Source organism: Methyloparacoccus sp. NF-16, assembly GCF_056880625.1.
Window position 1 is genome coordinate 1455147 of the sequence record NZ_CP174130.1, and the last position, 228256, is coordinate 1683402.

Here is a 228256-nt window from a genome sequence, read left to right on the forward strand (position 1 = left end):
GGATGACGAGGTTGGAGCGGGTACAGCCACCGGCAGCCCAACCCATGACGCCGAGCCGGTCATTGTGGAGGAAATCGAGAACGCCACGCTTTTGCGGCTGGCCGAGTCGACCGCCACGCCGGCGGTACTGGGACAGGCCATCACGGAGCTGGTCGCGGCCAAGGACGCTCTGGAGTCGGCCTACGAGGCGGGCGACAGCGAGCTGACCTATGCCGAGCACCGCGCCAAGCTGCGCGAGATCGATGCGGCGCTGCTGGACCTGAACGCCGAGCGGGCCGAGGCCGGCCTGGTGCACAGGATGGCCGGCGAGGCGCGGCAGAAGGATTGGCGGCGGCAGATCGAGGAAACGCGGCGCGAAGCCGGGCGGCTGGGGCTTGATCTCAAGCCGGGCAGCGAGCTGGAGGCCCAGTGGGACCGGGCTGTGAAATATCTGGGGGCGGACCCAGCCAACAACCATCGCGATGCCGCGTGGTTCCTGAGAGAGGCGCTGAACATGGTGGCCGCCAGGCACGGCAAGCATCCCGCCACCCGGGACGACCATCGGCCCGGCGCGGGATCCCGGGGCGCTGCTCCGGCGGACCTGGAGGGGCTTAAGGGCCTGGCGCTGGAACAGGCGCTGGCGCGGATGAGCCCCGAGCAGGCCGACCAGTGGCTGAACAGCTGATGGCCCGGGCCATGCGGGACGAGGAGACCTACAGCGCCGCCATGGCCGCCCTGGAGCAATTGCGGCAGGCTGGCCGGGGGCAATCCAGGCAGGCGGCTTTCCTGCTCATGACGGCGGCGGAACATGCCACCCCGGAGCAGGCGCGCGCGATCCTTGCCCGGAAGCAGCCGCAGCCAAGCGCCACAACAGACGCCAATGGCCAGCGCGATTACCGCGCCCTGTGGCGGTAGCCCACACCCGGCAACCTGCCCGGAACCCCGGTCGGCGCCCGCCACCGGGGTTTTTTACTGACCTCTGCATGGATACCGCGCATGGCAACATCCTCCCTTGATCCCGTCCTGGTCGGCAACCCACGCCCCCTGCTGGCGCTCTGGACCGCCGTGCTGCACCGCGCCCTGCTGGACTACCGGGCCGGCGGGAAGGAGCGGGAGAAGGTCGCGTGGTGGCTTACCACCCGCGACTTCTTGGCGGTCTGCGAGCTGGCGGGATTCGAGCCTGATGGCGTCAGGCGGGCATTCAGCGTGGGGCGCGTACCGCAAGACTGAAAACCTCGGGGGTAAAGCTCCAGCGGGTGAGCTTGGGCGGCTTTCTCAAATCTGGCCGACATCGCGCAGGTTCACCAATTTGAACTCCCATCCCCAGACCCAGCCTGCGGCGCGGGGCCTGGTACTCGCATCGCCTTTTGCTGTCGCCATGCTTGCCGGACGAAAGGGTCCGCCACGACGTAAACGCCATAAGACGGGCGCACGATCACATCCGCCCCGATCATGCAGCGGTACGGCATTCCGGGCATCGCCTTCATCACCACCGCGCTGGTCGAGAGCGAAGGCTATCTCGGCTGGCAACAGGTCCGTGAATTGCGCGACCTCGGCCTTGTCATCGGCTCCCATGCCCATACCCATCGCTCGTTGGGGCGAATATCACCGGAGGCGGCGTGGCAGGAAGCCGTGTGCTCCAAACAGCTGCTGGAGCAGCAGCTCGGGCAGGCCATCAACAGCTTTGCCTACCCGTTCGGCATGCGTTTCGACGAGAACCCCACGACCGCCCGGCTTCTGGCCACGGCCGGTTACACCAGCGTGTTCATTGCCCAGCATGGCGTCATCCGGCCCGGCAGCGATCGATGAGCGGATGTCTGACCAGGGGGGTTACATTCACGAAACCGGGTAAAAAACCGGGTACAAATCGCGGGCCGTAATCGAGGAAAACGGAAAAGACGAGGCTTTGAAGGCCCTACTGTCGGTTTAACGTCTAACTGGTTAGTCTGGTCCTCAGCAGTCCGCAGAAGTTCAGAAACGCTCGCAAGTCATTGATTTAAAGGGATATTTTAGGTCGACGGCGTTCGCGAGTATCCGAGGGCTTTTGGTTTGTTTGGGGGCATCGTTGGGGGCATGAAGTCCATGCCCCCAGGGTGAAGCGGGGGCATGCCCCCAAATCACACGTAACACCTTGTCGCAGATGATGTTTTTGGGATGGGTGCCCAGCCCTCCCTGGACGTAGCTTCAACGACAGGGGAATGCCTCGACAACAAGTCGAAACCCTCTCTGACAGTCTGTACCCCGGTGCATCCGCGCCGATGCTGCCCCCTATATCCGAATTCGACCATTTCGAAATTTGGAGCAGCCATGCAGACCGACGTACCAGAGACGCCAGCAGCTAACTCAGCTGGCACAAAGATGAACGGCCCCGGGTTTTGAGGAGGCTCCAACACTTGAGAAGATGGAGCCATGAACAAGTCAACAAAGTTCTCACCCGAGGTGCGCGAGCGCGCTGTGCGCATGGTGCAAGAGCACCGGGGCGACTACCCGTCGCTGTGGGCAGCCGTGGAATCGATTGCGCCCAAGATTGGCTGCGTGCCGCAGACGCTGCTGGACTGGGTCAAGCGCGAGGAAGTCGATGCCGGCCAGCGTGATGGCCTGAGCAGCAGCGAGCGCGAACGCCTCAAGCAACTGGAGCGTGAGAACAAGGAGCTGCGCCGCGCCAACGACATCCTCAAGGCCGCCAGCGCGTTTTTCGCCCAGGCGGAGCTCGACCGCCGTTTGAAGAGCTGAAGCGCTTCATCGACCAGCACCGCAACATGTTCGGGGTCGAGTCCATCTGCCAGGTGTTGCAGATGGCCCCGTCGTGTTATTGGCGCCACGCGGCCCGCCGGCGCCGGCCTGAACTGCGCAGCGCCCGCGCCCAGCGTGACCAGGCCCTTGCGGCTGACATCCAGCGCGTGTGGCACGCCAACTGGCAGGTCTACGGTGCCGACAAGGTCTGGCTGCAGATGAACCGCGAAGGCATCCGGGTGGCGCGTTGCACGGTCGAGCGGCTGATGAGGCGCCTGGGGCTGCAGGGCGCGCGTCGAGGCAAGAGCGTTCGCACGACCACGCCAGATGCAGCAGCGCCGTGCCCGCTGGACCGGGTCAATCGGGTGTTCAAGGCCGAGCGTCCCAATCAACTGTGGGTGTCGGACTTCACCTACGTCAGCACGTGGCAGGGCTGGCTGTACGTGGCCTTCGTCGTCGACGTGTTTGCCCGGCGCATCGTGGGCTGGCGCGTCAGCCGCACCATGCAGACGGACTTCGTGCTTGATGCGCTGGAGCAGGCCCTGTACGAGCGTCAGCCCGCTGCCAATGCCCTGGTGCACCATTCGGACAGGGGGTCGCAATACCTGTCCATTCGGTACACGGAACGCCTGTCCGAAGCCGGCATCCGACCCTCGGTCGGGAGCAAGGGCGACTCCTACGACAACGCGCTGGCCGAGACCATCAACGGGCTGTACAAAGCCGAATGGATTCACCGCCGGGGCCCCTGGAAAACCAGGGAATCCGTGGAACTGGCCACCCTGCAATGGGTGCATTGGTTCAACCACATCCGACTGCTCAAGCCGATTGGGGGCATCCCTCCGGCAGAAGCTGAGGCAAACTACTGGCGGCAACTCGCCAGTGAGGCCGCCACATCGGCCTCAACTTAAACCAACTGGCCTCCTCGATACCCGGGGCCGTTCACACACCAGATGAGCCGGTAACCGCGCCGGAACCACTCGCCGGGCGTCATGGCGAAAGCGGGCCTGGTCGTTCTCTAAGCCTGCGGACGGGCCACCGCGACTATCTGGCCTTTCATCGTGACAGGGTGTGGCGCGGTTGACGTGCCTTGCCGGCGAACTTGTGTCCCCGGCCCGTCTCTAAGCCGCTTCTTTCCACCTTCCGGAGGCTGTGGCGTGGATGAAATCTGCAATCCTGTCATCGTGTTCTACGATGGCGGCTGTCCGCTTTGCCGGCGGGAAATCGACCACTATCGGCGCATCGCCCGTGAGTTGCCGTTTACCTGGGTGGACGTCACCCGGCCGGAGGCGGACCTGGCCCGCCATGGGCTGGAGCTTGAGGCTGCCCTGCGCCGGTTCCACGTCATCGACCGGGCAGGCACCCTGCACAGCGGGGCCCGCGCCTTTCTCGCGCTGTGGTCGGAGCTTCCCGGCTATCGCTGGCTGACCCGCCTGGTGCGCGCGTTCGGTCTCGCCCCGCTGCTGGACGGGGTTTACGCGCGGTTTGCCGGATGGCATTTCCGGCGGCGCTGCGCGGCCGGGGCATGCGGCTTGCCGGGTGCGTCCCCATGACGGCCGGCACGGCCATCGTCTGGTTCCGGCGCGACCTCCGGCTGGCCGACAATCCCGCCCTGCTGACAGCCCTGGCGTCCGCCGAGCGCGTCATTCCGGTGTTCGTCGATGCGCCGGAAGATGCCTCCGGCTGGGCAATGGGCAGCGCCAGCCGCTGGTGGTTGCACCACAGCCTGGCGGCCCTGGAGCGCTCGCTCGCCGAGCGCGGGTCGCGGCTGATCATCCGGCGCGGCGAAGCCGGTGCCGAACTGCGACGCCTGCTGGCCGAGACCGGCGCCCGTCAGGTGTTCTGGAACCGCCTCTACGAACCTGCGGCGATCGCGCGCGATGCCGCCATCAAGCGGCTGCTGCGCGAGACGGGGATCGATGTCGCCAGCTTCAACGCGGCGCTGCTATATGAGCCCTGGGAGATTGGCCGCGGCGGCGGCGAACCTTACCGCGTTTTCACGCCATTCTGGAAGGCGATGCAGGCCAGGGGCCTGGAGCCTGTGCCGGAGCCGGCACCCTTGTCCTTGCCGCCGGTACCGCCGGATCTGGTCTCGCAACCCCTCGCCGAGTTGCGGCTGCTGCCGGGGATTCCCTGGGATGCCGGCTTCCATGCGCATTGGCAGGCCGGCGAGGCGGGGGCCTGGGCGCGACTGGAGGAATTCCTGGAGGCCGATATCCGGGGCTACCGGCAACGGCGGGATCTGCCTGGCGAGCCCGGCACCTCGCGGCTGTCGCCGCATCTGCATTTCGGCGAAATCTCGCCGCGACAGATCGTCAGCGCCATGCGCGATCGGGAAGTGCCTGCCGCCGACAGCGGCGCTGGCTGCTACCTCCGGGAAATCGCCTGGCGCGAGTTTGCCCATCACCTGCTGTTCCACTTCCCGCATACGACCGATGCGCCCCTGGATGCGCGTTTCGCCCAGCTGCCCTGGCGCGAGGACGGCGCTGACGAGATCGGGCGCTGGCAGCGTGGCGAGACGGGGTATCCGGTCGTCGATGCCGGGATGCGCGAGCTGTGGCGGACCGGCTGGATGCACAACCGCGTGCGCATGATGGCGGCTTCGCTGCTGACCAAGAATCTGCTGGTTCCCTGGCAGCGGGGCGCGCGCTGGTTCTGGGACACCCTGGTGGATGCCGATCTCGCCAACAACAGTCTGGGTTGGCAATGGACCGCCGGCTGCGGGGCCGATGCCGCGCCGTATTTCCGGATCTTCAACCCGGTTCTGCAGGGCGAGCGCTTCGACCCGAAGGGGGAATACGTGCGTCGCTGGGTGCCGGAGCTGGCCCGGGTGCCGGACGAATGGCTGCACCGGCCCTGGGAAGCGGGGGCCGAGCGCCTGGCTGGCTGGGGCATCCGGCTCGGCGAGCACTATCCGCGGCCGATCGTGGATCTCAAGCTGAGCCGGGAACGGGCACTGGCCGCCTTTGGCGCGCTCAAGGCGCCTCCCGCCTCGGCGTGATGGGCAGGGGGGTTGCCGGCGCGCCGGGCGGTTCGGCAACCCGGATCGGTCAGCGGCGGTAGGGGCGGCTGGCCGAGCTGGCGCGCTGCGGCGGCTGGATGTCGATATCGATGGCCTCGATCAGCCGCGCCACCACCATGTCGCCCGCCTTGATCTCGTTGAAGCGGCGGATTTCCGGCTTGGCGGTGAACTGCATCAGCCGGCCTTGCGGGCCCTTCAGCGTGATCTTGCGGTTCTGGTAGTCGATGTCGACCACCTTGGCCGACAATTCGTAGGCGCGGACGATGGCCGCTCCGGGCTTGGCGCCCCTGACCGGCTTGATTTCCTCGACCTCCTCCCAGGCCGGCTTGCCGCCGGGGCCGACGACGAAGATTTCCACCTGGTCGCGGAATGCCGCCTTGATGGTGTCGCCGACGCCGATTTCGTTGAAGTTCCTCACCTCGGGACCGACCTTGACCTTGGCGACCTTGTCGTCCGGGAATTTCAGCGTGAGGATGCGGTTCTTGCGGCTGATGGCCTGTACCCGGGCGCTGAGGGTCATGTCGATCTGTTCGACGAGCGAGGGTTTGTCGGCCGGTCCGCTGGCTGTCTGACCGACGCTGGTGGTCTTCTTCTTCGAGGAGCAGCCCGTCAGGGGGGAGCTGGCCAGCACGGCAACGGTACTGGCGACGATCAGAGAGCGGAAGGTTGATCTCATGGGAGTCCGTGACTACGCGGGTTTCAGACGATTGAAAAAGAATCGCCGCATTGAAGCGGCCTGTCCGCAGTTTAGCAAGTCGGGAAAAACTTGCGCAACGCGCCCGGGACGGGCCTTTTCAAGGTGGATGCCTCAGCCCGGACGGGCGCTTGCCGCGCCGGTGCATGCCGGAGACGGTGCCGCCTCGCCAACCTGCGCCCGCTTCAGCCAGTCGAGGTAGGCGGCGCGATCGGGGCTGTCGTCACGGGGCGACCAGGCCGCGAAATCCGGCTCCGCGACAGGCGTGTAGGGACCGGGTTTGACTTCCAGCAGGATGGTGCCCGGGCGCAGGGCAAGCAGGGTATGCCAGCGATAGGCCGGCAGTTCGATGGCCAGGGTTCCGCCATCCGCCACCAGCTCGATGCGCTGCGTCACCCGGCCGTGGTCGTCGAAGGTCAGGGCGACGGCAGCGCCACGGACGCACATCAGGCATTCCCAGCCAGTGTCGCGGGCGTGGCGGTGAGGCCGGACATACGTGTCAGGGTCCAGGGCATTGAAGAGGCGCTGGACCGGATCGTCACTCGATGTGTGCAGGTTGAGGTTGCTGCGTCGCCGTGGGCTGGCGCTGGCCCGGCCGGCCAGGTGGTCGAGGTCGGTCGAGCGGATGCAGGTGATGGGGCGGGTGCTCATGGCGGTTGTCATCATCCTGCCGGGGCTCCCCGGGAGCCGGGGGAGATGTGGCCGATGCCGGATAGGTCATGTGAGGCCGGGTAGGCGCCCGTCACGGGCTCTGCCGGGCAACCGGGCATGCCCCCCGGATGGCGTGTCGCGCGTGGCATCTAAGCAAGGCCGTGAGCGGCTGCCCTGGAGACTCTGGACATCGGGCCTTCAGGAAATTGCATGATCTGACGATACTAGAGATGGCTCTCGGTGTCCTGGCCAAGCGGTATGGGCTGACCGGGAACCCGTCTGCGGAACACGCACCCAATAGGTAGTCCGAGCTGAATAACTCTTAGTCCTTTGATTTGCTTTATAAAAGGACCATCTTTTAAGGTCTGGAATTGCCAGAATTGAGATAATAGAGCCCTGTTTTCTTGCAAATTCTGTCGGGGTTTTTATGGGACCTAAGCCGTCGGGACTGCAAACGGGAGATCTGTTCAGACACCCGTTGGTCGAGATGATCAACCTCAAGCATCCTCTGGTGAAACTCGCGGATGTGATGGACTGGACGTTGATCGAAAACGCCTTCGGGGCCCCTTTTGCGAGTACGACCGGGCGGCCGGCGTTGTCCCCCCGGTTGGTGGCTGGCTTGCTCTATCTGCAGCACGCCTATGGCTGTTCCGATGAAGAGATCGTGAACACCTGGACGGAGAATCCTTACGTCCAGTACTTCACGGGCGAGATCTACTTCCAGACGGAAGCACCCATGGATAGCTCCAGCCTGACCTGCTGGCGTCAGCGGATCGGAGAGGCAGGCGTGGAGTCCATGTTGATGGTCACCCTGGCTGCCGCCCAGCAGATCGGTGCGGTAAAAGCCGTCAGCTTTGACCGGGTGATCGTTGACACCACGGTCATGCCGAAAGCCATCGCGCATCCCACCGATAGCCGCCTCCTGGAGCGAAGCCGCCAACATCTGGTCAAGCTGGCTGACGAACACGGCATTGCGCTGCGGCAAAACTACAACCGTGAAGCCCCACGGATAGCGGCCCAGATTGGCCGTTACGCGCATGCCAAACAGTTCAAGCGGATGCACAAGGCGGTCAAGATCTTGAAGACACGGGTCGGACGGGTGTATCGCGACGTGCAGAGAAACCTGGACCAGATTCCGGAAGCCCATCAGGCCAGAGCTCGCGATCTGCTGTCTCGCGTCAACCGGATTCTGACCCAGCAGCGGAAAGACAAGAACAAGCTGTATGCCCTGCACGCTCCGGAGGTTGAGTGCATTTCCAAGGGTAAAACCCGGACACCTTACGAATTTGGGGTGAAGGTGACGGTGGCCACCACACTCAATGAAGGACTCGTGGTCGGTATCCGATCCATGCCGGGGAATCCATGGGATGGTGACACGCTGGAGGAGACAGTTGAGCAGGCCAGCATTCTCATGGACAGAATGAACGGCCCCGGGTTTTGAGGAGGCTCCAACACTTGAGAAGATGGAGCCATGAACAAGTCAACAAAGTTCTCACCCGAGGTGCGCGAGCGCGCTGTGCGCATGGTGCAAGAGCACCGGGGCGACTACCCGTCGCTGTGGGCAGCCGTGGAATCGATTGCGCCCAAGATTGGCTGCGTGCCGCAGACGCTGCTGGACTGGGTCAAGCGCGAGGAAGTCGATGCCGGCCAGCGTGATGGCCTGAGCAGCAGCGAGCGCGAACGCCTCAAGCAACTGGAGCGTGAGAACAAGGAGCTGCGCCGCGCCAACGACATCCTCAAGGCCGCCAGCGCGTTTTTCGCCCAGGCGGAGCTCGACCGCCGTTTGAAGAGCTGAAGCGCTTCATCGACCAGCACCGCAACATGTTCGGGGTCGAGTCCATCTGCCAGGTGTTGCAGATGGCCCCGTCGTGTTATTGGCGCCACGCGGCCCGCCGGCGCCGGCCTGAACTGCGCAGCGCCCGCGCCCAGCGTGACCAGGCCCTTGCGGCTGACATCCAGCGCGTGTGGCACGCCAACTGGCAGGTCTACGGTGCCGACAAGGTCTGGCTGCAGATGAACCGCGAAGGCATCCGGGTGGCGCGTTGCACGGTCGAGCGGCTGATGAGGCGCCTGGGGCTGCAGGGCGCGCGTCGAGGCAAGAGCGTTCGCACGACCACGCCAGATGCAGCAGCGCCGTGCCCGCTGGACCGGGTCAATCGGGTGTTCAAGGCCGAGCGTCCCAATCAACTGTGGGTGTCGGACTTCACCTACGTCAGCACGTGGCAGGGCTGGCTGTACGTGGCCTTCGTCGTCGACGTGTTTGCCCGGCGCATCGTGGGCTGGCGCGTCAGCCGCACCATGCAGACGGACTTCGTGCTTGATGCGCTGGAGCAGGCCCTGTACGAGCGTCAGCCCGCTGCCAATGCCCTGGTGCACCATTCGGACAGGGGGTCGCAATACCTGTCCATTCGGTACACGGAACGCCTGTCCGAAGCCGGCATCCGACCCTCGGTCGGGAGCAAGGGCGACTCCTACGACAACGCGCTGGCCGAGACCATCAACGGGCTGTACAAAGCCGAATGGATTCACCGCCGGGGCCCCTGGAAAACCAGGGAATCCGTGGAACTGGCCACCCTGCAATGGCTGCATTGGTTCAACCACATCCGACTGCTCAAGCCGATTGGGGGCATCCCTCCGGCAGAAGCTGAGGCAAACTACTGGCGGCAACTCGCCAGTGAGGCCGCCACATCGGCCTCAACTTAAACCAACTGGCCTCCTCGATACCCGGGGCCGTTCACGGAGTTGGAGGCGGAAAACGCCCGGTTGCGCAAGGACCTGGCTGAAGCCCGACTGGAGCGCGACATTCTAAAAAAGGCGACGGCGTACTTTGCCAGGGCGTCGCTGCAAGGTACGCGTTCATGAAGCGATCGAACGGGGTGTTTCCGGTCAGCCTGATGAGCCGTGTGCTCGGGGTCTCCCGCAGCGGCTACTCCGACTGGCTACGCCGAGCGCCCTCGGCGCGCTCATGGGAAGACGAGCGGCTCAAGGTGGCGATCAAGGCGGCCCACACGCGGTCTCGCGAGACGTACGGTGCGCGTCGTCTGCAGCCTGAACTGGCGAGCGAGGGGTTTGTCGCAGGGCGCGACCGGATCGCGCGCCTGCGCCGGGAGTTGGGGCTACGCTGCCGGCAGAAGCGCCGCTTCAAGGCGACCACGAACTCCAGGCATGATCTGCCGGTCGCGGAGAATCTGTTGGGGCAGCAGTTCTCGCCGAGTCGGCCGAATCAGGTCTGGGTGACTGACATCACCTACATCCCCACGGACGAAGGGTGGCTGTACTTGGCCGGCATCAAGGACGTCTTCACCTGCGAACTGGTTGGCTACGCGCTGGGCGAGCGGATGACTCAGGTGCTCACGCGCCAGGCGCTGTTGCGGGCGATCGACCACAAGCGCCCGCCTGCGGGGTTGATCCATCACTCGGACAGTAAGAATGTCTTCGCCCGTGGTTCCTGGGCGGCCTGATTCTCACAACGATCGACCAGCCAGGGATGATAGGGCACTGCGATGTGTTCCAGGCGGCTTGCCCCCCACTCCGATCGACTGAACTCCGTGTCTTTCCCCGGACCTGTCGGCCACCTGGAAACGCTTTGCGGTGAGGCAAGACCTCGCCGGTGCCTGTGACTCGAGAAGGGCCTGACGTCCTGTCGCTTTACTGTCTTGTCCAGACATTTGGTTCAGGTAACGCCATTCCCCAGGGTCCAGAACCGGAGAGTTCTCATGTCTGAGCATCAGCATCCCATCAATCGCCGCGTGGTTGGCGGCGTCGACACGCATAAAGACCTGCACATGGCCGCCGTGGTCGATGAGCACGATCACGTATTGGGCACCGAGTGCTTTGCCAGCACTCGCCAAGGTTACCGACAGATGCTCGCCTGGATGCGATCTTTTGGCGAGGTCATCCGCGTCGGCGTGGAGTGCACGGGGACCTATGGCGCCGGCTTGCTGCGGTTCCTGCAGACATCCGGCGTCACGGTGCTGGAGGTGACCACGCCTGACAAAACGGATCGTCGTAAACGAGGCAAGGATGATGTCATCGATGCGCAAAACGCCGCCCATGCTGCCTTCGCGGGCACGCGCACGGTGACGCCCAAGCGCCGGGACGGCATGATTGAGTCCCTACGGGTCCTGAAGGTGTGTCGTAAGACCGCAGTAGCCGCCCGCCGCGTCGCCCTCCAGATGATCCAGACCACCATCGTGGCAGCTCCCGATGAGTTGCGTGAGTCCCTCAGAACCCTGACCCGCATGCAACTCATCCGGACCTTGGCCGCCTGGCGTCCTGATCTGACCGATTATCGTCAGGTGGCCTCGGCTTACCGGATCACCCTGAAATCCTTGGCGCGGCGCTATCTGGAACTCCATGACGAAATTGCCGACCTGGATATCATGATTGCAGGCTTGGTCCAGGAATTGGCGCCCGACCTGATTGCGCGAAACTCCATCGGTTATGAATCGGCCGCACAGTTGCTACTGACGGCCGGCGATAACCCCGAGCGCTTGAAGTCGGAAGCCAGCTTCGCCGCGCTCTGCGGCGCCAGTCCCGTGCCGGCCTCCTCCGGTAAAGTTACCCGGCATCGCCTAAACCGCGGCGGTGATCGAGCAGCCAACAGCGCGCTGCACATCATCGCTATCGGCCGGTTGCGGACCGATCCGCGCACCCAGGCCTACGTGGCAAAGCGGATTGCCGAGGGACATTCTAAGCTCGAAGCCCTTCGTTGCCTGAAGCGGTACATCGCCCGCGAGGTCTTCGGCCTGATTCGGAAACGTAATCGCGACATCAACCAGGTTCAAATTACCCCTTGACACTTAGAAGGGCGTCCGCGGCAGCCAGTACTGTGCCCATGACTACCGGGCGCTGCTCGAGCAGAGCGGGCTCGTCGCCTCGATGTCGCGCAAGGGTAACGGCTATGACGATGCGCCGATGGAGAGCTTCTGGGGCAGCCTCAAGAATGAGCTGATCCACTCTCGTCGCTTCCAGACTCGGGCGCAGGCCGAGGCGGCGATCCGCGAATACATCGAGATCTTCTATAACCGCCAGCGGCGCCACTCGCGCCTTGGCTATCTGTCACCGGCCGTGTTCGCAAAGAACTTCAGGGAATCGGCCGCGACCCACTGAGGCGAGTGTGTCCGATATTGTCAGGAAACCTCACATCCAGATGCCCGTCATGGACGGACTCACGGCAACCCGGGCGATCCGCGAGGATCCCGATATCGCCATGCTGCCGGTCATCGCGCTGACGGCCGGTGTGCTAGCCGAAGAGCGGAAAAAGGCACTGGCGGCCGGTTTCACCGACTTCATCGCCAAGCCCGTCAATCTTGAGGAAATGGTTGCCCTGCTCGGCGCCTTGCCGATCCGAACGGTGCGGGACGCGACGGCCGGATAAGGGCTCGCCGGGGGAGCCGGCGACGCGGGGTCACGCCGGCGGGGCGGCAAGGGCAGGGCGTTTGTGGCATGCTCCGGCATTGCTCGCTGCCCTGGTTCACTCATGCCCGCCTTGCTTTCCCGTCCCGATCGGCTGGTCCTTGCCGGCCAGCAATGGCTGCAACTGCTGAAAATCTGGCTGGTGGCCCTGTACCGCAGCATCCGCGAAGAGGGCCTGGATTATCGGGCCACCAGCCTGGCCTACACCACCTTGCTGACCATCGTGCCCGGCCTGGCCTTCATCTTTTCGCTGCTGAAGACCTTCGGCGTCAACCGGCACCTGGAGCCATTCCTGCTGGAGCTGCTGGCGCCGCTGGGCGACAAGGCGGCCCTGCTGACCGACAAAATCCTCGACTTCGTGACGCGGATCAACGTGGGTCTCCTGGGATTCATGGGGCTGGCGGTGCTGATCCATGTCTCGGTCGCCATGCTCGGCAAGATCGAGACGGCCTTCAACCATATCTGGCGGGTGACCCAGCCGCGCACACTGGCGCGGCGGACGGGCGACTACATCAGCGTGATCGTCCTCGGGCCGCTGCTGATGTTCTCCGCCATCGGCCTCACGGCATCGATGCCGGCCGCCGCCGCGGTGCGCCGGCTGATTGCCCATGAGCCTTTCGGCACGCTGTTTTTCCTGGGCGGCAAGCTGCTGTCCATCCTGCTGGTCATCGCGGCGTTCACGTTCGTCTACCTGTGCATTCCCAACACCCGCGTGCCCTGGCGCGCGGCGCTCCTGGGCGGAACGGTGGGGGGGCTGGCCTGGAAGCTGGTCGGCTTCCTGTTCGCGCATTTCGTGACCACCTCGGCCAGCTACCACGCCATCTATTCCAGCCTGGTCATCGTCATCCTGTTCATGATCTGGCTGGATCTGTCCTGGCTGATCCTGCTGATCGGCGGCCAGGCTGCCCTGTATTTCCAGCATCCCTGTTTCCTGCAGGGCCATCGGCGTTTCGAGGATCTCGGCAGCCGCACCCGCGAGGGGCTGGGGCTGTCACTGATGGTCCTGATCGCCCGCCGCTATGTGGCGCAGGAGCCGCCGGTTTCCTGCGATGTGCTGGCCGATCGGCTGGGGCTGCCCTGGGTGACGGTCAAGGAGGCCCTGGACCGGCTGCGCGCGTCCGCCCTAATCGAGGAGACCGCCGACGAGGCCTATCTGCCGGCGCGGGATATCGACGGGGTGACGGTGCGCGAAATCCTCGGGCATATGCGCACCGACCCGTGCCCGCAGGTGCCGTTCCTTCAGTATCTTCCCGGCGCCGGCCTGTTGCCCGAGGTGGACGCGCTGTTGAATCTTCTGGAGGGAGAGGTGGCCGTCTCGGCGCCGGCGTCGCAGAGCCTGCGCGCCCTGGCCCTGTCGGGCTGGGCGCCGATGAACTACCCGGGCCGGACCCTGTCCTAGCCGGCGGTTCTTCCTCTCCTTTATGACCCGCCGCAAGGCGGGTCTTTTTTTCGGAAATCTCGCGGGTGCCGGGGTTGCGCCTTCACTCGCACGCGGTTGCAAAGACAGGAGGGTTTCTCTATAAGAGGGACCCGACGCCCCGACCGGGCGGGAACAGAACAAGATCGAACGATCCGTATTGCTCACTCAAGGAGGTTAATCGCATGTTCATGATCAAGAGAACGCTGGGCGCCATGACCCTGGCCCTGGTTTCCCTCTCCGCCTCGGCCATCGAATGGCAGGCGCTGCCCGGCAAGGCGCCCGAGCCTGCCGGCAACCCGACGACGCCGGCCAAGGTCGAACTGGGCAAGATGCTTTATCACGATCCACGCCTGTCCGCGAATGGCGTCCTCTCCTGCAACTCCTGCCACAACGTCATGGGCGCCGGCGATGACAACCGCCATGGCTCCATCGGCGTCAAGGACCAGGTCGGCGGCCGCAGCGCGCCGACCGTCTACAACGCGGCGTTCAGCTCCGTGCAGTTCTGGGATGGCCGTGCCCCCAGCCTTGAGGAGCAGGCTCGCGGTCCGGTGACCAATCCCGCCGAGATGGGCATGAAGAGCTGGGATGATGTCGTCGCCCGTCTCAAGGCGATGCCGGACTACACCCGCGCCTTCGCCGCGGCATTCGGCGGCGAGAACAGCGTGACGGCGGACAACGCGGTCAAGGCCATCGCCGCCTACGAGCGGACCCTGATCACACCCAACAGCCCCTACGACAAGTACGCCCAGGGCGACAAGGGGGCACTGTCCGAGCAGCAGGTGCGTGGCATGAATGCCTTCGCCGAGGTCGGCTGTGTCGGTTGCCATTCCGGTCCGGCCTTCAACGGTCCGGCTCTGCCCGAGGGCACCGGCTTCTACCAGAAATTCCCCGCTTACGAGAATGGCGTACTGGAGGCCAAGTACGGCTTCAGCCAGGATCTCGGCCGCTTCGAGGCGACGCACGATGCCTCCGACAAGCATTTCTTCCGGGTGCCGACGCTGCGCAATGTCGCCCTGACCGCGCCCTACTTCCACAACGGCAAGGTGCGGACGCTGGAGGAAGCCGTCAAGGTCATGGCCAAGGCGCAGCTCAACAAGGAACTCACCGACGCCCAGACGGCCGACATCGTCGCCTTCCTGAATGGCCTGACCGGCGAATTCCCGAAGATCGAGATGCCGCGCCTGCCGGCCTACGCCAACAAGGCGTTCCCGACCGAATAAGGCGAATCATCGCGCCGGCACAAAGCCAGCCTTCGGGCTGGCTTTGTGTTGTCCGGTCAGTATTCGCGGTAGAGGGGCAGGGCGCGAATGCGGGCCGCGATCTCGCCACGCATGGCCTCGTACTCCGGGCTGCCGATACCCTTGAAGCGCCTGCCGAACTCCTCGCTGTGCATGCTTTCCGGCAGGTCCTTCAGTTCGGGAAGGAACTGCGACTCGGCGATCGGCTGGTTCAGCAGCGCCTGGAGGCGCCGGGCCTTCTCCGGCGAGCGCACGGCGGTCTTGCCGAGCAGTGCGCCGGCCTCGTCGGCGGCCAGGTCGATGAAGCTGAAACCGCTGCCGTCGTGGGTATCGTGCAGCTCCTTGGCCAGGCCGATCATTTCCACCAGTGTGCCCTGGCCGGACATCGCCATGCTGGCCGCACCGAGAAAGTGCTTGGCGGTATCGACGCGCTTGTTCAGCAGCACCCGGCGTGGCGGTGGCTGTCGACCCGTGCCCAGCATCGACGACAGATTCTTGCCGTTGGCATAGGCGCTCAGGACCACCAGGGCCGCGCGGTTTTCCTCGACCGGGTCGGCCCCCTCCTGGCTTCGCTGCTGCGCCAGCTGGAACAGGGGCGGCAGCAAGGAGGTCAGCCGCACGTACAGGTGTTCCCCCCGACGTTCCAGGATATCGGTGAGCCTTTCCTGATAGACCAGCAGGCGGCGCTTGTCGGCCACATCCATCAGCAGGCCGCGGAGTTCCCCCAGCACTTCCCGATTCCAGTGCACGACCAGCCTGAGTCGGTCATCCTCGATCCCGACCGAGGCGACCATGTCTTCGGCGAGCTGCGCATACCGCGTCAGCGGCGGCAGCCTGAGCAGCAGCCTGACCAGGCCATTCGGCAGCACCAGGTCGCCGATTCGCAGGCGTTGCAGTTCGAATTGGCCGCTGCCGGTGTCGACGAGCAGCCGGATGTTGAGAAACAGCGAGGAAAATCCTGGCGGCCAGGCCAGGCTGACCTGGCCATCGATCAGATAGTCGTGGAAGGACACCTGTGCCTGGGCCGGCAGCCGTTTGCGGGCGATGGCCAGGCTGGCGGCCATGGCCAGGTCTTGCGCCGTGAGAGTGAACTGCTTCACCTCATGATCGGTGATGCTGCCAGCCAGCTTGGCCCCCAGCGCCTGGCGTGCCTGGGCGGGATTGGCCAGCGGTTCGCTGCCGGCCAAGCCGGGGTGTGTCTGCAGCGCCAGCGCGAGCAGCGTTCCCGCACCGAGCAGCAGCGATGCGGCCACGAGCAGCGCGCCCCTGACCACGCCTCGTCCCCGACAGCCCAGGCAGGCGGACATGGCAGCCGGTTTCGGTCGGTCCGGGGGTTATTGGCTGTCCGCGTAGACGTTCCAGGTATGCAGCTGATGGCAGCCGTCGACACTCATCCCCATGACCCTGATCCAGGCGCGTCCGGCGACGACCGGTTCCGGCAAGCGTGCGTCGACCTGGAAGCGCCCGCTGCGCTTGGGGGTTATGGTGATCTCGACCGGTTTCAGGTTGACCTGAACCTTGATCGACGAGGGCTCGGTATTGTCCGAGGCGGTGAAGGAGAAGCGTTCCAGCCGATTCACGTGGGCATCGCTGGCCGGTGTTTCCTCGAAAAACCGGGGATCGGTGCAATCGGTCAGGACGGCGCCATGGTGCCCGGTGGGCAAGGCCCAGCAGGTGGCCGCGGGCAGGAACATGCAGAGGGCAAAGACGGACAGCCATTTTGGTCGGCGATGGTGCATGGCGAAAACCTCATCGGGTGGGGGGAGCTAAAAGATACCGTGCCGGCAGAATTATTGCGCATTTTGCAACGTTGTTGCGGTTTGGCATCATTCCGTCCGGCAGTTGCCCGCCTTCAGCCGCGTCCAGCTTGTGCTAGAATGCGCGCCTTTGCGAGTGGCTGTGTACAGCGCCGCTGCCGGCACATCCCCGTTATCGAACACTCACCTTCAGGATCCATCCCTCATGAAACTCGACCAGACCCTGGTGAAGGTATTCAAATTCATTACCTTCGTCTTCTTCAGCTTTACCGCGCTGCTGTATGTCGGCGTATTGCTGCTGTTGCCGCTGGATGTCCTGTTCCAGATCGTGCGCCTTTTCCACGCGATGGGTCTGCCCACCGTGATCGCGGCGGCCCTGGGTATCGGTGCGGTTGGCTATCTCGGTCTGCAAATCTCGAAAATGCCGGCGCTGTGCGCCCTGGTCGTCGATATCGGCAAGCAGCTGGTGGCCTTCGGCCATGCGCAGATCAGGCGTTGCGATGCGCTGATCGCGGAAACCGGCCAGAGCGGCGCCTGAGTTCGACCGCGCCGTCGGACAGCCCGTCCACACAGAAACCCCGCTTGATGCGGGGTTTTTGCTGAGGGCCCGGGCGCAGGCTGCGATGCGATTCCTTTCGGCGATCAGGAGGCTTCCCCGATGAGCACATACGACAAGGATCAACGGCTTGCCGACTGGCGCCAGCGTGCCCTGGATTTCGAGCAGGAGATCGGCAAGGCCGTCATCGGCCTCGATCGTGCCATCCGCCAGATTCTGATCGGCATCTTCGCCCGCGGGCACATCCTGCTGGAGGGCGACGTCGGGGTTGGCAAGACCACCCTGCTGCGGGCCGTGGCGCGTGGCCTGGGTGGCGCCTACGAACGGATCGAGGGCACCATCGACCTGATGCCGGCCGATCTGGTCTATCACACCTACATCAACGAGCAGGGACGGCCACAGGTCGATCCGGGGCCCATCCTCAAGCATGGCGAACTGCTGTCGGTGTTCTTCTTCAACGAGGTCAACCGGGCGCGGCCGCAGGTCCATTCGCTGCTGCTGCGGGTCATGGCCGAGCGCAGCGTCACCGCCTTCAACCGCGAGTACCATTTTCCCTATCTGCAGATCTTCGCCGACCGCAACCGGGTCGAGCGGGAGGAAACCTTCGAGATACCTTCGGCGGCCCGCGACCGTTTTCTGATGGAGCTGCATATCGCCGCGCCCGGGGATCCCGTCCTGCAGCGCGAGCTGATGTTCAACCCGCGTTTCCACGATGTCGACCGGCTGATCGAAACCGTGCGGCCGGGTGTGATGCCCTATCGGGAAATCGCCGACATCGCGCCAGTGATCCAGAACCACATCCGCGCCAGCGAAGCCTTGCAGCAGTACGCGCTGGACCTCTGGGTGGCCACCCGCAGGCCGGCGGATTTCGGTCTGCGGCTCGACGGCGTGGACATGGATCAGCTCATCCTCGCCGGCGCCAGTCCGCGCGGTGTCAGCATGATGATGCGGGCAGCGCGCGTGAATGCCTGGCTGGAGGGACGTGGCCACATGATCCCCGAGGATGTGCAGGGCGTGTTCCGGGAAACCATCGCTCACCGGGTGTTCCTGACGCCGGTCTACGAACTGCGACGGGAGGCCATCGTCGGCGCGCTGATGGAGGGTCTGCTCCGGCAGGTGGCGGCGCCTTGATCGAGGCGTTCCACTACCGCGTTTCCTGGCGGGCCGCGAGTCCGCATCCCGGTACCCACGCCAGCAGCCAGAACGGCGGCAGCGATGAGTTCGCCGGGCTGGTTCCCTTTGTCGCCAGCCCGAATCCCCGCAACCTGGACTTGCGCGCCAGCCTTGGCGATCCCTTTGGCCAGCTCGCCGTCCGCCGCTTTCGCCAGCGCAGCCAGATTCCGGTGGTCGTCATCGCCGACCTGTCGGCATCCATGGGCTACCTTGGCACGGGCGACAAGGCGGCGACGGTTGCGCAATTCGTCGCCTCGGCAGCCTGGTCCGCCTTCCGGCAAGGCGACCGGTTCGGTTTCATCGCCGGCGACGAGCATCTGCATGAAGCGCTCTTTCTGCCCACCCGCCTGTACAAGGGCGGCGTGCCGGAGCTGGTCGAGCGCCTCGCCCTGGTTGCGCGCCAGGGGCGTTCGGCGGCCTCCCTGCGGCAGGCGGCGCAGCACCTCGGCAGGCAGCGTGCGCTGGTATTCCTGGTGTCGGATTTCCATTTTCCGCTGCAGGAGGCGCAGGCGCTTCTGGCCAGCCTGGCCCGGCACGATGTCGTACCAGTCGTCGTCTGGGACAGCGCCGAGTATGACCAGCTGCCGGAATGGGGCCTGGTCCTGGTCGAGGATCCGGAAACCGGCGGCCGGCGCCGGTTGTTCATGCGGCCGGCACTCAAGGCGCGCTTTCGCCAGCGCTTCGGCGAGCGCCGGGAGCTGCTGTCGGACAGCTTCCGCCGTCAGGGGCGCCCGCCGTTCTTCCTGATCGACCGCTTCGAGGCCGATGCCATGACGCGGTACTTCCTGTCCGGATTCTGACGCTTTGCCCTGCCGCTTGCCGGCAGTCCGGGTCACAGTTCATCCAGCACGTGGCGGCCGCCGAGGATGCGCATCTGCCCCTGGATCCATGCCTTGCGCTTCTGCACGTAGCGGGAGGGATCGTCGACGTGCAGGCGCTTCGGGTTGGGCAGGACGGCCGCCAGCCGTGCGGCCTCCTCGCTATTGAGGCGGGCGGCAGCCTTGTGGAAGAACATCTGCGCGGCAGCCTCGACACCGTAGATCCCGTCGCCGAATTCGGCGATGTTGAGATAGACCTCCAGGATGCGCTGCTTCGGCCAGCTGAGTTCGACCAGCAGGGTAAAGTAGGCTTCCAGAATCTTCCGCAGGTAGCTTCGGCCCGGATAGAGGAACAGGTTCTTGGCCGTCTGCTGGGTGATGGTGCTGCCCCCGCGCAGTGGCTTGCCGGCCCGGTTTCTCTCCAGTGCCTGTTCCATGGCCTTGAAGTCGAAGCCGAGATGCCGGGCGAAGGTCTGGTCCTCCGAGGCAACCACCGCCAGCTTGGCCTGCGGCGAGATGGCATCCCAGCCGACCCATCGGTAGTGGATGCGGTACTGACGGTCGCCGTCGAGCAGGGCCGAGGCGCGTTCGATCAGCATGAACATGCTGGTGGGCGGTGGCAGCCAGCGCAGGACCAGGACCGGTATGGCGCTGAGCAGGAACAGGCTGGCGGCCAGCCAGCGCAGCCGTCTGCCCCATGACCCTCCACGGACGCCGGGGGGCGCGCTGCGGGAGACGGGCAGGGGCCTGGGAGGATGTGCCGGTTTCTTGCGGGACTGGGTGCGCGACATGCGGGCAGCCGGGATTTTACGGGGGAGCTTGCCGCCGGGAAGCGGCGTTCCGGGCGCAAAAAAGCCGGGTTGCGGCAAGCAACCCGGCCCTGGGGAATCCGCGGATTACAGGACGTTCAGCGCATTCAGGTCGGCATAGGCCTGCTGCAGGCGATCGACCATGCTGGTCTGGGCGGCACGAATCCAGACGCGTGGGTCGTAGTACTTCTTGTTCGGCTTGTCGTCACCCTCGGGGTTGCCGATCTGGCCTTGCAGGTAGCCTTCGTTCTTTTTGTAGAACTGCCGGATGCCATCCCAGTAAGCCCACTGCGTATCGGTGTCGATGTTCATCTTGATGACGCCGTAGCTGATCGACTCGCGGATTTCCTCCTGGGTCGAGCCGGAGCCGCCGTGGAAGACGAAGTTGAGGCTGTTGGCCGGCAGGTTGTACTTCTCGGAAACGTGCTTCTGCGAATCGCGCAGGATGGTCGGAGTCAGCTTGACATTGCCCGGCTTGTAGACGCCATGGACGTTGCCGAAGGAAGCGGCAATGGTGAAGTTGGGGCTGATCTTCGACAGGTGCTCGTAGGCATAGGCCACGTCCGCCGGCTGGGTGTAGAGCATGGAATGATCCATGCCGCTGTTGTCGACGCCGTCTTCCTCGCCGCCGGTGCAGCCGAGTTCGATTTCCAGGGTCATGCCCATCTTCGCCATGCGGGCCAGATACTTGGCACAGATTTCGATGTTCTCCTGCAGGCTCTCCTCGGACAGGTCGAGCATGTGCGAGCTGAACAGCGGCTTGCCGGTCTCGGCGAAGAACTTCTCGCCATGATCCAGCAGGCCATCGATCCACGGCAGCAGTTTCTTGGCCGCGTGGTCGGTGTGGACGATGACCGGAACGCCATAATGCTCGGCCATCAGGTGGACATGCTTGGCGCCGGAGACGGCACCCAGGATCTGGGCCTGCTGGCCTTCGAGCTTGACGCCCTTGCCGGCGACGAACTGGGCGCCACCATTGGAAAACTGGATGATCACGGCGGACTGGGCCTTGGCGGCGGCTTCCAGCACGGCGTTGATCGAGTCAGTGCTGATGACGTTGACCGCCGGCAGGGCGAACTGGTGTTCCTTGGCGAAAGCGAAGACTTTCTGGACGTCCGCACCGGTGACGACGCCCGGCTTGACAATGTCTAGGAGTTTTTTTGACATCTCGGTTTTCCGTAATGGCAGGTTTGGGAAGCCGGTAAATATACCAGAATCGATATTCCCGAAGCACCCATCCAACGGGCCGTCAAGTTGACGCGGCGGCCGGCGGCGGCCAGAATACGCGCCATTTGCGCTGACCTCGGGTCCCCTTTCGCGAATGATGCAGCAGCCGTTTGCCGATGACGAGATTCTGGTCTCGATTCGCGGATTGACCTTTGGGTGGGGCTCGCGGCTCATCTTCGACGACGTCAACCTGGATATTCCGCGCGGGGGCATCACGGCCATCATGGGACCCAGCGGGACCGGCAAGACCACCCTGCTCAAGCTGATCGGCGGACAGCTGCGGCCGCAGCGCGGCACCATCCGCGTCGATGGCCACGATGTCCATGCGCTCGGACTCAGGGCGCTCTACGCATTGCGCAAGCGCATGGGCATGCTGTTCCAGAGCGGGGCGTTGCTGACCGATCTCAGCGTCTTCGAGAATGTCGCCTTTCCCCTGCGCGAACATACGCGCCTGCCCGAATCCATGATCCGCAGCCTGGTGCTGATGAAACTGGAAGCCGTGGGGCTGCGTGGCGCCCGCGACCTGATGCCGGCCCAGCTTTCCGGCGGCATGGCCCGCCGCGTGGCGCTGGCGCGCGCCATCGCCCTGGACCCCATGATGCTGATGTACGACGAGCCCTTCACCGGCCAGGATCCCATCTCGATGGGCGTACTGGTGAAACTGATCCACGACCTGAACACGGAACTGGGCTTGACCAGCATCGTGGTATCGCATGATGTCGAGGAAACCGCGGCCATCGCCGATTACATCTATCTGATTTCCGGCGGCAAGGTGGTGGGACAGGGAACGCCGGCCGCCGTGGCCGATTCCGCTTCACCCTGGATACGACAGTTCATGCATGGCGATCCGGACGGTCCGGTACCGTTCCACTATCCGGCCGCCGACTACCACAGCGACCTGCTCGGCCAGGCCGCCTGACGCTCGATTGCGGGCGCTCCGATACATCAACCATGATCAACCGGTTCACGGGCATCTTCCAGCGGCTGGGGCGCGAGACCCTGAAATCCCTGCGCAAGCTTGGGCGCGGGCATGTGTTCCTCATCCACATGCTGGCCGGTCTGGGCGAGCTGTTGCGGCGCCCGCGGCTCCTGGTCGCCCAGCTGTACTCGGTCGGCGTCCTCACCGTGCTGCTGATCACGGTCTCGGGCCTGTTCGTCGGCATGGTGCTCGCCTTGCAGGGTTACAATGTGCTGTCCGACTTCGGCGCCGAGGAATCCTTGGGGGTGATGGTGGCCGCCTCCCTGGTGCGTGAACTGGGGCCGGTGGTCACGGCCTTGCTTTTCTCCGGCCGGGCGGGCTCGGCCCTGACCGCCGAGATCGGCCTCATGAAAGCCACCGAGCAGCTGTCCGGCATGGAAATGATGGCCGTCGATCCGGTCAGGCGCCTGATCGCGCCGCGCTTCTTCGCCGGTGTCCTGTCGATGCCGCTGCTGGCCGGCCTGTTCACCGCGGTCGGCGTCCTGGGGGGCTATTTCGTCGGTGTGGGCCTCCTGGGTGTGGATCAGGGGCCTTTCTGGTCGCAGATGCAGGCCAAGATCGATTTTTACGATGACAGCGTCAATGGATTCATCAAGAGCCTGGTGTTCGGGGTGATCGTGACCTGGATCGCCGTTTTCGAGGGCTATGATGCCTTGCCGACTGCCGAGGGCGTCAGCCGCGCCACGACCCGCTCGGTGGTGCATTCGGCCTTTGCCGTGCTGGGGTCGGATTTCGTGCTCACCGCGCTAATGTTTGGGGATTGACATGCAAGCCTCCAGGGCTGTTGAAATTTGGGTGGGCGTGTTCGTCGCGCTGGGCCTCCTGAGTCTGTTCTTCGTGGCCATGCAGGTCAGCAATCTGGGTGAATTCCGCTCGGCCAAGGGCAGCTATGTCGTCAGGGCCCATTTCGGCAACATCGGTGGCCTGCGGGTGCGGGCGCCGGTCTCCATGGCCGGGGTGACGGTGGGCCGGGTGGAGCGCATCGGCTTCGACGCCAAGCGCTACGAGGCTATCGTCGACATGCGCATCGACCCCGCATTCAGCAACCTGCCCGAGGATACCAGCGCCAGCATCCTCACCGCCGGCCTGCTGGGCGAACAGTACGTGGGCCTGTCGCCGGGCGGCTCGGACGACTATCTCAAGGATGGCGACGAGATCGAGCTGACGCAGTCGGCCATGGTGCTGGAACAGCTCATCAGCCGGTTTCTGTTCAACAAGGCGGAAGAGGGCACGGGCAAGGCGGCCCAATCCGCAACCGATGCCAAGGCTGATAGCCTGGCGGGCAAGGCCGACACGGCTGCCGCCGCGAAGCTGGCCGGACCGGCCGCCAGGTCCCAGGCGAGGCCGCCTGCTGCCCGGGCGGCAGCGAGGGCCGGCGACAGGGCACCGGCGGAGTCGAAGCCGGCGTCGAAAAAACCGCATTGACCATGTCTTCCGCTGCGGGCACGGCTGCCGGCCTGGCGTTCGAAGGCGTCGCCGGCGAGGGGCGCTACCGGCTGCTCGGCGACATGAGCTTCGACACGGCTGTCCCCGCATTGCGCCAGGCCGAGCCCCTGTTCCGCGGGGGGATGCCGCTGGTATTCGATCTCGCTGGCGTGACCCGCGCCGACAGCGCGGGGGTCGGTCTGCTCATCGAATGGCTGCGGCTGGCCCGGCAGGCAGGCTGCCCGCTGCACTACGCGAACCTGCCGGAACCGCTGCGCGCCATGGTGCGGGTATGCGGGATCGCGGACATGCTGCCGCTCGAAACGCCGCCGCCCTTCCTCCCTGACTGAATTCAACTCGAGGCAAGAGACTCACTGATGGACAAGCTTCTGATCACCGGCGGCATTCCCCTGAACGGGGAGTTGCGCGTATCCGGCGCCAAAAATGCCGCGCTGCCGATCCTGGCCGGCACCCTGCTTTCGGAGACGCCAGTGAGCGTCGGCAACGTCCCCCACCTGCTCGACATCACCACCACCATGGAACTGCTCGGGCGCATGGGCATCGGCCTGACGGTCGACGAGAAGCTCAACATCGAGGTCGACACCCGCAGCATCGGCAGCTACCTGGCGCCCTACGATCTGGTCAAGACCATGCGCGCCTCCATCCTGGTGCTGGGGCCACTGGTCGCGCGTTTCGGCCAGGCGGAGGTGTCGCTGCCCGGCGGCTGCGCCATCGGCGGCCGGCCGGTCAACCTGCACTTGCAGGGATTGGCGCAGATGGGCGCCGAGATCGACGTGCGCAACGGCTACATCCACGCCCGCGCCAAGCGCCTGAAAGGCTGCCGGCTGGTGCTGGACCTGGTCACCGTGACCGGCACCGAAAACCTGATGATGGCGGCCACCCTGGCCGAGGGCACCACCGTCATCGAGAATGCGGCACGCGAGCCGGAGGTGGTGGACCTCGCCAACTTCCTCAACATGATGGGCGCCAGGATTCACGGTGCCGGGACCGACGTGCTCGAAATCGAGGGCGTCCCGTCGCTGTCGGCTGACGGTCGCCTTTACCGCGTGATGCCGGACCGCATCGAGGCCGGTACCTATCTGGTGGCCGCGGCGATCACCGGAGGCCGGCTGAAGCTGAAGGATGTGCGGCCCGAGATTCTCGACGCCGTGCTGCAGAAGCTGCGCGAGGCCGGCGCCCGCATCAGCGTCACCGACGACACCGTCGAGCTGGACATGGGCGGGCAGCGCCCGCATGCCGTCTCCATCCGCACGGCGCCCTATCCGGCCTTCCCGACTGACATGCAGGCCCAGTTCATGGCCCTGAACGCGGTCGCCGATGGTGTCGGCGTGATTACCGAAACCATCTTCGAGAACCGCTTCATGCATGTGCAGGAAATGCAGCGCATGGGGGCCGACATCACCGTCGAGTCGCACACCGCCATCATCCGCGGCAAACCGGCCCTGACCGGCGCGCCGGTGATGGCGACCGATCTCCGCGCCTCGGCCAGCCTGGTGCTGGCAGGGCTGGTCGCGGAAGGGCAGACCATGGTCGACCGCATCTACCATATCGATCGCGGCTACGAATGCATCGAAGAGAAACTGTCACAACTGGGCGCGGAAATCCGCCGCGTGCCGCAATAATCCGACCATGCTGACACTCGCCTTATCCAAGGGCCGCATCTACGACGAGGCCGTCGCCCTCCTGGCCCGCATCGGCATCGAACCCACCGTCGATCCCGGCAAGAGCCGCAAGCTGATCCTGCCGTCCAATCGCGCCGGGCTGCAATTTCTCATCATCCGCGCCAGCGACGTGCCCACCTATGTCGAATACGGCGCCGCCGATCTGGGCATCGCCGGCAAGGATGTGCTGGCCGAGTACGACGCAACCGGGCTCTACGAGCCGCTTGACCTGGGCATCGCCCGTTGCCGGCTGATGACCGCTGGCCGGCCCGGCCTGAGTTTCAAGCCCGGCAGCCGGCCGCGGGTTGCCACCAAGTACGTCAAGACCGCGCACCGCTATTTCGCGTCGCTGGGCATCCAGGCCGAGATCATCAAGCTCTATGGCTCGATGGAACTGGCGCCGCTGGTGGGGCTGGCCGACTGCATCGTCGACGTCGTCGATACCGGCAAGACCCTCAAGGCTAATGGCCTGGAGCCGCTGGAGCTGATCATGGACGTGAGCAGTCGGCTGATCCTCAACAAGGCCGCCATGAAGATGAAACATGCCGAAGTCACCGGCTTCATTGCCGAACTGCGCCAGGCGCTGGCACAGGAGGGGACACCATGCTGAACCTGCGCCGCCTCGATAGCCGGGATCCCGATTTCGACCAGCGCCTGCAGGCGCTGCTGGCCTACGACGAGACCTCGGACGCCGATGTCCATGCGCGGGTAAGGGCCATCATCGGCGATATCCGCCAGCGGGGCGACGAGGCCCTGCTGGAGCTGACCCGCCGCTTCGACCGTTTCGACCCGGGCAGCGAGGAAGGTCTGGAACTCGACCCGGCTGTCCTGCGCACCGCCTGGGAGGGGCTGTCCCCGGCGCTGGCGGATGCGCTCGAAACCGCCGCCGCCCGTATCCGCGCCTATGCCGAGCACCAGAAGCTCTCCTCCTGGCAATACACCGAGGCCGATGGCACGCGGCTGGGACAGCAGGTCACCCCGCTCGACCGGGTCGGACTCTATGTGCCGGGTGGCAAGGCCGCCTACCCGTCGTCGGTGCTCATGAATGCCATTCCGGCTCATGTCGCCGGGGTGCCGGAGATCGTCATGGTGACGCCGACCCCCGGCGGCGAGCTCAACCCGCTGGTGCTGGCTGCCGCGCACCTGGCTGGCGTCAGCCGTGTCTTCCGCATCGGCGGCGCACAGGCGGTGGCGGCACTGGCCTATGGCACGGCGCGGGTGCCGCGGGTGGACAAGATCGTCGGTCCCGGCAACATCTATGTGGCCACCGCCAAGCAGCTGGTCTTCGGCCAGGTGGGCATCGACATGATCGCCGGTCCCTCGGAGATTCTGGTCATCTGCGACGGCAGGACCGATCCCGACTGGATCGCGATGGACCTGTTCTCGCAGGCCGAGCATGACGAGGACGCCCAGGCCATCCTCGTCGCCACCGATACCGCTTTCCTCGATGCCGTGGACGCCAGCATCGGGAAACTGCTGCCAACGATGGAGCGGGCCGAGGTGATCCAGACCTCGCTGGCCTCGCGCGGCGCCCTGATTGCCGTACCGGACCTGGATACGGCTGCCGCGGTGGCCAATCGCATCGCTCCCGAGCATCTGGAGCTTTCCGTCGCCGATCCCGAGGCGCTGGCGGCCCGTATCCGCAATGCCGGCGCCATCTTCATGGGCCGTCACACGGCCGAGGCGCTGGGGGATTACTGCGCCGGCCCGAACCATGTGCTGCCCACGGCCGGCACGGCCCGGTTTTCCTCCCCGCTGGGCGTGTACGATTTCCAGAAGCGGTCGAGCCTGATCTTCTGTTCGCCCGAGGGTTCGGATACCCTGGCGCGCACCGCGTCCGTGCTCGCGCGCGGCGAGGGCCTGAGCGCTCACGCCCGCTCCGCCGAGTATCGCTTGAGGCCGTCGCCATGAGCCGCGCCGATTCCCGCCTCGAGGCCCTGCTGCGACCGGAGGTCAGGGCGCTTGCCGCCTACCATGTGCCGGATGCGCGCGGCTACATCAAGCTGGATGCCATGGAAAACCCCTACGCCTGGCCAGAGGAAACCACCCGCCTGTGGCTGGAACGGTTGCGCGGCGCGGAACCCAATCGCTACCCCGACCCGGTCTGCGGCAACCTGAAAAGGGCGCTCAAGGCGGCCAATGGCGTTCCTGGGGATGCCGAGCTGTTGCTGGGCAACGGGTCCGACGAGATCATCCAGATTCTGCTGATGGCCCTGAAGCCGGGATCGGTGGTCATGGCCCCGGTGCCGACGTTCGTGATGTACCGGCAGCTCGCCGTCAGCCTGGCGCTGCCGTTCGTCGGCGTGCCGCTCCGGGCCGGGGATTTCGCGCTGGACATCGGCGCTTTCCTCGCCGCCATGGCGGAACACCGGCCGGCCATCGTTTTCCTGGCCTATCCCAACAATCCCACCGGCAACCTGTTCGATGCCGCCGACGTGGCACGGATACTCGATGCTGCGCCAGGTCTGGTCGTGCTGGACGAGGCCTATGCACCCTATGCCGATGCCGGATTCATGGATCGCGTGGGGCAGTACGACAACCTGCTGGTGATGCGCACCCTTTCCAAGCTGGGGCTGGCGGGCTTGCGGCTGGGCTTTCTGGCGGGGCCGCCGGACTGGATCCGGGAACTGGACAAGCTGCGCCTGCCATACAACATCAATGTGCTGACCCAGCTCAGCGCCGAGTTCGCGCTGGAGCAGCAGGCGGTGTTCGCTGCCCAGGTCGCCGCCATTCGCGAGGATCGCGCGCGGCTGGCAGCGGCCTTGGCGGAGATTGCGGCGGTCCGGGTTTATGACAGCCAGGCCAATTTTCTCCTGCTGCGTTTGCTGCGCCATGACGCCGACCGGGTATTCGAGGCGCTCAAGGCGGCCGGCGTGCTGATCAAGAACCTGCACCCGGCCGGGGGGGCGCTTAGTCAGTGCCTGCGGGTCACGGTCGGCAAGCCGGAGGAAAACCAGCGCTTCCTCACCGCCTTCCGGCAGGCGCTGGCCGAGACGGCTTAGCGCTCCCCGGGTCTCGGGCGATGTCCCGTAACGGGGATGATCGGGTTTTTCTTGACCCTCGTGGCGATCTCCCACAAAATCCTACCCAGAAGTCTCAGGGAAACAATGAATTTCAATCCGGGACCGGCAAGCTGGCATCGAGGCATGTCAGCCCTGTCCGTCGGTTCCTTCCCGTAATGGAGTATCTGCATGATCAATGGCGTGGATAACGAAAAGCGCCGGTTTCTGACGAAGGCGGCCACTGTGGTGGGCGCCGTGGGGGCGGGATTCGTGGCCGTGCCTTTCATATCCTCAATGCAACCCAGCGCCAAGGCGGAAGCCATGGGCGCCCCGGTGGAGGTGGATATCGCCGGCCTGGAGCCGGGCCAGCGCGTTGTGGTGCTGTGGCGCGGCAAGCCTGTCTGGGTGGTGCGGCGGACCCCCGAGGCGCTGGCAAATCTGCCGCAACTCGACCCGGTGCTGCTGGATCCCAAGTCGGAGCAGTCGGAGCAGCCGGCGGCGGCCCGCAACGAGTCACGCGCCATCAGACCCGAGGTCTTCGTGGCCATCGGTGTCTGCACGCATCTGGGCTGCTCGCCCACCTACCGTCCGGATATCGCCCCGGCGGACCTCGGTTCCGACTGGAAGGGCGGCTTCTTCTGCCCCTGCCATGGTTCGAAGTTCGATATGGCCGGCCGGGTCTACAAGGGCGTGCCGGCCCCCGTCAATCTGGAAATCCCACCTTATTACTTTGCCAGCGAGACCCGTATCGTGGTCGGCCTGGACGGAGAGAAAGCCTAAATGAGTCAGAGGGGCACTAGCTTTCGCGAGTGGCTGGACGAGCGTCTGCCGATCGGCAAGTTTCTGGAAGATCAACTGCTGAAATACTACGCGCCGAAGAATTTCAATTTCCTGTACTTCTTCGGCTCACTGGCTCTCCTGGTGCTGGTCAACCAGATTCTCACCGGCATCTGGCTTGCCATGCACTTCAAGCCTGCCGCCGATCTGGCGTTCGACTCGGTCGAGTACATCATGCGTGACGTCAGCTGGGGCTGGCTGTTGCGCTACCTGCATTCCACGGGGGCCTCGTTGTTCTTCGTGGTCATCTACATGCACATGTTCCGGGGGATTTTCTACGGGTCCTTCAAGAAGCCGCGCGAGCTGCTGTGGCTGTTCGGCATGGTCATCTTCGTGCTGCTGATGGCGGAAGCCTTCATGGGTTACCTTCTCCCGTGGGGGCAGATGTCCTATTGGGGCGCCCAGGTCATCATCTCGCTGTTCGGGGCCATCCCGGTCGTGGGCGAGGAGCTGGCCACCTGGGTTCGTGGCGACTATGTGATCGCGGATGCGACTCTGAACCGCTTCTTCGCCCTGCACGTCGTCGGCGTGCCGCTGGCCATCCTGGCGCTGGTCGTGCTGCACCTGGCCGCCCTGCGTACCACCGGCTCGAACAATCCGGACGGAATCGAGATCAAGAAGAACCGCGATCTCGTGGGCATTCCCCGGGACGGGATTCCCTTCCACCCGTACTACACGGTGAAGGATCTCTACGTCGCCGGACTGTTCATCACCATCTTCGCCTGGATCGTCTTCTATACGCCCGAAATGGGCGGGCTTTTCCTCGAACACCCCAACTTCGAGCCGGCCGACCCGATGAAGACCCCGGAGCATATCCAGCCGGTGTGGTACTTCACGCCGTTCTACTCGATCCTGCGGGCGATACCGAGCAAGCTGGGCGGCGTTCTGGCGATGGGCGCGTCGATTGTGGTGCTGTTCCTGCTGCCGTGGCTGGACCGTTGCCCGGTAAAGTCGATCCGCTATCGCAGCCCCCTGTTCAAGCTGGCTCTGACGGCCTTCGTCATCAGCTTCCTGGGTCTCGGCGTTCTGGGCACCAAGCCTGTCACCGAAACCTACACCCTGATGGCGCGGGTGTTCTCCGGCATCTACTTCGCTTTCTTCCTGCTGTTGCCGTTGTTCTCATCGGTGGAAATCACCAAGCCTGTGCCCGAGCGCCTGACGGAGCCCGTCATCCCCCTGTCGAAGCGTGAAGGATTCCAATGGCGTCTGATCGAGGATGGCTTGCGTGCGGTCGAACACGCGCCGCTGGTCATCAGGTGCCGGGAAGCCCTGTCGAAAGTGCTCGGGAAAAATTCGTGAAGTTCAACCGCATGAAACAAGCATTCGCAATCCTTCTCCTGTCTGCCGCCTCGCTGGGAGCCAGGGCCGAGTCGGGCGTCGGGCTGGAACATGCCGATGTCGACGTCTTCGATCAACTCTCGGTGATCCGCGGCGCAGGCCATTTCGCCAATTATTGCCTGGGTTGTCATGGCCTCAAGCAGATCCGCTATTCCCGCATCGCCAAGGATCTGCATGTCAGCGAGGACAAGCTGCGCGAATTCTTCCTGCACGGCGATGCCAAGATCCACGAACCCGTGCACACGGCGATGGGGGCCGAGGATGCCAAGCTCGCCTTCGGGGTCGAGCCGCCAGATTTGTCCCTGATCGTTCGCGCCCGTGGCGCCGACTGGGTATACAGCTACCTGAAGGGTTTCTACGAGGATTCCGGGCGCCCCTTCGGTGTCAACAATCTGTTGGCGCCCAATGTGGCCATGCCTAACCCGTTGTGGCAGCTGCAGGGCCCGCAGGCACCGGAGATGGGCCGGGTGGATGGCAAGCTGGAGGTCGTCGGCGTCAAGCGCACCGGGCCCGGAGCGATGAGTCCCCGCGAGTTCGACAGGGCGCTGAACGACCTGGTCAGCTTTCTCGCCTATGTCGGCGAGCCGTCCGCCTTGCAGCGGATACCGCTGGGCAAGTACGTGATCGCCTTCATGCTGTTGCTGACCTACATTTTCTACCGGCTCAAGAAGGAATACTGGAAGGATATCGACTGATCTTTCCGGGTCGGCCGGCCAGGCATACCCTCATTCCATTCGCCGAGCATGTTCTACGAGGCGGGACGACCTGATCTTGCAGGTCGGCCCGCTGATTGTCTTTTCCAGCCACGCATGAGTTCGTTGAAGCCCTATCTGATCCGGGCCATCTATGATTGGATCGTCGACAACCATTTCACGCCTTACCTGCTGGTCAACGCCGAGGCAGAGGGGACGGTGGTGCCCCGTGCCTATGTTCAGGATGGGCGTATCGTGCTCAATATCCGGCCCGAGGCCGTACAGGGGCTCTCGCTTGGCAACGACCATGTGCTCTTCAGCGCCCGTTTTGGCGGCAAGCCCATGCAGGTGGACGTGCCGATGCGGGCCGTTCTGGCGCTTTATGCGCAGGAAAACGGCCGTGGCATGATCTTCGACGAGGAGGAGGACGGCGATGAGACACAGCCGCCGACGCCACCCGAACCCACGGCGCCCACGCCTCCCCCGCGCAGGAAACCAACCCTCAAGGTCGTCAAGTAGACGCGCATCCCGGCCCCCCTGGGGCCGGGCTCGCGCCAGGGCCTCAGTAGGTCACCGTCACGCCGGCATAGCCGGCCAGGCGGGTCGTGCCGTAGCCATAGACTTCCTGATATTCCTTGTTGAACAGGTTGTCGATGCGGGCGAACAGCTTCACATAGGGATTGAGGTTGTAGCTCCCGGCCAGATTGGCGATGGCGTAGGCCGGCACGCGGGTGTCCAGGACACCGTCCTTTTCGCCGACGGCAATCACCACCAGATTCATGTCGGCATCCTTGAGGAAGCGGTAGTTGGCCTCGAAATTGCCTTTATCCCGTGGTCGATTGACCAGCGCCTTGCCGGTGTTTTCATTCAGGGTTGCATTGAAGGTGTAATTACCCCGCAGGGTCAGATTCTCGATCGGATTGACCTGGAAAAAGGCTTCCACACCTTCGGCCCGCGCACTTTCGATGTTTTCCGCCTTGAACCAGTTCGCTGGATTGGCCTGGATCAGGTTGTCGAAGTGGTTGTTGAAATAGGTGGCGCCAAACTGGATGCGCCGCTCCAGAAACGCCTGCTCGAAACCCACGTCCCAGTTGCGACTGGTCTCCGGTGAAAGCTCGGGGTTGCCATAGAAGGGGGCGTAGAGTTCATACAGGGTCGGTACCTTGAAGCCGGTACCATAGTTTCCTTTCAGCTTGGTGCCGGTCTCGTCGATCAGGACCGCCTCGGTAACGCTCCAGGTCACCTTGCTGCCGACCCGATTGTTCTCGGCATAGCGAACGGAGGCCGTGGTGTAGGAACGGTCAAGCAGGTCGAACTGGTCCGATAGGTAATAGCCCTGGGTGTTGTAGTTCTGGCTGCCGATGCCCTCGCTCTGGTTGACCAGCGTATCCTCCTCGTCCTCGAGCCCGAGCGTCAGCGTGTTGTCCTCCGGCAGGTGCAGGATGTGCTGCCAGTCACCCTTGAGCTTGGTGCCCTCGTAGGTGCCGGAAAGGTCGAAGGGCAGGGCGGGGTCCCAGTTGTTGTAGTCGCGGTTGGTCTGGCCGTAGGCCACGCCCAGCGTCTGTTCCCACAGGTTGTCGAGAAGCTTGAAGTGCGTGAAGCCGCGGGTGTACAGCTCGCCGGTCGTGCCGGTGTAGTTGAGGGCGTCGGTGGGCGCGTTGGGCCGGATGGGATCGCCGAACATGTAGTCCAGGGCGCTTTTCCCGTGGTTGTAACGAAGGTTGACGCCGAAATCGAGGTTTTGCAGGGCCTGATAGCCTGCCCGGCCATCGACCGTGGTGTTGCGGTACCAGTCGCGTTCCGGATTGTCCCAGAGATAGTCGGCAGCGGAAAATCCGTGCGTCTGGGTTTCGCTGGCTGTCAGTGCGTAATTGAAGTCGTCCAGTTCCCCGGCGGCCGACCCCAGCACCTTGAAGGTGTCGTAACTGCCGCCCTGGGACGACAGGCTGAACTTGGGGGCTCCCTTGCCCTTCTTGGTCACGATGTTGATGACACCGCCGATGGCATCCGAGCCATACAGCGCACTCTCGCCGCCGCGCAGGATTTCGATGCGTTCGATATTGTCGACGGTAAGGTTGGCGAAATCGAAGGCACCGACCGGCGACGACGGATCGTTCATTTCCACCATGTCGATCAGCACCAGGGTCTGGCCTGAACCCGCGCCGCGGGTATAGACGCTGGTCATGCGGCCCATGCCGCCACTGTTGAGGATATCGAGGCCGGGGACCAGTCGCAGGGCATCGGCCACGCTCAGAACCTGCCGCTTCTGGATATCATCGGCGGTGATCACGGTAATCGAGGTTCCCGACTGTTGCATCGACGATTCGTAGCGGTTGGCCGTGACGACGGTGGTTTCCAGTTCGGGTACGGCATCTTCCGCCGTCGAGGCGACGAGCGCCGGCGAGGCGGCTGCAAGCAGCAGGGTGGAGGGTAGGTGAAAGCGGTTCATCTCAATGCTGTCTGTGTTCCGTTGTGCCGCGCACACCCGCACGGCAGGAGAATCGTCACGGAGACAGCACGGTATCGACGGCAACGGCAGCCTTTGCCGCGGAACGACATCGAACCGGCGTTGCCCTCCGCAACGGTCGGCAGGTCGTTTCGGGGCCGGTATCCGGGCTCATCGGTGGCCCTGGGGCCGGGCTTGCCGCCTTCCCATGCGCAGGCACAGTGGCAGGAGTGACAAGCTTTAACCGATTTACCGTTGCGGGGGCAGCGCCGGCTTTGGGAGATTCCTCACCGGCTTCCCGTTTAACCCAGCGCGGGGATTGCGCCGGGCACCTCGAAAGCGGGCGGCAGTTTACCAGCTGATGGGAGGCAAAAACCAATCCGTCGGCATGGCGAGGGATAAAAATCCTGTTGCAATCGCGTCAGCATCCCGTCATGCGATTACCCGTCCGGGCTGTGACAGGCGGCCGGCATCCGTGGCTCGATCGTTGTCTGCCCTCTGTCTAGAGGTTGTCTTCCCGTAGCGTCTGGATCCGGCCCTCCCGTTCCGCCCGGGCCAGTTCCGCGTGGTCGTGCCGGTTCTGCTCGGCGTAGGCGAGGGCGAATTCGCCGATGGCCTCGTCGAAGACGGTCGATTTGCCCAGATATCCGCTGATGAGGGTGGCATTGCCGGACTTGGCATGCGCGCGGGCCAGCGCCCAGGCGCAAACCTCGCCATAGCGCTGCAGCTTGACCGGACAGGATTCCTCTAGCGGCAGCGAGAATTTCATGTCACGCATCTGTCGCGCATAGAAATCATGCCCCTGAGGCCCCTTGGCCCAGCCGAGGAAGATATCGCTGGACGATTGCATCAGCCGTTGGCCCACGACCACGCGCTGCCCCTGGTTCTCATAGGCGGAGCCGCCGGCATAGGGGGCCAGGACCGATGGACAGGCTTCCTTGACCTGCAGCAGCAGCGGCTGGTTCTGCTCCGAAAAGAACAGAGCGACATAGCAGCGGGTTCCCACGCTGCCGATACCGACAACCTTCAGCGCGACATCCTCGATGCGATAGCGGTCGAGCAGCACCCGGCGCTCGTCCGGGAGCGAGGCGCGATAGGCCGCGAGCGCTTGCATGGCCTTCTCGCGGAAGGCCGCCTCATCCGGTGGATGAAAGAGGAACGGCGGCTGGTCCAGCAGGCGCGGGCGTCCGCCGACGGACTTGGTGATGCGCGGGAACAGCCGGTCGCCCACCCGCTGGCGGGCCCGCGCGGCATAGCTCTCGCGCCGCTTGCGGGCCTTGGCGTCGGGCGCCAGGGCGATCAGCGTGTCCATGTCCAGCCGGCTGTACCAGACCTCCAGCGGGCTCATGCTCGAGTAGCGCCGCAGCTGCTCGCGATAGGCCCGGACGCATGCCACTGCGGCGGTGGTGACGGCCTCCGCGTTGAAGCCAAAGTCCTGTCCCGCCACGACCAGGCTGACGGCCAGGCGCTTCAGATCCCATTCCCAGGGAGCCGGGAGGGTTTCGTCGAAGTCGTTGATATCGAACAGCAGGATGCGTTCGGCGCTGGCGAACAGGCCGAAATTCAGCAGGTGGCAATCGCCGCAGGCCTGCACCCTGATGCCGGTGGTCGGGGTCAGGGCGAGATCATGGGCCATGAGGCCGGCCGAGCCGCGCAGGAACGTGAAGGGGCTGCGCAGCATGCGGCCATAGCGGATCGGCACCAGTTCCGGCAGCCGGTCACGGTTGGACTGCTCCAGGAGCGCGATCGGGTCGCGTCGGGCCGAGGCGCTTGGCCAGTCGGCGTGGCTTCGGCGCGGCACGGCCTCGCGCAGGGCCTTGCCGGCCGCCAGATGTTCCTCGCGCGAGCAAAACACGGGCGCCTCCGGCACCTGGAGGGCTTTCTTTCTGGGCGGGCGGGACTGGGGCAAGCTTAGAGTCTCCTGGAAAGGGCCGGGCAGGGCGCGGAAAGGCGATGCGTCCTGCCTGGCAGTCGCTTCGGGTCAGTCGCCGGGCGGCGGCGGTGCCAGCACCTCGCGGCTGCCGTTGGTTTCCGCGGGGCCGACGATGCCCGCGTTCTCCATGTCCTCGATCATCCGCGCCGCGCGGTTGTAGCCCACCTTGAAACGTCGCTGGACGCTGGAGATGGACGCCTTGCGCGATTCGGTGACGAAGCGCACCGCCTCGTCGTACAGCGGGTCGGATTCCTCGCCGCCGCCGCTGTCGCCATTGCGGTAGCCGCCGGCATCGCCGCTGCCGGCGTCCTCGGAAAAGCGGGTGATTTCCGTGATGTATTTGGTCGGGCCGGTCCGCTTGAGGAATTCCACGACCTGGTGCACCTCGTCGTCGGAGACGAAGGCGCCATGGGCACGCATGGGCAGGCCGGTGCCCGGGGGCAGGTAGAGCATGTCACCGTTGCCGAGCAGGGATTCGGCCCCGCCCTGGTCGAGGATGGTCCGCGAGTCGATCTTCGACGAGACCTGGAAGGCGAGGCGTGTCGGGATGTTGGCTTTGATGAGGCCGGTGATGACATCGACCGAGGGCCGCTGTGTCGCCAGGATCAGGTGCAATCCGGCGGCGCGCGCCTTCTGTGCCAGGCGGGCGATCAGCTCCTCCACCTTCTTGCCGACGATCATCATCATGTCGGCCAGTTCGTCGATGACGATGACGATGAAGGGCAGGGGTTCCAGGAAGGGCGCTTCGTCGTTCTCGGTCAGCAGGTCCGGCGACCACAGCGGATCGCGGATCGGCTCGCCGGCGGCGCTGGCCTCGCTGACCTTCTGGTTGAAGCCGGCGAGATTGCGCACGCCCATCAGCGACATCAGCTTGTAACGGCGCTCCATCTCCGCCACACACCAGCGCAGGGCATTGGCGGCTTCCTTCATGTCGGTGACCACCGGCGTCAGCAGGTGCGGGATGCCCTCGTAGACCGACAGTTCCAGCATCTTGGGGTCGATCATGATCAGGCGCACGTCCTCGGGCCGAGCCTTGTAAAGCATGCTGAGGATCATGACATTGACGGCGACCGACTTGCCGGAGCCGGTCGTGCCCGCCACCAGCAGGTGCGGCATGCGGGCGAGATTCGCGACCACGGGATGGCCGCTGATGTCCTTGCCCAGGGTCAGCGTCAGCGGCGAATGGCTATCCTGATAGGCGGGTGAGGCCAGCACCGAGTGCAGCAGCACGGTCTCCCGTTCCTCGTTGGGAATCTCGAGACCGATGACGGCCTTGCCGGGAATGATCTCGACGACCCGGACACTGTTGACGGAGAGGGTGCGGGCCAGGTCCTTGGCCAGGCCACTGATGCGGCTGACCTTGACCCCAGGCGCCGGCTGCACCTCGAAGCGGGTGATGACGGGCCCCGGGTGCACCTCCATCACCTGCACCTCGACGCCGAAGTCGTCCAGGATGGCTTCCAGCTGGCGCGACATCTCCTCCAGCTGGACAGTGCTATAGCCGCGGATACGCGGCGCCCGGTCGTTGAGCAGGTCGAGGGTCGGCAGCTGGCCAGCGTGCACGGGGGGCAACTCGGCCGGCTTCTGGGGTTTGCGTGGTTTCGGGCTGGCGACGTCGACGACGGGGGCGCTGGCCGGTGGCGGGACTGATGGCTTGGGCCGGCGGGCACGCTCCGTGGCTTCGCCGGATGGGCGGAAGGACGATGCCGGTTCGGTTTCGCCCTCCTGGGCCTTCGCCTGTCGGCGTGGCCAGGACCAGCGGTTCCGCTGCGGCAGCAGGGTGCTCACCCGCATGGCCAGGGACAGGCCTGCCTGGCCCGCGCCGTCCAGGACCCAGACCCACGACAGGCCGGTACACAGGGAGACCCCGGCCAGCAACTGTGTCACCAGCAGGATGGTCATCCCGGACGTGCCGAAGGCATGGTAGAAATGATCCGAGATTTCACGGCCGACGATGCCGCCGTAACCCTCCGGCAGTTCCAGCCGGGGACGCACCATGAAGCGCTCGGTGATGCCAGTGGCCGCTATCAGGGCGATTCCGAAGCCCAGCCAGCGCAGGGCCGTATCGGCCGGTGCCGGGCGCTCGTCTCCGGCATGGCGGTAAACCCGGTAGCCGTAGTATGCCAGCAGGAAAGGCAGGAGGTGAGCACTGATACCGAACAGCGACAGGAAGAAATCGGCCAGCCAGGCACCGGCGCTGCCGGCCCCGTTGTGTATGTCAAGGCGGCTGCCGCCGTGACTCCAGCCGGGATCGTCGAGATCGAAGGTTGCCAGGGAGATCAGCAGCAACAGCGAGATGGCGAGGTAAAGGAGCAGGATGGATTCCCGCAGCCCCCTGAGCAGGGCCGTACCCAGATCGCGACCCAACGCCAGTTTTCTCAGAACCTCAAGCAAACCCTTTCCCCCTCTCCATCCCCTGATTGGCGGCACCGCGGCCCGCGGCGATACCGTTGATACGGCCATTGCCGGCTATTTTGCCCCACTTCGCCCCGGGGGTCATGTTCGCCGGCTCCGCAAGGCTCGACCCTGGCAGCAATCATGGCTATGCTTGCCGATTTTCACAGAGCCGTGCGACGCTGGCGGCGGAGTCCCCGGACAGGCCGGGTTTTCCGGCATCCTCGCCAGTCGCCGACGCTGCCTGATCGCCTACCCGAGGACACCATGGCCGATGCTAAACACTGTCGATTGCTGATTCTGGGCTCCGGCCCGGCCGGCTATTCCGCCGCGGTCTATGCCGCCCGCGCCAACCTGAAGCCTGTCCTGGTGACGGGACTCGAGATGGGCGGCCAGCTGACCACCACCACCGATGTCGACAACTGGCCCGGCGACGCCGACGGCGTCCAGGGTCCCGAGTTGATGGAGCGCATGAAGCGCCATGCGGAGCGCTTCGAAACCGAGATCCTCTTCGACCATATCCACACGGCCGAACTCGGCAGCCGGCCCTTCCGGCTTGTCGGTGATGCCGGCGCCTACACCTGCGATGCGCTGATCATCGCTACCGGGGCTTCGGCGCGGTATCTGGGATTGCCATCCGAGGAGGCCTACAAGGGTAAGGGGGTCTCCGCCTGCGCGACCTGCGACGGCTTCTTTTATCGCAACAAGCCGGTGGCGGTCGTGGGCGGCGGCAATACCGCGGTCGAGGAAGCCCTGTACCTGTCCAACATTGCCTCGCACGTGACCGTGATCCATCGGCGCGACCGGTTCCGCTCCGAGAAGATTCTCTCCGACAAGCTGCTGGAACGTGCCCGCACGGGCAACGTCAGCATCCAGTGGAACCATACGCTGGCGGAGGTGCTGGGCGACGACCAGGGCGTCACCGGCATCCGCATCCAGGCCGTCGAGGGCGGCGCCACCCAGGATATCGCTGTCGAGGGCGTCTTCATCGCCATCGGCCACAGCCCGAATACCGGCATCTTCGATGGGCAGCTGGAGATGCGCAACGGCTATATCCAGATCAGGAGCGGTTCCGAGGGCAACGCGACGGCGACCAGTGTGCCCGGCGTTTTCGCGGCCGGTGATGTGGCGGACTCGATCTACCGGCAGGCGATCACCTCGGCCGGGTCGGGCTGCATGGCGGCGCTGGATGCCGAAAAGTATCTGGACGCCCTGGACTGACCACCGGCATTTTCCGGCGCGGGTGCCGCGCGGCTTCCCCCGCACAAGATCCGGCGTCGCCACCGCGCGGGGGTGGCGGGCCGCCGGATGAGCGCGTCATTCGCTTTGCCCTCGGCCTGGTGGCCGGCGCGCTGCTCATCCAGCAGCTGCCCGGCCTGCCCGCGCCCCTGCTCTGGTTGCCGCTGGCGCTGGGAGCGGTCGGGCTGTTCCGGCTCGGCCGGCCCGGTCTTGCAGGGGTTTCGCTCGGGCTCTGCTGGGCCGGTGGCTATGCTGCCCTGGGACTGGCCGATGCGCTGACGGCCCAGGGCCGGGTCCAGGTGCTGGTCGAAGGACGGATCGCGACGATACCGAGTCCCATGGACCGCGGCGAGCGCTTCGACCTTGTCGTGGAGCGGATCCTTGAAGCGCCGCTGGAACGGTTGCCGCGGAAGCTGCGGGTCAGCTGGTATCGTGCCGGGCAAGCCGTCAAGGCGGGCGAATCCTGGCGCTTGCGGTTGAGCCTGCGACCGCCGCGCGGGATGCTGAACCCCGGCGGATTCGACTACGAGCGCTGGCTGTTCGCCCAGGGCATAGGTGCCGTGGGCTATGTGCGCGAATCGCTGGAAAACCGGCGGCTGGCGCTCACGGCTCCCGGATCCTGGCTGCCGCGTTGGCGGCAGGACATCCATGATCGTCTTCAGGCGGTCTGGCAGCACAGTCCCGTGGCCGGGTTGCTGATGGCGCTGACCATGGGCGTCGAGGATGGCATCGGGCGTCCGGAGTGGGATGTGCTGCGCCGGACCGGCACCGCGCACCTGATCGCGATCTCGGGGTCGCACATCGGTCTGGTGGCAGGGCTCGTCTTCTTCCTGGTCCGCTCGCTGGTCAGCCGGCTGGGTCCGCGACAGCGCCTTTCCCCGCCGCGGATCGCGGCATTGGCCGGGCTGGTGGGGGCCTGGGCCTACGCGGCGCTGGCCGATTTCGGCATCCCGACACAGCGCGCGCTGATCATGGTCGCCATGGCCATGGGCGCTGTGGTCCTGCAACGTCCCACGCATGTCGCCCACCTGCTGGCCCTGGCGCTGATCGCCGTCGTGCTCCGGGATCCGCTGGCGGTGCTGGCGCCGGGCTTCTGGCTGTCGTTCGCGGCCGTGGCGCTCATCGCCTATGGCGTTCGCGGGCGGCTGGCCCCGGCTCGCGGCGGCCGCCTGCTCTGGCGCATCAACGCTTTGACCGCGGTCGGATTGGCGCCCGTGCTGCTGCTCTTTTTCGGGCAGATGTCGCTGGTGTCGCCTTTCGCCAACCTGTTGGCCGTACCAGTGCTGGGAACGCTGCTGATCCCGCTGTGCCTGGCGGGGGCCTTGCTGCTGCCGGTATCGCCGGCGCTGGGCCAGCCGCTGCTGGCGCTGGCCGAATGGGTCATGCGCGAGTCCTGGCGGGTGTTGACCTGGATAGCCTCGCTGCCCGTGGCGCAATGGACGCATCCCGTGCCGCCGCTTGGGCACATGGCCCTGGCGCTCGCGGGCGTGATCCTGTTGCTGGCCCCGCGCGGCGTGCCGGCCCGCTGGCTGGGACTGGTGATGCTGCTGCCAGCGCTGCTTTACGCGCCCGAGCGGTTGCCGCCCGGCGGGTTTCGGTTGACCCTGCTGGATGTCGGTCAGGGACTGGCGGCGGTGGTCGAGACCCGTCATCGAACTCTGGCATTCGACGCAGGGGCGAAGCTGAGTCGCCATTTCGACATGGGCAATGCCGTCGTCGAACCCTATCTGCGTCATCGGGGCCTGGGGCGCATCGATGTGCTGGTGATCTCGCACGGAGACAATGACCACAGCGGCGGCGCCCGTTCGCTGCTGCAAGTCTTTCCCGTGAGACACCTGCTCACCAGCGTACCGGATCTGTTCCGGGATGACGCCGCCATGTCATGCCAGGCCGGCCAGGGCTGGCGCTGGGATGGCGTCGATTTCCAGATGCTGGGCCCGGTCGCGGCCAGCACCCGCGACAATGACAATTCCTGCGTGCTGCGCGTCCGGGGGGAAGGTGGCAGCGTGCTGCTGACCGGGGACATCGAGGCGGATGCCGAGAACCGGCTGGTAACCCGCTATGGCTCCGCACTGCGCAGCGATGTGCTGGTCGTGCCGCATCACGGCAGCAAGACCTCGTCCACGCCCGCGCTCCTGGCGGCTGTCCGGCCGCGATGGGGGCTGGTCCCGGCGGGCTATCTGAACCGCTTCGGTTTTCCCCACCGGGAGGTTCTGGAGCGTTACCGCGCGTTCGGGATAGCGGTGATGAACGTCGCCGAAGCCGGCACCCTCACCGTCGAGCCGGGCGCCCCCGGGAACCGGATATCGCCGCCGCAGGCCTTCCGGGAGGGCTACCGGCGCTACTGGTTGACGCGCTGAGGCGCGTCAGCGCCGGCTCAGGTCAGCAGGATGGCCTGCTCGCGCAGCCAGCCGAGAATGGCGTCGGCGGTCGTCAGGTTTTCCGGCAGCGCCACGCCGGCGGCGGCCGCCGGCTTTGGCTGCGCGCAGAGGCAGATCAGCCCGGCGCGGCCGGCCTGTTCGGCGATCAGCGGCACCTGTTCCGCCAGTGCCGGATCGTCCAGCACCAGGGTGGCATGGCCGAGGTTGAACAGCCACCGCTCCAGGCGGTAGGCCAGTCCGGCGGCATCCGGGCAACCCAACCAGAGGGTCGTGGCCCGCTGGCCGAAGCGGGTGGCGCGCTCTTCCGGCGTGACCTGGCCCTGCTGCTCTGCTTCGTCCGACAGGCCCACGATCATCCCCGCCCCGACAGTGACATTGGTGAGGCGATCGATGACGATGAAGGCGCCGGTGCCCTTGCAGACGGTATAGGGATCGAAGGCGATGGGGGCGCTGAGGGCCAGCTCGCAGAGGCCGATCTCGTTCAGGTGCAGCTGGGTGGCCGGGTGATGGGCCTGGGTGTTGACATCGATGCGGTAGCGGATGCGCGGCACCGAGCCGGTGACGCTGCGGGTGTTCTGCTTGATCAGGTACTGCCGGCCCGGCACCAGCGCCGCCTCGGTCATCCACACCACCTGCGCCAGGAAGCGCGAAGCCAGCTGCGGCACATCGTCCGGCCGCACCAGGAGATCGCCGCGGCTGATGTCGATCTCGTCGGTCAGGGTGAAGGTCACCGCCTGCGGCGGGAAGGCCTCGGCCTGCTCGCCGTCGTAGGTGACGATGCTGGCGATGCGGCTGGTCTTGCGCGAGGGCAGCACCATCACCGGATCGCCCTTGCGGAAGATGCCCGCGGCCACGGTGCCGCTGTAGCCGCGGAAGTCCAGGTGCGGCCGGTTGACGTACTGCACCGGGAAGCGCGGATTGACCATGTTCTGATCGTCGGCGATGGCGATGCTGTCCAGCAGCGCCATCAGCGGTGGCCCGTCGTACCAGGGCATGTTCGGACCGGGATGGACCACATTGTCGCCCTTCAGCGCCGACAGCGGCAGGAAGCGGATGTCCCTGAGGCCCAGCTTGTCGGCAAAGGCCAGGTAGTCGGCCCGGATGCCGTTGAACACCTCCGCGCGGAAATCCACCAGATCCATCTTGTTGATGGCCACCACCACATGGCGGATGCCCAGCAGCGAGACGATGTAGCTGTGCCGCCGGGTCTGGGTCTGCACCCCATGGCGGGCATCGATGAGGATGATGGCCAGGTCGCAGGTCGAGGCGCCGGTGGCCATGTTGCGGGTGTACTGCTCGTGCCCCGGCGTGTCGGCGATGATGAACTTGCGCCGGGTGGTCGAGAAATAGCGGTAGGCCACGTCGATGGTGATGCCCTGCTCGCGTTCCGCCTGCAGGCCATCCAGCAGCAGGGCCGGGTCGAAATCGTCGCCGGTGGTGCCGAACTTGGCGCTGTCCTTGCGGATGGCGGCCAGCTGATCCTCGTAGATCAGCTTCGAATCGTGCAGCAGCCGGCCGATCAGGGTGCTCTTGCCGTCATCGACATTGCCGCAGGTGAGCAAGCGCAGCAGCTCCTTGCGCTCGTGCTGGGCCAGATAGGCATGGATGTCCTCGGCGATGAGGTCGGACTGGTGCGCCATCAGAAATAACCCTCCTTCTTCTTCTTCTCCATGGAGCCCGACTGGTCGTGATCGATCAGGCGGCCCTGCCGCTCCGAGGTGGTGGTCAGCAACATTTCCTGGATGATCTCGGGCAGGGTGGTGGCGTTGGACTCCACCGCACCGGTCAGCGGATAGCAGCCCAGGGTGCGGAAACGCACCCGCTTCATCTCCGGCACCTCGCCCGGCGCCAGCGGCATGCGGTCGTCATCGACCATGATCCAGATGCCATCGCGCATCACCACCGGCCGCTCGGCGGCGTAGTAGAGCGGCACGATGGGGATGTTCTCGAGATGGATGTACTGCCAGATATCCAGCTCGGTCCAGTTGGAGAGCGGAAACACGCGGATGCTCTCGCCCGCGTTGACCTTGCCGTTGTAGAGATTCCACAGTTCCGGCCGCTGGTTCTTCGGGTCCCAGCGATGATGCTGGTCGCGGAAGGAATATACGCGCTCCTTGGCGCGGGACTTTTCCTCGTCGCGGCGGGCGCCGCCGAAGGCGGCATCGAAGCGGTACCGGTTGAGCGCCTGCTTGAGCGCCTCCGTCTTCATGATATCGGTGTGCTTCTCGCTGCCATGGTCGAAGGGATTGATGCCCTGCGCCACGCCCTCGGGGTTGATGTGGACGATCAGGTCCAGCCCCAGGTCATGGGCCATGCGGTCGCGGAAGGCGATCATGTCGCGGAACTTCCAGGTGGTGTCGACATGCAGCAGCGGGAAGGGCGGCCTGCCGGGATGGAAGGCCTTGAGCGCCAGGTGCAGCATGACCGCCGAGTCCTTGCCGATCGAGTAGAGCATCACCGGCCGGTCGAACTCGGCGGCAACCTCGCGGATGATGTGGATGCTCTCGGCTTCCAGTTGCTTGAGATGGGTGAGGGTGTGTGCGGACATGGGCAGGTCGATGTGATGGCAGGCCTGCGGACACCTGCCTTGAAGACGCTAGAAAGCCGTCAACTGTACCACAGCGGCGCTCCGCAAGCGCCAGTATGCGCAAGGACAGGCGAGCGCCGGATGTTGGGTGGTCTTGCCTTGCCGGGGGTTGCCGGCAACGCCACCGGATCGATTGCCTCCCGGCGTCAGGTGATCAGGCGCCAGGCCAGCATGTCGCCAGCCATGAACGGTATGAGCTCCTCATCGCCGAAATCCAGCCGGCTGGGAATCTGCCACGGCGCCTTCTCCAGGGTGATCGTTCGCTGGTGTCGGGGCAGGCCATAGAAATCCGCGCCATGATGGCTGGCGAAGCCTTCCAGGCGGTCCAGCTTGCCGACCGATTCGAATGCCGTCGCATAGAGTTCGAGCGCGGCGAGGGCGGTATAGCAGCCGGCGCAGCCACAGGCAGATTCCTTCTGGCCGCGGGGATGGGGGGCACTGTCGGTCCCCAGGAAGAATTTGGGATTGCCACTGGTCGCCGCCGCCAGCAAGGCCTGTCGATGCGGTTCACGCTTGAGGACCGGCAGGCAGTAGAAATGCGGCCGGATGCCCCCGGCCAAGAGGATATTGCGATTGTGCAGCAGGTGATGGGCGGTGATCGTGGCACCGACCCCTGCCCGGCTGTCGCGGACGAAATCGGCGCCTTCCCGGGTCGTGATGTGTTCCAGCACCACGGGCAGGGCGGGGAAGCGCTCGACCAGGGGCGCCAGGTGCCGGTCGATGAACACGGCCTCCCTGTCGAAGATGTCGACGGCGGCGTCGGTGACTTCTCCGTGCACCAGCAATGGAACCTGGTATTTTTCCAGCGATTCCAGCAGGGGATAGAGTGCTTCCACCTGGCTGATGCCGGCCTCCGAATGGGTGGTCGCACCGGCCGGGTACAGCTTGAAGGCCAGGACCTCCGGCGTATCGGCAAGCCGTCGCACCTCGTCGTGGCGGGTCCGGTCGGTCAGGTACAGCGTCATCAGGGGCTCGAACCCGCTGTTGGCCGGCAGGGCGGCGAGTATGCGTCGCCGGTAATCCAGCGCGGCGACAACGGTTGTGACGGGCGGCTTGAGATTGGGCATGACGATGGCCCGCCCGAACTGGCGAGCGCTGTCGGCAACCACATCGCGCATGGCGGTGCCATCGCGCAGGTGCAGGTGCCAGTCATCCGGCAGGGCAAAACGGATAGGGTCCATTGGTGAAGGTTCCGGTCTTCGGGCGGAGGCTGTCAGGCCATTCATGGAGGCGGCAACGAGGGGAGGGCTGGCACCCCGTTCATCCGCGCCTTGCGTGTCCGGGCGGCGGCCTATCGAGCCCGGTCATCCAGCGGCGACCCGGGTATTCGGCTCTTGCCCCGCCCAGCCCATGTTCCTGGGGGCTCCCCGGCTTTCGGCTATCTGTCCGACAGCGCTTTCGCCCGGCGCCCCGGGTTGGCTGTCGGCAAGGCCGTATCCCGGGTCTTGTCCAGCGTCAGGTAGGGGGATGCCCCAAGGCTGTTCCAGGCATGGATGCGGTAGCTGACGGTCTTGCCGCCCGGGAGACCCGTGTCGATGAAATTCTGCGTATTGGCCGGCAGGGCAGCGATTTGCATCCAGCTGTAACCATCCATCGAGCGTTCCAGCCTGTAGCCGGTCTCGTTGCCGGCGGCATCGGTCCAGCTCAGGCTGACGCCATCGCTGCTTTCCTCGTCGGCCAGGAAATCCGTCGGCGCTAGCGGTGCGGATATGACCGCCGGCGGGTTACGGAAGCCGGCCACGATGGCTGCCGTGGATCGCATCGAGCGCGCGGCGTCGGCAGAGCCGGCCACGCCGATGGGTTGCCCGCCATAGGTAAGGTCGGTGTCCGCCGAGGAGAAGTACGGGATGCCGGGCTCGTCCTGGCAGGGATAGGCCATGATGTCGCGGAAGACGCCGCACACGCGATAGCCGAAGGCATCCGGGCTGGCGCCAGGCGATGGTGCATGATCGACATCGTGCACGTTGCCCTGGATATGTCCCAGCAGGTGGGCCAGGGCATTGTTGCTGCCCAGGCAGTTATAGCTGGTGTCGTCATGCACCGCCATGAACGCGGCGGCGGCGAAATCCGGCGTGCCACGGGTCATGACCGGCGCTGTGCCACAGACATCCTGATTGGCGTTGACCAGGACAACCAGATCGGCGCCGAACTGATCCCGCAGGGCATGAAGGTCATCCAGGTAGCCATCGTCGCGCGCCTGCAAGCGCGAGCGGTCCAGGGCCATGTCGCCGGACTCCGCATAGGGGGTTTCCACCATCTTGACCAGATTCAGCTGGACCGGAATCCTGCTGTTCAGGTAGGCCTGATTGGCTTTGCTGACGGCGTTGATGACGCGGGTTTCGATGGCCGATATGCCACCGGCATTGGCGCGGGATCTGGCCGTATAGGCGACCAGCAGGTCGAAGGTCTGCGGACCGCTGGCGTTGGCGGCCATGTTGCCGGGCGCCGCTTCGCTGCCGCTGACCAGGTTTCCCTCCGCCGGATATTCCAGGTTTTCCGGCTCGAAGCTTGGAGCTGTCTTGCTCCGGTCGAGTTCGCGGACAGCATGGATGCCGTCCTTGATCGGGACGATCTCGAAGGATTTCCCGCGGGATTCGATCGTGCCCATCAGGGCTCGGCCCCGGTTGACCAGAATGACTTCGCTTTCGGGGTCTTCCGCGAGATGGCCCACCCAGACATCGCCACCCTCCATGCTCTGGAGCATACCGTGCACGATACGGTCCCGCACAGCCAGGCTGCTGGCATCATCGAACAGGTTGAGCCGCAGGGTATCGGCTTCCAGCGCCTCGAAATTGATCGTGGCATGCCGTGCGCGTCCCGGCATGACCTTGGCCGGTGTCTGTGCCGGCATCGTCAGCGCCTCATCTCCGGGTTCGCCCAGCAAGGAGAGCACGTAAGCCATCCCTTCGCTGCCGGTACCGGCCGCTGTCGGCGGCAGGCTGGTCACCTGGCGGGCAACGTAATCCTGCCAGGGGCCCGCCATCGAGATTGCCAGCAAGGCGCCGGCAAGGGCACCAATGACGCCGGCCAGGAGGCGCGAGGACTGCCTGCCGGTTCCGGGAACGCCACCGGGCAGCAGCGCTTGCACAAGCAGCGCGAGTGCACTGCTCAGGGCGATGAGCATGCCCGCCAGGACCCCGTTGGGCACGTCGAACAGCCAGAGCAGGGCATCCGCGGGCTGGAACGGTGTCGCCGCCTCGACCACCGGCGTGGCCAAGGCCAGCCCGACAGCGGGCGCGATCGACCGGACAATGAAGCGTTCAGAGGAATTCATGATGGGTTTCTCCACGGGGCCTGGGCTCCATGGGCTTGACATGTGGAGCCTGGGGAATGCGAACTCATAAGCAGAAACTTACGACGGTAGCGCCGAATTATCCAGAAATTTCGTCCTCTAGGTGTCGCCCCCCGCGATGCACCGCTCTTGATTCCGGTAACTCGGGGCGAAGATTGCCGTTTGCGCCCTGCCGGTTCACGGACGATTCTCGCCCGTCAGGCGGCGATACAGCGCGTCGAGGCGGGGCACCACGGCATCGGCCGAGTACACCTGCAGGAACCGCTCGCGCGCCGCCATCCCGAGCCGCTCGCGGGTCCCGGCATCGGCAAGCAGTCGCTGCAGGGCCTGGCGGAGCCCGTCGACATCACCCGGTTCCACCAGGATGCCACAGGTGCCATCGGCCAGCATTTCCGGAATGCCGCCAACCCGTGTCGCAAGGATGGCCAGGCCAGCCCCCATCGCTTCCAGAATCGCGACCGGCAAGCCTTCGGCATAGGAGGGCAGCACGAATATCCGGCATTGGCGGAGCAGTGTCGCGCGCTTGTCGGCATCAACCCAGCCGAGAACATGGAAGCGCTCGCTCATGCCGTGGCTTGCCACCAGCGACCTGACCCGCTCGATTTCACCATCGCCGCCGCACCAGATCTGGAGGCCGGCATGGCTTTCGTACAGGGGCTTCACCGCCTCGATGAGATCGAAAATGCCCTTGCGTTCGCCGAAACGGCCGAGATAAAGGATTTCCGGCAACGCCGATGCCGTGGCGGGACCTTGTGAAGACGCAGGCGGCAACGGTACGAAGTTGGCAATGACCTCTACCGGCGTGGGACTGAGCTCGGCATAGAAACTTGCCCAATCGCGCGACAGGGCAACTACCTGATCGGCCATGCCGATGATCCAGCGGACGTAACGCCGCACCCAGGGCGCCTGGCCGGCATAGAACGACCTGAACTCCGCGCCATGCATGTGCAGGATGATGGGGGTGTGAAAGAGCCGTCCCAGCAGCACGAACAGCGATTTGCGAAAAAAGCTGCCGCGTTCCGCCACATGGATGTGCAACAGCCGCACCCGGCCGCCGGCCAGCAGCCAGAGACATTGCCAGAGCGCTTTCCATGCCAGCAGAAGACGCCGCGCGAGACTGCCGCCATCATGGGAGCAAAGGATGCGGAGCGGCCAGCGGGTAGCCAGTTCCGACTGGGTCAGCGACTGGATGACGGACAGCATGCCGCCCGGCGCGCAGGTCGAAACAAGCAGGATGCATGATTGTCGGCGCGCCATCGGCGTTCAGGTCGTGATGGGAGGTCCATCCATTATGGATGTCCCGGGGCCAGACTCCAAGCCGATGCAGCGGGGACAGGCCGCCACCGGTGGCGGCAAAGTCGCTAGCGAAGGCCGATCATCTCCAGGACGCGGCTCAGGTCGCGCTCGTCGAGGGCGATGTCGGCCTGTTCGCGGACGATGGGCTTGGCGTCGAAAGCGATGGACAGACCCGCGGCTGCCATCATCTTCAGATCGTTGGCGCCATCGCCGATGGCGACCGTACGCTCCGGCGGTATCGCCATGGCGGCCGCCCAGGATCTCAGGCTGTCGGCCTTGGCGGCAGCATCGACGATATCGCCCAGTACACGGCCGGTCAGCCGGCCGTCGAGGATCTCCAGCCGGTTGGCGCGCCAGACATCCAGCCCCAGCCGCTGGGCCAGCGGGTCAAGCACCTCATGGAAGCCGCCCGAAACCGCGCCGACATGACCGCCCGCGCGCTGCACGCCCTGGATCAGCTCGGGAACGCCGGGGGTCACGGTGATGCGCGCGCGGATGGCCTCGAAAATGCTGTCGGGCAACCCGGCCAGGGTGGCGACACGTTCCCTGAGGCTCTGGGCGAAATCCAGCTCGCCACGCATGGCCCGTTCGGTGACCGCCGCGACCTCGGCCAGGGAGCCGGCCTCGGCCGCCAGCAATTCGATGACCTCGTTCTCGATCAGGGTGGAGTCCACATCAAGCACGACCAGATAAGGGTTGGGCATGGGTGCTGGCAAGGGTGGCATGGGAGGGGAGGCTGGTCCGGTCGCGGGCCTAGATGCCGGCACCGTGGATGAAGAGTTCCTGGCGTACCTGTGCCTGGGTGATGTTGCTGCCCGGCGGGACGCTGCGGGTCAGCCAGACATTGCCGCCAATGGTGGAGCCGCGGCCGATGGTGATGCGGCCGAGGATGGTCGCGCCGGCGTAGACGACCACATCGTCCTCGACGATCGGATGCCGGGCATGGCCCTTGAGCAGCATGCCGCTCTCGTCGGTGGGGAAGCGCTTGGCCCCCAGCGTGACCGCCTGGTAGAGCCGGACGCGCTCGCCGATGACGGTGGTTTCGCCGATCACGACGCCGGTACCGTGGTCGATGAAGAAGCTCGGCCCGATCTGCGCGCCCGGGTGAATGTCGATGCCGGTCACGGAATGGGCGATCTCCGCGATCATGCGGGCGATCAGGGGCAAGCCCAGCGCATAGAGCTCGTGCGCCAGCCGGTGGTTGATGATGGCGGCGATGCCCGGATAGCAGACCAGTACCTCGTCGATGCTGCGGGCCGCGGGGTCGCCCTCGTAGGCCGCCTGCAGGTCGGTATCCAGCAGCGCGCGCACCTTGGGCAAGGTCTTGACGAAGGACTGCACCAGGTTCATGGACTGTTCCCGCAGCGTGTCATGGTCCGGGTCCAGGGTGCCGGCCTGCTCGGCGCTGTAGCGCCGTTCGCGCTGGATCTGTCCCATCAGCAGCCGCAGCTTGGCGTCGAGGGTATGCCCCACGTAGTAGTCGATGCCTTCGTCGGTCTGCTCCCCCGAGCCCAGCCGGTTCGGGTAGAGGACTGTCGCCAGCCCTTCGATGATGTCGGCAAGCACGGCCCGGGAGGGTAGCCTGGGCGGACGATCCAGCCGCTGGCGCTGGGCCAGCGAGCTGAGCCGCAGGCCGCGCAGTTCGGCAACGACCGGGGCAATGTTCAGATGGGTAAGATGACTGGGCAGCATCATGGCGTCTGGTGTCTCCGGATGATGCCTGCGGTCAGATCGCCATGCCCTGGGCATCGAACAGCCCGTCGAACAGCGCCGTGCTGAGGTAACGCTCGCCCGAATCCGGCAGGACCACGACGAGGGTCTTGCCGGCGTGCTCCGGACGCCGGGCCAGCCGCACCGCCACCGCCGCCGCCGCCCCGCAGGAAATGCCGGCCAGGATGCCCTCCTCCCGCGCCAGCCGGCGGGCCATGTCGATGGCCTCCTCGTTGCTGACCGGTTCGATGGCGTCGACCAGCGACAGGTCGAGCACCTCCGGCACGAAACCGGCGCCGATGCCCTGGATCTTGTGCGGACCGGGCTGCACCGGCTGCCCGGCGCGGGTCTGCGATAACACCGGACTGGCGGCGGGCTCCACCGCGACCGACAGGACCGGCTTGTGGCGAGTGAGCTTGAGATAGCGGCTGACCCCGGTGATGGTGCCGCCGGTGCCGACGCCGGCAACCAGGATGTCGACCTGCCCGTTGCTGTCGTCCCAGATTTCCGGACCCGTCGTGGCTTCGTGAATGGCGGGATTGGCGGGGTTCTTGAACTGCTGCAGCAGGACATAGCGGGCGGGGTCGGATGCGGCGATCGCCTCGGCCTTGGCGATGGCGCCCGGCATGCCCTTGGCGCCTTCGGTCAGCACCAGTTTCGCACCATAGGCCACCAGCAGCTTGCGCCGTTCGATGCTCATGGTCTCCGGCATGGTCAGCGTCAGGGGAATGCCGCGCGCTGCGGCCACGAAGGCCAGGGCGATGCCGGTGTTGCCGCTGGTCGGTTCGACGATTTCCTTGCCGGGCCCGAGCAGGCCGCGCTGCTCGGCATCCCAGACCATGGCCGCGCCGATGCGGCATTTCACCGAGTAGGCCGGGTTGCGGCCCTCGATCTTGGCCAGCACGGTGGCCGGAGCACCCTCGACCACGCGGTTCAGTCGAACCAGGGGGGTTCTGCCGATCGAATGCGAGTTGTCTTCAAACCAGCGGTTCATGCGAATCTCCGAGGAACAAGGAAGCGTAGAGGGTTCTGCCATGGCCTGCATCCGGGGCCGCCTGGCCTATCAAGGCCGCGTACCTTGGGGAAACCCGATGGGCCATGCTCGCACGGGCCAGCGGCAATGCGCGGGGTGGATGCTGACCTCCGACCTCCGGAACCTGGCAGGCGCTCCGGGTGACCACCAGCGAGGTCGTCCGCCACCAAATGTGGCGTCGAATACCGATTGGCGTATCGTGCCTGACACCGGTTCAGGCCGGGCAGCCACACATGTTAATGAAATCGTGTCGCAAAGTCCTGCTGCCGCGATACGGATTGCCGGGAAAAGGCTGTCGGCGCTGTCGCGGCCGGTAGGCGCTTGGCCGCCATAACGGCAGGTTCTTGCCCTGTTGTGGCAATCCGCGCGGTCAGTGGCGGCCCCGAAGGCACGACGCGGTGCCGGGGAGACCTCCGCGAGGCGTGGGTTGGGCCATAATTCAGGCCGCACGGGTTCTCCGGACCGGCGCCGGGAACGCGTCCGCTTTCACCTTGGCCGCACCATGGGGGCAGCAATGAACATCGGCATACCGCGTGAAACCAAGGACCTGGAGGGGCGCATCGCCCTGACCCCGCCGGCGGTGCACCGGCTGGTAAGCGCCGGTCATGCCGTGTGCGTCGAGACGGGTGCGGGATCGGCTGCCGGCTTCGGCGATGTCGAATACCGCCAGGCCGGCGCCCGTATCGGCCGGACGGCAGAGGATGCCTGGGATAATCGACTCGTGATCAAGGTCAAGGAGCCCTTGCCGGCGGAATACCCCTTTCTTCGCGGACAGATGCTGTTCACTTTCCTCCATCTGTCGGGAAGTCCGCGCGCGTTGACCGAGGTTCTGCTGGCCAGCAAGACCACGGCCATCGCTTACGAGACCCTGGAGGAGAGTCGCGGTGCCTTGCCCCTGCTGGCGCCCATGAGCGCCATCGCCGGCAACATGGCGGCGTTGATGGGCGCGTACTACCTGGGCCGCACCCATGGCGGCAAGGGCGTGCAGCTGGGCGAGGTGCTGGGTGTGCGGCATGGCCGGGTGCTGATCGTCGGTGACGGTACCGTGGCGCATCATGCGGCCCGCAGTGCCCATGGGCTGGGCGCCGAGGTGGTGATGCTGGGCCTGGCGCCGCACCTCGGCGAGCGCTATCGCCAGGCGCTGGGCGAGGGCTTCCGCTTCCTGCCCTCCACGCCCGATGAGATCAGCCGGCAAATGCCGCCGACCGATCTGGTGATCGGTGCCGTCCTGCGGCGCGGTGCGCGGGCGGATTTCGTCGTCAGCGAGGCCCAGGTCGGGTTGCTCTCGCCGGGCTCGGTCGTCGTCGATGTGAGCATCGATCAGGGCGGCTGCATCGCGACCTCGCGCCCGACGACCCACAGTCATCCCGTGTTCGTCGCCCGGGATGTCATTCACTACGGCGTCACCAACATGCCGGGCGCCTATCCCCGGACCGCGACCATGGCCTTGTCCCGGGCTGTGTTGCCCTATGCCCTCAGGCTCGCCGACCGGGGGCTGGCCGCCCTCAAGGACGATCCGGGATTTGCCAGGGCGTTGAATGTCTGGCAGGGATGCCTGACACTGCGGCCGGTAGCCGAGGATCTTGGCCTGCTGGACCGCTATCTTCCCCATCCCATGCTCTGACCGCTGATCGGTCGCCGGCGCTCATTGCCCGAGGCGGCATGATTGTCATGACAACATCACCTGACCCACACCTCTGCCATGCCGCTTGATCTGCCATCGCTACTGTCATTCCTCGGGCTGGGCGCCCTGGTGGGATTCGTCGCCGGCCTGCTGGGTGTCGGCGGAGGGGGGATCATGGTGCCCATCCTGACCGCCATGTTCCTCTCCCGAGGCATCCCCGTCGACAAGGTGGTGCATCTGGCCCTGGGAACCTCCATGGCCTCGATCATCGCCACCTCGATCGCCAGCCTGCGCGCCCATCATGCCAGGGGCAACATCAACTGGGGCATCGTCAAGGCAATGTCGCCGGGCATCGTGCTGGGCACGTTCCTGGCGACATTCCTGGCAGTCAACGCACGCTCATTCCAGCTGGCGGTGTTCTTTTCGCTGTTCATGGCCTATGTCTCGGCCCAGATGTTTTTCGACCGAAAACCCGAGCCCGGGCGCCGGCTGGCGGGCGAAAGCGGGCTGCTCCTGGCCGGCGCGTTCATCGGCGCCATTTCGGCGCTGGTCTCGATCGGGGGTGGCTCCCTGACCGTGCCCTATCTTGTCTGGCAGGACCTTGACATCAGAAAGGCCATAGGCACGTCGGCGGCCATAGGACTGCCCATCTCGCTTGCCGGTACCGCAGGGTATGTTGCCAATGGCTGGTCGATGATGCCGGCAAGCGCTCATGTGCTCGGCTTCGTCTATGTCCCCGCCGTGGTGCTGATCGCCATGGCCAGTTCCGTCACCGCGCCCCATGGCGCAAGGCTTGCCCACAGGCTGCCGGTTCGGATGCTGAAGCGGATATTTGCATCCTTATTGATCGTCATGAGCCTCAAGATGCTGTTTTCGGTGCTGTAGCGGGGTGGCTCCGCCTGACGCCCCGCGGTCAGGCAGGTCCCGTCGACCTGGCATGCCGAGAGACGGATGAGCCGATTGCGAAACCTGGTCTTTCCCTGCATGCCTCAAATCGGGACTGATAAAGTAAGGGCGGCAGTGAACCACGGCGCCATTCGGGAAACTAAGCCCGGCGGCAGGGCGTTCCCGATGCCGGGCAAGCAGCCGTCCCATAAAACCATTACTGGAGAGAGACCATGAACGTCAGTGTTACCAGCCTGATTCTTGCTGCCCTGAGTTTCGGCCTGAATGCGGCCCAGGCCGATGAGGCCCTGGCCAAGAGCAAGGGATGCCTCGGCTGCCATGGCATCGACCACAAGATTGTCGGCCCGGCTTACAAGGATATCGCCAAGAAGTATGCCGGCCAGGATGTGACGGCGCAGCTGGCGGAGAAGGTCATCAAGGGTGGCGGCGGTGTCTGGGGCCAGATGCCCATGCCCGCCAATGCGGTCAGCCCCGACGAGGCCAGGCAACTGGTGACCTGGATACTGGGTCTGAAATAAAGGGCCGGGGGCGCAAGCCCCCTTTGTCAGGGCTGGAGTGCCAGGCACGAAACCCTTTCGTGTTGCCGGCACGCCGGTAACGCCATTCCGTCCGCCAATACCCGGGTAACGGACCCGGGATTCGGGAGGGAGATGCCGTGACCGGCTGGCGGAAGTCGGACAAGACGTGCCATTCAACCGGCAAAAAGGGAATAAAACCGCGGCAGGCCCATCATCGGTCAGCCGGCAGGAAGGCCATCGCCGTTCCTGCCGGTGCCGCTTCCGCGGTTGCCGCGGGATCAGTGCTGCATGTTTTGCATGTTCTGATGGTCGCCGGCAGGGGTGCCGGGAGTCCCGGGGGCGCCCGGAGCACCGCCGCCGGACATGTCATGACCGCCATGGCCGCCCCGGCTGACGCCGCCGCCGCTCTGGCCGGGACCCATGCCGCCGCCGCCCGCACCGGCGCTGATGCCCTGGCGCTGGCGCAGGCCGATGGCGCCGCCGGACGCCTTGGCAATGTTTTCCTCGGTCAGTCCGCCGAGCGCGAAGGCAGCGTCCACGACCAGGCTGGTGATGTCGGTGATATCCATGCGGTCGGCCAGCGGGCTGGTGACCACGGCGCGTACCACCTGGGCAACCGGACCGGGCGGCGGTGTCACCACCAGCAGGATCGGGTAGGCCGTGCCGGCGGGCACGGTGACGGCGTAATGGTTGGATTGGCCGTCCAGCGGCTGGGTGAGGACGACCCGATCATTCTTGTCCTTGACCTCGAGCTTGCCCTGGGTGACTTGGCCATGGACGTCGGATATGTTGCCTTCGATCCTGGCTTCCGCCGTCATGTTGGCAGCGCTGCCGTGACTGCCGGCCGGGCCGCTGTCGCAACCGCCGACCAGGGCAGCGGCGACGGCGATGGAAAGCGCACAGAGGCTGGATTTGAGCAGGCTGTCGGTTTTGTGGCTATGGGATGTCATGTTCTCAACCGAATGGAAGAAAGGTCTTTCGAATTATGGGACTGCGCATCGGCGTGACAGCGCCGGCTCCTGTGAACCCTGAGCCCCGGCGCGCGTCCCGTTCACTGCTGGGTAAGCAGACCGTTTATAGCATATTGATAAACCCCGATACATGAGTCGTCGGTCGGGTTTCCGAGAATGCCCTGCCTGCCGGTCGGGACAGGCGCCGCGGACGTTCGCCCGGGACCCTGGCCCAAGGGGGCGCACGACCGGGGCCCGGGAGCGACAGGGTGCCCGCCAGGCCATGTCGCTGCGCATCCCTGGCCCCCATTCTCCCGTCTCCCGGGCCAGGGTAGCAGCCATTCGCCAGCATTTGACAGGGCATTCACCCGGTTCCCTATTGAACCGGCGACCGGGGGCGGGTGTAATGCCGGGAGTTTCTAAACCTTCTGAGGACACTCCCGATGATTCAAGTGACGACCCTCGCGAAATTGCCACCCGCCTACAAGGTGCTGTTCACCGGCTTTCTGCTGGTCATCGGCGTGGGCCTGCTGATGGCCGGCTTCCAGATCATGGAAACCCACGGCAAGGCGGACGGCAAGCCCGGCCTGTCCTACAACGACATCGTCTACAGCTATTACGGCAACCGCAGCGGCTCCAAGCTGGAGTCGATGCTGGCAGGGCAGATGAAGCCCATGGCGCCGGACGATGTCCGCTTCCAGCTGATCCAGTGGGTGCGCGACGGTGCCAGCATCAAGGAGTGGACGCCCACCATCAAGCCGATCATGGACCAGTATTGCGTGTCCTGTCACGGTCCCGGCGCATCCCTGCCGGACTTCAGCCAGTTTGAAAACCTCAAGAAGGTGTCCGAGGTCGACGAGGGCGTCAGCATTGCCCAGCTGACCCGCGTCTCGCACATCCATCTGTTCGGCATCGCCTTCATTTTCCTCTATGTCGGCTGGATTTTCGGTCTGGCGCAATACCCGCAGCAGTGGAAACTCATCCTCATCTCCACCCCCTTCGCCTTCCTCATCCTCGACGTGCTGTCCTGGTGGCTGACCAAATACATCCCGGCATTCGCCTGGCTGACCATGCTCGGCGGCTTCGGCTACAGCCTGGCCTCAACCATCATGATCTTCACCTCGCTGGTGCAGATGTGGTTCCCGGTCGAAAAGTGGCCCGCCCACTGGACGCGGGAAGAAAAGGCGGAGTGACCCGGGGGAGATTTCGATCGGTCGGGCGCCTGGCGCCCGACCTCGCGCACCGACTCAAGACATCATCGCCCCCATCAGGGCACCCCCTTGTGGCCAGGGTGATGCCCATTCTTGCGCCCCTCTCTGTCTCGGTTAGGGCGCACGAGCGATCCGTCCAAGGCCAGCTTCCCCGTCAGGCTCGTCAGGCAAACCGTCGTCCCCAATGCATCGGTATGGCGTGCCGGTTTTCGCGAAACACGCGATAATCCGGTTTATGTCGTACCTGAAACTGACCTGCCGGAGTGAGTGATCGATGAGCCAACCGACCCGCGTATTGGCCTGGATGGCCGGATTCCTGGCCATGGTGCTGGGCTTGTGCGCCTTTGTCTGGACCCGCCTGGCGGACATGTATGCCGCCAATCCCTTCTTCAACAGCGTGATCCTGCTGGTGCTGCTGGCGGGTATCGTGGCCAATGTGCGGCAGGTACTCGTGCTGGCGCGGGAAGTCTCCTGGATCGAAGGCTTCCGGGATTCCAGCAGTCCCACAGTCCTCAGCCTGCGGCCACGGCTTCTGGCGCCCATGGCGCAGATGCTGGCCGGGCGCGAGAAAGGCCATGACACCCTGTCGGCGCCGTCGATGCGCACCATGCTCGACAGTGTCCAGCTGCGGCTGGAGGAATCGCGCGATCTGTCCCGCTATCTGATCGGACTGGCGGTCTTCCTGGGTCTGCTGGGGACGTTCTGGGGGCTGCTGGTCACCATCCGCGCGGTGGTGGACATCATCGGCTCGCTCAACATCGGCAACGATCCCGTCGCTATGTTCGCCACGCTGAAGGAGAATATCCGGGTGCCGCTGGGTGGCATGTCGACGAGCTTTTCCACCTCGCTGTTCGGTCTTTCCAGTTCGCTCATCATCGGCTTCCTCGATCTGCAGGCCGGTCATGCGCAGAACCGTTTCTACAACGAACTGGAGGAGTGGCTTTCGGCGATGACCTCTCTTTCGCCTGGTGGCCTGATGGAAACCGAGGCGGCGATACCGGCCTATGTCCAGGCCCTGCTGGAAAAAACCGCCGATGGTCTGGACCGCATGCAGCGCGCCATCGGCGACAGCGAGCGTGAGCGACATACCGGCAACGAACAGATGAGCCGGCTGATTGGCCAGATCGACCGGCTCAACGACCTCATGAGCCGCGATGTGCGCGATCGGCAGGCGGCGGTGCTGGCCCAGGACGAACTGCGTGCCGTGCTGCGTCAGCTGGCGGCCCGGCCGGACAGCGAGTCGCGTCTGGCCGATGAGCTGCGCGCGGAGATACGCCTGCTGACCCGCACGGTTGCGGCGGCCATGGACATGCAGACCAGCCGGAACGAGGCGCGCCCATGAGTGCGCCCGGCCGTCACCGGCGGCGCCAGTTCGACATCTGGCCGGGATTCGTCGATGCGCTGACCTCGCTGATCATGGTCATGATCTTCCTGCTGCTGCTGTTCGCCATCGGCCAGTTCGTGCTCTCCGATGCCCTGGCCGGCAAGAGCCGGACGCTGGCCACGCTCAAGCTCCGTCTGGATGAACTCGGCCGCCAGGCGGCCATGAGCGAGGCCGAGCGCAAGGCCGCGGCGGCGCGGGTGGCGGAACTGCTGGCCAGGATGGGGCTGGTGACGGAGGAGCGGGACCAGTTGAAAGCCCGGGCGGACGAGCAGAATGAACGGCTGACCGCGCTCAACAACGACATACTGGCGCTCGAGACGCTCAGGCGTCAGCTGGAGGAGCAGGTGACGCAACTGGCCAGCCGGCTGAGTGCCGCAGACCAGAACAATCAGGGCAAGGATCTGCGCATCGCCGATCTCGACCGGCAACTGAAGCTGGCGTTGGCCAGTCGCGCCAACGAGCTGGAAAAATACCGTTCCGAGTTCTTCGGCAAGCTGCGGGATGCCTTGGGTAACCGGGAAGATGTCCGCATCGTCGGTGACCGCTTCCTGTTACCCAGCGACATCCTGTTCTCCTCGGGCTCGGCCGACCTCGGGAACGAGGCCCAGGCGCGCCTGGGCAAGCTGGTCAACACCATCCGCGACGTGAGCCAGAAGATCCCCGACAGCATCGACTGGGTGCTGCGCATCGATGGGCACACCGACCGCGTGCCCATCGCGACCGACAAGTTTCCCTCCAATTGGGAATTGTCGACGGCCCGCGCCGTGGCTATCGTCAAATGGATGACCGGGCAGGGAATACCCGCCAAACATCTGTCCGCCAACGGGTTTGCCCAGTATCAGCCGGTCGATCCGGGCGATAGCTCCGAAGCTCTGGCCCGCAACCGACGTATCGAAATCCAGCTGACGAATCGGTAATCCATTTCAGGAACTCATGATCTCGACTGCGGGGGCGCTATCGTTGCCCCCGGATGTACTTGGCGAGTTCCACCAGGTCCGAACGGATGCTGTGGAGATTGCCCAGCAGTTCCTGGATGTCGCCATCGCTGCGATCCATTTGTTGCCAACGGTATCGCACATAGGCCAAGCCACTGAAGAAGAACAAGGCCAAGACGCTGGAGAGTGCAACCATCAGAACCCGTTTTGGGCCGGTCCGTTTTGCATCCGGATTTTCGATGACCTGTATCAGAGTCTGGTTTTCCTGAACCTTGATCTTGGCCATTTCCAACTGCTTGCGGAGCGTGAGAAACAGTTCCTCCTGAACCTTGACGGCTCGCTCCAGCCGTTCCTTCTGGGCTTCGAGATCGGCTGTCACAATCTTGCGATTGCGCATGGAAAACTCCGCCAACTCCGCTTCGGATCGCTTGAGTTCGGCTTCCGTGTCCTGCAGGCGGCTTTGAATGAAATCCCGATCTTGCACAGCCTTCTCGTTGCGGTGCAGCCCGCCGTATTGGCTCAGGCCGCTGAGCACCACATTCGCCAGATCTTCGGCAGCTTCCTGTTTGGGCAGTTTGGCAGACAGTGCCAGCATGGTTGTTGCCGACCGGGGTTGCGAGGATTTGACGCTCTTGATCGTCAAGGTGTCCTTGAGCGCAACGATCATGTCGTCCAATGGGTGTTCCTCATCCTTGGGAATGCCACTCAGTAGCTCAAGCCAGTTCGATGTTTGCCCCCCTTTCAACCTGGCGACTTCGTCGTTGATGACGCGCCTGAGAAAGTCGTCACTATTCAAAAGCGCCTCATAATATTCGGGCATGGTGTCCGCGATCGAGCCGGTGTTTCCGCCTGGCATCGCCCCGCTGCTAGGCAAGGCGATGCTCGAATCTGGAGCAGACGCCACAAGGAACTTTGCCGTGGCGGTGTATTCGGGTGGCCTGAGCATGGCAAATACCAGAGCCAGCAAGGCAACCCAGGCAGTCGGCTTCAGAATGCGGTAGCGCTCGCGCAGAAAGAAGTTCACGATCGGCAGTATCTCGATACTGGCCTCATCCTCGAACTCCCCGGAAACATGACGATCGGCAACCTGCATGCCAAGGGATGGTACCGGAATATCGTCCCCGGGATGCTGGGCACTCATTGGGAACCTGCCTTCGGTTTGGCTGAAACCATGATCAGACTGCCGCCGGGGATAACCGGATTGAAGGGTTGATCGCCCGATTTGACCAGCAAGCCGCCGTCGGGCAGCAACACGCTGATGTCCCGGATATCCGCCTCATCCTTGAAACCTCCGCTCAGGTTCAGGTAATAGCCGAGGCGGGCACCTTCGATGTGCTGCATGACTGCCGGTTTTTCGACCGCGCCCTTCACCTCCACGGTCAGCATGCGCTCTGTTTCCCGGAGAAAGGGAACCTCGATGGTGCTGCCTGCGGGTATGTCCAGATTCGCCTTGCTCTTGCCCCTGGCTTTTGCCGTGATGGCAACCTTGTTGGCGGCAAACACCTTGACGGCATCCGGGTTGGCCTTGTCGAGATAACCGCCGCACATGGCGATGTAGTCGGCCAGGCTTTTGCCGGGTGTGTGCTGGACCGTCAGTTCGCGGTGGACGGCACCGCGGATCTCCACCACGCCAGGATTGGTGGGCACGAAAATACGGTCATCCGGCTTGAGGACAATATCCTCGGCCCCGCCGGGGTTCTGCAGTGCGGCGGGAACATTGACGGCAATGTCGTAATAGCTGTTGCCCCCACTTGCCGCCATGTCGACGATCATCTTCTTGCGCTGGACGATGGTACCTTCCGGCAGTGCCTCCTTCTTCAGACCACCCGCACGTTGTATCAGGCTGCTGAGCCGATCGCTTTCGGACAGCAAGGAATAGTTTCCAGGCTCCATCACCTCGCCCTGGATAAGTGCGGAATGGGACCGCTCCCAACCCGGCAAGATTCGAATGGTAATGCGATCATCGGGCTTGAGGCGGGTTCGCTGTTCCGCCGACAGGCTCATGAAATCCTTGGCAACCGGAACCTTGAACATCGTCACACGGCTTGTGCCGGATTCATTCTGCGCATCGTCCTTTTCGGTACGGGCAATAGTCGCCTCGACTCTTGCGGCATCAGGTCGCAGGCCACCGGCCATCACGAGCAGATCCTCCAGCGTCAGGTTGTCCACCATGTCGAAGGCGCCGGGTTTGTTGACGAGCCCATCGATGGTGACCTGCTGCTTCGTCCGCATTTCATCGGCGGCATAGATGCGAATGACGTCGTTTTCTTCCAGCGGCATGTTGGCCGAGGCATCCCTGTCCAGCAGGGCACCCAGCCGGAAGGGGGTGATTTTCCGGCCGACCGTGCCCGGCACCGTGCGGAAAATGTGACCCGTATCCATGAAGGTGGCTTTCCTGAAGGCCGCGTCCTGGAAGCCACCGCGCGCGAAGATCAGATCATAGAGCGTCATGTCCTTGGCCAGCACGAATTTGCCTGGCTCCTTGATGTGGCCTTCCATGACAACGAAGCGCTCCTTGCCGGCCATGCCATAGGCGGACTGGATGATGACCTCATCCATCTCCCGCAAGGGGATATTGTCGCCCTGCTTGCCCGAGAAGTCGAAGCTGCCGGCCGTATTGCGGGTGTAGAGCTTTTTCAGCGAGATCACCGTCAGTTTCTTCGAGAAGTCGTTCTCGGTCCGGATCAGGTCGGCGCGATCCAGGAAGGCATGCTCACGCAGCCCCTCGGCCTTCTGAATGAGGTCATTCAGGGTCATGCCCGCCTTCCATTCATAGGTCCCGGGACGCGTGATGCCATCGCCGCTCACGCTGACCTGGTTTTTGCGCACCTGGATGTTCTTGGCGATCCTGATCGCATCACCGTCCATCAAGGGCAGGTTCTGGCCGGAATCGGTGAGGATGCGGTCGAGATCAACGTCCAGAAGATTTTCACCCCGGTTGACCTCGAAGCGGCGAATCTGGGTCTGCTTGAGATAGGCATCCGGCGTGAAGCCGCCGGCAAAATTCAGCAGTTCGCGCATGCCTTCGTTACCGATCATTTCATATCGGTTTGGGCGGCGCACTTCGCCTTCGATGGTCACGGATTTCTGTCGTAACGGCACGACGATGTAGTCTCCCTGTTGCAGCCGGATCGTCCTGAAATCGATCTCGCCGGTCAGCAGGAAGCCGTACAGATCCACGCTATCGACCTTGCCGGTGCTGCGCCGTATGCGGATTTCCCGCAGGGAGCCACTGGCTTTGACCCCGCAAGCGTTGTGCAGCAGGTTAATGACATTGGCGACACCGGGACTGACGGTATAAGTGCCGGGCTTGTTGACTTCGCCGACGATCATGACGGATAGCTTGCGCAGCTTGCCGATGCGGATATCGACGAAGGCCGTGCTTTTGGAAGGATCGACCGCGTTGATGTAGGCCGCGTAAATCTGCGACAGGGCCTGGGCGATCTTCGGCTTGAGTTCGCGCAAGGTCACGCCGTTGGTCTGTATGCGCCCCCCGTTGTCGGGCAGGTCGATGAAGCCTTCATCGCTGACGGTCAGGTTCAGCGTTTCCACCAGTTTCCCCCAGATCGAGACGACGATTTCGTCGCCGGGGCCGATCAGATACAGATCGTCGATCGGACCCTCGGCGATCGGCTGCCCCCCCGAGTCGAAGGTGTTGTAGCCAAAACCATCCTCAGTTGTGTCCTTGCCACGGCTAGGGCACAACCCGATCTCTGTCGCAGCGGCCTTGACCTCGGCGCTTGCCGGCGGCTCTGTAGCCGGCACGCCAGAGGTGCCAGAGCCCGTGGAAGAGGCCGCTTGAAGATCGGTGGCAACAGCTTGCGTGTTCCCAACAGCCGTCACCCCGCCGGGTGCGGCGTTTTCGACGGCCCAGAGCGAAGGCGAACCGCACAGGCAGAGGATCAGCGGCCACAGCAGGGCGATGCCAGCGTGCAGGGCGGGTTTGGCGTGATGGCAGGTCATGGGTTCGAAGGTAAGCGAGGGGCCAGTTGATGATGTAGCGCCTGGGAGGCTAACACGCAATATCGGTTTTGAGGCAGAAGGTTCGATATGGAAATCTTCTGTCAAATTCTGTCGCGGGGGCGTGTGCAGCCTCTTGATCCGATAGGATCATACGTATTTTCACGTATCGGCAGGTCACATGGACATTGTCAAGATTCGCGCCCTTATCGACGCTTGATGGCTTGCTGATGCTTGCATGATATGCATAATGATGCCTGATAGCTATGCCATGCCCGTGCCTCCATGCTTCCACTTGCCCTGTCCTTCCTGGCCTCCATGCTGATGGTCCTGATGCTGCTGCGCTACCAGCATCTGCATCATCACTACTCCGCGGACCATGACCTCTCCGGGGTACAGAAGTACCACACCCGGCCCGTTCCGCGCATTGGTGGCCTGGGGATTGTGCTGGGTACAGGAGCCGGTTTCTGGGGGACGATGGCGGCCACCGATGTCCTGTTGCACGAAAGTTCGATATTCCTGCTGGCGTCCGCCGGGCCGGCCTTTCTTGCCGGTCTGGCCGAAGATGTCACCAAGCGGGTGGGTGTGCGGCAGCGGCTGCTCGCCACGATGGTCTCGGCTGCGCTGGGCGGCTGGCTGCTGGGTGGCTGGTTGTCGCGGCTGGATATCCCTTTGCTGGATGGTCTGCTGCGAGAGCCGGCCATCAGTCTCGACTGGGACTACCTCAAGATTGCCGGTTACATCTCGATCAGCCTCACCTGCTTTGCGGTGGCTGGCGTGGCCAACGCCTTCAACCTGATCGACGGCTACAACGGCCTGGCCGGTGTCGTTGCCATCATCATCCTGTTGGGCCTGGCCTATGTGGCGCATCAGGTTGGCGATCCATTCGTGAAGATTTCGGCGCTGGCCCTGGTCGGCGCGATTGCCGGTTTTCTGATCTGGAACTATCCGCGTGGGCTGATCTTTCTCGGCGATGGCGGGGCCTATTTCATCGGTTTCGCGATCGCGGAACTCTCCATCCTGCTCGTGGCCCATCACCCGCAGGTGTCGCCCTGGTTTCCCCTGCTGCTGGCCTTCTATCCCATCTTCGAGACGCTGTTCACCATCTACCGCCGCAGCATTCACCAGCGCCGCAACCCCGGCCTGCCCGATGCCGCACACCTGCACCAGCTGATCTATCGCATCGTGGTCCGTTGGGCCGTCGGCTCGGATCATGAACACCACCAGACGCAGCGGAATGCCCTGACCTCGCCGTATCTCTGGTTCCTGTCCAGCTTGGCGGTCATACCCGCCGTATTGTTCTGGGACCGGACCCTGGTGTTGCAAGCCTTTACCCTTGTGTTTGCCGGGACGTACGTTCTGCTTTACCGCAGAATCGCCCGACGGGCGATACCGGCCTGGATGATTCTGGGGCGCGGTGAGCGAAAGCGCGGTGAGCGAAAGAAGGATGCAGGCTTGTTGCCAGAGAATCCCCAGCGGGTGACGGCGGATTCCTCGGACCAGCAGCAAGATCAGCTCGCTCAATCCGGCCTGAGACAATAAGATGTTCTGCTCACCATGGCAGCACCTGTGCAGGTTGGCAGATCCTTGCCCCGCCTGAATCACTCGGCGAAGGCGAGGGGAGGGAAGTCGACCGCTAAAACTCACGAAGCAACCAAAGTTACCGAGAATGACGATGGCATGAATGTATCGCGAGAGATATTGCAGTGCTGAGCACCGTTCGTCTACTCAACATGGTGCTGCGGGCAGCCACCTTGGGTGCTCGTTTTCTGTTCGTGTTCTTTCTGGCCAGGTATATGGACGCCCAAGCCGTCGGCTACTATGGTCTGTTCACCGCCACCGTGGGTTACTTCCTCTATCTGGTCGGGCTGGACTTCTATACCTACAGCACTCGCGAGATAATCAAAGCTCCGGATATGGTGCGTGGGCAAATGCTCAAGGGGCAGGTATCGCTCTCGGCACTGCTCTATCTTGTCATTCTGCCCTTGGCGGCCTGGGTAGTGCCGCAGGCGAAATTGCCAGCGGAACTTTTGGTATGGTTTTTTCCGATCCTCGTGCTGGAACACCTGAATCAGGAAATTTGCAGGCTTCTGACGGCGCTATCGGAGCAGGTTACTGCCAGCCTGATTCTTTTCCTGCGTCAGGGGAGTTGGGCTTTAGCCATCGTGGCTCTGATGGCGCTGGGTGCGGAGCTGCGACAACTGCGGGTGGTCATGGCCTGCTGGGCGGTGGCGGGCCTGGCCGCCGCATGGCTGGGTATCCGAAAGCTTCGCCAGCTGCACATGGGGGGGTGGCAGTTGCCGGTCGACTGGGCCTGGGTCAGGAAGGGGGTGACGGTCAGCTTGGCCTTCCTGGTTGCAACGCTCGCTCTGCGCGGCGTTCAAACCGTTGACCGATACTGGCTTCAGTCACTAGCGAACATCGAAACCGTAGGCGCCTATGTGCTGTTTCTCAACATCGCCAGTACACTGATGGTATTTCTCGATGCGGGTATATTTGCTTTTGCCTACCCGGAACTTATTGCATTGTGCCATAAAAAACAGTACCAGCTGGTCAATCGTAAAGCCCTGCGGCTGCTCGCCTATGTGGTGATTTCGGCGACAGCCTTCAGCATCGTCAGCTGGTTGCTGTTGCCATATCTGCTTCAGTGGATCAACAAACCCATTTATGGGCAGAGTCTTTGGCTGTATCCCTGGCTTCTGCTGGCCATGGTGATCAATGCACTGAGCATGGTGCCGCATTTCGCGTTATATGCCAAAGGGCACGACAAGGCCATCATTGGCAGTCATATTGGCGCCATGCTGGTATTTGCGATTGGTGTTTGGCAGATTAGCCAGCACAGGCCATTGCTTGCCGTGCCAGCCGGGCTGGTTATCTTTTTTGCCTTCATCTTGCTGAGCAAGACGATTGCCTATGTGGCGAGTCTGCAGGCGTCAAGCGCCGAGCCTGTTGTGCTTCAGCAGCCCTGAGATCTTTTCAAGACACGTTCAATCCATGATCCGCTACGGCCAACAAGACATTACCCAAGCCGATATTGACGCTGTCATTGGCGTACTCAAATCAATCAACCTCACCCAAGGCCCCAACATCCCGCAGTTCGAACAAAGCGTGATGAACCATACCGGCGCCAGGCATGCCGTCGCCGTTAATAGCGCCACCTCTGCGCTGCACATCGCCTGCCTCGCACTTGGCCTTGGAAAAGGTGACTGGCTCTGGACGACACCCAACACCTTCGTCGCCTCGGCCAATTGCGCCCTGTACTGCGGTGCGCGGGTCGATTTCGTCGATATCGACCCGCGCACCTATAACCTTTGCCCGCAGAAGCTCGAAGCCAAACTTGTCGCGGCAGAAAAAAGCGGGGCTCTGCCCAAGATTGTGGTTCCCGTGCATCTGGCCGGCCAACCCTGCGACATGGCCGCCATACACGCCTTGGGCCAGAAGTATGGCTTCAGGATCATTGAGGATGCCTCGCACGCGATTGGCGGAAAGTACAGGGACGAGCCGATTGGCAACGGCCGCTACAGCGACATCACCGTTTTCAGCTTCCATCCCGTCAAGATCATCACCACCGGGGAAGGCGGCATGGCATTGACCAATAACGATGAACTGGCCACTCGCCTGGGGTTGCTGCGCAGCCATGGCATTACCCGTGATCCGGCACTCATGACTCAGGCCATGGAGGGTCCCTGGTATTACCAGCAAGTGGCGCTGGGCTACAACTACCGCATGACGGATATTCAGGCTGCGTTGGGCGCGAGCCAGATGACCCGGCTGAATCAATATGTGACCCGCCGCCATGAAATTGCCCAACGTTACCAACAACTGCTGGCCGACCTGCCGCTGACCCTGCCCTGGCAGCATCCAGACAGCTACAGCGCCTACCACCTGTACGTGATCCGTATGCAACTTGACCGGATCAAGGCCACACACCTGGAAGTGTTTGAGGCGCTGCGCGCCAAAGACATCATGGTCAACCTGCACTACATCCCGGTGCACACCCAGCCTTACTATCAAAAAATGGGCTTCAAGCAGGGCGATTTTCCAGAAGCCGAGCGCTACTATCGCGAAGCGATCAGCATTCCCATGCATCCGACGCTGACCGACATGGAACTGGATGAGGTTGTGAGCGCAGTTCGTGAGGCCGTAGGTCGATGAAACTCGCTATGCGTTCTAGCCTGATCGAACTTCAGACGCCTGGCGTCTCAGTTTTCAGTGCCACGCTCCTCGCCCTGCTGGGATTTTTCAGTTACATGACCGCCTATGCGCTATCGGTCTTCATTCAATTCACCTATTGGGAAATCCTGTCTGTAGGGGTTATCTGCGCAGCCTTACTTGTTGGATTGAGTGCTTTGTTCATGCGGGCGTCCCTGCTCAATTTTCGCTTGAGACCACTCCGCCTCAACTTGGCGACGCTGGCTGCAAGTCTTTTTGTCACCTGTATGCTGATCATGTTAACCCACAGTGTTAATTCCACATGGGCAGCCTACGTTCACACCTTCCCCCTGCTTGAGGCGGAGCTTGGCCTGGGTTGGCATCTAGATACGGCGTACCACGTCTCCCTTATCCAGAGCATTCTCAATTTTGGCTATCCGAGTATCGCCCAGCACGGTCACCCCCTCACCGCCTACCATGTGCTGAGCCACTACGTCGATGCGTTGATTCTTTTCATCACCCAAGTCGATCCCTTCGATAGCTACGGCTTATTTTTTCATTACAAGATATTTCTGTTTCTGTCGTCCATTTTGCTCGCTGTCACCGCGATGACCCACAGGCAGGGATGGATCACCTATCTGGTTTCGTTTGTTCTGCTGACCCCTTGTATTGTCGGTACTTGGCATGCTATCGGCTCACATGGACTATGGATGGCTAGCCTCATCCTGTTGCTGTCCGCGCCCTTCGTTTTTTCGCGTCTCTTCCAGGATGAGGACCTGACACCTCGCCAGCTTCTGGCGCTGTTCTCGACCATCGTATTCATCGGGCTGGCCAAGATTTCCAGCGGATTCATGTCCGGTGTCTTGCTGGGCGGATTCATTCTGGTCAAGCAACCAGCTCGTCTATCCACGTATATCTTCGGTCTGGCACTGCTGGTGTTCTTCTATCTGTATGGGAACGTTTTTTTTTCCAGACTGAACGGCATATCCGGATCCCTTGACCTCGCAAGTCTTGGCCTGCGAGACTTTTACGAATATGTCACAGCAAGCCAGATCATACGCGGGCAAAGCAAGACACTTTCGGAAATGCCTGCAATCCTGGCATGCACAGCCATCTTGCTGGCCCTTGGATTTACCCGTGAAAACCGGAAGGACCTCTATCCCGCCGTAGCATCCCTTCTGGCCATCACAGCCCTCTATGTCATTACCCGGTCGAACAAGAGTCTGAGCATGAGTGATATCTGGTACTTCCAGTATGGCATGCTCAGCAGTCTGATATTGCTGACCTTCGCCGCCATCATTCACAGCAAGAGTAAGCCGGCCTGGGCGGCGCAGCCCGGAAACCTAGCCGCCTCCGCTCACGAGCGCAGACACACCCTTGCTGCCGTGGCCTGTCTTGCCCTGCTCACAAAATACGCCGCACTGCCCAGCTTCAGTATCTTCGACGCCGGTCCCGAGGCCATCAGGCAAAAAATCGCTTACGCCAATACCAGCCCGTTTGCGTCGATCAACAAGAAACTGCCCGCTGACGAGCAACTCACCGTGCTCGGCACGCATAACACCAAAACAGCCGCACTTGAGAAACTCGGCGCCTCACGTCCATTGAAAGCCTTGCAGCGCGATATCGCTACAATTCTCATGGAGCATGGCCTGGTCAAGAACCAGACCGCCTTGGTGTTGAGCAAGGAGTACTTCGACAATCAGCTCAAACCGTTCGGCGGCGGCCCGCTCTGGGCACGTGGATTACTGGTCTATGCCATTACCGGTACTCAACTGCTTTATGGTGTCACCGGAATGCCGAGCGGCTATGGCTATACCGCCCACTACAAGCCTTTCACCGCAGTATCGGACCAATTCCTGAGCGACCATGATATATGTGAAGGTCAGAACATCGCCAACGCTGTCATTCTGCACACCAGCAAGGATATTGCCACAATAGCCGATTGCAGATGATGGCTGGCCAAGTATGCTTTCGATCATTTTAATATTCCGGTGATCTACCAGGACGATTACATCATGCTCACCGAACCGCATCAAAACCATGTGAATCCAAGACTTTCCGTCGTCATTCCTGTCTATCGCGCCCAGGACACCCTGTGCGAACTTCACCAGCGACTGGTCTCTTCACTTGAATCAATCGAGCCATCATTTGAAATCATCCTCGTTGAAGACTGCGGCGGCGATGACTCCTGGCGCGTCATCAGCGAGATTGCCGCCCGCGACAAGCGGGTGCGTGGTATCCAGCTCAGCCGCAATTTCGGCCAGCATGCCGCTACCATCTGCGGCTTTTCGCAGGCAACGGGCGAGTGGATCGCCACGCTCGACGACGACCTCGAGCAGGCGCCCGAGTTCTTGCCTGATCTCTACCGCAAGGCGCTCGAAGGGCACGACTTGGTCTACGGCGTTTACCCGCAGCGCAGTCACAAAGCCTGGCGCAACATCACTTCCGCCACCGCGCGCTGGCTGTTCAACAAGGCCATTCCGTCGCTCAATTACACCTACACCAGCTTCCGCGTCATCCGCGGCGACATTGCCCGCGAGCTGCAGCGCTTCGACTCGCCTTTCCCGTTCGTGGATGGCTACTTGTCGTGGCTGACCAACCGCTACGCATCGGTCGAAGTGCCGCACGGCGTGCGGGCCAACGGTAGCAGCAACTACACGCTGAAGAAGCTCATCACGCACACCGTCAATATTTTCGTCACCTTCTCCGACCTGCCGCTGCGCATGGCGTCCTGGATCGGCTTGCTGACGTTCCTGCTGGGCATGGGCTGGCTGGCGGTCATCGTGCTGCGCTATCTGCTTGGCGGCATCTCGGTGTCGGGCTTCGCGTCGATCATGGCCGGCATCCTGCTGTTTGGCGGTGTTCAGCTATTGGTGCTAGGGATCTTCGGCGAATACCTTGGGCGGATGAACTTCAAGAGTTCAAGGAAGCCGCTTTTCCTCGTTGGGCGCACGACTGAGCGTGCCATTGAAGGTAGGCTCTGATGCGGCTTTTGATCTACGGGTCCAAAGAGTTCGCGGCTACAGTTGCCGACCTTGTCCGGCATTGTGGGCATGATGTAATCGGGATGGTCGATGACTTCAACACCGGACCCGGAATCGTCGGCAACTTTGATTTGGTCAGGAAGGATTATCCCGCGTCTGATTATGGGTTCGCGGTCGCGATCGGGTACTCGAACATTCCGGCGCGTTGGGCGGCCTGGGAGCGCATCCGGGCCGCGGGCTATCGTGCGCCCGCACTGGTGCATCCGCGAGCCTATGTCGCAGACAGTGCCGCAGTGGGCGAGGGCGCGATGGTCATGGCCGGCGCGGTGGTGGACGTGCGTGCACAATTGGGCGAATTGGTCGTTTGCTGGCCCGGCGCCTGCATCAATCATGACGTCACTGTGGGTGAAAACTCATTCATTTCGCCAAATGCGACGGTGTGCGGATCGGCGCTGATTGGTCGAAATAGCTTCGTCGGGGCGGCATCCGCCATTGCCGATCACGCGGTTGTGCCGCCCGCAAGCTTCATCAAGATGAATTCCACATACAAGGGTGGTCGGCAATGAAGACGGTCGTTATTCTCCAGTCGAATTACATACCTTGGAAGGGCTATTTCGACCTGATGCACGACGCTGATGAGTTTATTCTCTTTGATGATATGCAGTACACACGTCGAGATTGGCGCAATAGAAATCAGGTAAAAACGGTGAAAGGCACGGAATGGCTAAGTATTCCGGTTGAAGTAAAGGGGAAGTTCTTTCAGCGAATCGACGAGACGTTGGTGGCCGACCCCTCGTGGGCCTCTAGTCATTGGCAGAAAGTTCGGAGCATTTACCGGCAGGCTCCTCATTTCAAGACCTACGCGCAGAGTATCGAAGCTCTCTATCAATCCGCCGGTACCGTGGAGCGGTTATCCGAAATAAATCGAACTTTTCTCGATGGCATTGGCCGGCTATTGGGCTTGACGACCCGCGTGGTTTGGTCAACCGATTACCCACGTACAGAAGGAAAGACCGAGAGGCTTGTGGAGCTATGTAGGTCGGCCGATGGACAGCGATATATTTCAGGGCCTGCTGCTCGTGATTACATTGAAACCGAATTGTTTGAGCAGGCAGGCATTGAGCTGGTATTCAAAGATTACTCGGGCTATCCCGAATATCCGCAACAGTTTCCTCCTTTTACGCATGGCGTGACCATTCTTGACCTGCTGTTCAACGTGGGTCAGGACGCGCCTTGGTACATTTGGGGCTGGCGCGACGGGCCGCTCGCTTCATGAGAACCACGCTCGGCCAGCTGTTTCGTTATGGGGTCGTCGGCGTGCTTTCGAATGCGGTCGGCTACCTGCTCTATCTCGGCATCACCGCGGCGGGTATGGAGCACAAGCTGGCGATGACGCTGCTTTACGCAGTGGGCGTCGCGCAGACCTTCGTGTTCAACCGGCGGTGGACGTTCCGCTCCGACGGTCCGGCGGGCTCGGCCCTGATGAGATACGTGGCGGTCTATGCGCTCGGGTATGCGATCAATTATGCCGTGTTGTCTGCACTGGTTGATCGGCTTGGGCTGCCTCATCAGGGGGTCATGGCCGGCCTCTTCGTGCTGATGGCGGTCTATTTCTTTCTTGCACAGAAGTTCTGGGTTTTCCGTAAACGCATGGATCCGGTGACTGGAGGCCTGCAGTGAATCAGGAGGGCGTCACCAGCGGAGCGCGTGCCGGATTGCTGAGGTTCGCGTTCGGCCTGTATTCCTACCTGGAGAACCTGATTCGGATCGTCCTGGAATTGCTGCCGCACCCGATCCGCTTCTTGATCTTCAGGCTGCTCTTCGCAAAGTTGGGCCGGAAATCGATGGTCGACTATCAGACCTATTTTCGCTATCCATGGCGAATGCGGATCGGTGAGGGGGTCTGGATCAACCGCGGCTGCGAGTTCTATGGCGCGATGATGGCGGCCAAGGGAGAGATCAACATCGGTAATCATTGCGCTTTCGGCCCACGGGTTCGCATCCTGACCGCGACACACGATTATCGGCGCCTCGACCTGCCTGATCGCGCTGCCAGCGTGACAGTGGGCGATCACGTCTGGGTCGGGGCGGGCGTGACCATCCTGCCCGGCGTCACCATCGGTTCGGGCGCGGTGGTTGCCGCGGGAAGTGTCGTTACGCGCGATGTCGCGCCGTTCACGATTGTCGCCGGCAACCCGGCGCGTCTCATCAAAAACAGGGAGTTGGATAGTGAACATCCCATTCAATAAGCCTTACATGACGGGCAAGGAGCTCTGGTACATCGCCCAGGCGCATGCCAACGGCCACCTTGCGGGCGACGGCACGTTCACCAAGCAGTGCTCGCGCTGGCTGGAAGCGAGCACCGGGGCCAGCAAGGCGCTGCTCACCCATTCGTGCACCGCGGGTCTGGAAATGGCGGCGATGCTTGCCGACCTGAAGCCGGGGGACGAGGTGATCATGCCGTCGTACACCTTCGTGTCGACGGCCAACGCCTTCGTGCTGCGCAGTGCGGTGCCGGTGTTCGTGGACATCCGGCCCGACACGCTGAACATCGACGAGACGCTGATCGAGGCCGCGATCACCGAGCGCACCCGCGCGATCGTGCCGGTGCATTACGCGGGTGTCGGCTGCGAGATGGACGCGATCATGGCGATCGCGCGCAAGCACGACCTGCTGGTGATCGAGGATGCGGCGCAGGCGGTGATGGCGAGCTACAAGGGCCGGCCGCTGGGGGGCATCGGCCACATGGGGGCGCTGTCCTTCCACGAGACGAAGAACATCATCTCGGGCGAAGGCGGCGCGCTGCTGGTGAATGGTTCGGCGCTGGCCGAGCGTGCCGAGATCATCCGCGAGAAAGGCACCAACCGTTCGCAGTTCTTCCGCGGTCAGGTGGACAAATACACCTGGGTGGACATCGGCTCGTCCTATCTGCCGGGAGAACTGATTGCGGCCTTCCTGTGGGCGCAGATGGAGGAGGCCGACAGCATCACCCGGCGCCGGCTCGGCATCTGGAACACCTACCACCAGTGGTTCGCCGAGGCAGAGAAGGCCGGCAAGCTGCGCCGGCCGGTGGTCCCCGCCCACTGCACGCACAACGCGCACATGTATTACTTGCTGCTGCCGGATCTGGAGGCGCGCACGGCCTTCATCGACAAGCTGCGCAAGGTCGGGATCAACAGCGTGTTCCATTACATTCCGCTGCACAGCGCGCCGGCGGGGCAGCGACTGGGGCGGACGCATGGTGAGCTGAAAATCACCGTGGATCTGGCGGATCGGCTGGTGCGGTTGCCGCTGTGGTTAGGTGTTGAAGACCAGCAGACGGAGATCATTCAACAGGTAACCGCATCACTGTGACTGCGCCGAGATAGCTAATACATGAAACTCGCCATCATCCCCGCCCGCGGCGGCAGCAAGCGCATTCCGCGCAAGAACATCAAGCCCTTCTGCGGCAAGCCGATGATCGCGTGGTCGATCGAGGCCGCGCTGCAAAGCGGCTGCTTCGACCGCATCATCGTCTCGACCGACGACGACGAGATCGCCGAAGTCGCCCGCGCCCATGGTGCCGACGTGCCGTTCATGCGCCCTCTGGAACTATCGGACGACTACACCGGCACCATCCCGGTCATCGCCCACGCCATCGGCTGGATGAACCGTAACGCGGGGCCGGTGGACTTCGCCTGCTGCCTCTACGCCACCGCACCCTTCGTCCAGGCCGAAGACCTGCGCCGCGGGTTCGACCTGCTGCACCGAAGCGGCGCCGATTACGCGTTCTCCGTTACCCGCTACCCCTTCCCGATCCAGCGTGCCATCCGCATTACCACTGATCGGCGGGTGGAGATGTTCAACCCCGGATACTTCAATGCCCGCTCGCAGGACCTGGAAGAAGCCTTCCACGACGCCGGCCAGTTCTACTGGGGCCGCGCCGCCGCCTGGCTGGCCGGCAAGCCGCTGTTCTCCCATGACGCCGCCCCCGTGCCACTGCCACGCCATCGCGTGCAGGACATCGACACCGCCGAAGACTGGGAACGCGCGCAACTGATGTTTGCTGTAATGCGTCAACAGGACAACAGCTAAACGGAGACACACCATGCAAGTTGCCATAGATTTGCCCAACGACCTCGTTGCCTTTCAAGGTGCCGCAGACACCCGTCAGGAGTTGCGGACCTCTTACGCGTTGTGGCTCTTCCAACGCGAGCGCGTCACCCTCGCAAAAGCTGCAGAGGTGGCCGGGGTGTCGCTCTATGAGTTCATGAACTTGTGCAAAAGTAATCAGGTCCCCGTGATCGATATGAGCCGTGACGAACTGACGGCAGAGCTCGAAGGGCTCGGGAAAGCATGATTCTCATCGCGGATGCCTCCGCCCTGATCGCCCTGTCGGCCTCTGACATCAGCCGCACCCTTATTGAAACTGTCCTCGAACTGGCGGGCGAATCCGACGCCCTCCGATACCCGCGCCCATGAAGATCACCTTCCGCACCGACGCCTCGCTGCAGATCGGCACCGGCCACATCATGCGCTGCCTGACGCTGGCGGACGCCCTGCGCGAACGCCGTGCCGAATGCCATTTTCTCTGCCGCGCGCATGAAGGTCACCTCATCGACTACATCCGCAGCAAAGGCCACACCGCCCATTCCCTCCCTGCAGAAGCGGTTCCGCCGCGATCCCCCGCCGATCTCGCCCACGCGCCCTGGCTCGGCGCCACCCAAGCACAAGATGCCAAGTTCTGCTTGCCCATCCTGGCGGCACTACGTCCAGACTGGCTGATCGTCGACCACTACGCGCTTGACGCCCGCTGGGAGCGCGCCCTGGCACCGCACTGCGACCGCCTGATGGTGATAGACGATCTCGCCGACCGACCTCACGCCTGCGACCTGCTCCTCGACCAGACCTTAGGCCGCGAGGCGGCAGACTACCGCCCCCTCGTGCCTGCCGCCTGCCGCCTGCTGTGCGGCTCGCAATACGCCCTGCTACGCCCTGAGTTTGCGGCCCTGCGCTCTGACAGCCTGCAGCGCCGCGCCCGGCCTGCCTTGCGCGAGTTGCTGATCACCATGGGCGGCGTCGACAAGGACAACGCCACCGGGCTGGTGCTGAAGGCACTGGGCGCTTGCCCATTGCCTGCGGACTGCCGAATCACGGTGGTCATGGGCCCAACGGCGCCGTGGCTGGACGAGATCCGCAAACAGGCGCAGGACATGCCCTGGCCGACTCGCGTGCTGGTCGGCGTAAGCGACATGGCGCAACTAATGGCCGACAGCGATCTGGCGATAGGGGCGGCAGGGGCGACATCATGGGAGCGGTGCTGTTTGGGCTTGCCCACGATCATGCTCGTGCTGGCAGCGAATCAATGCAAAGTCGCCCAGGGGCTGGAGCGATCGGGTGCGGCAAAGCTCATCAAGCTTGGCCATAGTGGAACGACGCAGTTCAGGGAATCGCTTCGTTTATTGATCAACGATGTCGCGCAACTTATGAACATGAGTGATTGCGCCGCGAGCGTCGTCGATGGATCAGGTGTGGATGCTGTCATGCGGCAAATGGAAGTCGATGGTGCGTGAAGCTACCGTAGCCGGCGTTCGGCCAATGAACGAAAGCGATCTTGAGCGGATTCTGTCTTGGCGAAACCATCCTGAGGTTCGCCGCTACATGTACACGCAGCATACGATCTCGATCGAGGAGCACGCCCGTTGGTTCGCCCGGGCATCGCAGGATCCGGAAAGGCATCTCCTCGTGTTCGAGATCGACACCACGCCGATGGGCTTCATCAACATCCATCAGATCGCGAGCGGCGGTATCGCCGACTGGGGGTTCTACGCAGCACCGGATGCGCCCAAGGGAACTGGTCATGTACTTGGGCAGGCCGCTTTACGGTATGCCTTCAAGGAGGCGGGGTTGCACAAGCTGTGTGGCCAGGCACTGGATTTTAACGAACCCTCTATCCGCTTCCATCTGAACCTCGGTTTCCAGCGCGAAGGCGTTCTGCGTCAACAACACTTCGACGGCCAGCAATACCACGACGTGGTGTGCTTCGGCCTGCTCGCCAACGAGTGGCATCAAGCAAATTGAGAGAAAAAACCGATGTCGAACATTCCTAACATTTCCATCGCCGGGCGTCGGATCTCCGCCGACACGCCGCCCTACGTCATCGCCGAGCTCTCCGCCAACCACAACGGCAAGCTTGATACGGCGATGAGGATCATCGAGGAGGCGAAGAGGGCCGGCGCCGATGCGGTCAAACTTCAGACCTACACCGCCGACACGATCACCTTGGACAGCGACGCCGAAGAGTTCCAGATTCACGGCGGCCTGTGGGACGGCAAGACGCTCTACCAGCTCTACCAGGAAGCCCACATGCCCTGGGAGTGGCACAAGCCCCTGTTCGAGCACGCCCGCAAGCTCGGCATCACCATCTTCAGTTCGCCCTTCGACAACACCGCTGTCGACCTGCTCGAAGACCTCAACGCCCCGGCCTACAAGATCGCCTCCTTCGAAGCGGTCGACCTGCCGCTGATCAAATACGTCGCCGGCACCGGCAAGCCGATGATCATCTCCACCGGCATGGCCGATGCCGAGGAAATCCAGGAGGCCATCGACGCCGCGCGCGAAGGCGGCTGCAAGGAACTCGCCATTCTCCACTGCGTCAGCGGCTACCCCGCGCCGGCGGAAGACTACAACCTGCGCACCATCCCCGACATGATCGCGCGCTTCGGCCTGGTCACCGGCCTGTCCGACCACACCCTCGACAACACCACCGCGATCGCCAGCGTGGTTCTAGGTGCCTCCATCATCGAAAAGCACTTCACCCTCGACCGCAGCGGCGGCGGACCGGATGACAGCTTCTCGCTGGAACCGGCGGACCTGGCAGCACTATGCCGCGACAGCAAGACGGCCTGGGCAGCACTGGGGAAGGTGGATTACGGGCGCAAGTCGAGCGAGCAGGGCAACGTGAAGTTCAGGCGGTCACTTTACTTTGTTAAAGACCTGAAGGCAGGGGATGTGATAACGGCGGATGCTGTGAGGAGTGTAAGGCCGGGGTTTGGGTTAGCGCCCAAATATCTCGAGTCTTTGATTGATAAGAGGGTGTTGATGGATATATCAACCAATCAGCCAGTTACATGGGATGTGTTTGGGTTGGCCTAGCGAACTGGTGAAAGCTCTTTACACTCAGTGAAACGGGCCGAATTTGCAGTGTTCTTGCTAGATAAGCCATTCATTCTTCGTTCATCGACCTCGTGTTTCGAGGGAATTTCAGCCCTCGAAATGTGTTGTTCACCATCCCGCTAGAGATGAAATAATTAATTTATTTATAGGCTCTGCTTGCCGGGTAAATTCGGAGTTGACTTTGCTTTCGTGGGCTGTATAACTGCATGTTACTTAACAGTGGCTAAACTATCATCCCGCCTTGACCTTAGGGTGGCCATTTGGTTAATTATTCGGAATGCGATAGCTGGCGCAATGCTTGCCGGAGCAGGCTTCCGATTTTCAGAGCCGCCATAAGAGTGGGGCCAGCACTATAAATAATTTTTCAGGCAGCGACTCAACCATATTATCAGAGCGCCAAAAAGGGTGCGGGAATATAAATAAGACCGGATTAATCTTGATTCGGAAAGTGCCATCTGCCCAAGTAGCCGCTGACCAAGCCGATAGCCTGAAAGATATCGAAAATAAGCATTTATAATTAATTATGTCGCCATCACCTCAGAAGCCGCAGATAAATATAAAATCACTCTTTATTGTCGCTAATCCATTGCAGATCTTGATGTCAGCAGCCATCATAAGGCAGCTCGGTATTGCAGGGGAGTCAATTTTAATAATACATGATGGATTTGCTGGCGCAAAAGAAATATCAGATAGATTCTCTCCGGATGAGATCAATCTGAACGGACTTCAGGTAGCCTATGTAAAACAGCGTAAAGACGCATTTTTTTTTGCCAACAGAATAAAACCAAGAGAAATCTTTGTCGATGGCGATGTGGGTTTTAAGAATTTCATAACTCTAATGCTGCTTAAGGCATTTAATGATAGGCTTAAGATATCCGTATTTGAGGAAGGAATCGGAACCTATAGGAATGATCTATACAGCGGCGCAAAAAAGAGAGTCTTTCAAATTATTGGGATTGGGGTACATTTTGGAGGATCCCGACTAACCTCGTGCGTGTATGTTACAAGCCCAAGCCAATATAATTCTGTTTTCCCGGAAAAGGCGGCACGCACTCGCCTTATAAAAGATGGGCCCAAGAATATCATTTCAATGCATAAAGATGCATGGATAAGCATCTTTGGTTATAAACCGGTAAAAAGCCCGCATTCAAGCGAGTGCAATATATATATATCAGACTGGAACCTCAAGGCGGAATCGCTGAAAAATATATTTAAGTGGGAGGGTGATTATTATGTAAAGCTTCACCCTCGCTGCAATGATGAGGTTGAAATTCCGGATGTTATTGTCCTAGAAAGCTCGGCACCAGCAGAAATGATACTTTCCGACTTGTCTGAAAAATACACCAAGGTGCGTGTTTTTCATCATGGCTCCAGCGTTACAAAATATTTTGATGAGCCGAACGTAGACTTTACTATGCTAACTGACTCGCATAAAGCTCCTTAGTCAATTTATGTAGGACTTACGCAAAATATATCCGTATTGGCATATAAATATCAGCCGTTACGGGGTGCAATCGTTGCCTATTAGCCCGGCCATTTTTTATCGAACGGCTACAAACCATGGAAGCCTTGTGTGGCGCGGCAACTGACCCCATGGCCGTACGTTTTATTGTGGCCGGAGTAATATGAAGGCGAGCAGATACTCCGGACTAAAGCCCACGCGTCGGGATTACTGCCAGCTCATAATTGCAACATTGGTCAACTATACGCAAACCTATATGGCCGAGCACCAACCGGCTTTCTCGCATGACGCCATAAACCGTTACCTCATGACGGACGACGTCTCGCAAACTGCCGTCTGGCAATCAGTCGCACACCTCGTCCGTCGCAGCGGGAATGCCTGCCTTATATTCGACGACAGCGTGCTGGACAAGCGCCACTCCTTCAAGATAGAACGGGTGAGGAGCCAATATAGCGGCAACGAACATGGCGTCGTGAAAGGCATCGGCGTGGTCAATTGCCTGTATGTCAACCTGGATACTAACGACTATTGGATCATCGACTGGCGCGTCTACGACCCCGCCGGCGACGGCAAGACCAAACTCGACCACGTGCGGGACATGTTCGCTGATGCCATGGCCAGCAAACACCTCCCGTTCCGCGCCGTCCTGATGGATTCCTGGTACGCCACCAAGGACTTAATGATGCACATCGACCAGGCCGGCAAACTGTTTTGCTGCCCATTGAAATTCAACCGAAAGGTGGATGACAGCCAAGGCAAAAACCCCTATAGGCCGGTTTCCGAGCTGGATTGGTTCAGCGACGAAATGCTGCGCGGCAAGCTTGTGAAAATACATGGTTTCCCGATGGATTACAAGGTGAAACTGTTCCGGGTTGCGGCGACCAACCGCACGGAATATGTCGCCACCAACGACCTGTCGCAGGATTCTGCCGTCGCCGTAAAAGATACGTGCGGGATCCGCTGGAAAATCGAGCAATACCATCGTGAGGGCAAGCAAATGCTCGGCTTGGAGAAATGCCAATGCCGCAAGGCCCGCGCACAGAAGAACCACATCGGCTGCGCGATACTCGCCTGGCATTGCCTGACAAATCTTGCCAGAAAAATCAAAACAAACATCTACGCCCTGAAAAAAAGACTTCTTTCCGAGTACATGAAGAAGGAACTTAAAAACCCATCAATACCCTTTTCTTTCGTTTGACTAAAAATCATTAAAAGCCGGGGTTCTGCGGAAGCTTACACTTCTTGCGTAAGTCATTTTATGGTAAAAAATGGCTTGTGAACGTAGGCTTCCCCAGAACCGCTACAAGTTGAAAATAGAGACCTCTGAGCATTTTGAGGTTTGGAATGAGGAAGTCATGATTCAGCGAGAGCCAGATCGTGGCGATTCTGAATGAAGGTGATTCAGGGATCCCGGGTGCGGAGATCTGTCGCAAAAACGGCATCAGTACGGCGCTCTACTACCAGTGGAAAAGGAAATACGGCGGTGTTTCGGTCAATGAACTGAAACGGATCCGAGAGCTTGAAGAGGAAAATGTGCGTCTCAAGCGCATGTATGCCGACCTTGCCCTTGAGAACACCGCTATCGAGGACGTTCTCTCGCGAAAGCTCTAACGCCGGACGCAAAGAGAATGGTGATGGACGTCTTGGTGACGGAAGATCAACTTTCAAAGGCCGGGGCTTGCAGAATTGCAGCTCTGTCGCGTACGGCGATCTATCGGCCAACTGTGGATTGGGCTAAGCGAGATGCTGGCCCTCAGCGATGTCGCGTTGGAGAGCGGACCCGTTGGGGGCTTCTGGAAGTGTTTCTATCGGCTTCATGGCGATGGTCACTCTTGGAACCATAAGCGTGTTCATCGGGTGTACTGCCATATGTGCGCCTCAACCTTCCGCGCAGAACGAAGAGACGCAAGGTAGCTCGGCCTGCGCGACCCCTGGAGAGAGTGGATGCTCTCAATCAGATGTGAGGGCTCGATTTCATGCATGACCGTTTGTATGATGGTCGTCCATTTAGGGCTCTGAATGTGATCGATGAAGGGAATCGCGAGGCGCTGAGGATTGAAGTCGGCACATCCCTTTGGTCAGGACGATTGATTCGCACGATGGATCAATTAATCGAGGTACATGGGACCCCGACAGCAATTCGCATGGATAACGGCCCAGAAATGACCTCAGAGAGGCTTGTTGAATGGGCCAAAAGCCAAGGGCATCGTACTTCGCTATATTCAACCAGACAAGCCGAACCAAAATGCCTTCATCGAGAGGTTCAACAAGAGCTTTAGGTCGGAAGTGCTGGATGCGTATCTCTTTAACAGTCTTTCGGAGGCCCAAGAGATCGCCGAGCACTGGATGATGGATTGCAACGAAAAGTGCCCACATGAGTCCCCGGGAAATGTACCACCCACCATATGCATGCCCAGGTGTTTTAACGGACGATGTCTATAGTTTTGAACTGTAGCCTTGACGGGGAAGCCTACGTGAGGTTGCATGACCATTAAAAACAGATTATTTCTGGTGACTTTTTCTGCGGACTTCTTATGGCTGCCACATACGGACGCACTTCAAAAAAAATAAAGTATCCCGCATTATTATGCCTGTCGTTTTTGGTTTCAATATTTGGTTTTTCGTATTTATTTTCCGGTGCTTATCAACTTGGTGACCAAGTTTTTTATCGTGCTCTATACGCAGAACTTGAGCATGCTTCAATAGAAGATGTATCATCCCTTCAACTGTTCTACACTGGCTCATCAGAGCCCATTTATGGGTTGCTTGCATGGGTGGGTTCACGATTGTCGATAGAAAAAGATATATACTTTTCAGTAATAAATTCACTGTTTTGCTTGACTCTGCTGAAAGTTCTTCTAAGGAATTTGGTGGAAAAACTATATATAGCTCTGTCGTTCTTGAATTTTTACCTTTTTGTTCTTATTGGTCCTGCTGAGCGCCTGAAGGTGGCGTTTTTCTTTGTGCTCTTGGCCATGGTAGTACCTAAAATAATAACAAGAGTTAGTCTTTTGGCCGCGGCACTGCTCAGTCATTTTCAGATTATCATAGTTATTGGGTCGTGGCTCGCGAGCCTAACAAGCCGAATGTTGTCTGGTAATATTATCCAAAAAATAAAGTTAATTAAATTTTTGTTGGGTGGCGCTGCATTATCAATTTCTTGCGCATGGTTTTTTTCAGCCTTCTCATCTGAGTTAGGTTCTAAATTTGAAGCTTATCATGCCAATCATGGGATAGCATCAATCTTCAGTATTTCGTTGCTGGCGGCCATTGCTATTGTGATCTTAAAAAAAAGGCTTGAAGTGCTTCTTTCTTTGTTTGCTACTGGCGTGGCTGCAAGCTTTGTTGGTTCAGAGAGAGTCAACATGATAGCTTTTTTCCTTTTTTCCTTTTTTGTCATAAAGGAGCGGCGGGCAGGACATCCACTTGTTATCGCTCTCATGGTCTACTTTGCAGTAAAAGGCGTGATTTTCGTGACAAAGGTGTTTCTTTTAGGGACAGGCTTCTAGTTTTTTGATGGTAAAATGAGGATTTAGGAGCATGTTTGGTTGTGATGTATTGGTTATTCAGTATGGAAGTGCTTTGTGTTAGCGACTATTTCCTGCCAGGATTTCTTGCGGGCGGACCAATTACAACGCTCGTCAACATGCGCAAGCAGCTAGCTGGCCAGGTTACCTTTTCAATATTTACTCGCGATCGTGATCTTGGGTCAGATATAAAATATGAAAATATCGACACAAATCGATGGCTGGAAACCCCGGACGGCCCGGTATACTACGCCACTCCAAATACCTTCGGGTCATATGGTCTGAGAAAGGCGCTTGCAACGCGTGAGTTTGATATCATTTATTTTAATAGCTTTTTTAGTCCTCATGCTTCTATCTTACCCTACCTCACTGTTCGAGGGCACCTACCTAAGCGACGAATGCTTATAGCGCCTAGGGGTGAATTTTCACTTGGGGCACTTGCGGCCAAAAAGCATAAGAAACTCGCCTTTATGTCATTGGTTCGACTCTTGGGGCTCTATCGCGACGTCCTTTGGCATGCATCAACTCCAATGGAGGCCCGAGACATCCTCCGACAGTTTCCCAATGCGGCAGATCGTATTCTTGTGGCTGCTGATCCTGTTCTTGCCTCCCCACCTAATGCAAATACATTACGCATGAACAAGCTCGTCGGGCGCTTGAGGATCTGTTTCATCTCGCGAATCTCCCCGATGAAGAACCTTGATGGGTTGATTCGCATGCTTTTTTCCATGCCTGTCCCCATAGAACTCGATATATTTGGACCTATCGAGGATAATGCCTACTGGCAGCTATGCCAACAAGGTCTTGCTATGCTGCCTGAGAATATTCAGACAAGAATGCATGGGCCTATTGATCCAGCAATGGTGTCGGACACGTTCCTCCAATATGACCTATTTGCTTTTCCTACACACGGTGAGAATTTCGGCCATGTCATCTATGAGTCGCTACGCGCAGGGACCCCTGTGCTCATTAGTGATCAGACTCCGTGGAAGTCTGACGAGAGTGGCGCAGTAACTGCGCTCGCTATCGATGATGAAAGTGGTTGGCGCAGCGCTATCCTGAAGGCCGCCATGCGCACGCCTGAAGAGCACGAACGAGTTTGTAGCGCGGCACTTGACTATGCCAATCGCTATGCCAATAAAACAGGATCGCTCACGGAAAATTTAGAGATGTTTCGCAAAGTACTCCTTCATCGAGAGCCCTATGAACAATAAAGATATGCGCGTTCTCGTCCTTGGTGCATCGGGAATGCTCGGAAATGCGGTAATGCGTTTTTTCGCTAAAAGTAAGGGCTTTGATGTGGTTGGTTCGGTTCGCTCTTTTAGTGTCAAACCTAATGTACCTTTTAGTTTCGCGGAGAAAATGATAGTCGGGCATGATCTTATGAATCATGACCATCTGATGGATCTCTATATCCGCGCTCGGCCGAACATTGTCATTAATTGTGTGGGTTTGGTAAAGCAGCTTCATCAGGCTAACGATCCACTTGAGGCAATCCCAATCAATGGGCTGCTACCTCACCGCCTAGTGCGGCTCTGTGATTTGTCAAAATCTCGTCTCATACATATCAGTACGGATTGTGTATTTTCAGGATCCAAGGGCTCTTATCGCGAATCGGATCTACCTGATGCAATAGATTTATATGGGCGCACTAAATTACTTGGTGAAGTTGACAGTCCAAATGCAATTACCTTGCGTACATCCATTATTGGTCATGAGCTACATGGATCGCGGAGCCTAATTAACTGGTTTTTATCCCAGGAGGGCAAAGTTAAAGGCTATACAAAAGCCATATTTTCAGGGCTCCCGACAGTTGAGGTTGCGCGAATCATTAGGGACTTTGTGGTTCCAAACACTCGCTTGCGTGGTCTTTATCATCTTTCCGCTCAGCCCATTAGTAAATATGAGCTGTTGAAAACGGTTGCATCGGTTTATGAGAAGAGCATCATATTAGTTCCGGACGAGTCTGTTGTGATTGATCGATCACTTGATTCAAGCTTATTTCGCTCAGAGACAGGGTATAACCCTGAGCAGTGGCCTGAATTGATCAGGCGTATGCACCAATTTCAATAAAAGGACAATCTCATGTTTTGTGGTAAGACGTTACTAATTTCTGGTGGAACGGGCTCATTTGGTAATGCTGTTCTCAGGCGATTTTTGGGATCAGGTCTGCGTGAAATTCGTATATTTAGTCGTGATGAAAAAAAGCAAGATGATATGCGAAAGAAGTACAATGATCCAAAGTTAAAGTTTCATATAGGCGATGTACGGGATTTTCGCAGTGTTGATCAAGCCATGCGTGGCGTTGACTTCGTCTTCCATGCTGCAGCACTAAAACAAGTGCCTTCATGTGAATTTTATCCAATGCAGGCAGTCCAGACCAATGTTATTGGGACGGAAAATATACTTATTTCTGCAATTTCCTCTGGGGTCAAAAGGGTGGTTTGTCTTAGCACAGACAAAGCAGTCTATCCAATTAATGCTATGGGAATCAGTAAGGCCATGATGGAAAAGGTGATGGTTGCCACTAGTCGTAATCTGGATGGGTCAGGAACGGTGATATGTGGTACCCGATACGGGAACGTGATGGCCTCACGAGGATCTGTTATACCATTGTTCGTGGATCAGGTGCGAGCCGGGCGCCCAATCACCATCACTGATCCTGCAATGACCCGCTTCATGATGACTTTAAATGATGCAGTAGATTTGGTCCTTTATGCGTTCGAGCATGGGCATAATGGTGACATCTTTGTTCAGAAAGCTCCGGCTGCCACAGTAGAAACACTTGCGCATGCTATTCTTGATCTCATGAACAAGAAGGAGCATCCTCTCAAAATTATCGGAACCCGCCATGGTGAAAAGCTTTATGAAGTGTTGTTGAGCCGAGAAGAGCTGGCTGCTGCTGAGGATATGGGGAGCTATTATAAAATTCCACCGGATGATCGAGATTTAAATTATGATAAATACTTCGATCATGGCAATTTGAAATTAACGCGAACCTCGCATGGGGAGGATTACAATTCCCACAATACCATCAGGTTGGATAAAGAGGCTATGAAGAATCTCCTCTTGAAGCTGGACTTTATGAACCGAATTGTGAGTGGTGAATATGTCGAAGCTGAGGGTTGATGATGAGAAAACTTAAAGTCATCACCGTTGTAGGAACCCGGCCTGAGATTATACGTCTGTCGCGCGTGTTCGCGGCACTCGACGAGTATTGCGAACATGTGCTGGTGCACACTGGCCAGAACTATGACTACGAGCTGAACCAGGTCTTTTTCGAGGATCTGGAGGTGCGCAAGCCGGATTATTTCCTGAACAGCGCTGAGGGCAGCACGGGCGCGGCACACACCATCGGCAACCTGATCATCGCTGTGGATCGGGTGCTGAATGAGGTGCAGCCCGAGGCCATGCTGGTGCTCGGCGACACCAACAGCTGCCTGTCAGTGATTCCGGCCAAGCGGCGCAAGATACCCATCTTCCACATGGAGGCCGGCAACCGCTGCTTTGATCAGCGCGTGCCCGAGGAAACCAATCGTCGTATTGTCGACCATACCGCCGACATCAACCTGACCTACAGCACCATTGCGCGTGACTACCTGTTGCGCGAGGGTTTGCCGCCCGACCAGGTGATCAAGACCGGCAGCCCGATGTTCGAGGTGCTGCACCACTATCGGCCGCGTATCGAGGCCTCGGACGTACTGCAGCGGCTGGGCCTGGCGGAACAAGGCTATTTTGTCGTCAGCGCGCACCGCGAGGAGAACATCGAGTCGGCGCGATCCTTCACCAAGCTGGTGGCGGTGCTCAACGCGGTGGCGGAAGACCATGGCCTGCCGGTAATCGTGTCGACCCATCCGCGCACGCAGAAGCGTGTGGATGCGACTGGCGCGGCCTTCCATTCACTGGTGCGACTGCTGAAACCACTGGGCTTCCACGACTATGTGAAGCTGCAACTGTCGGCCAGGGCGGTATTGTCGGACAGCGGCACGATCAGTGAGGAGTCGTCGATCCTCAATTTCCCGGCACTGAACCTGCGCGAGGCACACGAGCGCCCGGAGGGCATGGAGGAAGGCGCGGTGATGATGGTCGGGCTGGAGGTGGGCCGCGTGCGCCAGGGGCTGGCGATCCTCCGGTCGCAGCCGCGGGGAGAGGAACGGGGGCTGCGGCTGATAACGGATTACAGCATGCCAAACGTGAGCGACAAGATCGTGCGGATACTTCATAGCTACACGGATTATGTGAAGCGCGTGGTATGGAAGGAATATTGAGGCGGATATCAGCATGAGGATTGTGCTGATTGCCGATACCTTTCCGCCGCTGCGTACCTCGGGCGCGGTGCAGTTGCGCGATTTGGCACGTGAATTCGTGTGCCAGGGGCACGAGTTGACCGTGCTGCTACCTTCATTCGACATCGCCGGGCCGTGGGCAATGGAGGATTTCGATGGCGCTCGTGTGATCCGGTTAAGGGCGCCGAAGACCAAGGACATCGACTATGTACGACGCACGATCAACGAGTTTCTCATGCCGTTTGCGATGTTGCGCAACCTGCGCCGCAGCCCACTAGCCGGCGAGACATGGGATGGTGTCGTGTGGTATTCGCCGACGATCTTTCTGGGACCTGTCGCGAGCGCGTTGAAAAAATTAGGCGGCTGTCGGGGCTATCTGATCATCCGCGATATCTTTCCCGAGTGGGCGGTCGACATGGGGCTCATGGGGCGCGGTCTGCCTTACCATTTTTTTGCCACGGTAGCACGTTACCAATATTCGGTGGCCGATGTCATTGGCGTGCAGACCTCTGGCAATTTGGCGTACTTCAAGGGCGGGTTAAAAGGTTCCGGTCGACGTTTGGAGGTGTTGCAAAACTGGCTGGCGGATGCTCCGGTATCGAATTGTTCCATCTCGCTGGCGGAAACGTCATTGGCGGGACGCAGGATATTCGTGTACGCCGGCAATATGGGTATCGCCCAGGGCATGGATATTTTTCTTGATCTGGCTGAGCGCCTTCGGTCATGTCAGGATCTTGGCTTTCTGTTTGTCGGCAGAGGGAGCCATGCCAGGCGCCTTGCTGCCGATGCCGAGTCACGCGGGCTCGATAATGTGTTGTTCCACGATGAGATCCACCCGGATGAAATTCCTGGTCTGTACACGCAATGCGCGGTGGGTCTTGTCGCACTGGATCCTAGACATAAATCCCACAACATACCGGGCAAGTTCTTGACCTACATGCAGAGTGGGCTGCCTGTCCTGGCGAACATAAATGCAGGCAACGACCTGGCTGACATGATCCGTCAGGAGAATGTCGGTCGCGTCTGCGAAGCGGGGGCCATCGAAACGCTTGAACGGCTTGCCCTTGAGCTTATCCATGATCTGGATACGGATGTGGGCATGAAATCACGTTGCAGAGCGCTTTACTCCACATTGTTTTCGCCAGAAATGGCAGTCAGGCAAATCGTTGCTGGGCTTGATGGCGAATCCGTTCATACGTGATGAATATAAAAGTATTCTCAACGGGGTATCTGAATGATCTTGTCCACCAAGCCATGGTGGCTCCAAGGCGTCGGCAGCACAGGAATGTCCACGCCGATTACACCGATCCTTGCCAGCGGCTGTTCAATGCCATTGAGCCGGACAGTTACCTACGTCCCCACCGTCACGGCGCGGAACAAGGCTCGGAGACCATGATTGCCGTGAGAGGCCTCATGGTGCTCGTCGTTTTTGATGGGGATGGGAACATCGAAGGGGCTCATCCTTTTGGCTCATGTTCCCATGCCGCGAATGCTGATGTGGCGGCGGGCGTGGAAACGCCGCCAGGCGTGTGGCACACCGTGGTGGCCCTGACGCAGGGATCAGTATTATTCGAGGTCAAGGCCGGGCCATTCGATCCACATGCCGCCAGATTCTATGCTCCCTGGGCGCCGGAGGAGGGCACCCAGGAGTGCGATGTCTTTTGGAAAAACCTTGTCAAAGAAATTGAAAAAATCCTGCTATCCCGCTGAGCATGGATATCAACCACTATTTTCAGCTGTTCTGCATCGTCTTGGCCATCGCCTCGCTTGGTCTGCTGGGGTTGTCTGAGGAGAAAAGCGTTCGATATGACGGCTGGTTGTTTGCGCTGTTCTCCACCTTATTGATGGCCTTCGCCACCTTTCGCCCACTTGGGGTTGGCCTGGATGATTCAGCTGGGTATTCGCGATTCCAGTTCAATTCGTCTTGTCCCACACTGGAATGCGGTCGAGTTCTCCAGGGGCAGCGTGACATTCTGTGGTATTCGTTGATTGGTCTTCTGAAATCATTTCATGCCAATCCGCAGATCGTGTTATGGCCCGCAGGGCTAGGGCTGGGCCTTAAACTATGGGTCGTGTATCGGCTTTGTCGTCACCGCTGCCTTGCATTGCTGTTCTATGTCGCATGTTTTTATATCATTCATGATGTAACTGCCTTGCGCGTTTCGCTGGCGATCAGCATCTATCTGTTGGGGTTTTACCTGTTGGTGAACCAGAGGCTATGGCGGGGGGGCGGCGTGTTGGTGACCAATGGCTTTTTCCATCAGCAAGCCTTTCTGGCGCCCTTGCTCGTGACCGGTCGTTGGTTACGTTGGTCGCCGTTTCGTGTGGCATGGGGGCTTTTGTTGCCGCTGGTGCTACTGACAATGGCTTTATACCCGAATGATACCCTGTTCAAGTGGCTGGTGGCACAACCTTGGGGGCACTCGTTAGCGAATCTATTGTTTGGGGTGTTCTACGTTCACCAGAAACTGCACGGCCAGTATGATCAGGTACGCTTGTGGCCAGTGGTGGTACCACCGACATTATTATTGATGACCTGGTTGTTGCCGGATTTGCAGTCAGTACGCCGCGAGCTTTTTCGTTATACGGCCACCAGCCTGGTGATGGCCGCCTGGCTGCTGTGGGCCTATGCGGTAATACCGGAGGTTCAGTTACGGTTCTGGCATTTTTTCCTGGTGCCGGTCGTTTTTGTGATTGGCAACGCTCGGCTGACGCGCTGGAAGCTGTTGGCCATATTGGGTCTGTCTGCGGTCTATGTAGTCAAGTACACGTTCATGCATGATTTATTGCTGGACCAGCGGCATCTGCTGGCGCATCAGTCGACGGGTGGCCAGATATTGGTCAAGACACCCGGGATTCCTTGTGGTGAGGATTGCGGTTTGAGGATCACGCAAGGCACGAAGGTTTCACTGGTCGCCAAGCCCGACAAAGGATACCGATTCGATCGTTGGCTGTCGGGGTGTGATGGTGTGACTCCGGCTTGTCAACTGGTTCTGGATGTCGATCAGAGCGTGCGCGCCGCTTTTATTCCTGTTCGCCCACTTTCCTTGACGGTCAAAGGGCAGGGTGGTGTGGCCATTCGCTCCGCTGGCAAGGACATCCCCTGCAAGCTGCCTTGCAGTCCGGAGCTGGATCAGGGGGCCGTCGCTGAATTGCGCGCGCAGCCGGCCAAGGGCTTTCGTTGGTTTGGTTGGGCGGGGCGTTGCGCGGGGCAGGAGGCGGTGTGCCATTTGACGATGGATGGTGCATACAGCGTCGAGGCCCAGTTTGTCCCGGTCTTTGCGGTGGTTGTGGCCAGGCCTGAAGGCGGTCGTGTTCTCTGGGACGATGCCAGCGCTGCCAGTTGCCCTGATGCCTGCCAGAAAACGCTGGATGCCGGATCGGTGGTTCGCCTGCGGGCGGAACCCGAGGCCGGATATCGATTCGAGCGCTGGAGTTCCGGCTGCCAGGGCGAGCAGCCCGTTTGTTCCTTCACGCTGGGAGGGGCGACGAACGTATCCGCCAGTTTTGCGAAGACAATTGCCACGGATGTGACGCCGAGCGATGCGGGGCAGGTTTTGCAACCATAGGGTTGGCCTATGGACGGGATTGCGCCGGGTGTCTGGAAGGCGGGGAGGCGCAGACATGGATGGCCCGGCCAGCCGAGGGCCCGGGTGGGGCAGCCGGCGGCCATCGGTGACGGCTTGCTTCGTCGGTTCCAGCCGTGCGGAGCATGGGACGTCGGCTGGGCGAGGTGTGGGAGGCCCGCCTTCCGCTCCGATTCCGGGGAACTGGCCGGTTGATGAGGGGACACCATTGTCTCCTTGACGTCTGTTGTCCAGTCGGGGCAACAATTGGCCGGGATGTGCCGATAGCCTGAGGTCCCTCGCGTTACTCGGAACGACACATGATGCTGGGAGATCACATGTGGTGGTGGATATCTCGGGACAGCGCACGTCCCGTGCCGTAAGGCAACAGGCGGTTGGTGTCATCCTGAAGGCGCATGGCGACCAGCAGCATCTCTGGCGTTTTGCTACAACTGGTTCTTCGGGTCCACCGGGTGCCAGGTTTGTGGGGGCACTTCACTGACCGGAATCGGGCCGCAGATCGGTGTTGTCGCGGCGCGGTATCCGGTCGGGGCATGCACAATGGGCCCCGTATCCCGCCCGAGGTACGATGGACATCCTCATGCGCAAACAGCGGATTTTTGGACCGGCGGTAACCTGTCGGCCACACAACGCCTGATGAGATCAACACGTTGGTTCCTGTCTCTGTCCGACATCATGCCGCCGAGTCAACAGGCGTGCGCATAACCCTGGTCCTGGTCAACTGGAACCAGCCGGCGCATACGCTGGCCTGCCTGGACTCCCTGCTGCGACTGCAGGGGCCGCAGCCGGAAGTGATCGTCTGCGACAACGGTTCCGACCACGACGCCTACCGGATGCTGGAGGCCGGCATCGGCGCCTGTCGGGTTCCGCCGCGGGCGGATTGGCGGCCCTACCGGCTGCGTACCCGGATGGCGCATGACGGGGTGGAGGGTTCCGTGGATTCGCACCGCCAGCCGACCCTGACGCTGCTGCGGCTGCCGCGGAATCTGGGCTTTGCCGGCGGGGTCAATGCCTGCCTCCGCCTGGCGCTGGCCGATCCCTTGACGGCATTCGTCTGGGTGCTCAACAACGATACGGTGGTCGATCCCGGCGCCTTGTCGGCCCTGTTGCGGGTCATGGCGGCGCGGCCGGAGGTGGCCTGTTGCGGGTCCACCCTGCTGTACTTCGGGCAGCCGCCGCGCATCCAGGCCGTGGGCGGAATCTATGATCCCTGGCTGGGCCGTACCCGCCACGTGCTGGGTAACCAGCCCTATTCGGCGGCGCGTTGCGCTGCGGTATCGGATGGCGCCTTCGATTATCTGGTCGGCGGGTCGCTGTTTTTCCGCCGCTCGGCACTGGCGCGGGTGGGGCTGCTGGCCGAAGACTATTTCCTGTTCTTCGAGGAGCTGGACTGGTGTACCCGCCTGCGCCGGGAGGCGCCGGAGCTGGCGCTGGGCTATGCGCCGGACAGCCTCGTGTTCCACCACGAGGGGGCCTCGACCGGGATTTCCGCCGCCAACGGGGCCAAGACCTATCGCTACGACATGGACTTCTACTTCCAGCGCAGCCGCTTGCTGTTCGCCCGCCGGCACACGCCGCTGCGCCATGGCCTGATCCGCCTGACCCTGCTGGGCGTGGCCGGCAACCGCCTGCGAAGGCGGCAATGGCGCTCGGTGATCATGGCGCTGGGCCTGCTGGTGGGCTGGCTGCCGCCGGGCTGGATTCCCGAGCCGATCCGCCGCCCCGGGGGCAACCTGGCGATACCCGAGCCAGCGCCTGATTCGGGGCAGGCATGATCGCCATCCCGGATAAAAAGCCGGCTGTCCCGCGCGGGGGACTGGGCCGCATCCTTGCCAACCTGGGTTGGCTGGGCATGGAGCGGATCATCCGCTCGGCGACGGCGCTGTTCGTGACGGTCTGGGTGGCCCGCTATCTCGGTCCCGAGCGCTTCGGCCTGCTGAACTATGCCCAGTCGCTGATCGCCGCCTTCCTGCCGGTGGCGACCTACGGTCTGGGGTCGGTGCTGGTCCGGGATCTGGTGCAGCAACCGGCCGACCGCGGCCGCCTGCTGAGTGCCGCCTTGTTCATCCGCCTGGGCGGGGTGCTGCTGGCCCTGCTGCTGACCTGGGGTTACGCGCTGGGGCTGCCGCGGGCGGAGCCGGACTGGCTGGGGCTGGTGGGCATTCTGTCGCTGAGCTATGGCGCGGTCCTGGCCGACGGGATCGAGTCGGACTATCAGGCCGATCTCCGCAACGGCGCGGTGGTGGCCCTCAAGACCGGCTGTTTTGTCGTTTCCACACTGGCCCGCATCGGCCTGATCCAGCTGCAGGCGGGGCTTCTGGCGTTTGCCTGGGTGATCGCCGCCGAGTCCCTGGCCATCGCGCTGGGGCTCTGGCTGCTGCTGTGGTCGCAGGGCCGGGCCTTTCGCCTGCGCTGGGAGACCGACGGGGTCATTCGGCTGTTGCGGCAGGGCGGCTGGTTCTTCGCGGTGGCCCTGGTGACCGCGCTGTATCGCCGGCTGGATCAGCTGCTGCTCGGCTGGCTGTCCGATGCGCAGGAACTGGGCGTGTATGCGGCGGGCTGGAAGATTCTGGAAGCCTTGAGCTATGGCCCGGTGCTGGCCCTCAGCGTGCTGGCGCCGGTGCTGGCGGCGGCGCAGCGGGAGTCCGGGACGGCGCTGCGGACACGCTTTGCGCGCGCCACGCGCTGGCTGTTCTGGCCCCTGGCCGGCGTCGCCGCCGTCGGCACCCTGCTGGCGACCTGGCTGATGCCGCTGGCGTTCGGCCAGGGATATGCCGGCGCGGGCGGCCCCGTGCAGGTCCTGCTCTGGGCATTACCCCTGCTGGCGCTCAACCTGCTGGGCGGGCAGTGGGCCACCCTGATGCACCGGCCTCGCTATCTGGTGGAGCAGGGCCTGTTCAGTCTGGCAGCCTGCGTGGGACTGGGCGCATGGCTGATCCCGGATCATGGCGCCCGCGGGGCGGCCTGGGCCTTGCTGGGTTCGCTGGCTGGCGCGACGCTGGGGTTCGGCTGGTGCCGGCCGGTGGGGCGGGACATCCTGCGCCTGCAACTGGGCGCCCTGTCGGGTCGGGTCCGCTAGCGCCGCGCCAATGGCGCGGTCGCGGGCCTGCTCTCTTCCCTTCGTTCCTTCCCTTTGTCTCGCGAAACCGGCGCCGGCGCGAGCCTCACGGTCCCATCCGGTTTTCCAGCACCACGAACCAGGGGCGCCGCTCGGTTGGCTTCAGGCGGCCCTGGGCATCCAGCGGATACCAGGTCTTGGAGACCGAGTTGCGGACATTGCCGCCGATCGCCGCCAGGGTGTTGCCCTGGCGTTCGGTGACCAGATCGCAGTGCAGCTTGGTATGGTCGCCGAGCACCGCGCCGGGATCCTGATAGACCGGGATGAAACCGTGGCTGCCGCGCGTGGCGCAGATGAGATCGCCCGCCTGGGGCGCATACTCGGCCACGCGGTGGCTGGCGAAGGCGGCGTCCGGGGAGCCGGCCCGGCTGACGAAATGGCGGACGTAATGCCAGTGGGCGTCGGCGGGCGGGAACTGCCAGCTGTCGAGCCCGGCCTGGCGCATGATCCAGCTGATGAAGGCGGCCGACCAGGGCTCCTTGCAATCGTTGCCGTCCAGCTGGGACTTGCCGACCGCGCTCCAGTAGAGGCCGACCCGGCCGGTCCAGGGATCGCCGTCGTCTTCCCATTTGCCGACGTGCGGGATGCTCTCGCCGGAGTCGTCCAGGCGTATCGTCTGGCGGCCGAAGAAATCCCATTCCTGCCCGGCGATCTTCAGCAGCCGCTGCCGGCCCGACAGCCGCGGGTAGGTCCCCGGCTTGCCGCCGGCTGTCGCGGGTACCGCACCGGCGGGTGCTCTCGCCGGCCCCGGTTTCTTGCCGGCACAGCCGCCGCCAAGGACGATGGCAAGGATCAGCAAAGGCAGGACAAACGGCTTCGGCATGGCGGTCACCGGGGTGGGCGTTGGATTTTCTGGAACCAGGGGCGGTACTGGGCCATGCGGCTGCGCTGCTCGGCGGGCGCCTGGCGCCGGCAGCTTGCCATCTCGTCCGCGTCCGGCGGCGCGCCCCAGCGGATTTCGACGCAGTCGTTGGGGTTGTAGCCCATTTCCAGGGCAGCCCGCCGCGCGAAGATGTCGGCCACCGACAGCTCGAACGGACGGCCGTCGCTGCGGGTGTAGGTGATGCGTTGCCCGGCGATCCGGCGCGCGTGGCGTGCCTCGATGGCGGCGCGGGCTTCCTGCGGGCTGCGGCCGTCCAGGTCGAACAGCTCGGGATGGCGGACGATCTGCCCGGGCAGCCCCGCCAGCACATCCAGGGCGATCAGGAGGCGCAGGTCGCGCGAGGGCGTGGCGTAATCCTCCCACGGGCCCTGGGTTTCGAAGATGGCGGCGCCCCTGGGCATGCCGATCGTGCCGCCCTTGCCCCGGCGCAGGTAGTTCTCGCCATTGTTCACCGCCTCGACCCGCGTTTCCAGCTGCTCGACCAGGGCATCCAGCTTGCTGTCGTAGGCCGCTTCGGGCGCCAGCCCGCGCGGGTTGATCTGCCGGCTCAGCGTGGCATAAAAGTCCTCGGCGGCCATGCCGGCCTGCTGGTCGGAATAGGCAGCCTGCGGGGCATCGACCGCCAGGCGGGCGTTGCCCGGCAGCCACCAGTGCCGATCCTCGCCCACCACGGGCCGGAACGCCTTGAAGCCCGGCCCGGCGCCGGGGATGTCGGCGAACAGGAAATTGCCTTCCCAGAAGCGTTTGCGTGCCACCGAGTTGTCGGGTTGCGCATCGACGGCATAGAGCACGCCCGGCTGGCCACCGGCTTGCGGCTGCCACTTGGCGATGATGAGCGTGTGGCCGTAGGGGTCGGCGTAGACCGTGCCCGGCCACAGCACCTGCCGGTCCAGCGGCACGGGGTAGAAATCGGTGCTTTCGTCGCCGAGGCCGGTGCGGGTGCTGCCCGAGTGGACGGTGTCGGCGATCTGTCGCATCAGTGCGCTGAAGCCGCTGGCGGTCGCGCTGCCGCGGGTAAAGCGGTCGTCGATGATGGGGCGTCCACAGCGTGGCGGCCGGCTGCCGGTTCCCCGGTCGCAGGCCCGGTAGACCACCGGCAGGCCGATTTTCCAGGCGAAGTAGGCGCGGAGGTAGTAGGGCAGGTCGGCGCAATCCGGCGTGGCGGGCAGCCGGCTGTCCTCCCCGGGCGCGAGGTGATCCCGGAGGAAGTTCCGCCCGGGGTCGCGCAGCACGGGTTGCAGCGACGGGAAGCTGAGGCTCTCGCTGGCCGGGGCGTCGAACAGGGTTTCGATCCACGCCGAATAGAAGGCCTCCACCGGCTTCGACCAGCCCATCCCCAGGTCCACGGGGGCGCCGATCGCGTCATGGGGGTCGATCGCGCGGCAGGCGATCACCTCGCCGGCGCGGCGGACCTCGATCTGCAGGTCGCCCGGCAGGCCCGGCGGCAGCTCGCCGGCCAGGCTCCAGGGCGGCCCGCCGCGCCGGATCGTGTCGATGGGCAGGGTTGCGCCATCCGCGGTCCGCAGCGTCAGCGACTCTGCGGGGGCGTCGCTCATGACCGCCATCACCCGGACAGGCTGGCCCGGCGCCGGGCGGGCCGGCGACAGCCAGATGCCGATGCCGTCCGGGCTCGTGCAGGACACGTTCGCCCTGGCCAGGCCGAGGAGGGGCAACACCAGCAGTGCGATGAAAGTGGCGGTGCGAAGGCGATTCCTGGTGCGCGACATGATCCTTTCGGCGGCAAATGACGGAGTTGTCCGAGTATAACCGGCGCACGTGTCGCCGATGTGAAACGCCGTGTCGGTGCATGCGCAACAACCGGTAGCGTATGGTGGATATGACCGAGAGGGGTCGTTGAAATCGGTGAATATCGTCCGCGACAGGGTTGCAATGCCCCACTCTCGCTGATTAAATAGTTTCGTACCGAAACCCTTCGCTGGAGTCAGGAGAGGACCTACCCATGGCGCGCAAGCAATTGGCTTATTACCTGCAAAATCTGTCCCACGATCTGCCGGCCGGCGTCGTGGTCTTCCTGGTCGCGTTGCCGCTCTGTCTGGGCATCGCCATGGCCTCCGGCGCGCCGCTGTTTTCCGGCATCGTGACCGGCATCGTCGGCGGCGTGGTGGTATCGCTGCTGAGCGGTTCGCAACTGAGCGTGTCGGGGCCGGCGGCCGGCCTGACCGTCATTATCCTGCAGGGCATCGAGCAGGTCGGCGGCTTCCAGACCTTCCTCCTGGCCGTGGTGCTGGCGGGCGTGCTGCAACTGGCGCTGGGGTACCTCAGGGCCGGCATCATCGGCGCCTATTTCCCCTCGGCGGTCATCCGCGGCATGCTGACCGCCATCGGCCTCATCCTCATCATGAAGCAGCTGCCGCACGCGGTCGGCTTCGGCGTCGATGCCGTCGTCGACGAGACCTATTCGCCGCAGACGCCGTCCTCCACCCTCTTCGAGATCGGCGACGCGCTGAAGGCCATCTCGCCGGCGGCGACCATCGTCAGCTTCGTCGGCATCCTCATCATGCTGCTGTGGGAAACCTCTTTCTTCAGGAAGAACCGCGTCCTGAGCCTGGTGCCGGGGCCGCTGGTGGCGGTGCTCTGGGGCGTTGCCTTCGAGATCCTGACCCTTGGCACCCCCCTGGAAATCAAGGGGCAGCACCTGGTGAGCCTGCCGGCGCATCAGACCCTCGGCGACCTGGTCGACCATCTGGTCATGCCGGACTTCACCCAGTGGGCCAACGTCAAGATCTATTCGCTGGCGGTCACCATCGCCATCATCGCCAGCCTGGAAACCTTGCTGAGCCTGGAGGCGGTGGACAAGCTGGACCCGTTCCGCCGCGTGGCGCCCACCAACCAGGAGCTGAAGGCGCAGGGTGTCGGCAATATCGTCAGCGGCCTGCTGGGCGGCCTGCCGATGACCTCGGTCATCGTGCGCAGCGCGGCCAATGTCAGCGCCGGTGGTCGCACCAAGGTGGCGAGCATGGTGCACGGCCTGCTGCTGCTGCTGAGCGTCCTGTTCCTGGTCGAGTGGATCAACTACATTCCGCTGTCGGCGCTGGCGTCCATCCTGCTGATCACCGGCTACAAGCTGGCCAAGCCCTCGATCTTTCTCGACATGTACCGGCGGGGGCGCGATCAGTTCCTGCCCTTCATCATCACGGTCAGCGCCATTCTCATCACCGACCTGCTCAAGGGCATTTCCATCGGCATCGTCATCGGCCTGATCTTCGTCATGCGGGCGAACTTCAAGGCGGCCATCAGCCTGACCCAGGACGGCAACAACTATCTGCTGCGTCTGCGCAAGGACGTGTCCTTCCTCAACAAAGCATTGCTGCGCCAGCTGCTCGACCGCATCGAGCCGGGCGGGCATGTGATCATAGACGGTTCGCGTGCCGAGTTCATCGACAAGGATATCCTCGGCGCCATCATCAACTACCTCAAGGCCGCGCAGGACAGCGACGTCACGGTGCATATCCGCAATGTCGCCGGGGTTTCCGGCACGGGGCATGAAGTCGCCATGGCGGGGGCGCTCGGTCCGGGGGATGCCGCACACTGAGCGCGCTGGCGGTCGAGCGATCGGCATTGACCAACCCGCCCCTCCATCGGGGGGCGGGTTTTTCATGCCGGCATGAAGGTGGCAGGTTGCCGCCGGGCGGGGAGGGCTGGCCCGGGCGTTGGTCCGGTAGAGGGGGGTCGGCGGGGAATCGGCTCAGGCCGATTCTTCGGTGTACTGGTAGATCGGGTTGATCTCGCTGCCCGGCGGCAGGTTGATCAGTTCCTTGATGATGCCGTCGTTCAGTCCGTAGACCCAGCCGTGCAGCGTGGGGCGCTGCTCGCGCTTCCAGGCGGCCTGGATGATGGAGGTATGCGCCAGGTTGTAGATCTGCTCGATGACGTTCAGCTCGACCAGGCGATGCACCCGGTCATCCTCGCTGGACAGCGCCTCCAGTTCCTGATGATGCAGGCGGTAGACATCCTTGATGTGCTTGAGCCACTTGTTGACCATCAGCAGGCTTGGGTTCTGCTTCTTCAGGGCGGCGCGGATGCCGCCGCAGTTGTAGTGTCCGCAGACGATGACATGGCTCACCTTGAGCACGTCGACGGCATACTGCAACACGCTGAGGCTGTTGAAGTCGGTCATGATCAGCTGGTTGGCGATGTTGCGATGGACGAACATCTCGCCCGGCTCCGCGTTGACGATGATTTCGGAGGGTACCCGGCTGTCCGAGCAGCCGATCCACAGGACATCGGGTTTCTGCACATCGGCCAGGCGCTCGAAGAAGTTGGGATCGGCGGTGACCTTGTCCTGCGCCCAGGCCTTGTTTTCCAATAACAGTTTCTCGAAGGTTTTCACGGTGACTCCGGTTCTGGTGGGGTTGGGCAGTTGGCCGGGATCCTGATAGTTCCCTGTCGATACTATTACAGCACGATACCCGGGTCCAAACAACCGCAAGCCTAGCAAATAAACCGCCTCCCTGTGCGGGAATGGTTCTTATGAGCCGCTCCGCGTCTGGCAATTTCCCTCAAGACAGCCTTGCAGACCATGATCCCTGATTCAGGCCCGACCGACCCGCGCCTGTCGCGCGCCTTCCGCCATTGTCCGCGCTGCGCCACGCCCGGCCCCGCCATTCTCGACAACCGCCAGTTGCAGTGCCCCTGCTGCGGGCTGCGCTTCTTCTTCAATACGGCGGCCGCGGCCGCGGTGTTCCTGTTCGCCGGCAACCGGCTGGTCCTGGGCATACGGGCCGAGGAACCCCGTCGGGGGTGCCTCGACGTGCCGGGCGGCTTCATCGAGTTCGACGAGAGCGTGGAGGCGGGACTGCGGCGTGAGGTCCGGGAGGAACTGGGTGTCGAGATTCGGGATTTGCGCTATCTCGCCAGCTTCCCGAACGATTACCTGTACGCCGACATTCCCTACAAGACCGCCGACCTGTTCTTCGTCGGCGCGGTGGCCGACCCGGCGCACTTGCGGGCCGCCGACGACATCGCCGAGCTGGTGCTGCTGGAGCCGGCCGCGGTGGACCCGGCGCGGTTTGCCTTCGCCTCCACGCGCCGGGCGTTCCAGGTGCTGCTGGCCGCACTGGCCATCCCGGCGGCGCCGGCCTGATTCAGGCCGGAAAATGCTCGCGGTAGCGGGTCCAGATCAGACGGAAGGAAGCGGTCAGCCCGGCGGTGCCGGAGCGGTTGCGGCGGTCGACCTCGGCCGGTGACAGCCAGGCGCCCGCGGCGATTTCGTCGGCATTGAGCCGCAGCTCGCCGGCATGGACGAGGCGGTAGACCTCTACGAATTCCCAGCCGGTCAGGGCCGAGGCGGGCAGCTTGAACAGGGATGCGGGCAGGTCGGGTGCCTCGATGCCCAGTTCCTCCCGGAGCTCACGCCGGGCGCAGGCATCGTAGCTTTCGCCATGGTCGACATGGCCGGCGGCGGAGGTATCCCACAGCCCCGGATTGATGTCCTTGCTGGCGGCACGCTGCTGCAGGAACAGCTCGCCGCGGGGATTGAAGACCAGGATGTGCACGGACCGGTGCCGCAGTCCCAGGCGATGGATCTCGCCGCGCGCCCGGGGGCCGATGACCCGGTCCTCGCTGTCGACTTCGGTGAGCAACTCGTCAAGCATGTCGGGTCTCCTGGGCGGGTGGCAAGGTTTCTGGCGGGAATGCGGCGGGCAGGCTAGGGCGTGAAGACATCCTCGACCGGCCGCTTGGCGTCCTCCGGGGTCTGGAAGACTTCCCAGCCGCCGCCCAGCGCCTTGTAGATGCCGATCAGGGCCGCCGCGGTGGCGGTCTGGCTCTGCGCGTACTCGCGCTGGTCCAGCAGCAGGCGCCGCTCGGTATCCAGCAGGTTGAGGAAGTCCTCGACCCCCTCCTCGAAGCGGACATTGGCGATTTCATAGGCCTTGGTGCTGGCCTCGGCGGCGGTCTTCAGCAGGGCCTGGCGATCGCGCAGCCGGTCGTAGACGAGCAGCGCGTTCTCGGTTTCCTCCAGCGCGTTGAGCACGACCTGCTGGTAGTTGGCCAGGTAGGTATCGGCATTGGCTTCGGCGGCCTTGATGCGGGCGTACACCTGGCCCAGCTCGAATGCCGGCCAGGTGATGCGCGGCCCCATGTTGTAGGCGCTGGTGCCCGGCGCGCCCAACCCGGTGATGCTGCTGGATTCCAGGTTGAAGGCGCCGACGAAGGTCACGCGCGGGAACAGGTCGGCCATGGCGACGCCGATCCGCGCGGTGGCGCCGGCCAGCTGCCGTTCGGCCGACTGGATGTCGGGACGCCGCCGCAGCAGGTCGGCCGGCTTGCCGATATGGATCAGCGACGGCGCCTCGGGAATGGGCGCGGGCTCGGTCAGCTCCTTGAGCAGGGCGGAGGGAATCTGCCCGGTCAGCACCGAGATGCGGTGGATGTCCTGCCGCACCAGGCTGTCGAGCGGCGGGATCATCGCCAGGGTGGTGTCGTACTGGGCCTTGGCGCGCTGGGTGTCGAACTCGGTGCCGATGCCGGCCTCCTGGCGGGCGATGGTGAGATCCCAGGTGGCCTTCTGGTTTTCCGCGTTGCGCCGGTCGACCGCCAGCTGGTTCTGGTGGCCGCGCATCTCGACGTAGTTGCGGGCCAGTTCGGCGATGATGCTGAGCGTCAGATAGCGGCGGTTGGCCTCGGCGGATTCGATCTCCGCCTCCTTGGACTGCACGTCACGGCGGATGCGGCCCCAGATGTCGACCTCCCACCAGGTATCGAAGCCCAGGGTGTAGAGGTCCAGCCCGCGCGGCACGAAGTCGCGGCGGTTGAGCGCGTCGAAGCTGCGCCGCAGGGTGGTGAAGTTGCCGTGCGCGTTGGCGTGCGGCAGCAGGTTCAGGCCGGCATCCAGGAACAGTGCCCGCGCCTCGCGCAGGTTGGCCTCGGCCATCTTGAGGTCGTAGTTGTTGCGCACCGCCAGTGCGATCAGCTGCGTGAGCCGGGGATCGTCGAATTGCCGCCACCAGTTCCGGTCGGCTTCCCGCAGGTCGTATTCCTGCTCGTCCTGGTTGCCGAAGGCCGATCCCGGGTCCAGTGACGGCCGCTCGTAGGTGGGGCCCACCGGGCAGGCGCTCAGCAGGACCGCGAGTCCCGCAAGCCCGAGCAGGCGTGCCAGCACGGTGATGCCGCCGGTGGTCATGGCGCGGCTTTCCCGCGCTGGCGCTCGACGAAGCGACGCACCGCCACGTAGAAGACCGGCGTCAGCAGCAGGCCGAAGATCGTCACACCGAGCATGCCGCTGAACACCGCCGTGCCCAGGATGCGCCGCACCTCGGCGCCGGCGCCGGTGGAGACGACCAGCGGGAATACTCCCATGATGAAGGCCAGCGAGGTCATGACGATGGGCCGCAGGCGCAGCCGCGCCGCCTCGATGGCGGCCTCGCGCCGGCCCAGGCCGGCCTCCTGGCGGCGCTTGGCGAATTCCACGATCAGGATCGCGTTCTTGCTGGCGAGGCCGACCAGCACGATGAAGCCGACCTGGGTGAAGATGTTGTTGTCCATGCCGCGCAGCCAGACCCCGGCCAGCGAGCTGAGCAGGCACATGGGCACGATGAGGATGACCGCCAGCGGCAGCGACCAGCTTTCGTACTGGGCCGCCAGCGCCAGGAACACGAACACGACGCTGAGCGGGAAGATGAAGGCGGCGGTGTTGCCGGCCAGAATCTGCTGCAGACTGAGCTCGGTCCACTCGAAGGCCATGGCGGGCGGCAGTTCGTCGCGCAGCAGGGCTTCCATGCTGGCGATGGCCTGGCCGCTGCTGATGCCGGGCAGGGTGATGCCGTTGATCTCCGCCGACGGGTAGATGTTGTAGTGCGGAATCTTGTCCGGGCCGGCCGTCGGGCGAACCTCCGTGAGGGTGGCCAGGGGCACCATGTCGCCGTTGACGTTGCGGGTCTTGAGCGCGCCGATGTCCTCCGGGGTGGCCCGGAACGGCGCGTCCGCCTGCGCCGACACCTGGTAGGTGCGGCCGAACAGGTTGAGATCGTTGATGTACAGCGAGCCCAGGTAGATTTGCAGGGTCTGGAACACGTTGGCCAGCGGCACGCCCATCGACTTGGCCTGGCTGCGGTCCACGTCGACGAACAGCTGCGGCACGCTGGCGCGGAAGGTGGTGAAGACCCGCGCCATGCCCGGCAGGGCGCTGGCCTTGGCGATGATGTCGTTGGTGACCCGGGCCAGTTCCGTCGGCCCCTGGTTGGTCCGGTCCTGGATTTGCAGCTTGAAACCGCCGACGGTGCTCAGGCCGCGCACCGGCGGCGGGGCGAAGACCGCCACGAAGGCATCGTCGATCGCCGACAGCCGCTTCTGCAGGGTGTTCACCAGGACATCGGCCTGCAGTTCGGGATGATCGGCGCGCGTCTCCGGGTTGGTCAGGCGGGTGAACAGCGTGCCGGCATTCGACTGGTTGCCGCCGCCCAGCACCGAGAAGCCGGCATAGGCATTGACGTGGGCGATACCGGGGGTGTCGAGGATGATCCGGCTGGCCTCCCGTATGACGGCCTCGGTGCGGTCCAGCGAGGCGGCATCGGGAAGCTGGGCATAGACGATCAGATAGCCCATGTCCTGGGGCGGGATGAAGCCGGTCGGCACCTTGTCGAAGGCCAGCCAGTTGAGGCCGTTGAGTGCCAGGTACAGCACCATCACCAGCGCGGCGAAGCGGATCAGCCGGCCGACCGTCCAGGCATAGGCGTTGCCAAGCCACTCGAAGATCCGGTTGAAGCCGCGGAAGAACCAGCCGAACAGCCGGTCGATGATGCGGGTCGGCAAGTCCGGGTTGTGGTGTTCGCGGTCCAGCAGCAGGGCGCACAGGGCCGGACTCAGGGTCAGCGAGTTGAAGGTCGAGATCAGCGTCGACACCGAGATCGTCAGCGCGAACTGCTTGTAGAAGGCGCCCGAGACGCCGGTGATGAAGGTGGTCGGCACGAAGACCGCCACCAGCACCAGCGAAGTGGCGATGATCGGGCTGGCGACCTCGTCCATGGCCCGGCGGGTCGCCTCGCGGGCATTCATGCCCAGCGCCATGTTGCGTTCCACGTTCTCGACCACGACGATGGCGTCGTCGACGACGATGCCGATGGCCAGCACCAGGCCGAACAGCGACAGGGTGTTCAGCGACAGATCCAGCGCTGCCATGGCGGCGAAGGTGCCGACCAGCGACACCGGCACCGCCAGCATGGGAATCAGCGTCGCCCGCCAGGTCTGCAGGAACACCAGCACCACGACGATGACCAGCACGATGGCCTCGAGCAGGGTGGTGATGACCTTGTCGATCGACTGCTGGACGAACACCACGGTGTCGTAGGAGAGCACGTAGTCCAGTCCGGCCGGGAAGCGCTGCTTGAGCCGCTCCATTTCCGCCACCACCGCCGTCTTGGTGTCGATGGCGTTGGAGCCCGGCATCTGGAAGATGGCGAGACCGACGCTGTCCTCGCCGTCGAGCTTCAGCTCCGAGTTGTAGTCCTTGGCGCCCAGCTCGATCCGGCCCACATCCCGCAGGTGCGTGATCTGGCCGTCGCTGCCGGTGCGGATGACGATCCCGGCGAACTCCTCGGGATCGATCAGCCGCCCCTGGGTCAGGACGGTGTACTGGAAGTCGGTCCGGCCCTGCGTCGGCGGCGCGCCCACGACGCCGGCGGCCACCTGCACGTTCTGCTCGCGGATGGCCTGGACGACATCCATGGCGGTCAGCTGGCGCGCCGCGACCTTGCCGGGGTCCAGCCAGATGCGCATGCTGTACTCGCGCCCGCCGAACAGGGTGATGTCGCCGACGCCCGGCACGCGCGCCAGCGCATCGCGGATCTGCAGCAGCGCGTAGTTGGTCATGTAGACGTTGTCGAACCGCCGGTCCGGCGAGGTCAGGTTGATGACCATGCTGAGATCGGGGCTGCGCTTGCGCACCACGATGCCCTGGCGGCGGACTTCCTCCGGCAGGCGCGGCTCGGCCAGGGCCACGCGGTTCTGCACCAGCACCTGCGCCTTGTCGAGATCCGCGCCCTGCTTGAAGGTGATGGTCAGCTGCATGACGCCATCGTTGGAGGACTGGCTGGACAGGTACAGCATGTCCTCGACGCCGTTGATTTCCTGCTCCAGCGGCGTTGCCACGGTCTCCGACAGCACCTGGGCATTGGCGCCGGGGTAGGCGGCCCGGACCTGCACGCTGGGTGGCGCGATCTCCGGATACTGGGCGACCGGCAGGGTCAGCAGCGCCAGCCCGCCGACCAGCACGATGAGGATCGACAGGACCGAGGCGAAGATCGGCCGGTCGATGAAGAAATGCGTGAAACGGTGCATGTCAGCCGGGATGCTGCGGTAGCGGGCGCTCAGCCATCGTAGGGAATGTCGGTCGGCTGGGCCTTGATGTGCGCGCCCGGGCGCAGCTTGGCGATGCCGTCGACGACCACCGGCTCATCCGCCGCCAGGCCGCCCAGGATCGCGCGGAAGGAGCCGAACCGGTTGCCGAGGGTCACGCGCCGGTAATCCACCGTGCCGTCGGTTTTCGCCACCCAGAGGTATTTCTGGTCCTGGTCGGTGGCGACCGCGCGGTCGGGAACCAGCAGGGCGGCATGCGGCACGCCGCCATGAATGCGGACACGGGCGAACAGTCCCGGGCTCAGCAGCTCGTGCGGGTTGGCGAAGATCCCGCGCACGCGCAGGGTTCCCGTGGCGGCATCCATGCGCGGGTCGGTGTAGTCGATATAGCCGGGGTGGGGAAAGCCGTTCTCGTCGATCAGGCCCAGCTCGGCGACGATGCGGCCTCGCTCGCCATGGGTGCGCAGACCCTCCGCCGCCAGGCGGCGGTACTTGAGGACCGAGCGCTCGTCGGCATCGAGGTAGACATAGACGGGATCGATCGAGACCACGGTCGTCAGCAGCGTCTGATCGTTGTTGACCAGGTTGCCGACGTTGATGAGTGTACGGCCGATGCGTCCGTCGATGGGCGAGCGGATCTGGGTGAATTCGAGATTCAGGCGCGCCATTTCCACCGCCGCCTCGGCCGAGTGCAGGGTGGCGGTGGATTCGGCCAGACCCTTGCTGCGCGAGTCGTACTCCTCGTCGGAAATCGCCTTGGAAAGCCGCAGCCGTTCCGCCCGCTTGAGATCGTTCCGGGCCAGTTCCAGCTTGGTCCGGGTGCGTTCCAGCTCCGCCTGGGCACGCTTGAGCTCGCTGATGAAGCTGCGCTGGTCGATGACGAACAGCAGGTCGCCCTTCCTGACCTTTTCCCCGCCCTTGAAGCGCACCTGCTCCAGGTAACCACTCACCCGCGCGCGGATTTCCACGGTTTCGATCGCCTCGACGCGCCCGGTGTACTCGTCCCATTCCAGCACCTCGCGCGAGGTCGGCAGCACGGTCTTGACCGGCACCGGCGGCACGACCTTGGGCGCGCCGGGCTTGCTCTCGCCGCAGCCGAGCAGGAGGGACAGCAGCAGGAGCGGGGACAGCCACCGGCTGGCCGCCGGCAGGTGGAAGGCAACGCGCGGGATCAGCATGGGCCGGTGCAGCCAGCGGAGGCGGGAGTGGTCATGGGGCAGCCTGAAATGGTAAGGTTCCATTTCATTATAAACACAAACCGAATTCAGCCATGTCCCCTTCGGTGTCGGATCGACAAATCGCCCGGCGACCTGGCCGTCCCCGCAAGGCCGAGGAGGCGTTGCGCCGGCGGGAACTGCTGGAACACGCCCTGTCGCTGTTCAGCCAGCACGGTTACGGCCATCTCAGCCTGGAGCACATCGCCCGCGAGGCACGTGTTTCGCTGCGCACCATCTACCGCTATTTCGGCGGCAAGGCGGGGTTGTTCCGCGCGGTGATCCGCGGCTACAGCGATCTTTTCGTCGCCGCCCTGCCGGTCGGGGAGGGGTGCCCCGGCAATCCGGAGCCGGTCCTGCTGGAGTTCGCCCGCGAATACCTGTACCACGTGACGCGGCCGGAGCTGATCCAGCTGCGGATTCAGGCCATGGCGCTGGCGCGGCAATTGCCGGAAGTCGCCCGCGAGTCCTATGCGGAGGGACCGGAGCGCACCATCGCGCACCTGGCGCGGTTCTTCGAGTGCTACCGGCGCAACGGTCTCCTGGCCCCGGTCGACACCCGTTTCCTAGCCGGCCAGTTCGTCAACGCCCTGCGTGGCGAGCGCTACCAGCGCTTGCAGTTCGGACTGGAGCCCACCCCGTCCCGCCGCGAAATCGACGACTGGGCCCGCGAGGCGGTGTCGCTGTTCCTGCGCGGCTGCCTGGATGACCGGGGAAGCGGCTGATCCGTCCGCCCATTGCCGGCGCGGGGTCGGCACGGGTGGGCACTGGGCAGCCCGGGAAACCCGCGAAAATCGCCGGCCGATTATGAGCCGTCACGTTTGCCCCGTATAATGTCCGGTTTGCCATCACCGCCGCAGGCCCGCTTCCCCATGATCGAGAAACTTCGCAACATCGCCATCATCGCCCATGTCGACCACGGCAAGACGACGCTGGTCGACAAGCTGCTCCAGCAATCCGGCACCTTCGCGGCGCATGAAAAGGTCGAGGAGCGGGTCATGGACTCCAACGCGCTGGAGAAGGAGCGCGGCATCACCATCCTGGCCAAGAACACCGCTATCGACTGGCGCGATTACCACATCAACATCGTCGACACGCCCGGCCATGCCGATTTCGGCGGCGAGGTGGAGCGCGTGCTGTCCATGGTCGATTCGGTGCTGCTGCTGGTGGACGCGGTCGACGGTCCCATGCCGCAGACCCGCTTCGTGACCCAGAAGGCATTCGCCCTGGGGCTGAAGCCGATCGTGGTCATCAACAAGATCGACCGGCCCGGTGCCCGCGCGCACTGGGTGCTGGACCAGACCTTCGACCTGTTCGACCGCCTCGGCGCGACCGAGGAGCAGCTGGACTTCCCGGTCGTCTATGCCTCGGCGCTGAACGGCTATGCCGGCGACAACCCCGACGTCCGCGAAGGCAACATGGATTACCTGTTCCAGACCATCGTCGACAAGGTGCACCCGCCGGTGGTCGATCAGGAAGGCGGCTTCCGCATGCAGATCAGCCAGCTGGACTACAACCCCTATGTCGGCGTTATCGGCATCGGCCGCATCCAGCGGGGCAGCATCCGCACCAATTCGCCGGTGGTGGTGGTCAACCGCGACGGCAGCCAGCGCAATGCGCGCCTGCTGCAGGTGTTCGGTTTCAAGGGGCTGGAACGCGTCGAGGTACCGGAGGCCAATGCCGGCGACATCATCGCCTTCACCGGCATCGACGCGCTGGAGATTTCCGACACCATCTGCGCGCCCGACGCCGTCGAGGCCCTGCCGCCGCTGACGGTCGACGAACCCACCGTCAGCATGACCTTCCAGGTCAACAACTCGCCCTTCGCCGGCAAGGAAGGCAAGTTCGTCACCTCCCGCCAGATCCGCGAGCGCCTGCAGCGCGAACTGCTGCACAACGTCGCCCTGCGGGTCGAGGACACCGTCGATCCGGACAAATTCAAGGTATCCGGCCGCGGCGAACTGCATCTCTCCATCCTGATCGAGAACATGCGCCGCGAAGGCTATGAACTGGGCGTGTCGCGGCCCGAGGTCATCATCAAGGAAATCGACGGCGAATCCTGCGAACCCTACGAGTTCGTCACCATCGAGGTGGAAGAGACCAATCAGGGCGCCGTGATGGAAAAACTCGGCGAGCGCAAGGGCGACCTGCTGAACATGGTGCCGGATGGGCAGGGCCGGGTGCGGCTGGAATACATGATGCCCTCGCGCGGCCTGATCGGCTTCCAGACCGAATTCATGACCGCGACCTCGGGCACCGGGCTGCTGTACCACGTGTTCGACCACTATGGCCCGGTCAAGAAGGGCGACATCGGCCAGCGCATCAACGGCGTCATGATCTCCATGGTGGCCGGCAAGGCGCTGGGCTACGCGCTGTTCAACCTGCAGGAGCGTGGGCGGATGTTCATCGAGCACGGCACCGAGGTCTACGAGGGCATGATCATCGGCATCCACTCGCGCGACAACGATCTGGTCGTGAACCCGACCAAGGCCAAGCAGCTGACCAACATCCGCGCCGCCGGTTCGGACGAGAACATCCTGCTGACCCCGCCGATCCGCTTCAGCCTGGAGCAGGCGCTGGAATTCATCGACGACGATGAACTGGTGGAGGTCACGCCGAAGTCCATCCGCATCCGCAAGAAGCTGCTGCTGGAACACGAGCGCAAGAAGGCCAGCCGCTCCGCCGCAGCCGCCGACGCCTGACCGCTGCCGGAGGCGAGGCACCGCAAGGGAACCGGCGGCTACAAGGGTGAGGGGCAGAGCGTCTGCCCATGTGCCCCCGCCGTCCCGCTGTGCGAGACAGTGTGATGGTGACGGAGAGAGCCGGGCAGCCCCTGCCCCAGTGTCATCCTGACGCCGCGACAGCGGCGGAAGAATCCCAGCCTATCGGCACCTGCCTGGCTGTGCCCCTGGGCTGGGACCCTTCGCGCTGCTCAGGGTGACACATGGGGACCTGGGTAACACACGGGGGAAGGGCGGGGCTCGTTCGTCGACCCAAGCCCCCTACGCCCTGTCATCCTGACGCCGCGACAGCGGCGGAAGAATCCCAGCCTATCGGCACCTGCCTGGCTGTGCCCCTGGGTTGGGGCCCTTCGCGCGGCTCAGGGGCACACATGGGAACAGGGTGACACGCAGGAAAGGGGTGGCACGTGGGAAGATGGGGCACGTGGGACGTGGCGAACCGGACCCTTTCGTCAGGCTCCTTATGCGCGCAATGGCTGGGCCATTGGCATGGAGCAACAGCAGCCCGCCGGCGTTCGGGGTGGCATGGCGCGGGGCCTGCCTGGATAATTGGGCAGGCAACGGGCACACATCTTGACGCATCTTCCGCACACTGGCTTTTCCCTTGACTGACCCCGTGGGCTCGAATCCGCATATGACCTTCCAGGCCGCCGGCGATAGAGGCAGGCCCTGCTGCGACGGTGCCTGACCGGTCCGGCGCATGGGACTTTCGGCCGAGGATTGGCAGGCGATCCGCCTGACGCTCAGGCTGGCCGGTCTGGTGACGGCGATACTGCTGGTCATCGGCACTCCCCTCGCCTGGTGGCTGGCCCGCTCGCGGGCGCGCTGGGCAGGCGTCATCGGTGCCGTCGTGGCCCTGCCGTTGGTGCTGCCGCCATCGGTGCTGGGTTTCTACCTGCTGCTGGCTCTGGGGCCGGAGGGGCCCCTGGGCCGGCTGACGCAGGCCCTCGGGCTTGGCTTGCTGCCGTTCAGTTTCGCCGGGCTGCTGATCGCCTCGGTGCTGTATTCACTGCCGTTCATGGTGCAGCCCCTGCAGGCGGCCTTCGAGGCCATCGGCGAGCGGCCCCTGGAAGTTGCCGCTACCCTGCGCGCCACGCCGCTGGATGCCTTCCTGACCGTGGCGGTGCCGCTGGCTTGGCGCGGCTTTCTCACCGCCGCCATCCTGACCTTTGCCCACACGGTAGGCGAATTTGGCGTCGTCCTGATGATCGGCGGCAACCTGCCCGGCGTGACCCGGGTGGCCTCGGTACAGATCTACGATCATGTCGAGGCGCTCGCCTATGGCGACGCCCATCGGCTGGCGCTGGTGCTGCTGGTCTTCTCGTTCCTCGTGCTGCTGGCGCTTCAGGTCTGGCGCCAACCCGCCGGCCGGCGTTGATGCCGTGAGTCTGCAAGCCCGCTTCCGGCTCGACTGGCCCGGCTTCCGGCTGGATGTCGACCTGGATCTGCCGGGCCAGGGTGTGACGGCGTTGTATGGGCCCTCGGGTTCGGGCAAGACCACCCTGCTGCGCTGCATCGCCGGCCTCGATCGCGCGCCGGACGGGCGCTTGCGGGTCAACGGCGAGGTCTGGCAGGAGGGTCCCCACTGGCTGCCGCCACACCGGCGTCCGCTGGGCTATGTCTTTCAGGAGCCCAGCCTGTTCCCGCACCTGACCGTGCTCGGCAATCTGCGCTATGGACAGCGGCGCAGAGGTGCCGGGCAGCGCGTCTCGCTGGAACAGGCCGTCGACCTGCTCGGCATCGCACATCTGCTGGAACGGCGTCCCGACCGGCTGTCCGGCGGCGAGCGGCAACGTGTCGCCATCGCCCGGGCCCTGGCGGTGAATCCCCGCATCCTGCTGATGGACGAGCCGCTCGCCGCCCTGGACGGTGCCCGCAAGCGCGAGCTGCTGCCCTATCTGGAAACCCTGCACCGGACCCTGGCGATCCCGGTCCTGTATGTCAGCCACGCGCCCGAGGAAGTTGCGCGGCTGGCAGACCATCTGGTCGTGCTGGCACACGGACGGGTGCGTGTCGCCGGTCCCCTGGGCGCGGTGCTGGGCGATATGCCGTCAGCGGGTGGCCCCGGCATCGAGATCGGCACGGTGCTCGAAACCCGTCTGCGCTGCCACGATGCGGACAACGATCTCAGCTGCCTCGATTTCAGCGGCGGTGCCCTGTGGGTGGCGCGCCGGCCCGAGGTGCCCGGCAGTCCGGTGCGCTGTCGCATCCTGCCGGAGGATGTCGGCCTGGCGCTGGAGCGGCCGTTGCGGACCAGCATTCTCAACTGCCTGCCGGCGCAGGTGCTGTCGCTGGAGGAAACCGACATCGCCGCTCATCGGCTCGTACGCCTGCGGGCCGGGGAGACGATCCTGCTGGCGCGGATTACCCGCAAATCCGCTCGCGCACTGAATCTGCTGGCCGGTCAGACGGTTTATGCCATGATTAAGGCGGTAAGCTTCATGACCGACACCCGATCCTCTTGACCGCAGCCGCCTGGCATGGAAACCATCAAGCTATCGCACCCCCTCGAGGATGAGGCGGAGGACACCGCCGTCGTTCCGGCCCCCAGGCTGGTCGAGGCGGAACTGATCCTCGGCGGAGGGCTCCACGAGCGCCTGTTCCAGCTGCTGGCGGCCATCGACAGCACCGGCTCGATCAGCGCCGCGGCACGGACGGTGGGACTCAGCTACAAGGGCGCCTGGGACATGATCGAGCGCGCTGGCAATCTCTCCCCCCGCCCGCTCCTGGCGCGGACGACGGGAGGGCGTGACGGCGGCGGCACCCGCCTGACGGCGACCGGCAAGACCCTGTTGCTCGCCTTCACCCGCTTGCAGGCGGAAAAGCAATGCTTCCTGGATCGGCTCAACGAGGAGTTGCGCCATGATCCGGTCATACTTCAATGGTTCAGGAGACTCTTCATGAAATCCAGCGCGCGCAACCAATGGGCCGGCAAGGTCGCCAGCCTCAACCTGGGTGCCGTCACGGCAGAGGTCACCCTCACCCTGCAGGGCGGGGCGACCCTGGTCGCCGCCATCACCAACGCGTCCGCCCGCTGGCTGGAACTGGCCTACGGCAAGGAGGTCGTCGCGCTGGTCAAGGCGTCCATGGTCATGGTGTTCACCGATCTCGAAGGCTGCCGCCTGTCGGCCCGCAATCAACTGAGCGGCACGGTGTCGCGGCTGATGCCGGGCGCGGTGAACACCGAGGTATCCATCACCCTGCCAGGCGGCGAAACCGTGGTGGCGTCCATCACCCGCGAAAGCTGCGAGTCCCTGGGACTGTGCGTGGGCGTTCCCGCCACGGCTGTCTTCAAGGCCGGCGCCGTCATGCTGGCGGTACTGGGCTGAGGCGATTGGGCTAATGCTGAGAGGTGGAACAACGCCTCCGTGCCGCGATTGCGGATAAGGGTATTATCCGCCAGGCGGCCATCGAAGCTATCAGGACGGATTTGATCGGTATCAAGAATCGCTATACCTACCAGTTGCCGGTCGTGAGCCGATCGGTCAGCAGAAAGACCATGCTGATCCCCGCGGTGGCCGGTGGCGTTGTCGCTGGCAGCTTCCTGGCGCTCGGATTCGCGTTGTTCTGGCGTCGCTATCAACTCTACCGTCAGCACCGCGCGCATTGATTTCCAGTTTCCTTCTCAACCTTTCTCTTAATCCTGATGTTGATCCCCACGATTCTTTCGGGTGGTACGGGCACGCGGTTGTGGCCGGTGTCGCGGGAGGCCTGTCCCAAGCCGTTCATCCGGCTGGCGGATGGCGAGACGCTGATCGAGAAGACCTACCGCCGGGCCGCCATGGTGGCGGGGGCCGGCGAGCTGCTCACGGTGACCAACCGCGACTACTACTTCATGAGCAAGGATGCGCTGGCGCAGGTGGCCTCGACCCGGCCGCTGACGGGACGCTACCTGCTGGAGCCCGTGGGCCGCAATACCGCGCCCGCCATTGCCCTCGCGGCCCACTGGGTGGCGGCGCGCCACGGGCGCGACGCCTGCCTGCTGGTGCTGGCGGCGGACCACCTGATTCAGGACCCGGACGCCTTCCTCGCCGCCGTCGCCCGCGCCGAGGCACTGGCCCGGCAGGACCGGCTGGTCACCTTCGGCATCCTGCCGACGGCCCCTGACAGCGGCTTCGGCTACATCGAGGCCGGCGCCGCGCTGGGCGAGGGCCGCCAGGTCGTCCGCTTCGTGGAGAAGCCGGACCGCGCCACCGCCGAAGGCTACCTCGCCGCCGGCAACTTTTTCTGGAATGCCGGCATGTTCTGCTTCCGCGCCGGCGTCATCCTCGACGCCCTGGCCCGCCACGCCCCGGCACTGGCCGACGCCTGCCAGGCGCTCTGGACAGACCGGCTGGCCGCCGGCGCGGCCGACCTGCTGGACATCCCGGCCGAGCCCTTCGCCCGGGTGCCCTCCATATCCCTCGACTACGCCGTCATGGAAGTGGCCGACAACGTCGCCGTGGTCCCTGCGGAATTCGGCTGGAGCGATGTCGGCTCGTGGGCCGCCATCAGCGCCCTGACCGCCCCGGACGACGACAACAACCGCGCCAACGGCCAGGCCATCTTCGTCGATGCCGCCAACACCTACGTCCAGAGTCACGAACGGCTGGTCGCCGCGGTGGGGGTCGACAACCTGATCGTCATCGACACCCCCGACGCCCTGCTGGTGGCCCGGTCCGACCAGGTGCAGAAGGTCAAGGCCGTGGTCGCGCAGCTCAAGGCGCAGGACCACGAAGCCTTCCGCCTGCACCGGACCGTGGCGCGGCCATGGGGCACCTACACCGTGCTGGAGGCCGGGCCCCGCTTCAAGATCAAGCGCATCGAAGTCCGCCCGGGGCACCGGCTCAGCCTGCAGATGCACCACCACCGCAGCGAGCACTGGGTCGTGGTCAGCGGCATCGCCAAGGTCACCAGCGGCGAGCAGGAATGTTTTGTCCGCGCCAACGAGTCGACCTACATACCGGCGGGCCAGCCGCACCGGCTGGAAAACCCCGGCATGCTGGATCTGGTCATGATCGAGGTGCAGAGCGGCGAGTACCTCGGCGAGGATGACATCGTCCGCTTCGATGACCAGTACGGGCGCAGCGAGATATCTTGAGGCTGACGCGGCCGTTGCCGGCCTGAACGTTTCCGTCGATAGCCTGCGCGAGGGCGTTGTCCGTTTGCGGGGTGCCGGACAGGATCAGGCAATCCTGCCGTCGCGCCACAGACACCCCGGGCGGGTGAAATCGGGTATCGTATCGGCTTGGGGGAACGCCCGCATGTCCCCTTGAGCCAGGCCTTCCTACCGCTCCCATCCACCGCATGCGTCGCTTTCTTTTGCTGCTGTCCGCCCTGCCGGCGCTGAGCGGCTGTTACTCGGGCTATTCGCTGACCCGGGCCGCGGCCGATTCGGCGGCTGTCCGGCGTGTGGCGGAGCACCCCGACCGGGCGGCCTTTCCGGTCTATCTGCACGCCGACGATCTCGCGCCGGAGGACGGCGTCAGCCCGGTTTACCAGCTGGCGCGCACGCTGGAGCAGAGCGGGCGCTACTCGGCGGTCCTGCTCACCCGGCCGGACGGCGCGGTGATCGAGGCGATGCTGCGGATCGTTCCCGAGCCGCGGGAGAGCGAGGACGACCTCAACGCGGCCAAGCTGGCGCTGTCGGGCCTGTCGCTGTTCCTGCTGTCCTGGGCCATGCCGCAGACGCATCATTTCGCGGCCGACTACGGGCTGGACGTGCGCTGGCCGAACGGCGCCGGCCGGCACTATGCCGCCCGCTGCGAGGGCTATTCCCGCGCCACGCCGGACAAGTACCGGGATGCGCAGGTGGCGGCCAAGGCGCTGCGGCGGACCGCCTGCCTGAATGCGCTGGCCAACCGGATGGGCGACGACCATGCGCGGATGACGCGCAACCTGTCGTTCCAGGCGCCGGATGGGCGCACCAGCAGCGACGCGCCGGCGTGGGGGCAGGGCACCATCGCCCATCCGCCCGCCGCGGAAGCCGTCTGCGCCACCCTGGGCTTCAAGCCCGGCAGCAAGGGTTTCGCCGGCTGCCTGATGGGCGTGTACTGAACCTGCCGCACCGCCGGCAACCCTGCCGATCGACAGCACGGGAGTTCCATGCAGATCATCCGCTATCGCGACGCCGCCGGCGCCATCCATCACGCCGTCCGCCAGCCCGACGGCTCGGCCCGGCGGATCGAGGGCGACCTGTACGGCGAATTCCACATCACCGGCGAAGTGGCCGCCGTGCGGCAGTTGCTGGCGCCGGTCCAGCCCCTGGCCATCATCGGCATCGGCCTCAACTATCGCCGCCATGCCGAGGAGACCGGCGCGCCCCTGCCGGAGCAACCGGTGGTGTTCCTGAAGCTGCCCGGCGCGGTGCAGCACCCGCAGGCACCGATCCGACTGCCGCGCCACCTGCGCAGCGACCAGGTCGATTTCGAGGGCGAACTGGCCGTGGTGATCGGCCGGCCGGCCCGCAACGTGCGCCGGCAGGACGCCCTGCGGCATGTGCTCGGCTATACCTGTGCCAACGATGTCAGCGCTCGCGACTGGCAGAAGCTCGGCGGCGGCGGGCAATGGTGCCGGGGCAAGACCTTCGACACCTTCTGCCCGCTGGGGCCGGTGCTGGTGACCGCCGACGAACTGGCCGATCCCAACCGGCTGAGCATCCGCACGACCGTCAACGGGCGCGAGATGCAGGCTTCGAACACGGCCGACATGATCTTCGAGGTGGCCCGGCTGATCGAATTCCTCAGCGGCAGCACCACGCTGATGCCGGGCACCGTGATACTGACCGGAACGCCGGCCGGGGTCGGCATGGCGCGCCAGCCACCGGTCTGGCTGTGTCCCGGCGACACGGTGAGCGTCGGGATCGAGGGCATCGGCGTCCTGACCAACCCCGTCGAAGCGGAGCCGCAACCGTCCGCGGGCGTCAGCGGCGCGTGAGGTCCGCGGCCGGCCGGGGTGATTCCGGACGCTTATCGCCATAGAATGCTGCACTTTCGGCCTCGCCTCAGTCTTGAACGGAACCACTCGCCCCATGAATGCCCGCTCCTTCGCCTGCCGGCGCTCCGCCGCGCGCCTGCTCCTGGGTCTGTCCCTGCTGCTCCCCCACGCGTTCGCCCAGGCGGTGAACGGCGGTGCCGAAGGGCCCTGGGACGGGTTTCCGAGAACCCACCAGGTGCCACGCTACGAGGACGACCCCGGGGCCGACCCCGGCTACCGCTTTGGCGTCACCCAGTCGTTCTCGCCCTACCGCGATCCCGACCGGACCGAAGCCCTGCCGCTGCCGAACCCGCTGGATGATCCCGATTTCGCCAGTTACAACCTGATCGTGGTGGTGTCCAAGGCCGACGATCCCTTCTGGGGGCGTGAGCAGACCCTGCGCGTCTACAAGCGGGGCGTGGGCCTGCTGTACTACTGGCTGGTGTCGACCGGCATGGCGGGGCACGAGACGGCCGCCGGCTATTTCAGCCCGAAGAGCTTTTCCTCCCGGCACTGGTCCAGCGAGTACGACGCACCCATGCTGTGGGCGGTGTTCTTCCATGGCGGCATGGCGCTGCATTCGTCGCTGGACCGGGCCTCGATCGCCGACATGGGCAAGGCGGCGGAGTCGCATGGCTGTGTCCACGAGGAGGATTACCGGGCCGAGGAGATGTTTCACCTGATCGGCCAGAGCGGCTACGGTCCGGTCGACCAGATCAACGAGCGCACCGGCCGGCGCACGGGGCGGACGGTGAACGGCTACAAGGCCCTGATCATCATCGGGCCGGTGACGCCCTGGACCGGAACCCGCACCGCCGATGCGGGCGGCGATGCCGGGCAGCCAGCCGACGCCAGGCCGGTTGCCACGCGCCTGGTGCTGCCGGCCGCCGGGCCGGACAATGCCGGGGACAGCCCGGCATCCGTGGGGGTGGAAACCGCATCGCCGGCGCCGGCCGATGCGTCCGCCACCGGCAATGCGGCCTGGCCCCCGGATGCCGGCGATCCGCAGGACCAGGAGCAGGCCGGCTTCTAGCCGGCGGGAGAGAACGGCGCATGTTCCTGCCATTGCCCGCTGGCGTCCGCTGCCGGTTCCGTCGGGCCGCAATGCCGGCCATCTGCCTGATGCTGGCCGGCTGCGCCGGGAACGGCGAGGCGCTCAACGCCGGCAACGAGCAATTGCTGGCCGCGGCGGGTTTTCATCTCTACTCGCCGAAAAATGCCGAGGAGGAGGCCAACCTCAAGGCCATGCCGCAGCGCAGGGTCGTCTACATGAACGGGGCCGCCAAACCCACCTATCTGTACGCCGACCATGACGATTGCGACTGCATCTATGTCGGCGGGCAGGCGGAGGCCGACCGGTTGCAGCAGCTGGCGACCCGGAAGCAGGCTGCCGACGACAGCAGGTTTCAGGCCCAGTCGGGCCCGATGCTGTACGGCTGGGGTGGCCCGTACGTCGGCATGGACATGTTCCCCATGGGGGGTCTGTACGGCATCGGCGGCATGGGTGTGATGGGCGGCTACTGGTGAGCCGCGGCGTCCGCTCCCGGAGCATCCGGGGGCCTGGCCAGGGCCAGCGGGTCCTGCCGATAGAACCGCCGCAGCTGATCGTAGACCTCGGGATAGGCCGCCTGTAGCCGGGCCGGCCGTTCGAAGAACGACTCGCTGGCCACCGCGAAGCACTCGCCCGGCGAGGTGGCCGCGTAGCTGTCGATGGGACCCGCGATGCCGCCCGCCAGCTGCGCGTTCATATCCGCGAACGCCGCCGAGAAGGCGCGCCGCCAGTCGGCCGCCCGCATCGCCGGGTGCAGGGGCGGGAAGCCGTCCGCCTCGCCGTTGAGCATGTCCAGCTGGTGCGCCATCTCGTGGATGACGACGTTGTAGCCTTCGCCCAGCCCGGAGGCGAGGACATCGGCCCAGGACAGGACCACCGGTCCGCGCTGCCAGGCCTCGCCCTGCCGGATTTCGGTCCATTCGTGCATGACGCCGTCCGCGTCCAGCTCGCGCCGGGGCTTCAGGAATTCATCGGGGTAGACGATGAGCGTCTGCCAGTCCCCGTACCAGTCCAGGCCCAGGTTGAGGATGGGGTAGCAGGCCTGCGCCGCGATGTGTCGCCGCTGCGCCGCGCTGAGTATCAGGCCTTGCACCGGCAGGACCGACTTGCCGTGCAGGAACAGCACGGTGAGATCGTGCAGACGCTGCCGTTCCGCGGCCGGCAGGTCGCGGAGAATGGGCAGCCCCGCCAGGGTTTCGGCCCAGTCGCGGGGGGCGATGGCCTGCCGTTGCAGGATGCGCCGCTCGCGCCAGCGCCGCAGCGAGGGTAGCCGCATCAGGCCGCCAGGGCGCTGCCCCGGCGGTGCGGGGAGCCTTGCCCCGCAGAGGATTCCTTTTCACCACTCAACGCCAATGTTCCATCCATGACCATGAATTTTGCCGCCTATCAGCATGCCCGGCGCCTGCCCGACATCAAGTTCGATCAGATCAATACGGTGCTCGGCCAGCCCGAGGCCTTCATCTGGCTGACCATCAAGGACCCGACGCCGGCGCAGCTGAAGCGTATCAAGAACCAGTTCCAGCTGCACGAACTGGCTGTGGAGGACGCCAGTTCGGCGCATCAGCGGCCCAAGCTGGAGAGCTACGGCGATACCCTGTTCATCGCCGCCCATACCGCCAGGCTGCGCGACGACGACACCACCCATGGCGAACTGCACGGCTTCGTCGGTCGACAGTTCATCATTCTCATCCAGCACGGCGGCACCATCCGTTACGACCGGGTCCAGGCCCGCTGCGAAGCGGAACCCGGGCTGTTCGCGCACGGCCCCGGCTTCGCCCTCTATGCGGTCCTCGACTACCTGGTCGATCACTTCATCCTCATCGCCGCGCACCTGCAACGGAAGCTGGACGCGCTGGAGACCGAGATCTTCGAGAACCAGCTCGATGCCACGTCCATCGAGAGCCTGTACGCGCTCAAGCGTGAGGTGGCGCGGCTGCACAACGCCGCCTCGCCGATCTCAGGCATCTGCGCGGAACTGATTCGCCTGCATCCGGAGATCGCGGTGCGCGAGCTGCACCCGTACTATCGCGATGTCGAGGACCATGTCGAGCGGATCATCCGCAGCAGCGGCATGCTGCGGGAAGCCCTGTCCGACGCCATGCAGGTCAATCTGGCCCTGGTCACCGTGCGCCAGAACGAGGTCGTCAAGCGGCTCGCCGGCTGGGGCGCGATCCTCGGCATTCCGACCATGGTATTCAGCATGTACGGCATGAACTTCAAGCACATGCCGGAGTATGACTGGCCGCTGGGTTATCCGGCCACCCTGTTGCTGACAGCCTTCGCCTGCCGCGAGCTGTACAAGAAGCTGAAGGCGTCCGGCTGGCTGTAGGGGAGGGGGCCCGGGCGCGGGCCGGGTCAGCCCGCCCGCGCCGCGGTCGTCAATGACAGCTCATGCAGCCGGTATCGGTTTCGCCGCCGTTTTTCCGGCCGCTCACCACGCGGCTGGAGGCCCGCATCAGGGCGATGCGGACGGCGCCGGTCAGCGCCATGCCGAGCCCCAGGCGGGTGGCAAAGGCCGGAACCAGGATCAGGGAGGCGAAGGCCAGGCCGGTGCCGAGCAGCATGGCGCCGGCTTTCGGGGATGCGGACGGGATCAGGGCTTGATTGGCGGCCAATGCGGTTTCCTCGGATGCTCGGATGAAAGATCGGGCGTGACAACCATCAGGAAACAATGATCATGCCATCCCGGCAATCCCCTGCTTTCCATGGGGATTCTGGCCTGGCCCGCGGGGCGGGCGCGGAAAATGCGTGACTTCACGCAGCGGGCTGTGGCATTTGCCGCACGTTCCGGCGGCGGCCCGGACCGGTCAGGCATCGGCCGGGATGCCGGCCGACAGCAGGATGACCTCGATCTCCTCGGTGATGTCCTCCTGCCGCTGGGCGTTGTAGGCCAGCCGCAGCCGGTCGCGATCCTCGTCCAGGCGGTTGAGGGCGGTCTGCATGTGGGCATGGCGCTGGCGATTTTCGGCCAGCAGGGAGCTGTACAGCACCTGATTCAGCGCGGCATGCAGATAGTGCCGGGTCAGGCCTTGCAGCAGCCGCGGCAGCGGCAGCGTGACATCCGGCGGATAGGCGCGCCGCACCGGCGCCAGCGCCGGCTGCATGGGCAAGAGCTGCCGCAGGCGCAGCCGGCCGGGTTCGGCGTCGTGGTGCAGCGCGCTCAGGCAGTGCCCCCGCCATGCCGGGGTCGCAGCCAGCTCGCTGAGCGCCGCGGTCAGGCGCAACAGGACTTTCGGCACCTCATCGGCCAGGCTGGCGCCGGCCAGTTCGAGCAGGGGCTGGGCCGAGGTGCCCAGCCGGCTGGCCAGCCGCTGACCGACGCTCAGGCAGGCCATGCCAGCCGCCGGTGCCCGCGCCTGCCAGCCGGCCAGCAAGACGTCGTTGAAATCGCCGCAGAAACCCTGCTCGGAGCCGACCAGGATGCAGATGGCCGGCCCGGTTTCGGCCAGGTCCGGCGCCGGGCGGGTGGCAAGCACATCGGCCGCGGCCTGTTCGATGGTGTCCAGCATGCGCCGCTGGGCCGGCAGGCTGTCCTCCAGGGCACGAATCTCCATCAGCGAAAGGCCGCGCATGGCCGAGAGAATGCCGGCGATGTCGCCGAGGGCGCCCAGCCGCCGCGCCAGTTCACGCCGCCGGCTCATGGCCGGTATCGCGGCAGCGGGCCTGCACCGCCTGCTGCCAGTCTTCGCGGGGCGAACTGAGGGTCAGCGGGCTATCCCCGAGGCGGTGCAGCAGCCGGCTCAGGGCGTCCGCGGCCTGCTCCAGCGGCAGATCGTCGAAGCAGCCGTCGTTGTAGGCGATCAGCCAGCCGAGATGCTGCTCGGGCGTCAGCGGCGACAGGCGCTCCTGCTTCAGCAGTTCGCGCAGCAGGCGTCCCCGGCGGATGCGGGCCTCGACGCTGGCTTCGAGCCGCGAGCCGAAGCGGGTGAATATCTCCAGTTCCTGGAATTGCAGGTAGTCGAGCTTCATGCGCCCGGCCTCGGCCTTGATGGCGGGATATTGCGCCTTGCCGCCGATGCGCGAGACCGAGCGGGTGACATCGACCGCCGGCAGGAGACCGGCGGCGAACAGGCGGGCATCGAGATAGATCTGGCCATCGGTGATCGAGATCAGGTTGGTCGGGATGTAGGCAGACAGCTCGCCCTGCTCGGTTTCCACCAGCGGCAGGGCGGTCATGCTGCCGCCGCCATGCGCCGGGGACAGCCGCGTGGAGCGCTCCAGGAGGCGTGCATGCAGGTAGAAGATGTCGCCCGGATAGGCCTCGCGCCCCGGCGGGCGCCGCAGCAGCAGGGAAATCTCGCGGTAGGCGCGGGCATGGGTGCTGAGATCGTCGTAGACGATCAGCACGTCGCGGCCCGCCGTCATCCAGGCTTCGGCGATGGCACAACCGGCGAAGGGGGCCAGGTATTTCAGGCCCGCCATGGCGGTCGCCTCGGCGACCACCACGCAGGTATGTGCCAGGGCTCCGGTCTGCCGCAGGGTTTCGAGCGTGGCGACGACCGCCGAGCGCTTCTGGCTGATGAGGACATAGACGCAGAGCACCCCACGGCCGCGCTGGGCGATGACGGCGTCCAGGGCCAGCGCGCTCTTGCCGGTGCCGTTGTCGCCGATGATCAGCTGCCGCTGCCCCTTGCCGATGGGGATGAGGGTGTCGACCAGCTTGCAGCCGGTGATCAGGGGCTGGTCGACGAAATCCCGCGCCAGAATGGGCGGGGAGGGGGCTTCCAGCGGTTGGCGCGCCGTGGTGCGCGGCGGCAGGCCGCCATCGAGAGGTTTGCCCAGGGGGTCGAGCACGCGGCCCAGGCAGGCGTCGCCGGCGCCGATGTCGAGCGTCCGGCCGGTCAGGGCGGCGGCGGTTCCGGCGGTCAGCCCGCAGTCGCCGCCGCCCGGGTCGAGCACGATGACGCCGAGGCGTTCGGCGCCGAGGTGAAAGACCAGCCCGCTGCCGCCGTTCTCGAATCGCAACACCTCGTCCAGCGCCGCGGACGGCAGGCCCTGGACCCAGGCGATGCCGTCGCCGATGGCCGCGATGCGGCCGTGCTCCTCCAGGCGCAGACGGAAGCCATAGTCCCGCAGCCAGCCGGCCTGGCGCGCCAGGGGGGAAGCCGGCGGGAACTCAGCCGGCATGGTTGGCGGCGGCGGCGAAATCGGCGATGTCGTCGGCCAGGTTCAGGCGCAGTTGCCAGGCACCCAGGGCGATGCGGAAGCCCGCCAGCAAGGCGGGATCCTCGGCAAAATCGATGGCCAGCGGACACTCCAGACGCTGGGCAAGGGCGTCGCCGAGGCGGGCACGCGCGGCCGGCGGCAAGGGAAAGGCGCTGACCACCCGGAAGCCGTCGGGCGATGCGTCCAGATCGGCCCGCAGCCGTGCCAGGGTATCGCCCGGCAGCTGCCGCCAGTCGTCCAGCAGCAGATCGAGCAGGTGGTGCTCCACCGCCGGGGCGGACAGACGGCCGAAGACCACCCGGGCGAAGCGCTGCGCCTGGGCGATGGCAGCGGTTTCCAGTTCGTGCCGGCGGAGCGCCTGCTGCCGCGCCTCGATGGCCGCCTGCCGGGCGCGCTCCTCCGCCAGCTGCTGCTCGAGCGCCTCCAGCCGGCGGCCGCGCTCCCGTGCCAGCTCGTCCTGCAGCTGGGCCAATGCCCGCGCCTTCTCGCGTTCCCAGTCGGCCAAGCGCGCCGCGTATTGGGCCTGCTGCGTCCGGGCGCCCGTTTCCAGCTCCCACGCCGCGGCCAGGGTGCTGTCGATGGCGGCGCGCCGCTGGGCCAGGATGGCGAGCACCGGCTGATAGAGAAAGCGCTTGAGAATCCAGACCAGTGCCAGAAAGTTGACGATTTCCAGGCCGAAGGTGGTCCAGTCGAGGTTCATGGGGCGCCCGTATCGAGGAAATATTCCAGCAACGGATTGCGGAACAGCAGGATCAGCACGACCACCAGCACATAGATGGCCAGGGATTCGATCATCGCCAGGCCGATGAACAGCGTGCGGGTGATGGATTTTTCCGCTTCCGGCTGGCGTGCCAGGGATTCCAGCGCCTGAGTGATGGCCCGGCCCATGGCCAGGGCGGGAAAGATGATGCCCGCGGCGATGACCAGGCCGGCCACCACCGTGGAGACCAGGGCAAACCAATGGATGTCGCTCATGTCGTGTCCCCCGTTGCGTGCGAATCGGTCGGCGGCGGTGCTTCCGCCGGCGGCTCGCGGGATTGCATGCCGCCGGCGATGTAGATCAGCGCCAGCATGCCGAAAATATACGCCTGCACCAGGGCCTCGATGACATGCAGCATCAGCACCGGTACCGGCACCAGCAGTCCGGCGACCAGCAGGACCAGCAGTGCCGCCATTTCCAGGCTCATGATGTTGCCGAACAGGCGTACCGCCAGGGCCAGGGTGCGCGAGAGTTCGCCGAGGAGGTGGAACGGCAGCAGGATCGGGCTGGGCGCGAGATAGTGCCTGAGGTAGGCGCCGAGCGAACTGGCGCGGATGCCGAAGCCGTGCACGGCGAGAAACACCACGACGGCGAGGGCGGCGGTGGCGGAAAGGTCGCCGGTCGGCGAGTCGAGGCCCGGCACCAGCCCCGCCAGATTGGCGATGGCGATGAACAGCCACAGGGTGCCCATGAACGGGATCAGGGGCGTCGAACGTCCCGGCAACACCGCGGCGATGGCGGCATCGATGGCCTGGACCAGGCCTTCCAGGGCGGTCTGCACCAACCCGGGGCTGGCGACCGACAGCCGGCGCGTCGCCAGCCAGCTGGCGCCGGCCATCAGCAGCATGATGCCCCAGGTCGTCACCACGGTACGGGTCACGCCGAACGGGCCGACCTGGAAAACGGCGCCGATGTTGTCCATCACCCGTACCGGCGGATGAAACGCCAGACGTTGAAGATGCCCAGCGCCAGGCCCAGCAGGATGCCGTTGACGGTCCAGTGGGTGGCATAGCCGGGCTGCTGGCTGTCCAGCCAGCGCCCCAGGTAGGCGCCGCCGATCAGCGGCAGGAGGAAGAGGATCGACAGCGTGCCGAGGAACACGGTCTGCGCCAGCGCCGTGCGCCGGCCGCGCTCGGCCGAGCGGATGCGCTCGCTGTGGCGGCGGACTTCGCGGTGCCAGTGTTCGTCATTCATGCGTGTCCTCCTTCCAGCCGGCGCAGGCGCAGGTAGAGCTCATGCTCCAGGCGTTGCAGATGATCCTTCACCGTTTTCAGCTCGGCTTCCTCGCGGGCCAGCTGTCCCCGCAGCAACTCGGCAACGCGCTCGTAGTCCTCGTCCAGCCGATAGCGCCGGGTCGCCAGCCGCAGGCAGTTGTCGGCAAAATACAGAATCCCGCCCGGACAGGCCAGGTAGCGCCAGCCGGACCCGGCCACCTGGAACCGGGCGAGGCCGTAGTCCAGCACCGTGATCAAGGGCGCCCGGCCGGGCAGGATGCCGAAACTGCCACTTGCGTCCTGGCCGGTGAACAGCACGACGTCGGCAATGCTTTCCTGCCGGGTCGCGCCCTGCAACTGCAATACGAAGCCCGTGCTCATGCCGGCGTCGCCTCGGCCAGCGCGCCGCGCATGTAGCAAGCCTCTTCCGGCCAGGCATCGATATCGCCGCGCAGCAGCGCCTCGCAATCGTTCAGGGTGGCTGCCAGCGCCACGGCGGCGCCGGGAATGCCGGTGTGCCCGGCGACCACGAAGAAGGGCTGGGTCAGGTAGCGCTCCAGCCGCCGGGCCCGTTGCACCAGCTGGCGATCGCTGGCCGACAGCGCCTCCAGCCCGAGCATGGCGATGATGTCCTCCAGGTCGCGATAGCGCGCAAGATGCTCGCGGACCGCCTGGGCCACGCGGTAGTGGCGGTCGCCGACCACCGCGCGATCCAGCGCCCTGCTGCCGGAGGCCAGCGGGTCGACGGCCGGGTAGATGCCCTTGGCGGCCTGCTGCCGGGAGAGAATGACGGTGGTGTCGAGGTGCGCCAGGATGGCCTCCACCGCCGGATCGGTCATGTCGTCGGCGGGAACGTAGACGGCTTCCACCGCCGTGATGCTGCCGCTGCGGGTGGACAGGATGCGTTCCTGCAACTCCGCCACCTCGGACAGCAGGGTCGGCTGGTATCCCACCGTGGCTGGCATGCGTCCCAGCAGGCCCGACAGTTCGCTGCCGGCCTGCACGAAGCGGAAGGCGTTGTCCAGCAGGAACAGGACATCGCGGGCGACGTGGTCGCGCAGGTATTCCGCGTAGGTCAGTGCCGACAGGGCGACGCGGTAGCGGACACCGGGCGACTCGTCCATCTGTCCGAAGACCATCAGGGTCCGCGGCATGACGCCGGCATCCTGCATGTCGTGCCAGAGCTCATGCCCCTCGCGGATGCGCTCGCCGACACCGGCGAACACGGACACGCCACGGTGCAGACGCACGATGGCGTTCATGAACTCCATGATCAGCACCGTCTTGCCGACCCCGGCACCGCCGAACAGGCCGGTCTTGCCGCCGCGCACGAAGGGGCAGAGCAGGTCGATGACCTTGATGCCGGTGAGCAGGATCTCGCCGACGCCGACGGTTTCCGACAGCGGCACGGGCGGTGCCACGATCGGCCGGCGGTGGGTGTCGTCCAGTGGCGGACCGCCGTCCAGCGGCCGGCCAAAGAGATCCAGCAGGCGGCCCAGGCAGCCGGGCGTGACCGGTATCGCCAGTCCGCCACCACCATCGAAGACCGGCATCCTGCGTTTCAGCCCGCAGGTCCGGTGCAGGGCCACGGCCCGCACACGCCGTTCGTCGAGATGGCGCAGGACCTCCAGCCGGCAGGGCTCACCGCTGAGCCACACCTGCACGGCCCGGTGCAGGGGCGGCAACCGCGCGCAGCGGATGTCGACCACCGCCCCCTGGACGTCCTCGATGAAGCCCAGCGCGACGGGCTGAAGGTTCGCATCCGCTGCATTCGCCAAGGCGTTACCCCGCTTTCATGGACCGATACCGGATGTTATCCCGCCGGGCCTGCCAGGGCAAAACCCGGGTACCGGCCGGGCATCCGCTGCCGTTGGCCGCCTTTCCCGCATGTCATCATCGGCCCCCGGGTGCTGTTGCCGTCGTGGGGCCAGTTGCCCACCCTGAACGGGTACGGGTCGAAGCCCAGCCCCCTGGTCGGGATGTCCGCCGGAATCGAACGGCCCGAACAGGCTGGGTGTGGTCGACAACAGCGGCGGTGGCGAAAAGTTGGTTGAGGATGTGCCCGCGCCTTTGAAATCGGTCTGCGAGAACACGTTGAACGGGTAGTTCTGCACCTGCGGTATGCCATAGTTCGGGAATACCGGCACGTTGACGTTGAGTGGCTGCGCGAAGCCGCACTGAGTCGTCATCGAATCCAACCTTTTTTGTCAGCCAGCAGAGGGGGATCTTCCGGAAAGCGCGTCGGTTTCCACGCGAGATATCGCCGCAAGCCGTTGATTTTAATGGAATTTTGCGTTCGCGGGAATGTTTTTCAGGGCGCCCCGAACGCCTGCAAGAATGTGGACGGGCGAGGAGCGATATATGAAGTTTTGAAACTTGCCGATGTTGGGCGCGGACGGGAAGGATCCGCATGAGCAGCGGTGGTTTTGGCAGGGTTAAAAAGGGGCAGGGGAGGCGAGTTTGACGCCCGATGTCGGCATGGGTGTCACGACACCCATGCATCATGGAGTCGAAACCCTGCCCCCGGGTTTTTACAGCTCACCTGTACGAGACGGAATAGACGTCGGGGATTGGCCCAGATGCCGGCCGATCTTGCTGTCCTCCTGTGTCACATGCTGGACGAACCAGTCGATCAGGAAGCTTTCCACTTGGCCGGCGTCGATGGCACAGATCTGCAACCCCAATATCTTGTTGTTCAGCATCTCGATCAGAGTGTAGTGCAGCAGCCGATGGGCTTCCAGATCGGGATAGCCGCTATCGGCCATGACATTTTCCTCACTGTAGAAGTGGAAGCGGGCGTAGAGGGAGAGTTCGTTGAGGATACGGTTCAGCTTGACGGGCGAGGCGCCCGACCGGCGGGCCAGGTGAAAATCGTTGACCAGGCACAGGAACGTCTGGTGCTCGTGGTCGATCCGCACATGACCGATGGCAAACTCCTGGGACCAGGTAATCATCGATATCGGTTTTTTCGTGAAACGTGAGGTGGCGGGCGCAGCAGGCGTCCCGGTGACGATAAAAAATTTATTGTCTGGTTATTAGACGAAACCGTCCCGTGGCGCTAGAGTCACTCGTGCAGGCCGGGCCCAGCGTGCCCGGCGCGCCAGAAGCGCCGGATGGCTGGCGGACACCCTGCCATTCGCGACCGTTGCGGTGTGGCGTCGGCCACCTCAAGGAGACACGACCATGAACAAAAAGTTTGCCGGAACCCTGCCAGCCATCTGCCTGTGGGCCGTGGCGCTTCAGCCAGTCCAGGGCGCCACCTTGCCGGCACCCGTGCCACGGGTGATCGTCAGTGCGGCGTCGGCCTGGGGAACCGCCGCCGACAGCTGGGCCGGCTATACCGGGGCGTTGCAGCTCTGGCTGCCATCGGACACGCCGGCAGGCTGGACGTTGACATTCCGTTCAGCCGACCTGGGACGGCAGGCCGCCGCCGCAGGGTTCTGGAATGCGGTGGTGACCTACGATGCCGCGACGCAGCGCTTTACCGTCGCGGCGCCATCCTGGAGCGGCGCCGTCGCCGCGAACAGCGTGCTGAATATCGGCTTCAATGGTCAGGGCGTGCTCGATCCACATGTCGTGCTGGATGACTGTACCTTCAATGGGCAGCCTTGCGTGGCGGCGGTCATGAGCCCTGGCGATGCGCAACAGACGCTGGCCGGCCTGTCATCCGGCACGGATAGCGGCAGTGGAGGCACGCCCGCGCCCGGCAACGATCCGCCCGTTGCTGGCGGTGAACATCCGGGTGGCACGCCGGGCGCGCTGGAAGTGCTTTTCTCGGTGAACAGCCGCTGGGCAGGCGGCTATGGCGGCAACATCACCGTCAAGAACCTCTCCGCTGACGCCCTGCCTGCCGGTGGTGGCTGGCAGGTACGGCTGAAATTTCCCGATCTGGCCACCGCCCGGGATGTCTTCAGCAGCGGTCCCTGGAATCTGCAGGCGACGATGGCCGATGACGGAACGGTCGTCTTGGGTCCGCTGGCATGGACAGCTGCCGTCACGGCGGGAGGGTCGGTCAGCAGCGGCTTCAATGGCGGCTCCCTGGCGAATCTGCGCAAAGCGGCCAGCGTGGAGGAATCCGTCGCGGTGGTTTACGACAGTTCCGTCGGTGCGGGCGATGGCGGCGGAACCACGCCGCCCGCCGATCCCGATCCGGTCGACGACGGGGAAGGCTTGCCGACAGGTTCGCTGCCGGGACATTTCCTGTTCAGTCCCTACAAGGATGCCGGCATTTCCATGAACTGGAATACCAACGTGATGTCGACCATGGCCAGCGGTAGCCTGAAGCCGCTGCTGGACGTCCTGCCTGCACGGGTGCCCGCCGTGACCTGGGCCTTCGCCACCGGCGAATGCGGTCGCGAAAACTGGGCCGGCATCGCGCCGGAATCCCTGGCCGCCGTGAATGTGAGCAACTTCGTCGCTGCCGGCAAGAACTACGTGGTTTCCACCGGTGGTGCGGCGGGCGCCTTTCATTGCGGCAGTCCCGAGGGCATGCGCACCTTCATCAACCGTTACGCGTCGAGGAATCTGGTCGGCGTGGACTTCGACATCGAGGCTGGGCAGAGCGCCGCCGACATCGAGAGCCTGGTCCGGCAGGTGGCAACGGTCCAGGCGGATTATCCCGACCTGCGCTTCAGTTTCACCATCGCCACCCTGGGCTCCAGCAATGGCGGCGCATTGACTGCGCCTTACGGGGATCTGTCGGTAACCGGCTATCACGTCATCCAGGCCTTGAAGCAATATCCGCTGAATAACTACACCATCAATCTGATGGTCATGGACTATGGCAGAGCGGGCAGCGGCGTCTGTGTCCTTGACAACAACGGACTCTGCGACATGGGCGAGACGGCCATCCAGGCAGCCAAAAACCTGAATGCCCGGTTTGGCATACCGTTGAGCCGCATCGAGTTGACGCCCATGATTGGCGTCAACGATGTGACGGATGAGCTGTTCTCCCTGGCCAACACCGACACCATGGTGGCCTGGGCATTGGGCAACGGGCTGGCCGGCGTGCATTTCTGGTCGGTCGACCGCGACACGCCGTGCAACCAGAGCCATGCGTCCCCGATCTGCAGTTCCGTGCCCACGGTTCCCGCCTGGGGCTGGACGCATCGCTTCGCAACAGCACTGGGGCTGTAGCACGCTGTATCCACAGGCCATCCCTACGTCTCTCGCGCTTTGCCGCGCGAGAGACGTAGGTGCAGGCAGTGGATGGCTGCCCAGAGCATTGTCAAGAGCACGCAAGGCAATTGCGCATAATGTATATTATGTTAAATAAATGCGTGATCGGGTGCATCGCTCGGGAAAACGCATGTGGATGGGTATACCACCGTGATAAGCCGCTAGAATGCGGCATCGAGTTTTCAGCGACACAGATCCATGCCATTGCGTTTCCTGTCTTCGGCGCTCGCCATCCTCCTGCTCACGGCTTGCCAGCCGGATGCCGAACTGCAACTGTCCGGCTCCATCCAGGGCACCACCTACCATCTCAAGGCGGTCACGCGCGGCGTGGTTGTCGATCGTAAGCAGTTGCAGGCCGACATCGAAGCCGTTTTCCATCTGGTGGACGAACAGCTCTCGAACTGGCGCGAGGATTCCGTCATTTCGCGCTTCAACCGCCAGAAAACCACCGACTGGCAGCCGGTCACGCCAAGCATCGTCCAGTTGATCGCGGTGGCACAGGACATCCATGCCAAGACCCAAGGGTGCTACGACCTGACGGTCAAGCCGCTGTTCGAGCTGTGGGGCTTCACCCGTCATGAGCAGACGGTACCGGACGCCAGCGCGATCCGGGCGGTCATGACCCATGTGGGCATGGACAAACTCGAGCTCGACGCCGCCAACCATCGGCTGCGCAAGCAGGACCCGGAGTTGCAAGTCAGTCTGGATTCCATCGCCCAGGGCTATACGGTGGCGGTGCTGGCGCAGGCGCTGGAAAACCGGGGCATCACCGATTATCTGGCCGAGGTCGGCGGCGAAATGAAGGTCCGCGGCAGCAAGGCCGACGGCACACCCTGGCGGGTCGCCATCGAGAAGCCGATGCCGATGGCACGCGAGGTGCAACGCATCCTCGAACTGCACGAGGCCAGCGGCGTGGCGGTGATGACCTCTGGCACCTACCGCAATTTCTTCGAGGCCGGCGGCCAGCGTTACTCGCATATCCTCGATCCGCGCACGGGCCGGCCCGTCACGCACCGGTTGCTGTCGACCACGGTGCTGGACGAGAATCCGACCCTGGCCGATGCCTGGTCGACCGCCCTCCTCTGCGTCGGCGAGGTCGAGGGTGCCAGGCTGGCCGAATCCGAAGGTCTCAAGGCCCTGTTCATCTATGGCGAGGATGGGCAGCTGAGGGAAAGCATGAGCAGCCATTTCTCGGCGGCGCCTGTGGCGCGCTAGGGGCGGGGCAGGTCGGGTCGTGTTTCCGCGCAGGAGGGTCTTTTGCCGCCGCTACCGCTCCGGCTCGACCACCGGCGGCGAACATCGGGAACCGCCCTCTTGCTCTATCGCCGGACGGGAGACGCGTCGTCGCCAGGCTTACGGGGAAGCACCATGATCGACAAGCAGGTTCTCAAGGCGGTGCGCATCAAGCCGGGCGAAAACGTCCGCCTGCGGGAAATCGACACCCGCTGGCCGAATGGCGGCCTCAAGGGCGACCTCGACCACTACCGGTCGCTGGCGACGGAACTGCTGCGGGACAACCTGGAGCAATTGGCCGAGAAACAGGAGCTGCTGTACGCCGACGACCGCCATGCCCTGCTGATCATCCTGCAAGCCATGGACGCGGCCGGCAAGGACAGCACCATCAAGCACGTCATGTCCGGCGTCAATCCGCAGGGCTGCCAGGTGTTCTCCTTCAAGCGCCCCTCCGCCGAGGAACTGGATCACACCTTTCTCTGGCGCTGCATGCGTGCCCTGCCCGAGCGCGGCCGCATCGGCATCTTCAACCGCTCCTATTACGAGGACGTGCTGGTCACGCGGGTCCATCCGCAATGGCTGGAACAGCAGCAGTTGCCGGACGGCAAGCGTGGCAAGAGGTTCTGGCGCGATCGCTACGAGGATATCAACGGCTTCGAGCGGCATCTGGCGCGCAATGGCACGGTGGTCCTGAAGTTCTACCTGCACCTGTCCCGCGACGAGCAGAAAAAACGCTTCCTGGACCGCCTGGATGAACCTGACAAGCACTGGAAGTTCTCGCTTGCCGACCTCGCCGAGCGTGCGCACTGGGATGACTATCTGGACGCCTACGAGGATGCCATTGCCGCGACCAGCACCGCCTGGGCACCCTGGCATGTGATCCCGGCCGATCACAAGTGGGCCTGCCGCGCACTGGTCGCGGAAATCATCTGCAAGACCCTGGATGGATTGAACCTGCGCTATCCGCGGGCGACCGAGCAAGATCGCGCCGCCTTGGCTGCCGCGCGGCGGCAACTGACGCAGGAATCCCGATGAATGAGCGGCGCCGGCCACCGGCGCCCTGCCCCGCCGTGGCGATCGCCGCCCGTGCGACGGGATTCCCGCAGGATCCAGCGACCACCCAATTTCCCGAGACCCGGAGCGTTCGCCATGTCCGCCAGCCGTAACACCCTGAATCGCGAGACTTTCTCGCGCGTTGTGAACATGATCCGCGCCATCCTGGCGGATGAGGCCGTCGGCCGCAGGGTGTTGCTGTACTCGGCCGGCATCGTCCTGTTCCTCCTGTCGATCAACGCCCTGAATGTCCTCAACAGCTACGTGGGGCGATTTTTCATGACCGCCATCGAGGAGCGCGACCGCGCCGGTTTCTGGTGGTACGCCTTGCTGTATGTCGGGGTCTTTGCCCTTCTGACCCTGATCGCGGTCAGCCTGCGCTACACCGAGGAATCGCTGGGGCTGCTCTGGCGCAACTGGATGACCTGGCACCTGTTCCGGCGCTATGCCGATCATCGGGTCTATTACCGGCTGGAGAACGACGGCGACGAGGTGGAAAACCCCGACCAGCGGCTGACCGAGGATGTCCGCTTCTTCACCACCACGACCCTTTCCTACGCGCTGATGCTGGCCAATGGCGGCCTGACCGTGCTGGCCTTTTCCGGCGTCTTGTGGAGCATCAGTCCCCTGCTCTTCGGCGTGGCGGTCGCCTATGCCTCACTGGGTACCTGGCTGACCATACGCCTCGGCCATCCGCTGGTACAGCTGAACTATGACCAGCTCGACCAGGAGGCAGACTTCCGCGCGTCGCTGATCCACCTGCGCGACAATGCCGACGCGGTGGCGCTGGCGCGGCGCGAGGGCCTGTGGATCATTCGCGCCGGGCGTCAGCTCGATGCACTGACCCGCAACTTTCAACGCATCATCCGCGTCAACCGCAATCTCGGTTTCTTCACGACCGGCTACAACTGGATGATCCAGATCATCCCCGCCCTGTTCGTGGCGCCGCTGTTCATCGACGGTCGGGTTGAATTCGGCGTCATCACCCAGTCCGCCGTCGCCTTCACCCAGCTGCTCGGCGCCTTCTCGCTGATCATCACGCAATTCCAGTCGCTGTCGTCCTATACCGCGGTCATTCGCCGCATCGGCTTGCTGGCCGACACGGCGCTGCGCGACGAAACCGGCGAGGTTGCCATGAGCCAGGCACAGACCGAACAGTGGCGTGACCGCGACCACGTCAGCTACGCCAATGTCAGGTTGCTGTCGCGCCAGGGAGACCGGGCACTGATCGAGAACCTGACGGCCGACATACCAGCCGGTCAGGCGGTCCTCGTCCACGGTCCCGAGGAAACGGCCCGCCTGGCCCTGTTTCAGGCCACCGCCGGGCTCTGGCCGATTGCCGAAGGCACCCTGGTGCGGCCGCCGCTGGAGCACATCCTGTTCGTCACCGAGCGCCCGTACCTGGCGCCCGGTACGCTGCGCGAGATGTTCCTGAAGCCGCACCCGGAGACCGGCACCGACCGGAGACGGCTGCCGGAATTGCGTCCGCGCGAGCTGTGCCCGCCCGTGGACGCCATTCACGCCTGCCTGCGCGCGGTCGGGCTGGGCAAGCTGCCCGAGAAATTCGGTGGCTTCGAGCAGGTACAGGACTGGGACAGCGTGCTCTCGCTGGCAGAACAGCAGTTGCTGGTCATGGCCCGTGTCCTGGCCAACCGGCCCCGGTTCGTGTTCCTCGACCGTCCGGGGTCCTCGCTGCCGCCGGACAAGCTGCTGGCCATTCTCAAGCTGCTGCGCCGGCGCGGCATAACGCCGGTCGTCTTCTCCGACCGTCAAGAACCTGCCGGATTCTTCGACGCCACGCTCGAACTCAGGCCAGATGGCAAGCCGCGCTGGATGGGGCCGGACAAGCCCGGGGCACCGGAGGGCAGGCGCCGGAGGACGGCACGGAAGCCGGCTTGAAGCCGTGCTCCCGCGGCAGGGACAATCACGCCCGTGGCGTGGGTTCCCGGTTGCTCAGTACAGGCAACGATAGGCATCCAGGGTGTTGGCAACCGTTTTATCCCAGCCAAACCGGCTTGCCTGAATCGGGCCACGTTCAGCCAGGGCGGCATGCCGTCGCGTATCGGAAAGCAACAGCGACATGGCCGCGGTGATCTCCTCCTGACAGAGCGGGTCGACCAGGCACGCCGCCTGTCCCCCCACCTCCGGCAAGGAGGCGAGATTAGAACAGATCACGGGAATACCGGTGGCCATTGCCTCCAGGACCGGCAGGCCAAACCCTTCATACAGGGATACACAGACAAACAATCGCGCACCCGCATAGATCACGGGCAAGTCGGCTTCCCGGACATAATTGAGGTAGATCAGCCAACCTGCCGACTGGCCGGCACGCATCCTGGCATGTATCTCCTGGCTGTGCCAGCCCGGGTTTCCGACCAGAACCAGCGGGTATTCCCGCTTGATGCCGTCCGGCAAGGCCTCGTAGGCCTGCATCAGCCCCAGCAGGTTTTTCCGCGGTTCGATTGTCCCGACGGACAGCAGGTAACGGCCTGGCTGCAAGCCGTAGGCACCAAGCCGGGCTGCCAGTGGCTCATGGAGACGCGGATAATAACCCGGATCCACCCCCAGGTAGACGGTTTTCACGCGGTCCTCAGGCAACCGGAAGGCTTCCAGTATTTCCTGGCGCGAGAATTCCGAATCCGTCAGCACCAGATCGCAGCGCCGCAGGATCTTGGGAAACAGGCGCAACAGATGATTGACCCGTTCCCTTGGATGGAACTCGGGGAAACGGATAACCGACAGATCATGGATGGTGCTGACCCGCAAACCAGGAAACGGCGGCAGGGCATAGTTTGGCGAATGATAGATATAGTTCTGGTATCGCCTCGCCTTCAGATACTTGAGGCCGGGTGACAGGGTCCGGCCAACCGTGCGTCGGGTTGCCCTGAGGACGGATGTCCAGCCGGTTTCGGCATCCGCCGTCCGCTGCTGGGCAGCCAGCGGTACCGTCTCAACCAAGGTGGTTTCATGGGCTATCCAGCGGTACCGGCGCAGCAACCTGAGATGACCGACCGCCGGATGTTTCCGCAAGCCCTTGGCCAATTCGTAGGCATAGCGCCCGATCCCCGTCAGGGGTGCCTGGATGGCATCGGCATCGAGAATGATATCAAAGCTTGACATGCTGCCCTGTTGTTGCTGGCATTCGGTGGGTGTTCCGGGAGGGTTCTGCATCCAGCATCCATTGCAGGGTCTCCGACAATGGATATTCCGGTAATGCACCTATGGCTGATTGCAGGCGGGATGGATCGCCAACCAGCCGGTGGACTTCCTGGGATCGCACGAATTTCGGCGTGACGCGTATTGCCGGGCGATGGGCGGACAATGTCCCCAACTGCTCAAGCACGTCACGCAGGGCATAACCTTTGCCGGAGCAGATGTTGTAGGTACAGCCGATATCCGCAGATACCAACAATCTGAGATAGGCCTCGCATACCATTCTTACATCGTTGAATTCGCGCTCGACCTCCAGATTTCCCACCTCCACGGCGCTGGCTCTGGCACGAAAACATTCCACAAGCTTGGGTACGATAAAGGCGGAATCCTGGCCTCTTCCGGTGTAATTGAACGGCCTGACGAACACGATGGGCAACCGGTTGGCATAAGCCCGCGCCATGTGCTCCATCGCCAGCTTGCTGGTCGCGTAATGGTTGATGGGGGCAGGACAGATCGTCTCATCGATGACCGGGACGCTTGCGTTGCCGTAGATGTTGGCGCTGCTGGCCAGCAAGATGCGTTCCACGGATACCCCGCGCGAAAGCAAAGCCTCCAGCAGATGCAGGGTGCCCAGCAAATTGACTTGATAGAGGGATTCCGGGTCGGCATGCTCGGCAAAACTGATGGCTGCCAGGTGGACGACATGGGTATAGTCGATGGCAGCCAGTTCCCGCGCAATGGCAGCCGGATCCCGCAACTCGAAGACAGGTGAAACGACTTCATGCCCTTGCCGCTCGGCCGACTCCCGGAAATGCCGGCCGGTGAATCCGCAAGCCCCCGTCAGCAGAATCTTCATGGCGAGAGCATCAAAAACTGAAGCCCTGCCGATTGCGGCGGAGATCGGCCTCCACCATCATCTGGCACAGTTCCTCCAGCGTGGTCTTCGGCTTCCAGCCCAGCCTGTCCCTGGCATACGACGGATCACCAATGAGAACATCCACCTCCGCGGGACGGTAAAAATCCGGATTTACCCGTACGACTACCTGGCCAGCACGCAATCTCCTCTCGCCTGGCAGCGGCACCTCTTCGGACACAGAGTGAATCACGCCGATTTCCTGCTCATTCCGGCCAGAAAACTCCAGCTCCGCACCCACAACCTTGAATGCCAGACGCACGAAGTCGCGCACAGTCTCGGCACGATTTGTTGCCAGCACATAGGTATCGGGGATATCTTTCTGCAGCATTTGCCACACCCCTTCAACGTATTCCTTGGCAAATCCCCAGTCGCGTTTGGCATCCAGATTGCCAAGTTCCAGACAGTCGACCCGGCCCAGCATGAGTTTGGCCACGCTGTCGGTAATTTTCCGGGTAACAAACTCGCGCCCTCGCAACGGGCTTTCATGATTGAACAGAATGCCGCTACAGGCGAAGATGCTGTAACTCTCGCGATAATTCACCGTCATCCAGTGCGCATATAGCTTGGCCACCCCATAAGGACTGCGGGGATAGAACGGTGTGTCCTCTTTCTGGGGGATAGCCTGCACCTTGCCGAACATCTCGGACGTGCTGGCCTGATAGAAGCGAATGCCAGGGTCGACCAGTCGGATGGCCTCCAGCAGATGCAGTGCCCCAATCCCGGTAATCTGCGCGGTGGTGCCCGGCTGTTCAAACGACACCCGGACGAAACTCTGCGCGGCAAGGTTATAGATTTCCCGGGGTCGCACGCGCTGCACCAGCGCAATGCTGGTTCCCAGGTCCGTCAGGTCATATTCCACCAGATGCAGATGCGGGTGATACTGTATGCCAAGCTCCTCGATCCGCCAGAAATTGACAGAGCTGGTGCGACGATAGGTACCATAGACCGTGTAACCCTTGTTGAGCAGAAACTGTGCCAGATATGCACCATCTTGGCCGGTAATGCCGGTGATGATTGCAGTTGTCATGATGTATGAAAAAAGCTGTCTTGCTGCCAGGCACAATAATATGGAAAGTATCTTGAAGAGATGGGCTAAGTCAACAGAATTTCCGCCGCATGACTAAATATAATATTTATTGTTCTGGCAGCCTTTCGATAATCAACAGATATGATGTTGCCACAAAGCCATCCATGAGGAGCTTTATGTGGTATTTGTCACCCTGGAAATATGGGGGAAGATCAGGCTCGATATCCTGCTGACTGTTACCGCAATCAAAGTCAGGCTCCGCCATCCTGTAAGCTGTCCCGGACAGTTTTTCATATAAATCCTCAATATCGCTTCTGCGATAGATGACGTTATCACCCGCGGCCACCGTATCGGCATTGGAAGACACGTTATATTCGGTTGTATGGACGGCTATGCCGCCCGGCTTCAGGAACTCCAGGGACTTCTCGATGAACTGGAAACCGGCATCCAGTGACCCAAGATGCTCTAGCGCACATGAGCTCCATAGGAAATCATACTGACCGCCAATGCCTTGCAGGGTCCGCATGTCCGCCGGCTTGAAGACGACTCTTCGATCAAACTCGTCCCTGGAAACAAGCTCCTTGTAGAATATGTTTTCCAATGATTCGGCGTGCTCGTTTCTGTCGATCCACCCCTGGCTGCTGAGCGCTGTGGACAAGTCAGTGGCGAGGATATCGCAACCTTTCGCGGCAAAGTAAGATGCCAACGGCTCAGTTCCAACAGCAAAACCAAGCCCCTTGGAGCCGTGCTGCAACTTGCCGAACTCATCCAGCACGGCAGCGATTTGACACCACTCCCAGAACTTTCGGTTGGCAAAATCCTGGCTGGCAGCCGAGTGCCATGGATAGATCTGCCGTATCTTCAAGTCACGCTCGATGCTCCTGTAGGATTCCGTTGCAAAATCCGAGTATCTACATGGTTTGCATTTCATGCTCATCACCGACAAGAATATAATTGATAACCGGCAACGCGAAAGCCAACCTGCCAGACCCGCCGACCTTGATCAGTCAGGATGCAAAGCCGCTGGGCAACGCTGGGCAATGGACCTGGCCAGACAATGGTTTCCGCGCCCTTTCACCGATTGCCGTGACACCCCAGAAGCATTCGCGAAAGCCGCGCCCCCACCCTGGAGTAGCGATGTTCATCCCGCCAACGCTCGGCGTTGCGAGCCCTCTCCAGGGTGTGGTGCTCGGCATTCCGTATGTCCTGGGCAATTTTATGGATTCCCTCGGCGATGTCAGAAGATGTCAGCCCTGGCAGCCGATATACCGCCGAATCCACATCATCAAAAATCGCCAAAGGCGTTACCGCCACCGGTCTCCCGGATATGATTCCGTAGCGAACCGCTCCGCTCGCGGATTCCCCGGTCTCCTGGTAGGGAAACACGATCAGATCCGCCCGCGACAGCATTTCCAGTATCTCCGCATCGCTGAGGTAATCAGTGCACAAGGAAATCGCCTCTTCCAGATGCAGATGCCCTATCCGGCTCCGTACCTGCTGAATGATGTCCTTCGATTCCTTTACCGGATATTCGGCATTCAACATTTTCAGGATGACATCGACGCCTTTCGAGCGCAGCAGGGACACGGCCTCGACCAACTCCGGCAAACCCTTGTGGGGCAGAAAGAAGCCATATGAAGCAACGACAAAGCCCCGATTGCCTGGCGAAGTCAGGTTGTCCGGCGGGTCGTAATCCAAGACGCCATGCGGGAACAAGGTTACGTTTTCCACCACCCCAAGCTTCATCAACCTGTTCAGATCCCCCGGCGCATGGACCAGTACGCGACAGCATCTTTCCAGCGCGGACGCCAGCGTGGTCAGCTTCTTGTCTGGGGCGTGGGCAGGATCGATTGTGGCATGCAGGGTGACAAAGACCTTGCGGCGAGCGTCGACTTGCCGATGCAGGAAGCGAGAAAATGTTTCCAGATCGAAGAAGCCGTAGTTGAATTGAATCACCAGCGTATCGAGGGCATCCTCTTCGATGGCTCTTTCAAGATTCTTCAAGGCGTCGCGATGCCCGGTTTCCCAGCAGCGGTGGACATTCGCACCATCCTCCGCCGTCCGTGTCTCCGAATGTGCCGCCAGGATGCGGATGGAGTCTGGCATGTTATTGATGAGGTGCTCGGAATAGGTGGCTATTCCGCAGCGTATGTTCCAGGTCGTTATCCAGCCAATACGAGGCGTGGCAGACCTTGCACCATGCGCCCAGTTGCGCGCGGCATGCACCATCCGCTCTGCTGCATGAACCCAGCGAAAGTTCTCGAGCAACAGTCTTTGCCCTGCCTCGATCCTGCTGCGGCGGTCAGCCGCGGGCATTTGCCGGACTTCTTTCATGAGCCAGGACAGGTGAATCTCGTCGGGCTCGGCCCATACCGACGAGGAGAGGCCGAGATGCGTTCTCGCCCACGCAAGCCTGTAGTCGATCAGCCATGCGGTATCCGGAGTGCAAAAATCCGTTTGCCCGCTCCAGCCCGTCGTGATGACCGCGAGCCCGGACAGCATCGCTTCGGCCATCGGCAAGCCAAACCCTTCCGCGCGACTGGGCGCCACCAGGGCATGGGACTGCTCGTAAAGCGCTTTCAGTTCAGCATCGGCAAGATCGTCGACAATGATTTCCACATGCGGAAAATCAGGATCTTCCCTGCGGGCATCGTCCAGCCAGCGATAGATGTCGTTGTGTGGATTGTCGAAGGTCTTGACAATCAAGGTGACATCATCGCTGGCGCGAAATGCCCGGCCATAAGCCCGCAGCATGATATCCGCGCCCTTGCGCGGAAAGCACGAGGACACGTGGAGAAAACGGAAGGATCTGGCTTTAAGATGATAGCGGCTGTCCGATTCGATTCTCTGCCAATGATCAATACCGTTGGACGTGACCTCGACCGGGACGGTCACTCCGTGATCCAGCATGATCTTGCGGACATGCCTTGAAACGACCATCACGCCTTGCAGGGTGCTATTGAAGGCTTCCACCCATTCCGCCGGAAATCCGGTTTCCTCCCAGGCATATCCGTGCAGGAAATTGAAGCGCGCGCTCATGTCCGATACGCGCGGCGGATAGAGATTTCGACTCACCACGTCGGCATCACCATGCGCCACCCGAGCAGCTTGCCGATGCATGTCGGACAGATCGGGGTTTTCGCGGAGGAAATGCTTGTCCGGTGGGAAATCGCCAGGTCCCTCGGTGGAATGCAGCACGATCCGATGCCCCAGTGCTGCCAGGGCACGGGCGGTCTCGCGATTCACCAGCGCCAGGCTATAGCTGCTATCGAAGGGCCCCTCGAGGCGCCAGGTTATTGGTTCAGGTAGATGGCAGGGTCTCAGACAACCCAAGACCTCTTGCTCGTTTCGATCCAGGCAAACCGCCAGTTGCCTTAACTCGATATCGCCTATCGATAATGGTGCGAGTCGAGCGATGCCGTCCATCAGTTTTCGATAAGCATCCGACAGAGATCCGCGGATGGCTTGCCAAGAGGCCTGATCCGATCCGCCATGAGTTGGCAGGGTTTCCCACGCCGCAATTGCCCGGCGAGCCGTCTCATCCCAGGAAAACGACTTTACGTGCCGCAGGCCATGCTCGCGCAACCTTGCACGAAAGGCGTCGTCTTTCAGTGCCTGGCGGAGTTTGTCGGCCATGGACTGGATGCTGAAAGGGTCGAACAAGGCTTCCGCCTGCCCGATCACCTCGGGCAGGCTGCTGGTATTGGCACCAATGACCGGCGCGCCACAGGCCATGGCTTCCAGGGCCGGCAAACCGAAGCCTTCATGCCAGGAGGGGAAGATATACAGCCTGCAAAGGTTGTACAGCTGAACGAGTTCCTCGTCGCTTATGTAGCCGGTGAAACGCAGTTCTTCGGCATGCAGGCGGGCATGCTGGGCATGTTCCTTGAGTCGCGCGACCTCACCCTCCGGCATTTTGCCGGCAAGCAACAATTGATGCCCGTTGCGCAGCGCCTTTGGCAAGGCCGCATAGGCTTCGATCAGCCGCGACAGGTTCTTGCGTTCGTCGGCTCCGCCGGAATACAGGATGAAAGGCCGGGTAATGCCGAACGTCTGCCAGAGCCTGGATGAGGTTTTGTCGTCAATCGGTACCGGCCGGAATCGGTCATCCGCGGCCTCGGACGTGCTGACCACCGAATCGTCCGGCAATCCGGCATGATCTATCCCTTCGCGACGGGAGGACTCCGAAACCGCCAGATAGACAGCCGCGCACCGGAGATGCTCGATCTTCCGGCGATAATATCGCTCGTGCTGCGGATTTGGCTTGAGATAATGATCGGGATTCAGCAGGGGTATCAAATCATGCAGGGTCACCGATACCGGCGTGCTCCTGTCGAGCCTGCCAACACTGGTTACCGCGTCATCGACATACCCTTCAAACAGGCTGCAAACATGAATCACATCCGGTTGCAGACTGGCGAGGAAGGCTTCCCGGATGAGTTCGGCCATCTCCCGGCGGGCTTGGTTTTCGGGTTGCTCCTCCCGTACCGGCCCGGGCGCCTGCCAGACGCGAAGACTTGTCTCCGGCAGCAAGCCATCGAACGCCGCGCGAATGGCGTCGATGGTCTCCGGAAACAGGCCGTTCAGGGCAAGGATGATGTCGTGTTCACCCCGGTTTCGGGCGACCGCCTGCGCGAAGGACATCGTATAGCGGCCAATGCCCCGAAAGCGGCTTTCCGTCTGCGCACCCTGCATGTCGATGACGATACGCATCAGGCGTTCTCCTGTTTGCCTTGCTGGAGGGCAAGCTTGAGGTCGGCATGGATCTGGCGGGCACGAGGGCTGAGCGGCGCCTGCCTCGCCGGATTGCCCGTCGCGCCGGCATGCCGGGGACTCTCGCTGCCATCAGGCGCCGTCGCCAGTCGAGGATCGTGGTGCAGAAATCCCAGCCGGAATGCCAGCAGACGCAAGCCCGCGCGCAGGGTTGGATAACGGCGAATATGCTGCCCGATGCGATTCCTCAGATTTGGCCTGGCCAGCACAAAACGCGCGGACAGCAGCAGAAAGGGCGCAAGCGGCAGGCAGAGGACGAGCAGAACAGCCAGGACCAGTCGCGAGATGAGCCAGCGGGTCCCGTGATAGCCTGCGATCATGGCGCGGCGGAACCAGCGGACAGGCCCCGTTATTCGCCAGGAAACCGTGCGTTGCAAGCGCAGTATTTGATCGTGCCAGTCGTGAGCCTGGCGGGTCATGGTCTCCAGCTGGCGGGTGAGCTCCGCCACTCGCTGCTGCTGCTCGCAAACCCGGTGCTCAGATTCCGCCACCCGGTTCCCGCTATCCCGGAGAGCGTCCCGCAACTGGCGTAGTTGAGCGTGGGCTTCCACCTCGCGGATCTCGGCCAGCTTCAGCTGCTGCTCGGCCTGCCGCGCGCGCTCCGCCTCGTCTGCCGCGCGCGCATCGGCCCGCTCGGTCAGCGTCTGTGCCTGACGCACCGTCACCAGCAGTTGTTGAACCTGATGGCGGCTGTCGAGCTCGCGGGCTTCGGCCTGGGCCAGCCGTTCCTCGGCCTGGCTGGCACGCGCCACCTCATCTGCTGCGCGCGCATCGAGCTGTTGCTGATATCGGCTGGCCAGGGTTTCCAGACGCAATCCATAATCGGCGGCAAACCGTGCGCCGGTCGCCTCGAGAAGTCTGGCGGAGCCCTCCTTCTGCGCGATGACGGCATAGTCCGGGCTGACGCCAGTCAGGACATCCAGAAGCTTGGGTTCCAGGCTGTTCGCAAGCGCCCTTGATTCCTGCAATCGCAAGATCTTGGTTCGTCTAAAGCCCGCGTATTCCGTCATGAAGGCCAGCAATTCCGGCGGTATCGGACGCTGATGCGTGGGATCGAGGTAGAAACTTGAACTGCCAACAACCAGGTTTTCCGGATTGGGGGTTTCCAGAATGAGGATGCCGCCCGCAACAAGCACGCGCCATGCCTGACTGACCAGCTCCTGGAGTTCGGAAAACGGAATATGCTCTGCGATATGCAGGCCGGATACGACCAGCTGGCTGGCATCCGGCAGCTTGCACAGAAAGTCGAGGGCATCGCCGGCATGAGCCTCAAGGCCGCGCTCACGACAACCGACGAGCATGGCATCGTTGATGTCGACGCCCTGGGCGTCAAAGCCCTGTTCCTGCAGCAGCTCCAGCCATTCGCCGCGACCACACCCCAGATCGACCGCCTTGGCCTGCGGGAAATATTCGCGCAGCGGCTTGATGAACGGCAGATAGACCTCGCATCTCGACTTGATCGATTCGCGCGAGCCACGAAACTTCTGCTCGAACGCATAGTAGAAGGTTGCGTTCACAGCAACACTTCCAGCTCCGGGGGCAACCAGGCGGAACCCGTGAATCCCGGCTTGTCGCGATTCAGGACATTGAAGAGCAATGCCTGATCACGCCATTGGTAATTTCTCGCGATATGGGTGTCGGACATGTGCAAGGCCACCGCCACCGAGTAAGTACCCTCGCCCAGGCTGGCCATGAAATCGAAATGCATCGTGATGGCCTGGCCGGCCTTCAGGTCGTGCAGCGTCCTGTTCATATGGCAGGTATTGGTGCCAAACATCGGCTGGCCCAGGCGGTCCTTGATCATGTATCCCACCACCAGCTCGGGAATGCTCTCGATAACCCTGACCCTGATTTGCAGGCGAACGGGTTGGCCGACATTAACCAGTTCGATCGGCTCGCCCTTGGCATCCAGCAAGACGATTGCCTCGACCATGGCCTCCCCCGTTCCCGAAACCGTCTGCACCTTGCCATGAGGTATCCTGAGCTGCTGCACGGTCGGGGCATGGCGCTCGGCCAGCATGGCGTTGTAGTAATCCATGACCGCTTCGGGTTCACCCTGCATCGCCAGTCCTCCCGCCTTGAGAAGAATGGCGTAGTCACAGATGCTCTGTATGGCCTGCTTGTCGTGGCTGACGAGGAGCAGCGTGGTGCCGTGCTCGCGATATTCGCGGATGCGGCAGAAGCTCTTGTGCTGGAAATACGCATCGCCGACGGACAAGGCCTCATCGACGATGAGCACGTCAGGCCGGTGAGCGGTGGCCACGCTGAAAGCCAGGCGCATCTGCATGCCGCTCGAATAGATGCGCACCGGCTGGTCAATATAGTCGCCGATTTCGGCAAAGGCTTCGATGTCGGGCATCAGCGCATGGATTTCCGCCATGCTGTAACCCAGCAGCTGCCCCGCCATATAGGCATTTTGCCGCCCCGTGAAATCGGCATGGAAACCCATTCCGAGCTCCAGCAGGGCGGCCACGCGACCGGTTATCCGCACGCTGCCCGTGGTGGCCTGGGTAGTACCGGATATCATTTTCAGGAGCGTGCTTTTTCCCGCACCGTTGATACCGATAATGCCGGCCGCCTCGCCGGGATTGACGGTAAAGCTGATATCCTTCAAGACCCAGTGCAGGTGATGCCGGGGCTTGTTGCGCGGGTCCAGCCATTCCGCCAGGCGCGACCAGCGAGAGGGATACTGCTTGTATGCCTTGCCCAGACGGGTGACGGTAATGCTGCCCATTACAGTTCGTCCACCATCTCGCCGGCATGCCTGCGGAACAGGCGATATCCCAGCAGGCAACTCACTAACGCCAGCGTCGCCATCGGCCACAGGCTTTCCCAGCGTGGCCAGTGTCCGGCAACCAGGACATCCTGGTAGGCATTCACCAACGGCGTCATGGGATTGCGCTGGATCCAGGGCTGGATGGCCTCGGGCAGGATCGTCACGGGGTAGACGATCGGGGTCAGCCAGAACCAGAACTGCAGGATGACGCCAAACAATTGCGCGACATCGCGGAAGAATACGTTCAGCACCCCCAGGGTAACGCCCACGCCAATGGCGAAGGCGGTTTCCACGGCCAGCAAGGGCAATACGGCCAGGAAAGGCCAACCCGGGAAATTCCCGGTCAGCCACAGGAAGATTGTGAAAATACCAAAGATGATCGCAAAGTTGAGTCCGGCGCTCAGAATGACCACCGTCGGCAGGCAAAGCCTGGGAAAATTCAGCTTCTTGATCAGGTTGGCGTTTTCAATAAAGACGCTCTGGCCCCGCGCGGTGATTTCGGCAAACAGCCCCCACGTCAGGGTGCCGGCGCACAGATAGATGCTGTAAGCGAATGTCGAATCAACGCCAGGCAGCTTGGCCCGCATGACGCTGGCAAAAATGACGGTGTAAACCACAATCATGGACAGTGGCTGGATAAGCGACCACAAGGAGCCCAGCAGGGAGTTCCGGTACTTTGCCTGAAACTCTCGGCGGACATTCCCCGCGATGAACCCCCGATAGGCCCATAGCCGGCCAAGCATCACGGGTTCCCCGCCAGTATCCCGGGCAAGACGCCTGGCATTGCGCTAGGCATCGCGGCTGCGCCCGTACTGGTCATCGAAGCGGACGATGTCATCCTCGCCGAGGTACTCGCCGCTCTGCACCTCGATCATGACCAGATCCAGCATGCCGGGGTTTTCCAGCCGGTGCGGCTGGCCCGCCGGTATGTAGGTCGACTCGTTGGCGCGGACAAAACATTCCTGCTCGCCGCTGGTGACCTTGGCGATGCCGCTGACCACGACCCAGTGCTCGCTGCGGTGGTGGTGCATCTGCAGGCTGAGCCGGTGCCCCGGGCGGACTTCGATGCGCTTGATCTTGAAGCGGGGCCCGGCCTCCAGCACGGTGTAGGTGCCCCATGGCCGCGCCACGGTCCGGTGCAGGCGGAAGGCTTCGTGGTCCTGCGCCTTGAGCTGCGCGACCACGGCCTTGACCTTCTGCACCTGGTCGGACCGGGCCACCAGCAGGGCGTCGGGGGTGTCGATGACGATCAGGTTGTCGACCCCCACCGCGGCGACCAGCCGTTCGTGACTCTGGACGTAGGTGTTGGCGGCATCGACGAAGATGGCCTGGCCGTTGGCGCGGTTGTTGTCGTCGTCCGGGGCGGTCAGGGCGCTGATGGCGGCCCACGAGCCGACATCGCTCCAGCCGAATTCCGCAGGGACCACGGCGACGTTGTCGGCCACTTCCATGACGGCGTAGTCGAGGGATATGGAGGGCACCCGGGCGAAGGGCTCGGCCGGGATGTCCAGCAGGTCGGCCGCGCCGGCGGCCAGCCGGTCTGTCCAGAGCGCCTGGCAGGCGTCGGCCAGTGCCGGGGCGTGGCGGGCCAGGGCGTCGAGGATGACGCCGGCGCGGAAGCAGAACATGCCGGCATTCCAGAAAAAGTTGCCGGCGGCGAGGTAGCCTTCGGCGGTGGCGCGGTCCGGCTTCTCCACGAAGCGGACGACCTGGCGGCCCTCGCCCAGCGCGGCGCCGGCCTCGATGTAGCCGAAGCCGCTGTCAGGGGCCGTCGGCAGGATGCCGAAGGTGACCAGCCGGTCCTGCCGGGCCAGTGCCTCGGCGCGGGCGACGGCGGCGAGGAAGGCGTCCGGGTCCTGAATCAGGTGGTCCGCCGCCAGCACCAGCAGGCAGGCGTCGCGCCCGTGGCGCGCCGCCACCCAGTGGGCCGCGAGGGCAATGGCGGGCGCGGTATTGCGGCCCACGGGCTCCAGCAGGTAGCGTCCCGTCAGCGGCCGGGTCGAGGCCACCTGCGCCAGCGCATCCTTGCTCATGAAGTAGTAGTCGCGGTTGGTCACCGTGAGCAGCTCGCCGGCCCCCGCCACCATGGCGGCCCGGCGGTAGGTCTTCTCGATCAGCGTCTCGCCATCCGCCAGCCGGATGAACGGCTTGGGACAGGCCTCCCGCGACACCGGCCACAACCGCGTGCCCGTACCACCCGAAAGAACAACTGGAATCAGCATCAGGGACAGAATAATTATTATTATGAAAAGGTATCGATCATTGCCTTGCCGACGGACCGATGCCGGGATGGCGAAGGAATTCCGGACAATGCGGAAAATCTCGCGGGTAGCGGTTCGAGAGAAAATGCGCGAAGCAACATTCGCAACACAATGCTTGAAATATTCATATCCTACCACAGCAATATATGCCTGCATTAACATCTATTTTTATCAGGAAAAATATATATTAAAATATTAATATTCGGCGGCAAGGGAACCGCAGGCCGGGCGTCCGATCCGGACGCGCGGATTTCCGTTCCCGATCTTCCAGGTGTGCACCTTGCCGACGGTATGCCGCTCGGCGGAGATGCCAGCTGGCCGGGCTGACCGGTTTATCGAACAGGCAGCGCGCCATGGGGCTCGGGCGCCGGCGGAAGAGCTCGGGACAGGACACGGCCGCGGGCCATCCCTCGACCTGAACCTGGCAGCCGCCCCGCTCACCGGGACCCGGCATGCCCGGCCTGCGCAGCGCCCGCAAGCTTGCCAGATGCCCCGGCGTCTCCCGCGCCGCCTACCCTGTCGCCCTTTCGTTCACGTCGTAACGGCCCAGCGGCCGACGCCCAGACCCTAAGGAGACCCGTCCATGCGCAAAACCATCGCCCTCGTGTTGACGACCAGCCAGCTGATCGGCTGCGCCGCACCTTCCACACCCTACCTGCTGGGTCAGGGCTTCTATTCGGACAAGTACGCGAAAACCGAGATCCAGAACAAGGTCGCCACCAACAAGGTCAGGCCCCTCGGCCGCTTCGAAACCAGCGCCGGCGCCTGTTTCAACACCTCGCAAACCACCACCGACCAGAACATCGTCATTCCGGCGATTCGCCGCGAGCTGAGCGCCAGGGGCGCCGAGGTCGCCGACAACGTCACCGCCAGCGAGCGCTGGCTGATGGACTTCGGACTCGGGCTGCTGATCGTCCCCACGCTGCTCGGGTGCAGCAACTGGAACATTTCCGGCGATGTGCTGAAGGTGGCCCCGTAGCGCCACCTGCGGTAACGCCCGCGCTCCGCGCGCGGGCTGCCCCGGCGTCAGCGGCGGTCGCCTGGCCTGCATGCCAACAAAAAAGCCCGTCGGCCGCTCATGCGCGACCGACGGGCTTGTCTGCTGCCGGCACCTCCCGGCCCGGCCGCCACGGGCGCCGGAAACCCTGAACCGCCTCAGGGATTCGCGTGGAACATCCGGCCGACCCTGCCGGACAGGGAATCCAGGGCGCCCTGTGCCTTGAGCACCTGCACGAACCCCTGCCCCAGCGCGTTGTTCGCCTCCTGGACCGGGTTGACCACCCGGCCGATGCTGGTGGTGCCCTGGGAAACGGTCGCCACCGCGCCGTTGAGGCTGGCAAGGTCGGCGCTCATCTGCCCGTAGCGCTGCATGCCGCTTTCCAGGGGCGGGACGACCGTGTACCGCGGGCCTGGCTGGGACAGGCAAGCTGAAAGCCCGGCGGCGAGACAGCCCGCGGCCAGTTTCGTCGCGGCGCTCAATAGTCCATCCCGGCCAGGCAGGCCTGTCGGCGGGCGGCATCCCGGATGATGTGGCAGCGGCTCCTCTGGCCGCTGGTCCTGGCGGAACACATCGCCCGGTTGTCGATGTCCCTGATGGCGTTGCAGTCCTGCTGGCGGCCCCGCGTCTCGGCCAGGCAGGCATGGCGCCGGTCGCGATCCGCGATGGCGTGGCACCGGCTGGCATCCCCGGCGGCGGCTGGTCCCGCCAGCGGCCACAGGCCCAGCAGCCCCAGCGCCAGCAGGCCGGCCCGCCTCACTGGCCATGCTCCCGGGCAACCGCCGCGCCGCCCGCGACGCTGGCCTGCCCCCGCTGCCGGGAATCCGCCCCCGGCACATCGCGACGGTCGAGCGTCTGCATCCGCCCGGCGATATCCTCGACGATGGACGCCAGCAGCTGCAGCAAGCGTTGCAGGTCGCGCCGCTCGGCCGCATCGCCCCGGGTGAAGTCCTTGATCTCCGGCGAAGGCTCGTACTCGAACTCCTTGGCGAACTTGCGGAAAAGCTCCCGGGTCAGCGGTACCCGGTGGATGTCCCGCGCCACGCCGCGCCCCCGCCAGCCGCACGCATACAGGCGGGGTGCCCAGGCGTTGAGCCGCTCCATCGCCAGATCCTCGCCCAGGCCTCGGTGCAGATCGAAGGGATGGAACAGCACCTTGAGCCCATAGGAGCCGGGCAGCCGCTGCGTCGACGCCACGCGGCTGGCATCAGCATCGGTCCAGCCCAGGTCCACCAGCCGCAGCCAGCAGCTCCGGCCGGCGGCATCCGCGAACGACAAGGCAACGGTGATGCTCTTCCTGTTGTTCAGGTAATCGCGGCCGTCCCAGCCCAGCTGGCGCAGACCCGGATACAGGATGGCCTCGACCAGCGGGATCAGCGACGGATCGAGATACTCCGCCAGCGTTTCCGGGCGGCAGACGGGATAGGCGGTATCGTAGAAATGCTCCGGCTCGGAAGCCTGGAAAGCCTGCTCCCCGGGCTCCTGGAAATGCCGGGTGGCCGCCCGCGGCTGTCCCTGCTGCACGCGGGCGACGAAGAACGCCTTCGGCCCGCCATGCGGATGCCGCTCGGCTTCCCGCGCGATCAGCGTATGCTCGATATCGGACAGCACTGCCAGCCCCAGGGTGCCGGTGCGCAACTGCTCGGCCACCCCGGCGGTGAACGCCGCCACGTCGGTCGTGGTGCGACCGAGGCTCGCCAGCCACAGGCCGAGGACGTCCCGCAGCGTGGCGCACGATTGGTAGCGCGTCGAGACCGGCCGGCACTTTTCCCGCCCGTTGAGGAACTTGAGCATCTGCCGCTCCAGCACATCCCAGCGGTTATGCGCCTGCAGGCTGTCGCGGTAGCGGACCAGCTGCTCCCAGACCGTGCCGAACTCCGCGCTGTTGGCCACCTTGGCCTCGATCAGCCAGACCCGCCCCTCGACATCGACCGCCAGCAGGTCGGCGCTGCCGCTGCCGCCATTGCGGCTGCCGCCGAACAGGGACAGCTCGTGGCCGATGACCAGGATCGGCGTCGAGCGATCGGGCAGGAACAGCTGGTCGATATGGTCGATGAACCACTGGTGGTATTCCGCTTCGTTGGCATAGGTACGCATGGGCGATGGCTCCGTATCGGCTGTGATAAAAAAATCATTCCATCACTCTACCGTGTCCCGGCCCGTTCCCGCCGGCCGGCAAGCTTGCCAACCCGACCCGCGCGCAACATGGGGCGTATCGTCTCGCCATGGCCAAGCGCGCGCTCTATCTCGCCTGCTACGACATCGCCGACGACAAGCGACTGCGGCGGGCGCTGCAGGTACTGCGGGGCTACGCCACCGGCGGACAGAAATCGGTGTTCGAGTGCTACCTCAACCGCACCGAAAGGACACAACTGGTCGAGGCGGTGCGCGAGGTCATCGACCCCGGCGAGGACCGCTTCCTGCTGATGCGGCTGGACGCCCGGCGCCGGGTCCGCGTGCTGGGCATCGGCGTGGTGCCGCAGGACCCGGAGTACTTCTACATTGGCTGACCCTGCCCGAGGCGACACATGGCAACCCTGTACCTGGACCGCAAGAGCCTGGAACTCCGTCACGAAGGACAGCACCTGTGCCTCTACGAAGCTGGCGAGCGGCGTGGCACCGTGCCGTTGAACCTGCTGGAGCGGGTGGTCATGCGCGGCCAGGCCAGCGTCACCACCGGCGCGCTCGGCGCGCTGGCCGAGGCCGGCATCAGCCTGCTGGTGCTCGGCGGCCGGCAGGGCCGGGTGCCGGCCATCCTGCAGGGTCGCTGGCATGGCGACACCCGGCGGCGCATCGCCCAGTACCGCTGGCACCATGACGAACCCTACCGGCTCGACTGGGCGCGGCGGCTGGTGCTGCTCAAGCTGCGGCAACAGACGGCCTTCCTGAGACAGGCCCAGGCCACGCGGCCGGATCGGCGCGCCCCGCTGGGCCAGGCCATCGCCCAGCTGCGGCGGGCGTCCGACGGCCTGCAGGCGGAGGCCGTGGCCAGTCTCAGCCTGGGCCGCCTGAACGGCATCGAAGGCGCCGGCGCGGCCGCCTATTTCGCCGCCTACACCACCCTGTTCCCAGCGGGTCTCGACTTTACCGGGCGCAACCGGCGGCCACCGCGCGATCCGGTCAACGCCGCGCTGTCGCTGGGCTACACCCTGCTGCATGCCGACGCCGCCCGCGCCTGCCACCTCAACGGGCTGGATCCCTATGTCGGCTTTTTCCACGAACCCGCGCACCGGCGCGAATCGCTCGCCGCCGACCTGATCGAGCCCCTGCGGCCGCGGATCGACCACTGGGTCTGGCGGCTGTTCGCCGACCGGGAACTCCGGGCCGAGGACTTTTCCCGCGAGGACGGCGGCTGCCTGATGAAGAAGAAGGCCCGCTCGCTGTTCTACGCCCGTTACGAGACGCTGGCCCCGCCGCTGCGCCGGCTGCTGCGCCGCCATGGCCTGGTCGTCGCCCGCCGGCTGCTGGAAGACCACCCGTGAGGCCGCTGTATCTCAAGGGCGCGGACGCGCGGGTGGAGCTCGACGGACCGGCGCTGAAGGTGCGCCATCCCGAGCGCGCCGATGTCTGGTTTCCCCTGCAGCGCGTCTCCCGTGTCGTCAGCGACAGCCGCGTCGGCTGGGCCATGCCGGCCCTGATGGCCTGCGCGGGTGGCGGCATCACCGTCACCTTTCTCGCCGACGATGGCGCCGTGCTGGCGCGGCTGGTCGGCCAGCCCGGCGAACGCGCCGAAATCCGCCAGCGGCTGCGCGACGCCCTACTGCGGCCCGACTGGCCGGCTCGCTACGCCGACTGGCGGGCCGGCATGCAGCGCATGGCCCTGCGCAGCGTCGCCCGGCGCATCGGCATGGGCGTCGGCCAGCCGCCGACCCCGCGCGCGCTGCACCAGGCCCTGCAGGCCGCGGCACGCGACCGCGACCTGCTGCCCGCCTATACCGCTGCCGGCCGGGCGCTGCATGCGCTGGTGCACAGCCAGACCCTGCAAGCCCTCCAGGACGCCGGCATCGCGCCCGACGATCACGACTGGCCCGGCTTCGATCTCACCCACGACCTGACCGACCTGCTGTTCTGGGACCTGCACCTGGCGCGGCTGGCCTGGCTCGGCGCGCGCCGGCGATGCGGACAGCCGGACCCGCCGGACAGCGCCGCCGTCGTCGCCTTCTTCGAGCAACGCCGGGCGCGGCTCGACCACCTCCTGACCAGCCTCATCGGCCGCCTGCACCGCTGGCTGATCGAACTCTGAACCATGGCCGACCATCAGCCGCTGCTGTATCTCATCGCCTACGACATCCGCCAGCCCAGGCGCCTCGGTCGCGTGCACCGGTTTCTGCGCCGGCAGGGCTTGCCGGTGCAGTACTCGGTCTTCACCGCCCAGCTCGACGCCCGCAAGCTCGAACGGGTGCTGGGTGGCCTGCGCGCCATCATCGACGCACGGGTCGACGACGTGCGCTGCTATCCCCTGCCCGGCCGGCCCGAACAGATCGGCCTGGGCCGGCAGCTGTTCCCCGAGGACGTGCTGCTGCTCGATGGCGGCGTCAACCTGATCGTCCGCTGAATGCCTTCCGCCCATGGCGCCCACGGGTTACTGGAGACGCGCCGGATTGACCCGGTCATCGACGCTCATCAGAATGTCAATGAACCGCGCGCGCCCCGGGCGGCCCGGCAAGCGATCCGTCGCGCCCGCTGTCACGCCGGTGAGACAGCGTAACATTTGTGTGCACGCGATTTCTGTCAACCCTCTCTGTAACCCACTGAAAATGAAGGAGAAAAACACCCCCAGCCGTTTGAATCGAGACCTGATGTAGAAGGGATTAAGACCATGATCAGCCGCCGCACATATCCACTGATCGACGTTTGAATCGAGACCTGATGTAGAAGGGATTAAGACATTTGGGGTTCCCAGCTCCCGAATTGGCCGGGTGTTTGAATCGAGACCTGATGTAGAAGGGATTAAGACTCGCCGATATACTCCAATGATAAAGTGGCTTTCATGTTTGAATCGAGACCTGATGTAGAAGGGATTAAGACGATCACCCCGCGCCGGTATTCCTCGCTGCGCGGGGTTTGAATCGAGACCTGATGTAGAAGGGATTAAGACCACAAGCCGCGCCGGTATACCGGCCGCGTGCTTGTTTGAATCGAGACCTGATGTAGAAGGGATTAAGACGTGGCCCCTTCGGGCAGGGTGGTTGCGCCTTCGGGGTTTGAATCGAGACCTGATGTAGAAGGGATTAAGACCGTAACCGGCAAACAGTTCGCCGTCCAGGTGAACGTTTGAATCGAGACCTGATGTAGAAGGGATTAAGACGCCTTGAGGCGGCCTATCTCCTGCCTCAGGGCTGGTTTGAATCGAGACCTGATGTAGAAGGGATTAAGACCGGCTGATTGTTTCTCATTCATGACACCCTTCTGTTTGAATCGAGACCTGATGTAGAAGGGATTAAGACCCGCCCGCAAGGACTCGTTTTCTCGTTCTAGGCGGTTTGAATCGAGACCTGATGTAGAAGGGATTAAGACTTATTTATCACGGCGGTATTGGCGCCGTCCCTATGTTTGAATCGAGACCTGATGTAGAAGGGATTAAGACCCGAAGCGCGGAAGAACCTAACAAGAGACTGTTGTTTGAATCGAGACCTGATGTAGAAGGGATTAAGACGGATGCGCGGGGTTTGGCTTGTGGCTCGCTCTACGTTTGAATCGAGACCTGATGTAGAAGGGATTAAGACTCGGGATGCCCACGGAAACTGGCGGGTGTGTAGGGTTTGAATCGAGACCTGATGTAGAAGGGATTAAGACCCTGCCACGTCGCGCATGTTCGCGCTCGACGTGGCGTTTGAATCGAGACCTGATGTAGAAGGGATTAAGACATGTTCGCGCTCGACGTGGCCAATGATTTTATTTTGTTTGAATCGAGACCTGATGTAGAAGGGATTAAGACGCGGCAATGGCCGCGCTTTCGGATTTCGCATCGCGTTTGAATCGAGACCTGATGTAGAAGGGATTAAGACTCCAGCTTTTCCCGTTGAAGCTGGGTGAGAGGTTTGAACCGAGACCTGACATAGAAGGGACACGGGCGGTCGCCAACCGGGCTGGTCATGGTTGTTGCGGCCGGTTTTCGGGCGATGGCCTATCGCCCACGGAGACGCGGGAGAATTGACATGAAACAGATACTTGCATGGGCGTTGCCGCTGGTCTGCGCGCTCGGGGCTCAGGTGCGGGCGGGCGATGGCGCGGCGGACACGGCCGGGGCGTTCCCGCCAGCGGTCGTGGCCGCCGATGCGGCCCCGATGGCCAGCGATCTCGCCGCCGACGGCACGGTGCGCGTGATTGTCGAACTGGCGCTCCCCGCGCGCATGGCGAGTCCGCCGGACGAGCGCGCGCTGGCCGCCCGCAGGCGCGCGGTCGCGGCGGCGCAGGAACGGGTGCTGGCGCGCATCTTTGGCGGGAGCGGCCAGGCCAGCCGGGCCGGCGGATTCGAACGGGGACTCCGGCAATACGAGATCAGTCCCATGTTTGCCATCACGGTGGACGGCGAGGAACTGGACCGGCTGGCCCGCGATCCGGACGTGAGCCGCATCCACCTGGACCGGCTGAACAAGCCGCTGCTGCAGAACAGCGTGCCGCAGGTCGGCATGGATGGCGCCGGCGGTGCCTATGCCCTGGGCGCCACGGGCGAGGGGCAAGCCGTGGCCGTGCTGGATACCGGCGTCCAGGTGTCCCACCCGTTCCTGTCCGGCAAGACGATTGCCGAAGCCTGTTTCTCGAACGCCTCGGGCAGCGGCATCTCGCTGTGTCCTAACGGAACGAGGACCCAGACCGGGCCGGGCGCGGCCGAGGCCACGGCCGCCAGATGCGTCAAGGGGTCAGCTCACGAAACGGAAAAAATCGTACGCTTAGCCTAAGAGGGTCCCAGCAGGGCAAGGATAATGGGGCAAGATACTGCGCCCGTGTTCTGTGAACAGCGTTCGGCCAAATCGGATAGGGCTTTTTCCATGGTGCGTAAACCCTCGATCCGTTCCCGAATCGAGGAAAGCTTTTTCAAGGCGATATCCCGCGCTTCTCGGCAGTGTTGCCCATCCTCAAGGCTCAACAACTCCGTGAGTTCGTCCAGCGAGAACCCGAGCTTCTGCCCCTGTTTGATGAAACGTACGCGCTGTACGTCGCGTTCTGCATAACGCCTGACACCCTTAAGCGGCCGGTCAGGTTCGGTCAGCAGGCCGCGCCGCTGATAAAAGCGGATAGTTTCGACGTTAACCCCAGCTCTTTTCGCCAATACACCAATGGTGAAGCATTCTTGTGTCATGGGGCTTGCCTCCGTACCTAGGTACGGAGCTTATAGTAAGCCATATGAGAAAACACGGGGAACCGCCATGAACCAGAAACACGCCATGATCGCGGGCGTTCTTGCCGGGATCGGCGCAAGCTTGTGCTGCGTCGCGCCCTTGGTATTGCTGAGCCTGGGGCTTGGCGGGGCATGGGTGGCAAACCTCACCGCGTTCGAACCAGTGCGTCCGGTTTTTCTGCTGCTCACGCTGTTTTTCATCGGGCTGGCTTTCCGCAACCTCTACCTGACGCCTCCGACATGCGAATCCGGCAGGCCGTGCGCCGATGATGAAGTCATCCGCAAGCAGCGTTTCATTTTCTGGAGTGTGACAATCCCCTTGCTGGGCTTGATTGCGTTCCCGTGGATTGCCCCGTTGTTCTATTGAGGAAAACCGATGAAAACCCGAATTCTTTCGCTTGTTCTGGTATTGACCGTTACAGCGGGCGTGGCTCTGGCCGCATCACGTACAGTGGTGCTCGACGTACAAAACATGACGTGTGCGGCCTGTCCGCTGACGGTGAAAAAGGCCCTTGAACACGTCTCGGGTGTTCAACAGGTCACGGTTGATTACGCAAACAAGACCGCAACCGCGCAATTCGACGATACCGCCACTGCAGCGGATAAATTAACGGAAGCAACCAAGAGTGCCGGTTATCCGTCCACCATCCGGCAGGACAAACAATGAAAGACGTGATTCTGGAATCAACGATTACCTGCCCATACTGCGGGCACGCTGAAACGGAGACCATGCCGACCGATGCCTGCCAGTTCTTCTATGACTGCAAAGGCTGCGGAGCACTGCTCAAGCCAAATCCTGGAGATTGCTGTGTCTTCTGCTCCTATGGATCAGTCAAGTGTCCGCCCATTCAGCAGCACAAATCCTGTTGCGCTGACAGGTGACCTCGTTCCTTTCCCTGTCTTGCATCAACGACGTTCCGCCTGATCAATCCCGACGTGGAGGGTAGATCAATGGTGTCAATCTGGTCTATACCCTAACCGGACGTCAGGAAGGCTAGTCAATGAGCGTCAGAATAGAGCCATAGTTTGAATAAATTGACACCTGCCACCAAGGATCTTAGAGTTTTTCCTGACACATTTCCGTCGGGAGAACTTTTTGAAAGGTCAACGCATCGGTTATGTCCGGGTCAGCAGTTTTGACCAGAACCCGGAACGTCAACTTGAACAGGTCCAGGTGGACCGGCTATTCACCGACAAGGCATCCGGCAAGGATATCCAGCGCCCAGAGTTGGAAAGACTGCTGGGCTTTGTGCGTGAGGGCGATACCGTGGTCGTCCACAGCATGGACCGTCTTGCCCGTAACCTGGATGACCTGCGGCGTGTGGTGCAGAAGCTCACCCAGCGCGGCGTGCGCATTGAGTTCGTCAAAGAGAGCCTGACCTTTACTGGCGAGGATTCGCCGATGGCCAACCTGATGCTGTCGGTCATGGGTGCGTTCGCCGAGTTCGAGCGGGCCTTGATCCGCGAGCGGCAGCGCGAGGGTATCGCGCTCGCCAAGCAACGCGGGGCTTACCGGGGTCGCAAAAAGGCGCTGTCGCCGGAGCAGGTGAGTGATCTACAGCGGCGGGCCGCAGCCGGCGAGCAAAAGGCCTCGCTGGCACGCGAATTCGGCATCAGCCGCGAAACCCTGTACCAATACCTCCGAGCCGATGACTGACCATGCCACGGCGCAGTTTGTTGACACCCGCCGAACGCGCCGGCCTGTTGGCCTTTCCCACGACTAACGACGAACTTATCCAGCATTACACCTTTTCGGAACCCGACCTGTCGGTCATCCGTCAACGGCGTGGTCATCACAACCGGCTCGGCTTTGCGGTGCAGTTGTGCTACCTGCGCTTTCCGGGTTTCGCCTTACCGCCCGATGCGGAACCACCCCAGCCCTTGCTTGCAATCGTTGGTCGACAATTGCATATCGAGCCGGAGGTCTGGCCAAAGTACGCCAAGCGAGCGGAGACCCGGCGCGAGCACCTGGCGGAATTGCAGGCATGGCTGGATCTGACGCCATTCGCGATTGCTGACTACCGGCGCTTCGTCGGCGAGCTTGCCGAGCTGGCCCAGCAAACCGACCGGGGCATGGTGTTGGCCGAAGTGCTGGTCGAGTTACTCCGGAAACAACGCATCATCCTGCCGGCGATCGATGTGATTGAGCGGGTCTGTAGTGAAGCCCTTACCCGCGGCACGCGCCAGGTATACGAGGCGCTGACCGCGCCTTTGGCGGATCATCACCTCCGTGCGCTCGATGGTCTGCTGACGATCCGCGAGGGCACGAAGGGCAGTGGGCTGATCTGGCTGCGCCAGCCGCCCGGACCGCCTAAGCCCAAACATTTGCTCGCCCATTTGGAACGGCTGAAAACGGTCCGTGAGCTATGGTTGCCTGATGGATTGGAACACGCTATCCACCAAAATCGCTTGCTCAAACTGGCTCGTGAAGGCGGCCAGATGACAGCACAGCACCTGCGCGATCTAGAACCGGCCCGCCGCTATGCGACGCTGGTGGCGGTGATCCTCGACACGCGGGCCACGCTGATCGACGAAATCATCGACCTGCACGACCGGTTCATGGGGTCGTTGTTCAGCAAGGCCAAACGCCATCACGCCGATCGCTTCCAGCAGTCTGGCAAGGCGATCAACGACAAGGTGCGCCTGTACTCGCGCATCGGCCGCGCCTTGCTGGATTCAAAGGAAGCGGGCAGCGACCCGTTCGCTGCCATCGAGGCCATTATCCCGTGGGAGGTCTTCAGCGAGAGCATTGCCGAAGCGGAAAAATTGGCCCGGCCGGAAGACTTCGACTACCTGGCTTTGGTCAGCGACGGATTTAACCAGCTCCGGCGCTACACGCCGACTCTACTGGACGCGCTACCCATGAAGGCGGCGCCGGCGGCACGCGAGCTGCTGGCTGGCGTCGACGTGCTGAAAGGCATGAACGAACGCCAGGCCCGCAAGGTGCCGGACGATGCGCCGACCTCCTTCGTGCGCAAACGCTGGGAAGGTTTGGTGTGTACACCGGAGGGGCTGGATCGTCGTTATTATGAGCTGTGCGTGTTATCGGAGTTGAAGAACTCCCTGCGGTCGGGTGACATCTGGGTAGAGGGATCACGCCAGTTCAAAGACTTCGAGGATTACCTGTTGCCACCGCCGCGCTTTGCAGCGCAACGCGACCAGCGGGAATTGGGCCTGGCCGTCGAAACCGACTGCGAGCGCTTCCTGGAGGCGCGCCTCACGGTGCTGCAAGAGCAACTGGCGACGGTCGAGCGGCTGGCCGCCGCCAACGAGCTGCCCGATGCCGCCATCACCGACAGCGGCCGGCTCAAGATTACACCGCTGGACAATGCCGTGCCGGATGAAGCAGAGGCGTTGATACAGCAGGCGTACGGCCTGTTGCCGCACTTGAAGATTACCGAACTGCTGTTGGAAATCGATAGTTGGACGGGCTTCACCCGACACTTCAAGCACCTCAAAAGCGGCGAGGTAGTCGAAGACCGACAGCTGCTGCTGACGACCATTCTCGCCGATGCCATCAATCTGGGCCTGAGCAAGATGGCGGAATCCTGTCCCGGCACAAGCTACGCCAAACTGACCTGGTTACAGGCATGGTACATCCGCGACGAGACCTATTCTGCGGCATTGGCCGAGTTGGTCAACGCGCAGTTTCGCCAACCCTTCGCTGCCTATTGGGGCGAAGGCACCACTTCGTCGTCCGACGGGCAGAACTTCAAGGCCGGCGGCCGGGGACAGTTCGCCGGTCAGGTGAACCTGAAGTACGGTCAGGAACCGGGCGTGCAGTTCTATACCCACATCTCCGACCAGTACGCGCCGTTCCACACCAAGGTCATCAACGCCACAGTGCGTGACGCCACCCATGTCTTGGATGGATTGCTTTATCACGAATCCGACTTGCGGATCGAGGAGCACTACACCGATACCGCCGGTTTCACCGACCATGTGTTCGGGCTCATGCACCTGCTCGGATTCCGCTTTGCGCCGCGCATCCGCGACTTGGCCGATAAGCGGCTGTACATCCACGGCGATGCGAAGCGGTTCCCGACCCTCGCCGGTCTGATCAGTGGCAACGTCAACGTGAAACACATCCGCGCGCATTGGGACGAAATCCTGCGCCTGGCGGCGTCGATCAAACAGGGCACCGTCACCGCCTCGTTGATGCTCCGCAAACTCGGCAGCTACCCGCGCCAGAACGGTTTGGCCGTCGCCTTGCGCGAACTGGGCCGCATCGAACGTTCGTTGTTCGCGCTCGACTGGATGCAGAACGTCGAATTGCGCCGCCGGGTACAGATCGGCTTGAACAAGGGCGAGGCCAAGAACTCACTGGCCCGTGCCGTGTTTCTGAACCGGTTGGGTGAAATCCGTGACCGCAGTTTCGAGAACCAACGCTACCGCGCCAGTGGCCTCAACTTGGTGGTGGCCGCCATCATCCTATGGAACACAGCCTATCTGGAACGGGCGGTACAGGCGCTCCGGGATTCTGGGAGGGAGGTGGACGACAAGCTGCTGCAACATTTGTCGCCGCTCGGCTGGGAGCACATCAACCTGACCGGCGACTACATCTGGCGGCAAAGCAAGCGAGTCGAACAAGGGAAGTTTCGGCCGCTACGGATGCTCCGCGAGGCTTAGCGTACGATTTATTCCGTTTCGTGAGCAGACCCCGTCAACGGGCCGGAAAACCTGTGCACCCATGGAACCCACGTGGCCGGCATCGCGGTGGGCAGGAATCCTGCCCCCGGCATCCCGCCCAACGGCGTGGCGAAAGCGGCCCGCTTGATAGCCGTGCAGGTGTTTACCCGTTTCGACCGCGCCGCCGCCTGCGGCGACGCCGACATGACCCCGTGCGTGATGAGCTACACCTCGGACGATCTGGCGGCCCTCGAATGGGTATACGCCAACCGCGCCAGTCTGGCCGGCGGCGCCCGGCTGGCCGCCGTCAACATGAGTCTCGGAGGGGGTTCCTTCGCGGCGCCGTGCGACGACAATCCACTGAAACCCATCATCGACAGCCTGCGGGCGGCCAACGTCGCCACGGTCATCGCATCCGGCAACGATGCCTATCTGGCCAGCGTCGGCGCGCCAGGCTGCATCAGCACCGCGGTCACCGTGGGCGCCACCACGCGGGACGACAGGATCGCCTATTTCTCGAACGAGTCGCAAACGCTGGTCGACCTGCTCGCGCCGGGCGTGGATATCCTCTCCTCCGTGCCCGTCAGCCAGTACGCCGGCTACAGCGGCACCTCCATGGCCACGCCCCATGTCGCCGGGGCGTTCGCCGCGATCCGGTCGCGCCTGCCGTCGCTCCCGGTGGCGCAGATCGAGAACGCCCTGAAAGGCACGGGGGTTCCGGTGCCGAGCTATGCCGGGACCTATGCCACGCCCAGGATTCTGGTGAGTGCCGCGCTGGATGCGCTGGGCCTGACCCAGTGGACGCTGACGGTCGCCGTCGCGGGATCGGGCACGGTGACCAGTTCGCCGGCCGGCATCGCCTGCGGCAGCGCCTGCTCGGCCCGCTACGACAACGGCGCGCGGGTGACGCTGAGCCAGACGGCGGCCAGGGGATACCGGTTTTCCGGCTGGGGCGGCGCCTGCGCCGGAACCGGCGCCTGCACCGTGGTCATGGATGCGCAGCGATCCGTCACCGCCGGTTTCGTCGCGTTGCCCCGCTATCCTTTGACCGTGACCCGGCCGACGGGCGGCGTGGTCGGCAGCGAGCCGGCCGGCATCCTGTGCGGCGGCAGGCAACGGCAATGCACGGCGTCGTTTGCCCAGGTCAGGCTGGTGGCGACGCCGGATGCCGGCTACCAGCTGGTCCGCTGGCGCGGCTGCCCGGACCCCGAAGGCCATGTCTGCGAGCTCACCCTCACGGCTGCGACCACGCTCAAGCCGGTGTTCGGCAAGCTGCCCCGATACACCCTCAGGATCGCCAAGAACCGGCTCGGCGCGATCGTCGGCTCGCCGGCTGGCCTTGACTGCCCGGACCGGAAAAAGACCTGCGCGGCGAAATTTTTCAAGGGCACCGACGTGACCCTGAGCCCCGTCCCGCAGAGCGGACATGCCTTCGCCGGCTGGACCGGGGCCTGCTCGGGAACCCAGCCCTGCCGCCTGACGATGGACGCGGACACGCGTGTCGGCGCGGTCTTCCAGTAGCCGGCGGCGCGGGCGGCTGGCACGCCGGCCCTTGCCGGGACGGATGGCAAGCCGCCGCCCGCGCATCCGGAACCCCACATGAGAACGAGGCCCGCCATGCCGGCCACCCGCCCGCGCCACCCCGGCCAGAACCGTAAGGCCGTGCCGGCCCGCTGCGCGCCCGCCGCGCCGGGGCCGGCATGAGCCCGGCCCCCACCGCGCCGATCCAGGTGATCCTGGTCAGCGGCCAGCCGACGCCGAACCTGACCCCGGCGCTGGATCCGGCCCTGGACGCCCGCGAGGTCATCCTGCTGACCAGCCCCGACATGCGCGAACGCGCCGACGGGCTGGCCGCCGTGCTGCAACCGGCCGGCCTGCGCGTGCGGCGCGAGGAACTGCCCGACCCCTGGGACGTGGCCGCCATGCGCGAGCAGATCCTGACGCTGGTGGCGGCGCGGGAGGGCGAGCCGCTGGCGCTGAACGCGACCGGCGGCACCAAGCTGATGGCGATCGCCGCCTACGAGGTGTTCCTGTCGGCCCGGCTGCCGATCTTCTATGTCCACCCGGAGCAGGACCGCCTGGTCTGGTTGCAGCCCGAGGGCCTGCCGCCGCGCCAGCTGGCCAACCGGCTGCGGCTGCCGGCCTTCCTCAAGGCGCACGGGGCCGAGCTGCGCCAGCGGCCGGGCGCCTTCGGCATGGCGGCGCCACTGAAGGCGCTGGCCGAGGCACTGGCGGCCGATGTCGACCGCCACCGGCATGCCCTGGCGACGCTCAACTTCGCCGCCGCCAGCGCGGCCGGCACCGGCGTGTCGGCGGCGATCGGCGCGGCGCTGCGGCGCAAGGATGTCCGCGCCCTGGTGGACGCCTTCGCCGCGCGCGGGCTGCTGCGCGTCGAGGACCAGGTGCTGCGCTTCGCCGACGAGGGCGCCCGCTTCTTCGCCAATGGCGGCTGGCTGGAGCAGTACGTGGTGGCGCTGGCGCAGTCGCTGAAGGCCGGGCACCCGGCGATCCAGGACGTGGGCCGGGGGCTGGAAGTGGTGCGCGGCGGTGGCGTGGCCAATGAACTGGACGTCGCCGTGCTGGCCCGCAACCGCCTGCACGTGATCGAGTGCAAGACCCGCCTGTTCAACGAGGAAACGCGCCAGGGCGGCGTTGGCGCCGAGGCGCTCTACAAGCTGGAAACCCTGCTGAACCGGCTCGGCGGACTGCAGGCGCGCGGCCTGCTGGTCAGCTTCCAGCCGCTGCATCCGCGCATTCTCGACCGCGCCCGCGATTACCGCATCGCGGTCTGCGCCGGCGCCGAACTCGCCCACTTGCGCGAACGCCTGCGCCGCTGGCTGGGCGTCTGAAGGCCGGCGCCCCGCGCCCAACTCCCCTACCCCGATCCGGTCCCGCATCCAGCGAAGACAGGGCGCCCCGGGCCGCCCTGTCGAATAACCCTTCTACATCAGGTCTCTATTGAAACGAACGCTTTGTTAACAGCGAGCCGATCGCGAAAGATCTTCATCCCTTCTACATCAGGTCTCCCAGCACACGGAAACCCTGCCGGATATCGCCACAGGCAACATGCTTCTTGATCCCTTCTCGGTCAGGTCTCGGTTCAAGCGGCATTAAGTCGGGCCGCGGTCCTCGGCGCAGCCCGTGGCGTCGCCTTGCCCTGCAAGCCCTTGAAGGCTCCCGGGCCAGGCTCGCGGACCCCGTCACGCCCTGCGGAAGGCGGGGCGCCGGTCAGCCCGGATTGGCGGACCACGTCCGCGTCGGCAGTGCCGCTGCCTGCCGTGGTCCCGCCGGCGCCACAGTCTACAGCAACGCGTGCGTGACCTTGCCATCCATCATGGTCTGGACCACCCGGGTGGAATGTATCCGCTCGGGCGATATCCTGAACATGAACCGCCCCGCCCCGCCCCGCCTCTGCCGTCGGCCGGGCGGGATCGGCCGTATGGATCAGGCCGCCCCTGAAAATCCAGTCGGCCTTGCCATCGGCGCGGGAATAAGGCCTGGCCAGCAACCACCCCGGCGGCAGCAGGCACAGGCCGGCGCCAACGGCAAGTTTTTGCACGAACGCTCGTCGTTGCATGGGACTTCTCTCCTGGCAGGTATCGTCCTGCTCTTGTCAAAAAACATCCATCCGTTCCAGCACGCAGGGTACGGCAACCATGGACGCCTGGATGGCCATCATGCTTATGCCCACTGCCGTGCTGCCGCCATGCATGCTGCGCCAGACCGGCATGAACCCGGCTTGATCCCTTCTGCATCAGGTCTCGATTCAAACATTCTGGGGCTGGGAATCCAAAAACATATCCTCCGTCTTAATCCCTTCTACATCAGGTCTCGATTCAAACTAATCAATGGAAGTACGCCTGGACATACGTTCGGGGTCTTAATCCCTTCTACATCAGGTCTCGATTCAAACAACGGCCGTATAACGATTTGGCCGCAGGATCACGCGTCTTAATCCCTTCTACATCAGGTCTCGATTCAAACCCATTGATAACGCTAAGCACTTCGCGACAAGTTGATTTGCTGTAAACTCTCGGCATTCTGGGATATGGACGGACGAGAGAGCAGTGGCACGAGTTGCACCGATAGAATTGGAGGACAGTGAGCGCGAATGCCTGATGGAGATCATCAAGAAGGGCGCGGATTGGCGCGAGCGAGATCGGGCGGAAACGATCTTGTTGCTGGCAGCAGGGTATAGCGTGCAATCGGTGGCGGAACAGCAGAGGCTGTGCCGGGAAGCGGTGCGGGTTCGGCGGCGCAAATGGCTAAAATCAGGTTTGGCGAGTTTGCCGGATCGACCGCGCAGCGGGGCCCCGAGCAAGCTGACGGACGAGCACCGCCAGCAGTTGGGAACGTGGGTGGAGAGTGAAGCGTTGTCGTCGCGGGAATTGCTGACGCGCCTGGAGCGTGAATACCAGGTTGTCATCGGTCGGACCACCTTGCGCCTGGAATTGAAGCAACTGGGCTACGTGTGGAAGCGTACGCGCTACAGCTTGAAAAAAAACGCGATCCGGAGCGATTCGAACGGGCCCGAGGCGACATCGAAGATCTGATCCAACAGGCCCAAGCGGGCGAAATTGAGCTGGCTTATGTGGATGAGGCGGGTTTCGCGCCGCAACCGCCGAACCGCTCGGCCTGGAGCAAGGTGGGTGAAACGCATGCGGTGGTATCGAAGCGGTCGCAACGCCTGAATGTCATTGGCGCGCTGCTGTCCTCGGGGCGGTTGATGATGGCGAAGCTGTGGCATAGCGTGACTGGCCTGTGGTGCTTCGGTTTTCTCATGGCCCTGATCGAGCGGGTCAAGAAGCCGATGGTGGTAATCCTGGACAATGCATCGATCCACACGGCGAAAGCGCTGGAACCGTATTGGGAACTGCTGAAGGAGAAAGGCATGCGGTTTTACTTCCTGCCGCCCTACAGCCCGGAGTTGAACCGGATCGAAATCCTGTGGAAGAAGATGAAGTACGAATGGCTGCCCTTCAAGTCCTTCACGCCGACTGAGTTGGAACAGGCCATCGACAAAATCGGGGCTGGTTTCGGCTCAGAATACCAACTGACTTTCTGCTAGGCACTTATCATCGCGACGGAAACGCGGTCTTAATCCCTTCTACATCAGGTCTCGATTCAAACATTAACTCGCTGCAAATTCAGTTCCTACGCGGTGGTCTTAATCCCTTCTACATCAGGTCTCGATTCAAACCCTCCCGAAAAACGACAATTCCTTTCGCTTACTGGTCTTAATCCCTTCTACATCAGGTCTCGATTCAAACGGAGACACGAATGAACGCTATTGTCGAAACCACCGTCTTAATCCCTTCTACATCAGGTCTCGATTCAAACCCTCAGCGGCTTGAAATCCTCCTCATCAAGCCGGTCTTAATCCCTTCTACATCAGGTCTCGATTCAAACAAATACCGGATTCAATACCGGTGGAGTAGTGGCGGTCTTAATCCCTTCTACATCAGGTCTCGATTCAAACCAGCGTAATGCTTGAAATCCACAATCAAGGCCAGGTCTTAATCCCTTCTACATCAGGTCTCGATTCAAACGAAGGCGCCGATCCACTGGCGTTTCAGGCGCCAGGTCTTAATCCCTTCTACATCAGGTCTCGATTCAAACACGCCGAAGAGCTGCAATCATTGCGGGATGATTCCGTCTTAATCCCTTCTACATCAGGTCTCGATTCAAACGCCAGGTGAAGAGACAGCCCGCGAAAAGCGGGCGTCTTAATCCCTTCTACATCAGGTCTCGATTCAAACGGCGCGGCTATTTCCACTGCGGGCGGCAAGCATGGTCTTAATCCCTTCTACATCAGGTCTCGATTCAAACCCTAAGGGAAAGCCTAAACCCCACGTAGGGGCATGGTCTTAATCCCTTCTACATCAGGTCTCGATTCAAACGGCGCCGGGGGAAGTAGCAGCCCGCGAAAAGCGGGTCTTAATCCCTTCTACATCAGGTCTCGATTCAAACTTGCGGTTTACAGACACTCTGCAATTCATCCATGGTCTTAATCCCTTCTACATCAGGTCTCGATTCAAACTATCGCGTCCAGCGAACGACGATGGCAGCGGACAGTCTTAATCCCTTCTACATCAGGTCTCGATTCAAACCTGGCGCGGGCAACAATTGCCCGCCTAGAACGAGTCTTAATCCCTTCTACATCAGGTCTCGATTCAAACCCCCTCACGGGGCAGGTTATCGGCGAACGCTGTCGTCTTAATCCCTTCTACATCAGGTCTCGATTCAAACCTGCTGGCGGCAGGCATGCCGCCAGCAAACGAGGCGTCTTAATCCCTTCTACATCAGGTCTCGATTCAAACACTGTGATCCAATGCAGTACACCCCTGGTCAACCGTCTTAATCCCTTCTACATCAGGTCTCGATTCAAACAAATCTGGGCAACGGACTATTTTTTCCATTGCGGGTCTTAATCCCTTCTACATCAGGTCTCGATTCAAACAACTCAAGGCCGAAAATGCGGCCTTGAAACAAGAGTCTTAATCCCTTCTACATCAGGTCTCGATTCAAACTCGAGATCTACGACAAGCCGGCCTGCACGCCCGGGTCTTAATCCCTTCTACATCAGGTCTCGATTCAAACGGCTGGGGGTGTTTTTCTCCTTCATTTTCAGTGGGTTACAGGGAGGGTTGACAGAAATCGCGTGCACGCAAAAGTGACACTGCCTCAATCCGGTGACACCTGCGGCGCCGGCATGCCGGGCAGGATGCGCCACCACCCGCGGATGGTTATCGCAGCAGGGCATCGTTCGCGTCGGCGGGCAGTTGCGGCGGCAGCCGGCGCAGGCCAAGCGGGGCGGTTTCCTGCAACAGGGCATCGAGGAACTCGCCGGCCAGCCAGTCGTGAAAGGCGCGGCCGGCGGCGGCGCCGACCGGGGCGAAACCGTGCGCCAGGATGGAGGCGTTGCGGGCGCGCAGGTAGTCGAGCATGGGCTCGCGGCGGTCGCGGTGCCAGGCCGCCAGCGGTCCCCGGGTGTGTTCGGCCACCAGCCGCCAGGCTTCGTAGAGCCCGGCCTGGCGCTTGCCGTCGCGGTTGGGCGGCAGCTGCGGCACCCAGTCGGGCGGCAGATCGCCGGTGCTGACCTGGCAGTCGCGCTGCAACAGCCATTGGGCGGTCCATTCCAGCAGCCGGTACAGGCGCGCGACGCCGTCGTCATGGCGACCCTGGGCGAAGCGCCGTTCGGCGTTGCGGTACAGGTCCAGGAGTTGCGCGGCCTCGCGTTGCAGCGGCTCGCCCTCGGTCAGGACGCGCAGCACGCCCAGCAGCGGGCGGGTGTCATTGGCCAGGGCGGCGGCATAGCCGTGCAGGCGCTGGAAGGCGCCGGCGTGGTCGAAGGCGTCCCAGGCGGCGAAGGCGGCGCTGAGGTCGCGGGCGCGGTTGAGCCGCCCGCGCAGGGTGGCGTTGGCGGGTGTGGGCAGGCGGCGCAGGCCGGCCTCGGCCTCGGCGTAGGCATGCCGGGTCCAGGCGTTGAGGTAGGGCTGCATGCGCCGCTGCAGGCGGATCGCCTCGATGGTGGCGGGCGCGGCGGTCTCGGCGCCGTCGCGCACCCGCACCAGGTCGACGCGGTTGCCGGTGACCAGTTGCAGTTCGACGTCCTCGCTGTCCAGGGCGGCGAGCACCAGCGCGGCGCTCATGCTCTTGGTGCCGCCGGTATAGTCGGCGAGGAGGCGTGCCTGGGGGTAGCGCCGGCGCAGGTCGGCCAGCGCTTCCCGGCACAGGCCGTGGATGGCGTCCAGGTCGTCGCTGGGCACCCGGCGCAGTTCGTAGCGACCGGCGGCCAGTCCGCACTGGCTGGGAATGTTGGGCAAGGTGGGCTTGTCATCGGTCGGCCTTTCCCTGATGCAGAACCCCTGCCCTTCGATCTGCGCGTCCGAGCCGGCCTTGCCGGTGTTGGGGTCGGGACCGGTGCAGAGGAAGCAGACGTAATCGGCGCCGCTTTCCTGGATGGCGCGGACGATGGGGACATGGGAGCCGCCGACGGTGCACAGCAGCAGGGTGCGGAGGTCGGGCGCGGGTGCGGGGTCGTTCATGCGCGATGGCGTGGGTTGGGGGGTTGGAGTCAGGGTTCGGGGACCGGCGCCTCAGGCGTCGCCGCGCAGGGCGGCCAGCCTGAGCTTCTTCAGGGCTTCCTTGTCGATGCGATCGACCACCCGGGGCAGCCACTCGGTGATGGCGTCGGCCACGGCGCGCTTTTCCGCGGCCGTCCAGTCGGCGCTTTCCCGGGCGTCCCTGGCCAGTTGCTGGGCCAGCTGGTGATACTGGGTGTTCTGGCGGTCCTTGCCGCCGCGCAGCTCCTCGGCGCGCTGGGCCATGGCCTGGCGGAAGTCCTCGACCCGGCGCAGGTTGGGCGTCAGGGTCGCCCGCCGTTCGGCTTCGGCCACCGCCCGGGCGGCCGCCTGCTCGGCCTGCTGCCGGGCCGTGGCCGCCTCGGCCTGGCGCCGCGCCAGGATGGCGGCACGCTCGGCGCGTTGGCTGGCTTCCCGTTCGGCAAAGGCCCGCGCCTCGGCCCGCCAGGGCTCGCAAAGGGCCTCCAGCGCCGGCCAGGCCGGGGCGTCCGCCGCGCCCGGCGTCGCCTCGACCAGCACCCAGCCGAACGGCAGCAGGTCGGCGCGCTGGTCCCGTTCGCCGGCCGCCAGCCAGAGGGTCCTGGCGGCATCGGCTTCGTCCGCCGGCTGCCCCTTGCCCTTCATGATGCGGATGCGGCGTGCGCCGTTGAGCGTGACCGATTCCGCCCCCGAGTGCCGCCCCACCCGCAGCAGGAAGACGTCGCCCGCCTCGATCCTCGGCTTGACCAGCGCGATCAGCTGGTCGATGGCGTCCACCCAGGCGGCCGCGACGTAGCCGCGCGTCTGCATGAGCTGGATTTCGGCGGTCAGCCGGGGCCGGTAGAAGGCATTGCAGGCATCGGCCAGCTGGCGCAGGGAATAGCGCAGCTCGCGCGCCGGCAGGTTGCCGCTGGCGCCGGCGGCCTCGACGCGCTGGAGGTTGAGCGTGGCGCGGAAGGCGCGCGTCTGGAAGGCCGACACGCATTCGAGGAACTGCGCCAGGTTTTCGGCCATGGCCGGGATTTCCCGGCCATGCCTGTCCCTGACCGGCGCCTTCTTGCGATTCACGGCCAGGCGCACGTCGGCGGCCGGCCAGTCGGCTGGCCCCTGCCACAGGGCGTCGCCCAGCTGCACCAGGCGCATGGGGTCACGTTCCAGTTGCTGCCGGCCGCACTCGGGGTCGCGGTAGCGGAACAGCCGCCCCTGCAGCTCATGCAGTCCCTTTTTCTCGAACGGCCTCCGGCCGTTGTTTTCCCGGTCGAGCAGCGCGGTGCGCAGCGCGCCCTTGAGCGAGGAGCCGTACAGCACCGGCTTGCGGGTCGCGGCATGGTAGGCGCAGCGCTGGATTTCCAGCTGGTTGAGCACCTGGCGACCGCCGCTCTCGACATTGGCGGCCTGCCCGATGCGACTGGCGTGCAGCGCGGCGAAACCGGGCAAGGTGGGGATGCGATTGATGCCGACGGGGATCAGGCACTCGCGCCGCTCGTGGAAGAAGCGTTGCAAGGACTTGATCATGTCCGGGCCGGGCCGGCCCTGGGCGATGGCGAGCAACTGGCGGCGGTCGCGCTCGTCCAGGGCGGCCATGACCGCGCCGGTGTCGAACTCGTGCAGCACGCCGGCCTCGTCGATGACGTACTGGGTCGGCTCGTAGGTTTCCCCAGTGCCGATATGCACCGGCGCCAGCGGGGTGATGTGCAGGGTATGGCTGTCGTGGGTGCTCATGCGATAGCCCTCCCGGGCAGGCGGATGCCGACCACCGGCGCGTAGCCTTGCTGCACGGTCCCGGCCAGGGCGGCGTTGCGGGTCATGCGGCCGTTGCCGCCCAGGCCCTGGCCCAGCCAGGGCCGTGCCGGCGTGGGCAGCGCGGCCTCCGGCCCGGTGGCGAGCACGGCGCCGGTCTGCGCCAGCAGCACCGGGGTCTTGAACGGGCTGCCAAGGTGCACGCCGAGGTCACCGTGGCGGCCGAAACGGGTGAAGGTCTGGTAGAAGCTGCGCGCCGGGTCAAGGCCCAGCCCCTGCGGCGCGCAGGGCGCCAGCGTGAGCCAGGCATCGGCGCCCGGCTGGCTGGGCAGTTCGGCGGCCTCGGCGGCCACCACGGCGAACTTGCCGAGCCCGACGCTGGCATCGCGGCCGACGCCGTAGGCGCCCATGTCCGCCAGCGCCTGCCGCAGTTCGGCCAGGCTGAGGCGGCGCTCGTCGAGCACGGCATGGACGGCCAGCCGGACCGGTTCGTTGCCGCCGGCGCCGTACCAGTGGCGGGTCTGCGTGTAGGGCGCGAAGGCCTCGCCATCGGTGGTGCCGGTCAGGCGGTGCAGGCTGTTGTGCGGCTGCGGATGGGCCTCGGGCCGGGCACCGGCGACCTCCCCGCCTGGCAGGCAGTGCCTCAGCCAGGCTTCGACCGGCGCGTCGTGCCGCTCCCACGGCAGCCAGGCCCGCCGCTTGGCGGCCTTGCGGTCCAGGTCCGGCACCGGGTCGAAGCAGAAGCCGGGCAGCGCGGGGCGCGGCAGGTAGCCCAGCGGCAGGGCATCGGACAGCACCGCGAAGGGACGGCTCTCGGTGTAGCCGTCGAGCAGCTCGACCAGCCGGTCCTGGCCGTGGCGATGGCGCAGGCTCCAGCACAGCTGGCCGAACAGGCTGTCGCCCAGCGGGGGGCCGCCGAAGGCGGATAGGGGTTGCAGGGTCAATCGGTAAACGGTCATGTCGGGTGTCCTGGCTGTGTTCGACGGAGCCGCGCCGGCGGTCCGCCCGGGGCGAACTCAGGCCGCCGCGCCGAAGCGGACCGCGTCGACGTGCCCGAGCACATCCGCGCCGTCCAGCGCCAGCTGGCTGAAGCGCAGCTTGCCGTAGCCGCGCGAGCCGGAGCCGCCGAGGCCGGTCAGCTCCAGCAGCTTGAGCCCGCGCCAGACCATGGGCAGCAGAGCGCTGTCGCCGGCGTGGACGCGCAGGGTCAGGTTGAAGCTGAAGCGGGCGCCGGCGGGCACGCGCTCGGTATTGCGCGGATGCTCGGCGACGCCCCGGATGCGGTCGATCATGTTCTCGGACTTGGTTTCGGTCAGCAGCAGGTTGCGGTCGTTCATTTCCCGGATCCAGGCCGGTTCCAGCGCGCAATCCCAGAAGGCCAGCCGGGTGGGACCGATCTCCGTGACCAGCTCAAGGTTCTGGCCGGCGCCTTCCGGCGCGCCGCCGAACAGGCGCAGCAGGTTCTTGGCGGCGGGCCGCGTGGCTTCCGGCAGGTCGCGCAGGTGCCGGAAGCCCAGGGGATTGCCCTGGGTCGCGCCGACCACGCCGAGATCCCATTCCAGCAGGCTGCGCATCTTGCCCTTGACGCTGGAGCCGGGAATGTAGGGCTCCTGGGTCAGGGGGTGCTTGATGACCGGATTGTCGGTGCCGCCGATGTGCATCTCCGTGTTGCCGGAGCCGATGTGCAGGCCGGAAAGCAGCTCCAGCGTGCCGGTGAGTTTCTGGATATCGATGAGTTGCATGGGGTTCTCTCCGTCTCAGTTGTCGCCGCGTTCCTGTTTGTAGAAACCCATGAAGGCTTCCCAGAACAGCTTGCAGGTGGTCAGGGTCCCGGCGTCCGTCACTTCCGACAGGGTGTGATGCAGCAGGTTGACGAAGGTCCGGTCGACCAGCTTGCGCCCTTCGGCATAGGCCGCCTTGGCATTGATCATCAGGATGAAGGGCAGGTATTCGGCGAATTTCCCGGGCTGCTGGCTGGCGCGGGTTTCCCACAGCACCAGTTCGTCGTAGAAGCGCCGCAGCTGGGTGGATTTGTTGCGGGACTTGTCCGCGCCCGCGACCGCCCTGGCCGCCTCCTGGGCGATGCCGTTGAAAAGTTGGGCGCCGATCGGTTTCGCCAGCCGGATGCCGCCGGGGTCGTAGACCGGTCCCCGGTCCTCATGGCCATGGTTGCGACCGCCGCCCTGGTTTCGATAGTTCTGCTGTTCCGCCATCTCGGCCTCCTCAATCCCGTTGCTGATACAAGTAAGTGAACAGGGCGATCTTGTAGGCCGCCCCGAACCGTTCGATGCCCTCGCGGGCGATTTCCGTCGCCAGTTCGGCGGCCAGCGCCCGGCGCCGGCGCTCCACCGCCTCGCGATCCTCCCCGCCGCGGATGCGGCTCTCCACCAGGCGCCGGGTGCGGTAGGCGAACCAGGCATGCCAGAGCGCGTTGTGCGGTTTATCGCCGATCCCGGCCGCCATGTCGGTCAGCTGCAACAGCCCGTAGAGATAGCCGGTGGACAGCCCGACGTCCCGGGCCATGCGCGCCAGCCGCGCCTCGCTGCGGCGCAGGGCGTCGAAGCGGTCCCAGCTCACCGTCTGGCCAAACACGGCGACGGCGTTCTTGGCCGCGCCGGCTTCCCCGTCCGGGCCGGGTTCCTGATGGACCTTGGCCGCCTCCAGCGCCGTCTCGGCCAGCCGCGCCAGGTGGCGGATCGGCAGGCCGGGTTTGGTCATGGACAGCCCGGCCGAGAAGTGGATGTCGGGATTGCCGGCGACGAAGCGGGCGAACTCGCTTCGCATCCGCCCCGCCAGCGCCAGCGTGGAATGCCAGGGTCCGATGAGGAAGAAGTCGTCGCCGCCGGCGAACACGGTGTAGGTGTTGCGGTAGCGCCGGATGCCGTCCTCCTCGCCATGGGCGCAGAGCCAGGGCAGGTAGACCGCGAAGAAGGCGTTCACCTGCCGCGACAGCGCCGCCCATTTGGCGAAGGTCGGCCGCTCCAGCCCCCGCTCGAAGAGGGTCCCGAGGTTGTCGACATCGCCCTTGAGCGTCATCAGCGCTTCCTGGCCGACCCAGGTCTTGCCGTCCTCGTGCAGGCGCCGGTCGTCGCGGGCCAGATGGTTGAGGGTCTTCGGTTCGTCCGGATGGGGGACGGACGCGCCCGGGTGCTCCAGCCCCCGGTAGAGCTCCGCGTCCCAGGCGTTGGCATCGTCGAAGCGTGGCACGTAGGCGTTGATGCAGCGGCGGGCGTAGCCGTTCCAGAGCGGGTCCGTGAAGCCTTCCGGCAGCGAGAAGTCCCAGCAGCGGCGCAGGTTGCCGCTGCGGGCCTCGCGGCCGAAGCGGCCGGTTTCCGCCTCGCCGCGGGTGAAGCGGATCCGGTAGCCGAAGATGTCCAGCCGCAGGGTCTGATGGTCGAGCGGCTCGCGGGTGATCAGCACCCGGTCCTGGGTGGCCAGGCAATGTCCGATGTCGATCTGGTCGGCGGCCAGCGCACTGGCCCAGACGCCGGGCGACAGCTCCACCGTGGCCGGCGAACGCCCGTCGACGCGGCACTCGCCGCGCCCGGGATGGAAGGCGTCGAGAAAGTCCTCGAACAGCGCCGGCGGCGGCGCTTCGGCGCACAGCCCGAAGCGCCGCAGCTTGACCGCCTCCAGCTGCTCGAACAGGCGCCGGACGAGCGTCTGGAACGGACTCGCCGCGCCCGCCGTCCCGGAACGGAAATCGTCGGCCCGGGCCGGCAGCCGGGCGAGGCCGATGCCGACGCGGCCGTGGGTATGGCGCAGGAACCAGGCGTCGAACTCGGCCTGCACGGCCGCCAGCGCGTGCGCCGATGCCGGCGTGTTGGGGGCGACGATGAGGAACTTGCCGGCGGCATTGACCACCTGGCTGGTGGGCGGCAGATCCAGCGCTTCCAGTACCCGCAGCGCGGCCAGTTCCGCCAGCAGCGAGACCTGGAAGGAACGCCCGCGCAGCAGCTTGGCGGCGCGTTTCTGGGTCTCGCCGCCGGTGGCGAAGATGAAGTCCTGGATGCCGTGGAAATCGCCCTGGATCAGCAGGAATTTCTCGCTCTCCCAGGCATCGTGGGCCAGTTCGCCGGCGGCGCGCTGGTGATCCCACTGGGCGCGCAGCGATTCCCGGGTCGTGGCCGGATCGTCGTTGCGGTCGGCGTGATAGCGCCACAGCGCGACGGCCAGGGCGGCGGCGGTGCGCGAATGATCGTACAGCGACACCTCCGGCCTGATGCCGCCGGTGGTGGCCGAGGGAATGGCGTGGGTATAGGTCTGCCAGAGGCTGTCGAAATGGTCCAGCCACAGGGGCAGGTTGCCCCGATGGCTGGCGGGGATTTGCGGGATGGCGGCGGTGAAGCCTTGCCAAAGCGCGCGGTACTCGGCCTGCGCCCCGGCGTTGCCGGCGGTTTCGCAGTCGGCCGCCGGCACCGGGAACAGGGCGCTGGGCGAGAGCGGCGCGAGCGGGTAGCGGTAGTCCGGCACGGCGGGTTCCGCCCGGCCGTCCAGGCGGATCTGCTCCAGCAGGGTCCACTGCCGCTGGGTGTAATGGTTGAGTTTCCGGCCATCGTCGTCGGCCGCTGCGTTGTAGCTGGCGAACGCCTCGCGCTCGAAACCGGAGGCCAGCCGGTCGGCGCTGGCGACGATCCATTGCAGGAAGGTATCCGGCCGGTGATGCCGGGCGGCGGCGTTGATGATGGAATCGTCGGCGTTGCGCTCGCCCCAGGGCGCGAAGGGGGTCATGACATCGCCCACCAGCTCGGGCAGGTGCGCCTCCAGCAGGTCGAAGCCGATGGCGGTATAGGCGGCGTGGACATGGGTGGACCGGCCCTTGAAACTGGGGCAGTTGAGCTGCTTTTCCCGCTCGGCCCGGCTGACGCCGGCCGCGTCCTTCTCCTCGGCCTCGGCGATCCGCGCCCGTTCGGCGAACTTGCCCAGGTCGTGCAGGTAGGCCGCCAGGGCCACGCGGGTAGCGGCATTCAGTCGTTCCGGATTCATCCCAAAGTCCTCAGGTGCTCTTGATGAGAATTTGCCGCGGCGCCAGCCCGAGCCCATAGGCGGTGCGCGGCCGCGAGCCGAAGCCCTGGATCAGGTAGGCGGTCGCCGCCAGCGACAGCTGCTCGCGCAGCAGCCGGTTGACGCGGCTCTTGCGGCGCTCGAAGTAGTTCTTGTCCATGCCGGCCTGCAGGCCGGCGGCGACGCGTTCGAGGTCGCCGAGAGGGCCGACGATGTCGCGATAGGTGGCCATGAAGGCCCGCGCGTAGGCTTGGCTGGGCACGCCCTCGGGCGGACAGGTCAGGTGCGGCGCGGTGTCGTGGGCACGGCGCGCGAGCCAGGCGTAGAAGGCCCATTCGGCGGGCGGCAGCTCGACTGGCCGCCCGCCCGCCAGGATCAGGCGCCGGCGGATGTCGAGTTCCAGCGCGGGCGCTGCCAGGCTGCGCTGGGCGGCCTGCACTGTGGCGGAGAAGCTGGCGCGGCCGCTGAGCAGGGATTCCGGCAGCCCCAGCCGCAGGCGCACGAAGGGGATGTCGGCCAGCGTCACATGGGCATCGCGGCTGTCCAGCGGGCGTGGGTCGGGCGGCTGGCCGTAGATGATGTCCGGGTAGGGCGTCGGGTAGAAGAAGCCCGGATGCGATTCGAACGGTGGACTGACCAGCACATGGGTCAGGCGGTCCTGCGGCCGTCCGAACAGCGACAGGGCGTAGCCGGCGAAGAAGCCCAGGGTCTTGCGTCCGCCGGCCAGCGAGACATGCAGCTGGGCGTCGTCGTCGGCGGTGAGCCGGCGCACCCACTCGGTCACGGTGTCGGCCGCGGCGACATTGTCCGCGCCATCGCGGATGTCGGCGAGCGGCTGGCCGCCGGCGTCCCGCAGGACATGCAGGCTGTCGCGGTCGAACTGGATGGCCGGCAGCCGGTAATCGGCGCACAGGCGCCGGAACCAGCCGGGCTGGGCGCTGAGCAGTGTCAGCCGGGCGCGGGCGATGCCCTCCTCGGTGGAGAGCACGTGGACATGGGTCGGCAGCTCGGCCGGCCGTTCCCGGGCCAGCGCGTAGAGCGTTTCGGTCACGACCTGGGGCGTGAGACCGGCGATGCAGAGCAGGTGGCGGCGGGGGTAGGCGTTGCCCATCGCGGCGTGTAGGGTCCGTCCGTGGCGAGGAGGTCCTGAGTATCCGCGATGGCGGGAACTCAGGCGGGATCTGGCAAGCTTGCCGGGGCCAGCCGGTATTGCCCCAGCCCCAGCGTGGCGCCCTTGCCGGCATGGGTCCATTGCCCCAGCCAGAGATAGGGCCAGAACGGCCGGATGTCCGCGCCCCGCAGCAGGAATCCGCCATGCAGGCCGCCCATTTCGAGCGTCGTCTCCTGGCGGCTGGAATAGCGGGTCCAGTCGTACCAGCGCAGGGTCGGCCGGTGGTGGGGGACTTCCCGCGCCTGCCGCATGAGTTCGGCAAAGTCCGCTTCCAGCGGCCGCTCGGTATGGAAGTAGCTGAGCAGGGACAGCCGCCGCAGCAGGGCGCCGAACAGGTCGGCGAAGGCGAAGCGGGCCGGCGTGACCAGGTGATCCTCGCGCTTGATGCGCAGCGGCGTTCGCAGCTCGACCGCCACCCAGTCGGGCAGCGGCGGTACCGGCAGGGGTTCCTCCGGCGGCGTCCGCAGCGGCTCGCCGGGCGCGTAGATGGTCGCCCAGTCCTGCCGCGCCGGGCCTTGCGCCTGGCGGACCTCGACCAGCTCGAACGGCTGTCGCTGGCGGCCGAGACCGTCCTCGCCGGCCGCCGTCAGGGCATGGATGAAATACGGCAGCTGCCGCCGGGCCGCGCCGACCAGCGTGAGACCCAGCCGGTAGCGGGGGCCGCTCTGGCCGGGGATGATGCCCAGCACGAAGGGATGCGGGACGGCGCGGTATTTGCGCAGCCGGTCGGCGTCGGGTGGCGGCGGGGTCTCGAAGACGTAGGGAAACACGCAGCTGCGGTACAGCAGGCAATCCTGGCAGCGGGTGTCGCGGATGACGCAGACGCTGCGCTTGAGCGCCCAGCCGAGCGCGCCGCGCCAGGCCGAGCCGGGAAAGGACGGCAGGCGGACGGGCTCGCGGGTCTCGAAGCCGACCTCAAGGATGGTCAGCGGCAGGCTGAGTGGCATCGGAGCGTCGTCGGGCCAGGGGACTCAGACGCCCTCGGGATAGGCGTAGCTGTAGTGCTTGCGCAGCGGCTTGACCACTTCCCACTGGCTCTCCAGTCCGGCATGGAACGAGACCAGATCACCCGGGCCGATGCGGACCGGTTCGCCACCCGCCGGGGTGACGATGATTTCGCCCTCCAGCACGTAGGCCACCTCGGTTTCGTCGAAATCGATGCCGAAGGTGGAGGGCTCCTTTTCCCATATCTCCCAGCCGGCCACGCCGAGCTGTTGCAGACGGGCCGGGTCGGGACGGTGTTCGAGGGTGATCTTGCTCATGCTTGTCAGGGTTTTCCAGGGGGAGAGTGGCGTCGGATGCGACGGATGGCGACGTTCGGACAACTATTGAAACACTTATTACATGATGCATTTTATGGCCAAGCGAAGTCCAGCCAGCGAATCGATGCACACGCGGGGACGTCGTGTCGGCGGGGAATGTCCGGGATGACGGATGACGGCGAATGGCCCGGAACCACGTCGCCGGCGGAGTGTCTGCGCTGGGTGGCCTGCCGGCGGGCACGCGCGCCGGCCAGGCTGGGGCTTTGCGGCGGGCGTCGCAGGCCGCAGAATCGTCCTCTGTCACCCGGACCCATCCGCCATGGCCAGCATCGTCCTGATCAACCCGCGCTTCGAGACGTCCTTCTGGAGCTTCAGCCACGCCCTGCCGATACTCGGCCGGCAGGCGGTGACGCCAACCTCGGCCTTGCCGTTGCTGGCGGCCCTGACCCCGGCGGAACACGAGGTCCGGCTGATCGACGAGGCGGTGGAAGCCATCGACTACGACAGTCTGGCCGGCGCCGGCCTGGTCGGGCTGACCGGTATGATCGTCCAGCGCCAGCGCATGCGCGAGATCGCCGCCGAAATCAAGCGCCGGGGACTGTTCCTGGTGGTGGGGGGACCCTGGATCACGGTCCAGGAGGACGATCTGGCGGGGCTCGCCGATGTCGTTTTCGTCGGCGAGGCCGACCACACCTGGCCGCTGTTCCTCGCGGAATGGTCGGCCGGCCGCCACCGGCAGCGTTACGAGCAGGCGCAACGCACCGACATGACCGCCCTGCCCCCGCCGCGCAACGACCTGCTGCGGCTGGAGCGCTATCTCCAGGGCAGCGTGCAGATGTCACGCGGCTGCCCCTTTCTCTGCGAGTTCTGCGACATCATCGTCACCTTCGGCCGGCAGCCGCGCGTCAAGACGCCGGCGCAGGTGATCGCCGAGCTGGAGGCCTGGCGCCGGGCCGGCATGGGTGCGGTCTTCCTGGTGGACGACAACATCATCGGCAATCGCAAGGCCCTGCTGCCGATCCTCACGGCGATCGCGGCCTGGCAGCGCGAACACCGCTACTGGGTCTCGCTGCACACGGAGGCCTCGCTGAATCTCGCCGACGACGAGGAACTGCTGGACCGCTTCGTCGAGGCCAACATCCGCACGGTGTTCATCGGCATCGAGACGCCCAATCCGGCCTCGCTGCTGGAGACGCGGAAATTCCAGAACGTCGACAAGCGCCGCCGGCAGGCATCGTTGAGCCAGGCCGACGCGGAGGATTTCCTGATCGAGCGCATCCACCGCATCCAGCGCAAGGGCATCAAGGTCACCTGCGGCCTGATTGTCGGCTTCGATGCCGATACGCCCGCCATCTTCGACGTCCAGCGGCGCTTCCTGGCGCGCTCGGGCATCCTGCAGGCGATGGTCGGCCTGCTGTCGGCCATCCCGAAAACGCCGCTGCACGCGCGGCTGCTGGGCGAGGGCCGGCTGGACACCGACGATCCGCCCGCCTTCGGCACCAATGTGATTCCCGCCGGCATGAGCCGGGAGCAGCTGGCCCGGGGGTTTCTCGACCTGATCGGCGACATCTTCGAGCCCGACGCCTATTTCGACCGGCTGGACGACCTCTACATCCGTCGCCGCTTCTACGATCACGCCGAAAGCGTCCGGGTGCCCAACATCCCCCGCTGGCTACGGCTCAAGTACCTGCTGATATCGCTGTCGGTCACCGGCCTGCTGCTGGCGAAGCTGCTGCTGCACGCCCGCGACTGGCGGCTGCGCCGCCATTACCTGCGGCGGCTGGCCGACTTCGCCCGCAGTCGACCCTACCCCATGCGGTTCTTCGACTACGTCATGGAAAGCGTGTGCCACTACCACTTCTACCGGTTTTCCCAGGACATGGCCAAGGGACGCACCGGCATCGTCAATACGATGTAGCTGCCGCCGCCGGCGGACGGTGGCGGTTCAGTCCCGTCGCAGCAGGGCGTCGCCGATGCCGTCGAACAGCATCAGATTGCGCACCAGGGGTTCGGCGTCGACATGCAGGTCGCCCGAGAACGGGCGGCTGAAGAGGACCACCAGATACAGGTTGAGCCCGATCAGCAGGGCAACCATGCCGACCATCATCAGCTGCAGGCGGTAGCTCTCGACATGGAAGACGTAGCTGAAGACCACCGTGATCACCGCGCCCACGCACAGCACGAACCACTCGACGGCCGGCAGATCGTGCAGCGCGATGCCGGTCCGGGCGCGGCGCTCGTCGCGCAGTTCCAGGGTTTCCTGGACCAGGGAGGGATACAGCGCCTTCTGGTTCTCGGTCACCGGTTCGAGCTGCGTCGCCTCGTTGACCAGCTGCAGACTGATGTTGCGTACCGCCTCGTGCACCTGGCCGGCATCCATCATCGGCCATTCGCGCTCGATGACTTCGTGGGCATAGCTGCGGCACAGGGACTGGAGCCGCGCGGCAGGCTGCGGCGGCAGACGCTGGGCCAGCAGGTAGACATTGGCCAGGGCGTTGGCTTCCTTCTCGACGGTCTGGCGCGCCAGCTGGAAGGTCTGCATCGCGTCCACCACGATCAGCCCCAGCAGCACGGCATAGAGCGTGCCGCCGACGCTGAACATGTTGCCGGAGACATCGTGCACATGCCGCAGCCGGTCGAGCTCGAACCAGCGGCGCACCAGCCCCACGCCCGCCACCGAGCAGAAGACGAAGACCAGGACGAAGATCGAGCCGGTAAAGTAGCTTTCCACATCCAGCCAGGTGGGCATCGCCATTGTCATCTCCTGGTCGGCGGCAGTTCAATCATCCACGGATGGCGGCGCGTCGGCGAAGGCGCAGGGCCTGCCGGAACGGCACACGACCTGATACTGGATGCGCCGCTGGCAACCCTCGGCCCAGGCCTTGTATTCGCTGTAGAGTTCGTCGCTCCAGTCCTCCATGCGGTCGCCGCGGATCGGCCGGTCGGCGGTAGCATCGGCGCAGTGCAGGTCGCGCATGGCGCGCTGGCGGGCCATGAGCTGCACCTGGTCGGATTGGTCGGTGAGGGGCGGCAGGGCCGGGGAACAGCCGGCCAGCAGCGACAGCATCAGCAGCGGCACAGGTTTCATGGCGATCTTCCTGGGAAAAACATGAGGCATCCTGGGGCGAGTCGCCGGCATGGGGTACGCGCGGACGGACCTCGCCGCCGGCTGCAAGACAGGCGATGGATCGTACCCGGGGCAGGCCCCGGTTTTTTCGTCGGATGGACGGTCGCCGGAAGCGTGCCCCCGGGCGCTTCAGGCCGGCTGCGCAAGACCCGGGGCCGGCGGGTTGCCCGGCACGGCCAGCGCGTAGACCGGATAGCCGCTGTAGAGAATGTCCCCGGCCGGCGCCGCGCCCACGCAGCCGCCCAGCAGGGCAAAGGCCATCGCCATCATCAGCCGTCGCATGATCATGCCCTCCACGATCGCTCCAGGTGGGCATACTTCAACCGATTTTGGGACCGAGGGGAACCCCCTTGCCGGCCCTGCCCTGTCCTGCCCGCCGGGATCAGGGCCCGGGCGGGGCGTAGATCGCCTCCACCAGTTCCAGGAACCAGGGCGGGCGCAGCAGGACCACGGACAGGCCGATCGCGCCGGTGACCGGAACCGGCGCGATGTCCAGCAGCAGCAGCGCCAGCAGGGCGGCCACCACCTTCAGCCGCAGCCAGCCGTTCGGCGCCGGCTCCGTCAGACCGGTAGCGGCCGTTGGCCGCCCGTACAGAGCCCGCGTCGTGCGCAGCAGCCAGTCGGGCCGGGCCAGCACGGCATGCAGGCCGATCAGGCAGGTGATCGACAGCGGACCGAAACCGATCAGGCTGAGCCCCAGCATGGCCAGCAGGCACTGGAGCCGGGTGCTCATGGCCGGCAGCCAGCGGAGCAGGCGGGCCGGGGCGCGTTCATTCCCCCATCTGCAACAGCAGACCGCGCTGGCGGGCGATGCGGAACGACAGCCCGAACAGCGCCAGGCCCAGCGCGAGGTAGAGCAGGTTCAGCTCCACGGCCAGCAGGAAGTGTCCGGTGGAAAACACCCGGTCGCGCAGCACCGTGCGCATGCCCTCGAACACATGGCTGGACGGCAGGGCCCAGGCGACCGGCTGCAACCAGCCCGGCAGCACGGCGACCGGGTAATACACCCCGCTCAACGGCGCGAAGGCGAACAGGATGGCCCAGGCGAAGCCTTCCATGCCGAGGCCGAAGCGCAGCACCAGCGCCACCACGATCAGCCCGATGGCCCAGCCCATGACCATCAGGTTGGCAAAGAACGCCACCAGCGGCAGCCCCATGTCGTAGAGGGAATAGTGGTACAGCAGGATGGCGAGGCTCGACGCGATGCCGATGCCGAACGCCGTGCGCAGGAAGCTGACCGCGAGCAGCGACAGGGCCAGCTCGTGCGGGCGCAGCGGGCTGACGAACAGGTTGCCGAGGTTGCGCGAGTACAGCTCCTCGAAGAACACCAGGGACACGCCCAGCTGCGAACGGTACAGCACGTCCCACAGCAGGGTCGCGGCGATGAGCAGGCCCGAGGTCTGCGCGATCCACTCGCTCTGTCCGGCCAGGTAGCGGTTGATCAGGCCCCACAGCACCATCTGCACGGTCGGCCAGTAGGCCAGCTCGATCAGCCGCGGCCAGGACGCCAGCATCAGATAGCGGTAGCGCACCACCATGGCGTTGAGGCGGCCCAGGCTGCCGCGCAGGTCGGCAAGCCGACTCATGGATCGGATTCCCGGGCGATGTCGATGAAGACCTGCTCCAGCGTGTCGCGCCCGTAGCGGGCCAGCAGGTCCGCCGGCGCGCCCCGGTCGACGATGCGGCCCTGGCGCATCATCAGCACCGATTGGCACAGGCGTTCCACCTCCTGCATGTTGTGGGAGGCCAGCAGGATGGTGGCGCCGCTCTGGCGCTGGTAGTCGCGCAGGTAGGCGCGTACCTGGTCGGCGGTATAGGGGTCCAGCGCGGCGGTGGGCTCGTCCATGAGCAGCACATCGGGCCGGTTCAGCAGCGACTTGGCCAGCGACACCCGGGTGCGCTGGCCGGCCGAGAGCGACCCGTAGCCGCGTTCCAGCAGATGCCCCAGCCGGAGCGGCTCGGCCAGTTCCCGGATGCGCCGTGCCCGCGCGCGGATGCCGTACAGGCGCGCGTAGACATCGAGGTTCTGCCACACCGTCAGCCGGTGCGGGAGATCGACATAGGGCGAGGTGAAATTCATCCGCGGCAATGCCCGGAACCGGTCGCGGATCATGTCGATGCCATGGATGCGAATGTTCCCGGAACTTGGCAGCAACAGGCCGAGCAGCATGGACAGGGTGGTGGTCTTGCCGGCGCCATTGCCGCCCAGGAGGGCGTGGGTGGCGCCGACCGGCACCTCGAAGTCGAGCCTGTCGACCGCCAGGATGTCGCCGTAGCGCTTGCTGAGATGCCGAACCTGGATCGCGGGATTGCTCATGACGCGGCACAGGATAGCGGGTGCCGGGGGCGAGGCAAGTTTCCGGGCCTGCCGGCCGTATCCCGCCACCCGGGCATTGCACCGCGTGGCGGGACGGATACAATCCCGCAGCAGCCGGACCAGGAGAATAAAAGCATGAAAATTCAGTCGATTGGCAAACTCATGGCGATCCCCGCCCTGCTGCTGGCAAGCGCCCGGATCCCGGCCGAGGAACATACCGAGGAGGCCATCCGGCACGCCGGGCAGGCCGCGCGCGCCAGCGGCGATTCGGCCAGCGTCAAGGAACACGCCACGGAAGCCCTCAGGCATCTGGACGCCGCCAAGGCCGCCAACCGGGGCAATCCCGAGGCGTTGCAGCACCTGCGCCAGGGCGAGGCCAACCTCAACGAGGCCATCTCGCATGCCCGCCGCTACAACTCGCAGTCCGCTGGCGAGGAGGCCGGCGACGCCCGGCACCACCTCGAACAGGCGGGGGGCGGACAGCATCCGGCCCCGCCACCCGCGCCCCGGCCCTGAGGACAGGCGCGGGCCGGATCGATGAGGCGGCCGATCAGCGCTCGATCGCGTAAACCGATTGTGCATGGAATCACTGTTCTGCTTTTGCTGCCGCCCGCTTACCATAGCCGCCCACGCCTACCCGCAGGAACCCCATGAAAAAACTGCTGTTCCAGTTCGACACCGACGCCCATCCTTCCGTATTCGATTGCGTCGTCGCCTACGACGGTGGCGCCGACCGGGTCATCGGTCACGGTCTCGTGACGCCTGACAACGTGGCGCCCCTGGTCGACGGCGCGATCTTCACCCGTCCGCCCAAGGACAAGCGGAACACCGCCATCTTCGTCGGCGGCAGCGACATGCAGGCCGGCCAGGCCCTGTTCGAGGCGGTGCGGCAGCGCTTCTTCGGCGATTTCCGCGTGTCCGTGATGCTGGACAGCAATGGCAGCAACACCACGGCGGCGGCGGCGGTGGCCAGGCTGATGGGCAGCGGCGAACTTGCCGGCAAGCGCGCGGTGGTGCTGGCCGGAACCGGTCCCGTCGGCCAGCGCGCCGCCGTCATGCTGGCGCGCGCCGGCGCCGGGGAGATTCACCTCACCAGCCGCCAGCAGAGCCGCGCCCGGCACGCCGCGGACGAGCTGCGCGCGCGCTTCGGCATCGAGGTGGTTCCGGTGGAGGCCTATGACAGCGACGATCGCGGCCGTGCCATCGAGGATGCCCAGGTCGTGATCGCCGCCGGCGCCAGCGGGGTCGAGCTGCTGCGGCCGGAACACTGGCAGGACCTGCCTGCCCTGGAAATGCTGGCCGATGCCAACGCCACCCCGCCGCTGGGCATCGGCGGGGTGGCAGCGATGGACCGGGGCGCCGAGCGCGCCGGCAAGATCGTCTGGGGCGCCATCGGTTTCGGCACGCTCAAGCTGACCCTGCACCGCGCCTGCATCGCCCGGCTGTTCGAGACCAGCGACCTGGTGCTCGACGCCGAGGAGATCTTCGCCATTGCCCAGAGCCTGGCCTGAGCCCGGCGGCCGCGTTGACAAGCCGGGGCGAAAACCCACAATAGCCCGGGACGCGCCCGGCCGGCGGCTTTCACGGTAAACTTCGGGCAATTCCCTTACCCTCATCGCAATCCAGACATTGTCCCCATGATCGTTCGCAAAACTACCGTCGGGGTGCAGGTCGGCTCGGTACAGATTGGTGGTGGCGCACCCATCGTGGTGCAGTCCATGACCAACACGGACACGGCCGACATCGACAGCACCGTCCAGCAAATCCACGAACTGGCCCGGGCGGGCTCGGAACTGGTCCGCGTTACCGTCAACAACGAGGCCTCGGCCGAGGCGGTGCCCCATATCCGCGACCGGCTGGCCGCCAGGGGCTGCAACGTGCCCCTCATCGGCGACTTCCACTTCAACGGCCACAAGCTGCTGGAGAAATACCCGGCCTGCGCCGAGGCCCTGGCCAAGTACCGCATCAATCCCGGCAACGTCGGTCGCGGCTCCAGGCGCGATCCGCAGTTCGCGCAGATGATCGAGTTCGCCTGCCGCTACGACAAGCCGGTCCGCATCGGCGTCAACTGGGGCAGCCTGGATCAGGCGGTGCTGGCCAGGCTGCTGGACGAGAACGCCCAGCTGGCCGAACCCGAACCTCTGGAAGCGGTGATGCGGGAAGCCGTCATCGCCTCCGCCCTGGAAAGCGCCCACAAGGCCATGGAGCTGGGGCTGCCGCAGAACCGCATCGTCATCTCCTGCAAGCTCAGCCGGGTGCAGGAACTCATCGCCGTCTACCAGACGCTGTCCCTGCGCTGCGATTTCGCCCTGCACCTGGGCCTCACCGAGGCCGGCATGGGCTCCAAGGGCATCGTTGCCTCCAGCGCCGCCCTGGGCGTGCTGCTGCAACAGGGCATCGGCGACACCATCCGCGTCTCGCTGACGCCGGAACCGCAGGAAAACGACCGTACCCAGGAGGTCATCGTCGCCCAGGAGATCCTGCAGACCATGGGGCTGCGCTCGTTCCTGCCCCTGGTCACCGCCTGTCCCGGCTGCGGACGCACCACCAGCACCTACTTCCAGCAGCTGGCCCAGGACATCCAGACGCACATCCGCCACAAGATGCCGGAGTGGAAGAAGCGCTACCACGGCGTCGAGGACATGCAGGTCGCCGTCATGGGCTGTGTCGTCAACGGCCCCGGCGAGAGCAAGCATTCCAATATCGGCATCAGCCTGCCGGGCACCGGCGAGGACCCGGTCGCGCCTGTCTACGAGGATGGCGTGAAAACGGTGACGCTGAAGGGCGACCGCATCGCCGAGGAATTCCAGGCCCTGGTGGAGCAGTACATCGACAGCCACTACGGGCGCAAGACCCCGGCCCCGCCCGGGGCGACCGGCTGAGCGAACCGACCGGCGCGGGCGCGGGCCAGGCCCCGCGCCCTTCAGCCGCGCGCCAGACGGCCGGCGCAAGCAGAACCGTCCACCGTCGCTGCCGCTTGCCGCGACGACGGGCCGCATGATCCGGCCCTTGCACCGACGCTGTCGGTGATATCACCCATCCTTAGTTTGTTGCCAACCGAATCGGAGGACTCTCTGCCGATGCATACCGTTTGCCGAACCCTGGCCGGCCTGGTGACCGCGCTCGCGCTGGTCGGCTGCGCCAGCCAGCCAGAAACCGTCACCCAACTTGGCCATCCGTCGTCCCTTTCCCGCAAGAAACAGCCGAAACGCTACCTGAACATCCCCATGGAGACGGCCTACTCGCCGCCGTTCAGCTTTCCCAGGGGCGCCCGGTCGATCGACGATGCGCTGTATGCCTTTGCGCCGGCCGCGCTGGAACAGCTGAAACCCTATTTCCGCAAGGCCGGTGTTGCCTACCCGCCACGCGAAATCGCCCTGATCGCCATCAAGGACGAGCGCAAGATGGAGCTCTGGGCGCGCGACGGCGACAAGTTCCGGCTGATCCGTCCCTACACCATCAAGGCCGCCAGCGGCATGCGCGGACCCAAGCTGCGCCAGGGTGACCGCCAGGTGCCGGAGGGCGTCTACCGCATCAGCCGGCTGAATCCCAACAGCAACTATCACCTGTCCATGAAGGTCGACTACCCCAACGACTTCGACCTGCTGCATGCCGAGTACGATGGCCGCAGCGACCTGGGCGGCGATATCTTCATCCACGGCAAGAGCGTGTCGGCGGGCTGCCTGGCCATGGGCGACGCCGCCATCGAGGAACTGTTCGTGCTGGCTGCCCATGTCGGTCCGGAGAACATCAGGGTCATCATTTCCCCCAGCGATCCGCGCCAGCGGCCGCTGGATGCCAGCCTGCCCAACCTGCCGTCCTGGACGCCGGAGCTGTACGAGCGCATCACGCGCGAGATCTTCGCCGTGACCCAGGCCAAGCCGCCGATCAAGCTGGCGCACAGCAGCAACGCCTATCCGCTCTACCGCCCGGCCAACTGAGGCCGGTCTCGCCCCGTCCCGGGCGGCGGGGCGGAAAAACCGCGGCCCGGGACCGAACCGCCAGCTGTCGCGGCGGTCCCACTCGCCGTCCCCGTTTCCCCCGCGAGCCTGCCTCATGACTGTTCCGCTGCACCTCACGCCCGCATTCGCCGCCTTCGATCCCCTGGCGTCCTTGCAACCGCTGGCCGGCCTCGCGGACTGGCTGGGGTTGCGCTATGTGGAGGAAATCACCCATCGGCGCAAGGTTCGCAACGGCCGGCCCGAAGACAACCGCGTCAGCTGCGAGCGCGGCGTCATGGTCGAGGCGCTGGTGGACGGGCAGATCGCCTACGCCGCCACCAGCGACCTGTCGCCGGCGGGACTGCGCCGCGCCGGCGAACGCGCCGCCGGTCTGGCGCGGCGGCTGGCCTCGGCGAAGGTCTTCGCCTTCAGTCCGGCGCAGCGGCCGCCGACCGCCGGGCGCTACCAGGGGCCCGGCGAGCGCTGGCTGGACTCGACCAGCCTGGCCGAATTCAGCGACCGGCTGGTGCAGGCCTGCCAGCGGCTGCGGGCTTCCGGACGGATTGTCACCACCCTGGCCGAAGCCACCCTGGTGGAACATGCCACGCGCTATGTCTCGACCAGCGGCGCCGACATCGACCAGCGGCTGCACCTGAGCGGCCAGCATTTCGCCGCCATCGCCCATCACCGCGGCGAAACCCAGCAGCGTTCGCTGAACGGCCCGACGGCCCGCTGCTGGCAGGGCGGCATCGAGCATTTCGACTGGGACACGCTGCTGGAGGACTGCGAGCGGGTCGGGCAGCAGGCGCTGGAGCTGCTGGATGCCGAGGATTGTCCCGACGCCACGCTGGACCTGGTCCTGGCGCCGGACCAGATGCTGCTGCAGATCCATGAGTCCATCGGCCATCCGCTGGAGCTGGACCGCATCCTCGGCGACGAGCGCAACTATGCCGGCTGGAGCTTCGTCAAGCCGGAGGACTTCGGCCGCCTGCAATATGGCAGCCCGCTCATGAACGTCAGCTTCGATCCGACCCTGGCGAGCGAATTCGCCGCCTACGGCTACGACGATGCCGGCACGCCGGCCACCCGCGAATACCTTATCCGCGAAGGCCGGTTGCTGCGCGGGCTCGGTGGCCTGGAAAGCCAGGCAAGGCTGGGATTGCCGGGCGTGGCCAATTTCCGCGCCGCCGGCTGGAACCGGGCACCCCTGGACCGCATGGCCAACATCAACCTGGAACCGGGCACGGCGACGCTGGAGGAGCTGATCGGACAGGTCGAACACGGGGTCTGGATGGAGGCCAACCGCTCCTGGTCGATCGACGATTACCGCAACAAGTTCCAGTTCGGCTGCGAGTACGCGCGGCTGATCGAGGACGGCCGGCTGACCCGGGCACTCAGGAACCCGAACTACCGGGGCACCACCATTCCCTTCTGGCACGCACTGGCGGCGGTCGGCGATGCCGCCAGCTTCCGCGCCTACGGCACGCCGTTCTGCGGCAAGGGCGAGCCGCACCAGGTCATCCGCGTCGGCCACGCCTCTCCGTCCTGCCTGTTCCGTGGCGTGCAGGTCTTCGGAGGTGCCGCATGAATTTCGTCGACCGGACCCTGGCGCTTTTCGACGAGCTCGGCGACACCTGCTGCGCGGCGCTGCGGGAGGGGGAGGAACTGACGCTCGGTCTGGCCGCCGAGGACCAGACCTACCTGCGCCTGAACGGGGCGCGCGTGCGGCAAGCGACGGCGGTCGAACAGCGGCGCCTGAGCCTGCAGTTCCAGTCACGCGGTCGCCGCGTGGCCTATGCCTTCGACCTCGGCGGAACAGCGGCATCCGATGCCGGCATCGCGCTGTCGCTGCTGGCGCGCGCCCGGCGGGAGGTCGAGGCGCTGCCGGCCGACCCCTTCCTGACGCCGATCCAGGCACTGGGCGTCAGCGACGAGCGGCATGCCGGCGAGATGCCCGAACCCGGCGAGGTGCTGGCCACGATCCGTGAAGCCGGCGCGGCGGGCGATCTCACCGGACTCTACGCCGCCGGCCCGCAGCTGCGCGCCACCCGCAATTCCGCCGGCACCCGCCACGCCTACGCCAGCGAGCGTTTCTTCCTCGACTATTCCCTGTATACCGTCGATACGCGGGGCGAGAACAAGGCCGTCAAGGACCTGCATGCCGGCCGCCAGTGGCAGGCCGCGGCCCTGGCGAGCCGGATCGAGGCCTCGCAGCGGCAGCTGGGCGCCCTGGCCGGCGCCAGTCGCGAGCTGGCCCCGGGCGATTACCGCGCCTACCTGGCGCCGGCCGCGGTCGATGCCCTCGTGGCCATGTTCTCCTGGGGGGCGGTCAGTTATGGCGCCAGCCGGCGCGGCGATTCGGCCCTGAGCCGGCTGATCGAGGGGACGGCGGCGCTCTCGCCACTGTTCACGCTGCGGGAAAATTTCGCCCTGGGACTGTGCCCGCGCTTCAACGGGCTCGGCGAGATGGCGCCGCTGACGGTGCCGGTCATCGAGCAGGGCCGGCTCGGGCAGTTGCTGACCAGCACCCGCTCGGCGCGCGAATATGGCGTCGCGGGCAATGCCGCCGATCCCGGCGAGGGCCTGCGCTCCCCGGAACTGGCGCCGGGCACGCTGGCCGATGAGGATGTCCTGTCAGCCCTGGATACCGGGCTTTACATAGGCAATCTGCACTATCTCAACTGGAGCGACCTGCAGCATGCCCGCCTCACCGGCATGACCCGCTATGCCTGTTTCTGGGTGGAGGGCGGCAGGATCGTCGCGCCCATCCGCGACCTGCGCTTCGATGAAAGCCTGTATCGCCTGTTCGGAGCGGAACTGGAAGCCGTCACCGCCCGCAGCGAGACCTTGCTGAATACCGACACCTATGGCCAGCGGGCCCTCGGCGGCAGCCAGGTGCCCGGCATCCTGGCCCGGCGATTCCGTTTCACCCTGTAACCGCCGCGCCGGGGGAACCGGCCGCCGACGGAGCGACAGCCGGAATCGGCGCCGCCGGTGGCGCTACATCCCGCCGCGGAACGGCAGGCCGCGCATCATGTTGCCCTTCATGCCGCGCATCATGCCCAGCAGGTTGCCCTTCTTGAACTTCTTCATCATCTTCTGCATCTGCTCGAACTGCTTGAGCATCTTGTTGATGTCCTGCAGGTCCGTACCCGAGCCGCGGGCGATGCGCTGCTTGCGCGAGTTGTTGATGATGTCGGGGTCGGCCCGCTCCTGCCGGGTCATCGAGTCGATGATGACGATCTGCTGCATCCACTCGTTGTCGGTGATCTTTTCCTTGACGTGCTGCGGGACATTACCGGCGCCGGGCAGCTTGTCCATCATCGCGGTGAGACCGCCCATGCTCTTCAGCTGCTGGAGCTGGTCGTAGTAGTCGTTGAGGTTGAAGGCCTTGCCCTTCTGGATCTTCTTGACCAGCTTCTCGGCCTTGGTCTTGTCGATCTTCCTCTCGGCTTCCTCGATCAGGCTGAGCATGTCACCCATGCCGAGAATACGCGAGGCAATGCGGTCCGGGTGGAAGCGCTCCAGGGCGCCGGTCTTCTCGCCGATGCCGAGGAACTTGATCGGCTTGCCGGTGATGTGCCGCACCGACAGTGCCGCGCCGCCGCGGGCGTCGCCGTCGGTCTTGGTGAGGACGACGCCGGTCAGCGGCAGCGCGTCGCCGAAGGCCTTGGCGGTGTTGGCGGCGTCCTGGCCGGTCATGGCATCGACCACGAACAGCGTCTCGATCGGCTTCAGCTCGGCATGCAGGGCCTGGATTTCCGCCATCATCGCCTCGTCGATGCCCAGACGGCCGGCGGTATCGATGATGACCACGTCCTTGTAGCGCTTGCGGGCATGCTCCAGGGCACCTTTGGCGATGTCCAGCGGGGCCTGCGAGGGATCGCTGGGGAAGAAGTCGGCGCCCACCTCGCCGGCCAGGGTCTTGAGCTGCTCGATGGCCGCCGGGCGGTAGACGTCGGCACTGGCCACGACCACCGAGCGGCGCTCGTTTTCCTTCAGCCACTTCGCCAGCTTGGCAACCGTGGTGGTCTTGCCCGCGCCCTGGAGTCCGGCCATCAGGATCACCGCGGGCGGCTGGGTGGCGAGGTTGATCTTCTCGTTGCCGCCGCCCATGACGCTGACGAGTTCATCGTTGACGATCTTGATGAACGCCTGACCCGGCGACAGGCTGGTCTTGACATCCTGGCCCAGGGCCCGCGTCTTGACATGCTCGATGAAATCCTTGACCACCGGCAGCGCCACATCGGCCTCCAGCAGGGCCATGCGCACCTCGCGCAGGGTTTCCTGGATGTTGTCCTCGGTCAGGCGCGCCTGGCCACGGATCTTCTTGAGCGACTGGGTAAGGCGTTCGGTGAGGTTGTCAAACATCGGCTTGCGTCCTTGGGGCTGTTGGCTTGCGCCTTGCTTCATCTAGGCGCGGCATTATGCCAGACTAGCCGGCGGAGGGCATGAATACGATGGATTCACGGACAGCGGCCGTTCTGGCGATTCTGGGGTACCTGTTGGCGGTGGCCGGCATGCTGTGGCTGCTGCGCCGGGCCCTCGACGAGGGCGGCGAACAGCCGCCGCCGGTGCGCGCGGCCGGCCTGTCGCTGGGCGTGCTGGCGATGACCTGCCACGCGATCGCCCTGCTGGGCACCTACGACGCCGGGCACGGACCGAACTTCAGCTTCCTCGGCGCCCTGTCGCTGGTCACGCTGTCGATCAACGCCATGCTGATGCTGACCGCCCTGTTCCGGCCGGTCGACAAGCTCGCCCTCATCACCTTTCCGCTGGCCAGCGCGGTGCTGCTGGCCAAGCTCGCGCTGCCCGAGGAAACCCGCGGGATCAGCAATCATTCCTGGCCGATGGCAACCCACATCTTCGCCTCCCTGCTGGCCTACAGCCTGCTCAACATCGCCGCCCTGCAGGCCCTGTTGCTGGCCGTGCAGGACCACTGCCTGCGCAGCCACCATCCGGACGGCTACCTGCTGCGCTCCCTGCCCTCGCTGCAGAGCATGGAAAACCTCATGTTCCAGCTCATCGGCGCGGGTCTGCTGCTGCTGACCCTGTCGCTGGCGACCGGCTTCATCTTCCTGGAAAACCTGTTCGCCCAGCACCTGGCGCACAAGACCGTGCTCTCCATCCTGGCCTGGCTGGTGTTCGCCGTCCTGCTGGTCGGCCGCCAGCGCTATGGCTGGCGCGGGCAGACCGCGGTGCGCTGGACCCTGGGCGGGTTCGTCGCCCTGATGCTGGCCTACTTCGGCAGCAAGATGGTGCTGGAACTCATCCTTGGCCGGACCTGACCGCGCCTGCGGCTAGCGCAGCAACAACTGCGCCAGCAGCGACGCCCGCAGGGGCGCCGGGACGGCCTGCCAGGCGGCGAAGGCGGCAAACGCCAGGAACAGCAGCCCGCCGGTCACGCTCAGCGCCCGCGGCGGCAGCCGTCGCACCAGGGTCTTGCCGGCCCAGACGCCGAGCGCCGAGGTCAGCGCCAGGGCGGCCGTGGCGCCGAGCCAGACCGGGATGGCCGGATCGGCGGCGCCCAGCCCGGCGACCGCGATCTGCGTCTTGTCGCCGAATTCCGCCAGGAAGATCATCAGGAAGGTGGTCGCGAAAATGCCGTGACCGGATTTTTCGCTGACCTCCTCGTCCTCTTCGGTGTGCCGCGACAGCAGGCTGCGCAGACCGAAGACCGCGAAGATCAGCGCCACGGCCAGGGCGACCGCCTGCTCCGGCAGCCAGCGACCGGCAACGGCGCCGAAGGCCACCGCCAGGGCATTGAGCACGGCGAAGGCCAGCACCGCCCCGCCGAATACCGGCCAGTGCCGGTGCCGCGCCGCGAGGGCCATGCAGACCCACTGGCTCTTATCGCCCATTTCGGCGACCGTCACCAGAGCGAAGGCCGCCGCGGAGGCCCCCGAGACATGACTCCAGTCCACGACCGGCAGGCTGTGCTCCAGCCACGCGCCGGCCTCGGCGATCAGGTTGCAGGGCATGGGCTCAGGGCGTGGTCACCAGGTTGTCGAGGATCATCATGACGATGAAGCCGATCATGACGGCGAAGGTGGCGTAGCGCGCCTTGCCCTGCGCCTGGATGGCGGGAATGATGTCATCGCTGATCACGAACAGCATGGCGCCGCCGGCGAAGGCCATGCCGATGGGCATCAGGGGCAGGAAGGCCGAGGCCATGGCCACGCCCAGGACGCCGCCGATCGGCTCGATCAGGCCCGTCAGGGTGGCGATCAGCACTGCGTGCCGGCGCGGATAGCCCAGCGCCACCAGCGGCATCGCCACGGCTAGGCCCTCGGGAACGTTCTGCAGGGCCACCGCCAGCGCCAGCGCGACGCCGTTGTGCCAGTCGCCATTGCCGAAGCTGACACCGACGGCGCCGCCCTCCGGCAGGTTGTGCAGGGTCACGGCGGCGATGAACAGCCAGACCTTGCGCAGGGAATCGAACTGCTCGCCGCGCTCGAGGAATTTCTCGTAGGGCAGCCAGCGATCCGCCAGCACCAGGAAACCGGCGCCGGCCAGAAGGCCGACGGCGACCACGTAGACACCGTAACCCGGCCAGATCTGATTGCCGACCTGGATGCCCGGCATGATCAGGGAAAACGCCGTGGCCGCCAGCATCACGCCGGCTGCGCCGCCGAGCATGGTGTTCAGGGTCCGGTGGGTGATGCGCCGGTAGAACAGCACCGGCAGCGCGCCGGCGCCGGTGGCCAGACCGGCCAGCAGGCTCGACAGGGCGCCGATGGCGATGATGCGGTCGACGAAGACGTAGACCAGGCTCAGCAGCACCGTGACCAGCAGGGTGGGTGCGCCGACCAGCGCCAGCTTCTGCTCCAGCGGCGTCAGTTCCAGAAAGCGGCGGTAGGCCGGGCTGGCTTCCAGGCGTTCCTGCCAGGCGGGGGGAATCCGGATGGTCATGATGGGCTCTCGAACGAGGACGGGACGTCAAGGCCGGACCGGCGCCGGCATTGGATTAGAATTGCGCGGCAATGGTCCGCAATCGCGGCGGGAGCGTCAAGCTGAACACCCGGACGGCTGGCCGGGCCCGATCCCCGCGCGACAGGCGGCCAGCCTCCCATCCGCAGCCACCCGGAGAATGCCCATGAGCCTCGTTACCCGCCTGGTCGACTATCCGCATGCCGATACCCGCTGCGAGGGCTTTCTGGCCTTCGACGACGCCTGCCCCGGCCCGCGGCCGGGCATACTGATTGCCCACACCTGGGCCGGCCGCGACGATTTCGCTATGGACAAGGCGCGCGCGCTGGCCGCCGAAGGCTATGTCGCCCTGGCGCTGGACATGTATGGCGAGGGCCGCGTCGGCGACAGTCCGGAGGCGTGCGCACAACTGATGGGCGGCCTGATCAAGGATCGGCTGATGTTGCAGGACCGCATCCGCGCCGCGCTGGAAACCCTGCGCCGGCAGCCGGAGGCCGATCCGCAGCGGCTGGCGGCGATGGGCTTCTGCTTCGGCGGCCTGTGCGTGCTGGATCTCGCCCGCAGCGGCGCGGATCTGCGCGGGGTGGTCAGCTTCCACGGCCTGTTCACGCCGCCCGAGCCCTCGTCCACGGCGCCGATCAAGTCCCGCCTGCTGGTCCTGCATGGCTTCGAGGATCCCATGGCCACGCCCGAGCAGGCGGTGGAACTGGGTCGCGAACTGACCGCGCGCGGCGCCGACTGGCAGCTGCACCTGTTCGGCAACAGCATGCACGCCTTCACCAATCCACGCGCCAACGATCCCGCTTTCGGCACCGTTTACGACCCGCTGGCGGACCGCCGCGCGTGGCGGCTGCTCATGGATTTCCTGGCCGAAGTGCTAGAATGACGCCCTTTTTTCGGGCACCGAGACGCCAGCATGGACCTCAACTTTCTTGATTTCGAGCAACCGATCGCCGACCTGCAGGCCAAGATCGATGAACTGCGCCGGGTCGGGTTCGACAACGAAATCAACATCAGCGAGGAAATCGCCAAGCTGGAGGAAAAAAGCCGCAAGCTGACCGAATCGGTGTTCTCCAACCTCAGCGCCTGGCAGATTTCCCAACTGTCGCGCCATCCGCAGCGCATCTACACGCTCGACTACATCGAGCTGATGTTCACCGATTTCCAGGAGCTGCATGGTGACCGCGCCTTTGCCGACGATCCCGCCATTGTCGGCGGGGTGGCCAGGCTGGACGGCGTGCCGGTCATGGTCATCGGCCACCAGAAGGGCCGCGACACCAAGGAGAAGATCCACCGTAACTTCGGCATGCCGCGCCCCGAGGGCTACCGCAAGGCGCTGCGGCTGATGAAGCTGGCGGAGCGCTTCCGGCTGCCGCTCATCACCCTGATCGACACGCCCGGCGCCTACCCCGGCATCAATGCCGAGGAACGCGGCCAGAGCGAGGCCATCGCCCGCAACCTGTTCGAGATGGCCACCCTGCGCATCCCGGTGATCTGCACCATCATCGGCGAGGGCGGCTCCGGCGGCGCGCTGGCCATCGGCGTCGGCGACCGGCTGCTGATGCTGCAATACAGCACCTATTCGGTGATCTCGCCCGAGGGCTGCGCCTCGATCCTGTGGAAGAGCGCGGAGAAGGCCGAGCTGGCCGCCGAGGCCATGGGCATCACCTCGGACCGGCTGCGCGAGCTCGGGCTGATCGACGAGATCGTGCCGGAACCCCTGGGCGGCTGCCACCGCGACCGCGAGCAGACCGCCGCCAACCTGAAGAACACCCTCAAGCGCAACCTGGAAGAGCTCTCCCTGCTGCCGCTGGACACGCTGCTGGAGCAGCGCTACCGGCGCCTGATGAGTTACGGCGTCTACGAAGAAGCCAGTGCCTGAGGCGCCGGGGGCGGAACCGCACCGTCCCTGCCTCGACCCGGCGCAGCTCGACCGCTTCCTCGCCGCCTGCCCCGCCGCCCCGGTTCACTGGGTCGCCTGCAGCGGCGGACTCGATTCCACCGTGCTGCTGCATCTCGCGGCCGGTCTGCCGGCGCCGCGCCGGTACCATCTCCGCGCCGTGCATGTGCATCACGGCCTGCACCCGGACGCCGATCGCTGGACCCGGCACTGCGAAAGCGTTTGCCGCGACCTGGGCCTGCCGTTGACCGTCCTGCGGGTCGACGCCCGCCCTGCGCCCGGCCAGAGTCCCGAGGACGCCGCCCGCCAGGCCCGTTACCGGGCGCTGGCGGATCTCCTCGGCCCCGGCGAGCTGCTGCTGCTGGCCCAGCATCAGGACGACCAGGCGGAAACCCTGCTGCTGCAACTGCTGCGCGGCGCCGGCGTCGCCGGGCTGGCGGCGATGCCGGCCCTGGCGCGGTTCGGTCCCGGCCATCTGGCGCGACCCCTGCTGCGCACCACGCGCGCCGAGCTGGCCGACCATGCCCGCGCGCGCGGGCTGACCTGGGTGGAAGATCCCAGCAACGCCGAGACCGATTTCGACCGCAACTTCCTGCGGCGGGACGTGCTGCCGCTGCTGCGGCGGCGCTGGCCGGCCCTGTCGGCGACGCTGTCGCGCACCGCCCGCCACTGCGCCGAGGCCGATGCGCTGCTGGCCGGTCTCGGCGAACGGCTCCTGGCCGACGCGCGGGCGGAGGAGACCGGCTCGCTCGCCGTCCCGGCACTGCTCGGGACCACGCCGGCCGAACAGGCGCTGATGCTGCGTCGCTGGCTGGCCAGGCACGGCTTCCGCGCACCGCCCGCCCGGATCGTGCAGGCCATGCGCGAGGACCTGCTGGGTGCCGCCGCCGACCGCAATCCCCTGGTGCGCTGGCGCGAAGGGGAAGTGCGCCGCTATCGCGGCCGGCTCTACCTGACGCCACCCCTGCCCGCGCTGCAAGCACTGCTGCCGGCGGAGGGGCTGAGCTGGCCGGCCGACGCCGCCAGGCTGGCGCTGCCGGGCGGCAATGGCCATCTGCGCCTGATCCGTCCCGGCGCCGGAGCCCCCGGCATCCCCGAGCACCTGTGGCAACAGGCCACCGTGCGGGTTGGCTATCGCCGCGGGGGCGAGGCATTGCGCCTGCCGGGACGGCAGGGACGTCACGAGCTGCGCAAGCTGTTCCAGGAACGCGGCTGGCCGCCCTGGGTACGGGAGCGCGTTCCGCTGGTGTACCTGGAGGGACGGCTGGCCGCCGTGGGCGACTGGCTGGCCGCCGAGTTCGCCGCTTCCGGCGCGGCCGGGCCGGTGGTCAGGCCATGCTGGGAACCGCCGGCCGGACTATGGCCGGCCGGGCCGCTCACGGATGGCAGTGATAGACATTGAAGGACTGTTCGCCGTTGGCCGCCGGGCCAGTCGGCACGATGGCGTTGCCGCCCATGGCGCCGGCGTAGTTGCGGCTCAGGCGCCGCAGTTCCTCCTGCACGGATTCGTCGTCGCGTGGCAGGTAGGCCACCGATGCGGTGGTGGTGGAGGTGACATGGCCAATGCGCTTGCAGGTCCTGACGTCGCGCTCGGTCAGGATGCGCACGCCCTGTCCCTGGGGCTTGAGATCGACCCAGGCGGTGCAGCCGGCGACGGCGAGGCAGACCAGGGCCAGCGCACTCGACTTCGGGATCATCGGCATTCCGGATTTCTCCTTTGGGCAACTATCGCAGCCATACTAAACCGATTGCGGCTGGCCATGAAACAGTCGGCGATGACGAGTGCCCGGCGATTGCAGTAAAATGGCGGCCGTTCTACCGGGCCATGCCACGCCCGACCCCTCGCCGGCCTGCCAGAGGTCCGGCGCTTCATACCCAGAGTCTGAATGACCCAATACATCTTCATTACCGGCGGTGTGGTTTCCTCGCTGGGCAAAGGCATTGCCGCGTCCTCGCTGGCCGCCATCCTGGAAGCACGCGGGCTGAAGGTCACGCTGACCAAGCTCGATCCCTACATCAATGTTGATCCCGGGACCATGAGCCCGTTCCAGCACGGCGAGGTGTTCGTCACCGAGGACGGCGCCGAGACCGATCTCGACCTGGGCCACTACGAGCGCTTCGTGCGCAGTACCATGGGCAAGGTCAACAACTGGACCACCGGACAGATCTACGAGAGCGTCATCCGCAAGGAGCGCCTGGGCGAATATCTCGGCGCCACCGTGCAGGTCATCCCGCACATCACCGACGAGATCAAGCGCGTCATCCGCCTCAGCGGCGAGGGTCATGATGTGGCCCTGATCGAGATCGGCGGCACCGTCGGCGACATCGAGTCGCAGCCTTTCCTCGAGGCCATCCGCCAGATGCGGGTGGAGGAAGGCGAGAACAACACGCTGTTCATCCACCTGACCCTGGTGCCCTTCATCGGCTCGGCGGGCGAACTCAAGACCAAGCCGACCCAGCATTCGGTCAAGGAACTGCGCACCATCGGCATCCAGCCGGACATCCTCATCTGCCGCTCCGAGGAGATGGTGCCGGAGCCGGAACGGCGCAAGATCGCGCTGTTCACCAATGTCAGCGAGAAGGCGGTCATCAGCTCCCCGGATGCCGATACCATCTACCGCATCCCGCTGCTGCTGCACGAACAGGGACTGGACGACATCGTCGTCCGCAAGCTGGGCATTGATGCGGAGCCGGCCGATCTGTCGGAATGGCAGGCCGTCATCGATGGGCTCACCCACTACGATCGCGAGGTGACGGTGGCGCTGGTCGGCAAGTACGTCGACCATAGCGACGCCTACAAATCACTGACCGAGGCGCTGGTCCATGCCGGCATCCACACCCGGACGCGGGTGCGGATCCTCTGCCTGGATTCCGAGGAGATCGGCGACAACGCCGGCGAGATTCTGGGGGATGTCGACGCCATCCTCGTCCCCGGCGGCTTCGGCGAACGCGGCGTGGAAGGCAAGATCGCCACCGTCCGCTACGCCCGCGAGCAGGGCATACCCTATCTGGGCATCTGTCTCGGCATGCAGGTCGCCGTGATCGAATTCGCGCGTAATGTCGCGGGCTTCGCCGGCGCCCACAGCACCGAGTTCCAGCCGCGCACGCCCTATCCGGTGATCGCCCTGATTACCGAATGGCAGGATGCCTCCGGCGCGATCGAGCAGCGCTCGGTTGAGTCGCAACTGGGCGGCACCATGCGCCTGGGCGGCCAGTCCTGCCGTCTGGTGCCGGACAGCCTGGCCCGCCGTGTCTACGGCCAGGAAATCATCGCCGAGCGCCATCGGCACCGTTACGAATTCAACAACCGCTATCTGGAACCACTCCGGAAGGCCGGTCTCCGCATCGGCGGCACGTCCATCGACGGCAAGCTGGTCGAGACCATCGAGATACCCGGCCATCCCTGGTTCCTGGCCTGCCAGTTCCACCCGGAATTCACCTCCACCCCGCGCGGCGGGCACCCGCTGTTCACCGGCTTCATCGGGGCGGCGCGCGAACACGCCGGACAGCGGCAGGTATCGGCATGAAGCTCTGCGGTTTCGAGGCCGGCCTGGACCGGCCCTTCTTCCTGATCGCCGGCCCCTGCGTCATCGAGAGCGAGCAGCTCGCCCTCGACACCGCCGGCCGCCTGCGCGAGCTGACCGCTGCCCTGGGGGTGCCGTTCATCTACAAGTCCTCGTTCGACAAGGCCAACCGCTCCTCGCAGGCCAGCTTCCGCGGCCTGGGCATCGACGAGGGCCTGCGCATCCTGGCCGAGGTCAAGGCGCAGATCGGCGTGCCGGTACTCACCGACGTGCACGAGGACACCCCGCTGAACGAGGTCGCGGCGGTGGTCGATGTCATGCAGACCCCCGCCTTCCTCTGCCGCCAGACCAATTTCATCCGCGCCGTGGCGGCGCAGGGCCTGCCGGTCAACATCAAGAAGGGTCAGTTCCTGGCGCCCTGGGACATGAAGAACGTGGTCGACAAGGCACGCGCCGCTGGCAACGAGCAGATCATGGTCTGCGAGCGGGGCGTCTCGTTCGGCTACAACAACCTGGTATCGGACATGCGCGCGCTGGCCATCATGCGCGAGACCGGCTGCCCGGTGGTGTTCGACGCCACCCATTCGGTGCAGCTGCCGGGCGGCCAGGGCACCCATTCCGGCGGCCAGCGCGAGTTCGTCCCGGCGCTGGCCCGTGCCGCGCTGGCGGTCGGCATCGCCGGCCTGTTCATGGAAACCCACCCGAATCCCGACCAGGCGCTCAGCGACGGCCCCAATTCCTGGCCGCTGGACCGCATGGGAGAACTGCTGGAAACGCTGGCGGCCATCGACCGCAGCGTCAAGTCCCGGCCCCTGCTCTGAATTCCGCCGTTTTTCCGTTTATTCTCATCACGAACCCACAGGAGATGTCCTCATGAGCAAAATCGTCGACGTGAAAGCGCTCGAAGTACTGGATTCCCGCGGCAATCCCACGGTCGCCGTCGAGGTGATCCTGGAATCCGGCGCCATCGGCAGCGCCATGGTGCCCTCCGGGGCGTCCACCGGCTCGCGCGAGGCCATCGAGCTGCGTGACGGCGACAAGTCCCGCTACCTCGGCAAGGGCGTCACCAAGGCGGTGGCCAACGTCAACGGCGAGATCCGCGACGCCGTCATCGGCCTGGATGCCGCCGACCAGAAGGCCCTGGATGCCAGGATGATCGCCCTGGACGGTACCGACAACAAGGGCCGCCTGGGCGCCAACGCCATCCTCGGCGTGTCCCTGGCCGCTGCCCGCGCCTCCGCGACCGAGGCCGGCAAGCCGCTCTACGCCTACCTCAACGACAGCGGCGAATACCTGCTGCCGGTGCCGATGATGAACATCATCAACGGCGGCGCGCACGCCGACAACAGCGTCGACATGCAGGAATTCATGATCCTGCCGGTGGGCGCCCCGACCTTCCGCGAGGCCCTGCGCTATGGCGCCGAGGTGTTCCACGCCCTGAAGAAGGTACTGCACGACCGCGGCCTGGCCACCGGCGTCGGCGACGAGGGCGGCTTCGCGCCCAACCTGCCCTCCAACGAGGCAGCCATCGAGGTCATCCTGGAAGCCATCAAGAACGCAGGCTACGAAGCCGGCAAGGACATCTTCCTGGGCCTCGACGTCGCCAGCTCCGAGTTCTACCGGGACGGCAAGTACCACCTGGAATCCGAGGGCAAGGAGTTCACCTCCGAGGAATTCGTCGACTATCTGGCCGCCTGGGTCGACAAGTACCCGATCATCTCCATCGAGGATGGCCTGGCCGAAGGCGACTGGCACGGCTGGGGCATCATGACCGACAAGCTGGGTCACAAGATCCAGATCGTCGGCGATGACCTGTTCGTCACCAACCCGGCCATCCTCAGGAAGGGCATCGAGGCCAAGGTAGCCAACTCCATCCTCATCAAGGTCAACCAGATCGGCTCCCTGACCGAGACCCTGGAAGCCATCGACATGGCTCATGCCGCCGGCTACACCTGCGTCATGTCGCACCGTTCCGGCGAAACCGAGGATTCGACCATCGCCGACCTGGCGGTCGCCACCCGCGCCGGCCAGATCAAGACCGGTTCGCTGAGCCGCTCCGACCGCATCGCCAAGTACAACCGCCTGCTGAAGATCGAGGCGGAACTGGGCGACAAGGCCACATACGCCGGCAAGAGCGCCTTCAAGCGCGCCTTCTGAGGCCCGGCGCTCTAGGCCCCGCTCTTGTACAAGCTGACCGTCTTCCTGCTGATCCTCATCGCCGCCCTGCAATACCGGCTCTGGCTGGGCGACGGCAGCATCCGCGAGTACCGGGAAATCCAGCAGCGGATCGAGGTGCTCAGGCAGGAAGGCGAACGGCGCCGGATACGCAATGCCGCCCTGGAGGCGGACATTCGCGACCTGAGGGATGGCACCGATGCCATCGAGGAACGTGCCCGGCACGAGCTGGGCATGATCAAGGAAGGTGAAACCTTCATCCAGATTTTCGACGAGGCGCCGCCACCGGCCGAGGCGACGCCCGATCTCGACACGCCCGCCAGCCAGGCCCCGGCCCGCCACAGGAAAGCGGCGGCCAGGGCCAGGACCGGTATCGCGAAGCCGGCCCCGTCACGATGAATCCCATGCCTGCCCTGCACCGACTCCCATCCACCATCACCCGGCAGCCGTCACGGCGGACGCGGAGACCGTCGCCATGACGCCGCGCCACTGGGCCGTGGTGCCGGCTGCCGGCGTCGGCAAGCGCATGGGCGCGGAGCTGCCCAAGCAATATCTGCCGGTACACGGCAAGCCGGTCTTGCAGCACACCCTGGAACGGCTGCTGTCGGTGCCGGGCCTTGCAGGCATCTGCGTCGCGCTGGGAACCGAGGATGGCTACTGGCACGACCTGCCGTTGGTCACCGAGGCCCGCATCCGGGTGGCAGCGGGTGGCCGGGAGCGCGCCGACTCCGTGCTCTCGGCCCTGGACCATCTGGCGGCCGCGGCGCGGCCGGACGACTGGGTGCTGGTGCATGACGCGGCGCGACCCTGCATCACCCGCGGGGATGTGGAAAAGCTCATGGCCGCGCTGGACGACGACCCCGTCGGTGGCATACTCGCCCTGCCGGTGAGCGATACCCTGAAGACGGTGGCGGACGATGGCCACATCACCGGCACCCCGGACCGCAGCCATACCTGGCGGGCGCTGACGCCGCAGATGTTCCGCTTCGGTCTGCTCAGGGCGGCACTCGTGGAAGCCGCCACGGCAGGCCGCGTGGTGACCGACGAGGCCAGCGCCATGGAGCTGGCCGGCCATCGTCCGCGCATCGTCGAGGGGCGTCCCGACAACCTCAAGATCACCCGGCCGGAAGATCTGCCGCTGGCCGCTTTTTACCTGGAGCAGCAATGTTACGAATAGGTCAGGGTTACGATGCACACCGCTTCACCGAAGGCGGCCAGCTGGTGCTGGGCGGCGTGGCCGTCGAGTTCGAGAAAAGCCTCGCCGCCCATTCGGACGGCGACGTCGCCCTCCACGCGCTGTGCGACGCCCTGCTGGGCGCGGCGGCCATGGGCGACATCGGCCGGCACTTTCCCGACACCGACCAGAGCTTCAAGGGCATCGACAGCCGCATCCTGCTGCGCAACGTCTGCGCCAAGCTGAAGGCCCAGGGCTACGCGGTCGGCAACGTCGATGTCACCATCGTCGCCCAGCGTCCCAAGCTGGCGCCCTACATCGACCGCATGCGCGCCACCATCGCCACCGACCTGCAGATCGAGATCGATGCCGTCAACGTCAAGGCGACAACCACCGAGGGCATGGGCTTCGAGGGGCGCGGCGAGGGCATTTCCGCCTGCGCCGTCGCCCTGCTGCAGAAGGCCGGCTGACGGCGCATGCACGACCCGACCGCCGACCTGCCCCACGCCCATGGCGGACCCGCCGGCAGTGCCAGCCTCAAGCTGAGCCCCGAGGATTTCGTGGTCGAGGAAATCCTCGGCTTCGAACCCAGCGGCGAGGGCGAGCACGTGTTCCTCCTGATCGAGAAACGCGGCGAGAACACCGATTACCTGGCCAAGCAGCTGGCCCGGCACGCGCAGGTGCCGGTGCGCGATGTCAGCTATGCCGGCCTCAAGGACCGGCACGGCCTGACCCGCCAGTGGTTCAGCGTGCAGTTGCCCGGCAAGGCCGAACCCGACTGGTCGGGCCTGGCATCCGCCAGCGTGCGGGTGCTGGATGTGCGACGCAATGCGCGCAAGCTGCGCCGGGGTGCCGCCAGTGGCAACCGTTTCGCGCTGACGCTGCGCGGACTGGAGGCCGACGCCGAAAGGCTGGCACTCCGGCTGCGGCAACTGGCCGCCGAGGGCGTGCCCAACTACTTCGGCGCGCAGCGCTTCGGCCACGACGGGCAGAATCTGGCACGGGCGCGGGAACTGTTTGCCGAACCCGCGCGACCCTGCGACCGGCATCGGCGCGGGCTGTACCTGTCCGCCGCCCGCTCGGCCCTGTTCAACCGGATCCTCGCGGAGCGGGTCCGGCGCGGCGACTGGAACCGGGCCATCGATGGCGACGTCTTCATGTTTTCCGGCTCGCAGAGCTTTTTCGGTCCCGAGCCGCTGGACGAGGCGCTGCGGCGGCGCGTCGAGGCGCGCGCGATTCATCCCAGCGCCGTGCTCTGGGGCGAGACACCGTCCACGGCCATGGGCGAAGCGCTGGTAGTCGAAACCGCCGCCGTGGCGCCGCTTGAAGACCTGGCCCGGGGACTGGAGCAGGCCGGGCTGGAAACCGCCCGCCGTCCGCTGCGGCTGTGTCCGGAAGCCCTGACCTGGGCCTGGCCGGCGCCGGATGTGCTACACCTGGCCTTCACCCTGCCTGCCGGCGCCTATGCCACCACTGTCGTGCGCGAGCTGGTGGCCACCGACCGTTTCGATGCCTGAGGCTGTCGCCTCGCCTTCGTGCTCACGCCAACCCTACCCAGGAGCAGCCCATGACCATCGGCCTCATCTGCAACCGCGACACCGTCATCGTCCGCCGTGACGATACCATCACCACCGCCGCGCGCCTGATGCGCGAACACCATGTCGGCAGCGTCGTGGTGGTCGAGGATCTGGCCGACGGCGTCAAGCCGGTCGGCGTGCTCACCGATCGTGACCTGGTGGTCGAAATCCTGGCCCTGGAAGTCGATCCGCAGACAGTCAGCGTCGGCGACATCATGAGCTTCGAGCTGATCAGCGCGCACGAGAACGACGGCATCTGGGTCACGCTCAAGCGCATGCGCAGCCAGGGCATCCGCCGCATGCCGGTGGTCGACGACCGACAGCGGCTGATCGGCATCGTCAGCGTGGACGACCTGCTGGAATTGCTGGCCGGCGAGCTGGGCGACCTGGTCAAGCTGACCGGCCGCGAGAAGGAACGCGAAATCCTCAAGCGCAACGGCTGAGCCATGAACGTCGTCATCTACCATAATCCACGTTGCAGCAAGTCGCGCCAGACACTGGAACTGCTGCGGGAGCGCGGCCTCCAACCGGAGGTCGTCGAGTACCTGAAGAACCCGCCCGACGCCGCCACGCTCGACGACATTCTCGCCCACCTGGGGCTGGAGCCGCGGGCGCTCATGCGCAAGGGCGAGGCCGTGTACCGCGAACTGAGCCTGGACGATCCGGGCCTGGACCGCGCGGCCCTGATTGCCGCGATGGTGGCGAACCCGACGCTCATCGAGCGGCCCATCGTGCTGGCGAACGGCAAGGCGGCCGTGGGACGCCCGCCGGAGCAGGTGCTCGCCATCCTGTAACCGGCCGGCCCCGACCGTCCCCCTCCGTGCAAGCGACGTCACCGTAACATGACCGACATCCTGATTCTCTACTACAGCCGCTTCGGCCATACGGCAGCCATGGCCAATCTGATCGCCCGCGGCGTCGAGGAAGTGCCCGGCGCGGTCGCCAAGCTCCGCACCGTGCCCGACGTCTCGCCGGTCTGTGCCGCCACCGCGGACAGCATTCCCGGCTCGGGCCCGCCCTACGCTACCCTCGAGGACCTGCAGAACTGCGACGGCCTGGCGCTGGGCAGCCCGACCCACTTCGGCAACATGGCGGCACCGCTCAAGCATTTTCTCGACAGCACCAGCGGGCTGTGGTTCTCGGGCGCCCTCTCCGGCAAACCCGGCGGCGTGTTCACCGCTACCTCGTCCATGCATGGCGGTCAGGAACTCACCCTGATGACCATGATGGTGCCCCTGCTCCATCATGGCATGCTGCTGGTCGGCATCCCCAGCCGTGAGGCCGCGCTGGGCCAGACCCAGACCGGCGGCACGCCCTACGGACCGAGCCGGCTGACCGGTGGCCACCCCACCATCAGCGACGAGGAACACCAGATCTGCCGTGTGTTCGGCAAGCGGCTGGCACTGGCCGCTGCCGCCCTCAAGGGCAGCGGCATCGACTGAGCGCGGGGTCCTTCCGGCTCGCATGGTCCAGCAACTCGCGCTGCCGCTGCGCTTCGATACCGGTCAGGGTTTCGCGCAGTTCTGGCCGGGCCCCAACACGGAGGTCGTCGACCACCTCCGTCGCGCGGCGCAAGGGCTGGGCGAATCGCCGCTGATCCTGTGGGGCGAGCCCGGCGGCGGCAAGTCGCACCTGCTGAACGCCTGCTGCGCGCTGGCCTCCGAACACCGGCGCACCGCCGCATATGTGCCGCTGGCCGCCTTCGCCGGACAGGGACCGGCGGTCGCCGAGGGACTGGACAGCTACGCACTGGTCTGCCTCGACGATCTTGAAGCCGTGGCCGGCGACCGCGACTGGGAAACCGCGCTGTTCGATCTCTTCAACCGGCTGCGCGAACGGCAGGCGACGCTGATCGGCAGCGCCAGCCGCCCCCCCCCGCAGCTGCCCTTCGCCCTGCCCGACCTCGCCAGCCGCCTGGCCTGGGGCCTGACCCTGCGCCTGCACGCGCTGGAAGAGGACGACCTCCTCGTGGTCCTGCGCCTCAAGGCCCAGGGCCTGGGGCTGGAGTTGCCGCCGCCGGTGGGCCGCTATCTGCTGACCCATGCCCCGCGCGACCTGCCGGCACTGGTCGGTCTCCTGGAACAGCTCGACCGTGCCTCGCTGGCCGCCCAGCGCCGGCTCACGGTTCCCTTCGTCAAACACCAACTCGGAGTCTCCCCATGCATGTCCTCGTGATCGGCACCGGTGCCATCGGCAGTTTCTACGGCTCCCTGCTGGCCAGGGCCGGAGCCAGGGTCTCGGTGCTGGCGCGTTCCGACTACGAGACGGTCCACGCCCGGGGCATCGAGCTGGTCAGCGATACCAGACTGGGCCAGTGGCACTTCACGCCGGATGCCGTCGTCCGCGAAGCCGCCGAGCTCGAGCGGAAGCCCGATGTCGTGCTGCTGTGCATCAAGGTGGTCGAGGGGGCCGACCGCGTCCGGCTGCTGCGCGACACCCTGGGGCCCGCGACAGCCATCGTGCTGCTGTCCAACGGTGTCGAGATCGAGGACGAGGTCGCCACCGCCTTTCCCGGCCATGAACTGATCAGCGGTCTCGCCTTCATCTGCGTGACCCGCACCGCGCCCGGCAGAATCTGGCATCAGGCCTACGGCAGGCTGGCGCTGGGCAACTATCCCTCGGGCCTGTCGGATACCGCCCGGGCGCTGGCGGCGGCCTTCGAAAGCGCCGGCATCGGCTGCAACGCCACCGCCGACATCGTCACCGCCCGCTGGCAGAAGTGCCTGTGGAATGCCGCCTTCAATCCGCTGTCGGTACTTTCCGGCGGCCTCAGCACCGCCGATATCCTGGGCACGCAGGAGCCCCTGATCCGCGCCATCATGGGCGAGGTCTGCGCCATCGCCGTGGCGCTGGGACACCCGCTGCCAGCCGGCATCATCGACCAACAGATCGAGGGCACCCACCGGATGCCGCCCTACAAGACCAGCATGCTGCTCGATTTCGAGGCCGGACGGCCAATGGAGACCGAAGTCATCCTCGGCAATGCCGTCCGCGCCGGCCAGCGGGCCGGCGTCGCCATCCCGACGCTGGCAACGCTCTACGCGCTGATGAAGCTGCGCGAACGCAGCCTGGCACCGCCGGCCGGCTGACCGCGGCGGGCGGAGCGCATCCCGGCCTCAGCCCTGCTCCCACGGCAGGCCGTGGCGGCGCCAGCCGCCCAGGGTGTTGCGGTGGCGCTGCTCGTCGAGCGGGCCCTCGAAGCCCTCCTCGACGTTCGCCACGCGGGTATAGCCGGCCGCCGCCAGGGCCTCGGCGGCGGCCAGCGAGCGCTGACCACTGCGGCAGAGCAACAGCAGGGGTGTGGCCGGATCGGGTGCCTGCTGGCGAACGCTGTCGAGGAAGGCGGGATTGGGGCGCATGCCCGGGGCGAAGGCCCAGGGAATGTTGACGGAGCCCACGGGATGGCCGACGAACGCCCTTTCGACGGGATCGCGGACATCGATCAGCGTGGTCCCGGGGACGGATTGCAGGCGCGCCAGGGCTTCGGTCGGTTGCAGTCGCTCGATCATGGCAGGGTATCTCTCTTGGCTGGAACGGGAAAGCAGCCGTGCTGCGCGACCCGGGCAGGGCCCCTCAGGCGCCGGCGGCGTTGAACAGTCGCTCGACGGCGGGAATCAGCTTCTTGTCGAGCAGGAACATGATGACGTGGTCGCCATCCTCGATGATCGTGTCGTGGTGAACCTGCAGGACCTCGTCGCCGCGCACCAGGGCCCCCATGACCACCCCCTCGGGAATGTCGATCTCGCTGAGCGGCACGCCGATGACCCGGGAAACGCCCGGCTCGCCGTGGGCGACCATTTCCAGCGCCTCGCAGGCGCCATGCCGCAGCGAGTAGACCTGGGCGATGTCGCCGCGGCGGATGTAGCGCAGCAGGGCGCTGATGGTGGCCTGCTGCGGCGAAATGACCAGGTCGACATGGGACGTATCGACGATGTCGGCATAGGCGTCGTTGTTGACCAGGCTGATGACCCGCCGGCAGCCCAGCCGCTTGGCCAGCATGGCGGAGAGGATATTGGCCTCGTCGTTGTTGGTGATGGCGCAGAAGACATCGGTGCTCTCGATGTTCTCGCTCAGCATCAGTTCCTTGTCCGAGGCATCGCCGACCAGCACCGTGGTCCGGCCCAGCTGGCCGGCAATCTTGCGGGCGCGGCCCGGGTCGCGCTCGATCACCTTGACCTGGTAATCGTTCTCCAGCGCCTGGGCGACCCGCTTGCCGACATGGCCACCGCCGGCGAAGATCAGCCGCTTGTAGGGTTTCTCGGTGTGGCGCAGCTCCGGCATGACGTCCTTGATCTCCTCGGCCGAGGCCAGGAAGAACACGTCGTCGCCGTGGTTGATGACGGTGCTGCCGTTGGGAACGATGGGCTGGCCGCCGCGGAAGATGGCGGCGATGCGGGTGTGGAAGTTGGGCATGTGCTGGTGCAGCTCGCGGATTTCCCGGCCGACCATGGGCCCGCCGCGTATGGCCCTGACCGAGGCCATGCGCACCCGCCCCTCGGCGAAGTCCAGCACCTGGGTGGCGCCCGGGTATTCCAGCAGCCGCTGGATGAACTGCGTGATGATCCGCTCCGGGCTGATGACGTAGTCGATGGGAATGGTTTCCGGCGAGAACAGGCCGGGAAAGCTGAAGTACTCGATGGCGCGGACCCGGGCAATCTTGCGCGGCACCTTGAAGATGATGTCGGCCATGCTGCAGGCCAGCATGTTGGTCTCGTCGTCGCTGGTGGCGGCGACCAGCATTTCGGCCTCGGCCGCCCCGGCCTGCTGCAGGACGCTCGGATGCGCGGCATTGCCCTGGACGGTGCGAATGTCGAAACGGTCCTGCAATTTCTGCAGCAGGTCGTGACGGATGTCGACCATGACGATGTCGTTCTTTTCGCTGGCCAGGCTGGCAAGCAGGCTGCTGCCGACCTGGCCGGCACCCAGGATGATGATTTTCATGGACGGGACCCAGTATCGAGGCGGCGCGATTGTAGCAGCCGGGGAGCATTCAGCCGGGGATGCCGGCCGCCGCGGCGACCCACGGCCGGGACTTGTCGCCGTAGGCGAGAAAATGGGGATTCAGGAGCGAGGGCTTGGTGTTGTAGCGCAACGGCTGGCCGTCGAGATCGACCACCGCGCCGCCGGCCTGCTCGACCACGCACTGGGCGGCGGCGGTATCCCACTCGGAGGTCGGACCGATGCGCGGGTAGAGATCGGCCTTGCCCTCGGCCACCAGACAGAATTTCAGCGAACTGCCCATCGGCACCATGAGGTGTTCGCCCAGGCGGCAAAGGTAGAGGTCCATCTCGGGGGTGCCGTGGGAGCGGCTGCCGACCACCCGCAACGGGCTGGCCGCGCGATCGAGAACCCGGATCCGCACCGGCTCGCCCTCCCCGTCCTGCCGGTAGGCGCCGCAGCCCTCGCTGGCGAAATAGGTGACGCCCAGGGCCGGCGCGAAGACCACGCCGAGCACCGGCACATGGCGATGGATCAAGGCAACGTTGACGGTGAACTCGCCGTTGCGCTTGATGAATTCCCGGGTGCCGTCGAGCGGATCGATGAGCCAGTAGGTTTCCCAGCGGGCGCGCGTTTCGAAGGGCGTGATGGCGGACTCCTCGGACAGGATCGGGCAGCCGGGCCGCAGCCGCGCTAGGGCGGCGGTCAGGGCGGCGTGGGAAGCCAGGTCGGCCGCCGTCAGCGGCGAGCGGTCGTCCTTCTCGCGCACGCCGAAATCCGACCGGTAGATGTCCAGTATCGCGTGGCCAGCCTCATGGGCCAGCCTGACCACGGCCGCCAGGGATTGGGTGGGATCGGTGCGCATGGGCATGGCTTGGAATCCGCTGTCGGAGCTCACGGGCTGGGATGGGAGTGGAAGCAGGGGCAGGAATGTTGCCGGCGGGCACATTATCGCATTGCCCGGCCGATCCTTCAGGGTCTTACGGCAAGCGACGGCCGGTTAGCCGCTGCCGCACCGCTCCCGCCGGTGCAGCCACCACAGCAACAGGGCGGCCGCGGCATAGGCGAACGCGAACGGTGGCGCCGCATTGACGCCGAAATGGTTCTGCACGCCGGCGTCGGTCAGGCGATAGGCATGGATCAGGCCGAGCCAGGACAGGGCTGCCCCGGCCAGCGCCCAGGCGGCCGCCCGCTCGAAGCGGCGATCGATGACATGCGCCAGCAGGGCCGCGAGGAGGCTGGCGGTCAGCACGAAGCCCTGGCTGAGGGCGATCATCCCGTGCACCTGCAGATCGTCGCCGAACCGTTCTGCAGCCGCGCGCAGGGTGGTACCGGCGGCACGCAGGGCGGCTTCCACCAGCAGCAGGCCCCAGGCTGCCAGCGACGGCAGCAGGCCGATGCTGACCGCCAGCGCATGGCGCGCCGGGGTATCCCGATAAGCCTGGGCGGTGATGATGAGGCCGATCCAGACCAGGATGCCCAGGGTCGCCTCCAGCGGAATCCAGCGCACCACCAGGCCATGGGCCCCAGTGAGGCAGAGCAGCGCGATCACCACGGCATTCAGGACCGAGTAGCCATAGCCCGCGCCCATGCCCTTCCAGGCAGGATGGCCGATGTAGATCGTGGTCGGGAAGGCGCTGCCGAAGGCCGCGGCGACCAGCGACCCCAGGCCGTTGGCGATCAGCGACGGGCGCGTCTCGTAGCGGTCGCCGGCGGCCTCCGCGCTTTCCAGGTTCTGCAGCGAGCCGATGATGTTCAGCAGTCCCATCGGCAGGATGACGGCCAGGTAGCGCCAGCCCAGCGGCGAGTCGATCAGCTCCAGCATCGGTCCCAGGGCCAGGTGGGGCGCGTGCCAGCCCGGCCCGACAGCGGCCGGCAGCGGGGGCGCATCGGCCCAGCCCAGGAGGCGGGCCAGCCAGGCCAGGGCCACGCCGAGCAGCACCGCCGCCAGCCCGCCGGGCAGTCCCAGCGGCAGCCGGATGCGCCCGGCATAGACCGAGACCAGCAACAGCAGGGGCAGCAGCGCGATCAGGGGTGCCGCGAAAATCCGGAAGGCGAAGCCCATGGCGATGAAGCTGAGTGCGATGCCGGCCAGGGCCGACAGCAGGGCCGCCCGCGGCGTGTTGCGCCGCAGCCAGTCGGCGCCGAAGGCGCCGACCAGTTCCATCACCGCATTGAGGGCACAGGCGAACAAGCCCACCCGCCAGGCCAGCTCGGCATCGCCGGTCTCGCGGAAGACCGGCGCCATCACCAGGAAGATGAAGGCCATCAGGCTGACGGTATTGATGCCATAGGGCAGCGCCGTGACATCGCCGCGGCCGCTGCGCTGCGCCAGCCGGCGTGCCTGCCAGGCGTAGAAAAGGTTGCCGAACACCACCGACAGCGCCACGCCCGGCAGGATGCGCTCCGCGATCATGGCCGGCGCAAAGCCGCACAGGGCGGGTCCCAGCACGGCGATCAGCATGACCTGCAACAGGTTGTCGACGAACAGGCCGAAAAAGCCGTCGAGATCGCCGCGCTGGAAAGCCTTCATGGAATCGTCTGTCTCATCGGTCGTTGGCGGGGCGGAACGACGCCGGCGCCTGGCCGGCGCGCTGGCCGAGGCACGATGATCCTATGCCGCGCGGCCCGGCGTCCAGCGCCCGTCCCGCCGCTCAGGACAGCCCGGACCTGACGCCCTCCTCCTGCCCGGCCGCATAGGTCAGCTTGGCGACATTGTCCCGGGTGAAGAATCCCTGGAAATCGCCGAAGCGCTGCACGTATTCGATGATCAGCGAGGAAAAGTCGGAGGCTTCGGAGAAGATCTGCTTGAGCCCCTCGCTGCGGGAGCCGACGGTTTCCAGCAGGAAGCCCTTGCCCTGGCCGGCGATGGCGTCGACGACGATGTCGATGTACTCCTTGCCATCCCGCTGGCCATCCTTCACCTCGACGGCGATATGGTGCAGCCGCGGCCCGTAGTTGCGGACGAAGGTTTCCGTGGGACTGGGCAGCCCGTCCAGATGGTTCACGCAGTAGGGATGATTGTTGGCGGTGAAGACCTTGGCGGGACTCGCCGACTCCGGCACCTGGCGCACGCTCTTGGTGACGTTGGTGGAGGAATTCTGATCCCGGATGTCGTAGCTGCCCCAGTAGTAGTAGCTGGACAGGCCCAGATACTCGAGGATCGCCGCCTCGCGATTCTGGCTGTAGACGCGGGTGGCCAGGTGGTCGATGGGACACAGCAGTTCCCCGATGCCGAGCCTGTCCTGCATTTCCTTGCCGCGATCGTTGGCGGACTGGGCGGACGGCAGGATGACGCATTCACCATGCTGGTAGACGCGGATGCCATCCAGCGGCCGCTCCATGTAGCCGACCACGTTCTGGGTGTAGGGCGAGGGCTTGGACAGGCTGACGTTCAGCGGCAGATCGAGTTCCGCCAGCTGGCCGACCTGGAAGAAGCGGAACTCCCGCTCCTGCTGCAGGGCGACCACCTGATGGCGATCCTGGCACAGCAGGATTTCACCCAGATAGCGGCTGTGCGGGCGCCGGGCGCCGACCGGATAGAGGTCGTTGAGGCTGCGGAAGATATCGCTGTAGTCGGGATTCTTGGGCTCGCGCAGCAGGATGTCCGGCGAGTCCATGTCGATGCGCAGCACATGGGTCAGGTGCTTTTCGCTGTCCAGGGTGACCAGGTACTGGTAGGGCGTCATCAGCGCCAGCTCGGCGATGTATTCCACCGAATTGCCGGGCTCGACGCTGATGATCATGGCCTCGATGCCGCCGATCATCTCGGTCAGCCCGGCGCGGTCGCGCGCCTCCAGCAGGCGTCCGAGATAGCTCTCGAAAAAGTCGGAATTCTTCTTGTCGCCGAATCGCGGCAGGGCGGTCGAGCAAAGCATGGTGGACTCCTGAAGCCTAGGGTTTCCAGCGAAGGTCGAGGGTCATGGGGAAACGCGGATTGACGGGCTCTTCCCGGACCAGCAGGGGCCCCGGCGTGTGGCCATGGTCCCAGAAGCGTGCCCGGCGGCGGGCCTCGGCCTCGTTGGCATTGACGGGAAAGGTGTCGTAATTGCGGCCACCGGGATGGCTGACATGATAGGTGCAGCCGCCCATGGCGCGGCCGTTCCAGCGGTCCACCAGATCGAACACCAGGGGCGCGTGAACGCCGATGGTGGGGTGCAGGGCCGAGGGCGGCGCCCAGGCCTTGAAGCGCACCGCGGCGACATATTCGCCCGGGACACCGGTCGGATGCAGCGGCAGGGCGCGGCCGTTGCAGGCCACCTGGTGGCGGTTCCCGGTCATGCCGCTGACCTTGACCTGCAGGCGTTCCACCGACGAATCCACGTAGCGCGCCATGCCGCCGAGGGTGGCCTCCTCGCCCAGCACATGCCAGGGTTCGATGGCCTGGCGCAGCTCCATCTGCACGCCCTCGTGGACCACCGTGCCGTAGCGCGGAAAGCGGAATTCCAGGAAGGGCGCGAACCAGGCATCGTCGAAGGCATAGCCCGAGGCACGCAGGTCGCGCACGATGTCGCGCAGGTCGGCCTCGATGAAATGCGGCAGCAGGAAGCGGTCGTGCAGGCTGGTGTCCCAGTACACCAGCTGGCCGGTGAAGGGGGTTTTCCAGAACCGGGCCACCAGCGCCCGCAACAGCAGCGCCTGCACCAGGCTCATGCGGTAGTGCGGCGGCATCTCGAAGGCCCGCAGTTCCACCAGCCCCAGCCGGCCGGTGGCCGTGTCGGGGGAGTAGAGCTTGTCGATGCAGAATTCCGCCCGGTGCGTGTTGCCGGTCATGTCGATGAGCAGGTTGCGCAGCAAGCGGTCGACCAGCCAGGGCTGGGCGCTCTCCTGGCCCGGGACGAGCCTCTCGCTCATCTGCTGGAAGGCGATGTCGAGCTCGTAGAGGTTGTCGTCACGCGCCTCGTCCACCCGGGGCGCCTGGCTGGTCGGGCCGATGAACTGACCCGAGAACAGGTACGACAGCGCCGGGTGCCGCTGCCAGTAGGCGATCAGGCTGCGCAGCAGATCCGGGCGGCGCAGGAACGGGCTGTCCGCCGGCGTCGGCCCGCCGAGGGTGATGTGGTTGCCGCCGCCGGTGCCGGTATGGCGGCCGTCCAGCATGAACTTCTCGGTCGCCAGGCGCGCCAGGCGCGCCTGCTGGTAAAGCGTGCGGGTGCGGTTTTCCAGTGTCTCCCAGTCGCCCGACGGATGGATGTTGACCTCGATGACCCCCGGGTCCGGCGTGATCGACAGCGACTTCAGCCGGGCATCGCGCGGTGGGGGGTAGCCCTCCAGGCGCACCGGCTGCTTCAGTTCCGCCGCGCAGGCCTCGATGGCGGCGATCAGCTGCAGCCAGGCCTCCAGCCGGGTCAGCGGCGGCAGGAACACATGCAGCATCCGCTCCCTAACTTCCAGCACCAGCGCCGTGTGGATCACCTCGCGTGCCGCCGGGGTCTCCTCGATGGCTGCCGGCGGCTGGTCGCCGGGCGGTTCCGGCACCGCCGGCGGCTCCGGCAGCTCGCCCTGCGCGGCGAAGGGATCGGGCGGAAATTGCAGCTCGAAATCCTCGGGCGCCACCCAGGGCAGGCTGGACAGCGGCAGGCGCAAGCCCATCGGCGAATCCCCCGGCAGCAGGTACAGGTGCTCGTGCTTGAGCGGCCAGCGGCTGGATTTCCAGCGCATCCGGCCGGCGCTGTCCTCGCATTTCAGCGGCAGCACATGGCCCACCACGCTGGCGAGGCCGGCGCGCAGCTGCCGGGCCAGGGTCCGGCGCACGTCGGCGTCGTCGAGATCGGCCGCCAGCGGATCGACGTTGGCCGGCAATCGGCTTTCCTCGTCCAGGGCCCGCCAGGGGTCCTCGTAGCCCGCCAGCAGGTAGCCGGGATGCAGGCCCAGCCGGCGCGCCAGCGCCTGGCCGAAGTGCCCGGCGCTGGCGCCGTCCGGCTGTCCGGCGGGTTCCCGCGCCAGCCAGGCGGGCTCACGCCAGAGCGGTACGCCATCCTCGCGCCAGAAGACGTTCAGGGCCCAGCGCGGCAGCGGCTCGCCCGGATACCACTTGCCCTGGCCGAAATGCGGCAGGCCGCCCGGCGCGAACTGCGTCCACAGCCGCTCCAGCAGGCGGTTGGCCAGGGTCCATTTTTCCTCCCCCAGCGCGGCGGTGTTCCACTCCGCGCCATCCATGTCGTCGACCGACACGAAGGTCGGCTCGCCGCCCTGGGTCAGGCGCACGTCGCCGGTGCGCAGTTCCTCGTCGACCTGCCAGCCGAGGGCGCGGATTTCCTCCCACTGCGCCTCGCTGTAGGGGCGGGTGACGCGCGGATCCTCGTGGATGCGGACGACGCTCATGGCGACCTCCAGCCGCGCGTCGCAGATGCTGGTCATGCCGATGACGGGCGCCGCCGAGGTCGGCGAGGCGGAAACGGCCAGCGGGATGTGCCCTTCCCCGGCCAGGAGACCCGAGGTCGCGTCCATGCCGACCCAGCCGGCACCGGGGACATAGGCCTCGCACCAGGCGTGCAGGTCGGTGAAATCGTCGCTGGGACCGGCCGGCCCGTCCAGCGGCTTTTCATCCGCCACCAGCTGGATCAGATAGCCGGAGACGAAGCGGGCGGCGATGCCCAGCCGGCGCAGCAGCTGCACCAGCAGCCAGGCGCTGTCGCGGCAGGAGCCGGAGCGCAGCATCAGGGTTTCCTCGCAGCTCTGCACCCCGGGCTCCAGCCGGATGAGATATTCCACATCCTGCTGCACCCGCCGGTTGAGCATGACCAGCAGGTTGGTGGTGGTGATCCCGGCGGGAATGTCGCGGCGGAACGCGGACAGCCAGCGCGAGAACGCGGGGCTGGCCGGCTCGGTCTCGAGGAAGGGCGCCAGCTCGGCCGCCAGCGATTCCGGATAGGCGAACGGGTAATGCTCGGCCCATTCCTCGACGAAGAAGTCGAAAGGATTGATGACCGTCATGTCGGCCAGGAGATCGACGGTGATGTCGATTTCGCGGGTCGGCTCGGGAAAGGTGATGCGGGCGACGAAATTGCCGTAGGCATCCTGCTGCCAGTGGATGAAATGCTGCTCCGGCCGAATCTTCAGCGAGTAGCCGGTCACCGGCGTGCGCGCATGCGGGGCGGGACGCAGCCGGATCTCGTGCGGCGCGGCCACGACCGGACGGTCGAAAACATAGTGGGACTTGTGGTGCAGCGCGACGCGTATGGTCATGGTCTTCGGCGGTCCGGGAGGGGGGCGGGGTCAGCCGGCCGGGGGCCGGCCGGGCGGCATCTTGATCCAGTCGGGACTGGGGAGGGAGGCGAACACGCCGCGCAGCCCCTCGCTCCAGCGCCGGCTGATCTGCGAGAAATAGGGGTCGTCCTGGGTGATGTGCTGCTCCAGGTCGAGCGCGAAGCGCGACTCGCCGCAGCAGGCCAGATCGATCGGCAGCCCGACCGAGAGATTGCTGCGCATGGTCGAGTCGAACGACACCAGGACGCATTTGATGGCCTCGTCGATGGGCGTGTCCGGCCGGATGACCCGGTCGAGGATGGGCTTGCCGTACTTGGTCTCGCCGATCTGGAAGTACGGTGTCTCGTCGCCCGCCTCGATGAAGTTGCCCTCGCTGTACACCAGACACAGGCGCATGCGCTCGCCGCGGATCTGCCCGCCGACGATGAAGTTGGCGCTGGCGTCGACGTTGCTCTGCGCCAGGAACAGGCCATCGTGCTCGCGCACGGCACGGAGGCTCTCACCCAGCAGCTGGGCCACGTCGAACATGGAGTCGACGTTCCAGATGTTGCGCTGCTCGTGATGACGACCCTGGAGCTCCAGCTGGTTGATGGCGCTCTGGGTGATCGACAGGTTGCCGGAACTGAGGATGATGATGCTGCGGTCGCCCGGGTGGACGAAGGTCCGCATCTTCCTGTAGCTGGCAATCTGGTCAACCCCGGCGTTGGTGCGCGAGTCCGAGGCGAACACCATCCCCTCGTTCAGCTTCAGCGCGACGCAATAGGTCATGATCTTGATGAATGACGGTGGGAACGGAATCAGGCGACCTGGCGCAGGTCCAGCCGGGGCACGCGGTCCCAGCGCGACAGGTAGGCGTCGCGGATCTCCCGGCCGAGCAGGTCGATGTGGTCGAGGAAATCGGTCAGGAACTCGTGCAGGCCACGGCCGAAGACGTCCTCGATACGGCCGAAATGCAGCTGCGCATGGAGTTCGCCGGCCAGGCGCCGGGCCTCCCGGGCCGAGTTGCCGTTGATGTAGCTCAGCGCGGTCTCGACCTCGTTCATGCAGGCATGCAGGGAGCGCGGCATGTCATCGCGCAGGATGAACAGCTCCGCCACCCGCAGCGGCGAGATGACGTCGCGGTAGATCTTCCGGTAGGCCTCGAAGGCGCTGACCGATTTCAGCAGCGATCCCCACTGGTAGTAATCGGCCGCGCCGCCCACGTCGGCAACGCTGGGCAGCAGGATGTGGTACTTGACATCGAGGATGCGCGCGGTGTTGTCGCCCCGCTCGAGATGGGTACCGAGGCGGATGAAATTGAAGGCGATGTCCTTGAGGATGGTGCCGTGGGTAACGCCGCGGAACAGGTGCGAGCGCTCCTTCACCCATTCGAAGAAATCGCCGTAGCGCGCCTCGCTCATCTGTCGCGATTGGCGGTTGACCTCCAGCCAGGTCGCGTTGATGACCTCCCACATCTCCGAGGTGATGGCGCCGCGCACGGAGCGGGCGTTCTCTCGCGCCAGCCGCAGGCAGCTGTAGATGCTGGAGGGATTGTCCGCGTCCAGTGCCATGAAATGCGTCACCGCGTCGCTGCGCGCCAGCCCGTATTTCTTCTCGTAGCCACCGGCGCAGCCGGTGATGTTCAGCGGCGCGTACCACAGGTAGGCCTCGGTGCCCTCCATGTCCAGCGGCAGCAGCGAGGACCGGTGGGCCACGTCGAGGATGCGGGCGGTGTTTTCGGCCCGCTCGATGTGGCGGGCCATCCAGAACAGGTTTTCGGCGGTGCGCGAGAGCATGGTCTAGTCCTCCAGTACCCAGGTATCCTTGGTGCCGCCGCCCTGCGACGAATTGACGACCAGCGATCCCTCCCTGAGCGCGACCCGGGTGAGTCCACCCGGCACCAGCCGGATGTCCTTGCCCGAAAGCACGAAGGGGCGCAGGTCCACATGCCGGGGCGCGACACCCGCCTCCACCAGCGTCGGGCAGGCGGACAGGGCCAGCGTCGGCTGGGCGATGAAATTTTCCGGTCCCGACAGGATCCGCTGCCGGTAGGCCTCGATTTCCGCCTTGGTGCTGGTGGGGCCGACCAGCATGCCGTAGCCGCCGGAACCCTGGACCTCCTTCACCACCAGCTCGGACAGATGTTCGAGCACGTAGCCGAGCTCGTCGGCCTGGCTGAGCCGCCAGGTCGGCACGTTCGAGAGGATCGGCGTCTCGCCGAGGTAGAAGCGGATCATGTCCGGGACGAACAGGTAGGTCGACTTATCGTCCGCGACCCCGGTGCCGACGCCGTTGGCCAGGGCGACATGGCCGGCACGATAGGCATCGAACAATCCCGGCACGCCCAGCATGGAATCTGGCCGGAAAGCGAGCGGATCGAGGAAATCGTCGTCGACCCGCCGATAGATCACGTGCACCTGCTGCGGCCCCTCGGTGGTGTGCATGTAGACCCGGCTCTGGTCGACGAACAGGTCCTGCCCCTCCACCAGCTCCACCCCCATCTGGCTGGCGAGGAAGGCATGCTCGAAATAGGCGCTGTTGTAGGCGCCCGGGGTCAGCACCACGATGACCGGATCGGTGGCATAGGACGGCGCCGACTCGCGCAGGGTGTCCAGCAGCATCTGCGGATAATGTTCGACCGGCTCGACCGCGTGCATGGCGAACAGCTCCGGAAACAGCCGCATCATGGTCTTGCGGTTTTCCAGCATGTAGGACACGCCGGAGGGTGTGCGCAGGTTGTCCTCCAGCACATAGAAATCGTTCTGCGCCACCCGCACCAGATCGATGCCGGCGATCTGGGCATAGACCTGGTTGGGCAGGTCGACACCCTGCATCTCCGGCCGGTACATGGCGTTGTCCAGCACCTGATGGGCGCTGACGATGCCGGCCTTGACGATCTCCCGGTCGTGGTAGATGTCGTGCAGGAAGGCGTTGAGCGCCCTGACCCGCTGCTTGATGCCCTGCTCCAGGCGCCGCCATTCCTCGGCGCCGAAGATGCGCGGGACCATGTCGAAGGGAATCAGCCGCTCGCCGCCGTCGGCCTCGCCGTAGACGGCGAAGGTGATGCCGAGTCGCCGGAACAGGAGCTCCGCCTCGGCGCTCTTGCGCTCCAGGGATGCCTCCGGCAAGCCCTGGAGCCACCGGGCGTAGCGCTGATAGATGGTGCGCACGGCGCCTTCGGCGTCGTGCATCTCGTTGTAGTAGGGGCTGGGCGAGGTGGGCATGTTCATGTCCACGATGAAGCAAGGAGCGGGCCAGCCTGGAAAACCCCCGCCGGCCGGCCGGAATCGCGCGCCACCCCGGGGATTTGCACCATCGCGGACGCCGCCGGCACCCGGGCCCGCCTCGTTTTGGGGAGGCGGCCGCTGCCACCGCACAAGGGCCGGCCGGGCGGCGCTCAGCCCAGCAGGGGCTGGTCGAGGATCGCGACGATGGCGGGATGCTTGATCCGGCGCTGGGCGGTGATGACGTAGAAGCGCTCATGGATGGCGTCGAGCGGGCCCAGCCGGACCACGCCGTACTGCCGGCAGATGGCCTCGGCGACCATCGTCGGCGCCAGGAACAGGCCCATGCCGGCGCTGCCGAAGGTTTTCATGAGGGCACTGTCCTCGATCTCGGCCCGCACATCGGGCCAGATGCCCTCGGCATCGAACCACTGGTCCAGCAACCGGCGCAGGGCCAGATTCTGCGTCGGCAGCAGGAACGGCGCCCCGCTCAGCGAGCGGGGAAAATCCGGCCCGTAACGACTGGCCAGATCGGCGGTCCCGAACACGCTGGCTTCGCACTCGCCCAGCAGGTGATTGAAGACACCCGCACCGGAATGGGGCGTGGCCGGCACATCGGAGAGCACCAGGTCGAGCGCATGCACCGACAGATCGGCCAGCAAACGCTCCGACTTGTCCTCGAAACAATGCAGCTGGACCGGCTCCGGCAGCCGCAGGGCCGGCTCCAGCAGGCGCGTGACCGCCAGTTTCGGCAGCGCCTGGGCGATGCCCACCGCCAGGCGGCTGCCACGACCGACCGCCCGCCCCTTCAGGAACTGGGTCAGTTCGCGGCCCAGGGCGAAAATCTCCTCGGCGTACTCAAAAACGCCGCGCCCGGTATCGGTGAGCACGAGTCCCCGCCCGACCCGCTCGAACAGCTTCTCGCCGATGGCCGCCTCGAACTGCGCCAGCTGGGCACTGATGGTGGGCTGGGTCAGGTGCAGCTTCTCGGAAGCGCGGGCGATGCTGCCTTCCCTGGCCACGGTCCAGAAGTAGTGCAGATGATGGTAGTTGAGCCGGCTCATGTCCCTGGAAAATTAGATTTTATCTAATGTTTGATGAACTACTTCCAAATAGACTAACCAAAACACTGCCAGCTATCCTGATATGGACTCGAAACGACAGCCCGGGCAGCAGCCATGACCGCAACCCCGCGCCAGAACCATGAGGAAGATCGATGAGGATTCCCCGCACAAGTTGCCAGCACGGCCGCCCATCGCTGGCCTCCGGGACCGCCACCGGCGAGCCGCATGGCGCATGGCCGAACCGGATCGGGCCATGGCCCGACGCAAGGAACGCCACGGAAGCGGCCGGCGCCGGCCTCCAGTCCCGGCGCCAGCCAAGCGGCATCCTGACACGGGATATGAAACGCACTCTGCCGTCCCGGTGGCGGGACCCTTTCGGGCCGGGAGCCCCTGCCGACCGGCTCCGCCACGCGGCCTGCAGACCCGGGACGATCACCCGGGTGCCGCCCCTGGCAGCCAAAACCCTCTCTCTCCGAAACCAGCAAGGATCACCATGACATCCCTCAACGATGATGCCGAATTGCGCCGCTCGCTGCGGCTACTGAACTCGGTTCTGACGCGCGTACTGAATACCCAGGGGCGAGGTGAGATCGCCACTCAGGTCGAGCGCCTGCAGAAACGCTTCGCGAGTCTGGCGCGCGACGGCAACCCGGTACGGCGCCAGCAGCTGCTGGACTCCCTCCACGATCTGGATGCCGAAACCACCAGCGAGGTGGTCCGGGTCTTCAACCATTACTTCAGCCTGCTCAACATCGCCGAGGAGTCCCACTACCTGCGCCAGCGGCGGCGGCAGGCGGAACGCGGCGGCCATTACTGGCCGGGTTCCTTCCACGACACCCTGCTGTGGTTGCGGCAGGAGGGCGTGGACGCGGAAAACCTGCAAGTGCTGCTCGACCAGCTGCGCTACCTGCCGGTCATGACCGCCCACCCCACCGAGGCCAAGCGCCGCACCGTGAAGGGCGCGCTGCGCAACGTGTTCGTCTCGCTGGAAACGCTGGCGCATGGCCGGCTCAAGGGCTATTTCCGCAAGGAAGCCATCGAGCGCCTGCAATCGCAGGTCCAGCTGCTCTGGAAAACCGACGAGGTGCGGCTGCGCGGCATGGGGGTTGCCGACGAGATCGACACCGGCCTGTTCTATTTCCCGCTGTCGCTGTTCCGTGCCACCACCCGCGTTTACCGCAACTTCGAGCGTTCGCTGCAGGACGTGTACGGCGAGGATGCCGCCCGCCAGATCCGCATCCCCAGCTTTCTCCGCTATGGCTCCTGGATCGGCGGCGATCGCGACGGCAACCCCAACGTGACGCCCGACACCACGGCGCTGGCGGTGCGGCTGCAATCGCGCACCATCCTGCAGGAATATCTCCGGCGGCTGGACGAGCTGCATGGCCAGCTGTCGCACTCCTGGGGCTTCTGCGAACTGTCGCAGGAATTCGTCGCCAGCCTGGAGCACGACCGCAGCGAACTCGGCCATGCCATCATGGAGCTGGAGCGCCCCTTCCTGCAGGAGCCCTACCGCCACAAGCTGGTGCTGATGAAGTATCGCATGGCGCGCTCCCTGCGCCGCATCGACCGGCTGATCGCGGGCGAAAGCGAGCCACCGGACAGCCAGGCCTATCCCTCGGTCGGCGAATTCCTCAACGACCTGCAACTGATCGACACCTCGCTGCGCAACCACAGCGATGCCGACATCGCCAACCAGGAACTGCATGACCTGATCCGCCTCGCCGAGACCTTCGGCTTCCACCTGATGCAGCTCGACGTGCGCCAGGAGTCGACCCGGCATACCGAGGCCGTGGCCGACATCCTCAAGGCGACGCTCGGCATCGACTATCTCGCGCTGGCCGAAGCCGACCGTCTCAAGCTGCTGGCCGAGGCCATCGCCCTGCCCGGCGGCTTGCAGTTCGACCGCGCGGCCATCGCCGCGCCGACCCGCGAGACGCTGGCGGTCTTCGAGACCATGGCGCGCATGCGGCGCGAGATCGGTGGCGAATGCTTCGACAAGTACGTCATTTCCATGACGCACCACGCCAGCCATGTGATGGAAGTCCTGCTGCTGGCCGTGCAATGCGGGCTGGCCGGCCGGCTCGGCGGACGCTGGTTCTGCCACGTCGGCATCAGCCCGCTGTTCGAGACCATCGACGACCTCAACCGCATCGAGGAGGTCCTCACCGACCTGCTCGACCAGCCGGTCTACCGGCAGATGCTGGACGCCTGCGACGAGCGCCAGGAGGTCATGCTCGGTTACTCGGATTCCTGCAAGGACGGCGGCATCCTGGCGTCGGCCTGGGGGCTCTACCGGGCGCAGCAGCTGGTCATCGCCATCACCGAGCGACGCGGGCTCAAATGCCGGCTGTTCCATGGCCGGGGCGGCACCATCGGCCGGGGCGGCGGCCCGACCCACGAGGCCATCCTGGCCCAGCCGCCGGATACCGTCCGCGGCCAGATCAAGTTCACCGAGCAGGGCGAGGTGCTGTTCTACCGCTACAACAACATGGAGACGGCCATCTACGAGCTGACCATGGGCGTGACCGGCCTGATGAAGGCCAGCCTCAGCCTGGTCAAGCCGGTACCACAACCCTCGCCCGACCATCTGGCGGTGATGGGCGAGCTGGCGCGGCTCGGCGAGATGGGTTACCGGACCCTGACCGAGCAGACCGAAGGCTTCCTGGACTATTTCTACGAGGCCACGCCCGTCAGCGAGATCGGTCAGCTCAACATCGGTTCCAGGCCCTCGCACCGCAAGAAGCAGGACCGTTCCAAGTCCTCGGTGCGCGCCATCGCCTGGGTCTTCGCCTGGGCCCAGTCGCGGCAGACCTTCCCGGCCTGGTACGGCATCGGCAGCAGCCTGTCGACCTGGTGCGCCGGCAAGGCCGACCGGCTCGACATCCTGCGCGACATGTACCGGGACTGGCCGTTCTTCCGCAACCTGCTGAGCAACGCGCAGATGGCCCTGTGCAAATCCAACATGTCGATCGCCCGCGAGTATGCCGGGCTGTGCGCCGATCCCAACACCGGCCGGCGGGCCTGGGACCTGATTGCCGGCGAATACCAGCGCAGCGTCGACTGGGTCCTGCAGGTCGCCAACATCGACCAGCTGGTGGCCGAGAATCCGCCCCTGGCCGCCTCGCTGCAGCGCCGCGACGCCTACCTGGGGCCGCTCAACTACCTGCAGGTCAGCCTGTTGCGCCGGGTCCGCACCTTCCCGCCGGATGACGCCTCCGACAGCCCCTGGCTGAAGCCGCTGCTGCGCACCATCAACGCCATTGCCGCGGGCATGCGCAATACCGGCTGACGACGCCCGCGCCGGCGGTCCGGGCGCCTGCCATGCGGCAGGTGCCGCCGGGCCACCGGGCTCGCTGGGCCGCCACCTTCGCCACCATCAAGCAAAGGCCATGACGGATCATCACGCTTCGCCCGAGTCCACGCGCCTGCACCTGAGACGCCTGCTGAGCCTGGAGAGCAAGGATATCTGGGCGGTCGTCGCCTTTTCCATCGGCGCCGGCCTGATGGCGCTGGCAACCCCGGTCGCCGTGCAGTCGCTGGTCAACACCATCGCCTTCGGCATGCTGCTGCAACCGCTGGTGGTGCTGGTGCTGATTCTGCTCGGCTGCCTCACCCTCAACAATGTGCTGATCGGTTTCCAGATCTACGTCGTGGAGATGATGCAGCGGCGCATCTTCGTGCGCCTGGTCGGCGACATCGCCGGACGCCTGCGCAAGGCATCCCTGGAAGCCTTCGACAACGGCAACGCCCCGGAACTGGTCAACCGTTTCTTCGACGTGATAACGGTGCAGAAAAGCGGCGCCAACCTGCTGCTGGACGGCCTGGCCTATGGCCTGCAAACCCTGATCGGGATGTTGCTGCTGGCTTTCTATCACCCGATCCTGCTAGCCTTCGACCTGCTGCTGGTGCTCTCCATCCTGTTCATCTTCTTCATCCTGGGCAAGCGCGGCGTCGAGACCGCCATCGAGGAATCCCGCTGCAAGTACGCCGTCGCCGCCTGGCTGGAGGATCTGGCCCGCAACGCCACCCTGGTCAAGTGGGCGAACGGGCAGCGCTTCGTTGCCGAGACCACCGACCGGCTGGCCCGCGACTATCTCCTCGCCGCCGGCCAGCACTTCAGCATTGTCATGCGCCAGCAGATCGGCATCCTGGTGCTGCACACGCTGGCGAACACCGCCCTGCTGGGGCTGGGCGGCTGGATGGTCATCGAACGGCAGCTCACCCTGGGTCAGCTGATCGCCGCCGAACTGATCGTCAGCGCCATGCTGGCCGGCCTCAGCCGGCTGGGCAAATCGCTGATGAGCTACTACGAGCTCATGGCCGGCATGAACAAGCTGGGGCTGCTCCTGGAGCTGCCGGTGGAATCCCACCGGGGCGAGACCCGCGTCCCGCCCACAGGCCCGGCAACGCTGGCCATCCGCCAGCTTGGCTACCACTATGCGCGGGAGCATGCCGCGCCATCCGGCATCGCCGAATCCAGCCTGCGGCTCGAGGGCCGGCACCGGGTCGCCGTGGTCGGCCCCAGCGGTTCGGGTCGCGGCACGCTGCTGGAGCTGATCATGGGGCTGCGCCAGCCGACCTCCGGCACCGTCCTGATCGACGGCTACGACCTGCGCGACCTGCGCCTGGATGCGGCCCGCGACACCATGGCCCTGGTCAAGGGCCATGAAATCATCGAGGGCACCGTGCTGGACAACATCCGCATGGGCCGCACCGAGATCGGCATCGAGACCATCCGGGACACCCTGGCCGGCCTGGAACTGACCGACACCATCATGGCCCTGCCCGACGGCCTCAATACCCAGCTCAACTACCTCGGCATGCCGCTGCCGCCCGAGCAGGTGCGCCGGCTGATGCTGGTCCGCGCCATCGTCGGCCAGCCCCGCCTGCTGCTGATCCACGAGACCCTGGACTTCCTCGACAACGTGGTCAGCGCAAACGTGATCGCCTGGGTGCTGCGGCCCGATGCCCCCTGGACCGCCATCGTCGCCACCCAGAACCCCGAGGTCATCCTGCATTGCGACCGGGTCTGGCGCATGGAACAGGGGCATATCGTCGAGCAGGGCCGGGTCGCCGCCCGGCGCGCCGGCCCGCCGTCCGTCGGCCCCTCGCATCCCTGAACGCCACCGCAGCATTCGCGTTATCGATACAGGACACGTTGAATCATGGCGCATCCCGACACGGAATCGAAGGCCGGCATCGAACTGCCCGCCATCGCGCTGACCGAAACCACCGGTTTCGCCCGTCGCCTGGCGCGCTCGCTTACCGGCATCCTGACGCTGTTCCTGCTCAGCCTGACGCTGACGCCCTGGCAACAGAACATCACCGGCATCGGGCGGGTGGTCGCCTACGCCCCGCTGGAACGCCAGCAGACCCTGCAGGCTCCGGTCGAGGGTCGCGTGGTGCACTGGTGGGTACGCGAGGGTTCGATCGTCAAGGCCGGTGATCGCATCGCCGACATCAGCGACAACGACCCGGAACTGGTCCGCCGCCTGGAAACGGAGCTGATGACCCAGCAAGGACGCATCCAGACCATCCAGACCCGCATCGCCGCCACCGAGAACCAGGCGGCCATGGCCGAGCAGTCACGTGCCATGTCACTGCAGGCGGCCGACTCCCGGGTGCGCATGGCCAGCGAACGGGAACGCGCTGCCCGCCACGCGGTGGCCGCGGCAGAAGCCGCCCTGCGCACCGCCCAGCTCAACTTCGACCGGCTGCAGACCCTGCAGGACAAAGGCCTGGCGTCCACCCGCAGCTATGAACTGGCCACCCTGGAGCAGACCCAGCGCCGTACCGAACGGGATCGCGCCCTGGCGACCCTGGCGGCCGCCGCCAACGAGGTCGAGGCCATCCGTTCCGACCGCCGCAAGACCGATGCGGACACCGAGTCCAGCGTGCAGAAGGCGCGCGCCGACCTGGCCAAGAGCCGCGAGGAACTGGCCTACGCGACGGCCGAAAAGCTCAAAGTGGAAACCCGCCTGGCCCGGCAGATGACGCAGACGGTCAAGGCCCCCCGCGACGGCACCATCCTGCGCCTGGCGGTCAGTTCCCAGGCGGAGGTGGTCAAGATGGGCGATCCGCTCGCCGTGCTGATCCCGGCCACCGAGGAGCGGGCGGTGGAACTGTGGGTCGATGGCAACGATGTCCCCCTGATCACGCCGGGGCGCAAGGTGCGCCTGCAATTCGAGGGCTATCCCGCGATCCAGTTCTCCGGCTGGCCGGAAGTGGCGGTTGGCACCTTCGGCGGCATCGTCACCCTGATCGACTCCACTGACAACGGCCAGGGCAATTTCCGCATCGTGGTCCTGCCGGACCCCGGCGATCTGCCCTGGCCCGGCGAACGCTTCATCCGCCAGGGCGTCAGGGCAAATGGCTGGGTGCTGCTCAACCGCGTGCGGCTGGGCTATGAGCTGTGGCGGATCTTCAACGGCTTCCCGCCGATCTACCTGCCCAGCCATCCCGACCTGAAGAAGTCCGAGTCGGCTGGGCAGAAGCCCAAAGGCGGGGACAAGGACGCGGAAAGCAAATGAACCGCCGCGCCTGCCTCTGGCTGAGTACCCTCCTGTGCGCCTCGCTGGCGCAGGCCGGCACGCATCATGGCGCCGCCGGCAAGCACGCTGGCGGGGAGCACAAGCCCCGCCAGCGCCTGGAGATCAGCGCCGACAGCCTGCCGGCCAGGAGTCGCGTCCTGACCCTGGACACCGTCGTGCGCTCGGCGCTGGAAAGCTTCCCGTCGCTGATCGCGGCCGCCCGGCGCAAAGACATGGCCGCAGGGGAAAAGCTGGCGGCCGAGGGCGGCTTCGACACCAGTGTCAAGCTGTTTACCCGCGCCGATGTGGTCGGCATCTACCAGAACCAGATCGTCGACCTCGGCATCGAGCAGCCGACGCCCTACTGGGGCACCACCTTCTTCGGCGGCTACCGGCTCGGTTCCGGCAAGTTTGCGATCTACGACGCCAAGGCCACGACGGCGGAGGGTGGCGAGTTTCGCGCCGGCCTGACCATTCCCCTCTGGCGCAACCGCACCATCGACCGGCGCCGCGCCAGCCTGGCCCAGGCTGAGCTCGCGCAGCTGATCGCCCACCACGAGTACGACACCGTGCTGCTGGAACTGCAACGCATCGCGGCACAGCGCTACTGGGACTGGGTGCTGGCGGGCCAGCGCCTGGCGGCCGCGCGCGCGCTGCTGCGCATCGCCGAGACCCGCGACGCCGGCCTGCGGGCGCGTATCACCAGTGGCGACCTGCCCGCCATCGACGCCACCGACAACCAGCGCGCCATTCTCGAACGCCGCGAGCGGGTGGTCGCGGCGGAACGCCTGCTGGAACAGACGGCGATCCAGCTGTCGCTGTACCTGCGCACCCCGGACGGCGAGCCGCAGTTGCCCGCGCCGGACGACTTGCCGGAAGGTTTCCCGGAACCACGGCTGCCCGAGCGCATGCAACTGGGCAGCGCCATCGACGAGGCCATGAGCCGGCGGCCCGAGCTCAAGCGCCTGGAGCATCAGCGCAAGAACGCCGAGATCGACCGCGACCTGGCCCACAACCAGCGCCAGCCGGCCATCGACCTGACCGTGAGCGGGGCGCAGGACGTCGGCGTCGATCCGCTGACCCAGTACTACGAGATCAACCGCAGCCAGGTGTTTCTCGGTGTCTCGGTGGACCTGCCGGTCCAGCAGCGTGTCGCCAGCGGCAAGATCGCCAGCTCCGAGGCCAATCTCGATCGCATCGCCGCCGACATCCAGCTGGCCGGCGACCGCATCGCCGCCGAGGTCAAGGATGCCCTCTCGGCGCTGAACGCCGCCATCAAGCGGGTGCAGATCGCCCGCCAGCACCGGGAGACCGCCGTGCAGATGGAGGAAGGCGAGCGCACGCGCTACGAACTGGGCGACAGCAACCTGATGTTCGTCAACCAGCGCGAACTCGCCAGCGGCGACGCCGCCATCCTGGTCGCCGAGGCGATGAACAGCTTTTTCAAGTCCATGGCCGATTACCGCTACGCCCTGGGCCAGCTGCAGCAGGAGGACGGTCACGAGACGCGGAAAACCCGGTATGACTGAGCAGCCACCACGGGTCCGTCGGCGACCCTGGCGACAGGCGCGCGCTCAGGCGTGCCGCGCGGGATTGGCTGCGGCCAGACCACGCAGGACGAGAACCGCCAGGGCCAGGACGGCGAACGCCGCGCCGGCGGCAAAGGTGGCCGGGGCGCCGTAAATGTCCCAGAGCAGGCCGGCGAGACCACTGGCGACGAGCATGGCCAGGCCGCCGAGCAGGCTGTAGAAGCCGTAGGCAGTGCCGCGCAGGTCGGCCGGTACGGTATCGGCCACCATTCTCGCCAGCAGCCCCTGGGTGATGCCCATGTGCAGCCCCCATAGCGTGATGCCGGCCCAGACCCATGCCCAGTGGCTGCTGCAGGCCAGGATCGCATCGGCAGCCACCAGGACTGCCAGGCCAAGGGCCAGCAGCCGGGTATGGCGAACCCGATCGGAAAGCCGGCCGAAGGGATAGGCGGTGAGCGCGTAGACCAGGTTCATGCCGATCAGCACGAGCGGCGTCAGGGCGATGGGCAGCCCGCCCTGCTGGGCCCTGAGCACGAGGAAGGCCTCGGAGAAGCGCGCCAGGGTGAAGACGGCGCCGATACCGGTTACCCACCAGTAGGCCCGGGAAAGACGCCGCAGATGACGCCCCTGGATCGGATGGCCGGTTGCCGGTGGACGCGGCCGGGCCTCGGGCTCCCGCACGCCGAAGAACAGCAGCGCCACGGCCAGGCAGCCGGGGATGAT

At 64.7% G+C, this 228256-nt stretch carries 204 protein-coding genes, 5 pseudogenes, 2 CRISPR repeat arrays, 1 riboswitch and 2 other annotated features (2 of these 214 only partly in view); of the genes and pseudogenes, 128 read left to right on the plus strand and 81 right to left on the minus strand.

The window, feature by feature from the left end:
* The 7 genes from ACH5N8_RS07040 to ACH5N8_RS07070 form a co-directional block, all read left to right on the plus strand.
* On the plus strand, window positions 1-664 hold the 3' portion of the coding sequence (locus ACH5N8_RS07040) for a hypothetical protein (protein WP_460028190.1). The gene continues 53 nt to the left of window position 1, outside the view; 664 of the gene's 717 nt are visible here — the last part of the coding sequence; the start codon falls outside the window, past its left edge; its stop codon occupies window positions 662-664.
* Complete coding sequence (locus tag ACH5N8_RS07045; RefSeq protein ID WP_460028189.1) at window positions 649-894, plus strand: hypothetical protein; 246 nt, start codon at window positions 649-651, stop codon at window positions 892-894. The genes ACH5N8_RS07040 and ACH5N8_RS07045 overlap by 16 nt, the downstream gene beginning before the upstream one ends.
* Before the next feature lie 81 nt (window positions 895-975).
* A complete protein-coding gene (locus tag ACH5N8_RS07050) occupies window positions 976-1209 on the plus strand; it encodes a hypothetical protein (protein WP_460028188.1) in 234 nt (77 codons plus the stop codon).
* A gap of 222 nt (window positions 1210-1431) precedes the next feature.
* Window positions 1432-1788: a polysaccharide deacetylase family protein gene (locus tag ACH5N8_RS07055; RefSeq protein WP_483283027.1), complete on the plus strand. Its 357-nt coding sequence runs from the start codon at window positions 1432-1434 to the stop codon at window positions 1786-1788.
* A 600-nt stretch (window positions 1789-2388) separates the two neighbouring features.
* A protein-coding gene (locus ACH5N8_RS07060; RefSeq protein WP_483281177.1) for an IS3 family transposase occupies window positions 2389-3620 on the plus strand; the annotation gives its coding sequence in 2 pieces (ribosomal slippage) (window positions 2389-2680 and window positions 2680-3620; 1233 coding nt in all).
* Window positions 2667-2783, plus strand: a sequence feature (AL1L pseudoknot). (Overlaps the previous gene by 117 nt.)
* Before the next feature lie 246 nt (window positions 3621-3866).
* Entirely contained in the window at window positions 3867-4262 is a 396-nt protein-coding gene (locus tag ACH5N8_RS07065) for a thiol-disulfide oxidoreductase DCC family protein (RefSeq protein ID WP_483283028.1), read from the plus strand.
* A complete protein-coding gene (locus ACH5N8_RS07070; RefSeq protein WP_483283029.1) occupies window positions 4259-5710 on the plus strand; it encodes a cryptochrome/photolyase family protein in 1452 nt (483 codons plus the stop codon). The genes ACH5N8_RS07065 and ACH5N8_RS07070 overlap by 4 nt, the downstream gene beginning before the upstream one ends.
* A 49-nt stretch (window positions 5711-5759) precedes the next feature.
* Here ACH5N8_RS07070 and ACH5N8_RS07075 read toward each other — a convergent pair whose 3' ends face one another.
* Entirely contained in the window at window positions 5760-6407 is a 648-nt protein-coding gene (locus tag ACH5N8_RS07075) for a hypothetical protein (protein WP_483283030.1), read from the minus strand.
* A 132-nt stretch (window positions 6408-6539) separates the two neighbouring features.
* Complete coding sequence (locus ACH5N8_RS07080) at window positions 6540-7076, minus strand: WbuC family cupin fold metalloprotein (protein ID WP_483283031.1); 537 nt, start codon at window positions 7074-7076, stop codon at window positions 6540-6542.
* Between the two features lie 427 nt (window positions 7077-7503).
* On the opposite strand from ACH5N8_RS07080, the pseudogene ACH5N8_RS07085 reads away from it, so the two are divergent.
* From ACH5N8_RS07085 to ACH5N8_RS07120, 8 genes and pseudogenes are all read left to right on the plus strand, one after another.
* Window positions 7504-8496, plus strand: a pseudogene (locus tag ACH5N8_RS07085) (IS5 family transposase); the annotation flags it as partial.
* 51 nt (window positions 8497-8547) lie between these two features.
* A protein-coding gene (locus tag ACH5N8_RS07090; RefSeq protein WP_483282500.1) for an IS3 family transposase occupies window positions 8548-9779 on the plus strand; the annotation gives its coding sequence in 2 pieces (ribosomal slippage) (window positions 8548-8839 and window positions 8839-9779; 1233 coding nt in all).
* Window positions 8826-8942, plus strand: a sequence feature (AL1L pseudoknot). It overlaps the preceding gene by 117 nt.
* Window positions 9780-9815: 36 nt before the next feature.
* Window positions 9816-10498 (plus strand): annotated as a pseudogene (locus tag ACH5N8_RS07095) (IS3 family transposase); the annotation flags it as partial.
* Between the two features lie 294 nt (window positions 10499-10792).
* The gene (locus ACH5N8_RS07100) at window positions 10793-11875 is read left to right on the plus strand and encodes an IS110 family RNA-guided transposase (RefSeq protein ID WP_483281294.1); all 1083 of its coding nucleotides are present in this window, start codon (window positions 10793-10795) and stop codon (window positions 11873-11875) included.
* A gap of 16 nt (window positions 11876-11891) precedes the next feature.
* Window positions 11892-12188: pseudogene (locus ACH5N8_RS07105) on the plus strand (IS3 family transposase); the annotation flags it as partial.
* A gap of 40 nt (window positions 12189-12228) precedes the next feature.
* Window positions 12229-12456 carry a response regulator gene (locus ACH5N8_RS07110; RefSeq protein ID WP_483283032.1) on the plus strand — a complete coding sequence of 76 codons (228 nt, stop codon included), beginning with the start codon at window positions 12229-12231 and terminating at the stop codon, window positions 12454-12456.
* 102 nt (window positions 12457-12558) lie between these two features.
* Window positions 12559-13893, plus strand: coding sequence for a YihY/virulence factor BrkB family protein (locus ACH5N8_RS07115; RefSeq protein WP_483283033.1), 1335 nt, complete (start codon window positions 12559-12561; stop codon window positions 13891-13893).
* A 203-nt stretch (window positions 13894-14096) separates the two neighbouring features.
* Window positions 14097-15134, plus strand: a complete 1038-nt coding sequence (locus ACH5N8_RS07120; RefSeq protein WP_483283034.1) for a cytochrome-c peroxidase — start codon at window positions 14097-14099, stop codon at window positions 15132-15134.
* A 56-nt stretch (window positions 15135-15190) separates the two neighbouring features.
* Here ACH5N8_RS07120 and ACH5N8_RS07125 read toward each other — a convergent pair whose 3' ends face one another.
* Together ACH5N8_RS07125 and ACH5N8_RS07130 are read right to left on the minus strand one after the other, a co-directional pair.
* Window positions 15191-16459, minus strand: a complete 1269-nt coding sequence (locus ACH5N8_RS07125; RefSeq protein ID WP_483283035.1) for a YfiM family lipoprotein — start codon at window positions 16457-16459, stop codon at window positions 15191-15193.
* 27 nt (window positions 16460-16486) lie between these two features.
* The gene (locus ACH5N8_RS07130; RefSeq protein WP_460027545.1) at window positions 16487-16891 is read right to left on the minus strand and encodes a hypothetical protein; all 405 of its coding nucleotides are present in this window, start codon (window positions 16889-16891) and stop codon (window positions 16487-16489) included.
* 223 nt (window positions 16892-17114) lie between these two features.
* Between ACH5N8_RS07130 and ACH5N8_RS07135 the strand changes: the two genes are divergently transcribed.
* The 3 genes from ACH5N8_RS07135 to ACH5N8_RS07145 all read left to right on the plus strand — a co-directional run bounded on the left by ACH5N8_RS07135 (window position 17115) and on the right by ACH5N8_RS07145 (window position 19438).
* A complete protein-coding gene (locus ACH5N8_RS07135; RefSeq protein WP_483283036.1) occupies window positions 17115-17447 on the plus strand; it encodes a hypothetical protein in 333 nt (110 codons plus the stop codon).
* Between the two features lie 120 nt (window positions 17448-17567).
* Complete coding sequence (locus ACH5N8_RS07140; RefSeq protein ID WP_483283037.1) at window positions 17568-18596, plus strand: AAA family ATPase; 1029 nt, start codon at window positions 17568-17570, stop codon at window positions 18594-18596.
* Window positions 18593-19438: a DUF58 domain-containing protein gene (locus ACH5N8_RS07145; protein WP_483283038.1), complete on the plus strand. Its 846-nt coding sequence runs from the start codon at window positions 18593-18595 to the stop codon at window positions 19436-19438. Before ACH5N8_RS07140 ends, ACH5N8_RS07145 begins: the two co-directional genes overlap by 4 nt.
* Before the next feature lie 32 nt (window positions 19439-19470).
* Here the strand turns inward: ACH5N8_RS07145 and mtgA are convergent, their stop codons facing one another.
* Both mtgA and fbaA read right to left on the minus strand, forming a co-directional pair.
* Entirely contained in the window at window positions 19471-20247 is a 777-nt protein-coding gene (mtgA, locus tag ACH5N8_RS07150; protein WP_483283039.1) for a monofunctional biosynthetic peptidoglycan transglycosylase, read from the minus strand.
* A gap of 105 nt (window positions 20248-20352) precedes the next feature.
* Complete coding sequence (gene fbaA, locus ACH5N8_RS07155) at window positions 20353-21432, minus strand: class II fructose-bisphosphate aldolase (RefSeq protein WP_460027540.1); 1080 nt, start codon at window positions 21430-21432, stop codon at window positions 20353-20355.
* A 154-nt stretch (window positions 21433-21586) separates the two neighbouring features.
* Here fbaA and ACH5N8_RS07160 point away from each other — a divergent pair, with 154 nt between their 5' ends.
* The 12 genes from ACH5N8_RS07160 to ACH5N8_RS07215 all read left to right on the plus strand — a co-directional run bounded on the left by ACH5N8_RS07160 (window position 21587) and on the right by ACH5N8_RS07215 (window position 31966).
* Window positions 21587-22411: an ABC transporter ATP-binding protein gene (locus ACH5N8_RS07160; protein ID WP_460027539.1), complete on the plus strand. Its 825-nt coding sequence runs from the start codon at window positions 21587-21589 to the stop codon at window positions 22409-22411.
* A gap of 32 nt (window positions 22412-22443) precedes the next feature.
* Complete coding sequence (mlaE, locus tag ACH5N8_RS07165; RefSeq protein WP_483283040.1) at window positions 22444-23235, plus strand: lipid asymmetry maintenance ABC transporter permease subunit MlaE; 792 nt, start codon at window positions 22444-22446, stop codon at window positions 23233-23235.
* A gap of 1 nt (window position 23236) precedes the next feature.
* Complete coding sequence (mlaD, locus tag ACH5N8_RS07170) at window positions 23237-23896, plus strand: outer membrane lipid asymmetry maintenance protein MlaD (RefSeq protein WP_483283041.1); 660 nt, start codon at window positions 23237-23239, stop codon at window positions 23894-23896.
* A gap of 2 nt (window positions 23897-23898) precedes the next feature.
* Window positions 23899-24246: an STAS domain-containing protein gene (locus ACH5N8_RS07175; RefSeq protein WP_483283042.1), complete on the plus strand. Its 348-nt coding sequence runs from the start codon at window positions 23899-23901 to the stop codon at window positions 24244-24246.
* A 27-nt stretch (window positions 24247-24273) separates the two neighbouring features.
* Window positions 24274-25539: a UDP-N-acetylglucosamine 1-carboxyvinyltransferase gene (gene murA, locus ACH5N8_RS07180; RefSeq protein ID WP_483283043.1), complete on the plus strand. Its 1266-nt coding sequence runs from the start codon at window positions 24274-24276 to the stop codon at window positions 25537-25539.
* 7 nt (window positions 25540-25546) lie between these two features.
* Window positions 25547-26188 (plus strand): ATP phosphoribosyltransferase, encoded by a 642-nt coding sequence (hisG, locus tag ACH5N8_RS07185; RefSeq protein WP_460027534.1) that lies wholly within the window; start codon window positions 25547-25549, stop codon window positions 26186-26188.
* Window positions 26182-27489, plus strand: coding sequence for a histidinol dehydrogenase (gene hisD / locus ACH5N8_RS07190; RefSeq protein ID WP_483283044.1), 1308 nt, complete (start codon window positions 26182-26184; stop codon window positions 27487-27489). Before hisG ends, hisD begins: the two co-directional genes overlap by 7 nt.
* A complete protein-coding gene (gene hisC / locus ACH5N8_RS07195) occupies window positions 27486-28580 on the plus strand; it encodes a histidinol-phosphate transaminase (RefSeq protein ID WP_483283045.1) in 1095 nt (364 codons plus the stop codon). Before hisD ends, hisC begins: the two co-directional genes overlap by 4 nt.
* Before the next feature lie 189 nt (window positions 28581-28769).
* Window positions 28770-29360 carry a ubiquinol-cytochrome c reductase iron-sulfur subunit gene (gene petA / locus ACH5N8_RS07200; RefSeq protein ID WP_460027531.1) on the plus strand — a complete coding sequence of 197 codons (591 nt, stop codon included), beginning with the start codon at window positions 28770-28772 and terminating at the stop codon, window positions 29358-29360.
* The gene (locus ACH5N8_RS07205; RefSeq protein WP_460027530.1) at window positions 29361-30716 is read left to right on the plus strand and encodes a cytochrome b; all 1356 of its coding nucleotides are present in this window, start codon (window positions 29361-29363) and stop codon (window positions 30714-30716) included. It abuts the gene before it with no gap.
* An 11-nt stretch (window positions 30717-30727) separates the two neighbouring features.
* Window positions 30728-31450 (plus strand): cytochrome c1, encoded by a 723-nt coding sequence (locus tag ACH5N8_RS07210; protein ID WP_483283046.1) that lies wholly within the window; start codon window positions 30728-30730, stop codon window positions 31448-31450.
* Window positions 31451-31564: 114 nt separating this feature from the next.
* Entirely contained in the window at window positions 31565-31966 is a 402-nt protein-coding gene (locus ACH5N8_RS07215) for a ClpXP protease specificity-enhancing factor (RefSeq protein ID WP_460027528.1), read from the plus strand.
* A gap of 43 nt (window positions 31967-32009) precedes the next feature.
* Here ACH5N8_RS07215 and ACH5N8_RS07220 read toward each other — a convergent pair whose 3' ends face one another.
* The 3 genes from ACH5N8_RS07220 to ACH5N8_RS07230 all read right to left on the minus strand — a co-directional run bounded on the left by ACH5N8_RS07220 (window position 32010) and on the right by ACH5N8_RS07230 (window position 38220).
* A complete protein-coding gene (locus ACH5N8_RS07220) occupies window positions 32010-33896 on the minus strand; it encodes a TonB-dependent receptor plug domain-containing protein (protein WP_483283047.1) in 1887 nt (628 codons plus the stop codon).
* A 136-nt stretch (window positions 33897-34032) separates the two neighbouring features.
* Window positions 34033-34244, minus strand: a riboswitch (cobalamin riboswitch).
* Between the two features lie 151 nt (window positions 34245-34395).
* The gene (locus ACH5N8_RS07225) at window positions 34396-35802 is read right to left on the minus strand and encodes a DUF2252 domain-containing protein (RefSeq protein ID WP_483283048.1); all 1407 of its coding nucleotides are present in this window, start codon (window positions 35800-35802) and stop codon (window positions 34396-34398) included.
* Between the two features lie 72 nt (window positions 35803-35874).
* A complete protein-coding gene (locus ACH5N8_RS07230) occupies window positions 35875-38220 on the minus strand; it encodes a DNA translocase FtsK (RefSeq protein ID WP_483283049.1) in 2346 nt (781 codons plus the stop codon).
* Between the two features lie 267 nt (window positions 38221-38487).
* On the opposite strand from ACH5N8_RS07230, the gene trxB reads away from it, so the two are divergent.
* Window positions 38488-39441: a thioredoxin-disulfide reductase gene (trxB, locus tag ACH5N8_RS07235; protein ID WP_483283050.1), complete on the plus strand. Its 954-nt coding sequence runs from the start codon at window positions 38488-38490 to the stop codon at window positions 39439-39441.
* A 119-nt stretch (window positions 39442-39560) separates the two neighbouring features.
* On the plus strand, window positions 39561-41819 hold the full coding sequence (locus tag ACH5N8_RS07240; protein WP_483283051.1) for a DNA internalization-related competence protein ComEC/Rec2: 2259 nt from the start codon (window positions 39561-39563) through the stop codon (window positions 41817-41819).
* A 17-nt stretch (window positions 41820-41836) separates the two neighbouring features.
* Here ACH5N8_RS07240 and cysN read toward each other — a convergent pair whose 3' ends face one another.
* The 8 genes from cysN to cysK all read right to left on the minus strand — a co-directional run bounded on the left by cysN (window position 41837) and on the right by cysK (window position 51719).
* Window positions 41837-43480: a sulfate adenylyltransferase subunit CysN gene (gene cysN, locus ACH5N8_RS07245; RefSeq protein ID WP_483283052.1), complete on the minus strand. Its 1644-nt coding sequence runs from the start codon at window positions 43478-43480 to the stop codon at window positions 41837-41839.
* Window positions 43480-44388, minus strand: coding sequence for a sulfate adenylyltransferase subunit CysD (gene cysD / locus ACH5N8_RS07250; protein WP_483283053.1), 909 nt, complete (start codon window positions 44386-44388; stop codon window positions 43480-43482). The genes cysN and cysD overlap by 1 nt, the downstream gene beginning before the upstream one ends.
* Window positions 44389-44573: 185 nt before the next feature.
* The gene (pyrC, locus tag ACH5N8_RS07255) at window positions 44574-45608 is read right to left on the minus strand and encodes a dihydroorotase (RefSeq protein ID WP_483283054.1); all 1035 of its coding nucleotides are present in this window, start codon (window positions 45606-45608) and stop codon (window positions 44574-44576) included.
* A gap of 197 nt (window positions 45609-45805) precedes the next feature.
* On the minus strand, window positions 45806-47701 hold the full coding sequence (locus ACH5N8_RS07260; RefSeq protein ID WP_483283055.1) for a reprolysin-like metallopeptidase: 1896 nt from the start codon (window positions 47699-47701) through the stop codon (window positions 45806-45808).
* A gap of 195 nt (window positions 47702-47896) precedes the next feature.
* Window positions 47897-48922 (minus strand): glycosyltransferase family 4 protein, encoded by a 1026-nt coding sequence (locus tag ACH5N8_RS07265; protein ID WP_483283056.1) that lies wholly within the window; start codon window positions 48920-48922, stop codon window positions 47897-47899.
* A 158-nt stretch (window positions 48923-49080) separates the two neighbouring features.
* Window positions 49081-49719: a phosphoserine phosphatase SerB gene (gene serB, locus ACH5N8_RS07270; protein WP_460027517.1), complete on the minus strand. Its 639-nt coding sequence runs from the start codon at window positions 49717-49719 to the stop codon at window positions 49081-49083.
* A 49-nt stretch (window positions 49720-49768) separates the two neighbouring features.
* The gene (gene epsC / locus ACH5N8_RS07275; RefSeq protein ID WP_483283057.1) at window positions 49769-50710 is read right to left on the minus strand and encodes a serine O-acetyltransferase EpsC; all 942 of its coding nucleotides are present in this window, start codon (window positions 50708-50710) and stop codon (window positions 49769-49771) included.
* A gap of 31 nt (window positions 50711-50741) precedes the next feature.
* Window positions 50742-51719, minus strand: coding sequence for a cysteine synthase A (gene cysK, locus ACH5N8_RS07280; protein ID WP_483283058.1), 978 nt, complete (start codon window positions 51717-51719; stop codon window positions 50742-50744).
* 553 nt (window positions 51720-52272) lie between these two features.
* On the opposite strand from cysK, the gene ald reads away from it, so the two are divergent.
* The 3 genes from ald to ACH5N8_RS07295 all read left to right on the plus strand — a co-directional run bounded on the left by ald (window position 52273) and on the right by ACH5N8_RS07295 (window position 54806).
* Window positions 52273-53382 carry an alanine dehydrogenase gene (gene ald / locus ACH5N8_RS07285; RefSeq protein ID WP_483283059.1) on the plus strand — a complete coding sequence of 370 codons (1110 nt, stop codon included), beginning with the start codon at window positions 52273-52275 and terminating at the stop codon, window positions 53380-53382.
* A 78-nt stretch (window positions 53383-53460) separates the two neighbouring features.
* Complete coding sequence (locus ACH5N8_RS07290; protein WP_483283060.1) at window positions 53461-54267, plus strand: sulfite exporter TauE/SafE family protein; 807 nt, start codon at window positions 53461-53463, stop codon at window positions 54265-54267.
* A gap of 233 nt (window positions 54268-54500) precedes the next feature.
* On the plus strand, window positions 54501-54806 hold the full coding sequence (locus tag ACH5N8_RS07295) for a c-type cytochrome (protein WP_483283061.1): 306 nt from the start codon (window positions 54501-54503) through the stop codon (window positions 54804-54806).
* Between the two features lie 278 nt (window positions 54807-55084).
* On the opposite strand, the gene ACH5N8_RS07300 is transcribed toward ACH5N8_RS07295, so the two are convergent.
* Window positions 55085-55756, minus strand: coding sequence for a hypothetical protein (locus ACH5N8_RS07300; protein WP_460027511.1), 672 nt, complete (start codon window positions 55754-55756; stop codon window positions 55085-55087).
* Window positions 55757-56199: 443 nt separating this feature from the next.
* On the opposite strand from ACH5N8_RS07300, the gene ACH5N8_RS07305 reads away from it, so the two are divergent.
* The 3 genes from ACH5N8_RS07305 (at window position 56200) to ACH5N8_RS07315 (ending at window position 59268) form a co-directional block, all read left to right on the plus strand.
* Window positions 56200-56949: an elongation factor-1 alpha gene (locus ACH5N8_RS07305; RefSeq protein ID WP_460027510.1), complete on the plus strand. Its 750-nt coding sequence runs from the start codon at window positions 56200-56202 to the stop codon at window positions 56947-56949.
* A gap of 292 nt (window positions 56950-57241) precedes the next feature.
* Window positions 57242-58309: a hypothetical protein gene (locus ACH5N8_RS07310; protein WP_483283062.1), complete on the plus strand. Its 1068-nt coding sequence runs from the start codon at window positions 57242-57244 to the stop codon at window positions 58307-58309.
* Window positions 58306-59268, plus strand: a complete 963-nt coding sequence (locus tag ACH5N8_RS07315) for a peptidoglycan -binding protein (RefSeq protein WP_483283063.1) — start codon at window positions 58306-58308, stop codon at window positions 59266-59268. Before ACH5N8_RS07310 ends, ACH5N8_RS07315 begins: the two co-directional genes overlap by 4 nt.
* 37 nt (window positions 59269-59305) lie before the next feature.
* Here the strand turns inward: ACH5N8_RS07315 and ACH5N8_RS07320 are convergent, their stop codons facing one another.
* Window positions 59306-60427 (minus strand): GNVR domain-containing protein, encoded by a 1122-nt coding sequence (locus ACH5N8_RS07320; RefSeq protein WP_483283064.1) that lies wholly within the window; start codon window positions 60425-60427, stop codon window positions 59306-59308.
* The gene (locus tag ACH5N8_RS07325) at window positions 60424-63354 is read right to left on the minus strand and encodes an SLBB domain-containing protein (RefSeq protein WP_483283065.1); all 2931 of its coding nucleotides are present in this window, start codon (window positions 63352-63354) and stop codon (window positions 60424-60426) included. The genes ACH5N8_RS07320 and ACH5N8_RS07325 overlap by 4 nt, the downstream gene beginning before the upstream one ends.
* A 177-nt stretch (window positions 63355-63531) precedes the next feature.
* On the opposite strand from ACH5N8_RS07325, the gene ACH5N8_RS07330 reads away from it, so the two are divergent.
* The 29 genes and pseudogenes from ACH5N8_RS07330 to ACH5N8_RS07470 all read left to right on the plus strand — a co-directional run bounded on the left by ACH5N8_RS07330 (window position 63532) and on the right by ACH5N8_RS07470 (window position 93478).
* Entirely contained in the window at window positions 63532-64788 is a 1257-nt protein-coding gene (locus ACH5N8_RS07330; RefSeq protein ID WP_483283066.1) for an MraY family glycosyltransferase, read from the plus strand.
* A 164-nt stretch (window positions 64789-64952) separates the two neighbouring features.
* Entirely contained in the window at window positions 64953-66215 is a 1263-nt protein-coding gene (locus ACH5N8_RS07335; RefSeq protein ID WP_483283067.1) for a lipopolysaccharide biosynthesis protein, read from the plus strand.
* 25 nt (window positions 66216-66240) lie between these two features.
* Window positions 66241-67401 (plus strand): UDP-4-amino-4,6-dideoxy-N-acetyl-beta-L-altrosamine transaminase, encoded by a 1161-nt coding sequence (gene pseC / locus ACH5N8_RS07340; RefSeq protein WP_483283068.1) that lies wholly within the window; start codon window positions 66241-66243, stop codon window positions 67399-67401.
* 8 nt (window positions 67402-67409) lie between these two features.
* Entirely contained in the window at window positions 67410-69350 is a 1941-nt protein-coding gene (locus ACH5N8_RS07345; RefSeq protein WP_483283069.1) for a hypothetical protein, read from the plus strand.
* Between the two features lie 63 nt (window positions 69351-69413).
* On the plus strand, window positions 69414-70382 hold the full coding sequence (locus tag ACH5N8_RS07350) for a glycosyltransferase family 2 protein (RefSeq protein WP_483283070.1): 969 nt from the start codon (window positions 69414-69416) through the stop codon (window positions 70380-70382).
* A complete protein-coding gene (locus ACH5N8_RS07355; RefSeq protein ID WP_483283071.1) occupies window positions 70382-70948 on the plus strand; it encodes a PglD-related sugar-binding protein in 567 nt (188 codons plus the stop codon). The genes ACH5N8_RS07350 and ACH5N8_RS07355 overlap by 1 nt, the downstream gene beginning before the upstream one ends.
* Complete coding sequence (locus ACH5N8_RS07360) at window positions 70945-71658, plus strand: WbqC family protein (RefSeq protein ID WP_483283072.1); 714 nt, start codon at window positions 70945-70947, stop codon at window positions 71656-71658. Before ACH5N8_RS07355 ends, ACH5N8_RS07360 begins: the two co-directional genes overlap by 4 nt.
* Complete coding sequence (locus ACH5N8_RS07365; RefSeq protein ID WP_483283073.1) at window positions 71655-72062, plus strand: GtrA family protein; 408 nt, start codon at window positions 71655-71657, stop codon at window positions 72060-72062. The genes ACH5N8_RS07360 and ACH5N8_RS07365 overlap by 4 nt, the downstream gene beginning before the upstream one ends.
* Before the next feature lie 383 nt (window positions 72063-72445).
* Window positions 72446-72631, plus strand: a pseudogene (locus ACH5N8_RS07370) (DapH/DapD/GlmU-related protein); the annotation flags it as partial.
* The gene (gene rffA / locus ACH5N8_RS07375) at window positions 72612-73736 is read left to right on the plus strand and encodes a dTDP-4-amino-4,6-dideoxygalactose transaminase (protein ID WP_483283074.1); all 1125 of its coding nucleotides are present in this window, start codon (window positions 72612-72614) and stop codon (window positions 73734-73736) included. The pseudogene ACH5N8_RS07370 and the gene rffA, both read left to right, overlap by 20 nt.
* A 21-nt stretch (window positions 73737-73757) precedes the next feature.
* Window positions 73758-74456, plus strand: coding sequence for a pseudaminic acid cytidylyltransferase (gene pseF, locus ACH5N8_RS07380; RefSeq protein ID WP_483283075.1), 699 nt, complete (start codon window positions 73758-73760; stop codon window positions 74454-74456).
* Between the two features lie 13 nt (window positions 74457-74469).
* Window positions 74470-74721: a UPF0175 family protein gene (locus ACH5N8_RS07385; protein ID WP_483283076.1), complete on the plus strand. Its 252-nt coding sequence runs from the start codon at window positions 74470-74472 to the stop codon at window positions 74719-74721.
* Window positions 74718-74843, plus strand: coding sequence for a hypothetical protein (locus tag ACH5N8_RS07390; protein ID WP_483283077.1), 126 nt, complete (start codon window positions 74718-74720; stop codon window positions 74841-74843). The genes ACH5N8_RS07385 and ACH5N8_RS07390 overlap by 4 nt, the downstream gene beginning before the upstream one ends.
* Window positions 74840-75934 (plus strand): UDP-2,4-diacetamido-2,4,6-trideoxy-beta-L-altropyranose hydrolase, encoded by a 1095-nt coding sequence (pseG, locus tag ACH5N8_RS07395; RefSeq protein ID WP_483283078.1) that lies wholly within the window; start codon window positions 74840-74842, stop codon window positions 75932-75934. Before ACH5N8_RS07390 ends, pseG begins: the two co-directional genes overlap by 4 nt.
* Window positions 75935-75959: 25 nt before the next feature.
* The gene (pseH, locus tag ACH5N8_RS07400; RefSeq protein ID WP_483283079.1) at window positions 75960-76442 is read left to right on the plus strand and encodes a UDP-4-amino-4,6-dideoxy-N-acetyl-beta-L-altrosamine N-acetyltransferase; all 483 of its coding nucleotides are present in this window, start codon (window positions 75960-75962) and stop codon (window positions 76440-76442) included.
* Window positions 76443-76454: 12 nt separating this feature from the next.
* The gene (gene pseI, locus ACH5N8_RS07405) at window positions 76455-77516 is read left to right on the plus strand and encodes a pseudaminic acid synthase (protein ID WP_483283080.1); all 1062 of its coding nucleotides are present in this window, start codon (window positions 76455-76457) and stop codon (window positions 77514-77516) included.
* A 619-nt stretch (window positions 77517-78135) separates the two neighbouring features.
* Window positions 78136-78981, plus strand: coding sequence for a hypothetical protein (locus ACH5N8_RS07410; RefSeq protein ID WP_483283081.1), 846 nt, complete (start codon window positions 78136-78138; stop codon window positions 78979-78981).
* Window positions 78982-79162: 181 nt separating this feature from the next.
* Window positions 79163-80197, plus strand: coding sequence for an IS701 family transposase (locus tag ACH5N8_RS07415; RefSeq protein WP_483283082.1), 1035 nt, complete (start codon window positions 79163-79165; stop codon window positions 80195-80197).
* A gap of 161 nt (window positions 80198-80358) precedes the next feature.
* Window positions 80359-81441, plus strand: a pseudogene (locus ACH5N8_RS07420) (IS3 family transposase); the annotation flags it as partial.
* A 92-nt stretch (window positions 81442-81533) separates the two neighbouring features.
* Window positions 81534-82508: a hypothetical protein gene (locus ACH5N8_RS07425; RefSeq protein WP_483283083.1), complete on the plus strand. Its 975-nt coding sequence runs from the start codon at window positions 81534-81536 to the stop codon at window positions 82506-82508.
* A gap of 62 nt (window positions 82509-82570) precedes the next feature.
* Window positions 82571-83740: a glycosyltransferase family 4 protein gene (locus ACH5N8_RS07430; protein ID WP_483283084.1), complete on the plus strand. Its 1170-nt coding sequence runs from the start codon at window positions 82571-82573 to the stop codon at window positions 83738-83740.
* Window positions 83730-84599 carry a dTDP-4-dehydrorhamnose reductase family protein gene (locus ACH5N8_RS07435; protein WP_483283085.1) on the plus strand — a complete coding sequence of 290 codons (870 nt, stop codon included), beginning with the start codon at window positions 83730-83732 and terminating at the stop codon, window positions 84597-84599. The genes ACH5N8_RS07430 and ACH5N8_RS07435 overlap by 11 nt, the downstream gene beginning before the upstream one ends.
* A gap of 12 nt (window positions 84600-84611) precedes the next feature.
* On the plus strand, window positions 84612-85655 hold the full coding sequence (locus ACH5N8_RS07440) for a polysaccharide biosynthesis protein (protein WP_483283086.1): 1044 nt from the start codon (window positions 84612-84614) through the stop codon (window positions 85653-85655).
* Window positions 85655-86794: a non-hydrolyzing UDP-N-acetylglucosamine 2-epimerase gene (gene wecB / locus ACH5N8_RS07445; protein WP_483283087.1), complete on the plus strand. Its 1140-nt coding sequence runs from the start codon at window positions 85655-85657 to the stop codon at window positions 86792-86794. The genes ACH5N8_RS07440 and wecB overlap by 1 nt, the downstream gene beginning before the upstream one ends.
* Before the next feature lie 13 nt (window positions 86795-86807).
* Window positions 86808-88013, plus strand: coding sequence for a glycosyltransferase family 4 protein (locus ACH5N8_RS07450; protein ID WP_483283088.1), 1206 nt, complete (start codon window positions 86808-86810; stop codon window positions 88011-88013).
* On the plus strand, window positions 88013-88522 hold the full coding sequence (locus ACH5N8_RS07455) for a WbuC family cupin fold metalloprotein (RefSeq protein WP_483283089.1): 510 nt from the start codon (window positions 88013-88015) through the stop codon (window positions 88520-88522). Before ACH5N8_RS07450 ends, ACH5N8_RS07455 begins: the two co-directional genes overlap by 1 nt.
* A 2-nt stretch (window positions 88523-88524) precedes the next feature.
* Window positions 88525-90381, plus strand: coding sequence for an InlB B-repeat-containing protein (locus tag ACH5N8_RS07460; RefSeq protein ID WP_483283090.1), 1857 nt, complete (start codon window positions 88525-88527; stop codon window positions 90379-90381).
* A gap of 713 nt (window positions 90382-91094) precedes the next feature.
* On the plus strand, window positions 91095-92174 hold the full coding sequence (locus ACH5N8_RS07465) for a glycosyltransferase family 2 protein (protein WP_483283091.1): 1080 nt from the start codon (window positions 91095-91097) through the stop codon (window positions 92172-92174).
* Window positions 92171-93478, plus strand: a complete 1308-nt coding sequence (locus tag ACH5N8_RS07470) for a flippase (protein ID WP_483283092.1) — start codon at window positions 92171-92173, stop codon at window positions 93476-93478. The genes ACH5N8_RS07465 and ACH5N8_RS07470 overlap by 4 nt, the downstream gene beginning before the upstream one ends.
* 85 nt (window positions 93479-93563) lie before the next feature.
* On the opposite strand, the gene ACH5N8_RS07475 is transcribed toward ACH5N8_RS07470, so the two are convergent.
* Both ACH5N8_RS07475 and ACH5N8_RS07480 read right to left on the minus strand, forming a co-directional pair.
* Window positions 93564-94340 carry a DUF2272 domain-containing protein gene (locus ACH5N8_RS07475; protein ID WP_483283093.1) on the minus strand — a complete coding sequence of 259 codons (777 nt, stop codon included), beginning with the start codon at window positions 94338-94340 and terminating at the stop codon, window positions 93564-93566.
* A 5-nt stretch (window positions 94341-94345) separates the two neighbouring features.
* Window positions 94346-96127 (minus strand): hypothetical protein, encoded by a 1782-nt coding sequence (locus tag ACH5N8_RS07480; protein WP_483283094.1) that lies wholly within the window; start codon window positions 96125-96127, stop codon window positions 94346-94348.
* A gap of 233 nt (window positions 96128-96360) precedes the next feature.
* On the opposite strand from ACH5N8_RS07480, the gene ACH5N8_RS07485 reads away from it, so the two are divergent.
* Window positions 96361-97953 carry a SulP family inorganic anion transporter gene (locus ACH5N8_RS07485; RefSeq protein WP_483283095.1) on the plus strand — a complete coding sequence of 531 codons (1593 nt, stop codon included), beginning with the start codon at window positions 96361-96363 and terminating at the stop codon, window positions 97951-97953.
* Window positions 97954-98106: 153 nt separating this feature from the next.
* Here ACH5N8_RS07485 and can read toward each other — a convergent pair whose 3' ends face one another.
* Window positions 98107-98751 carry a carbonate dehydratase gene (can, locus tag ACH5N8_RS07490; RefSeq protein WP_483283096.1) on the minus strand — a complete coding sequence of 215 codons (645 nt, stop codon included), beginning with the start codon at window positions 98749-98751 and terminating at the stop codon, window positions 98107-98109.
* A 189-nt stretch (window positions 98752-98940) separates the two neighbouring features.
* On the opposite strand from can, the gene ACH5N8_RS07495 reads away from it, so the two are divergent.
* Complete coding sequence (locus tag ACH5N8_RS07495; RefSeq protein WP_483283097.1) at window positions 98941-99504, plus strand: NUDIX hydrolase; 564 nt, start codon at window positions 98941-98943, stop codon at window positions 99502-99504.
* 1 nt (window position 99505) lies between these two features.
* Here ACH5N8_RS07495 and ACH5N8_RS07500 read toward each other — a convergent pair whose 3' ends face one another.
* The 4 genes from ACH5N8_RS07500 to ACH5N8_RS07515 are packed head-to-tail and all read right to left on the minus strand — an operon-like array spanning window position 99506 to window position 105892.
* Window positions 99506-100015, minus strand: a complete 510-nt coding sequence (locus tag ACH5N8_RS07500) for an NUDIX hydrolase (protein WP_483283098.1) — start codon at window positions 100013-100015, stop codon at window positions 99506-99508.
* Between the two features lie 53 nt (window positions 100016-100068).
* Window positions 100069-101544, minus strand: a complete 1476-nt coding sequence (locus tag ACH5N8_RS07505; protein WP_483283099.1) for an efflux transporter outer membrane subunit — start codon at window positions 101542-101544, stop codon at window positions 100069-100071.
* Window positions 101541-104696, minus strand: a complete 3156-nt coding sequence (locus tag ACH5N8_RS07510; protein WP_483283100.1) for an efflux RND transporter permease subunit — start codon at window positions 104694-104696, stop codon at window positions 101541-101543. Before ACH5N8_RS07510 ends, ACH5N8_RS07505 begins: the two co-directional genes overlap by 4 nt.
* A 29-nt stretch (window positions 104697-104725) precedes the next feature.
* Entirely contained in the window at window positions 104726-105892 is a 1167-nt protein-coding gene (locus ACH5N8_RS07515; RefSeq protein ID WP_483283101.1) for an efflux RND transporter periplasmic adaptor subunit, read from the minus strand.
* 92 nt (window positions 105893-105984) lie between these two features.
* On the opposite strand from ACH5N8_RS07515, the gene ACH5N8_RS07520 reads away from it, so the two are divergent.
* The 11 genes from ACH5N8_RS07520 (at window position 105985) to ACH5N8_RS07570 (ending at window position 117150) form a co-directional block, all read left to right on the plus strand.
* Window positions 105985-106653, plus strand: coding sequence for a TetR/AcrR family transcriptional regulator (locus ACH5N8_RS07520; protein WP_483283102.1), 669 nt, complete (start codon window positions 105985-105987; stop codon window positions 106651-106653).
* Window positions 106654-106800: 147 nt separating this feature from the next.
* Window positions 106801-108630: a translational GTPase TypA gene (gene typA / locus ACH5N8_RS07525; RefSeq protein ID WP_483283103.1), complete on the plus strand. Its 1830-nt coding sequence runs from the start codon at window positions 106801-106803 to the stop codon at window positions 108628-108630.
* A gap of 739 nt (window positions 108631-109369) precedes the next feature.
* Window positions 109370-110047: a molybdate ABC transporter permease subunit gene (gene modB / locus ACH5N8_RS07530; RefSeq protein WP_483283104.1), complete on the plus strand. Its 678-nt coding sequence runs from the start codon at window positions 109370-109372 to the stop codon at window positions 110045-110047.
* Window positions 110048-110051: 4 nt separating this feature from the next.
* Window positions 110052-111134, plus strand: a complete 1083-nt coding sequence (modC, locus tag ACH5N8_RS07535) for a molybdenum ABC transporter ATP-binding protein (RefSeq protein WP_483283105.1) — start codon at window positions 110052-110054, stop codon at window positions 111132-111134.
* A 15-nt stretch (window positions 111135-111149) separates the two neighbouring features.
* Window positions 111150-111998: a TOBE domain-containing protein gene (locus ACH5N8_RS07540; RefSeq protein ID WP_483283106.1), complete on the plus strand. Its 849-nt coding sequence runs from the start codon at window positions 111150-111152 to the stop codon at window positions 111996-111998.
* Between the two features lie 23 nt (window positions 111999-112021).
* A complete protein-coding gene (locus ACH5N8_RS07545; RefSeq protein WP_483283107.1) occupies window positions 112022-112279 on the plus strand; it encodes a hypothetical protein in 258 nt (85 codons plus the stop codon).
* A 36-nt stretch (window positions 112280-112315) separates the two neighbouring features.
* Window positions 112316-113749 (plus strand): mannose-1-phosphate guanylyltransferase/mannose-6-phosphate isomerase, encoded by a 1434-nt coding sequence (locus ACH5N8_RS07550; RefSeq protein ID WP_483283108.1) that lies wholly within the window; start codon window positions 112316-112318, stop codon window positions 113747-113749.
* Window positions 113750-113955: 206 nt separating this feature from the next.
* Entirely contained in the window at window positions 113956-114705 is a 750-nt protein-coding gene (locus ACH5N8_RS07555; RefSeq protein WP_483283109.1) for a hypothetical protein, read from the plus strand.
* 48 nt (window positions 114706-114753) lie between these two features.
* A complete protein-coding gene (locus ACH5N8_RS07560; protein ID WP_483283110.1) occupies window positions 114754-115584 on the plus strand; it encodes a fumarylacetoacetate hydrolase family protein in 831 nt (276 codons plus the stop codon).
* Window positions 115585-115678: 94 nt separating this feature from the next.
* Entirely contained in the window at window positions 115679-116656 is a 978-nt protein-coding gene (locus ACH5N8_RS07565) for a L,D-transpeptidase (protein WP_483283111.1), read from the plus strand.
* Between the two features lie 20 nt (window positions 116657-116676).
* Window positions 116677-117150 (plus strand): hypothetical protein, encoded by a 474-nt coding sequence (locus tag ACH5N8_RS07570; RefSeq protein WP_483283112.1) that lies wholly within the window; start codon window positions 116677-116679, stop codon window positions 117148-117150.
* Here ACH5N8_RS07570 and ACH5N8_RS07575 read toward each other — a convergent pair.
* The gene (locus ACH5N8_RS07575; RefSeq protein ID WP_483283113.1) at window positions 117141-117950 is read right to left on the minus strand and encodes a M90 family metallopeptidase; all 810 of its coding nucleotides are present in this window, start codon (window positions 117948-117950) and stop codon (window positions 117141-117143) included. The genes ACH5N8_RS07570 and ACH5N8_RS07575 overlap by 10 nt on opposite strands.
* Window positions 117951-118037: 87 nt before the next feature.
* On the opposite strand from ACH5N8_RS07575, the gene ACH5N8_RS07580 reads away from it, so the two are divergent.
* Entirely contained in the window at window positions 118038-119003 is a 966-nt protein-coding gene (locus ACH5N8_RS07580) for a magnesium and cobalt transport protein CorA (RefSeq protein ID WP_483283114.1), read from the plus strand.
* Window positions 119004-119052: 49 nt separating this feature from the next.
* On the opposite strand, the gene ACH5N8_RS07585 is transcribed toward ACH5N8_RS07580, so the two are convergent.
* From ACH5N8_RS07585 to ACH5N8_RS07630, 10 genes are all read right to left on the minus strand, one after another.
* Entirely contained in the window at window positions 119053-119289 is a 237-nt protein-coding gene (locus ACH5N8_RS07585; protein WP_460028502.1) for a hypothetical protein, read from the minus strand.
* A gap of 192 nt (window positions 119290-119481) precedes the next feature.
* Window positions 119482-120315, minus strand: a complete 834-nt coding sequence (locus tag ACH5N8_RS07590; RefSeq protein WP_460028501.1) for a F0F1 ATP synthase subunit gamma — start codon at window positions 120313-120315, stop codon at window positions 119482-119484.
* Window positions 120299-121801 carry a F0F1 ATP synthase subunit alpha gene (locus tag ACH5N8_RS07595; protein WP_483283115.1) on the minus strand — a complete coding sequence of 501 codons (1503 nt, stop codon included), beginning with the start codon at window positions 121799-121801 and terminating at the stop codon, window positions 120299-120301. Before ACH5N8_RS07595 ends, ACH5N8_RS07590 begins: the two co-directional genes overlap by 17 nt.
* Entirely contained in the window at window positions 121791-122540 is a 750-nt protein-coding gene (locus ACH5N8_RS07600) for a F0F1 ATP synthase subunit delta (RefSeq protein WP_483283116.1), read from the minus strand. The genes ACH5N8_RS07595 and ACH5N8_RS07600 overlap by 11 nt, the downstream gene beginning before the upstream one ends.
* A complete protein-coding gene (gene atpE, locus ACH5N8_RS07605; protein WP_460028498.1) occupies window positions 122537-122815 on the minus strand; it encodes an ATP synthase F0 subunit C in 279 nt (92 codons plus the stop codon). The genes ACH5N8_RS07600 and atpE overlap by 4 nt, the downstream gene beginning before the upstream one ends.
* Window positions 122812-123522: a F0F1 ATP synthase subunit A gene (locus ACH5N8_RS07610; RefSeq protein WP_483283117.1), complete on the minus strand. Its 711-nt coding sequence runs from the start codon at window positions 123520-123522 to the stop codon at window positions 122812-122814. Before ACH5N8_RS07610 ends, atpE begins: the two co-directional genes overlap by 4 nt.
* Window positions 123522-123794: an AtpZ/AtpI family protein gene (locus ACH5N8_RS07615; protein WP_483283118.1), complete on the minus strand. Its 273-nt coding sequence runs from the start codon at window positions 123792-123794 to the stop codon at window positions 123522-123524. The genes ACH5N8_RS07610 and ACH5N8_RS07615 overlap by 1 nt, the downstream gene beginning before the upstream one ends.
* Complete coding sequence (locus tag ACH5N8_RS07620; RefSeq protein WP_483283119.1) at window positions 123791-124195, minus strand: F0F1 ATP synthase subunit delta/epsilon; 405 nt, start codon at window positions 124193-124195, stop codon at window positions 123791-123793. The genes ACH5N8_RS07615 and ACH5N8_RS07620 overlap by 4 nt, the downstream gene beginning before the upstream one ends.
* On the minus strand, window positions 124192-125592 hold the full coding sequence (gene atpD / locus ACH5N8_RS07625; protein ID WP_483283120.1) for a F0F1 ATP synthase subunit beta: 1401 nt from the start codon (window positions 125590-125592) through the stop codon (window positions 124192-124194). The genes ACH5N8_RS07620 and atpD overlap by 4 nt, the downstream gene beginning before the upstream one ends.
* 753 nt (window positions 125593-126345) lie before the next feature.
* The gene (locus tag ACH5N8_RS07630; protein WP_483283121.1) at window positions 126346-126768 is read right to left on the minus strand and encodes a bacteriohemerythrin; all 423 of its coding nucleotides are present in this window, start codon (window positions 126766-126768) and stop codon (window positions 126346-126348) included.
* Between the two features lie 229 nt (window positions 126769-126997).
* Here ACH5N8_RS07630 and ACH5N8_RS07635 point away from each other — a divergent pair, with 229 nt between their 5' ends.
* The 4 genes from ACH5N8_RS07635 (at window position 126998) to ACH5N8_RS07650 (ending at window position 133177) form a co-directional block, all read left to right on the plus strand.
* A complete protein-coding gene (locus tag ACH5N8_RS07635; RefSeq protein WP_483283122.1) occupies window positions 126998-128950 on the plus strand; it encodes a cellulose binding domain-containing protein in 1953 nt (650 codons plus the stop codon).
* Between the two features lie 240 nt (window positions 128951-129190).
* Window positions 129191-130207 carry an FAD:protein FMN transferase gene (locus tag ACH5N8_RS07640; RefSeq protein ID WP_483283123.1) on the plus strand — a complete coding sequence of 339 codons (1017 nt, stop codon included), beginning with the start codon at window positions 129191-129193 and terminating at the stop codon, window positions 130205-130207.
* Window positions 130208-130360: 153 nt separating this feature from the next.
* Entirely contained in the window at window positions 130361-131260 is a 900-nt protein-coding gene (locus tag ACH5N8_RS07645) for a polyphosphate kinase 2 family protein (protein ID WP_483283124.1), read from the plus strand.
* Window positions 131261-131374: 114 nt separating this feature from the next.
* Window positions 131375-133177, plus strand: coding sequence for an ABC transporter ATP-binding protein/permease (locus tag ACH5N8_RS07650; RefSeq protein ID WP_483283125.1), 1803 nt, complete (start codon window positions 131375-131377; stop codon window positions 133175-133177).
* Between the two features lie 54 nt (window positions 133178-133231).
* Here ACH5N8_RS07650 and ACH5N8_RS07655 read toward each other — a convergent pair whose 3' ends face one another.
* From ACH5N8_RS07655 to ACH5N8_RS07695, 9 genes are all read right to left on the minus strand, one after another.
* On the minus strand, window positions 133232-134398 hold the full coding sequence (locus ACH5N8_RS07655) for a glycosyltransferase family 4 protein (RefSeq protein WP_483283126.1): 1167 nt from the start codon (window positions 134396-134398) through the stop codon (window positions 133232-133234).
* Window positions 134385-135287 (minus strand): NAD-dependent epimerase/dehydratase family protein, encoded by a 903-nt coding sequence (locus tag ACH5N8_RS07660; protein WP_483283127.1) that lies wholly within the window; start codon window positions 135285-135287, stop codon window positions 134385-134387. The genes ACH5N8_RS07655 and ACH5N8_RS07660 overlap by 14 nt, the downstream gene beginning before the upstream one ends.
* Window positions 135288-135297: 10 nt before the next feature.
* Window positions 135298-136374 (minus strand): GDP-mannose 4,6-dehydratase, encoded by a 1077-nt coding sequence (gene gmd / locus ACH5N8_RS07665; RefSeq protein ID WP_483283128.1) that lies wholly within the window; start codon window positions 136372-136374, stop codon window positions 135298-135300.
* Window positions 136375-136480: 106 nt separating this feature from the next.
* Window positions 136481-137239 carry a class I SAM-dependent methyltransferase gene (locus ACH5N8_RS07670; RefSeq protein ID WP_483283129.1) on the minus strand — a complete coding sequence of 253 codons (759 nt, stop codon included), beginning with the start codon at window positions 137237-137239 and terminating at the stop codon, window positions 136481-136483.
* Between the two features lie 209 nt (window positions 137240-137448).
* Window positions 137449-141087 carry a glycosyltransferase gene (locus ACH5N8_RS07675; RefSeq protein WP_483283130.1) on the minus strand — a complete coding sequence of 1213 codons (3639 nt, stop codon included), beginning with the start codon at window positions 141085-141087 and terminating at the stop codon, window positions 137449-137451.
* Entirely contained in the window at window positions 141087-142664 is a 1578-nt protein-coding gene (locus tag ACH5N8_RS07680; RefSeq protein ID WP_483283131.1) for a class I SAM-dependent methyltransferase, read from the minus strand. The genes ACH5N8_RS07675 and ACH5N8_RS07680 overlap by 1 nt, the downstream gene beginning before the upstream one ends.
* Window positions 142661-143971 carry an ABC transporter ATP-binding protein gene (locus ACH5N8_RS07685; protein ID WP_483283132.1) on the minus strand — a complete coding sequence of 437 codons (1311 nt, stop codon included), beginning with the start codon at window positions 143969-143971 and terminating at the stop codon, window positions 142661-142663. Before ACH5N8_RS07685 ends, ACH5N8_RS07680 begins: the two co-directional genes overlap by 4 nt.
* Window positions 143881-144666, minus strand: coding sequence for an ABC transporter permease (locus tag ACH5N8_RS07690; RefSeq protein WP_483283133.1), 786 nt, complete (start codon window positions 144664-144666; stop codon window positions 143881-143883). Before ACH5N8_RS07690 ends, ACH5N8_RS07685 begins: the two co-directional genes overlap by 91 nt.
* Window positions 144667-144711: 45 nt before the next feature.
* Window positions 144712-146145 (minus strand): mannose-1-phosphate guanylyltransferase/mannose-6-phosphate isomerase, encoded by a 1434-nt coding sequence (locus ACH5N8_RS07695; RefSeq protein ID WP_483283134.1) that lies wholly within the window; start codon window positions 146143-146145, stop codon window positions 144712-144714.
* 622 nt (window positions 146146-146767) lie between these two features.
* On the opposite strand from ACH5N8_RS07695, the gene ACH5N8_RS07700 reads away from it, so the two are divergent.
* The gene (locus ACH5N8_RS07700; RefSeq protein ID WP_460028786.1) at window positions 146768-147163 is read left to right on the plus strand and encodes a hypothetical protein; all 396 of its coding nucleotides are present in this window, start codon (window positions 146768-146770) and stop codon (window positions 147161-147163) included.
* Between the two features lie 176 nt (window positions 147164-147339).
* Here ACH5N8_RS07700 and ACH5N8_RS07705 read toward each other — a convergent pair whose 3' ends face one another.
* From ACH5N8_RS07705 to ACH5N8_RS07715, 3 genes are all read right to left on the minus strand, one after another.
* A complete protein-coding gene (locus ACH5N8_RS07705; protein WP_460028785.1) occupies window positions 147340-147555 on the minus strand; it encodes a hypothetical protein in 216 nt (71 codons plus the stop codon).
* A gap of 104 nt (window positions 147556-147659) precedes the next feature.
* A complete protein-coding gene (locus ACH5N8_RS07710; RefSeq protein ID WP_460028784.1) occupies window positions 147660-147941 on the minus strand; it encodes a hypothetical protein in 282 nt (93 codons plus the stop codon).
* Entirely contained in the window at window positions 147938-149278 is a 1341-nt protein-coding gene (locus ACH5N8_RS07715; RefSeq protein WP_460028783.1) for a hypothetical protein, read from the minus strand. The genes ACH5N8_RS07710 and ACH5N8_RS07715 overlap by 4 nt, the downstream gene beginning before the upstream one ends.
* 128 nt (window positions 149279-149406) lie before the next feature.
* Between ACH5N8_RS07715 and cas2 (ACH5N8_RS07720) the strand changes: the two genes are divergently transcribed.
* From cas2 (ACH5N8_RS07720) to ACH5N8_RS07740, 5 genes are all read left to right on the plus strand, one after another.
* Window positions 149407-149691, plus strand: a complete 285-nt coding sequence (cas2, locus tag ACH5N8_RS07720) for a CRISPR-associated endonuclease Cas2 (RefSeq protein WP_460028782.1) — start codon at window positions 149407-149409, stop codon at window positions 149689-149691.
* Window positions 149692-149709: 18 nt separating this feature from the next.
* Window positions 149710-150663: a CRISPR-associated endonuclease Cas1 gene (cas1, locus tag ACH5N8_RS07725; RefSeq protein WP_460028781.1), complete on the plus strand. Its 954-nt coding sequence runs from the start codon at window positions 149710-149712 to the stop codon at window positions 150661-150663.
* Window positions 150660-151424: a CRISPR-associated endonuclease Cas1 gene (locus tag ACH5N8_RS07730; protein ID WP_460028780.1), complete on the plus strand. Its 765-nt coding sequence runs from the start codon at window positions 150660-150662 to the stop codon at window positions 151422-151424. Before cas1 ends, ACH5N8_RS07730 begins: the two co-directional genes overlap by 4 nt.
* Window positions 151425-151427: 3 nt before the next feature.
* A complete protein-coding gene (cas2, locus tag ACH5N8_RS07735; protein ID WP_460028779.1) occupies window positions 151428-151736 on the plus strand; it encodes a CRISPR-associated endonuclease Cas2 in 309 nt (102 codons plus the stop codon).
* Window positions 151737-151963: 227 nt separating this feature from the next.
* Window positions 151964-153189: direct repeats of the CRISPR family, unit length 36 nt; unit sequence GTTTGAATCGAGACCTGATGTAGAAGGGATTAAGAC.
* A gap of 150 nt (window positions 153190-153339) precedes the next feature.
* Window positions 153340-154083 carry a hypothetical protein gene (locus tag ACH5N8_RS07740; RefSeq protein ID WP_483283135.1) on the plus strand — a complete coding sequence of 248 codons (744 nt, stop codon included), beginning with the start codon at window positions 153340-153342 and terminating at the stop codon, window positions 154081-154083.
* Here the strand turns inward: ACH5N8_RS07740 and merR are convergent.
* The gene (gene merR, locus ACH5N8_RS07745) at window positions 154080-154484 is read right to left on the minus strand and encodes an Hg(II)-responsive transcriptional regulator (RefSeq protein WP_483283136.1); all 405 of its coding nucleotides are present in this window, start codon (window positions 154482-154484) and stop codon (window positions 154080-154082) included. The two genes, ACH5N8_RS07740 and merR, sit on opposite strands and share 4 nt — an antisense overlap.
* 67 nt (window positions 154485-154551) lie before the next feature.
* Between merR and ACH5N8_RS07750 the strand changes: the two genes are divergently transcribed.
* From ACH5N8_RS07750 to ACH5N8_RS07795, 10 genes are all read left to right on the plus strand, one after another.
* On the plus strand, window positions 154552-154890 hold the full coding sequence (locus ACH5N8_RS07750) for a mercuric transporter MerT family protein (protein ID WP_483283137.1): 339 nt from the start codon (window positions 154552-154554) through the stop codon (window positions 154888-154890).
* A 9-nt stretch (window positions 154891-154899) separates the two neighbouring features.
* A complete protein-coding gene (gene merP, locus ACH5N8_RS07755) occupies window positions 154900-155190 on the plus strand; it encodes a mercury resistance system periplasmic binding protein MerP (RefSeq protein ID WP_483283138.1) in 291 nt (96 codons plus the stop codon).
* Window positions 155187-155405, plus strand: a complete 219-nt coding sequence (locus tag ACH5N8_RS07760; RefSeq protein WP_483283139.1) for a GDCCVxC domain-containing (seleno)protein — start codon at window positions 155187-155189, stop codon at window positions 155403-155405. The genes merP and ACH5N8_RS07760 overlap by 4 nt, the downstream gene beginning before the upstream one ends.
* A 214-nt stretch (window positions 155406-155619) precedes the next feature.
* Window positions 155620-156180 (plus strand): recombinase family protein, encoded by a 561-nt coding sequence (locus ACH5N8_RS07765; RefSeq protein ID WP_483283140.1) that lies wholly within the window; start codon window positions 155620-155622, stop codon window positions 156178-156180.
* A gap of 2 nt (window positions 156181-156182) precedes the next feature.
* The gene (locus ACH5N8_RS07770) at window positions 156183-159152 is read left to right on the plus strand and encodes a Tn3 family transposase (protein ID WP_483283141.1); all 2970 of its coding nucleotides are present in this window, start codon (window positions 156183-156185) and stop codon (window positions 159150-159152) included.
* Between the two features lie 51 nt (window positions 159153-159203).
* Complete coding sequence (locus tag ACH5N8_RS07775) at window positions 159204-160673, plus strand: S8 family peptidase (RefSeq protein WP_483283177.1); 1470 nt, start codon at window positions 159204-159206, stop codon at window positions 160671-160673.
* A 179-nt stretch (window positions 160674-160852) separates the two neighbouring features.
* A complete protein-coding gene (locus ACH5N8_RS07780; protein ID WP_460028777.1) occupies window positions 160853-162001 on the plus strand; it encodes a Card1-like endonuclease domain-containing protein in 1149 nt (382 codons plus the stop codon).
* Between the two features lie 467 nt (window positions 162002-162468).
* Window positions 162469-163107: a hypothetical protein gene (locus ACH5N8_RS07785; protein ID WP_483283142.1), complete on the plus strand. Its 639-nt coding sequence runs from the start codon at window positions 162469-162471 to the stop codon at window positions 163105-163107.
* A gap of 163 nt (window positions 163108-163270) precedes the next feature.
* A complete protein-coding gene (locus tag ACH5N8_RS07790) occupies window positions 163271-163705 on the plus strand; it encodes a helix-turn-helix domain-containing protein (protein WP_483281920.1) in 435 nt (144 codons plus the stop codon).
* Window positions 163624-164220 (plus strand): IS630 family transposase, encoded by a 597-nt coding sequence (locus ACH5N8_RS07795; RefSeq protein ID WP_483281919.1) that lies wholly within the window; start codon window positions 163624-163626, stop codon window positions 164218-164220. Before ACH5N8_RS07790 ends, ACH5N8_RS07795 begins: the two co-directional genes overlap by 82 nt.
* Before the next feature lie 26 nt (window positions 164221-164246).
* A CRISPR array of direct repeats spans window positions 164247-165752; the repeat unit is 36 nt; unit sequence GTCTTAATCCCTTCTACATCAGGTCTCGATTCAAAC.
* Between the two features lie 146 nt (window positions 165753-165898).
* Here the strand turns inward: ACH5N8_RS07795 and ACH5N8_RS07800 are convergent.
* The 9 genes from ACH5N8_RS07800 to ACH5N8_RS07840 are packed head-to-tail and all read right to left on the minus strand — an operon-like array spanning window position 165899 to window position 176392.
* Window positions 165899-167200 (minus strand): TIGR02710 family CRISPR-associated CARF protein, encoded by a 1302-nt coding sequence (locus ACH5N8_RS07800; RefSeq protein ID WP_460026177.1) that lies wholly within the window; start codon window positions 167198-167200, stop codon window positions 165899-165901.
* A 51-nt stretch (window positions 167201-167251) separates the two neighbouring features.
* Window positions 167252-168937 (minus strand): RAMP superfamily CRISPR-associated protein, encoded by a 1686-nt coding sequence (locus ACH5N8_RS07805; protein WP_483283143.1) that lies wholly within the window; start codon window positions 168935-168937, stop codon window positions 167252-167254.
* A complete protein-coding gene (csm4, locus tag ACH5N8_RS07810) occupies window positions 168934-169914 on the minus strand; it encodes a type III-A CRISPR-associated RAMP protein Csm4 (RefSeq protein ID WP_460026179.1) in 981 nt (326 codons plus the stop codon). The genes ACH5N8_RS07805 and csm4 overlap by 4 nt, the downstream gene beginning before the upstream one ends.
* Before the next feature lie 57 nt (window positions 169915-169971).
* Window positions 169972-170697 carry a type III-A CRISPR-associated RAMP protein Csm3 gene (gene csm3, locus ACH5N8_RS07815; protein WP_460026180.1) on the minus strand — a complete coding sequence of 242 codons (726 nt, stop codon included), beginning with the start codon at window positions 170695-170697 and terminating at the stop codon, window positions 169972-169974.
* A gap of 15 nt (window positions 170698-170712) precedes the next feature.
* Window positions 170713-171168, minus strand: coding sequence for a type III-A CRISPR-associated protein Csm2 (gene csm2, locus ACH5N8_RS07820; protein WP_460026181.1), 456 nt, complete (start codon window positions 171166-171168; stop codon window positions 170713-170715).
* A 10-nt stretch (window positions 171169-171178) separates the two neighbouring features.
* A complete protein-coding gene (cas10, locus tag ACH5N8_RS07825) occupies window positions 171179-173941 on the minus strand; it encodes a type III-A CRISPR-associated protein Cas10/Csm1 (RefSeq protein WP_460026182.1) in 2763 nt (920 codons plus the stop codon).
* Between the two features lie 10 nt (window positions 173942-173951).
* A complete protein-coding gene (gene csm6 / locus ACH5N8_RS07830; protein WP_460026183.1) occupies window positions 173952-175070 on the minus strand; it encodes a CRISPR-associated ring nuclease Csm6 in 1119 nt (372 codons plus the stop codon).
* Window positions 175071-175129: 59 nt separating this feature from the next.
* On the minus strand, window positions 175130-176077 hold the full coding sequence (gene cas6 / locus ACH5N8_RS07835) for a CRISPR system precrRNA processing endoribonuclease RAMP protein Cas6 (RefSeq protein ID WP_460026184.1): 948 nt from the start codon (window positions 176075-176077) through the stop codon (window positions 175130-175132).
* A 24-nt stretch (window positions 176078-176101) separates the two neighbouring features.
* A complete protein-coding gene (locus ACH5N8_RS07840; RefSeq protein ID WP_460026185.1) occupies window positions 176102-176392 on the minus strand; it encodes a cupin domain-containing protein in 291 nt (96 codons plus the stop codon).
* 319 nt (window positions 176393-176711) lie between these two features.
* Here ACH5N8_RS07840 and ACH5N8_RS07845 point away from each other — a divergent pair, with 319 nt between their 5' ends.
* Window positions 176712-178310 carry a B12-binding domain-containing radical SAM protein gene (locus tag ACH5N8_RS07845; RefSeq protein ID WP_460026186.1) on the plus strand — a complete coding sequence of 533 codons (1599 nt, stop codon included), beginning with the start codon at window positions 176712-176714 and terminating at the stop codon, window positions 178308-178310.
* 27 nt (window positions 178311-178337) lie between these two features.
* Here the strand turns inward: ACH5N8_RS07845 and ACH5N8_RS07850 are convergent, their stop codons facing one another.
* From ACH5N8_RS07850 to ACH5N8_RS07875, 6 genes are all read right to left on the minus strand, one after another.
* Window positions 178338-179147, minus strand: coding sequence for a bestrophin-like domain (locus ACH5N8_RS07850; protein WP_460026187.1), 810 nt, complete (start codon window positions 179145-179147; stop codon window positions 178338-178340).
* A 24-nt stretch (window positions 179148-179171) separates the two neighbouring features.
* Window positions 179172-179480 (minus strand): hypothetical protein, encoded by a 309-nt coding sequence (locus ACH5N8_RS07855; RefSeq protein ID WP_460026188.1) that lies wholly within the window; start codon window positions 179478-179480, stop codon window positions 179172-179174.
* A gap of 168 nt (window positions 179481-179648) precedes the next feature.
* The gene (locus ACH5N8_RS07860) at window positions 179649-179801 is read right to left on the minus strand and encodes a hypothetical protein (RefSeq protein WP_460026189.1); all 153 of its coding nucleotides are present in this window, start codon (window positions 179799-179801) and stop codon (window positions 179649-179651) included.
* A 100-nt stretch (window positions 179802-179901) separates the two neighbouring features.
* The gene (locus ACH5N8_RS07865) at window positions 179902-180252 is read right to left on the minus strand and encodes a hypothetical protein (RefSeq protein ID WP_460026190.1); all 351 of its coding nucleotides are present in this window, start codon (window positions 180250-180252) and stop codon (window positions 179902-179904) included.
* A gap of 37 nt (window positions 180253-180289) precedes the next feature.
* Window positions 180290-181105, minus strand: coding sequence for an ABC transporter permease (locus tag ACH5N8_RS07870; protein WP_460026191.1), 816 nt, complete (start codon window positions 181103-181105; stop codon window positions 180290-180292).
* On the minus strand, window positions 181102-181836 hold the full coding sequence (locus ACH5N8_RS07875) for an ABC transporter ATP-binding protein (protein ID WP_460026192.1): 735 nt from the start codon (window positions 181834-181836) through the stop codon (window positions 181102-181104). The genes ACH5N8_RS07870 and ACH5N8_RS07875 overlap by 4 nt, the downstream gene beginning before the upstream one ends.
* A 135-nt stretch (window positions 181837-181971) precedes the next feature.
* Here ACH5N8_RS07875 and smbP point away from each other — a divergent pair, with 135 nt between their 5' ends.
* The 6 genes from smbP (at window position 181972) to ACH5N8_RS07905 (ending at window position 188714) form a co-directional block, all read left to right on the plus strand.
* Window positions 181972-182352, plus strand: coding sequence for a small metal-binding protein SmbP (smbP, locus tag ACH5N8_RS07880; protein ID WP_460026193.1), 381 nt, complete (start codon window positions 181972-181974; stop codon window positions 182350-182352).
* 134 nt (window positions 182353-182486) lie between these two features.
* Complete coding sequence (locus ACH5N8_RS07885; protein ID WP_483283144.1) at window positions 182487-183347, plus strand: NADP-dependent methylenetetrahydromethanopterin/methylenetetrahydrofolate dehydrogenase; 861 nt, start codon at window positions 182487-182489, stop codon at window positions 183345-183347.
* A gap of 126 nt (window positions 183348-183473) precedes the next feature.
* Window positions 183474-184718, plus strand: a complete 1245-nt coding sequence (gene ispG / locus ACH5N8_RS07890; RefSeq protein WP_483283145.1) for a flavodoxin-dependent (E)-4-hydroxy-3-methylbut-2-enyl-diphosphate synthase — start codon at window positions 183474-183476, stop codon at window positions 184716-184718.
* Window positions 184719-184916: 198 nt separating this feature from the next.
* On the plus strand, window positions 184917-185777 hold the full coding sequence (locus ACH5N8_RS07895; protein WP_483283146.1) for a L,D-transpeptidase family protein: 861 nt from the start codon (window positions 184917-184919) through the stop codon (window positions 185775-185777).
* Window positions 185778-185892: 115 nt separating this feature from the next.
* A complete protein-coding gene (locus tag ACH5N8_RS07900; RefSeq protein ID WP_483283147.1) occupies window positions 185893-187365 on the plus strand; it encodes a TldD/PmbA family protein in 1473 nt (490 codons plus the stop codon).
* On the plus strand, window positions 187362-188714 hold the full coding sequence (locus tag ACH5N8_RS07905; RefSeq protein ID WP_483283148.1) for a metallopeptidase TldD-related protein: 1353 nt from the start codon (window positions 187362-187364) through the stop codon (window positions 188712-188714). The genes ACH5N8_RS07900 and ACH5N8_RS07905 overlap by 4 nt, the downstream gene beginning before the upstream one ends.
* Before the next feature lie 63 nt (window positions 188715-188777).
* On the opposite strand, the gene ffh is transcribed toward ACH5N8_RS07905, so the two are convergent.
* Window positions 188778-190148 (minus strand): signal recognition particle protein, encoded by a 1371-nt coding sequence (gene ffh, locus ACH5N8_RS07910; protein WP_483283149.1) that lies wholly within the window; start codon window positions 190146-190148, stop codon window positions 188778-188780.
* Window positions 190149-190237: 89 nt separating this feature from the next.
* Here ffh and ACH5N8_RS07915 point away from each other — a divergent pair, with 89 nt between their 5' ends.
* Window positions 190238-191065: a cytochrome C assembly family protein gene (locus ACH5N8_RS07915; RefSeq protein WP_483283150.1), complete on the plus strand. Its 828-nt coding sequence runs from the start codon at window positions 190238-190240 to the stop codon at window positions 191063-191065.
* Between the two features lie 12 nt (window positions 191066-191077).
* On the opposite strand, the gene ACH5N8_RS07920 is transcribed toward ACH5N8_RS07915, so the two are convergent.
* Window positions 191078-191758: a TMEM165/GDT1 family protein gene (locus ACH5N8_RS07920; protein ID WP_483283151.1), complete on the minus strand. Its 681-nt coding sequence runs from the start codon at window positions 191756-191758 to the stop codon at window positions 191078-191080.
* A gap of 4 nt (window positions 191759-191762) precedes the next feature.
* A complete protein-coding gene (locus tag ACH5N8_RS07925; RefSeq protein ID WP_483283152.1) occupies window positions 191763-192689 on the minus strand; it encodes a ZIP family metal transporter in 927 nt (308 codons plus the stop codon).
* Between the two features lie 184 nt (window positions 192690-192873).
* On the opposite strand from ACH5N8_RS07925, the gene ACH5N8_RS07930 reads away from it, so the two are divergent.
* Genes ACH5N8_RS07930 through tilS form a run of 3 tightly spaced genes read left to right on the plus strand, consistent with a single transcriptional unit; the run spans window position 192874 to window position 196009 of the window.
* Window positions 192874-193593, plus strand: coding sequence for a dienelactone hydrolase family protein (locus ACH5N8_RS07930; protein WP_460026203.1), 720 nt, complete (start codon window positions 192874-192876; stop codon window positions 193591-193593).
* 30 nt (window positions 193594-193623) lie between these two features.
* Complete coding sequence (accA, locus tag ACH5N8_RS07935) at window positions 193624-194589, plus strand: acetyl-CoA carboxylase carboxyl transferase subunit alpha (protein WP_483283153.1); 966 nt, start codon at window positions 193624-193626, stop codon at window positions 194587-194589.
* Window positions 194582-196009 (plus strand): tRNA lysidine(34) synthetase TilS, encoded by a 1428-nt coding sequence (gene tilS / locus ACH5N8_RS07940; protein ID WP_483283154.1) that lies wholly within the window; start codon window positions 194582-194584, stop codon window positions 196007-196009. The genes accA and tilS overlap by 8 nt, the downstream gene beginning before the upstream one ends.
* On the opposite strand, the gene ACH5N8_RS07945 is transcribed toward tilS, so the two are convergent.
* Window positions 195984-196310, minus strand: a complete 327-nt coding sequence (locus ACH5N8_RS07945; RefSeq protein ID WP_460026206.1) for a DUF4156 domain-containing protein — start codon at window positions 196308-196310, stop codon at window positions 195984-195986. The two genes, tilS and ACH5N8_RS07945, sit on opposite strands and share 26 nt — an antisense overlap.
* 183 nt (window positions 196311-196493) lie before the next feature.
* Here ACH5N8_RS07945 and ACH5N8_RS07950 point away from each other — a divergent pair, with 183 nt between their 5' ends.
* The 12 genes from ACH5N8_RS07950 to ACH5N8_RS08005 all read left to right on the plus strand — a co-directional run bounded on the left by ACH5N8_RS07950 (window position 196494) and on the right by ACH5N8_RS08005 (window position 206146).
* Window positions 196494-198134 carry a CTP synthase gene (locus ACH5N8_RS07950; RefSeq protein ID WP_460026207.1) on the plus strand — a complete coding sequence of 547 codons (1641 nt, stop codon included), beginning with the start codon at window positions 196494-196496 and terminating at the stop codon, window positions 198132-198134.
* Window positions 198131-198952: a 3-deoxy-8-phosphooctulonate synthase gene (kdsA, locus tag ACH5N8_RS07955; RefSeq protein WP_483283155.1), complete on the plus strand. Its 822-nt coding sequence runs from the start codon at window positions 198131-198133 to the stop codon at window positions 198950-198952. The genes ACH5N8_RS07950 and kdsA overlap by 4 nt, the downstream gene beginning before the upstream one ends.
* Before the next feature lie 52 nt (window positions 198953-199004).
* On the plus strand, window positions 199005-200288 hold the full coding sequence (gene eno, locus ACH5N8_RS07960) for a phosphopyruvate hydratase (RefSeq protein ID WP_460026209.1): 1284 nt from the start codon (window positions 199005-199007) through the stop codon (window positions 200286-200288).
* Between the two features lie 24 nt (window positions 200289-200312).
* The gene (gene ftsB / locus ACH5N8_RS07965) at window positions 200313-200705 is read left to right on the plus strand and encodes a cell division protein FtsB (protein ID WP_483280910.1); all 393 of its coding nucleotides are present in this window, start codon (window positions 200313-200315) and stop codon (window positions 200703-200705) included.
* Window positions 200706-200781: 76 nt separating this feature from the next.
* The gene (gene ispD / locus ACH5N8_RS07970; RefSeq protein WP_460026211.1) at window positions 200782-201483 is read left to right on the plus strand and encodes a 2-C-methyl-D-erythritol 4-phosphate cytidylyltransferase; all 702 of its coding nucleotides are present in this window, start codon (window positions 200782-200784) and stop codon (window positions 201481-201483) included.
* Window positions 201471-201950 carry a 2-C-methyl-D-erythritol 2,4-cyclodiphosphate synthase gene (ispF, locus tag ACH5N8_RS07975; protein WP_460026212.1) on the plus strand — a complete coding sequence of 160 codons (480 nt, stop codon included), beginning with the start codon at window positions 201471-201473 and terminating at the stop codon, window positions 201948-201950. The genes ispD and ispF overlap by 13 nt, the downstream gene beginning before the upstream one ends.
* 6 nt (window positions 201951-201956) lie before the next feature.
* Window positions 201957-202997 (plus strand): tRNA pseudouridine(13) synthase TruD, encoded by a 1041-nt coding sequence (gene truD, locus ACH5N8_RS07980; protein ID WP_483280911.1) that lies wholly within the window; start codon window positions 201957-201959, stop codon window positions 202995-202997.
* A gap of 50 nt (window positions 202998-203047) precedes the next feature.
* Window positions 203048-203500, plus strand: coding sequence for a CBS domain-containing protein (locus tag ACH5N8_RS07985; RefSeq protein ID WP_483280912.1), 453 nt, complete (start codon window positions 203048-203050; stop codon window positions 203498-203500).
* A 3-nt stretch (window positions 203501-203503) separates the two neighbouring features.
* Window positions 203504-203851, plus strand: coding sequence for an arsenate reductase (glutaredoxin) (arsC, locus tag ACH5N8_RS07990; RefSeq protein ID WP_483280913.1), 348 nt, complete (start codon window positions 203504-203506; stop codon window positions 203849-203851).
* A gap of 48 nt (window positions 203852-203899) precedes the next feature.
* Complete coding sequence (gene wrbA, locus ACH5N8_RS07995) at window positions 203900-204499, plus strand: NAD(P)H:quinone oxidoreductase (RefSeq protein ID WP_460026216.1); 600 nt, start codon at window positions 203900-203902, stop codon at window positions 204497-204499.
* A gap of 22 nt (window positions 204500-204521) precedes the next feature.
* On the plus strand, window positions 204522-205232 hold the full coding sequence (gene hda / locus ACH5N8_RS08000; RefSeq protein WP_460026217.1) for a DnaA regulatory inactivator Hda: 711 nt from the start codon (window positions 204522-204524) through the stop codon (window positions 205230-205232).
* A complete protein-coding gene (locus ACH5N8_RS08005; protein WP_483280914.1) occupies window positions 205217-206146 on the plus strand; it encodes a ketopantoate reductase family protein in 930 nt (309 codons plus the stop codon). The genes hda and ACH5N8_RS08005 overlap by 16 nt, the downstream gene beginning before the upstream one ends.
* A 27-nt stretch (window positions 206147-206173) precedes the next feature.
* Here the strand turns inward: ACH5N8_RS08005 and ACH5N8_RS08010 are convergent, their stop codons facing one another.
* From ACH5N8_RS08010 to nhaR, 10 genes are all read right to left on the minus strand, one after another.
* Window positions 206174-206566, minus strand: a complete 393-nt coding sequence (locus tag ACH5N8_RS08010) for a rhodanese-like domain-containing protein (protein ID WP_483280915.1) — start codon at window positions 206564-206566, stop codon at window positions 206174-206176.
* A gap of 64 nt (window positions 206567-206630) precedes the next feature.
* A complete protein-coding gene (trkA, locus tag ACH5N8_RS08015) occupies window positions 206631-207998 on the minus strand; it encodes a Trk system potassium transporter TrkA (protein WP_460026220.1) in 1368 nt (455 codons plus the stop codon).
* A 49-nt stretch (window positions 207999-208047) separates the two neighbouring features.
* Window positions 208048-208866, minus strand: coding sequence for a 3'(2'),5'-bisphosphate nucleotidase CysQ (gene cysQ, locus ACH5N8_RS08020; RefSeq protein WP_483280916.1), 819 nt, complete (start codon window positions 208864-208866; stop codon window positions 208048-208050).
* 129 nt (window positions 208867-208995) lie between these two features.
* A complete protein-coding gene (locus ACH5N8_RS08025; protein ID WP_483280917.1) occupies window positions 208996-210528 on the minus strand; it encodes an NCS2 family permease in 1533 nt (510 codons plus the stop codon).
* Between the two features lie 121 nt (window positions 210529-210649).
* A complete protein-coding gene (locus tag ACH5N8_RS08030) occupies window positions 210650-211873 on the minus strand; it encodes a VOC family protein (RefSeq protein WP_483280918.1) in 1224 nt (407 codons plus the stop codon).
* Window positions 211874-211889: 16 nt separating this feature from the next.
* Entirely contained in the window at window positions 211890-215183 is a 3294-nt protein-coding gene (locus ACH5N8_RS08035; RefSeq protein ID WP_483280919.1) for a transglutaminase family protein, read from the minus strand.
* A gap of 30 nt (window positions 215184-215213) precedes the next feature.
* Window positions 215214-215972 (minus strand): proteasome-type protease, encoded by a 759-nt coding sequence (locus ACH5N8_RS08040; protein ID WP_460026225.1) that lies wholly within the window; start codon window positions 215970-215972, stop codon window positions 215214-215216.
* Window positions 215973-216001: 29 nt separating this feature from the next.
* Window positions 216002-216979 carry an alpha-E domain-containing protein gene (locus ACH5N8_RS08045; RefSeq protein WP_483280920.1) on the minus strand — a complete coding sequence of 326 codons (978 nt, stop codon included), beginning with the start codon at window positions 216977-216979 and terminating at the stop codon, window positions 216002-216004.
* Window positions 216980-216982: 3 nt separating this feature from the next.
* The gene (locus ACH5N8_RS08050; protein WP_483283178.1) at window positions 216983-218407 is read right to left on the minus strand and encodes a circularly permuted type 2 ATP-grasp protein; all 1425 of its coding nucleotides are present in this window, start codon (window positions 218405-218407) and stop codon (window positions 216983-216985) included.
* 173 nt (window positions 218408-218580) lie between these two features.
* A complete protein-coding gene (nhaR, locus tag ACH5N8_RS08055; RefSeq protein ID WP_483280921.1) occupies window positions 218581-219471 on the minus strand; it encodes a transcriptional activator NhaR in 891 nt (296 codons plus the stop codon).
* 493 nt (window positions 219472-219964) lie between these two features.
* On the opposite strand from nhaR, the gene ppc reads away from it, so the two are divergent.
* From ppc to ACH5N8_RS08075, 4 genes are all read left to right on the plus strand, one after another.
* Window positions 219965-222763, plus strand: coding sequence for a phosphoenolpyruvate carboxylase (gene ppc / locus ACH5N8_RS08060; protein ID WP_483280922.1), 2799 nt, complete (start codon window positions 219965-219967; stop codon window positions 222761-222763).
* 100 nt (window positions 222764-222863) lie between these two features.
* On the plus strand, window positions 222864-224594 hold the full coding sequence (locus tag ACH5N8_RS08065) for a peptidase domain-containing ABC transporter (protein WP_483280923.1): 1731 nt from the start codon (window positions 222864-222866) through the stop codon (window positions 224592-224594).
* 45 nt (window positions 224595-224639) lie between these two features.
* Window positions 224640-226004 (plus strand): HlyD family secretion protein, encoded by a 1365-nt coding sequence (locus tag ACH5N8_RS08070; protein ID WP_483280924.1) that lies wholly within the window; start codon window positions 224640-224642, stop codon window positions 226002-226004.
* Entirely contained in the window at window positions 226001-227533 is a 1533-nt protein-coding gene (locus tag ACH5N8_RS08075; protein ID WP_483280925.1) for a TolC family protein, read from the plus strand. Before ACH5N8_RS08070 ends, ACH5N8_RS08075 begins: the two co-directional genes overlap by 4 nt.
* A gap of 45 nt (window positions 227534-227578) precedes the next feature.
* Here ACH5N8_RS08075 and ACH5N8_RS08080 read toward each other — a convergent pair whose 3' ends face one another.
* Window positions 227579-228256 carry the 3' portion of an MFS transporter gene (locus tag ACH5N8_RS08080; RefSeq protein ID WP_483280926.1) on the minus strand. It continues 501 nt past the right edge of the window, so only the last 678 of its 1179 coding nucleotides appear in the window; the start codon falls outside the window, past its right edge; it ends in the stop codon at window positions 227579-227581.

Bases quoted from the DNA above. Each gene is read 5' to 3' on its own strand.
- ACH5N8_RS07050 (WP_460028188.1), top strand. From the start codon at position 976: ATGGCAACATCCTCCCTTGATCCCGTCCTGGTCGGCAACCCACGCCCC.
- ACH5N8_RS07055 (WP_483283027.1), top strand. From the start codon at position 1,432: ATGCAGCGGTACGGCATTCCGGGCATCGCCTTCATCACCACCGCGCTG.
- ACH5N8_RS07070 (WP_483283029.1), top strand. From the start codon at position 4,259: ATGACGGCCGGCACGGCCATCGTCTGGTTCCGGCGCGACCTCCGGCTG.
- ACH5N8_RS07075 (WP_483283030.1), bottom strand. From the start codon at position 6,407: ATGAGATCAACCTTCCGCTCTCTGATCGTCGCCAGTACCGTTGCCGTG.
- ACH5N8_RS07080 (WP_483283031.1), bottom strand. From the start codon at position 7,076: ATGAGCACCCGCCCCATCACCTGCATCCGCTCGACCGACCTCGACCAC.
- ACH5N8_RS07100 (WP_483281294.1), top strand. From the start codon at position 10,793: ATGTCTGAGCATCAGCATCCCATCAATCGCCGCGTGGTTGGCGGCGTC.
- ACH5N8_RS07110 (WP_483283032.1), top strand. From the start codon at position 12,229: ATGCCCGTCATGGACGGACTCACGGCAACCCGGGCGATCCGCGAGGAT.
- ACH5N8_RS07115 (WP_483283033.1), top strand. From the start codon at position 12,559: ATGCCCGCCTTGCTTTCCCGTCCCGATCGGCTGGTCCTTGCCGGCCAG.
- ACH5N8_RS07120 (WP_483283034.1), top strand. From the start codon at position 14,097: ATGTTCATGATCAAGAGAACGCTGGGCGCCATGACCCTGGCCCTGGTT.
- ACH5N8_RS07125 (WP_483283035.1), bottom strand. From the start codon at position 16,459: ATGTCCGCCTGCCTGGGCTGTCGGGGACGAGGCGTGGTCAGGGGCGCG.
- ACH5N8_RS07130 (WP_460027545.1), bottom strand. From the start codon at position 16,891: ATGCACCATCGCCGACCAAAATGGCTGTCCGTCTTTGCCCTCTGCATG.
- ACH5N8_RS07135 (WP_483283036.1), top strand. From the start codon at position 17,115: ATGAAACTCGACCAGACCCTGGTGAAGGTATTCAAATTCATTACCTTC.
- ACH5N8_RS07140 (WP_483283037.1), top strand. From the start codon at position 17,568: ATGAGCACATACGACAAGGATCAACGGCTTGCCGACTGGCGCCAGCGT.
- mtgA (WP_483283039.1), bottom strand. From the start codon at position 20,247: ATGTCGCGCACCCAGTCCCGCAAGAAACCGGCACATCCTCCCAGGCCC.
- fbaA (WP_460027540.1), bottom strand. From the start codon at position 21,432: ATGTCAAAAAAACTCCTAGACATTGTCAAGCCGGGCGTCGTCACCGGT.
- ACH5N8_RS07160 (WP_460027539.1), top strand. From the start codon at position 21,587: ATGATGCAGCAGCCGTTTGCCGATGACGAGATTCTGGTCTCGATTCGC.
- mlaE (WP_483283040.1), top strand. From the start codon at position 22,444: ATGATCAACCGGTTCACGGGCATCTTCCAGCGGCTGGGGCGCGAGACC.
- mlaD (WP_483283041.1), top strand. From the start codon at position 23,237: ATGCAAGCCTCCAGGGCTGTTGAAATTTGGGTGGGCGTGTTCGTCGCG.
- ACH5N8_RS07175 (WP_483283042.1), top strand. From the start codon at position 23,899: ATGTCTTCCGCTGCGGGCACGGCTGCCGGCCTGGCGTTCGAAGGCGTC.
- murA (WP_483283043.1), top strand. From the start codon at position 24,274: ATGGACAAGCTTCTGATCACCGGCGGCATTCCCCTGAACGGGGAGTTG.
- hisG (WP_460027534.1), top strand. From the start codon at position 25,547: ATGCTGACACTCGCCTTATCCAAGGGCCGCATCTACGACGAGGCCGTC.
- hisD (WP_483283044.1), top strand. From the start codon at position 26,182: ATGCTGAACCTGCGCCGCCTCGATAGCCGGGATCCCGATTTCGACCAG.
- hisC (WP_483283045.1), top strand. From the start codon at position 27,486: ATGAGCCGCGCCGATTCCCGCCTCGAGGCCCTGCTGCGACCGGAGGTC.
- petA (WP_460027531.1), top strand. From the start codon at position 28,770: ATGATCAATGGCGTGGATAACGAAAAGCGCCGGTTTCTGACGAAGGCG.
- ACH5N8_RS07205 (WP_460027530.1), top strand. From the start codon at position 29,361: ATGAGTCAGAGGGGCACTAGCTTTCGCGAGTGGCTGGACGAGCGTCTG.
- ACH5N8_RS07210 (WP_483283046.1), top strand. From the start codon at position 30,728: ATGAAACAAGCATTCGCAATCCTTCTCCTGTCTGCCGCCTCGCTGGGA.
- ACH5N8_RS07215 (WP_460027528.1), top strand. From the start codon at position 31,565: ATGAGTTCGTTGAAGCCCTATCTGATCCGGGCCATCTATGATTGGATC.
- ACH5N8_RS07220 (WP_483283047.1), bottom strand. From the start codon at position 33,896: ATGAACCGCTTTCACCTACCCTCCACCCTGCTGCTTGCAGCCGCCTCG.
- trxB (WP_483283050.1), top strand. From the start codon at position 38,488: ATGGCCGATGCTAAACACTGTCGATTGCTGATTCTGGGCTCCGGCCCG.
- cysN (WP_483283052.1), bottom strand. From the start codon at position 43,480: ATGGCGCACCAGTCCGACCTCATCGCCGAGGACATCCATGCCTATCTG.
- cysD (WP_483283053.1), bottom strand. From the start codon at position 44,388: ATGTCCGCACACACCCTCACCCATCTCAAGCAACTGGAAGCCGAGAGC.
- pyrC (WP_483283054.1), bottom strand. From the start codon at position 45,608: ATGGACCCTATCCGTTTTGCCCTGCCGGATGACTGGCACCTGCACCTG.
- ACH5N8_RS07260 (WP_483283055.1), bottom strand. From the start codon at position 47,701: ATGAATTCCTCTGAACGCTTCATTGTCCGGTCGATCGCGCCCGCTGTC.
- ACH5N8_RS07265 (WP_483283056.1), bottom strand. From the start codon at position 48,922: ATGCTGTCCGTCATCCAGTCGCTGACCCAGTCGGAACTGGCTACCCGC.
- serB (WP_460027517.1), bottom strand. From the start codon at position 49,719: ATGCCCAACCCTTATCTGGTCGTGCTTGATGTGGACTCCACCCTGATC.
- epsC (WP_483283057.1), bottom strand. From the start codon at position 50,710: ATGATGCTGCCCAGTCATCTTACCCATCTGAACATTGCCCCGGTCGTT.
- cysK (WP_483283058.1), bottom strand. From the start codon at position 51,719: ATGAACCGCTGGTTTGAAGACAACTCGCATTCGATCGGCAGAACCCCC.
- ald (WP_483283059.1), top strand. From the start codon at position 52,273: ATGAACATCGGCATACCGCGTGAAACCAAGGACCTGGAGGGGCGCATC.
- ACH5N8_RS07290 (WP_483283060.1), top strand. From the start codon at position 53,461: ATGCCGCTTGATCTGCCATCGCTACTGTCATTCCTCGGGCTGGGCGCC.
- ACH5N8_RS07295 (WP_483283061.1), top strand. From the start codon at position 54,501: ATGAACGTCAGTGTTACCAGCCTGATTCTTGCTGCCCTGAGTTTCGGC.
- ACH5N8_RS07300 (WP_460027511.1), bottom strand. From the start codon at position 55,756: ATGACATCCCATAGCCACAAAACCGACAGCCTGCTCAAATCCAGCCTC.
- ACH5N8_RS07305 (WP_460027510.1), top strand. From the start codon at position 56,200: ATGATTCAAGTGACGACCCTCGCGAAATTGCCACCCGCCTACAAGGTG.
- ACH5N8_RS07310 (WP_483283062.1), top strand. From the start codon at position 57,242: ATGAGCCAACCGACCCGCGTATTGGCCTGGATGGCCGGATTCCTGGCC.
- ACH5N8_RS07315 (WP_483283063.1), top strand. From the start codon at position 58,306: ATGAGTGCGCCCGGCCGTCACCGGCGGCGCCAGTTCGACATCTGGCCG.
- ACH5N8_RS07320 (WP_483283064.1), bottom strand. From the start codon at position 60,427: ATGAGTGCCCAGCATCCCGGGGACGATATTCCGGTACCATCCCTTGGC.
- ACH5N8_RS07330 (WP_483283066.1), top strand. From the start codon at position 63,532: ATGCTTCCACTTGCCCTGTCCTTCCTGGCCTCCATGCTGATGGTCCTG.
- pseC (WP_483283068.1), top strand. From the start codon at position 66,241: ATGATCCGCTACGGCCAACAAGACATTACCCAAGCCGATATTGACGCT.
- ACH5N8_RS07345 (WP_483283069.1), top strand. From the start codon at position 67,410: ATGCGTTCTAGCCTGATCGAACTTCAGACGCCTGGCGTCTCAGTTTTC.
- ACH5N8_RS07350 (WP_483283070.1), top strand. From the start codon at position 69,414: ATGCTCACCGAACCGCATCAAAACCATGTGAATCCAAGACTTTCCGTC.
- ACH5N8_RS07355 (WP_483283071.1), top strand. From the start codon at position 70,382: ATGCGGCTTTTGATCTACGGGTCCAAAGAGTTCGCGGCTACAGTTGCC.
- ACH5N8_RS07360 (WP_483283072.1), top strand. From the start codon at position 70,945: ATGAAGACGGTCGTTATTCTCCAGTCGAATTACATACCTTGGAAGGGC.
- ACH5N8_RS07365 (WP_483283073.1), top strand. From the start codon at position 71,655: ATGAGAACCACGCTCGGCCAGCTGTTTCGTTATGGGGTCGTCGGCGTG.
- pseF (WP_483283075.1), top strand. From the start codon at position 73,758: ATGAAACTCGCCATCATCCCCGCCCGCGGCGGCAGCAAGCGCATTCCG.
- ACH5N8_RS07385 (WP_483283076.1), top strand. From the start codon at position 74,470: ATGCAAGTTGCCATAGATTTGCCCAACGACCTCGTTGCCTTTCAAGGT.
- ACH5N8_RS07390 (WP_483283077.1), top strand. From the start codon at position 74,718: ATGATTCTCATCGCGGATGCCTCCGCCCTGATCGCCCTGTCGGCCTCT.
- pseG (WP_483283078.1), top strand. From the start codon at position 74,840: ATGAAGATCACCTTCCGCACCGACGCCTCGCTGCAGATCGGCACCGGC.
- pseH (WP_483283079.1), top strand. From the start codon at position 75,960: ATGAACGAAAGCGATCTTGAGCGGATTCTGTCTTGGCGAAACCATCCT.
- pseI (WP_483283080.1), top strand. From the start codon at position 76,455: ATGTCGAACATTCCTAACATTTCCATCGCCGGGCGTCGGATCTCCGCC.
- ACH5N8_RS07410 (WP_483283081.1), top strand. From the start codon at position 78,136: ATGTCAGCAGCCATCATAAGGCAGCTCGGTATTGCAGGGGAGTCAATT.
- ACH5N8_RS07415 (WP_483283082.1), top strand. From the start codon at position 79,163: ATGAAGGCGAGCAGATACTCCGGACTAAAGCCCACGCGTCGGGATTAC.
- ACH5N8_RS07425 (WP_483283083.1), top strand. From the start codon at position 81,534: ATGGCTGCCACATACGGACGCACTTCAAAAAAAATAAAGTATCCCGCA.
- ACH5N8_RS07430 (WP_483283084.1), top strand. From the start codon at position 82,571: ATGGAAGTGCTTTGTGTTAGCGACTATTTCCTGCCAGGATTTCTTGCG.
- ACH5N8_RS07435 (WP_483283085.1), top strand. From the start codon at position 83,730: ATGAACAATAAAGATATGCGCGTTCTCGTCCTTGGTGCATCGGGAATG.
- ACH5N8_RS07440 (WP_483283086.1), top strand. From the start codon at position 84,612: ATGTTTTGTGGTAAGACGTTACTAATTTCTGGTGGAACGGGCTCATTT.
- wecB (WP_483283087.1), top strand. From the start codon at position 85,655: ATGATGAGAAAACTTAAAGTCATCACCGTTGTAGGAACCCGGCCTGAG.
- ACH5N8_RS07450 (WP_483283088.1), top strand. From the start codon at position 86,808: ATGAGGATTGTGCTGATTGCCGATACCTTTCCGCCGCTGCGTACCTCG.
- ACH5N8_RS07455 (WP_483283089.1), top strand. From the start codon at position 88,013: ATGAATATAAAAGTATTCTCAACGGGGTATCTGAATGATCTTGTCCAC.
- ACH5N8_RS07460 (WP_483283090.1), top strand. From the start codon at position 88,525: ATGGATATCAACCACTATTTTCAGCTGTTCTGCATCGTCTTGGCCATC.
- ACH5N8_RS07470 (WP_483283092.1), top strand. From the start codon at position 92,171: ATGATCGCCATCCCGGATAAAAAGCCGGCTGTCCCGCGCGGGGGACTG.
- ACH5N8_RS07475 (WP_483283093.1), bottom strand. From the start codon at position 94,340: ATGCCGAAGCCGTTTGTCCTGCCTTTGCTGATCCTTGCCATCGTCCTT.
- ACH5N8_RS07480 (WP_483283094.1), bottom strand. From the start codon at position 96,127: ATGTCGCGCACCAGGAATCGCCTTCGCACCGCCACTTTCATCGCACTG.
- ACH5N8_RS07485 (WP_483283095.1), top strand. From the start codon at position 96,361: ATGGCGCGCAAGCAATTGGCTTATTACCTGCAAAATCTGTCCCACGAT.
- ACH5N8_RS07495 (WP_483283097.1), top strand. From the start codon at position 98,941: ATGATCCCTGATTCAGGCCCGACCGACCCGCGCCTGTCGCGCGCCTTC.
- ACH5N8_RS07500 (WP_483283098.1), bottom strand. From the start codon at position 100,015: ATGCTTGACGAGTTGCTCACCGAAGTCGACAGCGAGGACCGGGTCATC.
- ACH5N8_RS07505 (WP_483283099.1), bottom strand. From the start codon at position 101,544: ATGACCACCGGCGGCATCACCGTGCTGGCACGCCTGCTCGGGCTTGCG.
- ACH5N8_RS07510 (WP_483283100.1), bottom strand. From the start codon at position 104,696: ATGCACCGTTTCACGCATTTCTTCATCGACCGGCCGATCTTCGCCTCG.
- ACH5N8_RS07515 (WP_483283101.1), bottom strand. From the start codon at position 105,892: ATGCTGATCCCGCGCGTTGCCTTCCACCTGCCGGCGGCCAGCCGGTGG.
- ACH5N8_RS07520 (WP_483283102.1), top strand. From the start codon at position 105,985: ATGTCCCCTTCGGTGTCGGATCGACAAATCGCCCGGCGACCTGGCCGT.
- typA (WP_483283103.1), top strand. From the start codon at position 106,801: ATGATCGAGAAACTTCGCAACATCGCCATCATCGCCCATGTCGACCAC.
- modB (WP_483283104.1), top strand. From the start codon at position 109,370: ATGGGACTTTCGGCCGAGGATTGGCAGGCGATCCGCCTGACGCTCAGG.
- ACH5N8_RS07540 (WP_483283106.1), top strand. From the start codon at position 111,150: ATGGAAACCATCAAGCTATCGCACCCCCTCGAGGATGAGGCGGAGGAC.
- ACH5N8_RS07550 (WP_483283108.1), top strand. From the start codon at position 112,316: ATGTTGATCCCCACGATTCTTTCGGGTGGTACGGGCACGCGGTTGTGG.
- ACH5N8_RS07555 (WP_483283109.1), top strand. From the start codon at position 113,956: ATGCGTCGCTTTCTTTTGCTGCTGTCCGCCCTGCCGGCGCTGAGCGGC.
- ACH5N8_RS07560 (WP_483283110.1), top strand. From the start codon at position 114,754: ATGCAGATCATCCGCTATCGCGACGCCGCCGGCGCCATCCATCACGCC.
- ACH5N8_RS07565 (WP_483283111.1), top strand. From the start codon at position 115,679: ATGAATGCCCGCTCCTTCGCCTGCCGGCGCTCCGCCGCGCGCCTGCTC.
- ACH5N8_RS07570 (WP_483283112.1), top strand. From the start codon at position 116,677: ATGTTCCTGCCATTGCCCGCTGGCGTCCGCTGCCGGTTCCGTCGGGCC.
- ACH5N8_RS07575 (WP_483283113.1), bottom strand. From the start codon at position 117,950: ATGCGGCTACCCTCGCTGCGGCGCTGGCGCGAGCGGCGCATCCTGCAA.
- ACH5N8_RS07580 (WP_483283114.1), top strand. From the start codon at position 118,038: ATGACCATGAATTTTGCCGCCTATCAGCATGCCCGGCGCCTGCCCGAC.
- ACH5N8_RS07590 (WP_460028501.1), bottom strand. From the start codon at position 120,315: ATGAGCCGGCGGCGTGAACTGGCGCGGCGGCTGGGCGCCCTCGGCGAC.
- ACH5N8_RS07595 (WP_483283115.1), bottom strand. From the start codon at position 121,801: ATGCCGGCTGAGTTCCCGCCGGCTTCCCCCCTGGCGCGCCAGGCCGGC.
- ACH5N8_RS07600 (WP_483283116.1), bottom strand. From the start codon at position 122,540: ATGAACCTCGACTGGACCACCTTCGGCCTGGAAATCGTCAACTTTCTG.
- atpE (WP_460028498.1), bottom strand. From the start codon at position 122,815: ATGAGCGACATCCATTGGTTTGCCCTGGTCTCCACGGTGGTGGCCGGC.
- ACH5N8_RS07610 (WP_483283117.1), bottom strand. From the start codon at position 123,522: ATGGACAACATCGGCGCCGTTTTCCAGGTCGGCCCGTTCGGCGTGACC.
- ACH5N8_RS07615 (WP_483283118.1), bottom strand. From the start codon at position 123,794: ATGAATGACGAACACTGGCACCGCGAAGTCCGCCGCCACAGCGAGCGC.
- ACH5N8_RS07620 (WP_483283119.1), bottom strand. From the start codon at position 124,195: ATGAGCACGGGCTTCGTATTGCAGTTGCAGGGCGCGACCCGGCAGGAA.
- ACH5N8_RS07630 (WP_483283121.1), bottom strand. From the start codon at position 126,768: ATGATTACCTGGTCCCAGGAGTTTGCCATCGGTCATGTGCGGATCGAC.
- ACH5N8_RS07635 (WP_483283122.1), top strand. From the start codon at position 126,998: ATGAACAAAAAGTTTGCCGGAACCCTGCCAGCCATCTGCCTGTGGGCC.
- ACH5N8_RS07640 (WP_483283123.1), top strand. From the start codon at position 129,191: ATGCCATTGCGTTTCCTGTCTTCGGCGCTCGCCATCCTCCTGCTCACG.
- ACH5N8_RS07645 (WP_483283124.1), top strand. From the start codon at position 130,361: ATGATCGACAAGCAGGTTCTCAAGGCGGTGCGCATCAAGCCGGGCGAA.
- ACH5N8_RS07650 (WP_483283125.1), top strand. From the start codon at position 131,375: ATGTCCGCCAGCCGTAACACCCTGAATCGCGAGACTTTCTCGCGCGTT.
- ACH5N8_RS07655 (WP_483283126.1), bottom strand. From the start codon at position 134,398: ATGTCAAGCTTTGATATCATTCTCGATGCCGATGCCATCCAGGCACCC.
- ACH5N8_RS07660 (WP_483283127.1), bottom strand. From the start codon at position 135,287: ATGAAGATTCTGCTGACGGGGGCTTGCGGATTCACCGGCCGGCATTTC.
- gmd (WP_483283128.1), bottom strand. From the start codon at position 136,374: ATGACAACTGCAATCATCACCGGCATTACCGGCCAAGATGGTGCATAT.
- ACH5N8_RS07675 (WP_483283130.1), bottom strand. From the start codon at position 141,087: ATGCGTATCGTCATCGACATGCAGGGTGCGCAGACGGAAAGCCGCTTT.
- ACH5N8_RS07690 (WP_483283133.1), bottom strand. From the start codon at position 144,666: ATGCTTGGCCGGCTATGGGCCTATCGGGGGTTCATCGCGGGGAATGTC.
- ACH5N8_RS07695 (WP_483283134.1), bottom strand. From the start codon at position 146,145: ATGCTGATTCCAGTTGTTCTTTCGGGTGGTACGGGCACGCGGTTGTGG.
- ACH5N8_RS07700 (WP_460028786.1), top strand. From the start codon at position 146,768: ATGCGCAAAACCATCGCCCTCGTGTTGACGACCAGCCAGCTGATCGGC.
- ACH5N8_RS07705 (WP_460028785.1), bottom strand. From the start codon at position 147,555: ATGCAGCGCTACGGGCAGATGAGCGCCGACCTTGCCAGCCTCAACGGC.
- ACH5N8_RS07715 (WP_460028783.1), bottom strand. From the start codon at position 149,278: ATGCGTACCTATGCCAACGAAGCGGAATACCACCAGTGGTTCATCGAC.
- cas2 (WP_460028782.1), top strand. From the start codon at position 149,407: ATGGCCAAGCGCGCGCTCTATCTCGCCTGCTACGACATCGCCGACGAC.
- cas1 (WP_460028781.1), top strand. From the start codon at position 149,710: ATGGCAACCCTGTACCTGGACCGCAAGAGCCTGGAACTCCGTCACGAA.
- cas2 (WP_460028779.1), top strand. From the start codon at position 151,428: ATGGCCGACCATCAGCCGCTGCTGTATCTCATCGCCTACGACATCCGC.
- ACH5N8_RS07740 (WP_483283135.1), top strand. From the start codon at position 153,340: ATGAAACAGATACTTGCATGGGCGTTGCCGCTGGTCTGCGCGCTCGGG.
- merR (WP_483283136.1), bottom strand. From the start codon at position 154,484: ATGACACAAGAATGCTTCACCATTGGTGTATTGGCGAAAAGAGCTGGG.
- ACH5N8_RS07750 (WP_483283137.1), top strand. From the start codon at position 154,552: ATGAACCAGAAACACGCCATGATCGCGGGCGTTCTTGCCGGGATCGGC.
- merP (WP_483283138.1), top strand. From the start codon at position 154,900: ATGAAAACCCGAATTCTTTCGCTTGTTCTGGTATTGACCGTTACAGCG.
- ACH5N8_RS07760 (WP_483283139.1), top strand. From the start codon at position 155,187: ATGAAAGACGTGATTCTGGAATCAACGATTACCTGCCCATACTGCGGG.
- ACH5N8_RS07770 (WP_483283141.1), top strand. From the start codon at position 156,183: ATGCCACGGCGCAGTTTGTTGACACCCGCCGAACGCGCCGGCCTGTTG.
- ACH5N8_RS07780 (WP_460028777.1), top strand. From the start codon at position 160,853: ATGAGCCCGGCCCCCACCGCGCCGATCCAGGTGATCCTGGTCAGCGGC.
- ACH5N8_RS07790 (WP_483281920.1), top strand. From the start codon at position 163,271: ATGGAGATCATCAAGAAGGGCGCGGATTGGCGCGAGCGAGATCGGGCG.
- ACH5N8_RS07800 (WP_460026177.1), bottom strand. From the start codon at position 167,200: ATGAACGACCCCGCACCCGCGCCCGACCTCCGCACCCTGCTGCTGTGC.
- ACH5N8_RS07805 (WP_483283143.1), bottom strand. From the start codon at position 168,937: ATGAGCACCCACGACAGCCATACCCTGCACATCACCCCGCTGGCGCCG.
- csm4 (WP_460026179.1), bottom strand. From the start codon at position 169,914: ATGACCGTTTACCGATTGACCCTGCAACCCCTATCCGCCTTCGGCGGC.
- csm3 (WP_460026180.1), bottom strand. From the start codon at position 170,697: ATGCAACTCATCGATATCCAGAAACTCACCGGCACGCTGGAGCTGCTT.
- csm2 (WP_460026181.1), bottom strand. From the start codon at position 171,168: ATGGCGGAACAGCAGAACTATCGAAACCAGGGCGGCGGTCGCAACCAT.
- cas10 (WP_460026182.1), bottom strand. From the start codon at position 173,941: ATGAATCCGGAACGACTGAATGCCGCTACCCGCGTGGCCCTGGCGGCC.
- csm6 (WP_460026183.1), bottom strand. From the start codon at position 175,070: ATGGGCAACGCCTACCCCCGCCGCCACCTGCTCTGCATCGCCGGTCTC.
- cas6 (WP_460026184.1), bottom strand. From the start codon at position 176,077: ATGCCACTCAGCCTGCCGCTGACCATCCTTGAGGTCGGCTTCGAGACC.
- ACH5N8_RS07840 (WP_460026185.1), bottom strand. From the start codon at position 176,392: ATGAGCAAGATCACCCTCGAACACCGTCCCGACCCGGCCCGTCTGCAA.
- ACH5N8_RS07845 (WP_460026186.1), top strand. From the start codon at position 176,712: ATGGCCAGCATCGTCCTGATCAACCCGCGCTTCGAGACGTCCTTCTGG.
- ACH5N8_RS07850 (WP_460026187.1), bottom strand. From the start codon at position 179,147: ATGGCGATGCCCACCTGGCTGGATGTGGAAAGCTACTTTACCGGCTCG.
- ACH5N8_RS07855 (WP_460026188.1), bottom strand. From the start codon at position 179,480: ATGAAACCTGTGCCGCTGCTGATGCTGTCGCTGCTGGCCGGCTGTTCC.
- ACH5N8_RS07860 (WP_460026189.1), bottom strand. From the start codon at position 179,801: ATGCGACGGCTGATGATGGCGATGGCCTTTGCCCTGCTGGGCGGCTGC.
- ACH5N8_RS07865 (WP_460026190.1), bottom strand. From the start codon at position 180,252: ATGAGCACCCGGCTCCAGTGCCTGCTGGCCATGCTGGGGCTCAGCCTG.
- ACH5N8_RS07870 (WP_460026191.1), bottom strand. From the start codon at position 181,105: ATGAGTCGGCTTGCCGACCTGCGCGGCAGCCTGGGCCGCCTCAACGCC.
- ACH5N8_RS07875 (WP_460026192.1), bottom strand. From the start codon at position 181,836: ATGAGCAATCCCGCGATCCAGGTTCGGCATCTCAGCAAGCGCTACGGC.
- smbP (WP_460026193.1), top strand. From the start codon at position 181,972: ATGAAAATTCAGTCGATTGGCAAACTCATGGCGATCCCCGCCCTGCTG.
- ACH5N8_RS07885 (WP_483283144.1), top strand. From the start codon at position 182,487: ATGAAAAAACTGCTGTTCCAGTTCGACACCGACGCCCATCCTTCCGTA.
- ispG (WP_483283145.1), top strand. From the start codon at position 183,474: ATGATCGTTCGCAAAACTACCGTCGGGGTGCAGGTCGGCTCGGTACAG.
- ACH5N8_RS07895 (WP_483283146.1), top strand. From the start codon at position 184,917: ATGCATACCGTTTGCCGAACCCTGGCCGGCCTGGTGACCGCGCTCGCG.
- ACH5N8_RS07900 (WP_483283147.1), top strand. From the start codon at position 185,893: ATGACTGTTCCGCTGCACCTCACGCCCGCATTCGCCGCCTTCGATCCC.
- ACH5N8_RS07905 (WP_483283148.1), top strand. From the start codon at position 187,362: ATGAATTTCGTCGACCGGACCCTGGCGCTTTTCGACGAGCTCGGCGAC.
- ffh (WP_483283149.1), bottom strand. From the start codon at position 190,148: ATGTTTGACAACCTCACCGAACGCCTTACCCAGTCGCTCAAGAAGATC.
- ACH5N8_RS07915 (WP_483283150.1), top strand. From the start codon at position 190,238: ATGGATTCACGGACAGCGGCCGTTCTGGCGATTCTGGGGTACCTGTTG.
- ACH5N8_RS07920 (WP_483283151.1), bottom strand. From the start codon at position 191,758: ATGCCCTGCAACCTGATCGCCGAGGCCGGCGCGTGGCTGGAGCACAGC.
- ACH5N8_RS07925 (WP_483283152.1), bottom strand. From the start codon at position 192,689: ATGACCATCCGGATTCCCCCCGCCTGGCAGGAACGCCTGGAAGCCAGC.
- ACH5N8_RS07930 (WP_460026203.1), top strand. From the start codon at position 192,874: ATGAGCCTCGTTACCCGCCTGGTCGACTATCCGCATGCCGATACCCGC.
- accA (WP_483283153.1), top strand. From the start codon at position 193,624: ATGGACCTCAACTTTCTTGATTTCGAGCAACCGATCGCCGACCTGCAG.
- ACH5N8_RS07945 (WP_460026206.1), bottom strand. From the start codon at position 196,310: ATGCCGATGATCCCGAAGTCGAGTGCGCTGGCCCTGGTCTGCCTCGCC.
- ACH5N8_RS07950 (WP_460026207.1), top strand. From the start codon at position 196,494: ATGACCCAATACATCTTCATTACCGGCGGTGTGGTTTCCTCGCTGGGC.
- kdsA (WP_483283155.1), top strand. From the start codon at position 198,131: ATGAAGCTCTGCGGTTTCGAGGCCGGCCTGGACCGGCCCTTCTTCCTG.
- eno (WP_460026209.1), top strand. From the start codon at position 199,005: ATGAGCAAAATCGTCGACGTGAAAGCGCTCGAAGTACTGGATTCCCGC.
- ispD (WP_460026211.1), top strand. From the start codon at position 200,782: ATGACGCCGCGCCACTGGGCCGTGGTGCCGGCTGCCGGCGTCGGCAAG.
- ispF (WP_460026212.1), top strand. From the start codon at position 201,471: ATGTTACGAATAGGTCAGGGTTACGATGCACACCGCTTCACCGAAGGC.
- truD (WP_483280911.1), top strand. From the start codon at position 201,957: ATGCACGACCCGACCGCCGACCTGCCCCACGCCCATGGCGGACCCGCC.
- ACH5N8_RS07985 (WP_483280912.1), top strand. From the start codon at position 203,048: ATGACCATCGGCCTCATCTGCAACCGCGACACCGTCATCGTCCGCCGT.
- arsC (WP_483280913.1), top strand. From the start codon at position 203,504: ATGAACGTCGTCATCTACCATAATCCACGTTGCAGCAAGTCGCGCCAG.
- wrbA (WP_460026216.1), top strand. From the start codon at position 203,900: ATGACCGACATCCTGATTCTCTACTACAGCCGCTTCGGCCATACGGCA.
- hda (WP_460026217.1), top strand. From the start codon at position 204,522: ATGGTCCAGCAACTCGCGCTGCCGCTGCGCTTCGATACCGGTCAGGGT.
- ACH5N8_RS08005 (WP_483280914.1), top strand. From the start codon at position 205,217: ATGCATGTCCTCGTGATCGGCACCGGTGCCATCGGCAGTTTCTACGGC.
- ACH5N8_RS08010 (WP_483280915.1), bottom strand. From the start codon at position 206,566: ATGATCGAGCGACTGCAACCGACCGAAGCCCTGGCGCGCCTGCAATCC.
- trkA (WP_460026220.1), bottom strand. From the start codon at position 207,998: ATGAAAATCATCATCCTGGGTGCCGGCCAGGTCGGCAGCAGCCTGCTT.
- cysQ (WP_483280916.1), bottom strand. From the start codon at position 208,866: ATGCCCATGCGCACCGATCCCACCCAATCCCTGGCGGCCGTGGTCAGG.
- ACH5N8_RS08025 (WP_483280917.1), bottom strand. From the start codon at position 210,528: ATGAAGGCTTTCCAGCGCGGCGATCTCGACGGCTTTTTCGGCCTGTTC.
- ACH5N8_RS08030 (WP_483280918.1), bottom strand. From the start codon at position 211,873: ATGCTTTGCTCGACCGCCCTGCCGCGATTCGGCGACAAGAAGAATTCC.
- ACH5N8_RS08035 (WP_483280919.1), bottom strand. From the start codon at position 215,183: ATGACCATACGCGTCGCGCTGCACCACAAGTCCCACTATGTTTTCGAC.
- ACH5N8_RS08040 (WP_460026225.1), bottom strand. From the start codon at position 215,972: ATGACCTATTGCGTCGCGCTGAAGCTGAACGAGGGGATGGTGTTCGCC.
- ACH5N8_RS08045 (WP_483280920.1), bottom strand. From the start codon at position 216,979: ATGCTCTCGCGCACCGCCGAAAACCTGTTCTGGATGGCCCGCCACATC.
- ACH5N8_RS08050 (WP_483283178.1), bottom strand. From the start codon at position 218,407: ATGCCCACCTCGCCCAGCCCCTACTACAACGAGATGCACGACGCCGAA.
- nhaR (WP_483280921.1), bottom strand. From the start codon at position 219,471: ATGAGCCGGCTCAACTACCATCATCTGCACTACTTCTGGACCGTGGCC.
- ppc (WP_483280922.1), top strand. From the start codon at position 219,965: ATGACATCCCTCAACGATGATGCCGAATTGCGCCGCTCGCTGCGGCTA.
- ACH5N8_RS08065 (WP_483280923.1), top strand. From the start codon at position 222,864: ATGACGGATCATCACGCTTCGCCCGAGTCCACGCGCCTGCACCTGAGA.
- ACH5N8_RS08070 (WP_483280924.1), top strand. From the start codon at position 224,640: ATGGCGCATCCCGACACGGAATCGAAGGCCGGCATCGAACTGCCCGCC.
- ACH5N8_RS08075 (WP_483280925.1), top strand. From the start codon at position 226,001: ATGAACCGCCGCGCCTGCCTCTGGCTGAGTACCCTCCTGTGCGCCTCG.